Raw genomic sequence first — 230,686 nt, 5'->3', positions numbered from 1 at the left:
ATATTGCGGGTACCAATCACCCATGCCGCGATACGGTTAATAGAGGCATCAAAGAAATCGAGACCAATATTCACCCGATCAATCATGTTATGGCGGATGATCTCGTTGGCAATCGCCTGAGTTTCGTCATCCAGTATCACAACATGGTCACTGTCCCAACGGATCGGGCGACTGACATGGAGCAGCATTTCATCAACATACAGCGAGCAGGCGCTGATCTTGTCACTAATAACTTCAGTCGGGTGGAAGTGACCAGCATCAAGGCACAGCAAAATATTACGAGAGGCAGCATAGCCCAAGTAGAACTCGTTACTACCGACGGTATAGGCTTCGGCACCAATTCCGAACAACTTGCTCTCAACGGCGTCTTTATGGAAAGCGGTATCCAGCGGCTCTGAGATAATCTCATCTAATGATTCCATCAGTCGCTGGCGCGGACCAAGCCGATCGTATGGCTGATCTTTCATACCATCCGGCACCCAAATGTTCATCACTGATGGCGTACCCAGCTGCTCACCAAAATAAGCAGAAATACGGCGGCTGGCCTTACAGTGATCAACCCAAAACTGACGGATTGTCGGATCGGAGTGTGACAAGGTCATGCCATCTTCACTCAATGGGTGGGAAAAGCACGATGGGTTGAAATCAAGGCCGATCTGCTGCTCTTTAGCCCATGCGACCCAATTAGAAAAATGCTGAGGTTCGATTTTGTCCCGCGATACCGGTTGCTCGGACTCCAGATACAATGCATGCAAGTTAAGCCGTTTGGCTCCGGGGATAAGACTGAAAGCCTGTTCAAGGTCCTGACGTAATTCCAACGGTGTACGGGCACGCCCCGGGTAATTACCGGTTGTCTGGATCCCCCCGCTGAGTGCCTGAGCATCATGTTCGAAACCGTTGACATCATCCCCCTGCCAGCAATGGATAGACACCGGGATAGCATCAACACTCGCAATCACAGCATCAGTATCGATACCCATTTCAGCAAAGCGTTGTTTGGCAGCCTGATAGGCCTGTTCAATCGCAAGTTGTGTAGTCATTACAGAGTCCTTTATTGTCTTAATTGAGCAAAGAAACAGCAAAGCTGCTCGCGGCCCGGAACAGAATTAGGTTGGTAGTATTTGCGCTCAAAGGAGCGACGGATGCATGCGCGGCCCTGATCAACATCAGAAACCGTGCCTGAGGCGATAAGCTGACCAACAACATTACCGAGTGCAGATGCTTCGGTGGGTTTGGCCCACACTGGCACCTGGCAGAGATCAGCACAGAGTTGATTGAGAAAGTCATTATTACTCCCCCCTCCAACAATCTGGATAGCATCAAGCAATGTGCCGCTGACCACGCTGAGCTGTTCGAAAACCTCACAATAGCGAAGCGCCAAACTGTCAAAGATGCAGCGCGTATAAGCGCCAATGCTATCTGGCACCGGTTGCCCCGTTTCAAGGCAGTAGTCGTCAATAGCCTGCTGCATATCTTCTGGGTTGAGGAAGCGGCTGTCGTCCGGGTCAACCAAGCTCACAAAGGGAACAGCCTGCGCTGCCATCTCCGCTAAGTCAGCAAAGCTATACGCTGGGTGCTGCTTCTGAAAGCGCTGGATCAACCACATCCCCATAATATTTTTCAACACCCGGAAACGGCCTTCCGCTCCCCCTTCATTGGTCAGATTAAGGGCTTGTGCCTGTGTGCTTATCACAGGTTCTGATCGCTCGACGCCCATCAGTGACCAAGTTCCAGAACAGAGGTAGGCTGTTCTAGCATTAACCAGCGGAGTGCCCAGTACTGCTGATGCCGTGTCATGGCTGGCAATTGAGGCAACGGGAATGTCGCCCACTGCCGTTGGGTAATAGCCAATGATCTGATTAGGCGCTTGGGGTTCCAGCATCCACTGAGACGGAATATTCAATGACTCAAGCAACTCGCGACTCCACTGCTTGCTGCGGCAGTCAAGCAGCTGCGAAGTACTGGCATTGGTATACTCACAATGGCGCACTCCGGTTAATTTAAAATTGAGGTAATCGGGAATAAACAGCAGGGACTCAACCTTGCTAAGCCAGTCAGGTTGGCTGTCGATTACCGACTTTAGTTGGTACATCGTATTAAAAGGGAGAAACTGAATACCCGTCGTGGCATAAATACGCTGACAAAACTCGGGGGATGTCATTAACTCGGCCATCACACCTTCGGTACGCTTGTCACGGTATGACACCGCATTGCCAAGCCGGTGACCGTTTTTATCCAACAGAACAAAGTCGACGCCCCAAGTATCAATCCCAATAGAAACAGGCTTTAGGCCAGCCTCTAGCACCTTGCTAATCCCTGTTTTTATCTCACCGAGTAGATAATCCACATCCCAGCAATCCTGCTCGCCAGCGTTGACCAACTGGTTGGCAAAACGATGCCATTCCCGTAAAGAGAGCTTGCCGTTATCATAAGTACCGACAATGACTCGGCCACTTGATGCACCAATATCAACGGCGATAACGTGTTCAGACATAGTGTGTATCCTTGTGCTGGTTCATAGGGTTAGTATTCCTCAGCTAGCGGTTCAGGGACTTAACAAAAATGCCCGCCCCGCCCGTAGCTTGGCCATTTCGCCAATACAGGTGTGCGCTGGTTCACAATTGGAGGGATTTAGCGCCTGCTGACAGGTCATCGTTGGCGGGTTACTGGGTTAATAGACGAAATTGAGCGTGTCGTAGATGACCGCACCTCCACACCGCATCAAGGTGAGTGAGTTCTCGCCTTTGCTCAATATGGCGCAGTACAGGGTGATGGTTGCATTGGCCCTTTGCTAAAGACCAAAAAGCACCGCCAGAATTGGCGGTGCGATAATGGCGGGAGTCCGCCAAGAACAGGGATGGAGGGGGCAGATCCGAGCGCTTACAGGTAAGTGCGTAGATACTCTGATAGGCAGAGGATCGCCATCGCCTGACCATATGGCATGGAAGTCAGCGGGATCTGACGATAGTAATCGAGATCGCTGCCCATTGCGGTACCAAATGAAGTGTGGATCAACTCACCATCTGAATTGATGAAATCACTGACCAGCGTATCGACTGCCTTATAAGCCATATCAGCATATTTTTCGTCAATATAACGTTTACGAACCGCTTTAAGAATGCCGTAGGCAAAACCAGCGGTCGCCGACGCTTCAACATAAGAGTTATCGTCATCCAATAATGTGCACCACAAGCCGTTTTCCTGCTGGTACTCAGCAAGTGCCTCGACCTGACGGTTCAAGATATGAATCAAGTGACGGCGATAGGCGTCGTGTTCTGGCAAGTCCAACAGCTCAAGGAAATCAGGGATAACGATGGTCACCCAGCTGTTGCCCCGCGCCCAGCGAGCATTGGCAAAGTTGTGATTACCCTCGAACGTCCAGCCATGGAACCAAGTCCCGGTCTCGCGATCCATGAGGTACTGGATATGGGTCAAGAACTGGTATTTAGCCTCTTCGACATACTCGGGGCGATTGAGCAATAGGCCGATTTTAGTCAATGGCATCACACTCATCATCAGTGTGTCATCCCACATTTGCTCGGTGTTTTCACTGTTATAGACAATATGCTGGATCCCGCCACACTGAGTACGTGGCATGTGATACATCACATATTCAGCCCAAGTTTCCAAATAAGGTAACAGCGACTGATCACCCGTTTCTTCATACCGGTATGCCAACGTCAGGAACGGGCATACCGTGTTTACATTTTTGGTCGCTTGCTCTTCGGCAAAACGGTCTTCAAACCATTCATCGATGATGTTCAGCACACTCTGATCATTGGTCTGCTGGTAGTACTTGTACATACCATACAGGCCAATACCGTGAGTCCACTCCCAGCCAGCCCATCCCTTAGTATCAATGGTTCGGCCATCATCCAGGTGCAGCAGGAACTCACCCGAGTGGTCTGTAATGTTAATCAAATTTTCAATCAAACTGTTGATTTTATTTACAATGACAGCGCGTTCATGGTTACGCTCAGGACGACGCAACAGTTGACTATGTTTGACAGGGAATACTTGCATTTCTCTTTTCCTTTTCTAGTTCGCTTACATGACGCCCAGTAGTTTTGGCAAAAATAGCGTAATTTCAGGGATGTAAGTGATAAACATCAGCATAACGACAATCGCAGCGTAAAATGGTAGCAGCGGCTTAACGAGACTTTCTACCTTGACCTGGCCAACGCTGGCACCAACATACAAGCCACTACCAACAGGCGGTGTGATGGTACCGATAGCTAGGTTGTACACCATCAAAATACCGAAATGAACAGGATCGACCCCGACCTGTTGAACGATAGGCAACAAGATAGGTGTGAAGATCAAAATTGCAGGGCCGATGTCCATAAATGCACCAACGACCAGCAGGAATACGGTGATCACCAGCAGAATAACCGCATCGTGATTAGAAATACTGAGGATCATATTGCTCAGGGCATTGGGGATCCCCGTCATCGACATGGCGAAAGACATTGCTGATGAGGTTGCCAGCAAGAACATAATGACCCCGCTCATCACAAAGGTCTGCAGCAGTACCCGCGGCATATCGCGCAAACTCAAAGTACGATAGAGCACCAATGTCAGAAAGCCGGTATAGACCACAGCAACCGCTGACGCTTCAATCGCCGTAAACACTCCTTTCACGATACCGCCAACAATGATCACCACCAGTAATAAGCTAGGCAGCGCATCGCGAGTCACCTTGAAAACGGCACTTTTCGGCAGATCTAACACCGTACGGTAGTTATTCTTCTTGGCGACAAAATAGGTAACAGCCATACAGCCGATCCCCCACAAGCTACCAGCAACTAGACCACCAGCAAATAACGCCGCAATCGATGTGCCGCCACTGGCAAGTGCGTAGAGAATAAAGGCAGTCGTGGGGGGGATCAGCATCCCCGTTGGCGCTGAGGCAATATTCACTGCCGAAGCAAAGTTACGGTCATAGCCTTCTTTGGCACTCATCGGGATCATCACGCCACCGATCGAGGTCGAAGCAGCTATCGCCGAGCCGGAGACCGCACCAAACATCATGTTTCCTGCGATATTTGTGTAGGAAAGAGACCCCGGAATGCGGCCGGTAAACAGCTTGGCAAAATCGACCAGTCGAGTGGCGATGCCACCATTGTTCATGATAACGCCAGAGAGGATAAAAAACGGTACGGCTAACAGGGCAAAGCTGTCCAGGCTAGAAAACATCTTCTGTGCCGTGGTAAACATCGCGATATCAAACGGCAATACCAACATGACGGTAGCGCCAGAGGCGATCACAATACACAGACCTATCGGTGTTCCCAGCGCCAGTAAGACAGCAAATGTACCAACCAGTAAGCTTGCAGCAAAAATCGGATCAATCATGGCTCTCTCCTACCAATGTGTTGGATACTGGTTGGTCGGCACCTTCTTCCCTAACCTGTTTTGATTCGATGTATAGGTCCCAGATATTAAGCAGACTGTAGGCGATAGTGAGTACACCAGAGATGGGCAAGACGTAATACACCTTCCCCATCGACAGGCGCAACACCGGTGAGATCTGCATCATGGCATTGCCGGAGACTTTCAGTCCCCCGATGATCAAGATATAGACAGCAAACAAAATGAAAACTATCTGGATTGTGATATTCCAAAAAGCCACTAGCCTCGTCGGACATTTATCCAAAAACAAAGTCAAACTAATATGCTCTCGTTTTCCGGCAACATAAGCCAATCCCAACACAGACAGCCAGACCAGCGAAAAACGTAAAAACTCTTCTGAAAAAGTACTCGGGGAATTAAATACATAGCGGCTTATTACTTGCCAGCAAGCAACAGAAATCATGCTTAATAACAAGGTACAGGCAAACACTTCTAATGATTTGTCTAGAAACCATCTTATTTTATTCATATCAACCTCGGAACGCTCCGATGTCGGGGGCAACTCGCGGCCCCCTGTGGTGTGGGTTATTGTTGCTGGGCTTGTGAAATCTGTTGATAAAGCGCGTACAGCTCAGGCTTTTTCTGCAAATCGTCATAGATTGGCTGTACAGCTTGCTTAAATGGTGCTTGGTCAACATCATAGAATTCAACACCGAACTGCTTGGCGGCTAACTCGCGGGTCTTCATCATCTCTTCATTCCAAGCGTTCTTCTGTACAACAATTGATTCTGCAAACGCCTCATTAAGGGCATTTAGCTGCTCTTCGGTCAGCTTCGATTTGGTGAGATTACTCATTACCACAATATCTGGGATACGGGTGTGCATATCATAGGTATAGTGCTTGGCGACCTCCCCATGACGGGCAATCGTCAGGGCAAACTCGTTGTTTTCTGCGCCATCAATGATGCCTTGCTGCAGCGATGTATAGACCTCAGCCTGACTCATCGCAATTGGCGATGCGCCCAGCAATTGCATCGTTTTAATCGAGGTTTCACTCTGCATTACACGGATTTTCTTGCCTTTTAAATCCTCAACCGCTTTGATTGGACCGCCACTCATATAGAAGTTACGTGCCCCGGAGTCATACCAGGCAACACCGCTGAAGCCTTGCGCGGCTGTAGATTGGTATACACCGTCCATGATTTCTGGGTTATCCATGACCCGATAGAAAGTCTCCTCTGTGTCGAACAGATACGGCAATGAAAAAACACCGTATTGCGGAGAAAAACTCTCCAGTAAGCCTGATGACACTTTAGTAATATCGATAGCGCCAACCTGAGTCATTTCCACCAACTCACGCTCACCACCTAACTGGCCATCAGGGAAGTATTGAATCACTACTTCACCGTTTGTTTTCTCTTTCACCGCTTCGCCAATATAGTGCAGCGCATCTTTGACCGGCTGGCTGTTTTCTGCGTAAGCCAGTTTCAATACCGTCTGTGCATAGGCGGTGCTGGCTGCAAAAGGTAATAAGAACGCGGATGTAAGCAATAATTTTTTTGTTATACGTGGTGTAGGCATAGTTCCTCCGAACAAGGTAATAGCAACGTCAGTCCAATTAATCCTCAGCCACTATGTCAGTGAGGTAAGCTGAGTAAGGCTTGATGATGCTTATCTTGTCATTATGGAAGTTGAGGAACCTTTGCATTTTGGCCACAAACACACATATAGCGACAGATTTATCAAGAAGTAGGTATTTGAGCTCAAGTTTCAGGAAATAACTTGGTCTCGCCGGGGACGCCTAGTTAAGGCTTTAGAATTTGGCGGAGCGTTCTGGGTATTAGAGGATTTTAACCCTAGATTCCAGATACGAAAAAGCCCAGCATTTCTGCTGGGCTTTTCTGAATTTGGCGGAGAGATAGGGATTTGAACCCTAGATACGCTACAAACGTATGCCGGTTTTCAAGACCGGTGCTTTCAACCACTCAGCCATCTCTCCTTTGTGCGGCGAATAATACGGGCTCACCCGATTGATGTAAAGGGCTTTTCTAGCCCTTATTGTTCAACCGAACAACAAGCCCGCACTCTGCTCAAATCAACAACGACTAGTTGTATGCGCGGGCAAATTTGCCTTCAGAGCTCGCAAGGTAAGTCCCCGCATTCGCAGGGATGAAGACAGACTCACCTTTGGCAATAGTCAGTATTTCACCGTCAGTGTGGGCAACGGTCAACGGCGCGTCTACGGCGAGTAGGACTTCCGCACTGTTGGTCTGAAGCTCAACTTTATTGGCCTGCTGGTAAACGCTGAACTTGAAGTCCGGCACAGGGATTGGGTAGTGCAAAGCACCGTTTTCTACCTGTGGTGCCAACAGCAAAGTATCAAACGGCATTGGCTGGCAGCGGGTACAAGAAACAAGTTCTGGGACATCCATATATTTTGGCGTCAAACCTGCACGCAGTACGTTATCGGAGTTCGCCATGATCTCCAAGCCCGTACCTTTGATGTAGGCATGTGGGGTACAGGCATCCAGGAACATCGCTTCGCCCGGCTGCAAGGTTAAGGTGTTTAGCATCAGCGGGGCAAACAAGCCGATATCACCCGGGTACTGCTCTGCCAAGTCGAGGATCAGTGCAAACAACTCATCGTCTTTATGCGCTTCGGAAAACGCTATTAGCTTGGCTACACTGCTTTCCTTCACTTCGCCGTCCAGAGACAACATGGCTTCAAAGAAACGCTCAAGGCCTTGCTCGCTCTGGTTTGCTTCCAGTGCTTCAACCAGGGTGTGGATCTCTTCAATTTCGAGTGCACGGAAGAAAGACACAATATCGGCAAACTCACGGAAACCGTTCATCGCTTGGTAAGGCGTTAACGCGTATACCAGTTCAGGCTTGTGGTTTGGATCTTTATAGTTACGGTTTCCAGCAGTGCGAGGGACGCCAAGCTCTTCTTCTTTGGCAAAACCTGCCTCAGCTTGTGCTTTGCTTGGGTGTACTTGAATAGACAACGCTTTTTCAGCGGCGAGCACTTTAAACAGGTATGGCAATTCACCAAATGTCGCCGCTGTATCTGTGCCGATCAAGGTCGCTTTATCAGCGTCAATAAATTCTGATAGCAAGGTTAGCTTGCCACCGACTTCAATTTGCGAACAACCATTTTGGTGGGCGCCCATCCAGATTTCCGCTTGCGGGTTACCTGCTGGGTTTTCAATACCAAACAACTGACCAATCGATGTTGTGCTGCCCCATGCATAATCTTGAATCACGTTATGCATACGATAAAAACGAGGGGAAGAAGTCATAGCTTTCCTTATTTCTAATGCAGATTTCATTAATCCCCCAACCAAGCGTTGAGACATTAATGGAATCCGATTAACCTTCTCTGCTATTCGCATACCAGCAGCGCATACTACCAAAATACACAAACAATGAGAGGCTTTTCATCACTTTTCATCGATTATTCTTGGTTAATCAGGCTAACCACTCTCAACCAACCCCAACCAGGCTCAAGCCCCAATTATGCCCCTCCAAGCCAAAAAGCTCCCTCATTAAAAGGGAGCCTTAAGGACACGGTAACTCAGGTATTACCGTGCGTAACCGCTGCTAGGGGGATTAAGCAACAGCTGCTTTTTGTTGCGATTTACCCTGACGCATTTTTTTCAGTGATACAGCTACCAATGCAGTGACTACCGCACCTGCCGCCATGCAAGCTAGGGCAAGAACCGGTTTGTTCATCGCACCAAGCAGAGCCACAACCGGGCCACCGTGGGCAACACTGTTAGTAATACCGAATGAGAAGGCCATGACTGCTGCAACCATCGAGCCTAGTACGTTCGCAGGGATAACCGACATTGGGTCTTGCGCTGCAAAAGGAATGGCACCTTCAGAAATACCGACCAAGCCCATAGCACCCGATGCTTTACCCGCTTCAATTTCAGACTCTTCGAAGATATTGAACTTACGACCAATAACTGTCGCTAGCGCCATGCCCAAAGGAGCCACAGGGATAGCACACGCCATCGCACCCATAAACTGTGTTTGGCCACTGGCAATCATGCCAACCGAGAACAGGAATGCCACCTTGTTGAATGGGCCACCCATATCGAAGCCAGCCATACCGCCCAGTACGATACCCAGTAGCACAACGTTACCTGTACTCATGCTGGTCAGCATGGCATTCAAGCCATCCATCAAGCTCGCAATTGGCGCGCCGATAACGAAGATGAACAAGCTAGAGATGAACAAGCTACCGGTAATAGGCGCAATCATGATTGGCACTAACGGCTGGATAAACTTGTGGTAGTTACGGGTGACAATAAACTTAACGAAGTAACCAACCAATAGACCAGCAACAATCGCACCGATGAAACCGGTACCGGCTTCTGCACCGTAGAACGAGCCGTTGTTAGCAATCCAGCCACCGATCAAACCCGGAGCCAGTGCAGGGCGGTCAGCAATCGCATACGCGATGTAACCAGCAAGGATTGGGATCATCAGGGTAAAGGCAACCACACCGACATCCAGCACCTTATTCCACATGCTACCATCTGGAATAGCCATACCCGCTTCTGTTGGCTGGCCACCTATCGCCAATGCAAGTGCAATCAACAAACCACCGGTCACAACGAACGGGATCATATGTGATACACCGTTCATCAAGTAGCGGTAGAGATCAGAGCGTGCTTGGGTCACTTTACTTTCTTTCTCTGCCGGGGCATCGTCCGCAGAAGCTTGATATTGAGGGGCAGCCAGTGCTTGGCCAATCAAGCCTTTAGCATCTTTAATTGGCGCTTTAACGCCGGTTTTAATCAAGCGCTTACCAGCAAAACGAGCCATGTCTACTTGCTTGTCGCAGCTGACAATAATGGCTTCAGCACGCTCGATATCTTCGGCTGTCGGGCTGTTTTTCACCCCGATAGAGCCATTGGTTTCTACCTTGATTTCATAACCTAGCTCTTTCGCGCCTTTCTCAAGCGCTTCAGCGGCTAGGTATGTATGCGCAACACCTGCTGGACAACCGGTAACACCGATAAGAAATCCATTTTCTGCCGCTGGTGCATCTTCTGTTTCGGTTTTTTCCAGCAGCAGGGCTAGTGCGTCTTTTTCAGTTTTAGCGGCTAAGAAGGCATCGATGAAGCCATCTTCAATCAACTTGGAAGAAAGTTCAGCCAGTACTTCGATATGGTGGTTTGCACCGCCGTCTGGCGAGGCAATCATGAAAAAGAGTTTAGAAGGAAGGCCGTCTTCGGCACCGTATTCAATACCGCTTCGGCTAACACCAATAGCGACTGCGGGCTCACTCACCGCTGCACTCTTAGCATGCGGTAAAGCAACACCGTCTTCAAAACCGGTATTACCCAGCTCTTCACGGGCGTGGATATCAGCCAAAAACTGTTGCTTGTCGCTGACTCGACCCTGCTTGTGCAGAATGTCGATCATCTCAACAAACACCTCTTCTTTCGTCGTTGCCTTAAGGTTAAGGCAAATCAACTGCTCATTAATCAAGTTCGTGATCATGAGTGTTCCCCCTTTAATTATTTATATCGGCATACTGTTTGCCGTTGGGGATATTTTCGGCTTTTTAGCACACCTCTTATAGTGTACCAGAGGAGCATTTACTGGATATTTGTAACACCTGTGGTTTTGTGTGATCGGACTCTCACAAAAGACACTAAAGAAAAAGCCAACCAAATCAGTACTAAAAAACATTAAAATCAACAGATTACAACCAAATAACAAGTCATAAATATTGCGTATAAAAAGTGACAAATGAATAAGTGCTAGACTTAAGTAACACATTTTTCCAGTCCATCAGGAAGAATTTAAGTGATCAAGTTCACGATATCTGGTCGAGAATAAGGACAATAAAGGCAGGGGCAAAAGATAATACCGGGTAAACATACTCCACAGCCAAGGCCGATTTTAGTATGAGCCAAGTCTTCCACCAGTTACTCGAGACCTTGCTTGCCGAGCGAGAACACTTCAACCGCATCTGGTTTGCCGGTGATCATGTCACTCCGCCCCCATTTAGCTATCAGGTCAACTTCCCTCGTCTCGAGATGGTGATCAGTGGCGAGTACCTCAACGAACTGGAAGATCCGGATCATGGCATTACCGAAGTGAAGATCATGGCAGGTGACGCCCTGTATATTCCGCCCAACAGTTGGAACAAGCCAAACTGGAATACCGACTGCTCGGTGCTGAGCCTGCTCTTTGGTAAACGTCAACTCGGATTCAGCCTGGTCAGTAAATCCAAAGGGCAAACCAATTTCTATGATGTGCAAAAGCACAGTATCCAAACCCGAACGGGCTTCGCCATCGATCATATCCTTGCTGGACTCAATGCCTTGGCCAAAGAGCCCTTGCAAAAACCGATGGACGAGCATCTATTGCAAGCCTTGATGAGTTACTGCCAGCAAATGCTCGCCGCCCCCAGCAACACCAACAAAAAACGCAGTGAAGATCTGTATCAGGGGATCTGTATCTATATTCAGGAGAACTTCCACCGCCCAATCACCCGCGACTCGATTGCCAAGCGATTTAACATCACGCCAAACCACCTATCTCGCCTCTTCCGCCAGCAAGGGCATATGCGGATGGCCGATTACATCACTTGGGTAAGGATCGAGCGTGCGAAATTCATGCTCAAGAAGTACACCTTCCGCTTGAACGAAGTGGCGACCCGCTGTGGCTTTCAGGATGTGAATTACTTCTATCGGGTATTCAAAAATAAAACTGGGATGACACCATCGGATTATCGCGGAAGAGACTAACGCGGAAGAAACTAACGTGATAGAGACTGACGTTAAAGGGATTGATGTTAAAAGGATTGACGAAAAAAATCAGCGAAACGGCTGTGACAGGCTATCAAGTACGACCGCCCTTAGCACCTCTGGCCGAGCATTTTCAGTGAGTAGTTGGCAGAAATCGGGCTCAAGCAGCCGCTTAGAAAATGACGAGAAAGCCAGCAAATACTCACGCTGAGGGGGAGCAGGCAGTACCAAACCGACAACACAGCTAACAGGCCCACGTTTTGATCCCCATTCTATTGGCTGCTCTAATGGTGCCAACACGAGGGTGGGCACCTCAACATCTGGGGTTAAGATATGTGGCAGGGCAACACCGTTTCCCATTGCCGTTGACGATATCGCCTCTCTTGCCTGCATCTGCTCTAACAGGCGGTTGGCTTTGTCGGGCTGATTAGGGGCACATTGGCGGCTAATCTGCATTAATACATCCGACTTATCCAGCGAAACAACAGAGAACTGAGACAGTTGAGGTATATGGCTCAGCTCGTAGTCAAAGGGTAAAACAATTTTCCCCTTCCCTTCCAGCTGACTGAGATGGCGGTGGCCGGTGCAGATCAAATGGCTATGCTCAGAGATAAAATCAGTCAGCACCATACAGGCTAACTCCGCATCCGAGCCTTCGATCATCAGCTGGCACAGATCACCGGGCATCGAGCCCAAGCTCATCATTCGCATCGCTTGTTCGGCATTGGCCATTCTGAGCTGGGAAATATTGTGTATCACCACGACCGAGCGGAAATGCCCCGCCAAGGTTTTCAACCGGTTAAGTTTCCAAGCCGGTAATCCCTCGTCATCAAGGGTAAAGGTGATACGTCTTTCAATCATCGCTCTTAATTCGCTCATAGCTTTTACTGGATCAAAGCTCTTTACAGCGATTAATCACACCAGCGGGGTCGGTAAGGACCTCTTCAATCGTCACACAGTGGATCTTGCTGCCGGTAAAGCGTGCACGGTGTTCAATCTCGATATCAGACGCGATAAGTACCACATCGGCACGGCCAATATCCTGGAAACTCAGTTGGTTTTCAATTCCCATCGCACCTTGGGTTTCAACCATCATCTGCACTCCAAGCTGCTGGGCAGCCTTAGTCAGTTCAGATGCCGCCATATAGGTATGGGCAATCCCGGTCGGGCAAGCGGTAACAGCAACAATTTTCATGAGTCTTTCGTCTCTTTATACTTATTGTTTGCTTTGTACCGTTTTCACCGCTAATAATCTAGCAAGTTAGGGAAGATTGACCCAAAATTCAAAACAGAAATTGATCTACGCTAGCAATCATCCCGTCTTTAACGCTATCCCCCCTAGCCAGACCGCCTTGGTTACTGGTAAAATCCGCCTCCAACAGAAATCCCAAATATCTAAAAGAGAGTGATTCCTATGGGACGCAGTTTCGAAGTCCGTAAAGCCTCGATGGCGAAAACTCAGGGCGCTAAAATCAAAGTTTATTCAAAGTACGGTAAAGAAATTTACGTTATTGCGAAAAACGGTGGTATCGACCCTGACACTAACCTTTCCCTTAAACGCATGATCGAGAAAGCTAAAAAAGATCAGGTGCCTAGCCATGTTATCGAAAAAGCGATCGACAAGGCAAAAGGCGGCGGCGGTGAAGATTTCGCAACTGCTCGCTATGAAGGTTTTGGTCCAGGTAACACCATGGTGATCGTTGACTGTCTAACCGACAACAACAACCGTACATTCATGGACGTTCGTCAGGCTTTCGTTAAGAACAGTGCGAAAATCGGTGGTCCAGGTACTGTCGGTCACATGTTCGAGCACCAAGCTGTATTCCAGTTCAACGGTGACGACGAGGAAGCAGTACTTGAGAACCTGATGATGGAAGATGCTGACGTATCGGACATTGAGTGCGAAGACGGCGTAATCACTGTATTTGCCCCACACACTGAGTTCTTCAAGATCAAAAATGCGCTAGCGGCAACCATGCCAGAAGTAACACTAGACGTTGAAGAGATCTCTTTCGTACCTCAAACCATGACTGAAATTTCTGGTGAAGACGTAGCGAAATTCGAGAAATTCCTTGATGCGCTAAACGATTGTGACGACGTACAGAACGTTTACCACAACGCAGAAATCGCAGAATAAGTCATTATTCTCGGAAAAACAGCCGGCATTGCCGGCTGTTTTTTTATCTGCGCATTAATACCCAATTTGGTATTAATATTTCAATTGCCCATACCGATTGAAGGCCGAGCGGCTAGCAACTGTCAGAGTGGTCGTTACCGATAAAGTGGCCGAGATAAAGATGGCGACCATAATGACCAACTGGTATTTCACTGCCAGCAACGGCTCGGTACCGCCGAGGATCTGACCGGTCATCATCCCTGGCAGGCTGACGATACCAAGGGTTGTCATTGACGCTAGTTGCGGTGCCAATGCGGCTTTCACCGCCGTACGAATAAACGGCTGTTCCGGTTTCGGCGCACCCATCGCCAAATAGAACTGATACTCATCCTGCTTGTCCTTCAAGCTGCTGTACCAACGCTCCAAAGCCAAAACGTTGGCCGCTAGGCAGTTACCCAGCAACATACCCGCCACTGGGATCAAGTATTGTGCCTGCCACCAAGGTTCAGCCTGAATCACACCAGCCAGTAACAAGGGTAACACCACCAGCAACGCCACAACATGTCCGCTGAATACCGCCGGTAATACCGACTTGGGTGGTACACCAGCGCGGCGGCAGATACTGAAACCCGCTACAACCACCATCACCGATAACCACAAGGTATTGAGCCACGGATTCTGGAAGGAAAACAGCGTCTGCAGGTAAATACCCACTATCGATAATTGCAGCGTCATTCGCAGAACCGCAGAGATCAGAGTCTTACTAAGGCCAAACTCCCAGCGGTAGAATAATCCAAGAGGAATAGCAAACAGCAGGTAAAAACCCGCCAATGCCCAATTGCTGATCACCAAGGTATCACTCATTGGCACCTCCCATTTGGTGCTGCAACTGTGCCGAACCGACCCAAACTGGGTCGTGGGAAACCGAGATCACTGTCAATGCCTGCTTGGCTATCAGCGCGATCACCTTGTCTCGACTGGCAGCATCCAGCGCCGAGGTCGGCTCATCCATCAGCCATAGGGTACGTTCCATCAATAATGCACGCGCAATGGCAAGGCGCTGCTTTTCACCGCCGGATAATTTATTGGTCGGTTGTTCGAGCGAATGGGGGATCCCTAATGTATCCAGCACACTCTGGCAGCGCTCATGGGGGGGCTCTGGTAGGGTAAGGGCCTTTAGCTGCCAAGGTAGCATCAGTGCCTGCAATATTGTCTCACCGCCCATCACCGCTTGCTGCGGCAAATAGCAGAACTGTTGGCGCCACCAAGATAAGTTCTGCTCTTTTATCGTGGTTTGCTGCCAGTAAATATCGCCACAAGAAGGGGGGCGTAAACCGGCAATGACCTGCAGCATGCTTGATTTGCCGCAACCAGATGGGCCACTGATCGCCAAATGCTGACCGGCTTGAAGACTGACTGTCAGGTGCGATGCCTGAACGGCTTCAAAGCCTGAGCCTAACTGCTTGGCAACGAATATGTCTGTGCGTTGTTCTGTCATACACTACTCCAATCGTACCGTGATTTTACTGGCCACCCAGACATGACTCAAACCGTTGGAAATCATCTTCCATATTAATGAAATTAATGGCTATTTACACACTGTAAATAACCAGACACAACCGTCAATGATGTGTAAATTCCCTGTCCCCTGATGCCTCTATAACCCATTTCATGGTATGGTTGCACTACTAATAAAACAATATCCAAAATAGCGCACAGGCCATTTGTGCCGTGCTTATTCTTTTGTCTTTCGCCTTCTTGCAATCATTATGCGCCCAGAAAATAACAACCATGCTGCTACTGCGCAGCCAAAGTCGCCAACGGCCCCAACCAGCCCGGCGACACCGACAAAAGCGGTAAAGTCGCCATTAAAGAAAATCAGCAAGTGGGTAGGATTCGGTTTACTGACGCCTACCGCCATAATCACTGCAGCCCTCGCTGTGGGGATCAAGGTTGACTTAACACCATACCGTGACGACATCAATCAGTGGCTAACCACTAACCTTGACCGTGAAACCCGCATCGACGGGGAGATGGGGTTAGTACTGTCATTCCGCCCTGAGGTTCACCTTGCTGGTGTACACATTGACAATATCGATGCCTTCGAATGGCAACCGATGCTGACCTCAGGCAAGATCAACGCAAAAGTGGCCGTGCTACCGCTGCTTAAAGGTACGCTAGCGGTTGATTACCTTGAACTTGAAAACATCAACCTACACCTTGCCAAGGCCCATGATGGCCAAGCCAACTGGTTGCTTGGTACACCAACGTCAGCATCAAGCACAGACAATGCAGATGAAAGTAGCCCTGAAAGTAAAGGTTCCGATTTCAAGTTAGCACTTACTGACCGTATCAATGCCAGCAATTTATCCGTGGTTTTCGAAGACCAGAGCCAAGGGCAATACTTCGACTGGTACCTTGATTCCCTTAGCCTTAGCCAACCTGACAATGAATGGGAATTTACGGCTAAAGGGGCGATGATCGGCCAACCTTATGACATTCAACTAACTGGCGATCTGGAACAACTCATCAACCAGCAAACCGGTAAGGTTAAAGCCAGAGGATCGTTTGCAGGGGCTGAGCTCAATATTAATGCCGACGCCTCGGATAGCATCAATGCCGATATCAGCTTGCAATGGCAAGATACCGGCCCCATTGAAGCCATGTTTGGGCTAGATGCTAAGCACGCAGCCCCGTTGACAGTAACCACCCACGTCAATGCTAACGCCAGCAACATCAAGATCAGCGATCTTGTTATCGACAGCCCCATCACCCACGGCGCTGGCTATTTGGATATTGAATTGGGCGATCATAATGTCATTGATGGCGAACTGAATATCCCATTGATTGACCTACGCCCATGGCTCCAGCCAGAGCCACAACCAATGATGCGTGCTTTTGCTGCTCCACCTGCACAATCCCCTCTGCAACGGGCACTCGAACAATGGCTGGAGAAAACCACCACCCGGGTTGATCTCTCCATTGATGAGATCAAGGGACTGGGTACGCCGGTTGAAAACCTATCCCTATCGGTAAATGGCAAAGCTGGCGTGTTATCGGCGCCCATGACAGCCGATATTGCCGAGGTCCCGTTCCGCGGCCAGGCGTCACTCGATGCGACCGGTTGGGTGTCCAATTTGGATATCAGATTGGGTGCCGAACAGTCACCTTTGGGAGAAATGGCGCACTGGATCACGGGCATCCCCTACTCTCGCGGTCATTTGGATCGTGCAGAACTAGCCGTTACCACCAACGGCACAAAACTTAGTGAGTGGCTAGAGCGAGCAGAGCTTTCCCTTGCCATCGACAAGGCATTGGTTGAATGGGGTAGCGAAGCCAGCTTCAGCATTGACCAAGCCAGGCTCAATGCCGGTATTAATCGCCCGTTCCAGTCCGATATCCAAGGCCAATTGATGGGTATACCGGCCCATATCCAAGCAAAAGCCGGTACCCTCGAAGATATTATGATGGGCAGGGACTGGCCAACCACCCTGACATTCGATTCGCCGGCAATATCCGTCGAAGCCAAGGGGTTACTGAAACATACCCGCTGGGAAGAAGGGAGTTGGTTTGATCTCAAGGTCAACAGCGGTGATGCCAGCTTGCTCAACCCTTGGCTGGGTACCCAAACCAATATCTCCGGTACCATCAATATTGACGGCAAGCTGAGCTACCAAAATGGCTGGATCGATCTTTCCATGCCAGATCTCGCCTTACTTGAGAGCTACGGCGATGTCACCCTGCGCTGGCAACCGGACCAACAGCGTCCCTTCCTTGTTATGGACGCCCAGTTCTCGCAATTGGATTTCACCCAGTTTGGCCAGTTCATCAATGACGACGAGCTGCCGCAGGTTGAGCAAACCGTGCCGACCCAAGGGGTAAACTTGGATGTGCCGCTGCTGGGTAACGAATTGGTGATTGCCGATGCCGATCTGAACTTCCGTGCCGACAAACTGAAATGGGCGGATCAACAGCTGGATAAATTGTCATTCCGCGGCCATGTCCGTGATGGCAAGATGAGCAAAGCGCCGATCAGCACCAGCTTTGCAGGCAGTACTTATCAAGGCGACCTTAGCTTGGGCATCAATGCCGCCAATATTGATGCAGAGCTCAACCTTGCAGTAAACCAACCGGATATCGGGGCTATCCTGAGCCGATTCGATATCACGGATGACTTCGATATGCGTTTGGATCGCGCCAAACTGGCTGTGTCTCTGTCAGGGCGATCCATATTAGAGTTAATGGAACATACCGAGGTCGATGCAGCTTTAATTGGGGGCCACGCTAATATTGCCGATAGCTACACCGGCAAAGCACTGGCCGTTAAATTGGATCAAGGTCGGTTTGTCACAGGGCCTGATACCGCAACTCGCCTGACCATTAACGGTATGGCTGCGGGCAAAGCAGCGTCATTCAAGCTGTCATCGATTTCCCTCAAGGAAGCCAATGACGGCCGCTCGACGCTACCGGTTTCACTGGCTGCCAGCTTAGGTGATATGCGGTTTGACGCCAACTCCAACCTCAGCTTGCCGATTGACCCACAAGCGCTCAACCTGACCTTTGAGGTGTTTACACCAAACCTCGATAGACTCGAGGCCTTCAGCGACATTGATTTACCGCCTTATGGGCCGATCACACTGGCTGCCAGCCTATCGATGGATAGCAAAGGCTATCACCTCAATGACATGAAGGTGCAGGTCAACGATAGCCAGCTAACTGGTACAGGCGCTTGGCTACCACCGCTTAAAGCAGATCAGCGCCCTCGACTCGAACTGGCTTTCCGTGCGCCCTTTATCCAACTCGATGATTTCAAGGCTGGCGACTGGCAGGCATGGGAAAGTACGGATGAAGAGGCCAATAGTGCCCACAATGATGAGGCAACCAACGAGCAAGATTACCTGAGTCCCAATACGGCTTTGATCAGCACCGACGGCCTCGACATGCTCAATGCCAACTTCTCACTGGATGTTGATGAAGTGCGTTCTGGTGAAGACTGGCTAGGCGGTGGCCAGCTGCACTGGGCACTTGAAAACGGCGTGTTTAACCTCAAGCCAATGACTATCCAGCTGCCGGGCGGCAATGTCGAAATGGCAAGCCAAATCAAAGCCAAGGGAGATATGTTCGATATCCAGCTAAGCGGCCATATCGAAAACTTCGACTACGGGGTGCTCGCCCGCCGTCTGGCGCCGGAAAGCGGCATGCACGGCAACATTTCCACCCAATTCAACCTGACCAGCTTGGCAAATTCGCCGGATACCCTGATGAATAACGCCAACGGTTTCATCGGCTTTGCTGCTTGGCCTCAGGAGTTTGAGTCGGATCTCATCGACCTTTGGGCGGTCAGCTTGACCGATGCGATCATTCCGAACTTTACCAACAATGATCCGTCAGTGCTTAACTGTGTTGCCGCGGGGTTGGATATCAAGCAAGGAACGATGAGCCAGCGCGACCTACTGCTGGATACCACTCGTATCCAGGTCAATGGTCAGTTTGATGCCAGCTATGCCAACCGGGACTTTGCCCTGTACCTGCGCCCTCAGTCAAAACGTGCGCAGATCTTCAGCCTGCAAACGCCGGTCGAGGTCTTTGGTAAGTTTGAAGATTTCGACTTCTCGGTGCCGCTATCGGCCATTTTGGAAACGTCGGTTCGCTTCACTACCAGCCCGGTGGTCTCACCACTACGTTGGTTAGTGGAAAAGCCGATTGCACAGGATGGTAGCCAGCAGTGTCAATTGATCTGGCAGGGGCAGAGCTGAGGCTAGTGGCTTTTTAAAATCGTCTAAAAAACAAGCCGCCAGAGTGTTTTCCACGCTGGCGGCTTTTTCAAATCAACCGAATCACTCGCGGTGACTAGTCACCTTGACGGTAGCGCTGTTCAACCTCATCCTGAGCTTCGAACTCGTCAAATTCAATCGGCGTCACTTCATCCGAACTGAACTTGAGTACCGCTGGGGCCGAATAGTTTGGGACGTTATCGTAATTGAACACCGAGTAGTATTTGGCCAAATTGGCATTACCAAATTTGTCGAAGGTATAACCGTCTTTGCCAGCATACAGTTTAACGCCATCGAACGGGGAGCGAGGAGGATGGAAGCTGTTACGCACCACGTAAGTCCCCACCCAGTCGCCGTCTTCAGGGTTATCCCACGTCAGCTTGACCATGCCGCCTTCAAGGCTGGCCTGGAAGTTTTCCGGCGTCTCCAAAGGCTGCTTACGACGTTCGATATATTCCACCACCAGCTGGGTCGACATCGTGCCGTCATTCGCCTCGGTTTTCCACTCAACCAAGGCATCCTGTTGCCTGGACGCAGAGGTCGCCTTGATCACCAGTTTCACCGCTTTGTTTTGATCGTAACAATCTTCGAGGTATTGACGGGCAGAGCTATCAAACATGAAGGTTTGGCGTGCAGTTTTAGCCAAGCCTTCGCTGCTCACCTCGTAACCGATAAACTCAATTGGCTCGCCGGTACGCAGTTGTTCAAAGTCAGGTTCGTCGAGATCGACCATCTCAATCAAAAAGCGCATCGGTTGGTCAATGCCGGTGAGCGAGGCACTTTCCAACACAAAGTAGGCATCGGTAAATACCACATCACTCTGCTCCGACATCCGTGGCAAGATGAAGTCCACCACCCCGAAAATGCGCTCACCATTGGCATCATAACCACTTTGCAGCTTACCGAGCTCAATCCCTTTCGCCTTCACCGTGTGATAAGCACTGGCACCGACAGAAAGCTGGTAAGGCTTACGATGATAGTTCAAGTCCAAATTGGGCCGATAATGGATCCCACCACCAAAGCGTCCGTATCCGATATCGAACTGCATCATCTGGGAGTCATTGCCCATCGGCAATTTGACAGGACCTTGTAGCCTCAGTAGCAAACGGCCCTTTTCAAGCTGCTGATCGATCAGCTCTTTCTCCATTGCACTGAAGTGCCAGCTCTTCCAGATCCCCTGCGTCAGCTGATCCGAGTCGATCGCATCACCCAGTGTCTGGATCGGTGTCGCATTATGGATCTGCTCAAAATCGGTAATATCACAGATCTCATCCGGATTCAGGATAGACACCGACCATTCGCCGTAATTTTCAATTTTCGCCCCGACCCGGTTCATCGGGTAGAGCGAAAACAAGGCATCCTTGATCTTGGCATCGGCCGGCAAACGGCTCATGTCATAGTCAATCACGCCATAGCAAATCCCTTTGGTTTTATTCACCCCGATAAACAGAGAGTTATGACCAAAGTGCTCTGCGTTGTTCGACTGGGTCAGCTCCCCAACATAGCCAATTTTTTCAGGGCTTGGAAACAAGGTAAACGAGAACTCATCACGCTCGAGCAAGGTTTTGATTTTCAGCTCAGGTGCGAACGGCGACTTGATACGGGTTACCCGGTTCACTTTACGTAAGTTGTAAAAATAGCGGCGACCTGATTTGAGCTGTTTGTCGGTATAACGCAATTGTGACGTTATCGCGATCAAATTATCCCGGGTGCAAGGTGCCTTCGGCGTTTCACTGCGGTAAATCTTGTAATAACAGCCATCATCTTCCCTCCCAGGCTCCCAGAGCAATTCAACGGAATTAGCCGTGATGTCTCGGGTTGAGAAACTCTCTGGGCGGCTGGGTGCCAACTTCGAATAATCGATGGTTGTTCTTAGGGCATAAAGCAGAGCTGGAATATTTTCATCAACACTCTGCGACATGTTGATAAGATAATCCGGAATGTTCCGGCTGCCCACCTCAACCACCGTCGAGAGGATCCCCTTGTCGTAGTAGTACTCGCGGCCACTGCCATGGATCAAATTGGCTGGCGGCTTACCACGGTGGATACCGTACTGGCGCTTGGTGACCTTGTGGATTTCCCGCGCCATGTTGGCACACAGAATATTCAGATCCGTACCTTCTATTTCCGCCTCATGGTTAAACTTATGGGCCGGGAAAAATACATTGCCCTGCGAGTGATAATCCAACGCCACACAAATATTGTCACGGCTTTCGACGAACTGCTTGATGGCCTGCGTTTCCGGCTCGGAAAACGGCCCAGGGCCTCCGTAGATATTGGAGTTAGTCTGAGTCGAGTGACGGAAGTTAATACCGAAATTTCGGTTGAGATCGACCCCAAAAGTGCCGTCACCGTTGTCACGGCGGTTTTTACGCCAAAACGAAAAGTGCTTGCGGGAATACTCAAAGCCATCAGGATTTAGGCAAGGCACCATGTACAGCGTATTTCGAGTCAGCGCCTCCACCACATCCGGATTGGACGGGTAGTTGTCCAATAAATACCGGATAAAGCTCACCGCCAATTCAATGCCAATCCACTCGCGAGCATGAATGGTACCGGTATAAAGCAGCGCCGGTTTCAAATCCGCATAGGCCACATCCTGCGACATGGTCACCATCATAATTGGCCGCCCTTCATGGGTCTCACCAAGGCTTTGCAGGCGGATCAAATCCGGATACTTCGCCATTGCCTCTTCCAGGAGATCCATCATGTCCTGATAAGAGATGTATTGTTTTTTCATTCAAAAACCTCTTCATAGCGATACTGCTCTTTCGCACAATACTCTCGCCATCCATCCATGATAATAGCCAGCTTCTTGTGCTTGAGGTTCCTGAACTGCAATAGAACTTCAGGTTGGTGATTGAGCACCCGCAATGTTTCATTCGCTCCCAGAGTACTGACAATATCGGTCGCCAAGGTTTTCCCTACACTCTTTACCTGCAGGAAAAATTCAAGCAGCTCTTCTTCCGTTGGCACCTTGTTATCTTCGGTTGTTTCAGCAGCCTTTAGCACAGGTGCAACATCCACCTCACCCTGTTGCTCGATCCCCGTATCGGCTTCTCCGATAACACTCTCTAGGGCGGTATTGGCACTCGCAAGAGGCTCACCATCGGCAGCAATCACTTTATAAGGGGTATTGCCTTGGAAGTTCCATGCTTCACTCGGCCACTCTTCCTCGCGCAGGTAACTGGTCTCCAGCAAACGGTAACGCTCGTCAGCCGGTGCGTACTCCCCCGTATCGGTTGAGTAATCAGGCTGACCGAAGCTGATATAACGCATCGTACGCAGCAGCGACGAATCTATCTTGCCTAACTCTTCCCAGTTACGGTGAGCAAAGAATGGCTGACGGAAATCCTGTGGTGCCAATAGCCACATCAGATATTGACCAATCCAATCACGAATATAAGGGAAAGCAGCGAAGGCCGTGGCACACTCCAAAATCGTATAGTCATCTTCCATGCTCACCGCGATATCACAGGCCCAGTACTCGGCGTTTGCGGCTTTCGATGCCTTAACAGCCAATTCAAGCACCTGCTCCGGCACCGCCTGATAATCCATACTCCCGCCCTGGCTGGTATTGGTTAGCCATTCCCCTTCCGGTGGACGGCGCCAGAAGGCACAGACCGGCTGATGACCAACCAACATTACCCGAATGTCCGCTTTCATCGGCACGAAATCTTGGATATAGGCCGGGTAGTAGCGCTTTTCAGAGAACAGGCGCAATGCTTCTTCGGCACTGTCCACTTTATGGACAAAGTAACCGCCGTAATTAGACGGACCATAAGAGCGTTTGACGATTTTCGGATATTCAGTGTGGGTCAGAAAATCTAACGCTTGCTCCACTTCATAAAAAATACGGGTGCGCGGAATAGGCAGGTCGTATTTCTCGCAAAAGTGGGTGACGTTCTCTTTTGATTTGTTGCTAAATTGGCTATCGAGTGACGGTAAAAAACGCACTCCCGGTAGCTCACGGGCGATATCTCGGAATGTTTCATAAGCGGTCGCTGGGATATTACCAATCAACACATCGATTTTTTTTGCTTTCACTTCGGCAACAAAACGATCTTTGTCATTGCCCCAGTGGTAGGTGACCTGTTCGATTTTATCTGGCCACCCTTTGAAGTTAGAGCGATTGAAAAAGCGCAGTACATGGTCAAGGTACAACAAGCCGATTTTTGGTCGAGCGTGATTCAAGGTGTTCATACTGCAGCTTCCTCGGTAATCAAGTTAGGTTTAATAAGCGCTTCAGATAAAGCAGGGATAAAGCCTTTGGCCGGTGCTTTACTGTCTTTGGTGACAGTGCGATCGATGAGATCCACCAAGAAGTCAATCTTGGTGTTATTGAAATCCAGTCCGAATGCTTCTTGGTCCGGCGTTGCGAACGCTGGGATACCGTTCACTTCAATCACAACGTAACGCTGGTGCTCGACATCATAGATAATATCCACACCAGCCACTTCCAAACCGGTGACTTTCGCTGCTTTTAGCGCCAACTCGATAACTTCTGGCACCGGTTCTCGCTTAATCACACTACCGCCACTGGTCACATTGGTTTTCCAACTTCCCGGTGCGGCTTTACGGCCATAACAGGCAACATATTTATTATCGACAATATCGATACGGTAATCTGAGTAGTCATTCTCAATCACTCGCTCAATATAGAACTGCGGTGCTTGCTGCTGATTGATAAACGGCTTCAACAGATCTAAATCACGGTCGCTTTCCAGTTTTATAATGCCATTACCGCCCCAACCATCGACGGGCTTGCATATTGCCTTGCCTCCCCAGAACTGCATATGCGACCTCACCTGCTCCAAATTGTATTTGTTGCAAATCAGATAGTCGGTGGTAGTAATGCCGTGCGTTTTCAGCACATGGGCGGTGCGGAATTTATCTTCGGTGAGCGCAAATGACGCATAATTATTGATCATAGGCATCATCGAATTGAGTACCTGATAGAGGTACACCTGATACGGCGTCTGCTGCCCCGCGTTATAAGAGAAAAACAGGTCGAGTTCGTTAAGTTGTTGCCCGTTACATACAATATTGCCGTCAAATGCCGTCGCTTGGGCCAAATTCAACCCGGTTAAAGCGTCAATTTCACGCTCCCTCAGCTTAGTGACGATTTTTTGTTCTATCTCCTTGCCTCCACAGTTTTCATACATCCATAAACCGACCCGATGCCTTGCCATGTGTCACCCCTTTCGTGAGAGCAGTTCAAAAAAATGCCGAAATGGCATTGTGAGTAAAACCAACAGGATAGTAATATAGTTTGACATCATAATGTTGCATATATGTGGTAACAGTGAGCTATGTGGAACTTTCATTCAAACAGCGCAGAAAAAACACTAAACCTGTGCAAGGAATCAAATTATGGAAACTATCGATTTCACTGATTTAAAAACAATTGTTGAAATAAACTCCTGGACAGGGAACAAAGAAGGCGTTGATCTAAGTGGTCAGACCATGGAAAGCTGGTTTAAACCTCTGGGATTCAATGTTGAGGTTTTTCACCGGGAAAAGATTGGAAATCATCTATTGCTCACCTCGCCACAGCAAAGTAATGCCCCTAAATTATTATTGCTGGGGCACCTGGACACCGTATTCCCACCAGGAATTTTTGAAAGCTTCCGAGAAGATGATGAGTGGGTGTACGGCCCGGGAACATGCGACATGAAGGGAGGGAATTTTGTTGCGTTAAGTGCGTTACGAAACCTGCACCAAACCCATGGGCAAATTCGTAATATCGATGTGCTGCTCGTCAGCGATGAAGAGACTGGCAGCGATGACAGTAAATTCGTGACCCGCCAAATCGCCCACCATTATGATGCCTGTATCGACTTTGAAGCAGCAGGGCCAGATCACGAAGTCGTGGTTGGCCGCAAAGGCGTAGCAACTTACCGCATTGAACTCACCGGCGTTGCAGCACACGCTGGAAATAACTACCACCTTGGCAAAAATGCCAACCTTGCCGCTGCCAAGTTGCTCATTGCTTTAGATGGATTAACGCGTATTGAACAAGGATCCACAGTCAATGTCGGTAAAATTAAAGGTGGGATCAGTACCAATACAATCTCTCCCCATGCAGAATTAATGGTTGAAGCACGCTTTACCCAACCGCAAGAACAAGAGCGTGTACTAAGGGCGATTCCTGAACTGATCCACCAGCATGGCGTTGAGGGGGTGACAGCGAAGATTGAAGGCGGATTGCAACGTGATGTCATGATTCCAACGGCGAAGCAACAAGCCCTACTCGATACTTTTGCCACGATCCTTGGCTATCCTCTGAAAACGGAGCAACGTGGCGGGGTCAGTGATGCCAATATTATGGCGGGAGCCGGAGTCCCAACACTCGATGGCTTTGGTCCATTTGGCGATGGTGATCACACCGAGCACGAGCGCGCCTCCAAAGCCAGTTTTCAGCGTCGGATAAAGGAAGTCACCGCTATTTTGCAGCACTATAGTCAGGCCTAAAAACGTAACACAGGAAAAAACGGGTAATTTTCTATAACCAGAAAATTACCCGTACTTTATCTCAATAAAGCGCTTCATCTTTAATTTATCCCTGAGTATAGAGACTGTAATGAAAAATAAGTTTTCAGGTTATTTGTCGGTAATAAATACAATTCACAAATAGTAGCCAGTTATGTTGGGCTATATTTTCTAGTAATAGATAGCCATTTGAAACGTTACTCATGTCATCGCGTTACGAATTTAATTTTACCCTTTCATCGTACAGCCAAAACAAAGCACTTCCACCGCTGTACGCCAGACGTTGAGACACTTGAGTTATTTCGCATCAAAAGGATACCTACCATACGTAAGCAATGCGATACATAAAAAGAGTTAAAAAACAACACTAAAGTGGCTAGAATCTCATTAAATGCCAAGCTAAATTTACAATTTTCCTGCTCAAGCAAATATCTTTCTTAAAACAAGAGATCGTGTTAATTGTATCTCAAAATAAAATAGCTCATAATACGGCGCCTTATAAACAAAGATAATAATAGACAGCTGCAGGATTAGAGTGATGGAACAAAAGATATTGGTCGTCGAGGATAGCCGTCCATTCCGTCGAGTCATTGAAAGTGAACTAAGGCAAGCTGGTTACACACCGGTTATTGCCAACTCCATCGCTGAAGCCGAAGCTGTTTTGGACAATAGCACAGACTTCCTCTGTGCCATTCTCGATTACTGCCTACCAGACGGGCAAGATGGCGAAATCATCGATGTCTGCTTGTCTGTTGAAATAAAAGTCATTGTTTTGACGGCGCTAATGGATGAGATGACCCGTGAAAAGGTATTGGCAAAAACGGTCATTGACTATATTCCCAAAGACAGTCCAACCTGTATTGCCAGTATTATCCCTATCCTACAGCGCTTAGAACGCAATCACGACCATACCGCTTTGGTAGTTGATGACTCTATCACCGCTCGAAAATACATTCGCAGCCTGCTAGAAAGGCAATACCTGACCGTGCTTGAGGCCAACAATGGCGAACAAGCATTGGAAATGGTAAGCAGAAATAAATCGATATCTTTGGTTATTACCGACTATTCGATGCCAGAGCGCGACGGCGTTAGCTTGATTAAAGAGCTAAGAAAACGCTTTCGCCCCGGGCAACTCGCCATCATTGGGCTTTCCGCCAGTGAAGAGCCAGCTCTTACCGCGAAATTCCTCAAGGCCGGTGCCAACGACTTTCTCAAAAAACCCTTCAACCAAGAAGAATTCTACTGCCGGCTGCACAGCACCCTGAATATCCTCGACTCCGAGCGAAATCTCTACCTATTGGCCAACCGTGATTACCTCACCCAAGCATGGAATCGCCGCTACTTTTTCAACCACCAGCTGGTTAAGAAGAACACGGGCCCTCGTTGCCTAGCACTACTCGATGTCGACAACTTCAAACACCTTAATGACACCTACGGTCACCATATTGGTGACATGGTACTGATTGAACTGGCTAACACCTTAGCGACCTACTTCCCAGATGCCTTGGTCGCCCGTTTCGGTGGAGAAGAGTTCTGTATTCTTTATGGCAACTCTCCAGAAATATTTATCCAGAGACTAAACCGATTAGTCAAAGAAATTGCAGAATCCGAACTGACGATCCTGGGTAACACCATCAAATATACAATCAGTCTTGGAGTCACCCATGCCGAGAGTGATATCCACTCTCTGATCCGTCGTGCTGACAACTGTTTGTATAAGGCCAAAGAAGAAGGGCGCAACTGCCTTATCGTGGAATAAAGCAGGATATGGAATAAACCAAGTATGCGCCCGAGATTATACGAGTGGTTATGGCACGCTTACAGTACGGTCACTAAAGGCTCTTCGATACCCTGCCACTCAACTTTAGCCGTCAATACACGGCCCGGCCCATTAGCGCTTTCGGCACTGGTGACCACAAGTTGGTTACCCTTTTCGCCGCCCAACGCGACCATGGTTGGATTATCGGCTGGTACTGGGATCACATGAGTGACCACACCGTCAGTTCCAATGCGCACGACTGATTTACCGCTGTACATAGCCACCCAGTAAGCGCCTTCACTATCGACACAAGCGCCATCGGGGCGGCCATCAAAATCGGTTAAATCGCAGAAGACGCGGTTTTCGCCATAATCACCCGTTTCAGAGTTATAATCGGCACAATAAACGAGGCTAGAGCCGGTATCTGCCCAATACAGAATGTTGCCACATGGCGAGAATGCCAAACCATTACAGGTCCAGGCGAACATTGGCATCTTCTCTAACTTGCCACCAGCCATGAGTTGATAAAATTGCCCCTGATCGCCCTCTTTGGCACCATTACGCGTCCCGGCCATAAAGCGGCCACCCGGTGCGGCACGGCCATCGTTAAAGCGCATTCTAGGGTGTGTTTTCTCAAGAGGCGCAATTTGCTGACGCTCCGCCTCCCAGCCTTCTAACAAGTAAACACCGGACTTGGTGCCCAACACAAAACCACTTTCACCCCACATTGCAGCACAACCCAGCATGTCATCCCAACGTCGAGCTTCTGCTTTACCCTCTTTTAGGCGCCACAACTCGCCTGCAGGGATATTGACCCAGCACCATGCTTGCTGACGCCAGTCCCAGCGCGGGCATTCTGCAAGATCAAAGCCTTGATCCACCAAAGGGGAAAAATCGAGATTCAGTTGCTGACTTTCTTCCATTGTTATTCCTGTATTTCTTTATTATCCGTTCGATCCCTGCTGAGTAAGCTCAGCATGGGTCGTTGAGCGATCAGAGCTTGAAGCTATTAAAACTGAATATATTAAAGCACTAGTTACCGGTAACATCTAGTCTAGGTGGCTACTATGTCAGTATCATTGCCATTTTAAAGTAAGGAACATCACCTTTGTAAAACCGCTCACCTTCAGGTGCCATGCCAAAGCGGTGGTAAAAGCCACCAGCCGACTCCCGGGCGTCACACCAAAAGCAGCGAACGTTGTTTGTCTTTAGCTCGGTTAAGATGTATTCAATAACCGCCGTACCTATTCCCTTACCTTGATACTCAGGCAATGTAGCGAACTTCCTCAGCCTTGCTTGATCCCCAGAGATAAATACCGATGCCACGCACACCAAAGCGTCACCATCATAGACCCCGTAATGTCGCCCATCAGCATCATCAGGCACCCGGCAAAACTCAACACTCTGATCCGGCCACAATACCTGATGTCGTATAGGCAATGTTTGCTCGGCTGTTATTTCCATAATTTTCACAGTACTTTCTTCCTATTCCTTAATCTTAATATCGACCATAGTTCACTTCCCCCCACAGCAAAGCTCATAGGAAAAAAAACAGGATTAGGCAAGATTAAGAGAGAATTAAGTCTTAACCTCTTAGTTGCATAAATGTACAATCAGTGACCATAGTGTGTATACCCTTGAAGTTACTTGGCTATATACCCGAGCACGGGTATATTTCTGCACATTCTTTTTCCTGTCGTGATATCGCTCTGGTTTCTATTATCACTATGCCTGCCAAGCCATCGAGCACCAAGTCATAGCGTCCCAGAGCTATAGTCTTCGATAGAGCTATTTTGCCAAACACATCTGCCAGACTGGAACCATCAATTTATGTACAAACGTTTCGAAAAGCTCGCCAAGGCCTTTCCGCCTCATGAGCCTGAACCACCACCACAGGGGTTATTCGCTTTCTGCCGCCACTATACCCGTGGGTTTGAACTGCCATTGCTTGCCATGTCGGTTCTCAGTGCACTGATTGCCATTGTTGAAGTCGCCTTATTCGGCTTTATGGGACAACTGGTAGACTGGCTAACCGTACATAATCCAGACACCTTCTGGGCTGAGGAAGGTGGAAAGTTATTGGGCATGGGGCTATTGGTGGTGATTGTTGTCCCTATCCTGATCACCCTGCACTCGCTGGTTGTCCATCAAACCTTGCTGGGCAACTATCCAATGTCAATCCGCTGGCTGGCACACCGCTACCTGCTACGCCAGAGTGTTTCCTTCTACCAAGATGAGTTTGCGGGCCGGATAGCCACCAAGGTGATGCAAACTTCCCTCGCGGTAAGGGAAACCGTGATGAAGTTGCTCGATGTGCTGGTCTACATCACCGTCTACTTCACCTCAATGGTGGTGATGATTGGCCAATCAGATGCCAGGTTGATGCTCCCTATGCTGCTTTGGCTGGCGGCGTATATCGGCATACAACTTTACTTCGTACCAAAACTCAAAGCGGTTGCCACTGAGCAGGCCGACGCCCGTTCAATGATGACCGGCCGTATTGTCGACAGCTATACCAACATTTCCACCGTGAAGCTGTTCTCCCATACTAACCGTGAAACCGAATACGCCGAGCAAGGTATGAGCGGTTTCATGGATACCGTATACCGTCAGATGCGTTTTGTGACCGGCTTTAATATTTCTGTTGAAGCAATCAACTACCTGTTGGTCTTTATCATTGCCGGTATGTCTATCTGGCTATGGTCGAGTGCGGCCATTTCCATCGGCGCTATCGCCATTGCGGTTAGCTTGGCACTGCGCATTAACGGCATGTCCAAGTGGATCATGTGGGAAGTCGGCAGCCTGTTCGAAAACCTCGGTACTGTGGTTGATGGTATGAAAACCTTATCCAAACCGGTCGACATCGTAGATAAGCCTAACGCGCCAGCCTTGGACGTAGCCAAAGGTGGCATTGAGTTTAATGATGTCAGCTTCCACTACGGTGAAGGAAAAGGAGTGCTCGAAAAGCTCAACCTCAACATCAAACCGGGTGAGAAAATCGGCTTGATTGGCCGCTCAGGTGCCGGTAAGTCTACCCTGGTCAATCTGTTAATGCGCTTTCATGATGTGGAGTCTGGAGCCATCAAAATTGACGGCCAAACAATTTCCGATGTCACCCAAGATTCGCTACGAGGCCAAATAGGCATGGTGACTCAGGATACCTCTCTGCTACATCGTTCTATCCGTGAAAATATCCTTTACGGTCGTCCCGATGCGACAGAAGAAGAGTTGCTCAGCGCTACCAAACAGGCTCACGCTCACGAGTTCATAGAAACTCTCAGCGATCCCCATGGCAATGTCGGTTACGACGCACAAGTGGGCGAGCGAGGGGTGAAACTCTCTGGTGGTCAGCGCCAACGCGTTGCGATCTCCCGGGTATTACTGAAAGATGCACCGATCCTGATCCTTGATGAGGCAACCTCCGCCCTTGACTCAGAGGTTGAAGCGGCGATTCAAGAAAGTCTATACCAGCTGATGGAAGGCAAGACCGTTATCGCCATTGCCCACCGCCTATCCACTATCGCCGCGATGGATCGCCTGATCGTGCTAGATAAAGGCGAAGTTGTCGAACAGGGTACCCATCAGGAGCTATTGGATCACCACGGTATCTATGCCCAACTATGGGAGCACCAAACCGGTGGGTTTATCGCCGAAGAGGTTGAGTTAAAACAAGCGTAATTCACTCTCTTTACTCTCATACCGACCCTGCCTCTGCGACCCGCCAGGCAGGGTTTCTTTTATCCATAGAAGTAACGTAACACTTTGATAAAAATCAATTAACCATTCAGTAAACGCTTAGATAGGTCCGCTCTATCACAACTATCGATACAACCGTCTGTAACCTTTTCTCTTTATCGCTATATTCATACAGAGTTTTCCAAACATATCGACTGCCGCACTGATTGCTGGCAGACAAGGAGTTCATTATGAGTAATGGTCAAAAAAGTACGACGGGTAAATGTCCAGTAATGCATGGTGGGAATACAACCCTAGGCGGAAAAGCAACTAAAAATGTTGATTGGTGGCCAAACCAATTGAACCTGAAAATACTGCATCAGAATGACAAAAAATCAAACCCTCTAGGTGAAGACTTTAATTACCCAGAAGCCTTCAAAGCGCTGAACCTAAAAGCAGTGAAAGCAGACCTTGAAGCACTCATGACCGACTCTCAAGATTGGTGGCCTGCAGACTATGGCCATTACGGCCCATTTATGATCCGTATGGCATGGCACGCAGCAGGGACATACCGTACTTCAGATGGTCGCGGCGGCGCAAACACAGGTAACCAGCGCTTTGCACCTCTAAATAGCTGGCCAGATAATGGCAACCTAGACAAAGCTCGTCGCCTACTGTGGCCAGTAAAACAGAAATATGGCAATAACCTATCTTGGGCAGACCTATTTATCCTTGCCGGTAACGTTGCCCTCGAATCCATGGGGCTGAAAACCTTTGGTTTTTCAGGTGGCCGCGCCGATATTTGGGAACCAGAAGAAGACATCTACTGGGGTGCTGAAAGCGAATGGCTTGGTGATGAGCGTTACTCGGGTGACCGAGACCTAGAAAAGCCATTGGCCGCTGTGCAAATGGGCTTGATCTACGTCAACCCAGAGGGTCCGAATGGTGACCCTAGCATACTGGCTTCGGGCCGCGATATCCGCGATACCTTTGCTCGTATGGGTATGGACGATGAAGAAACCGTAGCACTCGTTGCTGGTGGTCACACGTTTGGTAAGACGCACGGCGCAGGTTCTGAAGAAGAGATGGGACCAGAGCCAGAAGCAGCACCGCTAGAAGAAATGGGCTTTGGCTGGAAGAACAGCTTTGGCACAGGTAAAGGTGATGATACAACGACGTCTGGTATTGAAGGCGCTTGGACACCAAACCCTATCGTATGGGATAACGGTTACTTCGATATGCTGTTTGGCTACAACTGGGATCTCGTGAAGAGTCCAGCTGGCGCTTGGCAGTGGGAAGCGATTGGTGTCGATGAAGAACATATGGCGCCTAAAGCACATGATGCCTCTCAGAAAGTGAAAACCATCATGACGACCGCTGATATGGCCATGCGTATGGACCCAATCTACGGTCCAATTTCAAAACGCTTCCATGAGAACCCTGATCAATTTGCGGATGCTTTTGCCCGTGCTTGGTTTAAATTGACGCACCGCGATATGGGCCCGAAGAGCCGCTACATCGGTGAAGAATCACCGTCAGAAGATATGATTTGGCAAGACCCACTGCCACAAGCCAGCTTTGCTGCTCTTTCAAGTAGTGATGTTGCTAAGCTGAAACAGGCGGTTCTTGACTCAGAACTCAGCGTTTCTGAGCTAGTATTTACAGCTTGGTCTAGTGCTTCAACTTACCGTGGTTCAGACTACCGTGGTGGGGCAAACGGTGCACACATTCGTTTATCACCACAAAGAAACTGGGAAGCAAACCAGCCAGATCAGCTGAATAAAGTACTGGCTGTTTTAGAAGGCATTCAGGCTAACTTTAATACCGGTGAGCGTGGCGTATCCATCGCCGACCTAATTGTACTGGCTGGTAACGTTGCTATCGAGAAAGCAGCGAAAGACGGTGGTTTTGATGTAGAGGTACCATTCTCAGCAGGCCGTGTAGACGCAACCGCAGAGCAAATTGATGAAGAGTCGTTTGCGGTATTAGAACCTGAAGCTGACGGTTTCCGTAACTTTGCTAAGAAACTGTTCTCAGTTCCAGCTGAAGAGATGCTGCTTGATAAAGCACAACTACTTGGCCTATCAGCACCAGAGATGACAGTACTTATTGGTGGCCTACGTGTACTAGGCGCAAACCACAACAATACAGCACATGGCGTATTGACCGATAAAGTTGGCGTGCTAAGCAACGACTTCTTCATCAACCTTGTGGATATGGCAACAGAATGGAAACCAGTGTGTCCTAACAACAGTGCTTACCTAGGTACAGACCGAGCGACTGGAGAGAAGAAATGGAGCGCGACCCGTGTGGACTTGGTGTTTGGCTCGAACTCTCAACTTCGTGCTATTGCTGAAGTCTACGCCCAAGACGATGCCAAGGAGAAGTTCGTCACTGACTTTGTCAACGCATGGGTGAAAGTCATGAACGCCGACCGCTTTGATCTAAAATAGGTCTTAACTCACTAGTATTAGCTAGTTAAGTTAAACCAACCCTCATAACAAAGGCGTTAGCAAACTCTACTCTGCTAACGCCTTAAATACTTAAACAAATAGAACATCATGTTATACATGATGAACAAAGTTTAGTGATTACGCTTGGTTTGACGCTTAGTCAATGTCGCAGTCAGTACAACTTTGTAGTGCGATTTCATGCTCAAAGACTGCGGTATCGTTACCTTCTGCCAGTAGCTCTGCTATTTCATCCGCTACTTCTTGCTCATCGTCCGCTTCAACTTGATTCGCTAGTTCTTCTTCTGGGTAGCCGTAGAAATTCAGCAATAAGTAATCACGCGCTTCGTCTTTAGTACAAGTCACGTTCACTGAAAGATCTGGTTCAACGTTGCCTTGCTCGATAATCGCAGCCACTTGCGCTAGGACATCCTCTTTCATTGCAGGCGTTAACCAACCAAGATCAGTGCTTACTGTGGTTTTTTTACAGTTAAAACAAGGAAGTTGGTGAAAGTAATATTGAAAATCAGTCATAGATAATGTCTTCTTTGAGTGTTGTATAGCAAGATTATGCGCGTTTTCTAGCAAAATACTATCTTAATAGGCATTGAAGACTGAATTGCACTAAACGGCGACAAAACTAGAGTTCGAAGTAATCATCTAACGCTTTTCTGGCATCCGCTGTCGAGCAGTTTGTCAGAAAGCATAACTCGGCAACGGTATTTGCAGGGTTATCGACAACATAGGAGAGTAGAGTGCGCGGCTTCTCTGTCTTACCGTAGTCGAAACCTAGGTTCTCTATATCGTTATACGTCGAAAGACGTTTGTGAATTGATTTTCCGATACCGACTAGAGGTTCGCTAGTAGCACTCTGTAGTATGGACTGTAGGGCGTTTAGCTTCGCCAGTCCACCAGCGAATTCTAAATGCCGTTGGTTTGCTTTTCGTTTAGCATCGATACCAATTTCTGCAAGTTTCTCAAGTAAGAAGCTTCGGTCTGTTTTGCCAAGAGAGGCCGTGAAATTCTTTATTTCATACGTCGCCGATTCACTTGCCTCGCCAAGCTGATGCAGGCCGGCGAGATAGCTTTGGTAGACTCGCTGCCACTTCAAACAATGTTTGGAGTCAACGAGTTGGCCAAATGCAGGCCTTGCCGTTACCAGATCTTTATATGTGCCGATAAGGACGTAATTCCGGCTGCGGCGAATCCGTTTCACAATACAACCATACGGCGCGATGACAGAATTGATTTCTGAAATACCGGCGGTTGTGATTTTATGCGCCAGGGACGGCAGGCTGATTGTAATACTCGGCTTCATCATGAATCATAGATCGTAGGTATAGCGAGAAAATAACACCTTTGCGTGTTAAACGCTATTGGGCAATCTCGAGTGACTTTTCTATCTCAAGGTCAATTATGGCTACAACACAATGGCCAACTATTCCTCTCCACACCACTCTACTTTTGTTGCGTAAATTACTTAGGTCAACATCTCATTTCTTTCAACTGCCAATCACAAAAGAGTGAAGCAAAGCTACATTTTGACATTTGCATATTGAAGCATAACTCCACAAACGCATAATGGAGCCATACTCTTCACACCGCCACTTTCTTGGAGTTTGATTTCATTAATGAAAACTTGTTTGCTGCCTTATAGGGGCTTATTTGTGCTCAAGAATTTAACGTATATAGAGAGGTGGACTCACAGCCACCTCCAGATATAAGAGCCTAGGTCGGTACTTGCCTATAGCTCAAATATCATCGTTCATGAAAAGTAAACATGGTTAATAACTCAATCTATCGTAAAAATAAAAACAATAAAAACTCATGCCCTACCTATAGGGCAGTTAACAATCTTAACAGCTGTCTAAATAATTACGTTATTTTGTTCTATATCAGGAGAAAAAATGAAGTTACATAAATTTATAATGCTACTGCTGTTTTTACCACAGGCCGTTTTGGCAAATATTGAAGATATCCAACCGCCACAGGTAGTGGGTGTTCCTCCCGCCGATGCAGGAAGAGGATTAGTACGCGCAAGTGAGAATGAAATTCGCCACTATAATGGTGGGGAAGGTTACGATGGCCGTAAAATGCTGATCAGTAACGATAATGGCCTTACGTGGCAAGAAAGCTTGGCGTCAGCATCTTACCCACCTAACTTTGGCGGGATTCCGATTGAGTCACCAGCTATAGTCCCTAACCCAAATACTGGAGAATATATTCGAGTACAGCCAATCAATGGCTACGTTTTTATTTCCAGTGGAGGGCTTGATGGCGAGTGGGGCGCTGTGACTAAAGATGGCCAACTTGACTATAACTGGGAGCAAAGTGACAAAGAGAACTACTTGACCCTTGGCGGCATCATGCGTAATCCGACTTTCGTTAATAATGGTCAACGTATTTTAATTCCATCACATGATATGCGCGTAGGCACAACATTACATATTTCAGATGATGGCGGTCTAACTTGGCGCCCTTCTCAAGATATAATCTCAGCACCACCGCATGAAAAAGACGAGATCCACCAAGGTGTGCGATGGCGTAATAGTGGCGTTGAAGGTTCTATTGTAGAGCTTAGAGACGGACGCCTTTGGATTCTTGTTCGTACCTCTCAAGACCAGTACTACGAGGCGTTCTCGTCAGACTATGGTGATACATGGACAGAATCACAGCCTTCACGTTTTTTCGGTACTTTGACGATGCCAACTATTGGCCGCTTGAAGGATGGGCGTTTACTCGCACTTTGGACAAATACGATGCCCTTGCCTGAACATAAGGGAACCCAAGATGATATGTGGGAAGATGTATTTACCAATCGTGATTCTCACCATGCAGCAATCTCTAACAATGATGGTAAAACATGGACTGGATTTCGAGAGCTCATCCTAGATGAACATCGCAATAGAGACGATTATGCACTCTTTGAAGGTCAGGGTGATCGGGGTAAACAGCAAAGTGAATTTGTCGAATTGGATGAGCATCGCGTTCTTATTTCAGTTGGGCAACATAAAGAACATCGCCGTTTAATGATTATGGATACGCGCTGGCTTTACGAAAAAGAGCGAAGTGACCATTTTGAAAACGACCTAGAAAATTGGACCGTTCATAGCTATATCCCGGAGGTAAGAGGCCACGTCAGTTACGATCGTAAACCATCGTCTCACCTTGTCGATCTTATCGATAAGCCAGAACATAAAGCGCTGCAAATTAAGAGAGTCAGTGATTCGGAGCTAATTCATATCGACAATGACCTTAATTATGAAAAAGGCGGTGCGACTTGGAATTTCCCGAATGGAAAGAACGGTCGAGTTGATATTCGCTTCATGTTAAATGAATACAGTGGCGGTACTCAAATCAGCCTCACTGATCGTCTGTTCAATGCTGTTGATGAAACAACTGCGCACTATGCTGTATATACATTAAATGTCGCACCAGGAAAGAAAATTGGCGAACATGAACTTGAAGCAAACCGTTGGTATACCCTTAGCTTAGATTGGAATGGTGTGAAGAAAAACTCGACGACTCGAGTCTTACTAGATGGTAAATTCGTAGAAAGACTTAAAATTAATAATACCAGTCCAAATGGCGTTAGCTACCTCCACTTTATATCGACAAGCCAAAACGCTGATGAAGGAATGTTAATTAAATCTGTTCACGCTTCGGTTAAATAAAAGAGGACCAATATAAGCCGCCACGGTGTTTTTGTGGCGGCTTAATTCTGCAAAGTTATCGAAATGATAAACACAGTTGGGCGCTTTATACCGGTGACGATAGCGGGTTCGATTTTAAAAAATCGATCAATGCCCTGACTTTCTTAGGCATCAGTGCTTTGTGCTGGTAAACCGCATAAAGCGACACTGTAACACCATGCAACTGCGGTAATAACCGGGTGATCTGCCCTGATTCCAACTCATTTTCAATGACAAAGCTTGGCATTATGGCAAAGCCTTCCCCTGTAAGGACGAAATCCCTTAGCATTGAGGTTGTGCGCACCGACAATGCTGGCTCTTTATTCAATACTGTTGTTTGGCCTTGGCCATTATTGAGTACCAAATGTTTGCGTCCATGGACAATGGCATGGCTGAACCAGCTCATATCGGCTAAATCGTTAACGTCTTTCACCGGCGGGAAGCGCTCAAGATAGCTCTTTGAAGCGCACAGCATGTCGGTAAACTCACCAATCTTTATTGCGTACAGACTGGAATCAGCCAATGCCGTTGAGGCACGAATCGCAATATCACAGCGCTCTTCCGTGAGATCTTGATAGCCATCGCTTTCGATAATATCCAGGCTGATTTTTGGGTAAAGCGTCAAAAAGTGACTCAACTGTTTGACCAGTTCGCGGCTACCAAGCGGTGTTGAAATGCGTATCAAACCACTGGGCTCGTCCGTGTCGAGCTGCACTTCTGTATTAGCCATTTGGGCTATATCTTGGATTTCTTTGCACTTTTGGTAATACAGCGTGCCAGCCTCAGTCAATGACAAAGAACGGGTTGTCCGGTTAAGCAACCTTGTATCCAGATCCAATTCCAGTCGCGACACCACCTGCGATACCCTCGCCTTGCCAAGGCCTAATATATCCGCAGCTTTAGTAAAAGATTGCTGCTCCACAACCACAGCAAACACCATCATGTCATCGAGTGAGATACCCATAATCGCACCATTGTTTAGCCACCCTAAACAATAAGTTTACCGCTACGCTAATTATCAATCAAAGAGTAAACGATATAGTGATAACCAACGGCAACAAGCGGCATTAACCGCCAATACAAGCCAAAGACATCACTATCAGGAGAGACACCATGTCAGATCGTAAACTACTCATCACAGGCGCATCAGGTAAGCTTGGCAAACAAGTTATTGAATTTCTTTTAAATGATTTCAATGTTCCGGCTAACCAGCTTATTGCTACCACTCGCAGCGCTGCAAGTCTTGCCCAGTTGGCAGAGCTTGGTGTCGATGTTCGTGAAGCTGACTTTTCAGACCCGGCGTCATTAGAAAAAGCCTTAACTGGTGCTGACAACATGCTGCTGATCAGTATTGATGCCATCGGGCAGCGTAGCGAACTGCATCGTAATGCTGTACTTGCTGCAGACAACGTCGGCATCAAGCACCTTTCGTACACCTCTATGCCAGCAGCTGATAGCTCACCGGTGGTATTTGCGTTTGAGCATGAAGCCACTGAAAAAGCCATCGCTGACAGCCAAATTAGCAACTGGACGGTACTGCGCAATAACTGGTATTTCGAGAACTTGGCTGAGTTTTTCGCGAGCACACTACAAAGCCAAACGTGGTTAACAGCAGCCAAACAAGGCAAGTCAGCCCAGATCAGTCGTCGAGATCTCGCCTACGCGGCAGCGGCCTCTTTGGTTAAAGGTGAAGCGGGTAAGCAGACCCTGACACTCAACGGCCCGGAATCCCTGACCACCGAGGAAATGGCCGCCCAGATCAACCAGGCGCTAGGGCTCAATGTCCAGGTGATCCACCAGTCAGATGAAGAGTTGAAAGCACAACTGGAATCTTTCGGTCTTCCGGAAGGCATTGTTGCGCTAGTGACCACCATGGATCAACACGCCCGCGGCGCATTTTCCGATGGTAGCAGCCAAGCCTTCGAGACGCTGACAGGGCGTCAGCCACAAAGCTATGCTCAATGGCTTGAGGAAAATAAGGCCATGTTGAGCAAGATAGCCAGCAATGCGTAGATGAACAAAATCACGTTATGACACCATGAGGTATCGATGCTCTAGCGATTATCGACAGACATCGATACCGAGTGTGCACATTGCCACACTTTTCATACATTTAACAGCATTAATGCCGATTTTGGCTACACTTTAGGCACCATAACAACAAAAAGGGTAGCCCATGGAAAGCCAGAATCCCCCTTCCTACTCCGATCCCAAACAGGCTGCCCATTCATTACTTGGCTTAGTGACAGAGCTAACGAGCGAAGTCACCCCTGACAATTTCGATAGCAGCACAGTCCACCTTGATAGCAAGCTCGACCAAGATCTGGGGCTCGACAGCTTAGCCAGAGCCGAACTGATCCAACGCACCGAACAACAGTTTGCCCTTACCCTTCCCACGCAAACACTGGCAGATATCGAAACGCCCCGAGATTTGCTCAATGCTATTTTTAATGCAGAACAGCACCCCACTGCGGTAAAAACCTCAGCGGAACGAATTGAGCTACCTTTGGCATCCAATTACCCCGATAAGGTTGATACATTGCAGGATCTTCTTCGTTGGCATGTCGATCAACATGGCGATCGTCCCCACCTGTACGTGTATCAAGATGCCGACAATGTCGAATCCATCAGTTACCAAACGCTTTACCAGAAGGCAAAAGTCATCGCTTGTCGTCTGCAAGATCTCGATATCGGTCCCGGCGATACCGTGGCGATCATGCTACCTACATGTAACGCCTATTTTTACTGCTTCTTCGGGATATTACTATCAAGGGCGATTCCTGTACCGATCTATCCACCAGCACGGCCATCGCAAATAGAAGATCACCTGGTCAGGCACAGCAAGATCTTACAGAATGCCGAAACGAAATTACTGATCACTGTAGAGCAGGCCAAAGGCCTCTCTACTTTGCTCAAGCTCCATGTGCCTGCATTGCAACATATTGTCACAGCGGAAGAGATTGAAACCCTGTCTGCTGAATCCGTCTCTTCCGAGCAGCAGCAAATAGGGCAAGCCCAGCCTAATGACATTGCCTTTTTGCAATATACATCTGGCAGCACCGGTGTTCCGAAAGGGGTAAAGCTTACCCACGCCAACCTACTTGCCAATATTCGGGCTATGGGCAAAGCCGTCGGGGCCACTTCTGATGATGTGTTCGTCAGTTGGCTGCCGGTCTATCATGACATGGGTTTGATTGGCGCTTGGTTCGGCAGCCTATATCATGCGATCCCTTTGGTTATTATGTCGCCGCTCAACTTCCTTACCCAGCCCAAGCGGTGGTTATGGGCACTGCACCACCACCGGGGAACGATCACTGCCGCCCCCAATTTTGCCTACGAGCTGTGTGTCAATAAGATTGCCGATGCGGACTTGGAAGGCTTAGATCTTTCCTCGGTAAGGCATTGCTGGAATGGCGCAGAGCCCATTAGCCCGGCAACAATGAAAGCGTTCACCCAGCGCTATCAAGACTATGGTTTTTCCCCTGAAGCGATGACTCCTGTCTATGGGCTTGCGGAATCTTCAGTCGGATTGACGTTCCCGCTCAAAACCCGTACCCCAAGAGTGGAATGGGTGGATCGGCAAGCCATGATGAACTCAGGTAAAGCGGTAATGAACTCGGGTAAAGCCGTTAACATTGATGAAAGCGAACCGAAACAAGAGCAAGATATCAATGACTTACTCGAACACAGTATCCCACTGATAGGTCTGGGACACCCGCTGCCGGGGCACCAGATCCGTATTGTCGATAGCCAAGGGCGGGAATTACCCGAACGCCAAGAAGGCGAGTTAGAATTCAAAGGCCCTTCATCCACGTCGGGCTACTACCGCGCCCCAGAAAAGACTACTGAATTACACCACGGTGAATGGCTCAGAACCGGTGACCGCGCCCTGACGATGGAAGGCGAGCTGTTTCTCACCGGCCGAGTCAAAGACATTATTATCAAAGCAGGCCGTAACATCTACCCGCAAGAGCTGGAATCGGCCATCAGCCAATTGGACGGCATTCGTAAAGGCTGTATTGCGGTGTTTGCCAGTGCCAACCCTAAAACGGGCACCGAGCAACTGGTTGTGCTGGCCGAAACCAAATTGGAAGATGACCAAAAGAAGCAGCAGTTAAGGGATGAGATACAGAACCTGTCCTTCAATCTACTCGGGATCCCCACAGATGTGGTCGAGCTCTGCCCTCCCCATACTGTACCCAAAACCTCCAGCGGCAAAATCCGCCGCTCAGCGTGTAAAACCCTGTTTGAGGAAAACAAGCTTAGTGCCCCACAACGCGCCGTATGGTGGCAAGCGACCCGTTTGTTCCTGTCCAGTGCCAAGCCTGCATTATTACGCTTCAAGCGACTTGCTCTCGACTGGGGGTTTGCCAGCTACATGTGGCTTATCATGGCTCTCCTCACGCCACCGGTTTGGCTGTTGGTCGCGCTGTTACCCTCAAACACATCGGCTGCAAAATCAACATGCTGGTCCGTTGCTCGCTGGGGCGCCCGATCGCTCATCAAGCTAACGGGTACCAAACTGACGATAACGGGCATCGAGCATCTCCCTGCCGACGACTCGCCATATCTGGTTATTGTTAACCATGCCAGCTACCTTGACGGCCTCGTGCTGCTGGCAGCGACCGGTAAAGAGCATCAGTTTGTCGCCAAGTCGGAGCTCAAAAACAACGTTTTTGCTCGCATTTTCCTCGAAAAATTGGGTACCCATTTTGTTGAGCGCTTCGATACCCAGAAAAGCCTCACTGATAGCCGGCAGTTGGCCGCGTTTGCCGACAACCCAAGGCCACTGACTATATTCCCCGAAGGTACGTTATATCGAATGGCAGGCCTGCATGACTTTCATCTCGGTGCGTTTCAAATTTCGGTCGAAAAGCAGATCCCAATTCTCCCTGTTACCCTTAAAGGCACCCGCTCAATTTTACGGGATAAGTCACTGTTTCCACGCAAGGGAGATATTGACGTCATTATCAGCCCCCTGCTCCACCCAGAAGGAAGTGATTGGCAGGCAACACTCGCACTTCGTAATACCGCGAGGAAAATCATGTTAGAAAACAGTGGCGAACCTGATTTGGCAAGGGAGAACACACGGTAAAATAACATCCAGGAAAGCGCCTCACGAGAGGCGCTTTAGATATACAAATGGGCTCTAGCAGGAAAGCTTACAGTAGTGATTCTTCTGTTTCGATATCAAAAAGATGGCAGTGTGACATATCAAAGTGCAGTGGTTTCAACTCGCCATGGCTAATTGCTTGCTGCGGGTTAAATGGCACCCGCGCCACTAGCTTAGCCTCGCCAATATTGAAATAGAGGTAAAGTTCATTCCCCATCGACTCCACTACATTGATCGTTTTCAGTTCAATGTCTTGGGTCGAACCAGCGATCTCTTGCTCTTCAACCACACTGATATGCTCAGGACGCAGGCCAAACCAGACTTGCTGGCCAACCTTGCCCATCACTTTACTTGCCTTATCCGCTGGTAGCAGTAGCTTAGGGCCGTTCTCCGGCTGAAGGAAAAGATTACCTGACTCAAGCGAGACATCCGCCTTGATCATATTCATAGCAGGCGAGCCAATGAACCCGGCGACGAACTTGTTGGCCGGGTATTGATACAGGTTCATCGGCGTATCGACCTGCATCACCTGACCTTGATTCAATACACAGATCCGGTCACCCAACGTCATGGCCTCGACCTGATCATGGGTGACGTAAATCATGGTCGCCGTCTGCCCCTCGGCTTTCAGATCATTGTGCAACTGGGCGATACTGACCCGCGTTGATACCCGCAGCTTGGCATCCAGATTGGACAACGGCTCATCGAACAAAAAGACATCCGGTTTCCTTACCATGGCTCGGCCAAGCGCCACTCGCTGGCGCTGGCCGCCGGACATTTCGCCCGGCTTGTTGTTGAGCAGGTGGGTGATCTCCAATGTTTCAGCCGCTTCACGGATACGGCGGTCGATCTTGTGTCGATCCAACTTCTGTTGTTTCAAGCCAAATGCCATGTTGTCGTAAACCGTCATATGGGGATAAAGCGCATAGTTCTGGAACACCATTGCGATACCGCGATCTTTGGGTGGCAGATCATTAACCCGCTTGTCACCAATCATGATGTTACCGCCGGTGATCTCCTCGAGACCGGCAATCATCCGTAACGTCGTGGATTTGGCACAGCCTGACGGGCCGACAAAGACCATAAATTCGCCTTCTTTAATTGTAAGGTCGACCCCTTTTACTGCTTTAAATCCATTCGGATAGACTTTTTCTACCTCGCGAAGTACGACTTCTGCCATAGTAATTTCCGTTATGTCTTTTGTTTTAATGCGTGTAATCAACGTCTTGCTAACGTGCTAACAATTAGGCGGTTTTTAGCAGGCTGGGCGTAAATTCGGCCACCGAGCCAAGGACTAACTCAGCATGGGGAGAGAGCTCTTCCTGAGAAGCTGTACCTGTCAGTACACCGACACTGCGCGCACCACTGTTGATCCCGAACTTCATATCCGACACCGTATCTCCCAACATCACCACTTCGTTGGCTTGTAGCTCGCAACACTGGCAAAACGCTTCCATAAGCGCTGGGGCTGGCTTGGGAGCAATATCGCCATCGGAGTAACCAATGAAGTCAAACAGCTCAATAATGCCTGCCTGTTCAAGAGAGTAGAGCGTGGCATCCTTGGTATCCGCGGTGGCAATGCCAAGCTTAAATCCGTTTTGTTTCAGATTTATGAGCGTATCCTCAATCCCCGGCAAGGTTTGGATCAGTTCAGGCATTTGCTCTACCTGCTGGTTGAACAACCCTTTCACTGCGAGGTTGAACGCCGCAAAGTCACACTGCGGGGACAACATTTCAAACCATTTCTGGGCGGTATCCTCTACCGGGTTCGAAGCCAGCAGGCCATAGTTATCCACCCGCTCACCATAAACACCGATCGCCTCAAGCAATTCTTCAGCCGTTACTGTCCCTTGGACCGGGTAACGAGCAAGCAATGCCGCTACAACCCCTTGTGATACCTTGAGCCACATCTGGTGAAATTCGAGCAAAGTGCCATCTTTGTCGAACAATACGCCTTTAATTTCCATTATTTTTCATTGTCTCCATTAACTCACCCCAAGTCGTAACAAGAGGTTGAGAAAATACTGCATGTTGACCATTGAATACCGGGTTGATCACCCCTTCAAATTCACCCGTATCTCCCCCGGCCATATTGGCTAGGTCGCCACGGCGAATATCAATACGAAGCCATTTACGCTGCTGCATTCCGACCGTAAACGCACGGCCTTCCGGACTTAGCTGGAAGCGTTCAATCACCTCACCATCAGCCACACACTCAGCAAAATATGCTTGTGATCGATCCCTCACGGACAGGTGGTAGGTCAGCTCACCCTCTCCAACATCCTGTCCCGGCAACACACTGCCGTGATTGATCGAAACCGCCAAACCACAGCAGCGCTCAAGATATACATGGCCCTGTCGCAGGCCAGCCAGAATCCCTTCTCCACTGAGGCCATGAGAAAAGACAAACGTCGACGGGTCACCATAAATAGAAGGCTCGGTCGCTTTCGGGTTACGCTCATGGGGTTCGAGGTGCGAGTCACTGCCGCCCACCGCATAAATACGGTGACCGTTATTCCACATAGCCGTCAGCACGTTTAACGCCGACTCTGTCGAAGCAGGAGAAGTCGACCAAGTTGGATCGCAGCAAAGCTCCATAGTATCGACATGGGCCAGCGGCATATCGTTGTAGTGCCAATGCCAAGGTTTCATCATCGGGTGATTGATACTGATATTGCCACCCAACTTTGCTACCCCTTGGCGGATCAGTGCCTCACTGGAGTAGTCAGCATTACTCATCGCCAACCCTGATCTCGGCCCGTGCACATTGAAATGGCCTTTGTCTGTTGTCACTTCGACGCCCGGTAGGATCAAAGTCCGCGAGCTGTCCGGTAGCCGCGGATGACAGATGTTATGTTCAGTCAGGAACATAAAATCCAGTTGTTGGCACTCAATGATCTCCGTTGCCGCTTCCAGCGTGTTATGGCCGTCAGAAAGTACTGTGTGGGCATGCAGATCACCACGGTACCAGCGGGATTCTGGTGACTTGATCTTGGTGTAATCAAACGTAATTTGATTATCTGCATTTAAACTAGCCATGGTCGGAACGGTAATGGCTGGAACAGCAATCTGTTGATTGCCTTCCTCGATAGCCACTTCAAACGCAATATTGGCCTGATACTGCATCGGCTTGTGGTTGCGGTTCTCACCTTCAAGGTTATAAAGATGCAGTTCCCACTCCCCTGAAGGAATATCCCCCGCAATCCCCCCCAACGATGCCGCATCACGGCTGATCACTATTTGCTTTTCTGGTTTAACCCAAAGTATCGCCGCACGAAGTTGCTGCTTGGCATCATAAAGATAGGCATACAGGAACCCCTGTTTTACCGTTGTACCTGTTATAGATAAGGTTTGGATTCCCGCAGGCACCTCAAAACGCTCGACTCGATGGCCGAAAGCCAGCTCACCCGAAAATGTCAGCATGGATGTCTCTCTTTTAACGTGAATGATGTCGGTAGTTAGCAGGCACCAAGATCGATCCGCTTAGTGCCTGTTCATCAATGATTAAGAGCGGTTCGCTCTATCCAAGGCACGTTGCGCACGCTTGGCTGCATCTCTCAGGGCTTTTTCCGCCGGGATATTTTCAATTTGTACCTGATCAACGGCAATGGATAACGCATCCAGAATTCGGCCGTTAGTCGGGTCCATGAAATCAACCGAGGCCGTAGTCGCTTGCTTTAGCGGGATCAGCGCCTGTGGGTTGTCCTTGGTAAATGCCTGATAAGCAGGGACGTCATTAACGCTCTGGCGCACAGGGATGTAGCCGGTGAACATCGACCAGCGCGCAGTGTTTGCTGCATCGGTATAGAACTCCAGGAATTCGAACGCACCTTGTGCTGCTTTGTCGTCGGTACCTTTTGGCATCACAAACATCAACGCCCCCGCCTGAGGTGAAGCCGGGTGATCGCCCCAACCCGGCTGGGTCGTCGCGCTAAGTTTGCTGAAATCCAAGTCACCTTGGTCACCTGAGGAGCCGGTGTAGCCCAGCGCATTGTCTTTCATCACATCGTCAATGGTCTTGTACCAGTATTCCCACCCCTGACCACCGTGGTGAATGCGCATGATGTTGTCATCGTGGATCCACTGGCGGAAACTCTCCCAGACTTCAACCCACTCAGATGAATCAATCATGACCGTTTTGCCATCATCGCTGATCACCTTGGCACCATTGGAAAATGCCGCATCAATCATATTACCGTTACCCCACATTGGCTCCCAGCCGTAGAATTGGGTATTACCGTTGGCATCTTTAACTGTGACCTTCTCAGCCACTTTGGCAAGGCCCTGCCATGTGGCCAGATCCGCCTCCGTGAACCCATGCTCAGCCAACTTGGCCTTGTTGTAGTAAAGCACCTGCGTCGTACCGTAAGCAGGCAGGCCAAATACAGACCCATCGGCAGCCGTTCCCTGCTGGCGGAAAGCCGGAATGAAATCTTCGTAGTTGAAGTCGTCAGTGATGAAATCACGCAGGTCACGAGTCAGGCCACGGTTTTCCATCGAGCTTGCTTCAGAAGCCCCAACCAAGACAAATTCCGGCGCAGTGCGCGATGCCATACCCGCCTGCAACTTCTGGAAGGTTTCTTGGTAGTTACCTTGCAGCGCCCCACGAATAACATACTCGTCCTGACTAGCATTGAACTCTTCGATCATCTTGGTCATCATTTCCTGAGGCTTGGTCCCTCCCGAGTACCAGAAGTTAACCTCAGTCTGAGCCATTGCACTTCCAGCAACAGCCAGTGAACCTGTTGCAATGCTTGCACATACAATTGCGAGTGTTTTTAGTTTCATATCCATTTACTCTTTAACACCGTTATCGGCAATGCCGGACAAAATCGTTTTTTGACAAATCATGAATAGGACTAACAAAGGCACGACTGCGATAGTGCTGGCAGCCATGATCTGCGACCAGTTGAGGCCGTAGTTACCCTCTGCAATAAAGAACTGGCGGATCCCGGTTGCGATAAGGTGCAACTCTTGGGTCGTGATCACCAAGCTAGGCCACATATAGCTGTTGTAGTTGGTGATGAACGTAATAAGGAACAGGGTGGCTAACGCCGCCTTGCATTGAGGCAGCACAATCGCCCACAGTATTTTCAGCTCACCGGCCCCATCGATACGGGCTGCTTCAATCAAAGACGGGTGGATCTTCAAGAACACCTGACGCAAGTAGAACACCCCGAACACGCTGGCGGCACTCGATAAAATAAGCCCCGCATGGCTATCGAGCAGCCCCATCCTTGCCAACGTGATATATGAAGGGATATAAGTCACCGCCCCCGGCAACATGTAGCTGCCCATCACCACGAAATACAGTAAGGTGCGCGAGCGGAACTTCAGCTGGGTGATGGCATAGGCAAACATTGCCGAATTCACAATCACAAACACTGTGGTAAAAAACGCCACCGAGAAGCTGTTGAAAATGTACTGGCCAAACGGTGCCAACTGGAACGTGTCGATAAAGGTTTCCCAGCGAAACTGCTCAGGAATAACATTGAGCGGGTTACTGAAAATTTCATCATTAGACTTCATCGAGCCCGATAGCATCCAGATAAACGGGAATACCATGACCAAGCCAGCAAATGACAAGAACGCATGCTTGGCTAGCGCCACCTTAGATACTGTAATTTGTCTAAGCCGCAATAGTGATTGTTTAACTTCACCCTGTGCTGACTTAGCCAATGTGACTGCCTTTGAAGCAGGCTGGCTTCCTATTGGAAGATCTACAGATTGCATCGTCATAACACTGTCCTTAGTAATAAACCCAACGTTTGCCCATAACGGTGTTGACGATGGTCAGCACCCCGGTGATTAACAAAATGATCAGGGAGGTCGCAGCTGCAGGCCCCATATCGTATTGTTGGAATGCTGTTTGGTAGAACAGGTAAAGCAGGGTCCGAGTGCTTCCGCTAGGACCGCCTTGGGTCAGAATTTGGAACTGATCAAATGCCTGTATCGCATTAATGACGTTGACAATTACCAAGAAGAACGTCGTTGGTGAAATCAGTGGCAAGGTGATTTTGAAAAAGCGTGTCAGTGGGCTGCAACCGTCAATAAGGGTCGCTTCATACAATGAAGTCGGGATCTTGTTGAGTGCACTGATATAAAACAGCATGGTCCAGCCAATCGCCTGCCATACAGTGACAATAATCACTGCTGCCATTGCGGTATCCCCGCTTTCCAACCAGGGGATTGGCGATATGCCCACCTTGGCCAGCAGTAAATTGGCAAGCCCGGCTTTGGTTTCAAAGACCCAAGACCACACAATAGAAACCGCCACGGTCGGTGTGATCCACGGTGAGAAAATGACGGCGCGGTAAAACTGGCTACCGGCAAAGCTCTTGTGCAACATCAGCGCAAACATCAGTCCCAACACAACAGTGGGAACCACAACACCAAGTGCAAACCAAAACGTATTTAACATCGCTTGGTGGAAATCGCGATCTTCCAGCAGATACTGATAGTTCTCGAAGCCGACATAATAATAATCAGGCGAAATATAGTCCCAATCGGTAAAGCTGATATAAACAGTCCACCCGAACGGGATTAGCCAGAAGGCCATTAAAGGCGCCATCAGAGGCGCTATAAACAGCAAGACTCTGGCTTTGTCAGTCAATGTTTGAAATATGATTTTCATGGAATAAGCACTTCCTTTACTCTATGCCCACTATGCTAGTTGGCGTGTATGACAGGCTCGTTTGGCAAAGCGTCATATTTTCCGATGTCAGCCATAAGAAAAACTTAGGGCCCACCGACTAAGCGTTAGAAATCGTAGGGGGAGCCGCTTGTGTTTGCTGCACCTGCTTAGGCTGCGTTTGCTTATGGAGCCAGTCACAGAAAAAATTCACCTTGGCATCCCGCTTATTGGCCGTGATTAGATAGTGCCCTGACTCCGAGGGCATACTGCCCTCCAAGGCAATCACCACCGCACCGGACAACAAATCCCGTTCAGCCACCAGCGATCGCACCAACATCATGCCAATCCCCTGCTTGACCGCCTCCAAGCCATGGAGGGAGTTACTCAGCGCCAGCTGAATATGGGGCAACTCAGGCAGGCGCTGGTTATGTGCCAGCCACTGCATCCAGCTTTCTTCATAGCCCTTCACTTGGATTGCCGGTAATGACCCGATATCGCCCGTGGCTAACTGCTCGGCATGGGTAGATTTGAAGGCAGGAGAGCACACCATTAGCCACTGCTCTTCAAATAATCGTTCCGCACGGGTCGATTCACTTTCTATATAGCCATTAGTAATTTCGATATCAGCATCGACACAGGGCTCCCTTGAAGGCCAATCGACCAAGGACAAGTCCAAGCGGATAAACGGAAACTTCTCGGTGAAATCTTTCAATTTCGGCAGGAGCCAATTATGGCCAATGGAATGGTTAAGCTTGACGCGAAGTACGTCCGGCTGCTGCTTACCAAACAAGATTTCAGTCTGCAGCTTGAGGTGATGGAGTGAACCCGCCACGGCCGGTAAGTATTGCTGTGCAGTCGATGTCAGCATGACACCGCGTTGGCTTCGCTCGAACAAAGCACAGTCGAGATATTGCTCTAGGCTTTTCAACTGCTGGCTCACGGCGGCCTGAGTAACGTGTAGCTCTCTGGCTGCAGCACCAATAGAGCCCAGCCGAGCAACCGCTTCGAAAGCCACTAAGGCACGGAGTGGAGGCAACATATTTCACCTTTACTTTAGAAAAAGGCAAAATAATTCAAATCTTTGACGCTACGGTGACAGTGACAAGACAATATGGTGACGGAAGATCGTAATGTGAATTACAAACTCGAAAAATAGTTCGCAAAATTATTCACTGTTTTTGCCTATTCATGATGACGATCAACAAACTGCCAACAATTCAGCCGACAGGCTGGTCACACCATCACAACGGTGATATTACAGTGCATGTCTTTTATTTCTGCCATATTGGCACAAATTTTGTGCTACTCGAATTAGGGAAATAAAACGCATAACAGCAAAGCTGACAAGAAGTCAGTTAAAAATATAAGGAGTGTTATTCATGTTGTGCCCAGATTGCAAACAACCAATGGTTAAAGCTAAGGACAATCAGAATCATTGTGTTGAACTAAATTGCCCGCCAACCCGAACCCATTGCCCAGAGTGTGACTCTGAAAACACCCAGATCATCAATAAGAGCATCAGTGATGCCAAGGTCTGCTGTAATGACTGCGAGGCAACTTGGGTTATTTCAAGAAGCTAGTCAATAATGAAATAAGAAATGGCTGCATCGTGGCAGCCATTTCATTGCTCACACCATAGTGGGCTTAAAGATGAGGGCGGCAACGAACTCCTTCAATGCCGCCTGTTCTGTGTTACGCGACCTTTCCATTTTGTGCATAGCCCATATGCATAGCCGTATAAATCCTTTCTTCGCTATCACCGTCAAACAGCAAGGCATCGGCCACGTCAAAACCGACATCAATAGTTTCACCTTCTTGGATCAGATACTGGCGATCCACACAAAGTAAAAACTTATGCCCTTCACAACGACAATGAATGATCCGGTCGCTACCGGTTGTCTCCACCAACTCGACATCAGCCTGCCAACGAATATCTTTGGCATAGCTGGCATCCAAAATCGCCATCTTGTCAGGGCGAATACCGAGTAGGTACTGACCAGGTTCCAATGTATTATCTGGCACTATCCACCCCGCAGCATCACCCATCAGGCGTGCCTGACCCGCTTGAATTGATAGCGGCATAATATTGGTCGGCGGCGCACCGATAAACGAGGCCACAAACACATTGGCCGGGTTATCGTAAATTTCTTCCGGACTAGCAAACTGCTGCAAGACGCCGCCCTTCATCACTGCTATTTTATCGGCCAGCGTCAAGGCTTCGATCTGATCGTGGGTTACATAGACAGTTGTATTACCTAGCTTGCGGTGTAACTGTTTGATCTGTGCCCGCATCGAGTTACGTAGCTCGGCATCCAAATTCGACAGCGGCTCATCCATCAGGTAGATACCGGCATCACGTGCAATCGCACGCCCCATCGCCACACGCTGACGCTGGCCTCCCGATAACTGCCCGGGCTTTTTGTCCAAGTAGCCCTCCAGTCGTAGCGTTTTAGCTACCTCTTCTGCCCGCTGGTGTCGGGTTTTCTTATCAACACCACGCAACTCCAAGCTAAAGGCGATGTTATCGCGTACACTCAGGTGCGGGTAAAGGGCATAATTTTGGAATACAAAAGCCAGATCACGATCTTGGGGCAGGACATCGTTCATCCGCTGATCGTTGATGATCAGATCGCCAGCCGTGATCTCCTCCAAACCGGCCAGCATCCGCAGCAAGGTAGATTTTCCGCAACCCGATGGGCCAACGATGACAATAAACTCACCGCTCTCGATATGCATATTGACATCGAAGACAACCTGATTGCCTTCCTGGTAGGTTTTATCAATGTGCTGAAGTGAAATAGCGGTCATGATACGTTCTCCAACATGAAGGCGTCACGTAACTTGATCGCCAAATCTGGGCGATCAGTCGTAAAGGCGTGCACACCGTAATCGAGTGCAGTCTGAATAAGCTCTGCGGTATGGGCGCCGTAGCAGCCATATTTCAACCCGCTCGCCAATACTTGCAGCTTGGCCTCTTGATCCAGCTGGGTGACATGCACCGAGATTTCATTCACCTGCATCGACAAGGCAAGGTTAATCATAAATTCACAGCCCAATAAGCGCGGCATATTCCTTTGTATTAGCCAGATGGTAAATAATTGGGGCTCTTTTTCAGCAAGTTCAGCCAACACTTCGCAGTTAAACGACGAGACGATGGCCTGTTCAAACATGCCGGTTTGCTTGAGGATAGCCAGCACCTTATCGACCATTCCCGGATACGGCATCTTGTAGACATCAGCTTTGATTTCCAAACGAAGAGTTATATCGCTGCCTTGGTAGAGCTCGCACAACTCTTGCAGTGTCATGATCCGCTCGCCACCGGAATAGTTCACACTTCCCTGAGCCAACTCTTGCCAAGTTTTGGCATTTACCGGGCCCGTCATGTCGGTCGTACGATCTAGCGTTGCATCGTGATGGACGACAATAATGCCATCTTTGGTAGGGTGAACATCAAACTCTACCAATTCGACCAGTAATTTCAGGGTGTTTTCGAAAGCACGACGGCTGTTTTCACCCCAGACAAGTGTTCCACCGCGGTGTGAAGCGATTTGTGGTTTCATCATTTTCATCTCTTACTTTAACGCGCCCATGGCAATACCACGGACCAAGTGTTTTTCGACTAACTTAAAGCACAGCAATGTCGGCAACATGGTGAGTGTTGCGCCAGCCATTACCAGCGGCCAGTTCACCATGCCGTCATCGGCGGCGCTGGCGTAGAGTCGGGACAAGGCAATTTGAAGTGTGCGCACTTCTTCACTGTCGGTGGCGATCAACGGCCAGATATAGGAATTCCATTCGCCAAGGAAAGTAAACAGCGCCATTGCAGCAATGGCAGGGCGTGCCATAGGCACAATCACCTTCCACAACACCTGTAGGTGATTGGCACCATCGATCCATGCCGCTTCATCCATCGCCTTAGGAATACCTTTAAAGTACTGGCGCAGGAAAAAGGTCACAAAACCACTGGCAATGGATGGCAAAATCAATGTCCAGTAACTATCGAGCAAGCCCACTTTTGCCATATTGAGGTAATTGGGGATCAAGCTGATATGCCCCGGTACCATCAAGGTTGCTACCACCAGCCAGAACAGCAGCTCCCGACCTTTGAATTCGATGCGGCTAAAGGCATAAGCTGCACAAACCGAGACCGTCAGGCTCAATACCGTGACCGCTACTGACACAATGGCCGTGTTGAGCAGATACAACGGAAAGTTCATCTGGGTAAAAGCGTAGACGTAGTTCTCCAACGAAAAACCAAGCTGACCAGAGGCATAGCTATCGAACGGTAAGAACGAGAGAAATACGCCATACCCAATCGGGAAGAGGAACATCAGTGCCATGGCCGTCAAAATCACCATCGACAGCGACCAACGGGTTTTCTTGGGCGCGAGCTGAATCACTTTAGCTGCCTTCATAGTGCACCTTATTACCAATCAACTTTGACTTCACGACGGCCAACAGCAGCAAAATCACAAACAAAATCACCGCCAGCGCTGAGCCCTGACCAATATCAAACAGCACAAAACCAGTACGGTAGAGCAGGTTAACCAGCATGTCGGTCGCAAACGCCGGTCCGCCGTTGGTCATCACATTGACGATGGTGAAAATTTGAAACGACTCCACTACCGAAATAATCAACAAGAAGTAGGTTGTCGGCATCACCAATGGAAATGTCACCCTGCGGAAGACATGCCATTTTTTACCCCCATCAACCTGAGACGCTTCATACAGCTCATTGGGAATCGCCTGCAGCCCCGCGACATAAATCACCATGTCATAACCCAGTTGCTTCCAGGTGTTAACGATGATCACGACCCACAGTGCGAGCATCGGCGACTGTAGCCAGGTGACTTTCTCCATACCGAATGTGCTCAGAATGCTATTTAGCAGGCCGAAATCGGTGGCAAAGATCCAACTCCAAATAACCGAAATCGCGACGGTTGAAGTCACTGATGGCAAGAAGTACGCTCCGCGCAGGAAACGAACCAACTTGGTTTCGTTTACCAGAAAGTTTGCCAATAGCAAGGCAAGAGCCAGACGAACCGGCACCGAGATAACAACAAATATCAAGGTAATGTATAGCGAGTTGCGAAACTCTTCACCTTCCAGCAAATAACGGTAATTTTCCAACCCCACGAATGGCATGTCGCTGCTCAGAAAATTCCAGCTATGGAAGCTATAAATAAAGGACGAAACTATCGGCCAATACGTAAAAATACCTATTAACAACAGGCACGGTAAAACAAATAAATACGGCGTTAATCTTTTCATGATCATGCTTAATAGACGGGATGGCTCCCGCCAATTGAGATATTAAAGACGGGATTCAACACGGCGGTTGAAGGCTTTCAGGGCCTTATCCGCATCTTGCTGACCGAGTGCAATCGATTCCCAGATCCCTTGCTCTTGCGCGCGGATCCAGGCCATTGCGGGCGGGCGGGCACGACCTTGAGCAACCGGCAGTTGCTCCATCGCCGCACTGAAATCGGGATTGTCAGCTAGCAGGGCTTTTGACGAATCGACTTCCAGTGCATTTTTATTTACAGGCATATAACCGGTATGCTGGAACCAAGTTGCACTCTGGTCTACAGACGCCAAATATTGCATAAATTGCCACGATGCTTCTTTTTTCTCATCGCTAACGTTGGCCATCATGCCTACGCCCGCTCCACCGATTGGCACACGGCACTCAGCCGTACACGGCATGGGCAGGACAACCAGATCATCACCCAGCAGGCGCTTGTAATCACCCAGGTTGCCTGTACTATCGAAATGGATCGCAACACGACCAGAGCTGAAGTGTTGTTTGACGAGTTTCTCATCGGTCACACTTTCTGCCGAGGCTACACGGTGCTTATGGTAAAGATCGCCCATCCACTGGAACGCTTCAATCGTTGCCTCATCAGCAAGGCCAGATTTATTGGTGACAGGATCAACCCAGTCTCCACCGTTCTGCATAACCAGACCGAATCGGCTGAACTGGCTTGGGGTATTGATACCGTAAACATTCTCTGTGCTCAGTTCGCTTTGTACTTTCTTAGCAACCTCTAGGATTTCATCAAACGATGTCATCGCAGGAATGTCCCCGTAACCCGCTTTTTCCAACAGCGCCTTGTTGACGTACATCAGCGGCGTTGATGAATTAAACGGCATGACGTAGTTACCGTCTTTGTAATTACCGATTTCAAGCGCGAATGGCTGAAGTTCTTCCACAAACTCTGCATTAGCCGCGTAATAGCCATTCAGATCATTAAGCACACCGGCTTCGGCAAACACACCGTACTGGGTCACTTCCAATATAGCCATTTCCGGGTTACGGCGTGCCGGGATAGATGCTTGCAACTTCGTAATGATATCTGCGTAGCTACCGTTATAGGTCGATTTAACCTCAATGCCGTCATTGGCACGATTGAAGTCATTAATCAGGTTTTGCAGGACGACTTCATCATCACCCGATTGGTTGTGCCAAAGCTCTACGTGTACCGGGGCTGCCATCGCTCCTGTGGCAACAAGCGAGAGAGCCAAAGCTGAAAAGCGCAGTTTCATGATTCATTCCATGTTATGAAGGACTGCAGTGAATGCTAGGCAGGAAGTATGACAGTACCGTTTCAGTAATTCGGTCATTTATTGAAGAGAAGCCTGCAACCGTTGCAGGAGCTGTGTAATAACCTGTTTATCTGCGGCTTTCATACTTTGCAATCAAGATTGCAATTGCATGAATTCTGCAATTTTGACATTTAGCCGTCATTTTTTATGGCTATATTCAATGCAAATTAGCAACTTATGATAAAAAATGAACGACAAACAAATCAGCTACCAAGCTAAATTTCGCGCTGCCATCCAACAATTGATCACAGGTGTAGAAGGCAAACTGACCAAATCCGAAGTCAAAGTGGTCGACTATTACCTTGCCAACGCCGACCATGCCGGTCATAGCGGCAAAGATATTGCAGAAGCGATCCAAGTCCACCCATCGACATTAGTCAGGCTGGCACAAAAACTCGGCTTTCGCGGTCACCCCGAATTCAAGCAGTACTTGATTAAATTCGCCAACCAGTCAACCGACGCCAGTGATCGCCACCAGCACACCTTATCGCAAATGGAAGGCTCGGTATTGCAATCGACTATCAATCAGGAAATCGAACACCTCAGGTTGATTGCCAGTTCCGTATCACAGTCCGCGCTAGACGAAGCATGTCAATTGATCCTGTCAGCCAACAAAGTCTTCATCAACGGCCAAGACAATACCGAAGGATTTGCCGAACACTTCTCCCGCCGGCTTAACCGCTCGGGTATTGATACGGAAACTGTCTCACTGGGGCGGTCAAAACTGGCCGAATGCCTAACGGCGTCAAAGCCCGAGGATGTACTGATCTTAATCTTCAATAACACCATGAACGAAATGACAGAAAAGCTAATCAAAATCGCCCGCAACTTGCAGCTACAAGTCATTGGGATCAGTGATCTCAGCTCGCTGAGCGTACCACAGGATATTTTGCTGCTTAGGATCTACCGGGGGGAGACCAAGGGAACGAAGTCTGTCAGCCCACCACTGGTGATCACCAATGCGATCATCCGTAACCTCACCGTACTGGCTGAAAACAGAGTCATGAAAGGACTTTGCCGCTTTGAAATGATCCGAGCGCTGGAAAACTAAACCCCAGCAGCATAGGTTAAATCGGAGAGATACCTTCAGCCCCCGACTTATAACCAAAAGGAAAGTGAATATATTATTACCACTTGTTATATGAAAAATTTGTTACTTCAGGCACAATCAAGAGTATGAAAATATTGCGAATATGATGAGAGTGCAATGAAATTACAGCAACTGCGTTACCTCAAGGCGGTAATAGACAACAACCTAAATATCTCGGTTGCTGCCAATTCCCTCTTTACTACCCAGCCGGGAGTCAGCAAGCAGATCAGGCTGCTTGAGTCAGAATTGGGCGTCAAAATCTTTGAGCGCAAAGGAAAGTCCATCAGCACAGTGACGCCTATCGGCAAGCAGATCATCGATGAAGCGATCGACATGCTGGAAAAAGAGAGCCGCATCAAGACAATTGTTCGCGATCATATCAAGCCAGAAGAAGGCTTCTTGAACATTTACACCACCAATACCATTGCCCGCTACCTGCTCCCTGAAGCGGTAGAACGGTTCGTTAAGCGCTACCCGAAAATCAAGTTCCACATAGGTACATCACAACTCGACAAATACGGCCATATATTGAAACGGGGACAATCTGACTTCTCGATACTGGCGCAAAATGTCGAGCGTGAAAAAGACATCATCGTACTGCCTGCCTATAAATGGAACCTAAGTCTTATCGTCCCCAAGAACCATCCATTGGCTAAGGACAATGATATATCCATCGAGAAAATTGGAGCTTACCCGCTGATCAGCTACGAGCCGGGCTCTACCGGACGCTCGTCGCAGGACAAAGCCTTCAAGGAAAAAGGCATCACACCGTATTACTTCATGACGGTAATGGATGTCGAAGTTATTAAGAAATATGTGAACCTCGGTTACGGTATCGGCATTATTGCCCAAGTTGCCGCCCAAGATGTCGTGGATGAGAATCTGGTTAGCATCCCGTTAAACGACCTAATCCCGGCTTGTGATGCATGGCTGTGCTATAGCCGTAACCTGTTTCTGCAAAAGTATATGTTGGATTTCATCGAACTATTCTGCCCGCACCTTACCCGTGAAGTGATGGAAGATATCGCCCACTGCTCGGATAATGAAATCCTCAAGATTTCCGAGCAATTTGAATTGCCGGAATATTAATGATTAATGTAAACTTGAATTTATACTTCCACCTTTTTGAAACTCTTATCTAAAAAAAGGTGGAAGTAAAAAATAAATCACTTCTCTCTTCTCTTGATAACTTTTAAACATTTCTAACGATCCCCCTTCCTTTCATAAAACAATTTAACATTTCACCTTTATTCAACCACCTTCAAATAAAAACAGTCAATTTATTCCTATTCTATATCCCAGCAGTTACACAATAGATATGAGATGTATGAGTCGATATGGATGAGGTCAACGCATAGTTGTAATGCTGATAACGATTATTGTTATCTAAAGCATTTGCCGATCTTAATATCAAAATAAAAACTGAAACGAGGGAACGAATATGTCACTTAGTATGGCTGAAAATAACCCCAAACCAAAACTATCAATATCACTAACCAATCAGATACTTATTGCGACCGCAGGCGGGATTGCCTTCGGCGCGTTTGTTGGCCCTTGGGCTGAAAATATAAAATTCATTGGTGATATCTTCATTCGCTTAATCCAAATGTCTGTTGTATTACTGGTAATGACAGCAGTCTCGGCCGCAATAGGAAACGTTGATAGCAAGGGCGCAGGAAAAATGAGCCTGCACACATTCAAATGGATAATCTCAATGACGATTGTTTCGGCCTTTGTCGGATTATTCCTGGCCCTAACGATTAAACCCGGTGAAGGAATAATCATCGATGGGGCGGCCGCGGCAGTAGCGACCCCCGATGCTTCCATCAAAGAGACCATCCTTGGGTTCTTTTCGACCAATATCGTTGACTCCATGTCTAGCGGCGCGATGATACCTTGTATTGTCTTTGCCGTCATATTTGGGCTTGCAATGGGTTCATACTCCCGCACCACTGGTAATAAAATGATTACTGAATTCATCGTCAGTTTTAATGCGGTTATCATGAACATTATCAAGATGGTAATGAAGCTGGCGCCGATTGGTATTTTTTGTTTGCTGGCCAATGTATCTGGAGCTATCGGCTTTAAAGTCATTATTCCTATGCTTAAATTCTTAGGCGCGCTGGCAATCGGCAATATTATCCTACTGTTGATGTATGGCCCATTGACCGCCATGTTAACAAAAGTAAACCCATTTAAAATGCCGAAGAAATTTGCCAAGCTGTCTATTATGTCAATGACAACCACTTCTTCAGCGATTTGCCTGCCAACAAAAATGGAAGATTCCGTCACAAAGTTTGGTGTTAGCCGCAAAGTTGCTGATTTCACCGGCCCTATTACCATGTCGATGAATGCCAATGGTGCTGTAATGTGCTATGTCTTGGCGATCTTCTTCATGAGTCAGGCCACAGGCATTGTGCTTGAGCCTTTCCAGATGGGGATGGCTATCCTGCTGTCAGTATTGATGTGTATGGGCACCATAGTCGTACCCGGTGGTATGATCATCGTTTATACCTTCCTCGCCAGCTCAATGGGCCTACCGCTGGAAAGTGTTGCTATTCTTATCGGTATTGACTGGTTCTCTGGTATGTTCAGAACGCTACTGAACAATACGGTTGATGTCATGATTGCCATGCTTGTTTCTGACAAACTGGGTGAATTCGACCGGGATGTCTACAACGATGTGAAAAAAGCAGAATACGTGCAAGTATAAATCTATGATTATAATAAAGCTTATCTAAAACATTAAGCCAGTAAGTTTATCTTACTGGCTTTTCTCTGCCCTCATTATATTATCACCCTCCATTGCTAGTCCGCTTTAAAAGACCATTCACCTATTATACTCCGCCCCTAATAACTCAAGGGGCTTGATATACTAATGGCTACAGCCAATTAAACGATTAAGTATTATAAGCCACCTGATTAATCCATCTAATAAAGTGAGCTAACTATACTTATAGCTAAGCCAATTCAAGGTACAGATTCAGAGAGTGTTTATAAGCTGATGGATAAGGCCTTGTCTTTAAGATCTAGTGGTTCTAAATAGAAAACAATAGCGGAGTATAAAAGCTTAGAAACTCGCCCTTCGGGAGGGTCTCAGTCCATCCACGACTACGTTATAGCATTTTGAAAGAGAATGCTATTCCTGCCAGCCCGCACATGAATTAAACCACTAACCGGTATGCCACTAGCAATGAAATAGCCGCCTAATACTATGGTACGCAGTTCCTTACGTTTGGCTCGCTGCTCTCACTAGCAAATATAAAAAAGGCAGCCAATGGCTGCCTTTTGAGTATCACTTTTTCCCCAGTCGCTTACACGGTAACAAAGTCACCTTGGAATGGGTTAATAACACCAGTATCAAGATCATAGACAACCTGACCTCGTAGCAGCGTCTTGGCCACTTGCGCACCGATACTGCGGCCTTCATAGGCACTGAACTTGTTACGGTATTCCAGATCGTCTGCGGTGAGTACATAGGATGAATCTGGTTTTATGATGACGATATCGGCATCTTTACCGATAGCAATTCGCCCTTTCTGTTCTAAACCAAACAGGTCAGCGGGGTTGGTCGCCATCAGTTTCGCGAACTGAGTCAACGCCATGCCACGCTTTTGTACCCCTTCATCAAACATAATATCGACACTGTTCTGCAGTGAAGAGATCCCACCCCACGCATCAAAAATACCGCCTTGTTTGAGATCGGGTGTACAAGGTGAGTGATCTGACGTAATAAAATCAATCTCACCGTTAAGGAGCTTCGTCCACATACGGTCCTGATTGTCCTTGTCACGGATAGGCGGTGAACACTTCGCCTTAGTACCGATTTCCTCAAACTGATCATCATCCAGAGCAAAATAGTGGCCACACGACTCACATGTCACATCCTGGCCTTCATTACGAGCCTTGGTAACTTCCTCAATCGCTTCAGGGCTACTCAAATGACAAAGGTGCAGCTTACAACCGGTTTCCTTCGCCAGATAAATCGCCCGGCGCACAGCCTCGACTTCAGTGAAAACCGGACGAGAGGCAATATAGTCCTTGGCAGTAAGACGGCCTTCCGCCACCGCTTTCTTACCCAAGCCATCACAGATCTCCGCGTTTTCCGCATGCATCAGCAATATTTTGCCCAAGCGGGCTAGTTCGGTCATACCTTCGTAGAGCTGATAGTTGTTTACGTTACAGAAGTCACCTGAAGTCGGATCTGGGTTGCCGCAAGTCGATACAAAGCATTTGTAGCCAACCACACCTTCCTCAGCCAGTTCATTCAGGCGATCAATATTATGCGGAACGAGCCCACCCAGCGAGGCAACATCAACCGTGAGCCTCCCCTTACCGGCTTCATATTTAATGTGTAGCGTTTCACGGTCTATCGTAGCGGGAACCTGATTCAGTGGCATTTCAACACACGTTGTTACACCGCCTTTCGCCGCCGCTTTCGTTGCCGTTTCGTACCCCTCCCACTCACTGCGAGGACCGCCAGGATCGGTAATATGAACATGGCCATCAACCATGCTTGGTGCAACGATCAAGCCTGCCGCATCAATATACTCAGATGCCACTCCCAAATTGCTGCCAATAGCGGCAATAACACCGTCTTTTATTGCGATATCAGTTTCAATCGCTTCATTTTCTAAAATAACGGTACCGTTTTTAATAATTTTATCGTAGGACATGTTTCACTCCATTTTATTGGTTTAATTTAAACTATTTTGAAATAAATACTGCAAATTATCGGAACGAAAGGTAAAGCTCTGGATTGCGTTTTTCGTCAAGCTTCATCAGGGCAACATATGTCACAAAGGCAACAATGACGCCGGTGAACCAAGACACGCTATTTAAAGCACTTAACGAAGAAATATACTGGCCGCCTAGGGAGAGTACGCAGGCAAAGATCGTGGCATAGAAGGCAATAAGGTTGATGCCATTTTTATAGTAATTAAAGCTATCGTCAGACACGTAAAGTGAATCTAATTTTATCCTCTGCTTCATAATAATGAAGTAGTGACCCAGCATTACCCCAATCACAGGGCCAAGAATACCGCCGATGGTATTAAGGAAAAGGAAGATACTTTCCTGACTTTCCATTAGTTTCCACGGGCAAATAATCACGCTGATCACCCCAGCAATCATGACTCCCTGGCGATAAGTCAGACGTGGGAAAACCGCCACCAACTGATATCCGGCCGGGATGATATTACCCGTCGCATTGGTTGAGATCGTCGTCATCAGTACTACAGTACCGGCAAAGATCACCAAAAATAAGCTGTCCCATTTAGCGATAATATCGAGCACATTCCAAGTATCGGTTTCGAAATGGATACTGGCACCAGCCAGTACGCAAACACTTGAAACAGCAAACAACAGATAAGCCACCATTAGGCCACAAAACTGACCTGTCGCTTGGTCACGAAAACTACGGGCATTCTGAGTAAAATCAGAAGCACTCACCGCTGGAGCCGCCCATACGGCAACGATCGCATTAATCACAATGAGGAATTCGAAGAAGCCTGCATCACCCTGCTGAACCTTAGCAGGAACATAGGCGAGTATACTTTCAAAGCCCACTAGGTATACGGCCCAAATTGCCATGCCACCGAACACGAGGTAAATACACGGATTGAGGATAGCCGTAAAGCGATTGAGGATAGCGCCTCCACCTAAGCCAATAAGCATATTGATAACCCAAAACACTAGGAAAGCAATCAACCCAGGCGCGGAAATCCCCAAGAAAGACCAGTCACCACCAATCGCGAGAAATTCAGGCCAAATCTTGGCAATAATAATGAGTAAAGCGATAGAGCCCGCGTAATTTTGTAAGCCGAACCACATGATAGCAGCAATGCCACCGCGCAAGACTCCAGGGAACAGTGCACCTTTTACCCCATACGAAGCCCTAAGGAGCATAGAGAACGGAACACCATATTTCGACCCCGGTGCGCCATTGAGAATCATCGCCAGCGCAATAACGGCACCACTTAACAAAATGGCGGCCATGATACCGGCGGTGCTAAGGCCGAGCATAAAAAAGCCACCAACAGCAACGTAATTAGGTACGTTATGTACCGAGCCCTGCCATAGCGTAAAGTAGTTTAACGCTCGCCATGTTCTCTTATCCGTGGGCTTAGGTAATAGATCATTGTTATAACCACGAGATCGATATTCATCGATTAACTCCTTCGTTATTTCATTCATGGTGTTTCCCTTATTATTGGACGTCAATTCATTTTGTCTGGGAAACTATACAGGCTAGAATTTTTCTTTTATTAGAAAGTAACCACACAATAAGCAATGTTTTTATTATTTTGTTTATTTCAGCATGATTATTTAATCTGTTTTTACATTCAATAAACATCCATCTATTTATAAGTACTCACATACGGTTAATACTATTTGAAATTACACGTTTTTTTGTTTTCTATAAATAAAAAAGCCAGCTAACAGAGTTAGCTGGCTTATATCCAGGTGAGTTAAATCACTTTGACATTACTTGGAAGTATATAGTTACTGTTAATATGATGCTGTTTGTACTTCTTGCTTGTGGCTTGCTCTTAGGTTGATAACGATAAAGAATAATGCGCCAGCAACCAACAAGCCCGCGGACAAATAGAAGCCAATCGCTTTAGAGCCCGTTATATCTGAGATAAAGCCTGTCAACGGTGGCGCAATAATCGACGAAGACATTCCTGATAAGTTAAAGATAGCCAAGGCCCTTGCCATTCTGACTTTCGGCGCACGATCCGTAACATAAGAGATCAGGATTGGGTCAAGAGCCATCTTACCAAGGAATCCATACACAATAAGGCTGATCATCAAAGCGGTAGTGTTCGGAGATAACACCGTAAAGGCCAACATTAAGCCACCTGCTATCTCCATTGCGACAACCATCTTGATCATTTGTGACTTAAACTTATCTGCCAATGAGCTAAAATACAGCGCCCCTGGAACCGCAACCATGGCGACTAGAGCGGATGCTCCACCGATTGCAGCACCTTCGAATCCGCGCTCTGTCTGTAAATAGCTTGGCAGCCAAGTCACGATCATGTAATAACCATAACAAGTGCAGAAATATAGGAAATATACTGAAATCAGTTCTGGGCTAAGCAACGAAGAGCCTTGTTTTCCTGCCTCTGGGGTTGCTGAATCCTCTCGCTTTGACTCGACAGAAACGGGGGCTTTTTTATGTGGCTTTATCATCATTGCAAATACAATAAGCATTGCGAAAATAACCGCCGCAGAAATATAAAGCACGTTATTCCATGCCATTCCCATGTTCTTAACCAGAACACTGGATCCGATCAGGCCAATCCCCATCCCCACAGCAGAGCCACTGTTCACGATTGCGGAAGCAAACGCACGGCGTTCCTGAGGGACATGCTCACCAGATAATGAGTAAGCCGAGCAGAAGAAAGAGGCACACCCCAATCCGGACAGTAATGAACCCGCATATACCATGTTGATTGAGGGGGCGTTTGCAATAACAAGCGTACCAACAGTAAATAAACTGAAGCCACATAATAAAGTCAGCTTCTGCCCCATTTTTTCAACAACAATCGAGGCGGGTATTTGACCACCACAGTATGCTGCAAAATAGAATGTAGCAATAAGACCTATTTGTGTATCACTGATATCACCAAGCGCAGACTGAATTTCTGGATAAATCGGTGTAAGAACTGTGCGATAAATCCAAATAGCAACCCAACCAAAGCAAAGTATGACGACAAGCTTTTTCCAGTACTCAATACCGGACTGATTATTAATTTCCATATTAATTTCCGCGTATTATTTATATGCTAGCTCGTAAAGCACACTGATAAGTGCTTCGACACCAACGGTAAGATCATCAAGATTGGTTCGTTCTGCTGGGTTATGGCTAATACCCGCAACACTTGGAATAAAGATCATTCCAGTAGGAACGCGAGGAGCAAAAATCTGAGAATCATGCCCAGCACCACTGTGCATTCGCATATAGTTCTTGCCTTGCGACTCAAACGTCGTATCAATGAGATCAACCAGGGTTGGATCCATAGGGATCGGCTCTTCATCCATAAACAGATCAACATCGATTTCAATGTCCATCTCGGTACAGATTTGCTGCATATCTGCAATAATCTGATCACTGAAGCCTAATAGCTTTTCCTTATCGGTATGGCGACAATCCATGCTAAATACAATATCACCAGGCACGACATTAACGGTATTTGGCTTAGGTGACACTTTGCCAAAGGTCAATACAAGTGGATCACCTTCTGCTTTGGCTTTATCGATTGACTGACTACAAATTTTGCTGAACGCATAAACAGTATCTTTCCGGTAGCCCATCGGGGTGGTTCCCGCGTGATTAGCTTCCCCTTTAAGCGTAATGTTGTAACGACGCTGGCCGGCAATACTGGTCACCACGCCAAGTTGCTTGCCCTCGGTTTCTAGCACTTTGCCCTGCTCGATATGCAGTTCGACAAAGGCTTTTATGTCTTTTCTGACCGTGCGCTCAGTTGCAAAATCAAACCCGCACTTTTTCATGGCATCGACAAAGTTCACGCCTTTGTTGTCAGTTAGATCTTTAACCGCGTCATTATCAGCAATCCCAACAATATTCTTGCTTCCCCAGAACACATATGGAAAACGGCTGCCTTCTTCTTCGGCCAAAGAAACAACTTCAATCGTACGCTTTGGAGAACCGTGTTTATCTTTTAAGTACTGCATGGCAATAAATGCTGCTTCGATACCAAACTGACCATCGAGATTGCCGCCATTCACCACAGTATCGATATGCGAACCAGACATGATCACCTGGTTCGGAAATTCCGTTCCTTCCAAGCGGCCATAAATGTTACCCACATCATCTGAATACGCTTGGAAACCGCTTTTTTCAAACAGGTCTAAGAAGGTATTTTGAGCTGATAACCACTCTTCGGTGTAGAGTAGGCGGGTCATACCTTCCCCTTCTTGATAACCGTATTGAGTGATTTTTTTCGACGTTTCTTCTACTTTTGTTTTTAATAGCTCCATCTTTTCATTCCTTATTTTGTTTCAAAATATGTATATATGACAGACAGCTCATAACGGTACAGGTGGGTTAATAAGCAATTTTTATTTTTGAGTATTTGTTCTATTTATCCATTAAAGGCAGATTTATGATCGTAGGAGTTAATAAAGGTATGTTCAGATATTAAGTAGTCGTAGACTTCATCTACAATCTCTATTCCATTTTCTCTTGATTTAGCTTCAATTAGATCACTGTTTTGTCCCGGATATAATACCTTATCAAAACCAGGGGCTGGACGAATCTCACCCAATTCCTTCATAGTTTGAGAAATCGATTCAATGAAGTATTCTTTTGTTGTGAAAAATTCAGGGTTAATCACAATATGTAACTGGCCTAAATTACGTCCTTCGGCTAAATCATCGTACATTGAGCTGACATTTTTACCGAAAGGCAAACCCAACATCACGCCAGAAAGAATATCAACCATCATCATCAGGCCATACCCCTTAGGTCCGGCAATCGGTAATAGTGCCCGAACAGCATGTGGGTCAGACGTCGGGTTACCCGTACTGTCTACCGCCCATGTATCAGGAATTGATTGGTTACGGGAGCGGGCATCCAGCACCTTGCCCCAAGCCTGAATGGTGGTCGCCATATCAAAGTTTATTGTCTTTCCATCCGGTCCTGGCGCTGAAAAGGCAATTGGGTTCGTGCCATAGTAAACTTCACTGCCTCCAAATGGCACGACCATTGGGTCCGACTGGCACATCGAAATCGCAATAAGCCCTTGCTCAGCAGCATGTTTAGTAAAATAACCAAGTGCACCGCTATGGCTCATTCGCTTCACACCGATAACAGCAACACCTTTCGAGTTTGCCATTTCAATGGCTTTATCCATTGCGTTCTTTGCAATGACATGGCCAGCCCCATTATCACCATCGTAAACCGCACTGCAGGGGCCAGTTTCTTCATAAGTAAATTGAGGGTCGGCGTTAATGCCTCCTTTCGATATGCGTTCCGAGTAATACTCAACCCGAACAGCACCATGGGAATGCACGCCACGCTCGTCTGCAAACACAAGGACATCTGCAACAACATCAGCATGTTCATCAGATAAACCGGCTTGTTTAATTTTATTTTTAATTAACTGATGAAGCTGCTCACTTGAAAGATTCATAATGTACTCCATGATAAATATTCTATTTCACGGGCTAATAGGTTTATGTCATTTCTTTATAAATCTATACTAGCTGAAGAAATATATTATTTTGTGATCTATAAATGCCAAATTAAACTTAATGATTTTTTCTGTTTATCTATAAATAATCATTAAATAGTTTTATATAGTGTTTATAATATTCTGTAATTTCAGGAACAACCACATTCCCAATAATGTATCGGCCCCAGAATAATGGCCATGACATAGAAATCGAGATGCATAACGGTTGAAATCTTCTGGACTGGCGTTTATTAAGTCTAATAATGAAACCGAAAAATAACCGTTTCTTGCTTGCTCTAAATACCCAGCACTCACTGATGTAGTCCAGTAGTCGAGATCTAAAGATAGAGGCAACAGTTTATGCGCCCTGCCTTTCAAATCGGGATTGCTATAAGCGCAGGCCAACATGCCAACCAACATATCGTCATGACTAGGCGTTAATCCAGGCCCGCCACCAACAATACCTTTCCAGCATGGCGTGCCGCCATCAAACCATTGGTAAAGCTGCGCCAATATTTGATAAAAAGGGGTCTTGTCTTCGGCCTTTACAATTTCCGATAATGAGCCATATAACCCCGTCTCCTGTTCTTGTTTACTCAGGAAGTCGGTCAACACCGCCAAGGAAATAGACGATATACCCTGCGCCTTCAGCCACACGCCATTGGTGCCCTTTTGCAGATGTAAATCGTTAACTATCATACCATTACTAACCAGTCGTATATTGCAGGCTCCCGGCACAAGTGTACTTAGCTGATTAAATACCTGGGCTGAAACTGACCATCCGGAGGGACTCAACCCCGCATCACTGCGGTGTAGAGTCAGTACCTTGTTATCTTCAGTCAGAAAGTTAATCGCCTGACTTCCACTACCCGCAAAACGTAACGCCCCTTGCTTAAATGGTGCAGACAAACTGTAGGCTAACGCTTCATTTACCATCCCATTCCCCCCGGAGTGATCAAGGCAGCCTTGGGGCCGCCCTATTTCTCTATTCAGCCTGCAGACCCAGATCTTGGGCCAAGGCTTCAAGTGCTTTTTCAAAACACGCTAATGGCGCTCTTACAGTACCAGCCCCGATTTGGCCAATTCCTGCTTCCTTGTGGGCAATCCCCGTATTGATCACAGGCGTGATACCGGTCTCAACCACATGACGCACATCCAGCCCTAGACAGGCACCTTGGAAGTTCCATGATGGGATTTGGAGCAAAGAGTTTTGCTCAACGAAGATCTCTGCCATTTCCTCTGAAACATCTAGCGCCACATCTACCCCGCCAACACCGACAAAGCGGGTGACACCCGGCGCAGCGACCATCGCGGCCCCACCGATACCGTAAGTTTCGGTAATGGCACTGTCACCGACATCCGTATTCGCCTGCTCTTGGGAATAACCGGTAAAATACAAACCTTCAGGCGTATTTACAGGTGCTGTAAACCATTGATCGCCTAGCCCGCTAACTCGGATACCAAAGTCCTTACCATTGCGGGTCATTGCGGTAACAATGCTGCCAGCCTTGACGCTTGCGCCGGCATCCATGGCACACTTACAAAATGCCATCGCCAAATTGAGGAAAAACTGATCGGTAATACTTAGGAAGTCAAACACCCTCTTAAGTACGTCCTTACTGGTATCGACAGCTGCAATACTCGGTGCAAGCGTTCTCAACAATAATGAGGAGGTGGCGATATTACGCTGGTGAAATTCATCCCCCATAGTGATGCCTTGAGCCATGATAGCCCCTAAATCAACGCCACCATCAGTCTGTTTCAGTGCATCTTTGAGTACCGGCATCAACTCTTCACGCATCCAATGCAAACGTTGCTGGACCTCGTCGCCGTAAGCGCCGAAGCGCATGACTTTACCGATACCTTCATTCATATTGCAGTAAGCGAAATTACCGTCAGCTTTGTTTTCAACCACAATCACCGGCATGTTTGCGGATGTAATTCCACCCATAGGGCCAACAGCATTATGGTGATGACAAGGACTGAATTTAACCTCGCCTCTGGCAAGCATTGCCATCGCTTCAGTGTCAGATGTTGCCCAACCTTCATACAAACAAGCACTGACACAGGCCCCTTGCATAGGCCCTGTCATTTCTTCCCATTGGATCTGAGGGCCGGCATGCAGTAAATGCTTACCTTCAGCCAACCATGTAATAACGTCACTGGCAGAAGTGACATCCACCCAAAATGGGCGAGCTGATTTTACTTTTTCCAGAACGGCGGCATTGGCTTCATTAATCGATGAATACATATCTTGGCTTCCCTATTGCATTTGTTTTAATAGACTGGCTAATTTTGTGTTCCCACCCGCGATCGGGGCCCATTGGTAATGCACAACGGGTGTAGAGGCTGACTGCATATCATCCGCAAAACTACGCAGGCCCGCATTCACCACCGTTATCCCATCAAGGAGGGAGGGTCGTTCATTAACCGTCTTTATCCCTTGTTGTTCTGTTAACGCTTCTGACAGCAGCACCGCTTCTTCTAACGTATTGACGACGGCGACACCCGCATCGATTAGGATGCTAATTTGCTTTGAACGCTGCTGAGGATCCTCTTGGGTGCCAGTTACTGTCGCGATAACATGCAGCGGACTTTGTCGCTTGGATTTAACACTTTCAACGGCATCCACCAGTGCCGATGCAGGATCGGCGGTTGCGCCATAGCCAATAACAACGTCCAGCAGCAGGACTCCGATGGCTTCATCAACGGCACGCTTCTCGATTTCTAAAGTACGAGTCGTTGGGTCAATCATCGGGTGAGGGCGACCAACCGTATAGTGATCATCACCGAGATCGATGATGAGATGGCCGCCGTCGTTAAGCATCACGCCTTGGTCATGGGCATCATCGACTGTCAGTCCAAACTGTTCAGCGGTAAGCATCGCGGCCTCAGCTGCCAGCGTACCGCCGGTATACAAACCAAGAATGGTTTTACCCGATGTTTGATTGCAACCTGGAACATATTGACGAACATTGGCTAGCATCGCGGCAAGCCTCCCCGCTTCAGCCAGGCTATTAGCAAAAAAGACATTGCCATCACGAGCCTTATCTTGGCGAGTCCCCAAAAATAGCGCGACAACCGGCTTGCTCATTCCTTTCATCGCGTGAATAACGCGTTGCTCTACGTCAGGAGCTGGCGGTTTGGAAACAAATGCGACCACTTCAGTTTCCTGATCATTCTCCATCATCTTGAGTGCGCTCAACGCGCTCGCCCCGCCGACTTCAGCAGATAAGTCACGGCCGCCTAGGCCAATAGCATGGGTGATCCCTTGGCCTGCTAGGCAGACTTGAGAAGCCAGTTCCTGAATACCTGTGCCCGAAGCACCGACAATACTGATCGGCCCTTTCGGTAACACGTTAGCAAAAGCAAGAGGTGAACCTGCCACCATGGCGGTACCACAGTCTGGCCCCATGACCAGCAGTCCTTTGGTCGCCGCTTTCTTTTTCAGTGCAACCTCCGACTCAACCGGGACATTGTCGGAAAACATCATCACATTCAGATCATGATCTAAAGCCTCGTCAGCTAAATCGGCGGCATAGTCCCCCGCCACTGAAATCAGTGCCAGATTTGCCTCCGGCTGTTTTGCCAGTGCGGTTTGCCAGCGACGCGCGACATCTAGCCGCTGCCCGCCAGAAGAAGCCTGCGCCACCGATGCTAGGGCACCATTCAACTGCTTCGCTATCTCCTCTGACACATCACCACTGCTTACCGCTGGGCGAATCGCTACACAGATATCATTTGGCGTCGCCTCTTCGAACAGTGGATGCCATAATCCCGTCGATTCGAGGAGAGATTTATTGGCTGGTGTGCCCATCATGACTGACACTTCTTCGACATCGTCCCCGTTACTCAATTGCCTTGAGATCAGCATCAGGCTCACTGAGTCCTGAAAACAACCCTTTTTCAAAAATGCTTGGATCATGTACGACCACCTTTTATCCCCAAATAAATAACGATGAGAAAGCTATTTATTACATTATGCTTCCCTGTATTGAATTAGAGATTAAGGCAGAAGTTGAAATAAAATATTGAGCAATATCACACACAAAATATTGTTATAATCTTTTCAAAAATGACCTTATTATCGTTTAATCTTTATTGATTAATAAAATTCAAACACAACAATTATAAAAATTATTTATATAAACAATAATTCATTATCAAAAATGATTTTCTTACACTTATCTTTTTAATAGTTTATCAATAGTGGATCTCGATCAATTTATTTATTTCTATATTCTTCTATAAAACCTTATAGACCATTCACTCAAGGAATATTTATGCTGGACAGGGAAACCATCCGTTCGTTTATGAAAGTGGCTGAGCATGCCAATTTTTCCAAAGCGGCTGAAGAGTTACATAAAACGCCGGCTGCCATCAGCTATCGAATAAAGGTATTGGAAGATGCTGTCGACACCCAGCTCTTTATTCGTACCACCCGAAGTGTAAACCTCACCGAAGCAGGCGAGCACTTACTGGGCCAATGTCAAAAGTGGCTTGACTGGATGGAGAGTATTCCTGATGAGCTACGCCAAATTGCCGATGGCGTTGAGCGATACATTAACATAGTTATCAACAACTTACTTTTTGATGAGCACTCAGTCTCCCAGCTCACACTGGCATTACATGAAGCTTTCCCCTTTACTCAGATAAATATATCTAGCGCGGTATATATGGGGGTATGGGATGACCTTTTGAATAATGACTACCACTTAGCCATTGGTGTTCCTGGACTCGATACTATTGATAATGCAGTAAAACTACGCCCTCTCGGTAAAATGAGCTGGACCTTTACCCTGGCCCCCAACCACCCATTGGCAGCGCTCAACGTACCGCTTAAAGAGTCTCAGCTCAGGCATCACCCTGCTATCAATATTGAAGATACTTCGCAGCACATCAATAAACGTACGGCTTGGCTGCTACGCGAACAAAAGGAAATTAAAGTACCTGATTTATCGACAAAAGTTGCCTGTCATAAAAACGGAGCGGGGATTGGTTTTCTGCCAAAAAACCTGGCAAGACCATTAATTGATGAAGGGCTATTAATTGAAAAAGAAGTGCAGTGGAGCCGTACTCCGTCGCCACTTTCTATTGGCTGGCGTCAAGACTCAACTGGTGAGGTAACCCAATGGATTATCGAATTATTCAACAATAACGATCCCATAATCCAAGGGTTCCTGAAAAATATCGATCAACTAAACCACTAATGGCGCTTCGGGGACAACAGTGCATGCCGGCCTGACACATGTCCCCTTTTCACCCACTAGGATTTGCTCTATATCCTGCAAGGCACCAATGAAGGCGACTTGCCCGGTCCGTTCAACAAATTGAATAACCGCCTCGGCTTTCGGCCCCATCGCACCATCAGGGGCGGCAAAAGGACGCATTTGGCTAACCGTGACATCCCTCAATGCTTTTTGATTGGGCGTGCCCCAGTCTTGATAAACGGCATCAGCATCCGTCAGAATCATCAAATAATCGGCCCCAATTTGTTCTGCAAGCATTGCGGCAACTGAGTCTTTATCGATAACAGCTTCCACACCACGGTATCCGACATCCTGCTGCACGACCGGCATACCGCCGCCGCCACAACATACGACGGTTTTACCTTGGTCCAACAAGCTAACAATGGTATTCGCTTCAATAACTTGAACAGGTTTAGGCGAAGCAACCACACGGCGGATAAATTGGCCATCTGGTTTCATTTGCCAACCATATTGTTTTTCGAGCTCGGCTTTGTCTTGTGGCGAATATACCGGACCAATATACTTGGTTGGATCAGCAAAAGCGGGATCAGATGCTGACACTTCAACCCGGGTTAATAGGCAAGATACATCACTCATACCTTGCTCCGTTAATGAATGCACCAACATATAACCCAGCATACCTTGAGTTTGAGCCACTAAATTATCAAGCGGATAGGCCGGCACTTCATTGTAGGCAGAGTTCTGTAGCGCCAATAACCCCACTTGTGGGCCATTGCCGTGTACGATTGTTACGTCGTAATCTTGCTCAAGTTGCTTAATGAGTTCGGCGGCCTTATCAATATTTCGCTGTTGGTTCTCAGCCGATAGTACTTCGCCACGTTTAAGCATGGCATTGCCGCCCAAGGCAATCACAATTCTTTTTTTATTCATTATACACCTATTTAATATTTACCCTTAGGGCTGTTAAATACACAGTTTGTTTTCGAATCTGTATACTTAAAGTATTAATGACACTATTTTATGTCTAGCGAATACGTTTAATTTACGTCTTTATAAAACATTTTTATTTAATTATGACATCAGCATATAATTAAACCTTGAAGTAAAAAATGAGTTACCAAGATCACATTTTTATTATTTCCACTCGATAATATTTATATACCAACACAGCTTCTGGTAATAGGGCCCAATTACTTCCTTCCGGGCCCGCTTTTTTAGGTGATAGATTCGAGGTATAAGATGGGATACTTAAACAACAATACTGGATACATTAACGATCTTCTTGCAACCCGTGCCGTAATTAAAAAGAACAACTTTGCAATTCTTCCACCAGACGGGTTAGTTAAAAATGTTCTGCCGGGTTTTGAAAACTGCGACCTGACTATCCTGTCTTCACCACAAATAGGCGCAACTTTTGTTGATTACCTAGTTACCCTCCATGATGGCGGCAACAATCGCTCTGGTTTTGGTGGCGAAGAAATTGAAACCTTCTTCTATGTCATTTCGGGACAAGTCAGTGTCGAGTCGGACGGCCAACGTCACACGCTCACAGCCGGAGGTTATATTTACTGTCCTCCGGGAGCACTATTGTTCATGGAGAATAGCAACCAAGGCGAAGATAGCCAGGCATTCTTGTACAAACGCAAGTACCAGCCTATCACCGGCTTCCAGCCGCACTTGATCGTTAACCACCGCGATAACCTCGAAAAAATCCACTACGAAGGTATGGAAAATGTCATTGTAGAAGATTTACTCCCGAAAGATTTAGGTTTCGACATGAACTTTCATGTACTGACTTTTGAACCGGGAGCTTGCCATGGCTATATAGAAACACATGTACAAGAGCACGGTGCTTATATCCTCAGCGGTGAAGGTGTCTATAACTTAGACAACAACTGGATCCCGGTGAAAAAAGGCGATTACCTATTCATGGCTGCCTATGTTCCCCAAGCCTGCTATGCAACAGGGAGAGGTGAGCCTCTTAGCTACATTTATTCCAAAGACTGTAACCGAGATATTTCATTGTAAGCCTGCATTACTGCTGACTACACGTAACATCGCCTTTGGAAGCGCCAGCTTGATCTTGCGCTTCCTTTTTTTTAATCATAAATTGATTATCAAAAGTTTTTATAAAGAAACAAGACTTCCACATATATCAATGATCTCATAGCCTCAGTCCCTATATTCTCAGGTTAAGTGCCGCCATCATGTGACTGAAAAAGCATTCACCTGTCGCATAGAAAAGCCGGAAAAATAAGATCAAGGAGCCCGCAATCAATGACGATTAACAATGAACTTTTTGAAACCCTAAACCCACCACAGCGCTTACTGATGGGGCCGGGTCCGATCAACGCCTACCCTCGTGTCCATCAGGCTTTATCCAGTCAGCTGATCGGTCAGTATGACCCGGCAATGACGGAATACATGCGTCAAACCCAGCAGCTATACCGCCAACTATTTCATACCCAAAACCCTGAAACGCTACTCATTGACGGGACCGCAAGGGCGGGCATCGAAGCCGTATTGGTTTCTATTCTTCAACCAGGCGACAAAGTATTGATCCCTGTGATCGGCCGATTTGGCCATTTGCTGTGCGAAATAGCCCAGCGCACCGGTGCCGAGATCACCACCATTGATGTTGAGTGGGGCAAGGTCTGTGATCCTCAGCAAGTGGAGGACGCAATCAAGCGTGTTAAGCCAAAATTGCTGGCAACCGTTCAGGGTGATACGTCAACAACCATGAACCAACCACTGGCTGAAATCGGCGAAATTTGTCAACGCCATGATGTGCTTTTCTATTGTGATGCGACAGCGTCGGTTGCCGGTAATGACCTATTCGTTGACGACTGGCACCTTGACGCGGTTTCCGTCGGACTCCAGAAGTGTTTGGGCGGTCCATCCGGTAGCGCACCACTCACCCTGAGCCCAAAATTTGTCGAACAGATTAACCGCCGTAAACATATTGAAAAAGGGATCCGTGCCCAGCACCATGTGGACGGTGACGAGACGATGATCCAATCAAACTACTTCGATTTACCCATGATCCTCGACTACTGGGGTGAAGAAAGGTTAAACCACCATACCGAAGCCACCTCAATGCTCTATGCCGCCCGAGAATGTGCTCGGATCTACCTTGAACAAGGTCCAGCGAATGTCATTGCCCGCCATAAGCAAGCGGGCGATGCAATGGCAGCCGGCCTGCAGGCCATGGGCTTATCGCTATTTGGCGATCAAGACTACAAGATGAACAATGTCGTTGGTGTCTATATTCCAGATTTGGTTGATGGTGAGAAAGTTCGCCAAGAATTATTGACTCGTTTCGGTATTGAGATAGGGACGTCATTTGGCCCGCTTCAAGGTAAAATTTGGCGTATTGGTACCATGGGGTATAACGCCCGCCAAGAAGCCGTTCTTCATACACTTGCAGCACTTGAAGCTGTACTGCTTAAACATAAAGCGCCAATACACCTTGGCGCGTCCGTCGCAACGGCGATGGAATATTACTGATCTCAGCTGGGCCTATTGCCATCTTGAAATATAAAAGTGCCACCGTTTAAGGTGGCACTTGGTATGTTTGTCGTGCAGTGTAATTAATTTGCTGTCCTTACAATTAATCAGACTGATTCACCATCATTCCTGACACCTGAAAGGCTGTTAGTGTTAAGTTTTCAGCACCCCCGGCTAAAGCTTGGGATAAGGTGCACGGTTTAGACAAAATCGAGAAACACGCCACGATACCGACTTGACGCAATGCATCACAGCCATCACCTAATGAACCAGCCAGAGCAATGGTCGGGATACCCATTGAGTGGGCTAATTTGGCTACACCTGCCGGTGTCTTGCCACCAAGTGTTTGTCCATCCACTCTCCCCTCACCAGTGATAACCCAGTCGGCCCCTTGCAGCTTTTCCGCAAGTGACACCGTTTCTGATACAATCGCGATGCCGGATTTCAACTCAGCTTGCATGAACGCCAACAAAGCGGCCCCCATCCCCCCAGCGGCGCCAGCACCAGGGACATTAACCACCTGACACCCTAACTTTTCATCAATACAACCAGCATACCGTGCCAATGCCAGATCCAGTTGCTCCACAACGTCAGGGGAGGCGCCTTTTTGAGGTCCAAAAATGGCTGAAGCGCCACGCACGCCAACCAATGGATTATCAACATCACATGCCGCCACAACCTCAACGTCCGCCAGGCGAGGATCCAAGCCCTCCATATCAATGTCCGCTATGCGCGCTAACTGGGCGCCGCCATGACCAATGGGGTAGCGGTACTTATCGAGGAACCTAACCCCAAGCGCCTGCATCATCCCCACTCCGCCATCATTGGTCGCACTACCGCCAATCGCGACGATCAACCGTTTGGCTCCGGCGTCTAGCGCAGCAGAGATTAACTGGCCTGTCCCGTAACTGGTGGTCAATCGGGGATCTCTCTGCTCCGGGGTTAATAGCTCGATCCCCGAGGCTCGCGCCATTTCGATCACCGCAGTCTCACCGTCACCCAGCATGCCGAATTGCGCTTTCACCTGCATATCCGGCAATGGTCCCATCACCATCACCGCTTGGCGATACCCATTCGTCGCGTCCACTAATGCATCCAAAGTGCCTTCCCCGCCATCCGCCATCGGTACGCATACCACCTCACTGGATGGTAAACGCTGGGTAATACCTTTTTTTATCGCTCGGCACACTTCGGCAGCACTTAAACTTTCTTTGAATGAGTCAGGGGCAATGACAATTTTCATCCGTTTTCTCCTTTCTAAACACACTCTCAAAAACCACAACGGGCACCTTAGTGCCCGCTGATTTGGTTAGCCTCGGATAGAGTGGTTACTCATGTGCTCAAGCGCTTTGATCATCGCTGAGTGATCCCATCCACTTCCATCTAGAGCAGCACAAGTATTAAACAGCTCCTGCGCGGTCGCAGTGTTAGGAAGGTTTAGTTGCAGCTCACGCGCGCCAGTAAGCGCAAGATTGAGATCTTTTTGGTGCAGCTGGATACGGAAGCCCGGATCAAACGTCCCTTTAACCATACGCTCACCATGTACCTCAAGGATTTTTGAAGAAGCAAAGCCACCCATTAAAGCCTCACGGATTTTGGCTGGGTTCGCGCCAGCTTTTGAAGCGAACAATAGCGCTTCACCGACAGCTTCAATGTTCAATGCGACAATGATTTGATTAGCGACCTTGCAAGTCTGGCCATCACCGTTCCCCCCAACCAGAGTGATATTCTGTCCCATCACCTCCAGCAGCGGTTTCACTTGTTCAAAGATGTCATCACGACCACCGGCCATAATGGACAACGTACCCGCCTTTGCGCCCACTTCACCACCAGACACTGGCGCATCGATATACCAGGCTCCGAGATCTTCAACTTTCTGGGCAAACCCTTTTGTTGCCATTGGCGAGATAGAGCTCATATCTACCACCACCTTACCGGCAGCCAGCCCTTTGGTGATACCGATGTCAGAAAACAGCACGTCTTCAACCTGAGGGGTATCCGGTACCATAGTAATGATCACCTCAGCAGCTTCTGCTACAGCGGCAGGGGTTGGGCAAGCGAAGCCTTTCTCTCCCAGTAATTCAGCGGGCGCTGGCTCAAAATGTTCAGAGAAGTACAAGGTATAACCTGCATCCTGCAGATTCTTTGCCATAGGCTTACCCATGATCCCCGTACCAATAAATCCGATATTTTTCATCCTATTCTCTCCCTTCCTTAAACTAGATTAAATTCTTTCAGCCAACCCAGACCCGCCTGAGTACCATTCGCTGGAACGTATTCGCACCCTACCCAACCGCTGTAACCGATAGTGTCGAGGTGGGCGAGTAAAAATGGGTAATTAAGCTCACCCGTACCCGGCTCGTGACGACCAGGATTGTCGGCCAACTGGACATGACCAATGTGGTCTAGATTCGTTTCCAGCGTACGAGCAATATCGCCTTCCATGATTTGCATGTGGTAAATGTCATATTGATAACGGATATTGTCAGAGCCGACATCTTCCAGTAGGCCTAGCGCCATCCGGGTATTGGAGACAAAGAAGCCAGGAATATCACGGGTGTTGATAGCTTCAATAACAAAAGCGATGCCCGCGGCTTCTAGCTGTTCATTGGCAAACCGTAAATTATCAACAAGTACCCGGTAAGCTTCATCATCTGTTACATGATCCGGCTTGATACCAACCAGACAGTTCACCTGGCCACAGCCCAACGCTTTGGCGTACTCGATGGCCTTGGCAACACCAAAGCGAAACTCTTCAATGCGGTCAGGGTGGCATGCTATGCCACGCTCTCCTGCGGCCCAATCACCGGCAGGTAAGTTAAATAGCACCTGCTGCAAGCCGGTTGCTTCCAACTTCGCTGCAATCTCATCAGCAGGGAAATCGTAAGGGAAAAGATATTCGACACCACGGAAACCCGCCTCTGAGGCGGCTTGGAAACGGTCCATAAAATCAAGCTCGGTAAAAAGCATTGATAGGTTCGCTGCGAGTTTTGGCATAATTCATGCTCCTAGGTGCTGTGGCATCTCAGCCACAGCAAATTCGAAATAAAATCTGATATTGGTCGATGTAACTTCGCTTGAATGACTTACAGGTCGACGGTTTCTTCAAACTCCATCACCTTGTCGATATCAGGCCCCATCGCTATGTTGGTGACACGCTCGGTCAATACCTCAACCACTACGGGTACCTTGTACTTCTGCAACCATTCTTTCGCCTGCTCCAGCGCAGGACCGATGTCTTGCGGCTCATCGACACGAATAGCCTTACAGCCAAGTCCTTCAACCACGCGCTTGTGGTCAACACCGTATTCTTTTACTTCTGGAGCATTCTGATTTTCAAAAGAAAGCTGAACACAGTAATCAATGTCGAAGGCTCGCTGGGCCTGACGGATAAGGCCCAAATAGGCATTGTTAATAAGTACATGGATATACGGCAGGTTGAACTGGGCCCCCACTGCTAGCTCTTCAACAAGGAACTGGAAGTCGTAGTCTCCGGAAATAGCGACTACCGGTTTGGACGGATCTGCCTTTACAACCCCCAGAGCAGCAGGCATTGTCCAGCCTAACGGACCGGCCTGGCAGGCATTAATCCAATGCCTTGGTTGGTGAACATGGAGAAACTGGTTAGCCGCAATCTGCGCCAAGCCGATCGTCGACACGTATCTTGTCTCAGGGCCGAATGCTTTATTCATTTCATGGTAAATACGTTGAGGCTTAACAGGAGTGCAATCAAAATCCTCACGGCGCAGCATCGTACGCTTACGTTCAGCACAGCTAGCAACCCATTCAGTTCTGTCTTTCAGATCGCCATTGGCCTTCATCTCTTGAGCCACTTCGATGAATACCGACAGCGCATCGTGCGCATCAGAAGCAATGCCAAGATCGGGTGAGAAAACCCGGCCAATTTGAGTCGGCTCGATATCAACATGAATAAACTTACGCCCTTTGGTGTAGGTATTCAGATCCCCCGTATGGCGGTTCGCCCAGCGATTACCGATACCAAACACAAAGTCAGATTCAAGGTAAGTGGCATTGCCGTAACGATGATTAGCCTGACAACCCATCCTGCCAGTCATCAATGGGTGTTCATCAGATAATGTGCCCCATCCGCGCAGGGTTTGGATAACCGGCACATTGACCAGCTCAGCAAACTCACGCAGAAGATCAGAGGCATCGGCGTTGATAATCCCGCCACCGGCAACCAAAACAGGTTTGTCAGCCTCGTTTAGCATTTCCAACGCTTTCTTGGCCTGAGCCTTAGTGGCCGATGTTTTTGATGGCACAATGGGCTCATAGAGATCAATATCAAACTCAATCTCTGTCATCTGCACATCGATAGGCAAATCCAACAGGACCGGGCCGGGGCGGCCAGAGCGCATTTCGTAAAACGCCTTTTGGAAAGTACCCGGCATCTGGCCTGCTTCTCGAATCGTGACCGCCATTTTCGTTACAGGCTTGGCTATCGCTTCGATATCAACAGCTTGAAAGTCTTCTTTGTGAAGCTTAGCCACAGGCGCCTGCCCAGTGATACAGAGAATTGGAATAGAGTCTGCTGATGCCGAATATAGGCCCGTGATCATATCCGTTCCCGCCGGGCCTGATGTGCCGATACAAAGGCCGATATTACCAGGTGCTGTACGGGTATAACCCTCAGCCATATGAGATGCACCTTCAACATGCCGTGCTAGCACATGGTCAATCCCACCTATTTTTTTAAGAGCTGCATACATTGGATTAATGGCTGCACCAGGGACACCAAATGCCGTGTCCACGCCTTCCTTTTTTAGAATTAATACTGCCGCTTCAATTGCTCGCATTCTTGCCATAATTGTTTCTCCGCCTGAGGATAGATAAATTTTTCCACCCTAATCAAATAGGATTTATCTAAATTAAAAATATTTAAAAGCTGATGGTATAATTGGAGGATAATTTCTTAACAATACAGTTATCTTCACCCGCACGGTCTATCGTCAAAAAATCTGTTTCTTGATTTTTTGCAAATAACAAATAATGCCAAACATTACGGTGATAATTTACACCTTGATTTCCATTCGTGATAAATGCTCGTAATGTCGATTCATCAATATTTTCATCACCCTGGGCAACAATAACAATAAAACGTTCACCATTTAGAGGAAAGAAAGCTTGGCTTCCTTTAGGGTGCTTTTCCAGTAAATCAAATGAAAGGCTATTATCAAAACCTGCCGCACGTACAATACTAATCAAAGGCTTTGACGCATCTGACACATCAATGGCACCAAGGCCATGAAAGCGCTGTCCTGAACGATTGTTAATATAAAAAAAATCGGCGTTATCCGTTTCAATCACATCACCGAAAGGGGCAAACGCCTCTTTCGTGAGAGGCTCTACTGTTAGTTCTCGCATAATTAAAGTTACCTAATATAATTGCCAAATTAATTTAAAGGGTTAACCGTTATTAAACGACAAACAATCATCCCCGATATATTCCCTTCTCTGAGGGTAATAAAAACAGAGAATCAGGTTAAAATACTTGAGCTAGAGCACACTTTTTTTTCTCACCATTTTTTTCAAACAATATAGAAATGATTGATAAAAAAATTTATTAATAGATTATTTAGCTCTTAAATCTTAATTAAACAAACGGTAATTTAAAGTTAAAAAAATTTTAATATAGAGGGGCAATAGAAAACAAAAAAGGGGTTAAAACTAAACAACTTAAGTTTATGAGGCGTTTGAATTGCCGAATTATTGATAAAAAAAACCACCCAAGACGGTGGTTTTTTATATCCAGCTTGAGATTATGACTCTTTGATCGTCACTTTCTCGATAATAATGTCGTCCAGTGGTACATCTCCGTGACCAAAGCGGGTCATAGTCAGAGCCTTACCGATGTTGTTAACCACCATCATGCCGCCAGTGACTTTACCAAATACGGCATAGCCCCAACCTTGGTTGGTGGTTGACGTGAAATCAAGAAAATCGTTGTCTTCCAAGTTGATAAAAAACTGCGCCGTCGCCGAATGTGGTGCATCGGTACGGGCCATCGCAATGGTACCGATTTTGTTTTTCAGGCCACGGTTGGCTTCATTAACAATCGGATCGCGGGTCGGCTTTTCCTTCATACCCGGAAGGTGACCGCCACCTTGGATCATAAAGCCGTCGATAACACGGTGGAAAATAGTCCCTTCGTAAAAGCCATCCTTACAGTATTGAAGGAAGTTCTTGGAGCTGACTGGTGCTTTATCGAAATCCAGTTCAATTTCGATATCACCAAAGTTTGTCGTGAAAATAATCATAAAAATATCTTAGCTAGATGTGCGTTGCGGGCAGTATACAAAGCTTAGCGGATACCGCAAACATTAACGCCCTACTCCCAAGCTGTCAGCATTTTGGCCAATAAAACGTCCAACTGTTGCTGCTCTTCTTTCGATAACACTTTCAACTTATCTTGATTGCTAGTATGTAGCTTTTGAATGATGTCATCGATCAGCACTCTACCTTCTCCAGTCAGTTGAACCAATTTACTGCGTTTGTCCTCGGGATTATCAATCCGCTTAACCAAACCAGCCTTGGTAACCCGAGTCAGCACTTTGGTTAGCCCACCAGAGCTTAGCAACATCGAACTGTACAGCTCTGTCGGCGACAGACAAAACGGAGCGCCTGCCCGCCTCAATGTTGCCAGTACGCCAAAATCAGCACTTTGCAGCTGATATTGCTCTATCACTTTCGCCAAATCCTGCTGAAGATAATCATGTATCCGGTGGATACGTAGAATCGGTGGTGAATATTGTTCAAACGATTCAGGCCAATTTTCTTTGATGCTTTTCAATATATTAGCAACGGTTTCTTGTTTCGCCATCGGTCTACTCCTTCCTAATCCCCTAAATATATCTTGCTGGAAAGATAAATGCCATATAGTATCTTTCTAGAAAGATAAATAAGAGAGTTCTATGAATAAACACATTCCTACATCCTTACTGCTATTACTCGCAGCCGTTTTTGCCCTTTCCCCTTTTGCGATCGATAGCTACCTGCCCGCGATCCCGATCATTGCAAGTGATCTGGGCGTTAACACATCACTGGTAGCCGTTACCGTCAGTATTTATGTCCTCGGAATGGCCATTGGCCAGCTCATCGGGGGACCGTTATCAGATAGGTTAGGCCGTAGACCCACCATGGTGGCAGGCCTATTACTCTTTGCCGTCGGCAGTTTTATGATGGCCGGGGTCGAATCACTGGAAATGCTATGGACATGGCGAGTCGTGCAGGCATTTGGCGGCGGGATTGCTGTAGTGGGTGTACCGGCAACGATTCGTGATAATGCCGTTGGCAAAGAAGCGGCCCGGCTATTTTCACTCATCGCACTGATCATGATGCTAGCCCCTTCCATTGCGCCAACGGTAGGAACACTAATTTTACGCACCCAAAGTTGGCCTTGGATCTTCTATCTGCTGTGCTTTCTTGCCGTTATGGTGGCGCTGAACGCGATGGTGGTCATGCCAAAAGCAAAGCCAATAAAAAAGGCAAAAGGGTCTGGCGGTTACCTCTCCGTTATCAAAGAGCGACGCGCACTAGGATATCTCCTAGCACAGGCTTTCGGCTACGCAGTGTTAATGACCTTCATTACCAATGCGCCATTTGCCTATATCGAGCACTTTGGGGTAACAGCTGAATTGTTTTCCGGCCTGTTTATCGCCAATGTTGTCGGTATTGTGATCGTCAACCGAACCAATACTTTTTTACTGCGCACCTTTGAACCTGCGGCCTTGTTAAAGATATTCCTTGGCCTACAACTTACCGGTGGTCTGGTACTTATTGCGAGTCAGATCATTGCACCAAATAACTTATGGTTCGCCGTTACTGGGTTCGTACTGTCGATTGCAGCAAACGGTGGGATCATGGCCAACTCAAGTGCCTGTTTCATGCGCTACTTCGATAAAAATGCAGGGGTTGCATCTGCCCTGCTAGGCGCGGTGCAATATGGCATCGGCGCTACTGTCAGCGCGTTAGCGGCTATGCTGGGTGGAGCCTCACTGTGGCCAATGATCATCGCGATGGCTGGTTCAACCACGATTGCACTCACCGGCGCAATTATCGGTGCGCGCTACGAGGCCTGTGACAATGATGACATAGAGTCGCTAACCCAAGCGTCGTGACATAAAAGAAAAGGGTGAGCTGTTATCGCTCACCCTTCCCAGCTATATCTCTTCCTCTCTCATCGCTAAGTTACCTAATGTATTAAACAACTACCGCTTCAGGTGCTGATTTTTTTTGTTTTAGGCCCAGCAAAATAGTCAAACTAAATGCAACCCCGAAAGAAATCACCATACCAAAGATGTAGTACATCGCTGAATTAGGATCGATTGAGATAATGCCCGGTAAACCTGCCGCACCCAATGCCGTTGCTTTTACCTTGAACAAAGTAATAAATGCACTTGCTATTGCTGCACCAATGATGGCTGCAATAAACGGATAGCGGTATTTCAGGTTAACACCAAACATCGCAGGCTCGGTAATCCCCAGCAGCGCCGTCACACCCGATGGCATAGCGATCCCTTTAGCTTTGCTGTCTTTAGTTGTTAAACCAAATGCTAAGCAAGCGGCACCTTGAGCGATATTGGACATCGCTGCAATTGGGAAGATAAAGGTACCACCAGTAACAGCAATATCCGCCAATAGTTGGGTTTCAAAAGCGATAAAGCTGTGGTGCATACCCGTAATAACAAACGGTGAATACACCAAGCCAAACAAACCGCCACCAATAAAGCCCGCCGATTCATATAGCCAGTTAAGTCCATCACCTAAAAGGAATCCAGCATCACGAGTTATAGGGCCAACGAGGGTAAAGGTCAGGAAACCAGTAATAAAAATCGCCAACATCGGCGTTAGCAAGTTATCCAAAACCGATGGGATCACTTTGCGCAGACCATTTTCAATCTTGGCAAGAATGAAGGCAGAGACCAGTACCGGCAATACCGAACCTTGATAACCCACTTTCTCGATCTCAAAGCCAAAGATGTTCCATACTGGAATATTACCGCTCACGCTGGCGCCACCAAATCCCCAACCGTTGAGCAAATCTGGATGAACCATCAACATACCCAGCGCCGCTCCGAGGAATGGGTTACCACCAAACTTCTTCGACGCCGAGAATGCCAGCAAAACAGGCAAGTAAACAAAAGGGGCGTTGGCAAAGGTGTTGATCATCGACGCTAAGTCGGCCATGCCCGGGTAGGCTTCAATCAATGACTGACCATCAAGAAACAAGCCTTGTGCCGTCAACAGGTTGAAAATACCCATCAGCAAGCCACCTGCGACAATGGCTGGGATGATTGGGACAAAGATATCGGACAAACCTTTCACTGCACGCTGCATAATGTTCTGCTTTTGTGCACCGGCAGAGGCCACATCTTTGGTCGACATCTCGGTTTGGCCGGTCTCTGCTGTCATCGCGGCATACACTTGATTGACGATACCCGAGCCAAAGATCACCTGAATTTGTCCGGCAACCTGAAACTGACCTTTTACCCCTTCAATATCATCGATTGCTTTCAGATCGGCTTTGCTTTCATCATGTAAGGCCAAACGCAAGCGCGTTGCACAGTGTGCTGCTGCTGCAATGTTGTTTTTTCCACCCAGCTTTTCAATAAGTTGCTTGGCTATAACCGGAAAGTCCATCTTTCTACCCTCGTCGCGAGTGCTCTTCACGCTCAGAAATTTAAATTCCACCCTCAGCAAGCTTGCTGTTATGGGTACACGGTATACCCAAATGACTTCATAATTCTAGGTTCAGCGAGAATCTTGAAGGTACTTGGCTATATACAATCATTGTTGTTCCTGGGGGCCGCTCACATTGCAAGCCCATTTTAATCAAGTTTCATCAACTTGAATTTATTTTCGGGAACGTTACCGAAATAGTTTTCCCGATCGAGTAAGGCAGCGTCAAGCTTTGCTTCTTTGAGTGTGAGGACGATCGATGAATATCGCTAAACACCAAGCATAAACGTGATCAAAGTCACCATAAGTGGCTAATCCAGAGCGCAATGATTGCAAAGCATCCCTAATTTGCAGGATCATCTTGGCTAACCAAGGAGTTATTTATGGCAAGCCTACACGATGTAGCCCGACTTGCCGGGGTATCGAAATCGACGGTTTCCCGGGTGATCAACGACGAATATGGCGTTAAAGAAGCCACAAAAATCAAAGTAAAACGTGCGATTGAAGAGTGCGGTTATGTAGTCAATCAAGTGGCCAAAGATCTAAAATCCAATAAAACCAACCTGATAGGCATCATTGTCCCACGAGTAGCCTCTAATGCCACCTCACAGGGCGTTGATGGATTAAGCGAAATCTTCGAACAGGCTGGTAAGCAGGTACTGCTGGCCAATAGTCGTTTGGAGGCAGGCAAGGAACTGCAATATATCGAGCTGTTCAACCAGAAACGGGTTGAAGGTATCGTGATGTTTGCCACCCACATCGATGATGAGCTGGTCGCCGCTATTAAGCGTTCCAAGGCACCTGTGGTTTTGATAGGACAGGACGGCTCTAGCTTCAATATTCCAAGCGTTGTCCACGATGACTACCGTGTGGGCTATTGTGCTGGTGAGTTTTTGAGTCAAGCTGGGTGCAAACATGTCGGCTTCCTTGGAGTGCAAAGCGATGATATTGCCGTTGACCAACAACGCTTTGATGGCTTCTCTGCCGCCTTGGACCATATGGGCGCCAAACCGCCAAAATTCCATAGCCAAGGGCAGTTTTCAATCGCCTCTGGACGTCAGGAAATGGCTGATATTTTATCAAATAATCAAGAGGTTGACGGGGTTTTCTGTGCAACAGATCGCATCGCTATCGGTGCCATGCAGGCCATTGCCAAAGCTGGACTTCAAGCCGGTATAGACATCAAGGTGATCGGTGTTGGTAACGACGAAATGGCCTCTGTTGTCACACCGTCCCTTTCGACCTTTGCCTATGGCTTTGAGCCTGCCGGCAACAATGCGGCGAAAATGCTGCTGGAAATCATCGAGCAAGGCCGCAGCCAAGTCTCCAAACTGGTGCTGGGTTTTGACTGGGTTCCACGCGAGAGCGCATAAGTTTCCACACACATTCCCATCTCTTTTCATGCCATAAAACGCGATCGAACGCACAATTTTCTTCATAAAGGGGAGTAAATCCACCGCTCCCCTTGCGTTTATTGCTGCATTTTCTGTATTTTTGGAACGTTCCCGAAAATTAACGAGCAAACACTGCTTAAGGCCTCACATCCATGATACTGACAGACATCCTTGCTGCTTGCGGCGGCCCAAATAACCTGTTGCGTGCACTTCGCGTCGATCAACAGGTAATTCTGGAACTAAAGGACCCGGCGCTTCGCTCCGACCTCGCACGTGTGTTGCCATTCCACAGCAAACTCAACCAAGTATTATGGACTCCAGAAACACCGTTGAGCAAAGCCGACTGGGCGCAGTTCGGCCGTATTATCGAGCATAACCAGCGCCTACAACTCGCGGATGTCAGTGAGACCACGCCATCTCAGCACCGTCCTCTATGGCATATTGCCCCACCTCAGGGCTTGCTCAACGACCCTAACGGCTTCATTTTCCACAATGGTAAATATCACCTTTTCTATCAGCTCTACCCTTTTGCTTGCGAACACAAAGACAAATACTGGGCGCATGTCACCAGTACAGATCTGGTGAATTGGCAAAGCCAACCTATGGCTCTGTTCCCGTCTGATTGGTTCGACAGCCATGGGGTATTTTCCGGCCACGCTGTCAGCACTGAAGAAGAACTGATGCTGTTCTACACTGGCAACGTCCGTATCGGCGAGCAGCGTGAGCGCATCACCACTCAGTGCCTTGCCTCCTCAAAGGACGGCATCCATTTCACCAAGCACGGCCCAGTGATTGACAGCCTGCCCCCCTTAGTGACGCCGCATTGCCGCGATCCGAAACTGGTCAGAAATGGCGATCACTGGCTAATGCTATTGGGAGCCCAGCAAGAAACAGATAAAGGGCAGCAACTTGGCCGGTTGGCTCTATACCGTTCAGATGATTTACGCCAATGGGAGTTTATTTCTTTGGCAGGCGATGAATTCAACAACTTCGGCTATATGTGGGAATGCCCAGACTTGTTCGAACTCGGTGATCAGCTAATTGGCATCATCTGCCCACAAGGTATTGATGACCAGAGTGAGTTCCATAACATCCCCCACCATAACGGTTATTTTAAAGCCTCCTTAAATGCCAATGACCAACTTGGCTTGTCCGATTTTCGGACCTTGGACTACGGTTTTGACTTTTATGCGCCACAATCGACAGAAACACCAGATGGCCGCCGGCTGATGATCGGCTGGATGGGCCTACCGGATGAAATAAACCAACCAAGTGTTGAAGACAAATGGCTCCACCAGCTCACTTGTCTACGTGAACTGTCGTGGCAAAACAATACTCTGTATCAGCAACCTGCACGCGAACTGCAGCAACTTCGGGGCGAAAAGCAGCGTTTTAACCTAGCGAGCCACACTGAAAATTCTTCACTGGATCTCGGCAGTAAAAGCTTCGAACTGCAAACAACCTTACCTTGGCCTGTATCGGGGCAAACCACGTTACGCGTGATAGACAACGGCAGCGAGTACTGCGACATCATTCTTGACGCCGATAAGCTGCAGATCCGCCTGGATCGCTCTAATGCCCAGCCCACTGATGGGGAAACCATCCGTGAACTGCCTTGGCCAAACCAGCAAGATGTTGAATTGCAGCTACTGACCGATCATTCTTCGTTGGAGCTGTTTATCAACCAAGGTGAATTTGTCATGACAGCCCGTGTGTTTACCGCGGCAGATGCCACCGCAATCCGCCTACTAAGCGACGAGCCTATTTGTATAGACGGTACAAGTTGGCTTTTAGGTTAAGGACAAAGGCGATAGTAAACACTCTTTACTCAAATGCGATTATTCCTACTCCCTAAGGCATCTCAATATCCTTATTAACCGCTCCGTGCCAGTTGCCCCAACTGGTACGCTTTTGCTAATGGTCCTATTTCAGGCTTGCTAACTTCCAGACTTCACCTGATTGGCTGCAACAGACAATTCGATTTGCCAATTTTCCGTTAATGGTATTTAGTCTTAGAGGAACTCGTTAAACCCATAGAGGGTTACCACCGATGAAGAATATCAAGATAGTGTTCATAGTTGGTCTACTGTTACTTACGATTTTATGGATGCTGGCCGATACTTTTGTCCCAACGCCTTTCAATTACTTCACCTTTCGCTCAGTTTTTATTCAGTACTCAGGCTTCATTGGCATTGCAGTGATGAGTGTATCCATGTTGCTGGCGACCAGGGTGAAATGGTTAGAGCCCCTCTTCAATGGGCTGGATAAGATGTATCGTCTTCACAAGTGGCTTGGCATTACCGGTCTGGTGTTGTCGGTTCTTCACTGGTGGTGGGCGCAGGGCACCAAATGGATGGTTGGCTGGGGATGGTTAACCCGACCAGAGAACAAGGGGCTAAGCGTTGAGACAATGCCTCAGTTGCAACAATGGTTACTGGACCAACGTAGTTTGGCTGAATCGATTGGAGAATGGGCATTTTATCTGACTGTGATCCTGATTATTTTGGCGCTGCTAAAATCATTTCCTTATCACCTATTTCTAAAAACTCATAAATGGCTGGCGATTGTCTATTTACTATTAGCATATCATTCGATCGCGTTGGTTAAGTATGACTATTGGTCCCAGCCCGTTGGCTGGCTGATGATAGTATTGCTGATGACTGGATCAGTGTCCGCCTTGGTTGTGCTTACCGGGCAAATTGGCCGCAGCCGTAAAGTACAAGGAGAGATTATTTCACTGACTTCCTACCCGGGAGTTCGGGTCATCGCTAGTACTATCAAGCTTAGCCCGGGTTGGTCCGGGCATAGACCAGGACAGTTTGCATTCGTCAGTTCCAAAAAATCCGAAGGGGCTCATCCATATACTATTGCATCAGCCTGGAGTGAGCAGGAATCCAGTTTAACCTTTATTGTCAAAGAACTTGGTGACTGGACCGGGCAGTTGAGTCAATGGCTTAAAGTTGGTATGCCAGTTTCTGTTGAGGGGCCTTATGGTTGTTTCGACTTTAAAGATAAAGGCAACCGCCAGATATGGATTGGGGCAGGCATTGGAGTGACGCCTTTTATTGCGAAGATGCAACATCTGTCGAAAGAACGTGGAAGTCGCGAGGTAGATTTCTTCCATGTCACGGCTGACTATGATCAGGCTGCTATTGATAAACTTAAGGAAACGGCTAAGAAAGCTAATATCAGATTACATATCACAGTTACCCCAAAAGATGGCCGTTTAACTCCAGATAAAATCCGCACCATTGTTCCTGACTGGCAGAGCGCCAGCTTTTGGTTTTGTGGTCCATCAGAATTTGGCAGCGCGCTGCAAAATGATTTCGTCCAACATGGACTGTCACCCTCTGACTATCATCAGGAGCTGTTTTCCATGCGCTGATTAGCAAACGATATATCCCAGCTTACTTAGTGTCCCAAAATGAGTTGGATGACTGTGAATAACAGAAAAGGACCTCGCCATAGCGAGGTCCTTCTACAACATCGCCAACTGATGATTGGATACACCGCTGTACCTTTATTCCGTCTGGTACGCAGCCAACTGCTCAGCCGATGGCAATGCGGTCATCGCTCCTTTGGCGGTGGTCGCTAGTGCACCGCAGGCATTGGCCTGTTTGATAATATTGAGTAATGTGTCTTTATCTTGCCAATTATCAACCGATACTAAGCCCGCCAGTAGCCCACCAACAAAGGCATCACCTGCTCCAGTCGTATCAACTGGGTTGACCGGCTTACCGGTTACTAGCTGTTGCTCACCGCCCAGGGCCACCAAGGCACCTTTCTTGCCTTGGGTCACAATGACCAAAGGTAGCGCGTAATTGGCCTCGATGTAAGCTAACGCGGCTTGTAAGTCAGCCTGATCGGTGAGGAACAACAACTCATCATCAGAGAACTTCACCACATCAGAGAACGCAACCGCTTGCATGACAACAGATTGAAGCTCAGCTGGGTTAGCCCAAACTTCTTCGCGTAAATTAGGATCAAACGAGACATAACCACCAGCGGCTTTAATCGCTTTCATGGCATCCAGCGTGGTGGAGCGTGAAGGCTCATTGGCCAAAGCAATCGAGCAGGCATGTAACCACTCCCCTTTAGCAAAAGCAGGCACATCATCGAGCGATGTAAATTGATCGGCACTTGGTTTCACCATAAAGGTAAAGCTGCGCTCTCCCTCGTCATCCAGGTCAACAATAACGGTTGAAGTGCGGTGTTCACCATCCAGTGTCATACGGTCGGTATTCACCCCCTCATCAGACAAAACCTGCTTCATAAAGCGACCCAGCGGATCTTGGCCAACACGACCGAAAAATGCAGTGTCACCACCAAGACGGGCAATACCTACTGCAACATTCGCCGGCGCGCCACCTGGACATTTCAAATATGTCCCTTCCCCTTCAGGAATAAGATCAACCACCGCATCGCCTGTGACCCATACTTTTGCCATTATCATATCTCCTAAAGATTCATCTGCGGCAATTATTGCTAAACCGTTTTAGCCAAACAACACAAACGCTCCCTTTTCAGGATAAAGTGTGATCAAGGTTAAGTTTTGCTTACCTGGCAACGACACTCGACCTTTAGAGGATTAGAAAAAACTTGTATCGTGAAGCTCGGGAATAGTCACGGTTAGAAGAGACTCTCGGGTCTGCTGCCAAAAGTTCTGGTAATCGGCATTGCAGGTGAGCGGTTGCCAGCCAAACCCATCAAGCAAGGTACTGAGGTGACAGCGAGTAGCACTCTCCAACGACTCATGGCCAATTAACGCCATACCAAATACCATTGCTCGCACAGCATAAGCAATAGACTCCGCCGGTTTCTCACAGGGTAAGTCACCATTTTTCTGGGCTTCAGTGATGGTATCAACCAGCAGGCGCTTAACTTGCTCTTCGGTTTCACCGTATAGCTCTTTCATGGTGTTTGAAAGCTTAGTGCTGATCTGCGGGTCATTCAGGGACAATATGCAATAATGCAACCGCGGATATTTTTCTTGGATGAGTACATACACCAAGGCACAGCCCAATATTCTTTCGCGGGTTGAACACTGACCTTCAAGGACCATTTGCATCATCGCCTTTTGCAGCATCAATGTCCTGACGCTCAGCGCTGAAATGATATCTTCTTTACAACTGAAGTGGCCGTAAACCGTCCCTTTGGAATATTCGGCAATCTGCGCGACCCTTTCCATCGTCAGGGCTTTGGTGCCTTCATTTCGCAAAATATCATAGGCAATATCCAAAAATAGCGATTCTCGTTGCTGCCTTTCCCTTTCCTTTCTCGTTAGATTATCCATTCCTTTCCGTTATCTCACATCAAGCGCACTATTGAGCCAAACGCTGTCCAAGCTGAACCAAATTGGCTGCACTTTCTCGCCGAAAGCGCAGCCTGAATTATCACACCGCCTGCGGTTGTTCAGCCGTGACGGCTTTGTCTGTTGGGATCAGCCAAGGTGCCAGCAGGGTTATCACATATAACGACATGATGCCGCTAATAAACAAAGATAAGCCAACCAAAGTTCCTAAATCAACGATAGGTTTAAATTCTGAGAACAACAGAGCAATAAAACCGATACTGAAGACAAAGACATTGGCAATAATCGACCGGCCTGACTGCGACAATGCCTGCAACAACGCATCATCAATAGACAACCCCTGCTCAACACCGTGCTTTGTCCTGAGCAGGTAGTGAACAGAATAATCGACGATACCTAGAATCAGGAATGAAATGATTGCGGTACCAATATTCAGCTCAATGCCAAACAACGCCATGGTCGCGTAATAAAAGACGACCGTTGCCGCTAATGGCAAGGTCCCAACAAGCCCCATCTTCCAAGATTTCAACCACAGGCTCATTGTGATCACTACAGTCAAAAATGCCAAACCGATACTGAGCATCTGGCCGGAGATCAACTCATCAAGTACGGCAGTCCAGATAATCGGAGCGCCTGCCAGTTTATAGCTGACACCCGAAGGGGTATTTTCTTCCAACCAAGGGATCAACACATCGAGGAAACCTTGAAACTCACTGGCAACCGTTGTGTTCATGGTATAAAGCATGACGGTTTTCGAGAAATCATCATTGAGAACATTGGTCAGATCACTCCCCCCACCATTTTCATACATCAAGATAGATTGACGGATGATGTCCTGCCCAGAAATCGTCACTTTATCCACTGCACCGGTTTCTTCATCGATATCAGTAAAGATCTCTTCACGATACGGCAGACGGTCAAACTCAGGATCCATATCATTAAGCACCAAGTTCATACGCCTAACGTATCTGGCGGCAGAGTAGCTAAACGTGATATTCGCTTGCTGATGAATGAACTTCTCAAGCTTGTCGACAAACATGATAGTGTCATAATCGAGCGCAGCCCCAGGCTTTCCGGCGTCAATTTCGATCCAGCCAGGGCTGGTCCCAGCCACATTGCTATTAATAAAGTCATCTGCGACACGGAATTCATTGTCAGAGGCAAAGTAGCCACTGCCCATATCATCCACCTTCACCTGCAGTGCCAATACCACCAGCCCTGCCATAACTACCGTGGTCAGCACCATAAACCGGGCACGGTATGCAATAACCGGTCTAAAAATAGCAATCAAACCGCGACTGATGAGATATGACTCACCGGACTTGTTGTCTTGCTTTTTAGCTTTTTTCTTCGGGTTCAACAACGATAGCCATGCAGGGATCAGCAACAGTGAAATAATCATGGCTACAAACATGCCAAATGACATGCTGATGCCGAAATTCTGCAAGTTGCTGATGCTCGTTGTGGTTGAAATAATGAAGGTAAAACAAGTGGTAATTGTCGTCAGTACAACCGGCGCCGTCATCAGCCGCATGGTCACTACTACCGCCTGCCGATTCGATTGCTGTTGTCGGCGCTGATGGTAGTACTCCGCCATGACATGGATAGCATCAGAAGAACAAATCGTAATTAAGAACACAGGCAGTACACTGGTGATCAAATCAACCGGGATACCAACCATTGCCATTGCGCCCATCGTCCAAATGGTACACATGGCAACATTGACCATAGGGATGGCAACCCCGAGTCCCGAACGGAAGAATGCCACTAAAATAAGAGCAATCAGAACAATAACCGCTGGCAGCAAGGTACCTAAGTCGCGGTCCATGATTTTCTTTTGCTCGGCAAAGAAAACCGGCACACCGCCAATAAAGACCTCGTCTTTCAGTAGAGGATTAGCCGCTTTGTATTCATCAACAAGATGGCTAATCGTATCATATGCCCTGAGCTGCCCTTCGGCGTCATCCTGAAGCACACTGACTTCAATCACCACCAGCCCAACATGACCTGATTTATCAACAACACCCATTTCCATCAGCTCATTTTTCATGATCGCTTTTTGGATAGCGCTAGGATTGCTGTCATTGTGGTTCAAGGTAATGCTAGCGCGAAGTGTACCGTCTGATTCAAGGAAAACATTCTCTGTTGCTGACATGCCAGCCATTTCACGCACTGGATCCAAACGTTCAGCCAGTACCCGAAGATATTTCACATGCGCGGCAGCCATAGCCTGACCATGTCCATCAGCAACAAACTGCCTAACGGCAGCAGCATCACTCTGGCCAAGCCCCTGCGCCATCACTCCGCTAATTAATGCATTCAACTCGTTATGCTGGCTATAGTTTTCTTGGATCAACGCGAGCCGCTCAATATCTGATTGATCAGCCAGCATGATTTTGCGAGCCGCCTGGGTCAGGTTGAAAATCGCATTTAGGCTTTCTTGATTGAAAATAGATTCTTTGTTGTAAAGCGCGATAAGAATTGAGTCATACGTACCAGTAAATTCTTCTCGCATGTCCAGCAAACTGCTTCTTGCTGGGTGACTTTCCTGTAATAAATAAGGATTACTGTCCTCAGTCAGGTACCCTATTTGATACGTAAAGTAACCCGTTATCAAAACCAGCAGAAATATAATTGATTTTGCGTACTTGGACACAAAATTTATGTATGCATTCATGACTTAACCTTCATCTCCCTGAATAACTTCGTCAATCGAAGATATTTTCAATCCATTTTTTAAAGCCCGCTTACTGAACTTTTTATTATCCAAACCAACGTTGTATTCTAAATTATTAAATATCATCTCTGACGATGTGTTATTTATCAGATTTGATGTTTTCGCATTAGTGATTGTCCAGATCCCTTGAATAGCCTCAACTTCAATGGCTTCCTGGCGTTTAAATAATACGTCTTTGGCATCAAAGTAATCACTGCGTAAGAAAATGTCTCTCTCTTTGTCTATCCAACGCATGACTTTGTGATAACCCGTTTTATTAATGACATCTTGAGATGACGGAATTTGCTCAATAACCCAAACATCTCTACCATCAATAATTTCCTCACCAACAACCGTCGATTGGTAATCCCCTACACGGATTTTATCTAGGTCATAATAAGAGAAAGCGCTGCCCATAAAGGAGCCACGTTTATCGTTCGAGCCAATCCGTCGAATTTTCCGAAAGGCGGGTAGGTAAAGCCACTGGTCATCCGCACTTCCTGTTTGCTCTGGGTAGGTATACATCAGAAAGCTGACCCCGCGGACATCGACAGAGTCATAGAAATAGATATAGGTCATTTCCTTATCATTGCTATCTTTTTGCAACATATACATATTTCTAGCCCTGACGTTACCATCAGAGTTTATTAAATTCAGTTCAACATCTGATACATATGAATGTCCGTCATCACGATCACGAACAGCCGTTAATATACTGTCCGCATCAGGACTTGCATAAGATAGGAATGAACTAAATAGTAACGCTGCAACAATTCCCTTTTTCATGTTTTCACCTTACAGATAATATGTTGTCGACACCCAAACCCTGTCGTTGTCTTTATATTGACCAAAGAAGTTATTTTCATTGCCATTCAGCAGGTCTACATTCAATTGCAGTTTCCAAGCACTGGTCGGTATATAGGCGAGCTTCACTTGATATAACTCGCCGCCCCCGTTGGCGTCAGCATAGGTTACGGCAGCCCTTGCCGTTAATTTGCTTTCCATCAAATTCCCTTCCGCCGAGAGGGTATATACCGTATCTGATTCCGGCACAGACAACGCCTTCGACCAACCGTTGATATACCTGTCCGACACCTGACCGGTTATCAGCCAATCACGGTAGAGGTAATCAATTCCGAGCAAGCCTTGGGTCGTATTGTGCTTCTCTCTGTCAAAAGAAGTGGTCGCGTAACTTTGCTGGTAAAACCACGCTAACTCGGTACGAAGAATAAAATCGCCAGCCGAGAACGACAAGCTGTTGCCCAGCATGTGTTGATCGTAATACTTGCCTATCACCTGTTGTTGATCAGCAACAAATACCGGATCATCCTGATAGCCTGAAAAGCCATAGAAACTGGTATCAGCATCAAAGAGGATGGTAGTGAGGCGAAAACCGAACTCGCCGCCACTGGGCTCATCACGCGGTATTCCATCTAAAGCTAGCATCGCAAATTCACTACCGCTTGCGGCTAACTGGTTAGGCTCGAAATCGAATAACCAAAGTAACTCTACATCCCATTCACCGTGAGTGGACTCCGTGCGAAGCATAGGCTGGCTGATCCGGTAGTCATCAATGTCAAAAAGCACAAAATCCTTGAGATCTAATGGGTTAACAACATCTGTCACCCTAAGATCATCGGCTTCTCCCCACACAACTTTTTGATACCCCAAATAGAATGACCAGTCAGCCCACAACCACGATAGATACGCTTCATCTAACCAAATCCGAGTTCCGTATTCGTCACGGGCCTCACGACTGTATTGATCGGTCCAATCAAACACGGCGTCGTATTGCAGCTCACCATCAAAGTTAAACGACAGGACATCACCGTAATGCTCCAGCTTCAGTCCTGCAGCATTAACCTGGGAGGTTAATGTTTCGCTGCCATGCAAACGTGATGAAGCAGCTACCGATAACCTCGGCTCAACGTACCAATCACTGGCTTGCGCCCTAGAGGCAACCATCGCTCCGATCAACAATCCTGAATAAACAACTACACGCCACATCCAAAGCCTCCGTCGATGACGATGCCTTGCGCCGTGATCATGGCCGCTGCTGGTGACGTCAAAAATGCAACGGTATCGGCCACATCGGAATCTTTGACCAATTGCTTCAGTGGAATACGCTTTTTGATTTGGCGGATCATCCGCTCAACCGAGATCCCGAGCGTATCGGCTTGGGGCGCTAGCTCACGCCTCAACATTGGCGTATCAACCCAACAAGGCATCACCGCATTGACGGTAATTTTCCTCGGTGCCCAATCCAACGCCAGACTTTTCACCAACCCCAGCAGACCATGTTTGGATACACAGTATGCTGAGTTCGCCACTTTGCCCGCCTTACCAAGAACCGAAGACAAGATCACCACCCGGCTGCCAACATTGAGATGGGGCTCCAAAGCCGCAAGCAAGCGTTGGGTGGCATGCAGGTTCACATCCAGTACCCTATCCCAAACCGACTGCTGCCCAATCTGGTTTTCGTTGCTCAGGGCATGGCTGATCACAACCTTATCGACCCCTTCTCCGGCATGGCAAAAACCTGATACCGCAGCCGCCATGGCCTGATTATCGGCCAGATCCAAGCAGCAGAAGGTAATACGGCTCCTCTCATGAGGAGTCAGCGATTGCTTGAGCGCATCAAATGCCGGTTGATCGATATCAATGGCCACTATCTGGCGTTCAGCCAGTCTTAACTCCGACTTCAGTACTGCGGCCCCTATCCCACTGGCCGCCCCTGTAATGACAACTTTCCCTTTCATCATTTTCCCCTGCTAACCCAATATAAGCCCGCCATCGACAGTCAGTACCTGACCTGTGATGTAGTGGTTATCGGGTCTGGCTAAAAACAATACCGCCTTGGCAATGTCATTCGGCTCCCCGAACGTCTTGGCGAGCAAACGTTGTTTTAATTGCTTTTCAAAATTGCCCAGCAACTCACCGGTCATTTCTGTTTTGATCACACCAGGCGCAACCGCATTGACCCGAATGCCTTTTTTGCCCACTTCGACCGCCAACGCCCGGGTAAGCGCTTCAACCGCGCCCTTTGACGCGGCATAGTTTGTTTGCCCTTTATTCGCCTTGGCCGCTGTAATAGACGATAAATTCACGATGCTTCCGCTTCGTGCTGGCAGCATCAACTTGACCGCCTCGCGACAAAACAGCATGGGGCCGACGACATTGGTTGTCAGCACCTCATCCATATCTGATTTTTCCATACTGACCAAAAGACCATCCCGGGTCTGGCCAGCATTGTTAACCAGTACATCCAAGCGGCCAAACTGCAGCTCTAACTCACCAAACAGCGCTATCACGGCCGGCTCGTCACTGACATCCAACTGGCGGGCGAACACCCGGCTACCACCGGCCTCTATTTCTGCCATCAGTGAGACCGCATCGGCTTGGTTGCTACGGTAACAAAAGGCAATGTCATAGCCCTTGTCTGCAAACGCCAAGGCAATGCTGCGCCCAATCCCGCGCGTCGCCCCGGTAATCAAGGCAACCGGCCTTGTCTTGCTTTCATTCCATTCCATTACATCGACTCCGTTACCTTGACCGTACCCAATTTCATACCGTGCTCACGCGCTCGCTGCGCAATCCACTTCACCTGTGCTTTGGTTAAATTTCCGTATGAGTAATGAGTGGGATACTGCTCCATACCAAGTACGACAGTTTCTGCCATGCAGGCATAAATCTGGCCTTCAGCAAGATAGGCTCGCACTCTAGGATCCAAACTTTCATTGTTGGGGGTCTGTACGATCCCGCCTCGGATACAACGAATATCCGGACGCGCAGCCAAAGCACTATCAGAGAGGTTATGCGGGACCGCAATATCGCAAACAATCGCGTTTTGCTGAATGGTGCTGATATCAATAAAGGCATCAGATGCATTCGATGCACAGATAACAGTATCGGCTTGAGAGATAACAGCGAGATCGGTTGAGATCAGCACCGGCGCATCTGTTATATGCTGCTGACACCAATCAAAAATGACCTCACCAACGACTTTATCGGGCATGGCTTGCAGCCTGATACGAATCGCGTCAGTGTACCGCTGCAGCACAGCGGCGATACCCGTCGCTGGCAGCTCTGTCGCTAACAGGCTTTCCCACTCGGCTTGATAAACTTGGTAAGCAACTTTCTGCAAACGCTTCACCGATCCTTGTCGGCCACTGCCGACTAAAATCAATTGCTGCCAGTGCTCTGCAGCAAGCAAACTGTAAACCGAACCGATATTGCCGGCAGCACCTATAACCGCTGCAGATCTCTGCGGACTTCCTCGCTGAGCGGCCGCCTTGAGTAAAGCTTCATGGGCCATAGCGATGGTCAGTGCATTTCCTGTGGTTAGGGAAATACCTGCCGTCTGCGCTGCCTTTCCGTTGTTCATCACAATGGACGTAAACATCCCCAGCCCAGCGTGGCTACAACCATCAGCTTTCGCTGCCGCTAACCTTTCGTCAATCGCAGCACGCAGTGGCTCTAATTGATTATCTTCAAGCTGCTCACTGATTTGCTGAGACGTCGCATTAATCGGATACAAAACAAAATCCACGCTCTGTCCCTTGGCTGAACGCACTCTCACCGGCGCAAATGGGGCGACTCGCTTATCAAAAGCAAATCGCCTTACCAGCTCATCACACTGCTCATCTGTCCAATGTTTCAAGGATGCATCTACCTGGCGTAACCAATCACTGGAAATCAGGTGATTGACAAAGGCCACCTTACTATCGGCCGGCTGTGAATAATCGACATCGAGTCCAAGTGAGGCATACCAAGATCGAAAGTCCTGCGGCTCGCGCGTAGGATGCGGTTCATCATGTGCCAGAAAATGCACCAAGTAGCCTGTATCTTGGTATCTCAAAGCCAAGCACACACGATCAAGGGCATACATAAGCTCGTCAATATGTTGTTGGGTCAACAGAATGGTTGGCTCTATCCGGATCACACTGCCTGCACTGGCCGGTGGGGCAACCCTGATCCCGTATTCGTTCAGCAAGTGCCCGGTTAACAGGTAGCCCAAGGCCCCTTGGTAGGCAGATGTCCGGATCAAATGTGCAGCTGCATTGTCCTGAGGCTGGAATTCGATACCGAGTAATAACCCTTTACCGCGAATATCCTTAATCACATCAGGATAAGCCTGATGCAGCCCCTTCAAAGCAGAAAACAGTGTCTCCCCCAACGCTCGGACCGTTGAAAGTACACGGCCCTCCCCTTCCGCAAGACGGTCAAGATAAGCCGCGGCCAACTGGCAGGACATTTCATCCTCGGCAAATGTTGAACTTTGCAAGATATCAAAGCCATCGACATATTGGCCCGAGCGAATAGCAACCACCCCAAGTTTGGATAACCCCGCGCCCAGCGCCTTTGACAGTGCGACATAATCAGGTTTTAACCCAATTTGACTACCCGCGAGGAATGAACCACAACGGCCACTGCCCGACTGAACCTCATCGGCAATCAACGGACAATCGAGGATGTCCCTCACCCGGTGTAGTATCTTCGCATCCGCTTCGGTCAAGGCATACACGCCGCCCTCGCCCTGCACTGGCTCGACCAATACAGCAGCAACAATAGGGGCAGCAACCTCTTCGATAACCCAGCCTTGTTTGGTTTTCTTGGGCAGCAACAGCATTGGTTGCTCCAACCACGGCGCATCACCATGACACAGCGCTGCTAGCTGAGGTATAGAGACAAACTCCGTCCGTAAGCCCAAACGACGGAAAGGCTGACGGTACATTTCACCGTGTGTTAGCTGGATAGATGTGGTCAGTTTGCCGTGAAAGGCATGATTCAAGGCAATAAAAACAGGCTGTTGCTGCAATAAAAGCGCATTGTGCTCTCTGATGTAGTTGAACACTATGTCATTGCAATCAGCAGCTAATTCAGGATGGGACTGCTCTTGAGCCTCAGAAAGCGATAATGACAAGGCAGGATCTTCTCTCCATGCCCGCATAATTTGATCCAATGCCCGTTCAGACTGTTGCGAGAGCAGATCCAGTTTGTGGCCACGGTTCATTTCGCTGTGCTTGATCGCTATCTCGACACTCTCCGCCCCGGTCGAAGTAAAAGCGCAACGGAATGCTTCTTGCCAACCGGTTTCATTTCTCAGTATCGGCTGAAGCTTTTCAGCTAATACCCCTGCACCGCTGCGTATTGAAAATTGGTGATGCATTGGAATGTCGGCTTGCAACAGCTCAATGGCCTGTTTCTTTAATGCCGGGTCATTATGGCCCAGCAATACAGCGCCGTATCCTCCCAGTAAATCCAGCACCGCTTTTTCGTTACCTTGGCTATCTGAGTAATATAAATACTGTCCTTCGGCACGATGGTACGTTTTATCCAACCCGATACTGCTCAAAGCACTGGATAGTGATGGCTTGCAGTATTGCAAATAGTGGTTCATTCGATACCCCTTTTCAGTATTGCCAGCGCTTTACGTTTGTTGCCACTACTGGACTCAACCGCCCATGAGCCACGAAAGTGATCAGAGACCAGGTGCTGTATGCTCTGCGCGACGGTCATGACAATACCAGCCCACTCTAACCCTTTCTGCTCGCAAAATTTCGGCCCCTCAAGCGGGCAATTTGCTTGCCCCGCATTAGCGGTATAATCATCCAGCCATGCCTGTACATCAGCACCGCGTTGTGTGGCATGTTGTTCTGACTCAAGAATCAACACAGCGGCACCTGAATTTGCATCATTGCGGGGAAATGGTTTCTGCTCGGCGACGGCTGAATAGCAATCTTCAGCACACCCTGACATCACCACGATGGCCACATCCGCATATCCTCCCTGCAACTGGAAACACGCTTCATCCAAGGCTGCGGCGGAACCGGCCTGATCACGGATAAATGCCACTCCGTCATTTTTCAACTGCCATATTTGGCTAATTAAACCGACCACGTTATTGCTCAGAGCACGGGTGATTAAGAAAGGATTGACTTGGCGGGACTGCCATAATGTTGCAATCAGGGAAGTATCTCCGTGCTGGTCCCAGCCCTTCAGAGCGTCGATAAAGTCATCAAAGTCGGGATGCTGATAACCACTTTGTGCGGTATATAAGGTCGCCCTGTCGCGCAGGGTTTGCTCCTCAAGGCCACTGCTCTCAACCGCCAGCTGACATGCTTTGACCGCTGCAGGTGTTCCCCGGGACGAAAAGCGACGCAGTCTGCGTGGGATCAAAGCTTCAACTGATTGGTTTTGCCCATCAGGACTTGCCTCCAATCCAGGAAGGGCCACACCGAAGCCGGTAATAGCAATTGCAGATTTATTCATTGTAAGTACCAAATACCAAGCAGGAATTAATGCCACCAAAGCCGAATGAATTAGACAGGCAGTGCGTCAGAGGATATGGCCTGGCCACATCCGGGACATAATCAAGATCGCATAAAGGATCCGGTGACTGTAGGTTGATCGTTGGAGGAACAAGACCATGGTATATTGCCAGAATCGTTGCGATAGCCTCAGGAGCCGCCGCTGCCGAAATCCAGTGCCCAATCATAGACTTGGTGGAAGAAACCAAGGGTAAAGAAGGCGATTCACCCACGCTGTCGTCACCGTGGCTGAATAGCGCTTTTATTGCCGCAGTCTCAATTTTGTCATTGAGCGGTGTTGAGGTGCCATGGGCATTAACATAATCAATCGCCTCAGGAGCCAGTCCCGCATCTGACAATGCGCTTGTCATCGCAGCCAGCGCCCCTTTGCCATCAGGGCGCGGTGCCGTGACTTTATAGGCATCCAACGAGCTACCATACCCTTGTACCTCAGCATATATCCGGGCACCACGGGCCTTGGCTGAAGCTTCGCTTTCTAGTACCAGATAGGCTCCACCTTCCCCGGCAACAAGACCACCACGCTCGCTGTCAAATGGACTGCAAAGTTTGTTTCCCCGGTGACTGGCAGTCGCCGTCGCCCCAAGCAAGAACAACCCCGACATCGTACGGGCATTCAATACCGAATCCGCCCCTCCGGCCAATGCCTGCTGAATTTCCCCTCGCCTAATCGCCTTGAAGGCTGCGCCTATCGCCTGTGCTGCACCAGCACACGCACCATTGATATTCACAACCGGTCCAGTCGTCCCACATTGCCGGGCAATGCGGACACTGATATTGTCATTGCTGCTGCGCAGTGCCGAAAACTGATTGGCTTGAACGTTCACAGCTTGTTGCGATATGGCTTGGATGCCCTGCTGATTAAGCTGAGTTAACTCAGTATCATTGATTTCCGGTACACCACTACAGCTAAACACACCAATGCCTTCACTGCATTGAATGTCTGCATCGGCTAACGCTTGCTGCGCTGCTACCGCCCCAAACAATACGCGCCGCTCTAATGGCTCGGCCTCCCCCTGCCAATCAGGGAACGCCTTTAACATATCGCGGGTATCAACTGGCGCTGCATACTGAACAGGAAACTCAGTGCCCTCGACACTCGTCCATTGGGTGATCCCGCTCTGCCCCTGAGAAACTGCCTGCCAAAAATCTGCCAACTGATAGCCATAGCTGCTGATCACTCCCATCCCTGTGATCACGACTTTTTGATTAGTCATGCCCCGCTCCTTCTATATCACCATCAAGCACTTGTGCGTCTGTGACATCACCAACCAAAAAATACACCTGCTGCCCCTGCAGGCCATAGCAGGCCACCAGTACATGTCGGCAGCCAACGGGCTCACAACCAATCGTCTTGAGAGGGCTTAGATCATTACTCAGCATCTCCTGCCGCTTGAGGATTTCTAGCGCCAGATTCACCCCAATTACAGCACCGGCAGGGCCTGAAGTACCGATGACTTTATCTAACAACAAATGTGAAGAGCCGGGGAAGAATCGGCTGAGTGACGCGGCCGAGTTTTGCGCTACTTCAGGTAGGCCGACATGAATGACTTGCAGCAGATTTGCTGAAGATTGATCTTTCTGGCTTAGTGATAAATGGAGCGAAATCTGATCGAGTGAATGATTATTTACGTCAAAGTCAGCACTAAAGCCGCGCTGAACACCCAACAAACATCCTTCGGCAGATTGAGGTGTGCTACTGAGCAATGCGGTCGCCACCGCTTCCGTTGGAAACCAATACTGGGTAGAAAAACCAGCCAGTGCCGATTGGTATGCCAAGAAATACCAAGGGGTTATTTTTGGGCTTCCCCCAGAAACCAATGCGATATCACACTGGTTTTCGCAAAGGTTGTAATACGCCTCTGCAATGGCATTGCCGCCGGCATCCGCATGGGGCGAATACACACCATTTACACCAGTTATTTGTAACAGCTCAGCAATATGACTGGCCGTTGTTGAATTTAGCAGTGTCAGGCCGGACAGCGGTTTGATTTGTGACAGCCCTTCTCGAGCCAGTTCAGCGTAGTCACCTTGAAAGGAGATTTGCTCGCCATCATCATCACAATCAACGGTTCCCAGTCCAAGAAACAGCCCAGTATTCTCATCCGCTAATCGCTCACCAAAATGCATGCGCCAGCTGTTGACCGTGTTCTCAATCACCCACCGAGACTGTTTCTCTGAAGTCTTGCGAACAATGCGGGACACCCCGACTTGTTTAAGATCCGTATCTCTCAAATAGCCAGCCTGACTTGCTAGCCCTAGGCTTGTATTATTATCAATGGCTGTAACAGGAAAAGGCGCTTGCGCGAAGAATACCTCCCACCCCATATTCTCAGGTAATTGTTGCTGTCCCTGTCTTAAATAAACGGGCATCTACGGACACTCCTTGGAAAAAATTAAGCAGCAGTTTTCCCCACCAAATCCAAAGGAGTTACTTAAAATATGGCTTATGACTTGGGGGCTTCCTTGCTTGACAATGTTCAGGTTAGGCTCATCCGGCTTAGATTCAGTGAAATTAAGCGTAGGGAGCACCTGCTGCTTATCAATACATAATACTGACAACACCGCTTCGATAGCTCCGCTGGCAGCAAGCGAATGCCCAAGGGCTGACTTCGTCGATGTCACAGAGGTTGACTTAGGAAACAAGCTGGCAATCGCACGAGACTCCGCCTGATCATTACTGACCGTTGAGGTGCCGTGGGCATTGATATGATCGATGGCATCCGGCGGCAAATTAGCATCTGCCAACGCATTCTCAATACAATCCCGGTACAAACTGCCATCAGGATTGGTTGCCGTCAGTTTGTAGGATTCGATTTGCCGAGAGGCGCCTCGTATATATGCCAGTGCTTTCTTACCACGGCGTCTGGCATGATCAGCATTTTCCAACACCAAAAACGCGGCTGCATCGGCCAAGACACATCCGGCACGCTCTTTATCAAACGGTCTTGATGTCTGATCTGGAGTAGGAAAAACGTTATTGCTGGTGGCTCCTAGCTTGGTAAATAGCAACTGCATAATTGGCTGGGTGCCGAATTCAGTTGCACCGCAAATCGCGACGTCTAACTGGCCTTGTTGAATACGTCGGTAACCTGACGTTATTGCTGCAGCACCAGCAGCACACGCATCGCCAAAGACTAAATTCGGTCCATCAATTTTCAGCCGTGATGAAATATATTCAGACACTTGATCAGGATTTAAATATTCTAATCGCTGCAGTACCCGTGACATGTCACAGTCAGAAATACCTCTTTCTTGATAAATATCCCATAAAACATTTAAATCTTGTTCATCCGGAAATATTTTATTTATCCCCAAAAAAAGCCCGGATTTATTTATGCTCCCATCATCTAACCTTGCAGAATTAACTGCCTGGCTAACCGCGTCAAAAGCTATGCAATTTCCTTCATAACAATTTTCATCACCAACTTTATGTTTATCTTTAAGTTTTGAAATAACAGAGGAAGATATGGGTGAACTAGCAATATTATCGATACCTAATTGAGAGAGTCGTACATCCCTTTTTATTGTTGACTCTCCATTATATAACGATAAAAATTGACCTTCTGGACTAAGGTGGTCTCCGGTTACAACCCCGATCCCTGTTACGGCAACAGTTTCCATGATTACCCTTAAGTCTCAGTTAAACAGCAGCTTTCAATTGTTCGCAAAAAGCAGACACATACTGCTGAATGACCTCTTCACCAGCAAGGCCACTCTCTTTTATGGCGAAGCAAACATCAGCCCAATTCGATACCGTCGTTGATACATATACATCTGTCAGGCTAACGCCTTCATAGACATTTTCAGCAGAATATTTAAATGGGCTGTGTTGCAATAACTGTGCTCCTTGATCAGTCAACCGTTCATTGACAACAAACACCCCCTCTTCACCCGTAATTTCCAAAGCATATGCGATAACACTTTTCTGGGGCATTTGAACTTTAAACGTTTTACCTAATGAAAAAGACAGATCAACAATATCCAGTGAATCGGCTCCTAAGTCATCAACAAGAGCATCATCAAAACCGACTTCATCAAGTTCTAACTCTAATACTTCCGCAATAACTTCTATTACTTTTTCTTTAAATAAAGCATCCATTAAATATCACCATTTAAATATGAGTAAATTTTTGACGCACCGTCAAAATGAAAAAAAGAAACTACAGGAGAGAATGACTCAAAACAATATAAATGCTATTACACCTTGTTTTTTGTAATTATTGTTCGATCCTCTTATCACTAAAATTAAATTAACAATCATCTCAAATACTATTGAGTGTGATGTGTGCCGAAAAAATATAATTCATTAGATAAAAAAACGCTTCGTTACTTTCATAACGAAGCGTCTTGGTATTCTTGATTATATAGCCAAGTAACTTGGGTAGATTATTCTACTTTCTCATATGTTTGCTGCATTTCTTCCGGAGCGATACCGTAACCGCCATCAGTCAGATATCCTTCTCGGTAGACTTTCATTCCTACATCATTCCATTCCACCTCGATAACGGCTGTTTCACCATCAAGGCTACCTAATAGACGCAAGATTTCTTCAGTAATCGGGATCGCCTTAATACTTTTGACCCGTTTAAATGGCATAAAAGTATCGAACATGGGTAGCTCACCATATGTAGCCAGCCATGCATCTGTCGGTACTAACCATTCGTTATATACTGCGCCAACTACAGGCGATGGATTACGGGCTATAACGACCTCGTCGGTTACCGTGTTCTCTGTTTCCAAAACGGGCTTTCCATCATCACCAGCGACATAAGTAGGGAATGCCTTCCCCATCTCAACTTTATGCGGTAGACGCCCTAAGGTAACGGCTTTCTTACGGTATTCTGAAGCACCTTCAAATTGCACCATGATTTCAGGTACCGCCTGAAAGGCAACAGGAGCCGGCAAAGTCGACGAAAATACAGGCCAGGATGACAATAAAGCGAAAGCGCATGAAATAAGAGAAAGCTTTCTCATTTTTAATCTCAACTGTAGTCTTAACGGGGATATAGTAATGCTTCTCAGGCCTTGATGTCATGCATTAACAACACAATCTTCACAATTGGCCATAAAGGTTGCGCAGGCCCCTTATTTACGGCACTCATCATGATTATCATCAAACAACAATATACATTTAGTTGCAATGTTCGCTTGTTCATTAGATGATAGAACAGCCTGTCCAATCCTCTCAAGGCATATGGAGGTGGTTATGGAAAATCATGCTTCTTGGCTAAAATGGCTGATGCATACAATGACACTCGCGCCTTTAGCTCACCTCGCCATAGGCATGCCGGTTTACTTCATCTTGTTTTCTGGCTCGGTTGTTTACACTGTTGGCCTGTGCTTATTCACTGCAGCAAGCCTTTTGCCGTTTGAATTTATTCATTCGCTGGCACTTACCTATACCGTTTCGGGAAAACTACTGGTTGGTTTTACCCTATACCATGGCTGGCCAGTGCCACTAGTCAGCTTGATCCCAGCCTTGTATCTCATCACTCTCGTTTTTTTGCGCTTTAGGCTAAGGGATACCAATTTCAGGCAATGGGCAGCCTATCTAGTAGAAAATGTCTGGCGCTCAATTTTACTGTCACTGATCGTAATGCTGCTTGGCCTTGCTGCTGGCCTTTCTATTCACTTCTGTGCATCCTTATCAGGACTTTCAGCAACCGCATATCTGTTCTACCGCATTTGCCATTTCTATGTCCCACTGTGGAGCCAAGTATTAAGAAAATACCAGAGCAAAACGGCCCAACACCCTCGCTCTGGATCCAACTAAACACCAGAATAACCTGAGCCGCGTTCTCTTCAACTATGCTTTTTAAAAGCCAATGAATAGGGAATGCGCTATGACTTCAAGCCCCAATCAAATAATGACCCGTCTCGCCTATTTGGGCTTGGTGCCTTTTGCGCTTAGTCTTATCTGCATATGGGCTGACAAAACTCTATTCGGGCTCAGTGCGCACAAGGTGTTTATCGCTTACAGTGCGGTTACCCTCAGCTTTCTCTCTGGTATTTTGTGGGGGAATGCCATCGATCATATGAAAACCAGCCTAAGCCGCAATGCCTTGTTGCTCAGTAACCTGTTCGCCCTCATCGCATGGGGCGTTTTGCTGCACTCACCGGACAGTTATGTCTGGTCAGTGCTGGTTTTGCTGTTTGGCTTTGTCGCCATTTGGTTTGCCGAGAAAAAAATACGCGAAGTCGAAAAAGAAAATAGCCCTGCAGATTACCAACCGATGAGGAATAAACTCACCGGTATTGTCGCGGTCTTCCATCTTGTTGCACTTGCTAGCTAACAAAAGAGGAAGCAGTGGCTTCCTCTTCCTGATTTAAACAACCTGACACCGTGCCTGAGGCAAACGGATAATGAACCTTGCCCCGCCACAGTCACTTTCACTGATCTGCAGCTCACCCTGATGTAGCGATACGACCTGTGACACAATCGCCAAGCCTAAACCATGACCGCCAGATTGCCTGTCTCGGGATGTCCCGACCCGGTAAAACGGCTTCAAGACATTTTCTCTTTCACCCGGTGGAATACCACAGCCATCATCGTCTATCTGAATCGTCAACACACTGTCTTGGCAAAAGGCTTTTACAACAATGCACTGTTCAGCATAACGAAAAGCGTTACGGATAATATTAGAGACCGCACGTTCAAGGTGATGGGCATCAACATCAAAAAGGCAACGCTTAGGGCAGTCTAAGATCAGTTGTTTAGAAGTATCCTTTTGGCAATGAACAAGGGTACGCTGCAGTACTTCGGACACATCCTGCTGCTGCAATTGTAGCGTCACACCTGAGCGTTCCATCTTGGCAAAATACAGCAGCTCTTCAATCAAAGATTCAAGCTCATCGACATCCTCATAGAGGCCGGCAAGGGTATTTTTTTGCTCAGTATTCAATGCTGACTCTTCCAATAAATCGAGCTGACATTGCATTCTGAAAAGTGGTGTTCTGAGCTCGTGGGCAATGGCATTGGTCAGATGCTTATGACTCTGGATCAACTCGGAAATCTTATCTGCCATCTGGTTAAAGCGGGCATTGAGCCTACCGACACGATCCCCTGCTTTCTCCGACGCCCTGACTTTGAAGTCTCCATCAGAAAAAGCCATTGTGGCTTTTTCCAACTTCCTAAACCGACTGGACAACATCTTCAGCATAATGGCACTGTAAAGCGCAAACGTGGCGAAAAAAGACGCCCAGAGCAATTTGAACTCCAGATCCAGCATCTGCCACAGATCTTGCTCAGTATCAGGCTGTAGGAAATACACCCACTCCTGATTTCCATATACAACCCAATATTGGTTTTCATCTTCAAACAAAGCGCCGCGCCGGCTGAGTTTATCGTGTTCGGCCTGTGTGAAGCCTAGCTGATCCCAACTAAATGCCTGATAAGTCAAATGACTTTGCTCGGCATATCCTGCCAACAGCTTATCTGCTTTTGCTTGACCACGTTGGGCAGCCACATCATCCAGGATCTGCATAACACTGGAAACATAGCTTATTTCCAGCTCGGCTTCATAGTCTGTTGTCAGCTCCTGTGTCACAAAAGAGAAGACCAAAATGCATAGGAAAAACAGGCCAGACAGACCAATAAAAAACTCTAAATAGAGGCGCTTCATGGACTAGCCCTACCAGCGATCAGGCACGAACAAATATCCTTTGCCGCGTACTGTAATAATCTTCCTTGGTAGAGACGGGTTGTCACCTAGCTTTTTGCGAAGGGTAACAATTTTATTGTCGATGGTGCGATCCAAACCATCATATTTGATGCCACGGGTTTCCATAACCAAAAACTCCCGCGTCAGTACTTCGTCGGGATGGCTTGCCAACAACCACAATAAATTAAACTCACTGTCAGTCAGGCATACGGTTTCACCATCCATTTCGCAGTTACGGCTACGATGATTAATGCTTAGCGCGCCATAGCGGTGTTCCAGTTCATCGGATCCTGTCGCTTGGCAAGCTGCATCAGTATCCAAATTGGTGTCATTGATCTGGCGGCGCAGCAACATTCTGATCCGAGCCAGCAGTACACGAGGTTTAATCGGTTTATTAACAAAATCATCGCCCCCCACTTCCAGCCCAGCAACATGATCAATATCATCATCACTGGCGGTCAGGATCATAATTTTACTCTGTACCTTGCCACGGATCTTACGGCAGATACTCAACCCATCCATGCCCGGTAACATGAGGTCAAGCACCACGAGATCGGGTTGGTGGCTAATAATCACATCAGGAGCCTGCAGCCCATCGTGCACTGTGATCACTTCAAACTGCTGTTGCCGAAGGTAATTTGCCAGTAACTCGCACAGCTTCTCATCATCCTCGACCAACACAATCTTTAACATGTAACCAACCTACACCAAATAAAACAACGTTCAAAAAAGGAGGATACACAATAATCAAACCTATTTCGATAGCTTATAGGATCAAAATCTAACATCTATGTCAGTAGTGGGTGTAAAGGAGCTGGCACAGGCAACAAATAGCCTAATTTGTTTTCCCTTAAGGCTTGGCTCGACCAACCATCCGTAATAAGACTTGGTTCTTGGCTACATAATGGTGCTTCAACGCCGCTGATGCATGCAGGACGATGACAACTGCCAAAGAAGCACAGCTGATTCGGTGCACAATAAAGAAGAATCCGTTGATGTCTTGGGACGTCACAGGGTTTGGTATTTCTATCAGCCAAAACAGCTGATAGCTGGTATCGAGCATCAAGAATCCGCTGATAAAAATCACAAACATCAGCTGATAAATGACGCCATGAAGCATATGTGCCATGTTCAGCTGCCAGCGTGGAATTTGACGCTCAGAGAAAGATCTTTGCGGCCTAAAGTACTTCCAAAACCAACGAATAACGAACACCGCACTACCCACCGTAGCCAAAGACATATTCATAACTGAGAGGAAATGAAAAAAAGCTGGATGAGAATCAATCACCAAATGCATAACATAGCCAGCTGCGGTGGCGTAAATAATAATGACAGCCATTATCCAGTGTAAGTATCGCGTTATTTTGTCATAGTTTAAGCTTTCCATTTAAACACCTAACCTTGCTTTCGCAACTATTTATCATCATGGAAAGTTAGCAATGCAATTGTTTACTGTCATGGTTGAAGACGTGATACCCATTCAAAATGACAATAAAACATTAAATATTTAATAAATTAACCCCGATGAAAAGCCCTGACATACACCAAAAAGATAAGCCTCCCAATATTTATATTGTACACCAATAACTCTAACATCATAAACGTGTTATAAACTACTGCTATTTCTCATATGCATTCGCAAAATACAATGTCTTCCGTAACTGTTTTTGTGATCTACTGGTTCATATTAATGACTGCAATTACTCATAATAAATTAACTTATAAAGAGCAAGACTAAAGTAGAGGGATATATGTCAGCGATTTGAAAGAACGTTGCATTACTGCAGCCAGCAAATAATCCCATCTATAGACACTAGGAACACAGATCTTAACCATCGCATTTGCGATGGCTTTATTACTATCACCCGAACAAAAAAGCCATCGACAGCATGTCTGTATTAGGGATCGTTTGTCCGATGTGGTCAATACGGATCAGATTACCGTCATCTTCCGATTCTGTCTTAATACCGGTTCAAAACGATGCTTTGATATGGGCAAGGCTCTCGTTGACGCTATCCGACAACCTCAAGGTGCTACACAGCAATTACCAACACCCGATCTCAAATACAGGTGCGGGCACATGCTCATCCAAGAGCAGCAACCCTAGTTAATACCATCACCTTGCTCGTTAAAAAAGCTACTGGCAACAGTAGCTTTTTTTATTACAAACTCTACATAAACTGTGTTTGAAGATAGATAGTTGGCTTACCCTATCACCGAAAAATGTGAGTTTTGATAATGGCAACAATAGCCAAAAACAATAGTGCTGAAAGAAGTGACTTCAACTTTCTATTTTCTTTTTTAATGTGTTCTACTTCTTCAATGAGAATATCTAGCTTTGTTGATTCTGCCGATTTCATTATGACTATATTCATTGGTTCAAGAATTATAGATACTACTATTTAAATTATTCTCTTTCAATTACCCGTATCAGAAGACTTCACTTCCCCCTGAAACCATAATCGTAAACAACCATACAAAAAACAATTAAAATACTGAATTTATTGACAATTAATATAGTTAGATTTCTTTTTTCAGAACATAAAAGGAATTACCTATTATAACGATAGGCAATTCCTAATTGTTGCAACAATAAACTGCATGTAATATTCGCTCGAACTCAAAGAAAGTGTTTTTCTTTTTCTGGTATAGATATTCCTTTTTAGTTGTGCTAATAAGCTATTTGGAGCGGGCCACTACAGCCCGCTTATTTTTATTTTTTTGCCAGACAAATATCACTTGATCAAGTCATGGCACTTGCCGGTTTCATCTGGCGCTGCGGCGCAGCAGGGATCAGCTTCATCTTTCTGGCAAACTGGTTGCCAAATACCCCACCAGCAATAATGGTTGCGAAGAAAATCCAGCCCGATAGTGAAAAGTTGGCAATCGGGGTATATAGCGCCCCAACGTTACAACCATTGGCAAAACGGGTACCTAGCCCCATAAGTACCCCACCAAGGGCAAATAGCATGTATTGCTTCAATGAATAGCGGGCAGAAAATGGCGAGCTGAACTTACCTATCCACAGCACGGCGACTAAGGTACCCAGCAAAATACCTAAGTTCTGCACCGATACGCCATGCTCGAAAAATGGCGTGGTGAAGACCTGAGCCGGACGCCCTGTGAACGTGGTGATGGCATCAAGGTCAATACCGACAGCGAGCAGTACTTTGCCAAACCAGAATCCAAACGGTGACGATGCCCCCCAGCCCGCAGAAGTTGTTGCCATCATGACGCCAAAGATTAGTGCGATAACCAATATGGCTGAATTCATACTCCATAGGCTACTCAACCAAGAAAAGCGCTGGCTTTCTGCCGAGCCCAGATTCTGAGGCTCCCTTTTATGCTCTGCTTCCACACCGAGGTACGTCCCCTCTTGCTGGCGCTTTTGCTGGTATTTCTTAGCCAGCCAGACAGTGGAAACCGCCAAGCCAATGGTGACCAGAACTGATATTAAATAACCGTTCAGCGGGCCCCACGCAAACAAGTCTGGTAGGAATACCCCCTGTCCTTGGTAACTTGCCGTCGAGAACAATGTGTCCGTCACTAAAGACGACGACGATTGGATCGGGAAGCCGATAAATACCCCAAAACCAAAAGCCACCAAGGTGGTCAGTGCCCTAGGGATATCACTGACCATCTCTACCATTACGCCAGAAGCACAGCAACTGGAGAGCGTCATACCAAAGCCGAACATCAGGCCACCGACGACCAAGCCAGCATTGATTGGGTTCACCCAAAGGTTATAGCTACCCGGCTCGGCGCCATAAAGCAGCCCGGCATTGATAATAGCGGTCACCACAAACAGCAGCATCAATGCTTGGAGTAACTGGGTCGATCCCCGGCGATAAGCCCGATTAATACTGCCCGCAAACCCGATCGCCCCTTTGGTTAAGGCAATACCCAAGCCTAACCCCAATAGCAACCGTAAAAAGACTGCTTGGTCCAGAGCTAATGCGCCAGCAAAAAGGATCGACACGGCTAACGCCATACCTAAATATAATTGTTTAACGCCACCCATATAATCATCCTGATCCATTTCTTATTATGAAAGACGATATTCTAGGGTCAGCGTCATAAAATTAGTTAACTTATTAATTTATTAATAATTCCACATAGGCATAAGTAAAATTCCGCACTCAAAAATAAGTGATAAAAAAGAAAGCCCCAGCTTCAAAGCAAGGGTTCAAAATATAAAACTGTCCTGTTGACGTTTACCTCTTAAGATTACTTCGCGACATTCCCGGCAACATTCAAGGCATCCCAGGTACGTGTATATGGTACTGGTCTCCACTGCGACAAAGACGCCGTCACTTCAGAGTGACTACCTATTTATCATAATACCCCGCTCTTACTGTCGCGCCGATGAAATTGCACAACAAGCGATCAGCATGGATCATAGATATATTACCGACATCACAGCTAGGGGTTATTTCGACAAGATCCATTCCCACTACCCGCCCCTTTTTCACCAAACCGTGGATCAGCTTATGTAATTGAACCCAGTTTAAACCGCCAGGAGTTTGAGCAAGAACAGCCGGCATAATGGTTGGGTCGATACCATCGGCATCAATCGTCAAATAATAAGTTCCGCCGTCAGGAATAGTCTTGAGTACTTCTTCCATACCTAAATCATGAAGCTGGTAAGCGGTTGTAATCGAACATCCGTGAGCGATAGCATCACTCACTTCCTGATTTTTAGCACTGCCTATGCCGCGCATACCAATCTGATGGATACCTTTGATATGAGGAAGTTCGGAAGCACGTCGGATAACACTTGAATAGCCATTCCTCTCGCCATTAATGTCATCACGCCAGTCCAAGTGAGCATCAATATGGATCAATGTTATTTCCGTATCCAACACATCCAGTGCTTTCATAACAGGGATAGGGACGCCATGATCGCCACCTAGGGTAATTAACACTGAATTGGCAGCAAAGATCTTACGCGCGACTTTCTCGGCATTTTCATAGTGTTCATAAGGGTTGGTAATACTCGATGTAACATTGCCGCAATCTACAACCTCTATGTCCTTTCCATCTAGCAAAGTACCGCCCAAGTCGAAGTCATAATTCTCTAATGTCATGGAGACTTCAGTCAGCGTCGACCAGTTTCGGATATGATCAGGCGCTAGGCTTTGATCATTGGCCATCCCATCAACACTGTAGGGCATCCCATAGGGCACCCCTAATATGGCAATATCGGCGGTAAACGTTTCAAAATCATTAACGAAAGGAAAATCCAAAAACGTTTGAGGTTGCTTTGTCGACGCTTCTGTCAGTGGCTTTATCATACTTAATCCCTGTGTCCATCAACTGCGATGCTTCTCTTATCCGCAATAGGTGCGATCCACATCAAAATGTCTGCTTAAACAGAATCATAAGCAGCCCGGCATATTGAATAAAACTAAATAAACTAATATATCTTTAGTTTTTCTAAACATGATTGGGATTAAGCCATGCTAGATCACCGGGAAATGGAAACCTTAATCGCTATTGTTGATGGCCAAAGCTTTGATAATGCCGCACGCCAATTGAACATCTCTCCCGGCGCTGTGTCGCAGCGTATTAAGTCACTGGAAAACCGGATAGGACACTCTGTTTTGGTACGTAGCACCCCGCCGCAAACGACTGAGGTAGGAAAGCAAGTGCTGAGCTATGCGCGTCGCATGCTGCTGCTACAAAATGAACTGAGCCTTGCCCTGAAGCAGGACACGGATAGAAATTCCCTTTCTCTTGCTATTGCGGTCAATCACGACAGTTTAAGCTGCTGGTTTATGGAGGTCGTGGAAGGCTTTAGCGACCAGCCACAGTTGTCTTTTGACATTCGGACATCAAATACAATATCAACCCAAGAGTTGCTAAGAAATGGCGATGTCATTGCGGCTATCACTTCAAAGGCTAATCACATTGGTGGTTGCAAGACGAGATACTTGGGTCAGCTTGAATATGTTCCAGTATGCTCCCCTGCATACTTTGAACGCTATTTCAAAGCAGGCGTTGGTAAGGAGCAACTTGATTTAGCCCCTGTCGCTATCTTTGATAGGGATGATGATTTGGTTGACCGTTTTTTGTCGCTCTATGATGTAAAACATAAACAGCAAAGAACCCATTACTTCCCTAGCTCCCATGTCCTGCTTGATGCGGTAAAACACGGTTTAGCTTGGACAATGCTACCGAAACTACTCATGGAAAGCCGACGAGATAAATCAGAAATAGTGACGTTCGACCCTCAGTCTATTTTTGTCGAACTTTACTGGAACACGTGGGAACAAACGTCAGAGATAATATCCAAAATAGAAAAACAAGTACTTACTATTGCTGATAAAAAGTTAGTACATAGTTGCAATGTTTCGTGATTAATAGGAACACTTCCCTAAGGTTTACTTTTTACAAAAAACGCCATTCACCCTCACATTAAAGCAGAACAATTAACAACAATTAATAGCAATTAATTTACAAGGGGTTATTATTACTGCTTTCAAATAGGAAATCACCATCAGCAACAAAAGTAAATTAATGCTGAAACAGTATTAACCTAAAAGTGGTTAAGAATAGAACCTCAACATACAATCTGTAAGAAATAAAAACGCACCTTAATTATTATTGTAAACTATTGTTTCAAAAATAAATATTTAACCTATTTATGTATATACTACTTTCTCACTCATACATTGAAAAGCGTTATAAAGCTTTACTTTCACCTCAAGACTAAGAAATTTAATTTTGAGCTTCTTATAATAAAACAATTAATGAATAAACAATGAAAAAAACATATTTAGCTGTAATTACAAGCTTATTTATACTTGGTTGCGATGACAGCAAAGACGATAATTACTCTTACACAATTAACACTCAGAATGCTCAAGGGTTTGCTTTTGGTAATTTAACCCAAAGCAATAGCCAGCAATCATTATCGACTGAAGATAACTACCTAAGCAATCTACAATGTAAAGACCTAGTCAAAATGACAGGTTCAGAAGAAAAACTCGATGTAGAAACAGTATTCGAGATTAATCAGCCATATTTCCGATGTGATGTTGACCAAGCGATTGCGATGAGTGACCAACTAATTCTCAAAGGATACTTCCCTGACCTAAATCTCACCCATGATGGCAGAAGAATTGACTGTCATATTATAAGTCTGCCATTTGGTAAGGCTGATGCACAACCATTATGTCTAGACTTTATTTATAACGATGAGTTAACAGACTACTACGCAGAAAGTTATGGTGTTTTAAAAACCGATACCAAAGGGGAAAGTTTATATATACCTCGTCGCGATAAGTTCCGCAAAACAAGCTCTGTATCTAAAGAGCGCCTGTTAATTTGGAAAGACAACCAGTTCCGTAGCCCTTATGAACGCGAAGGTACCGATATGCGATATAGCAATCCGGAAGCATTCGCTTACTCTGGTGATTTCCACGCAATAAGTCATAGTCGGGCTGGCTATAACAGCACAATAGATCTGTATGTTGCGAGTAAAGATAGTCCCGACGGTCAGGATTGGAGTCGAGTGAATTCAGGCCTAGAAAGAGACATATGGAATGCTGCTTCATTACAGTACAAAAACTTATTACTCACTGAATACAGTAAAGATGTCTCAGATGACTACCCCGGTACCAACCTTTTACGAGTTGCACAAATAGTCAACCTAGATACCGGTGATTTAGTACCTCTTCAACCAGTTCTTCGCCAAGGCTATTCGTTTACCCCGGATATGTACGAAGGCGATAGTAAAGGCTATTTCACTGGCAATTATTCTGCACTCATCTCGGAAAATGAATTTGACGCTGTCACAGGTGTAATTACCTTTGACCCAATTAGGAAAACAATCGCGCCTTTAGTTCACGATAACAACCCAACGGGTGAGCTCATTCCGAGTTATACCGGTGACAAAGCTGCTTTGTATATATATCAAAAGAGTGACGATCTGAATGAAGCTCACCTGTCTTATATTGACTTAAGAACAGATCAATATAATAGCGATAACCTACTAGAAAGCGGAGCCTTCGCTGATTTTGATGTTATTAATGGTGTACTCCGTTATTCAAACGGTATTTTTGTAATGGGTACCACGCATAGCGGTCAGTCATTACGTGTTTATCACAACCATGTCACCGGCGAAACGGAGCTTCATGACGTTCCACCAACAGAGATCCACGCGCCCATCCCGTTGATTCGAAGTGAAAACCAATAAGCCATTATCACGATAATAGCAGCTAATAAAAAGGAGAAAGGTTCACGCCTTTCTCCTCTCTACACACAACGCATACAAAAAAGCCCTTGTCTTTCGACAAGGGCTTCAGTGTAGTGGCGGAGCGGACGGACTTGATGGTCCGGCACCCCGGCCCGCAGACAAAAGTGCGCAGCACTTTCGGGAGCGTTAAATACGAAAAAGCCCGATGCTTTCGCATCGGGCTAATGTCGTTGGCGGAGCGGACGGGACTCGAACCCGCGACCCCCGGCGTGACAGGCCGGTATTCTAACCAACTGAACTACCGCTCCAATTCTGTATGAAATCCGGCATTAAACCCAATTTCTAGAATGTGGTGGAGACGCTCTGGGTATGGAGGATTTGAACCCTGCTTACCCAGAAGGTCAAATAACCAGTATTACTACTGACTATTGAAATGTGGCGGAGAGATAGGGATTTGAACCCTAGATACGCTACAAACGTATGCCGGTTTTCAAGACCGGTGCTTTCAACCACTCAGCCATCTCTCCGTAAGTGCGACGAATACTAAGGGATATTTCGGGTACTGTAAACCCACAACAAACCCAAATGCTCACGATATAAACAACCATAACAAAACGCGAGCAAAAACATTAATAAACAACCAGTTACAAGCTCATTTATTAAACTATTAGTAGCAATAAATTAGCGAGGTCAGCGATGAGATATTGGACGCTTGAAAAAGTGATCTGACCACATGATTTTTTACTCGGGTGGAACAATCAACACTACCCCTGTTTGGTTGGAGAGAAAAGCAAGTTTTCATAGAATTTGCACAATTTTGGGATGTGTCACAAAGTCGATCTGAACGTCTTAACGCCGTCATAATCGTCTGATAAAGATAAGTTGATTTCGACGCAGGGATTATTTAGGAGGTTAATGTGTCTATCAATTCTATCGACCACAATGAGATGTCTGATGTGTCTTCCAAGTGGGATTTCAAAGATGAAACCGCTTCGCACATCTCCCAAAACAAACGCCAGCAGGCTGAGGCGCGTCGCCGTATTGAGATGCTTCGTGACATTCGAGCCAGTGGCCTAACGATTGAGGAAGCTAAAGAACTTGGGCTGATCCATTAAGCCTTCACCCAAATGAATTATATCGAACAACAATGAAACGACCGTAGAATTTGAGGTAAATCTAATCGATAGATTATTTCTATCAAAGTAATCTGTTAATCCTGCTTTGCTTATACTTGGGTAGTCGTTAAATTAGTAAGTAACAAGACTTACTGGAACCCGATTATGACTACAATGACTACCCGCTGTCCTCACTGCAAGGCTATGAACCGTATTCCAACAGAGCGAGTGAACGATATCGCTACTTGTGGTGCCTGTAAGGATCGCTTGGTCGATGGCATGCCCGTTGAAGGAACCACGGATAACTTCCTTGCCCTTATCCAAAGCGACAAGCCTGTTGTGGTTGATTTCTGGGCCCCATGGTGTAATCCATGCGTTGGCTTCGCCCCGATCTTCGAAGATATTGCGAAAGAGCGTAACGGCGATGTGCGCTTTGTCAAAATTGATACTGAAGCGCAGCAAGCGCTGGCGGCACAATATCGCATCCGCAGTATTCCAACTATCATGGTGTTCAAAAACGGCCAAATGGTCGAGACAATCAATGGCGCGCTACCGAAGGGGCAATTTGACCAATGGCTGAATCAAGCTTTGACTAAATAAGCCTAACCAAATGGTTAAGTGGGCGGCAATTGCTGCCCACCAGCTTAGCCACTGCTCAATATTGAAAGACATCACTCTGATAGCATAAATTCATCAGGAAAGCGGACAATCTCCTCGACAAACTGATCAGGAAAATATCTCCGATAAGGCTGATATGATGTTTCCACTATGCGGCGGTTTTCATCTTGGGTATACCGGGTTAGGTTCAGTTTTTCTCCATCACTCGGCAGTAAATTGAACTCACCGCTCATGCGGCTCTGTATTACTGAAAAGTCCCAGTCTGCCAAGCTGATTTCGAATCCATTTCCATTCGCATAATGATTGAATTTCATTGTTTTCTTAGCCGGAAAAAAAAGTACCTGCCAGCAAGTCCTGAAGCGGCCTACACCGCGCAAGGTGTTAAGCTTCGAATCCGATTCCCATTGCTTCCCAGCAATCGCCACGTCATTAAGGCAATTGAATATAAATGATTCAGGATCCCAGCATTGCTGGTAAGACGAACTCATATCCTTCAGCTGAAAAAAACGGGATAACGAAGCACTCTCAGCAATCTTTCCTGCTTCACCTTGATTGAGCTTACACTTTGCCAAACTATGGTTAGTCAGTACCAGAGAATGGCCTGCATCATAGCGTGTCACCTCTATCTGTCCGTCAACAAACTCAATAACGGCGGCTTGACCGACGCTATCGGCAACAACATAGTGAAGATCAATAAAATGGGACTGTAACTTCACATGTTCCAAACTGGCGACGACGTCCTTGACGCTTTGGCTCATGTCCAATTGATATTGAATCCATTGCAGTTCACTCAAAACACGCTCAGATTTATCCAGTGGCGGGTAAACAGCATCGCGCTGTTCAAGCAAATGGATACTCAACCCCATTTCATTCATACCGCCAGAGGGCAATTCACAACCAAATTGCACCAAGGTGACCGAACCATACAAACTCTTCCAGTAAAGTCGCTTGCCAAGCGGCAATTTATCGCATTTGTTTACATGGCGTGGATTTAGCACCACCAGACCATGGTCAAACAGGAAATCGTAATTCACCCCTAATACTGTGTTTTCAGTCGCGATTAAACCTAAGGCTGAACACATACTCACTCCTCCCTTTGGTGAGGATAAAAACATAAGAACGGTATCAGGTTTATGGGTGGATATCCCACCAGCGGACACTGCATATGCTATAAATTGCAACACTGGAAGCTATATCGTTCTTTTCCGTAAACTTTTCATAAAAAAAGCTCTAGCCGATCGACTAGAGCTTTAATGGGGTTTGCCTATTTTTTGAGGGGAAAATTACACTTTAAATTGCTTCAGCTGATCACCTAAAGTCGCTGCTGCCTCACTCAATGATTGGCTTTCCGATGCCAAGTGCTGCGCTGCCTTATTGATGTCCTCAGTCGCGGTATGGATAAGGTTAACCGTATTGTTGACCTCTTCAGTTACCGTACCCTGCTGCTCTGCCGCCGTGGCAACCTGCATGATCATATCGTTGGCATCTGTCACTAAACCTGCGATGCGGCTGAGTTCGTTCTGCACCTGCTCGGTATGCTCGACACTGTGCTGCGTCTGCTCGGTGCTTTCTGCCATCGACTTCACTGTATTTAACGTACTTTGTGTCAGCTTATCGATTGTATCCTGAATCTCAATCGTCGACTGTTGGGTACGACTTGCAAGATTACGTACCTCGTCAGCGACAACAGCAAATCCACGTCCCTGCTCACCGGCACGGGCTGCTTCAATCGCGGCATTCAGCGCCAGCAAATTGGTTTGCTCAGAAACTCCTTGAATCACCTGAGTCACATTGCCGATTTCTTCAACCCCATCCTTTAGTTCACCAACACGCTGGTCGGAATTTACGATGCCTTCTGAAACGCTGTGGATCGCAGTCATCGCCTGTACCATACGCTGATTGCTAGCGGCAACCTGGGCATTAATTTCTGCGGTCGAGGATGAAACCGTCTCGGCATTCTGGGCAACATCTGTAATGGTTGCACTCATCTCTTCCATCGCCGTTGCCAACTGAGCTAGCTGCTGATTTTGCTCGGTAATGGATTGAGCACACTGCTCGCTGGCTGCTGCGATAGTCCCTGCCATACTCACCGACTGCTGGGCATTGAGGTTTGCTGCTTGTAGAGTCGTTCGCATAGAAGAAGATGCTTGATGGAGTACTTGTGCGATTTGACCAATTTCATCACGACGATCCATCGTGAAATTCTGGGTCAGGTCGCCCTGTTCAAGCTTTCGCACTCTATCGGTCAATAACTGGATCGGCTGACTAATATCATTGCTGATCCAAAGCCCTAGGCCAACCAAAATCGAGACAACAACAAGGCTAACGCCTAACTGGAAAACAGCGCTGTCCAAAAAGCGTTCTTCTATATCCAGGAAATGGACACCGGTTCCTACGACCCATCCCCACTTGGCAAAATTCTCAACATAGGAGATTTTCTCAGATATCTCTCCGCTCGGTGCAATCCAGGCATAATCTAAAAAACCACTGCCTGCACGGCGGCCAATAGTGGTCATCTCCAGCCAGTGCTGCTTGCCCGAGGCATCTGTAATAGCCTGCATTGATTGCCCTTCCTGCTGTTGACGCAGTGGGTGCATAACTAGCGTATTATCCGTGGCAATAACCCAAAAATAGTTATCCCCTTCGAAGCGCATTGCGGCAAGAGCCGATTTTGCTTCCTGCTGGGCAGTCAGTTGATCACGTGGATATTTGTCCGAATAGTATTGGACCAAGGAAATAGCCGCTTTCACTTGTTCCTGCATCAACAACTTACGATCGGCAATATCGCTTTGGTAACTCTCATTAGCCTGAAATGCTGTATTAAATAGCATTAAAATGACTGCAGTGGCGATTAATGCCAACAATTTGGCTCTTACCCCATAATGCCGTAATAGGTTCATAGCTCCCTCTTTAAATAAATTATTACTCGGATATTATGAACGACCAAACAGGGTTCTTAATTAGAAATATTCATAGAATTCATAGCCTTGATCATAAATATTGTAAATAGGCATAACTTTACGAAGCATAAATTCGCATTCCAGCTCAATTAATACCCAGAAATATTAAAGGCTGAAAGCATAATTTCGCCAGCGTTATTCCTTAGCCAAAACTATTTGTTAGAATGGTGCCGTCGATAAAAGTGAATACACAAGGATAATAATTGTGAGTAAGTCAGCCAATATCCCGACGCTAAGCCAACTTAATGTTTTTCCGGTTAAATCAATAGCAGGAATAAGTCAGTCTCAAGCATGGGTTGAGCAACAAGGGTTGAGCTTTGACCGCCGTTTTATGGTCACCCGACTAGATGGCAGTATGATCACGGCAAGAAAACACCCGCAATTGGTTAAAGTAACAGCGGCACTCGTGCCCAATGGATTAATGCTCAGTTACCCCGGGCACCCGTTACTAAAACTGCCATACGCTGATTTTGAGATGACCGAAACTTCAGCAACAGTATGGAAAGACACCTTCACTGCCTACCTCACCACCGAAGCAGCCAACGAATGGTTCAGCCAAGTCATCGGCGAACCCGTCCAGCTACTGTTTACCGGTGAGCAATCTCAGCGCCTGAGAACCAAAATCAACCAACATGTCAGCTTTGCCGATGGCTACCCAATGCTGATTATTAGCGAAGCCTCACTTGACGCGCTCAATGCGCGTAGTCCGCAAAGCCACACCATGGATCAGTTCCGTACTAACTTGGTTGTATCTGGCACTGAGCCTTTTGCAGAAGATGGCTGGAAACGGATCCGCATTGGTGAAGTCGAATTTGAAGCAGTGAAACCTTGCTCTCGGTGTATTCTGACCACAGTAGATCCTGCCACCGGCAAATTTAACCCGCTCAAAGAGCCACTTAATACCCTATCGACCTTCCGCTCAGACGGCAGTGGCGAAGTCTATTTTGGCCAAAACTTGGTTGCCCTCAACGAAGGCATCATCCGAGCAGGCGATACCATTGAAGTACTTGAGACCAAACCAAAAGAGATTTACCTCGACAACGGCAATCAAGCGTTGACCCTAACTTGTGTCGAACGTGAAGAGATCGCCCGCGACTTCTGTACATTCTGGTTGGAACCGGCCAAACAACAATCACTACCGACTTACCAACCGGGACAGCACCTGCCAGTACAGGTAGAAATCAACGGCGAGTACGTTGCCCGTCGCTATACCCTATCTTCCAGCCCTTCACGCCCGGGCCGCTATGGGATCTCGGTAAAACGTGTCGATGACGGCCGTATTTCGAACTGGCTTCATGACCATTTCCAAGTAGGCGATACCTTAGTGGCCCAGCAGCCTGATGGCAGTTTTCATTTAGGCCACCATACCGACAAGCTGCTGTTGCTCTCTGCTGGCAGCGGCGTGACACCAATGATTTCGATGTTGCGCTATCTGGCTGACCATGAGCAAGTGCGTGACATCGTTTTCTATCACCAGTGTCGCTCACAAGCCGATATCCCTTACCTGCAAGAGCTGAAATCTCTGGAAAAGCGCTTCCCGCAGCTGAAAGTAATGATCGCCCTCAGCCGTCCGGATAGAAACTGGAAAGGGTTGTCTGGCCGCCTTGAAGTAAATCATCTAGATCTGATTCAAGACTTGGCGGAGCGACAAGTCTTCGTTTGCGGTCCGAATAGTTTTATGGAGAGTGCAAAGTCCCTATTGCTCGAATCGGGCTTGGATGCCACACACTATCACCAAGAAGCTTTTGGCCCAATCACTCGCCAGAGTAACAAAACCCAAGCCGTGTCTATCAGCATTAACGGTAATCTGTTTAGTGGCGATAACCAAAAGACGTTGCTGGAACAGGCTGAAGCCGCGGGTCTCAACGTGTCCAACAGTTGCCGAGCAGGATTTTGTGGTGCTTGCAAGATGACCCTTGAGTCAGGCGAAGTTGACCAACCGGATGTCCCAGCCCTACTGCCTGGAGAGAAAGAATCGGGAAAAGTACTGGCCTGTTGCTGCGTACCGAAAACAGATGTCGAACTTATTGACTAGTTTTCAGGTAAACAAATAGCGCGCAAAAGATCTGGCAAGTGCCAGATCTTTTTTCTTCGTGAGTGATCCTCTCACCACTACTTTTTCACTGTTAATGTTTGGCCTAACTGACTGCTTTCCATCGCTAACGCGATCAATTTTATATTCCAAAGTGCTTCTTCAGCCTTCACTGGAGGCGCAGTGTTGAAACGGATCGCTTGAGCGGTTTGTAGGAAGTATTGTTGGTAACAACCGCGCTCAGTCTTCACTGTTTCACTCCCTTCAGCATGATAAAAGTGGCCATATTGATTTGGTGTTTCATCAGACCAACCGTCAGCGTTAGGTAATACACCAGCAATTAAGCGCTCTTCTTGTGGATCCAGCCCGTACTTCTCATAGCTCCCGCTTGTCCCCTTAATCGTGAACCGCTTATTTGGGCTAGCACTGAAAAGATCACCATGTAACGTGGTTAAGTGATTTGGGTAATGCATCACAACATTAAAGTAATCAACGTTGGTCGAGCCTTCTCTCATTATTTCGCAATGAGCGGTGATGGCATCAGGGACACCAAATAGCGCGAGGGCCTGATCGATTAAATGAGAGCCTAAGTCAAACAAGATACCGCCGCCATTTGTCGTCTGTTCACGCCAGCGTTGACGGACTTCAGGGCGGAAACGGTCAAAATGAGATTCAAAATGTTTCAAATCACCAAACCGTTTATCTTCAATCATCTTCTTAACGGTTAAGAAATCTCCATCCCAACGGCGATTGTGGTACACGCTCAGAACCAGTTCTTTCTTTTCAGCCAATGCGATGAGTGCTTCACCATCTGCAACCTGAGTAACAAATGGCTTTTCAATTATGACGTGCTTACCGTTTTCAAGCGCCTTCTTGGCCAAGTCAAAATGTACATCGTTAGGCGCGGTAATAATCACCAATTCGGCATCCGATTGAATGAGTAAATCATCCGCGGAAGCGAAGTGTTGTACATCGGGCCAATCATTGGCGACTGCATCACGGTTACTGGTACTAATCGCCACCAGTTCAAACTCTGGCATGGTACTGACAAATGGAATATGGAACGTTTTTGCAGAAAACCCGTAGCCGATAACGGCAGTTTTGATTGGAGTAAAGGCCATACTATCTAGCTCTCTGTTGATTGGTTGGTGACGATGAGATGAATGTCGTTTGACTCAATAATGTCGCTGATTGGAGAAGGTGGATACTGGTTGGTTACTATGATGTCGACCTTTTCAAGATCGCACACTTTAAAAAGATGCTGCTGTCCAAACTTGCTGCTATCACAAACAAGAACAACAAGTTGTGCTTGTTCTACCATAGCCTTTTTCATTGATGCTTCTTCTTCGCTGGTCGTCGATACGCCATACTCAGACAATGCGCACACCCCAATGAACGCTTTATTCAACCGATATTGAGATAACTGCCCAATAGCAGTAGTACCCAGCATGGCACGGTGGAAGCTATTAAAGTGGCCGCCAATAAAATGTAAATCGATGCCTTGAACTTGCGATAATGTGATTAAACACTCCACTGCATTGGTAACAACAGTCAGGGGAGATGTCAGGTAAGACGCCATCGCTGATAGCGTTGTTCCAGTATCCATTACAATATAGTCATGGGGTTCAACCAAGCTTGCCGCAACTCGGCCAATATCTAACTTAACTTGATTAATCGACTTTTCTTGGTACGCCTTTGATTCGGATGACACAGGAACACAAATGGCGCCGCCACGAACTCTCTGTATGCCTGGCCGCTGCGTAAGTTTAACTAGATCGCGCCTTGCGGAGTCTCGGGATATACCAAATCGTTCGCATACTTCGGCTAGCGTTATTTTCTTTTGCTCTAGCAACCAAGTGTGCATGGAAATCAGTCGTTCATCTTGCGTCATCAACTTAAAATCACTTACAAACAATTAAGGGGATAAGCCATTGTAAGGCAAAAATCCGAATGACGCACGAATTATACAGAACAAAAGACCGTATAAAGTCAACTATGGACTCGCAAAGGGGTCTACTAAGTTTAGGGAAGGAATGAATGTTATGGTTATAAGCCATTGAATATAAAAAAGGAGCTAGTTCAAAACTAACTCCTTCTGAGTTTATCAGCCACCTTTCGATGGCTGTTCTTTATCACTTACTGTTTACGCAACACGTAGTGGCTCGCCAAATCGCCTTCTACCCGGTTGCCTTCTCGGTCTAATCGGAACAACTGGTTTTCGCCGACAAAGTACTGCACCGCATCGTCACCAGCTCCCGGTAATGCAATCGTATTACCTGCCGTATTCCAATTGAATGACCCTTCGTATTCAAAGGCATTGCCTTCCTTACCCAGGTACACCTCAGTCAGGATAAACGTACCATCCTTTTTTACCACCAGCTCAGTCTTGATCCCCTCGCAGTCGGCACAAGGTAAGATACCGGTGTAGGTACCATCCCAATCCAGCGCGTTACGGGAACTGTGGTCTGGGTCAGCGACGGGCTGCGCCACTTCCGGCTGCTCTTCTACCTCCGGCAAAGTAACAGGCACTTCTGCCGTTGAAGCCTCATCTACTTGATCTTGGCTTTCCACTACCGCTGCTGCATCTGACTCTGTTTGAGATGGGGACTCTGATGTGGCTTGTTGATCACATCCCGCCAGTACGAAGCCAGCCACAATCAGTGCAAGTAAGGTCTTTTTCATCATGATTTCCTTAGTTAGCATTCTCTCTTAACTTGACCATCATTGTAGTGCGCTGATTGTGGGTATAGCGTCATCGCTGCGTTAGAAGTGCGTCAAAACCACCGTAAGCCGATGGCTCACGGTGGTTATCCCATCAATATGACGATTATTTACCGGCGCCAGAATAAAGCTAATCAGAGATCGGCTTCAATTTTGCCGTGAAATGACGCAATACTGGTGGCTCGTATTCAAATTCCAGTCCACGTATTTCACTGGCCCGCTGGCTAACGGCAATCAAGGCATCGGCGACATAATCCATATGATCATTGGTATATACCCGCCGTGGGATAGTTAACCTCAACAGCTCCAGAGCGGTGTCTTTCTGTTTTCCTGTCTGTGGATCTCTTCCCATCAACAGCGAGCCGATTTCAACCGCCCTAACGCCAGATTCAAGATAAAGCTCATTACACAGGGCATGGGCCGGAAACTGATGCGCTGGGATATGTGGCAGCAATTTCTTGGCATCAACAAACACCGCATGCCCGCCAGTTGGATATTGAATAGGGATCCCCCCCTCGCGAAGCCTCTCACCCAGGTATTTCACTTGGCTGATCCGGTAATGGAGAAAATCTTCGTCAGCGGCTTCATATAGCCCCCGCGCCAGAGCTTCCATATCCCGCCCGGCCATACCACCATAGGTAACAAAGCCTTCCATCGGTACACAACGGGTTCTTACTGCCTGAAACAATCCTTCATGATCTTTAATACAGCAAAGGCCGCCTATATTCACCATGGGATCTTTCTTCGCCGACATCGTCAGGATATCGCCGTATTGATACATTTCACGGATAATCTCTAAGATCGATTTATCCGAATAACCTGCTTCACGCTGTTTAATGAAATACGCATTTTCACAATACCGGGCGGAATCAATCACCACCGGAATATCATTCTTCTGCGCAAGCTCATACACCGCCCGCATGTTTTCCATCGCCACAGGCTGACCGCCCGAGCTGTTACAGGTCACGGTGGTGATAATGGCTGCTATGTTCACCGAGCCATATTGATCAATCGCAGCTTCAAGCTTCTCGAGATCAAAGTTGCCTTTCCAATCATCATAGGTTGAAGTATGAAATGCACTTTCGGTAAGCAGGTTAATGGCCTTTCCCCCACTCATTTCAATATGGCCTGCGGTGGTATCAAAGTGGAAGTTGGAAAGGAAAATGGCTTCCGTCCCTCCCCTTATCTGTCGCATCCGCTCAATCAAACAGGGAAATAAGATTTGCTCTGCGCCGCGGCCTTGATGGGCCGGCACTGTCAGTTTGTAACGAAAGAAATGTTCGACTGCCTGACAAAGATGGTAATAATTACGGCTTCCGGCATACGACTCATCCCCCATCATTAATCCCGCCCACTGGTTATCACTCATCGCCCCGGTACCCGAGTCAGTCAACAGGTCGATATACACATCTTCGCTGCGCAGCATAAACGGATTATACCCGGCCTCAATCAATGCCTTGCGGCGATCCTCTTCATCCGTCATTCGAATACGTTCTACCATTTTGATACGGAACGGTTCTGGGATCCTTTTCATCTCTTTTCTCCAATAGCGCTATTCACAAGCTATTCGCCTGTGACAAAAAACAGTTAACTCAACAGGTGCGAAAGTCACACTGCTGTATTCAGTTCAAATGGATTAAATTCCGGGCAAGCCCGAGCAGAGACTAAACAGGGAAGTCGTTTGAAAGGCGGAAATCTTGATTGAACCATGCCGACATCATTAAGGTGATGTCAGGCGTCACCACAGCAAATTGGCAGGTCATATTTGCTTTCCTTCACAAATAAACGGGGCGGAAGTACTGCCCATAACAATAGTGATTATAGACAATACTCAGCATACTCAATTTCCCCCCTGCCACGCTGTGACCACAATAGAAATTAGAGAAAATCAATGCCATTTTGAGGACTACAACTTGTCGGCTTCAACCAACTTGATTTTCGTCCAGTTACTATCGGCGCTAGTAATATATCCTCCAGTATCTTCCAGCCAGCGTTTTTGCACCGATTTATCTAGGTTAAGGTATAGCTTTCCGTCGACAACTTTCCACGCTTGTGGGTCGGTATCAAACTTCTTGTTCATTGCCACACCAAATGCACAAAAGCCACCATACTGAGGCACATAACCGGCAGGGTTGGCCTGAAAGCTCTCCATATTTTGCTTATCGACAAAATGATACGTGGCACCCTTGTAGGTGGCACGGTAATCACTACTGCCCACTTTTGCTTTTTTATCGATGAAATACGCAACGGGATCATACCCTTTGATTGCCAAGTCATTCTCATCAGCATTGATATCAATATCTGCCGCCAATACGGTCATGGAAAAGCTCAAGAGTGAAGCTGCAGACAAAATTCGTAGCCTAGAAGTGGTAATTGCCATGGTGACTCTCCAGTCATTAATAACAGATGTAAATCTAGCCACTAATTCCGGCTTACGGGGATACATAAGTCCTATACTTGATACCAATAGTACGGATATTGCAGGCTTGACCGCCCTACGGAGGACAAAGCATGGCAGAACCAGCAGTAGATCACCTTTCCCAGTTGATGCAGTACTTCTCGGCAAAAGCCGGGGTATTTTATACCGGTGCACTTTGCGGTATCTCACGATTTGATGATCCAACAATCGCTTCCGGCCACCTTCACCTTCTAAAAGGTGATGCCCTGACGGTTGTCGATGCCAACAATACCTATCATCAATTCAATGAACCGAGCTTGATCTTTATTCCGCGGCCAATGGCACATACTCTCCAGCCACAAGCCTCCCTTAGTAACACCGAGAATGACAACAACAGCCCCGAACTGGTGTGTGCTACCGTACATTACGGCACTGGCCCAGATAACTTATTTACCACCGCTCTCCCTCCATTGATGGCACTCTCTTTGACCACACATAGCTCTCTTTCGGCTATTGTCGAACAGCTGTTTGCGGAAGCCTTTGCTCAACAGCCCGGAAAGAAACTGATAGTCGATAGGCTCTGCGAAGTCCTCTTGGTTTTACTCATTCGCCACTGTGTTGAACAAAATACCTTAGATGATGGAATGCTCGCGGGGCTATCTCACCCCAAGCTAGCGCGGGTTCTCTCACTTATCCATAACGAGCCCGATCAGACATACTCTATGACGCAGCTTGCCAGCGAGGCTGCAATGTCACGGACGGTTTTTATGGCGTCATTCAAGTCTGTCGTGGGCACAACCCCGGGTGATTATCAAATGAGATGGCGTATCGAGCTGGCACAAAGCCTGCTAAAAAAAGGCAAAGCATTAACTTATGTTGCCGAAGAGGTGGGATACAGTAATCGCTCTGGTTTTGCCCGCGCATTTCGCAAAGTCACGGGTATGTCACCGACTGATTGGCTTTCGGATCACTAACTCACCGGCAATGCATCATTCACACTCAGCGAAAGGAGTGGCTTCTGCCCAAGATTATCTTTTGCATTTCGTGGAATTCACAGACTTAAACTTCGGCATTATTGTATTACATATCAATCAATTATATGCATTTTAGCTATTCTGAGACATCTTCGACACTATTTTTTTCTGTCTCGAACTATGCTGGGGATATAGCCCAAAACACCTAAAAGTGACTTGGGTCAGTTTACTAAGCAGGAGGGCGTAGTGATGAAGTACAAACATATCCTAGTTGCACTTGAACTAACTGAAGAAACCAACGTGCTAATTGATAGGGCTGTTTTTCTAGCAAAGCTACTCAATGCAGACGTCTCTTTTGTCCACATTGACGGCACACACGGGGAAATCTACCCAGAGTTGGTTGATATCAAAAAATCCCCCGAGGAAAACCCTTTGGGTGATCCCAAAATGGCACACCTCAGAGCATTTGAAACCAATACTGACTACCCCATCAAGCACTTCTTGGTTGGTACCGGTGACTTGAGCAACAAGCTACAAGATATCATCCAAGAAAATGGTGTTGAGCTGATCATCTGCGGCCATCACCATGACTTCTGGAGCAATATCATTTCTTACTCCAAACACCTTATCAATAAATCTCCTGTTGATATTCTCGTTGTGCCTATCTAAGTCAGGCGACGGGGAAACAGCAACCACCTACTGCCGAGTCAGTCATTGCTGATTCGGCACGCTATCAGCGTTTATCGACGCTGGCACGAAGTACAGCCACGACAAGCGGAGCGAGTATGGCGATCCAGTCGGCTCCGCTGTACCTTGCAGTAAGCATTTTTCAGCGCCCGTCGGGCAGAGAACCAATCATCAGGCTTTGAAATCAATAAATAGCCATTAAAGCGCTTTACCAGCTGGGTACGATTTTCATTGATAAACTTACTATCAAAGCCGATTTCAAAGTAATCGAGCGCCTGCTCAATCGACGTGAAACTGGCTATTTTTTGCAGGATATCACTCTGGCTCATTCACTCTTCAACTTTCAAAAGCTATTTAGCTACAAAAACAATACAAATTTAAAACAGGCCCCAGTCTACGGCAAAGCATGTGCTCAATCTTTGATGTAACACGCCATTTACTCCGTTATTGAATATACCAGTAACCTCAAGGTACAGGATCCAAGCTATCCACCCGCCTTTAACAAAGAGGGCTAACCACGAATGTTCAAATTTGAATTTCTCTTAACCGTAGCTAATTTAGTCATTATTCCCTAAACTCCACGTCAATAAACATGAAGTTATAATCCATGCTAATTAAGTGTTTTAGAAAATATAAAAACACCTAATTGCTATATATTTTAATTAAGGCGTTTCAACTATGGTAAAGCTCAACGTTATATATGAATCACTATTTTGGGCCTTGCTCATTATTACTATCTTTCGTGTCGACTTAAGCGTATACCTATTAAACTTCCTTATCACTTATTAGCGTTCTATTTACACTACAACCACCTCCTTTAGAGCGATGACAACGAAAACCACCACTAACCCAATGACGCCCCTCACTCAACAAACACATCATTACAAACTCACGCCAACACCACCAATACCACTCATACCACTGTTTTTAAAATAAAATCACCTTGTATAAAGGTATCCTCTCCAAAAATGAATATCTCTTAAACATAGTGTTATCACAGGGCAATCTTTACCATAAGCCACATCAAAAGCAGCCGTTCACCACACTAAACGGTTAAATGAAACAACCCAATAAAAATACCTAGATAAATACATATTATTCCGGAGACAGCAGCAATGAAGTTATCACTTCCAACCTTGCCCAATTACAAACTATTAAAAGTCGCGATTAGCCTAACGCTATCTGTCGTCATTTTAACAGGTTGTAACGCAGAGCCAGAATCAGAAATAAAGGCTGCTGTTGTCCGCCCGGCTATGACTGAGATTGTCACTTTTTCCTATACATCAGAAATGAGCCTAAGCGGTACCGTTCAAGCCGCTCAGCAAGCCGATCTGTCCTTTCGCTCTTCCGGTCGCTTGGTCGAGATATTGGTTAAGGAAGGCGATGAAGTAAAGAAAGGGGATCTGCTGGCTAAGCAGGATCCCAAAGACGCCGAAACTAATTTAAATTCGGCGAAGATTGAAATGCGCAATACACAAACCGAATATCAGCGTGCTAAATCCATTTTTGAATCCAGCCAGGCGATTTCGAAAAGCCAGCTTGAAGAGATAGAAGTCCGTTTCCGTTTAGCTAACCACCGCCTAGACGAGGCCAAACGCCGTTTGGAAGAAACACAGTTGCTTGCGCCATTCGACGGTATGATCAGCCGCAAACACCGCAATACCCATGTGCTGGTGCAAGCCAACGACCCTGTACTGTCTATCCATAACCTAAGCGACATGGAAGTGGTAATAGATGTACCAGAAAGACTGATGCTTAAAGACGAACAACAACAACCAAGAGTAATGGCACTTATCCCAATATTATCGGGCAAGCAGTTTGAACTGGCGTTAAAAACCTACTCAACCAAGCCTGATCCGGTTACCCAAACCTACGAGGTAACAATGGGGTTTGTTGACCTCAAAAACACAACGGTTTTACCAGGCATGACTGTTCGGGTTGTCCCGGGTGAAGAGAATCAAACAGTATCGTCTTCTATTTCGGTCCCATTGTCAGCGGTGCTTCCCGATAACCAAGGCCAGCAATACCTATGGGTAGTAAACAGTGATAACCAACTGGAAAAGCGCCACATCACAACAGGTACGCTAAAAGGAAGTCGAGTAGAAGTCATTGCGAACTTAGAAGTTGGCGAGCAAATCGTCGTGGCAGGCACTGCAAATCTATCTGAAAACATGACAGTAAGACCCACTCTGATGGAGGCTAAATAATGAATATCGCTCGGTACACATTAGCGAAGCGCACCAGCGTTTGGGTCTTGATTGCTCTAACCATAATCGGGGGCTATCTCAGCTACCTCAAGCTTGGCCGCTTTGAAGACCCTGAGTTTGTGATCAGGCAAGCGGTAATTGTGACGCCTTATTCAGGCGCCACCGCACAAGAAGTTTCTGACGAGGTCACCGATGTTATTGAGGGAGCGGTGCAGTCGTTACAAGAATTGGAAGAGGTTACATCGGTCTCCAAGCAAGGCATGTCGGAGGTTACCGTTGAAATCAAACGCAGCTTCTCCAAAACCGATGCCGAACTGCAGCAAGTCTGGGATAAGCTGCGTAGAAAAATCAATGATGCCCAGCGTATGCTGCCGCCGGGAGCCGGTCCGTCGATAGTCAACGACGACTTTGCTGATGTCTTTGCCCAGTTCTACGCGGTAACCGGTGAAGGTTACTCTGACAAACAGCTGCAAGACTATGTTGATGAGCTAAGGCGAGACCTGGTACTGGTGCCAGGGGTGTCAAAAACCACCACCATGGCAGAAAAGCAGGAAGGCATTTTTGTCGAGATCGCCAGCGCCCGCCTAGAGCAATTTGGCCTCTCTGCCGAACAAGTCTATCAAGTGCTGCAAAAGCAAAATATGGTCACAGTGGCAGGTACGCTGGAAACCGAGTCCATGCGCGTTGCCGTGGTGCCAACCTCAAGCGTGCGTACTTTCGATGACCTGAAGAACTTGCAGATTGGTATTGGTGAAAACAACACCGTCATGCGCCTTGGTGATATCGCGGCGGTCACCCGTGGTTACCAAGAGCCGACATCCGTGCTGATGCGTTACAACGGCATGCGTGCGATTGGCCTTGGGATCTCGAATGTCGCCGGCGGCAATGTTGTCGAGATGGGTGATGCGGTCACTGCTCGTATCGCCGAACTGGAAAGCCAGCGACCTGTGGGTATTGAATTGCACGATGTGTCGATCCAGTCAGAATCGGTGAAGGCGTCTGTTGCCGATTTCATCAATAACTTGATTGCCGCGGTTGTCATTGTTTTCGTAGTCTTGTTGTTATTTATGGGGGTACGTACCGGTATCATCATTGGCTTTGTCCTGGTGTTAACCGTTGCCGGCACACTGATCGTCATGTTGATTGACGACATCGCCATGCAGCGTATCTCACTGGGTGCACTGATCATTGCCTTGGGGATGTTGGTTGATAACGCCATCGTGGTCACGGACGGCATTCTTACCCGTCTACAGAAGAACCCGAATGCCCATAACAAAGAAATTCGTGAAGAGATATCTGCAGAAGTTGTTGAAGAAACCAAGTGGCCGCTACTCGGTGGAACCATCGTCGGGATCTGTGCCTTCAGCGCTATCGGCTTGTCGCCATCAAACATGGGAGAATATGCCGGCTCACTGTTCTGGGTGATCCTCTACTCGATGTTCCTAAGCTGGGTATTGGCCATTACTGTTACCCCATTACTGTGCCATGACTTTATCAAAATCAATGCAAAGAAGGCTAATGCTAAGCCAGGGCGAGTCAGCACGCTGTACCAAAAGGTGCTGGTTAAAGTACTCAACAACCAAAAAACCAGCATCATGGTGGTCATTGCGGTTTTCATTATGGGTGTTAAAGCGTTCGGCTATGTTCCTCCGGGCTTTATGCCTGAATCACAGCGGGCACAGTTTGCGATTGATGTCTTCCTGCCACAAGGCTCAGATATCTCGCGCACCGAAAGCATCATGCTCGATATTGAAAAGGATGTGAGAGCCAAAGACGGCGTCACCAATACCATTAGCTTTATCGGTTCAGGTGGCCTGCGCTTTATGCTGACGTACTCGGCCGAACCTGAGAACCCAAGTTATGGCCAACTCTTGGTCGATGTCGACGACCACAACATTATTGAGTCTCTGGTTAGCGAATTACAGGTTGAATTAGGCGAGCGTTATCAAGATGCCTCGATCAATGTGTGGAAGTTCATGTTGGGTCCTGGTGGTGGCAAGAAAATTGAAGCCGCTTTCAAAGGCCCAGACAGTGCTGTACTCCGCCAACTGGCCGAGCAAGCTAAAGCGTTGATGAATACCAATCCAAACCTGATTGCGATACAAGATGATTGGCGCCAGCAAGTGCCAGTGCTGAGTCCTGTGTTTTCGGCGGAAAAAATGCAGCAGTTCGGGTTAACGACCCAGGATTTGAATAGCGCGATTGAACAGACATTAACAGGTAAACAAGTGGGCGTTTACCGCGAAGGCAATAATCTGGTTCCTATTGTTGTTCGAGCACCAGAAGATGAACGCACTCACGAATATGTAATTGAACAGACTCAAGTATTTAGTTCAACGGCAGGCAGTTTCATCCAGTTGAGCCAGCTGGTCGAGTCAAATAACGTCGAGTGGCAAGATGCAATGCTAAGACGCGTAGACCGTATCCCAACCATTATGGCGCAGGCTGATCCTGCCCCAGGTGTACTGACATCAACAGCATTTGAGTCAATCAAGGCAGAAATCGAAAACATGCCATTACCGGTTGGCTACCAGCTTGAATGGCACGGTGAATACAAAGATGCCAAAGAAGCCGATGAAGGCCTGATGATTTCAGCACCTTATGGTTTCGCAGCGATGGTGTTGGCGGTGGTATTCATGTTCAATGGTATCCGACAGGCGCTGGTTATCTGGCTGACGGTTCCGCTCGCGGTTGTTGGCGTCGCGTTCGGCTTGATCATCTTCCAGACCCCGTTTGAGTTCATGGCCACATTAGGCTTCCTGAGCTTGATCGGGATGATGGTGAAAAATGCGATTGTACTGGTTGATCAGGCTGACAACGAGGTACGTGCAGGCAAGGCCCCTTACCATGCCATTATTGATGCAGCGATGAGCCGAGCCAGGCCGGTGATCTTGGGTGCGACCACCACCATTCTTGGTGTAGCACCATTGCTGGTTGACCCGTTCTTCAAGAGCATGGCGGTAACCATCATGTTTGGCCTGCTGTTTGCGACGGTACTGACCTTGGTTGTTATTCCGTTGAACTATGCACTGTTCTTCAAGATTAAGCCAATAGCAGCAGAATAAGCGCTCTGAAAAGAAACTAAATAATAAGCCTGGGCATTGCTCAGGCTTTTTTATTTATCGAAGGTAAACTTCAACTAGATAAATATAATCGTTATAAAGTGAATATCTGATAGTCATTCACTTATCTGTCCCTCTATATAAAATACAAAGCACAAACAATATATACATCAAATAAAAGATATCTTTAAAGCTCCTTGATGCAGGGGGTAATGGCAATGGATATGTCTCTAATAAAATAAGCAATGAGTGTTAATTCCAATTAGCACTCGGTTCACTTATACGAGTGTCAATAATGAAATATCACTATTTATTACCTCTTTTAGCCACCTTTATTGCCGTTAGCAATGCCGCTGCCGATGCTTCCCCTCATTCAGAAAAAGAAAGCTGGGGTGTAGGGATTGGCATGCGCAGCGCAAACATCATCTTTGATAGCAGCGACAATGTGGTACACGATGTTATACCGCTGCTATTTTACCAAGGCGAGAGTTTTTACCTCGATGGTGCTTCCGGCGGATACCGGTTTTACCAAAGTGATAACGTCTCTGTAGGTGCACTCGGCAGGATCCGTTTTTTTGATATCCCCAAGCGCTACCAGAATGACGTACAAGGCACCCAGTTTGATCTTGGCGGTAATATCACCTGGCACTATTCGCCACAGCTTGATATCAGCGCAGAGTTACTTAGCGATAAAGATGGTCGGGTCTATTCCAACCTGACTAGTGAATACACCATTGACCACCCAGCTTGGCGTATTAGCCCTTATGTCACCGTAACGGGGAAATCCTCGAGATTCAATAACACCTACTACGCCCTGAACACCGAGGACATTGGTTACGGCTTTAGCTATAGCGCCGGTGTCAAAGGCCGCTACCAGCTCTATGAAAACCTCTATGCGGTCGGCCAAACCAATGCCACCCTGCTCGATAATAAAACTTATCAAAGTGATATAGTCGACTCAAGGACACAATGGGAAACCTACCTAGGCCTGGCGCTATTCAATACCCCAGGGCAAAGAACACACTCACAGCTCCCAACCAACTCGTACCTGCGAATTGCCAGTGGTGTCGCCACCACCTCCGGTGTGTCAGATCTGTTAATGTTCGATAATAAAACGGACCCATACCGAAACACCATGACCTCAGTATTTTATGGCCACCCTATCGCTGACACCGTATTTGGCTGGCCACTGGACTTCTATCTCACCCCGGGGTTTGTCCAGCATCATAAGTCAGACGTACAAGGTGGTTTTGGCGAATATGTTATGGCAATAAAGGCTTACTATACCTTTAATTGGCCAACAACCTGGCGCTTCGGCTTTGCTGAGGGGATCTCCTATAGCACCCAAATCAGCCATATTGAAAAGGAGCGATTAAGCGAGAAAGGCTACAAACCCAGTAAGCTGATGAACTACTTGGATTTCTCCTTCGATGTAAACATGGGGGATATACTCAACAACAAGTCGCTGTCGAATATGTGGCTCGGCTACAGCCTGCATCACCGCTCGGGGATCTTCACCCAAACCTCCGCCTTCGGCAGGATCAAAGGTGGCAGTGACTATAATAGCCTCTACCTACAGTGGGACTTTTAGGTGCGCATTACCTATCTTGCTCATTAACTAAAAAAACAGGCCCTTATTATTTGAATCTCACTGAAGTATTCAAATAATAAGAGCCTGCCCAATTATTGTTATTGAATGCGGCTTGTAGCCTTTACATACTGGCTAATCCGCATTCAAATAATATTATGCTTGTGGCAGAGTGCCTTCACCGTTAGAAACAACAGCATCGATTTGTACTAGAGCGCCCATTTCAATTTGAGAAACACCCACAACAGTACGTGCTGGTAGATCGCCTTGGAAGAACGTTGTATACACTTCGTTTACCGCATCGATATCAGCAACATCTTTAAGCTGAATGTTGATTTTAACGATGTCATCCATTACGTGGTCAACACTCTCAACGATAGCTTTGATGTTTTTCATGCACTGCTCAGCTTGCTCTTTAGCACCACCAGCTACGATTGCATTTGTTTTAACATCAACTGGAAGTTGAGCTGCAACGTGGTTGTAGTGAGAGAAGGCTACTGTTTGTGTGTGCAATGCGTTACGTGGTGCAGCATCAGTATTGTTTGCACGGATCACGATGTTATGACGATCTTCAACTTCTTGTGGAGGTGTACCGTCGCCGTGAGATACAGAAGCATCAATCTGGACCAATGCCCCCATAGGTAGCGCATCTGCAGCAATAACTGAACGAGCTGGTACGTAAGCTACTGTACGAGCAATCGCTGAATCAGGGAAGAAGGTTGAGTACACTTCGTTTACTGCATCAACATCAGACAGGTCGTTCAAGTACATGTTGATTTTAACGATGTCATCGAAAGGAACGTCAATGCTTTCCAGTACCGCTTTCATGTTTTTAAGGCACTGTGCAGTTTGCTCTTTCACACCACCTTCTACAAGCGCGCCAGTTTTCGGGTCAACCGGTAGTTGAGCTGAGATGTTGTTGTAGTGAGAGAAAGCAACTGTTTGAGTGGATACTGCACTTTGAGGCGCATTTTCAGTGTTGCGAGAAAGCTTGATTAGCGCGCAAGGGTCTTGCGGCGCAGTACCTTCACCGTTTGAGATAAGTGCATCCATTTGAACCAGTGCATCGCTCATCGGTAACGCAGCAACTTGAACCACGGTACGAGTAGGCAGAAGATTAGCGAAGAATGTTTTGTAAACTTCGTCAACTGCTTCCATATCAGCAATATCTTTAAGGAAGACGTTAATTTTTACAACGTCATCCATTACGTGATTGATACTTTCAACAATGGCTTTAATATTAGTCAGACACTGTGTTGCTTGATCTTTTACGTCACCAACAACAATTTCACCTGTTTTTGGGTCAACAGGTAACTGTGCAGAAAAGTTATTGTAGTGAGAAAAAGCAACTGTTTGAGAAGAAAGCGTGCTTTGAGGGGCATTTTCTGTATTGCGTGAAACCTTAATGATGCCAGCCATGTCGACATTTTCCTTATATGTGGTCAGAGGTTTTAATAGATTTATTTGAAATACTTATCGAAGTGACGAAATAGTAAGTTAAAAATTTCGAGGTAAATGTGACGCATATCAAAATATCATTTCACTAGAACACTGCTGTTAATGGAATAAATAGTCAATTTTCGACTAAATATCCGCAATTATGCTAATTCTGTGGCAGCATCAACCTTTTTTTTTACGAATGATTCGCTATTTTTGAATGTAATCTCAGTAAGAAAATGACAAAATTTACCTCATTTAATCAATTTCTGATAATTCGCTCACAGAAATTCAAGATTAAAAGGTTAAATCGCCTTACTTTTATCATTATTAATTGCATAAAAAACCTTGAATACTTCACTCATTTCTTACATTCCTGCATTATCATTATATATCCACACGTTGAATCCTGACGGATGGCTTGAATATGCCTCATACTAAAATGGCTGTTGAGTGATGGCTAAAAAAGCCATCACTCAACAGCCAACGATTGGTAATTCAATATGTTATTGACCTATATCGTCACTAAAACACTTGAATAAAAGCACTTATTATCAATGCATTGGCAATATCGATAAAAAAGCTACACACCAGTGGAACAATGATGAAAGCTTTATGCGCAGTACCATACTGCTGGGTAACCGCAGTCATACTTACGATAGACGTAGCCGTTGAGCCTAATGTGATCCCGCCAAACCCCGAACTGATCACTGCAACCTCGTGATTTTTTCCATGGTCCTAAATACCACCAATAGAGTAAACCCAATCGAGAGAATGACCTGACAGATCATCACAGCGCTTCAAAACAATACCAAGCTCTGTAATTGCCATAACTGAAGGCACGTCAATGCCATTGTCGGGAACATCGCAAGGCAAATATCTGAGATCAGGGTTTGTCCAAGCTGGGCATTCCTACTGATCTTTTGCTTTAGCACCACCGACAAGACACGCAGAGATAAGCCCTAATGTATTACTGGCAATGCTGACGCCGACTATATTCTACAACCCGATATAGACCACAGCCAGTAGAGTAAGGATAAAGAGTGGGTTTCCACCTGAAAAGAAATAGAGTAATAAGGTGTCCCTCGCCTCGAGCTAGAATTCAATCGTGAGATCCAATAAATAATAAAAATCAGCAACAGACTGCATAACTGTTCAATCTATATAAACTCAAAAACAAAAGCAGAAAGTTTATTTATCCCTCCAGATATCAAAATAATTAACACAATGATTAGTAATCTTTTAAATAAATCTGTATGTGCTATGTTAGTAAAAGATTTATATTGGACTTTGGCCATGGAGTAGACAGAACACATGAAAGTAAACCTTGAGGATCTTGACCTTAATCTACTGAAGCTACTTCGTGTGGTTGTCGAAACTCGTAATACATCAACAGCAGCAGAAAAACTCGGTATTTCGCAAACCAGTGTCAGCCGAGGGTTGGCAAAACTGCGTGAAACATTCGGCGACCAGTTATTTATCCGCAAAGCTCATGGTGTCGAACCCTCAGAACTGGCCGAAAAGCTAGCAGAAGCCGCTGAAAACATGCTTACCCCATTTGCGAATGTACTTGACTCCTACCAGAGCTTTAACCCACTTGAATATAGCGGCAAAGTCGTTATCGCCCTTGAATTAAGCTTGCTAGAGACGTTTGGCCAAGGGATATACCGAGCACTCAATAATGCACTACCCAATGCTTGCCTTGAGCTTATATATTGGCAAGAAGGCTCGCTGCAAGACATTCTCGATCGCAAAATCGATTATATGGTTCACTATTCCCCTTATCCTCTGCCACAAGACCTTTATGCTCACCATCTCAGCAGCTTAAAAATCAGTCTGGTTGCAAGGAAGAACCATCCAATCCTGACTCAAACCAGCGAACTAGAATCCATCGCGCACCTCCCGTTAATAAAACTCGTGTCCGATGCTGTCAACGTAAAGCATGATGCCTTCGATGAGCTGTATTTAGATAAAGGGTTTACACCTAAAATTGCACTCAGAACGCACAGTATTCCTGTTGCTATTGAAAAACTTGAGCACTCTGATGCCATCAAGTTCAGTAGCAGCTATATCATGAACCTAAGCGATAAATTAGCCTGTTACCCATTACCCAAGATGCCTGCACATTTAACAGAGTTCAGTATCTCGGGTAGCTACCTCCAATCCAAGCGAGGCTACCCGCTCAACCAGCATCTTCATCAAACCATGCAAAACTTCTTTGATAGCGTGGTTCAGCCAGACATGACCGAGTAGCTTCTCCAATTCGACAGGTAGCTGGCTCATACAGCTGGTTACCTAGCGGTTCAATTAGAATTGATAGCTCATACCGACAGTCATTAGATAGTCTTCACTCTCATAGAAATCAATATTTGAGGTGTTGAAGTTTGCCCCGGCCAATGACACCAGACTCCAGTTTTTCCAGCCAGCAAAATCAGCGTACTCATAAGCCACGAAGAGCTTGTAGCGATTATCCGAGCGCTCTTTGTTGAAAATTGGGTTGCTGCCATCATAATCTCGGTGCGCATAACCGCCCGTCAGCGCCAAACTGTGTGCATCAACAGACGTAAAATACGTCAGCTCTGCTTTATATTGATCGAACGTTTCAGCTTTACCTTTTGCATCGCGATGCGTATACGACACGGAAGAGATCAAGCCAGAACGCTCGCTCAGCATCGTATTGTGCGAGCCCTTGATATAGTAAGTGTCATGGTCACGGCGCAATGCCTGCTCTGTGACTTGCTCGTTATCTACTTCCGCAGTGGCATAAGCCATATCCAGTGACATACCAGAGTTATTGATATTATTGAGCTTCATACGGAAAGCATGGCCTTCAATATCCGTTTTTTGTCGGTTGCTGCCTGTTTGATAAGGGTTAGCCCACACTTCACCAGACACTACCGTTGGCAAAAAGGCTGCATCCAACTGGGTGCCGTTGGCAAAATCGTATTGATAACCCACCTCAAAGGCCAGATCACCGACTGCAAGGTCATCCCTTGATGTACCTAGGTATACCCGTTGATTGCTGTCATCCCCCAATCGGTAACTCAGGCTACCAAGCGGGGCGGCAATGAAATCATTGGTGTGCGATCCTTTACTGTTGAGGTCACCCAAACGGGCATCACCATCGGTGCTCAAATTCGAGTTTGTAGACATATAGCCTGTGGTCACAATAATTTCACCGCTCAGTCGAGAAGACTCACTAGCGAAACTCATTGCCGAAAAACCTGCAAGTGCAGCTGCTGTATATAGTAGGTAATTTTTCATGGTCATCTCTATTTATATTAATTTTCAACAGGGGAAATAATTAACTGGTGGCAATATTAAATGATGGGGCTGAGATGACTATGTTTAACAGTTATTCATTTCTGCATGTTATATATGTAATATCATTAACATCGATAACAGAATTGAATTTCTCATATTCATGGTCTCAAGAAAAGACAAGTGATAGGTTAGATTTAACAACATAAACCATACAGAGATAAATAATAATGTCATTTTACGATTCGCTTGAAGAAGATAATAGCATAAATATTTATATTAACGATCGCGCTTACAATGTTAATGATAAGGGAAAGGGAGAGTGTGAAATAATATTGATAGATAGCTCTCATGCTAATTTAAATAATAACTATAAAAGCAATCAAACTAAGAGATCGATTATCATCGATATAACAACAGCATGGGATGGTAATATTAATAGCTTATCAATCGATAGTTTATTCGAACTGGCTAAAGATATACACTTACTTGCAGATATTTATTGGATAGAATCACTCACAATCATCGACACAAGCAAGAACATTCAGCTTGGCGAGATATTGAAATCAACATTCCGCTCAAGACTGCAAAACGAACTGGCGCTTGGTTATTACTAACCCGCTTAAGGACATACTAAAGGGACATCTCGTTGCAGAATTCAACGCCTCTTCCATTCGCACAGTTCATGCCAATGGCCTCGAAACAACCTCGAAATAACTAGCCTATATCGAGGTTATTTGCCCCACCTCGGTACACTGCCCCCCACCTGACACCAGACGTTGCCACTGCCATTTCTCTCATTTGGCAGTAAATGAGAGAAAATGTAAAAAAAATATCCGAACTTCGATATAATGAATACGATAATCTTGAAGAGATTTGGATAGCACGTTAATGAACCAAACCCAGCAGTTGCTCGATGTTAGTACCAACGCTTTATTGCACCTTGAATTTCAGAAACTGGACAAGCACCTTACCTTAGCTGATAGAAACAACATTTTAGTTAAGTACTTCAAACGTATCGCTAAATCCAACAAATACCGAACAATAAGAAAGTCGGCAAAACAGTGGATCGCCCATGGTCGCCACCCTGATGGCGATTTGGAAACGCTACTGAATAATGAAGTAGAGCAACTAACCCAGACTTGCTCTACCGATTTGTATCGCTTTGTTGGGCTTGTCGATACAGTCGAGTCACAACTCAAAACCAAAGTTCAGTACTCGAAAGCGCACGATATTGACCTCAATGCCCGTTATGGCAAAGTACTTGTGTGCGTGGTTGATGAAGATTTGACCTCAAGCTTCGATGAGGATGGACTAATGATAAAGTCCACCCAGATCCTGTTCATCGGCAGTAGTGAAGACAAAGAGGGGTTTTCTACGGCTATTGAGCAAGATGGTAATTTCCAGTCTGTGATTGCCTACGAAGACGAGAGCCACCTGCGCGTTGAACTATTCAGGCTGTAGCTCTCACAAAAAAGGAGGCATTGCTGCCTCCCTGATTATCTAAATCTGTTCTCCAATCTATTTAATCAATTAAAGTTAACGAGTCGAGGATCCCCTTACCGCTGTGGATCCCCCCTTCGTTTTCACTCGCAGGCTTGCTGCGGATCAAATAACCGGCATAACCATCAAGTTGAGTGACAGGTTCGCCATTGAAGTACGCCGTGAACAGGCCAATTTCACTGACCAAATCATCCACGAGAGTTTGCTCGACATCCCGCACAGCGATTGTTGGCTGCTCGCGCTCATGTGGGTACAAACGCTGCATCAACGCCCAAGCGTCATATTCATTGGGTGACAGCTGACCTAACTTGTCGCTAATTTCCTCTCCAAACACGCAATGGCCACCGCCTTCACCCTGATTCTTCAACACCCATTCATGCTTAACCGCTTGGCTATTAAACCATTCAATCGTGCTCGTGTTTACCGGCTTCATCTCAGCCAAAACGCTCTTCACTAACTTCGCTTCTTCTAGACTGAGTCCCCAGCGGGCATAATCCTCTGCTGGCATCATGGTCAGTAGCATCTGCATTGATTTACTTGTCGCTAGTTGCTGGCTGATTGTGGCATTGACCGCCACGTTATGCTGCTCGATAAAAAGTCGAGTTTGGCTCAAGGTATGGCAACAGATCGGTTCATTGAGCTCTGGAGCACAATAATCGGAGTACTGGTAGCCCGCCCGCAAGTAGACCACATCGATGGCACCGACACCCTCAAGTATTAAACGCTGGTTGTCCCCTGTTGATAGCTGGGTACTGAGTTGTTCGAAGGTACGGCGAACGGTGCGCAGCCCCAGTTTCTGCAAGGCAATTTCCAGCAAATGCTGGTCATAGACATTGTCTTCGTTCTTCTGCACCACCATCAAGAACGTCGGTTTTCCTTCTGTGTTGAAATTTGCCTGGATCTTTGTGGCCGATGTGGCAATCGCATAGGCAAGTTGTTCAAGACCTTGGTTTTCCGCCGGTACAGCAGTGCTATCTTCCAGCCAGTTTTGGTAGGTCTGCGGCCATTGGTTCTGCATGAACGCATGGAATTCCGTTGCGCGCTGGCCGAAAGGCCCCATACCCGCTGCAATACCATTAAACTCAATAACCTTCGCCCCGTGATGGCGATCATCCATAAAGTCGGTACGCATCAGCAATAGCGGCTGGCGCGCAGGGTAGCGCCTGCCGCTGATGTCACCATGGGCTTGCTGATGAAGAGCCATCAAGCGACCAAAAAACGGATCCGCCTTGGCCATGTCACCCAATGACGCTTGCAGGAAGTCGTGATCTTCAGAGACATGGCTGATCAACTTGGTGATAAGCGGAGTGACTTTTAACAGGTGCTCATACACTCCACGCTCCATTGTCATCGGCGCGATGCTGAATGGGCAGTGCCGTGCGGTATTGTCAGCTTGCCTAAATGCGACACCGTTCATGATGGCCCACTCACAGGCATCTTCAATGATCTGCTGCGACAGAAAACGTTGCTTTTCGTTTGTCATTGTTTACTTCTCTTAAATTCTGCAATTACGCGGCTGTAGCACCGACTAAACCCAGCGAACTGCTAAGGTGCTCGCTCTCTTCCTGTGCTTTTTGCGCTAGGTATAAGTCTCGGTAGTCGCCGTCTTGGCTAATCAACTCATCATGAGTACCGCTTTGCACCACCCTGCCGCTGTTCATCACCAAGATTTGGTCAGCGTTCTGGATAGTCGAAAGACGGTGAGCCACCGTGATAACGGTGCGTCCATCCTGAATGCTTTCCAATGCCTCTTTTACCGCTTCCTCGGTATCGCTATCGATATTGGCCGTTGCCTCATCAAGCAAGAATATTTTCGGGTCATGGGAAATAGCCCTCGCCAGTGCCAACAGCTGTTTTTCACCCACAGATAAGGATGCCCCTCCATGTCCCGGTTTATGATCATACCCACCGGATAAACGGTCGATAAACCGGTGCGCTTTGACCTGCTTAGCGGCAAGGATGGCTTTGTCCCGATCCAAGGTATCAAGTGAAAGATCGATATTTTCTAACACCGAACCACTAAAAATCGTTGGGTCTTGCGACACTAAACCAAACATCTGGCGCAATTGGGCATCCGGCAAGGATCCAATCGGCTGCCCGCCAATCAAGATGTCCCCTTGCTGGTGCTGGTAGAAACGCATCAGCAAATTGATCACCGAGCTCTTACCACTACCGGTATGGCCAACGATGGCGGTGAACTTACCGCCTTTGGCCGTAAAGCTGACATCTGACAGCACCTGATTGCCTTCTTCATAACCGAAGTTAACATGACGAAACTCGATATCATGCTGGCCAGCAACGTCCGCAAAGGGCTTAGTGTGATGCTCTCGCTCAGAGTCATCATCGAGCAATTCAAAGACACGCTTGGAGGCAACAGTCGCCACCTGCAACTTGCGCAGTTCCATCGACAACTGCCTAAACGGGTCAAAGAAACGTTCGATATAGTTTAAAAATGCGTATAGCGTTCCCACTTCCACCACAGTTGTCAGCGATGCATTGGCAAACCATGCAACAATCCCAGCCGCTGTCAGTATTGAAACCAAACGTGTTAGCGGCAGCAGCATCAAGCTATCGATCGCAATAGACTTGGTTCTAAACTCAAACCAACGCTGGTTGTCCTGCTCAAATTTCTCTGCAAAGGCTTTTTCCTGACGAAAGGCTTGGATCAGTGCCATACCCTGCAATGACTCGTTGATCCGACCATTAATATTGCTGATCTGGGTTCGAATGCCGTCAAACACCGGCAAGGAAATCTTGCGGTAAACATGCATGGTCAGCAGTAGTACCGGGATCAAAACCAAACTCAGTAGCATCAAATGCCAGTCCAGTAACGCTATCGCAATGAAAATGGCCACGATTCGCAAACCGCCTTGAATAATGGTCGGGATGGTCGACACAAACATGTCGCGCATCGACTCGGTATCATTGGTGATATAGGAGACCAACTTACCCGCAGGCAGTTTATCGAAGGTCCGGATTGGAAAATTCAGCACATGGCTAAACAGCTCCTTCCTAACATCTTTCACCACCAACAATGCGCTGTGACGGAACGTCACAGCCTGCAAGTAGGTAAATAGCGCCGAGATGACATAGAACAACATCACCAAACCGGTCAGCCATGCCAAGTGCTGCCATTCAAATTGCTGAGGTACAATCACATCGTCAAGGATGGTCTTCGCCAACCATGGGATCGCCATCTCAGCACTGACCGCCACCGCCAGCATGGCAAATGCCGCCAGAAACCGGAGTTTATGCGGCAATGAATAGGTCAATAATCGCTTAAGCATAAACGTCTCCTACAAGTTGAGCATCGGCAGCTTCGGACTCTTCTGACTGATTTTGCGCTTGTTGATGATGGGTCAGCTGGCTCTGGCGTTGATACACCATCGCGTACCATCCCTGTTTGGCAACCAGCTCATGGTGTGAACCGCACTCTTCGATTTGGCCGTCATTGAGTACCAATACATGATCCGCTTCGATCAGATTGGTCAGCCTTTGCGTCACCAGCAACACTGTTTTATGACCGTAATGTGCCTTCAAGTTCTGGCGTACAATCACCTCTGTTTTCATATCTAACGCACTGAATGGGTCATCCAACAACAAGATGTCGGCATCTGACAATAAGGCTCGTGCCAATGTCAGGCGTTGTTGCTGCCCACCAGAAAGGTTGGTGCCGCCTTCACGCAATTCGGTGCTGAACCCGTCTGGCATCGCGTCAATTTCGGCTTTGATACCCGCCATCTCGGCGACAAAAGCAATCTCGTCTTCAGTGGCTTCAGGTTTTGCCAAAGCGATGTTTTCTGCAATGGTGCCGGAAAATAAGAAAGGCTTTTGCGGTACCCACGCCATTTTGTCGCGCAATGACTCAAAGGTCAGGCTCTCAACCGGGTAGCCATCAATACTGATTGTTGAGGGCTCAGACAGGGGAAACTGCCTTAGCACCAATTGTAATAAGGTACTTTTGCCACTGCCCGTCGGACCGGTAACCCCCACAAAGCCACCGCTGGCGATATTCAATTCAATCTTTTCTAGCGCACGTCGATTGGATCCCTGATAGGCGAACGAATCAACGTTAATGGCCAGGTTAGACCCGCTATCAGATGGCAACGTTTTCGCCCCTTCCACGACATCCTCTTTTTCAGAAAACAGCTGTTCCAACCGTTGCCACGAGGTGCTACCGCGTTGAAACACATTGAACTGCCAGCCAAATTGCAAAAATGGCCCCAGTAACTGACCGAGATAGAGCGTGAAGGTAGTAAATAGTCCGACGGTAATCGCGCCTTGGTTGATAAGCCAAGCACCGTAGCCAAGGGAAATCACAAACGACAAGCCGTATACCAACTGGATAGTCGGCGCAAACGCCGCATCGACTTTGGCGACCGCCAGATTTGCATCCAGTGTTTCATCAAGGGTTTGGCCAAAACGTTTTTCCTGACGCTGGCCGATACCATGAGAGCGCACGGCTCTGATCCCCGATACCGTTTCGCGGGATTCTTCGTTTAAGTTAGAGAATGCCGCCTGCGCCCGTCCAAAAGCTTTATGCAGTTTGGTACCGTACTTACTCGTGATCAAAACCAGCAATGGGAATGGCAGCAATGCCACTGCGGTTAGCTCTCCGCTAACAACGAAAATCATGCCAAAGATAACGGTAAAACCAGCGATCACCGAGTCCACCAGCGTCATGATTCCCATGCCAGTCGCTTCTTCGACCGCATTGAGGTCATTGGTAGCATGGGCCATGAGATCGCCCGTACTGCGTCGGGCATAAAACGATGGTGAAAGTTTGGAAAACTTCTGGAACAAATCCCGGCGCAGCACTTTGGTAATAGCAATCGATGCACCATACAACCTGCTTTGCCACACATAGCGCAAGCCATACATCGCAACTGCAGCCACCACGATACCACCAAGGTGTACCAATAAGGTCGCCGCCGTCAGCTCTCCGTCACTGATACGGTCCACAATCCGGCCTATAAGCCAAGACGGCACCAAATTAAACAGTGCAACAACCTGTAGCACCACAATGGCAATTAAATATTGGCGGGAAAACATTTTTATGTAGCCCCGCAATTTCCAAAGAATATTCATGTGTTATTACACCGCGACCTCTTGTTGCTCGCAGTCACACTGCAAGCGGTTTTGTTGTTGAAGAAACTCATCAAAGCTAATCTCTTGCTGCGCTTCCAATTGCGCTTGTTCAAATAACGACTCCGTTGCCAGTCGCTCTAAATGCTCCAATTCATCGCCTGCGATGGCATTCGCCCAATCCTGCTCTTTATGATGCCTAGACAGCTGCATCACCAAATCTCGGTAGGACATCCCTTGACTGTTCATCTGAGCTATCAATTGTGCTGATGGCGTTTTCCCGCTATCAAGAAACTTACTTTGTTCCTCTACAACGCTATGCCGGTAAGCATTCGTCGCAACGGCACTGTCAAATACATCAGCGACCGGCTCCATTGCCGATAGCAGATCGACACCAAGGGCTTGCAGTGACTGTTCACCGCTTAGCGTGGGTAGCTGTAACCCAGGTTTACGCCCTTGTGTTGCCACCAATTCCTGCCGTGTGGCAATAAGTACACGTTCCTGCTCCGTTATTACGGGGCTAGGTGCAAGTGCGCAATAGGTCAAAAACACATCAAGAAAGCGACTTTGTTGTTCGCTGATCCCCAGTGGCAAAAACGGGTTGTTATCAAGGCTGCGCAGCTCAATGTACTGAACACCTTGCTGGCACATGGCTAATAGCGGACGTAATTGGTCACTGACAATTTTTGGCCTTACCGAACCATACAGTTCGTTCTCCAGCTGCAGCACCGAACCATTGAGCTGCTGCTCGGTTGGCAAATGGGTATAGCGTTCACTTGGGCGTGTTAAGGCATGGTATAGGCCCAGCAAGTAGTCCTGCTTGTTATTGAAGCTCACCGGAAATGAAGACTGCTCATCACTGCTATACCCCATACGACTCAAACGCAATGACGTCGCCCATGGCAAGTAGAAGGTATCGTCGTCCAGTGGTTCAAGATCATGTGATGTACCAGCCAAAAAGCTTTGGTCCACCGCAGGTGATGCGCCAAAAAGATACGGTATAACCCACCCGTGGCGCAATATATTTCTAATTAACCAGAAATACCGATCTGAAGTAAACGCTTCCAACGATTGTTCACTGTTTACATGTGCATGTAGCGCCACCCAAAAAGAAGTAGGCAGAGAGAAGTTGTAATGAATGCCGGAGATCATCTGCATTCGCTTACCATATCGATTCGCCAACCCTTGGCGGTAGCGCATCTTGAGTTGCCCTTTATTTGAACTTCCGTAGTTAGCAATTTCGATAGCGGCATCGTCGGGAAGTACTGGCGGCATACTTGCCCCCCACATGGTCTCCCCTTGCGGCAAGCCACGGGAAACAAATCGATGTAACGAAGCCAACGCATCTAACATTGCCGTACGGTCACTCATTGCGGGTGTCACCAACTCCAATTGCGACTCTGCAAAATCGGTAGTGATATATGGATGCGTCAGCGCCGAGCCGAGTGCCTTAGGGTGTGGCTGCCTAGAGATGGAATCATGTGCGTTGGTCCGGATCAACTCCCTTTCGATACCCCGACGAATTTCCGATAACGAGACTTTAACGTGCTCATCCCCAAGAAACGTACGCATATCCGCTTCTAAGTGTTTAGCTTGGGTCTTTGTCATTTGTTCACTTCACAAAAAGGTTTCAACCTAAAGAAGACGAACGAGGCGGGAAAAAGACGGAAAAAAAAGTAAATAAATGGATAAAGCAGGTTCGACTGCCTAATTAATGCTCAATAACGACAATTTTTTGGAGATGGGGGGGGAATGAAGAATACAGCCAGCAAAAAGCGTTATCAGCTAAAAAGCTAACAACGTGAAATTCAAGCAGCTAAAGGCTCTAACGTTAAAAGTCTTAGCAGTTAGAAGCCCTAGAAGCTAGAAGGACATCCAGCTCTGGGCAGGCATGCCAGTCGTCGGGTTGGGATTGACCATGCTTAACAGTATGCAAGTCGGTTTCAGGGCACACGAAAACATTATGAGGCACACCGGGTTTGACCGTGATCACCTCATTTTCTGACACTTCTTTTACGAGTGCTTTTCCATTTTTGAGCTCGGCATAAAGAATCGAGCCAGACTGGACAATATAGGTCTCGAAGGTCGTTTGATGAAAATGGCTGTTCTGCCAGCTTCCTTGTTCATCGGGATAACGGGTACGAATATAACCCGAACCATCGCAGGCTTTCATGCGATAGCGGGTTTCGCCATTGGCCATCACTTCGCTGTTGGTTTGGATTGCGCCGTAAGTAGGACTTTCTATATCGTTCATCGAATGCAAATGCCGCGATTACAGAACCGCGGCATATTAAAATTAAGAATTAGGTATGTAGTTAGGGCTAGATATCTAGCCAATCATTAAAATCGACCCAAGATAAACCTCGGCTTTTCATCTGCTCGACGTAAACCTCGTACTCGGCACATTGCGCATCTCGCTCGGGATTGCGCCAGTTTTTATCTTCTTTCAAACTCATAAATCCATCCTTGAATCCAAATGAAGGTTGAAACACCTACGGTCAATTCAGACTATCACTAAGAAACAGCGTTGAAAACAAGAACTATGGCTCTTTTGCCAACTTTATCTGATGCCAATACACCACTTTTCAGTTTTTTTGTGATCCGAAGCTTGTTTTATACCAAACCGATTCACTGCCTTCTGCTATTTGCATTTTTAATTCCCACTAACGTTTAAGCCATTAGAAATGGTTGGTATTAGGCATTGACCTGTCTATAACTTTACAGTTTATGCTTCAGTACATATTAAATGAGGAGCAAAAAATGCAGTACAGTACCTACCAACACCGCCAGTCTGAAGAAATCATTCAACTCTTTAGCCAAACCTTTTCTGACTCTGAAGGAATAGACGCAGGTAAAGTGATCGGTGACTTGGTTACCGAGTTACTGGCCACAACAGAAAAGAACGACCTTTTCGTCTTTGTCGCAACAGATGAAGATAAGATCGTTGGCAGCATTCTATTCACCCGCCTGACATTTGAATCAGACAAGTCGACCTTCTTGATGGCACCCGTTGCTGTTGATACCCAAAGCCAAGGTAAAGGTATTGGCCAAGCGCTGATCAAATTTGGCCTCGACACCCTGCAGCAACAAGGTATAGATCTGGCCTTTACGTATGGCGATCCGAACTTTTACAGCAAGATAGGCTTTGAGTGTATTACCGAGCAACAGTTCAAGGCACCGTTGCCACTATCCCAGCCGCACGGTTGGTTGGCACAATCGCTTACCGCTCAGCCGTTAGAACCGATTGCAGGCAATTCATCCTGCGTAGCTGCGTTCAATAAGCCTGAGATGTGGTGATAGTCCCCAACAAGATACAGTAGCCCATTTATATCATGGGCTATTGTATGATGGATTCAGATATACTGGATTCAGAGTAACTTTAAAAGCGGCTTCAATTTCATCTCCGCTGGTTGCAACAGGGCTCGGGGGATCACCGCCTGCTTTTCAATAAGCTTCTGGGCTATCCGAATTTCCTTACCTATTTTGGTATTGCCAAACCCTATCGCCCCAACAAGCACCTTGCCTTTCAGGGCCATCGCAAGTAAGTTGCCTTCACCAACATCACGAAAAACACAGCTATCGGCAAGCCCCGGCATGCCAGCAACCTGCAAATTCCGATCATATTGATCTGACCACATCCACGGAATGGCTTTGTATGGCTCATTCTTCCCCAATATGTTCATCGCAGCATTTTCGCCATGAAGTTGGGCATGCTGCCAAGACTCTACCTGTACATAATCATCAAATACCGGATGGTAAAAATGACTAACATCACCAGCACAGTAAATAGCTTCATCAGAAGTCTGCCCATACGCGCTGGTCACAATACCGCCTTGCACATGCACCCCTGCTTGTTGGGCAATCTCAGTTTCTGGCAACATCCCTAACCCCGCAACGATAATATCGGCTTTTAGTGGAGAGCCATCGGCCAATATCAACTGTGCGCTCCCATTGTGTAGCTCAACAGCATTAACCTCAGTGGAGAGATGAAAGAGCACACCTTTCTGCTCATGGTAGCTTTGCACGGCACGGGATAACGGCAGTGGAAGTAACCGGCTCATGATCCGCCCAGCCCTTTCAATTACGGTAACGTCTAATCCAAGTTGATTGGCGACAGCGGCCACTTCCAAGCCGATCACCCCCGCCCCGATAATAGCTACTTTACCCTTACTACTCGTTTGCTGGCTGAAAGCAAACAGCGCCTGTTGTAGCTCGTAAGCATCGCGGGAGGTTCGCAAATAGTTCACGCAGCAATGCGGATCAATATGCTTAGGCAGCTTTCGCGGCGCACCACCCGTTGCTACCAAGAGTTTGTCGTAAGGCCAGACCTTACCATCAGACGTTTGTACCACCTGCTGCTCCCGGTCTATCTGCACGGCGTGGCAACCACTGGCAATGCCAATATCTGCGTTGGCATACGCCTCAGGGCGTTTAAGCTCTATATCACTCAGTACCTGTTCACCCAACAATACCTGCTTGGATAGTGGCGGCCTGTCGTAAGGGCATACTGGCTCTTCATTCAGCACCGTAATACGTCCATTGAAACCTTGCTCACGAAGGGCAAAAGCCGCATGAACACCGGCACGGCCTGCCCCTATAATTACGATTTTATCCATCTTCCACCTACAATCATTACTAAGCCTGATCGCCCGTTAAACCGATATATACCACTGCCTCTGACACTTTCGTGGGATAGGTCTTGAGGTTGGCGCACACCGGCCCGCCTTTGGCTTGCCCAGTCGGAATATGAAAGCGCCCCTGATGCTTGGGACATTCCACCATGTCATCCATAACAAAACCGTCGGCCATCTTGGCGACTTCATGGGTACAAATCCCCGCTGTAGCGTAGAAGCCGCTTTCAAGGTGATACACGGCATAAGAAGCGCCGCCATATTCGAATGGCACGACATCTTCCTCTTCGATGTCATCCACCTCACACACTGCCACCCAGTTAATTAGCAAGTTGTTCTCGTAAGCTATGGCTGTTTCCATCATTTATCCCTCTGTGGATTGCATTTAAGTGGTGTGCATCCCCAAGTAACTTGGGGGATATTCATGCCGCACGTTCAACATCAGGTACCTTGTTCTCCTGCGGTAATTGGCGCTGAGCAAAATAAGTCGGATCTTTCCGTTGCCGAACCAAGGTGGTGAACATTTCGCGGTAAACTTCGACAAAACCTTTGTAGGTACGGGGCAGCTGCTCTTTTATTTCTTTGTGTAAGGCGGGTAACGCATGGAAGGGCACCAATGGGTACATATGGTGTTCAATGTGATAGTTCATGTTCCAGTAAAAGAAGCTGGCGACAGGATTAAGGTAAACGGTTCTGGAATTAAGCCGGTGATCGGCCACTTCCTCAGCCAAGCCAACATGCTGTGTAAATACAAAAAGTGTCTTGAGCCAGGCGCCGTAGAATTTAGGTAGCAAGAAAAACACAATTGGTAGCAGGCTTTGGATAACGATGGCCCAGACAATGATGGCAGCATAAATAGCCAAGTAATATCGAGCGCCAGCAATTAGCTTGGGATGTTCCGGCTCAGGAACCCAGGCTAGGGTTTGCGATGAAAACTTCCCTCGTGCATGCTTCACCATCGCGACTATGAAATGGTAGGCCCCACGTACACCCAGTAATTCAAACAGCATGATAGGGATCTTAACCGGGGTAGGCAGCTGGATCTCCGGATCCTGTTCTTTGTAGATCGTATGCGTATGATGCCGAGCATGCATCCATCGATGGTAGATACGCTCTTTGAAGTTCATTAAATCGGTAATGAAAAACACCGCCTCATTAAGCCAGCGACTTTTGAACGGCGTGCCGTGTGAACATTCATGGGAAAGGGGTTCGGAAAAAGCCCATAGCACGCCGTACAACATAAACGCAGGGATCATCCAATTTGTCCCAATGGCAGAATAAGCCATCAACCCGCTGCCACATAAGCAAGCTAGCCACCCGCTTAGCCTCACTAGTCCTTTGGCATCACTCCTTTTCATTAACCCTTTGAGTTTTTTACGGTTAATTTCGCACACATGCCACTGCTTTTCATTTTCCATAACGCCCCCTGTTAAATTTATGTTGTAATTTAGGACGTTTTTTGCTGTTATCGAATGGCAGGGAGTCCACAAATTTTGTCAAATGGTGACATCAATGCGACATTTTTCGAACGTCAATGGGGAGCCAACCCGCGCGCAGCTATTGAGTGTTAACCAACATGGCACCGGTTATGGCTTCCAGTTGTTACATGCGACCCACAGGCAGAAAAATCGCTGTATTGCGAAAAATAAGAAAGCGGCTCCCCACCGCCACAGTGACTGCTACCACATGGTGTTATTCACCGCAGGCAACAATACTTTTTTTCTAAACAGGCACGAACATCCTGCCAAGCGAGGGACATTCGTGATCACTTCGCCCGGAGAAGAACATGACTTCTCCCCCCTCCAGCAAGGGAATATCGAATACAGCGAGATCACCTTCCGGTTTGCCGGACAAAAAGACCTGCAGGGGCTGGCAATGACCAGCCAATCTTTGTTATCAGCCCTCATCGGCCGCCATTTGGATACGGTCAACTTTCCACTGGGTTTCTCCGAAAGCCAAACCATCAGGTTGGAAAACCTATTTGAAAAATATCTTCAGTACACCCTTGAGCCGGGGAAGCTCAATGAAGTACTGAGTGAGCAGGTCATCATTGAAATCATATATTCCCTCGCCCGCGAAATTTATATCCCCAGAGAGTCAACAACCCTTGCCGCCAAGCTCCTGCTGGTACAGGAGCACATCCAGACCAACTACCAGAGCAAGCTGAGTGTGGGCCAACTCGCTGATATGGCCAATTTGTCTCGAGGCTACCTGTTCCGCCAATTCAAACAGCAAGTTGGCCTCTCACCACTGGACTACCAACACAAAATTAAATTAGATGCCGCCGCAACGCTATTGCGAACAACAAACCTCAAGATCAATCAAATCGCTGAGCGGGTTGGCTTACCTGACGTCTATCATTTTTCGAAATTATTCAAAAAAAAGCTCGGTGCCGCGCCCAGCCATTACAGGAAGAAACATACCCAAGCCACATAATGGATTAACAGCATTTTTCATCATTCAGCCAAACGTCGAATACCTTAGCGTGGAATCCACACAACGAAATGTTAATGGCATGTTTAATTTAACTCCATCATTTTCAGCCATCAAACATCACCTCACATAACACTCTGTTTTACAACGGCACTATTTAACCCAATCAGAAACAAAACATAACACTTTGAAATAAAAACCAAAAACAGAAACCACAAAGCAATTTACTCCCCCTAACACTTTTGTCTCATAGCGTTTAAAACTGTGAGATGACGCCTTTATGATGTTAAAAAAAACCTCATAATACACATCATTAACATATTAATCACAAATCAAACATCAAGCACCACGTGATTCCTTGAGGGTATGGACCCAAGCCATCTAGTATCAACTTCAGTCCTGTAACACTCATTGCATAGGAAAGTGAAGATGAAAAAAGTTGGATTTGTAGGCCTCGGTGACATGGGCGCTGGTATGGCAAAGAACATGCTTGCTGCTGGCTATACCGTAGTGGGTTTTGATGTGAACCCTGAACGCTCATTGGCATTTCGTGAAGCGGGTGGTGAGCTAGCTGATTCTTGCTCACACATGGGTAGCCAAGTCGATCTGGCATTTGTCATGGTGATGAATGGCAAACAAGCAATGCAGGTGGTATCGGAGCTTGCCGAAACCATGGAAAAAGGCAGTACGGTTGCTATCACCGCCACAATCCACCTATCGGAAATGGAAGACATTGCGCGTTACGCTGCCGAGCAGGGACTCAACATCATTGACTCACCGGTTAGTGGCGGCCTGTCAGGGGCACAAAATGGCACTCTGACGCTGATGTTAGCGACACAGTCTGCGGTATTGGATAACCACCGGGATGTACTCGAGGCCATCTCCGCCAATATCTTCCATGTTGGTGAAAACCCAGGCCAAGGACAAACCGTTAAGGCTGCGCTGCAAGCCTATATCGGAGCCTCGTTTGCCGGCATTTTTGAATCATTGGTACTGGGTAGCAAAGCTGGCGTGTCGGGCAAAGTACTTTATGACGTGTTCGGTGCCAGTGCCGCCGCAAGCCCGCTGTTTAACAACTGCGCCAAGTTAATCATGGATCGTAAGTTCGAGAAAACAGGCAGCCACATTGCCACCATGTACAAAGATCTGGGGATTTCGATGACGATGGCCAAGGACAAAGGTGTCCCTATGTTTACCACCTCAGCAGCTTATGAGCTGTTCCAGGCCGGGAAAACCGTCTACCCCAATGGCGATAACTGGACCATCGTCAAAGTACTCGAGCAACTATCTGATACCGAAGTGAATTGGTAAATCGCTAACCACCATTTCAGAAGAACCACCACAGAACAACTATCACAGAACAATTAGGAGAGAATAAATGGCAAAGCTTGGTGTAATCACAGATGGAATCAGCCGCGACTTTCCCTACGCGCTGGAAGTTATGAAAGAGCATGGTTTGCAATATGCAGAGCTGCAATTTCTCCATAAAAAGGAAGTTGGCGATCTTGATGCCAAGCAACTCAAAGAGACCCAGGCACTGATCAATGATTTTGACCTGAAAGTGTCTGCCATTTCCCGCCATAACTTTGCTGGACGCTCAGTTTTCGATGTCGAAATCGGCGATGTGTGGTACCAAGGGCATATGGAAAAGCTTAAGCGCTGTATCGAAATGGCCCAGCTACTCGACGCCCCGATCGTCCGCACCATGAGCTTCAAAAAAGAAATGATCATCTTTGGTGATAACGGTGCCGAGGAATGGAATGTTGCCAATGGGGCTTGGGACAAAACTGTCGAGTTATTCCGCCCTATTGTCGAGTTGGCCCAGCAAGAAAACATCACCCTAGCCGTAGAGACTGGCAACAACGCCATCATTACCTCTACAGCCCTTGGCAAAAAGCTCATTGATGACCTAGGTACCAACCACCTCAAGATCATGTGGGATCCGGCCAATTCATTATTCTGTCATGAAAACCCGACAGAAGCGCTGAAGAACCTAGAGGGTGGATACCTTGGCCATGTGCACATGAAAGACATCAATGTGTTCATCGAACAAGCCCGGATTTCCAACTGCCCTCTTGGTCAAGGACAGATGGCTCAACACCTGCCGGCCATTGCCCAATGGCTTGAAGAAAACTATGACGGTGCTATTTCTCTCGAAAGTGTCTACCGCCCACAAGGCGGTTCATTCGAAGAAGGTTTCCGTTCATCAATTAACATATTCAAAAACCAATTTGCTGGCATCAAGCAAACTGAAATGGCTTAACTGACCCTCGGGCCGGCGCTGCCGGCCCAACAACAATTATAAGGATATTCTCCAATGAAAAAGCTGCTTTCGTTACCGCTATCTCTGCTAATTGCTGTTCCCCTAACCACCCAGGCTGCTGAAACCTTCAGCTTCAAATATGCCCATACCCAGAGTGACAAGTCACTGCGCAGTGACTCGATGAAATACTTCAAAAAAGAATTAGAAAAACGTACTGATGGCCGCATTAAAGTCCGCAACTACTTCGGTGGTGTTCTCGGCAATGAGCGTGAATCGCTTGATGCCTTGGCAACCGGTGTACTGCAGGGAACCCGCGGTGGTATGTATGCTGATGCTTCTTTCAAGTACCACATCATGTCTCTTCCTTACCTCATCCAAAACTGGGACCAAGCCCAGTGCCTCGTTCAATCTGACTGGATGCAGACTCTCTCTGATGAAGCAGCAGGAAAAGGGTTCCATATTCCTGCGGTTGGGATCTCTATTGGCTTTCGTGCCCATGGTCTCAACAAGGCGAACATTAGTGGCGTAGACGACTTGAAGGGCGTAAAAGTTCGGGTTCCAACCGGTGACGAAGTGCTTTACCACCTAGAAAAGGCCATCGGCACCAACCCTCAGGGTGTCGCGTGGACAGAAACGTATTCTGCACTCCGTACCGGTGTTGTCGATGGTGTGACGGCCCAGCCAACCAATATGCTCGACTCCAAGCTGCATGAAGTGCTCAAGTCTATCACTATCGATAACCACTCAATTGGCCCTGATCCGCTGATTGTCAGTAAAACTTGGTATGACCGCTTACCTGCCGATCTACAGCAGACTTTCGATGAAGTGGCACGGGAAACCATGGCAATGAATGTTGCCCAGTACCGTGATGAAGAAAACCGCTCTATCGAAAAAATGAAGAAAAACATGACCGTCGTACAGCTCTCCGATAGCGATAAAGCCCAACTCAAAGAGCAGTCCCAGTCGGTTTATGACTACTTTGTCCAACGTGGTGAATTCAGCTGGGAAGACATAAACGCAGCTATCGACGCCTCAAATAGCTGTAGTTAACGTTCCCCCGGGGTTGCCTACCACCCAGCACGGGTAGGCAATACCCTGAACTCATCCCCACACTCCGCTTGGCGTGTGTAATGGAGCACCCCCACATGGACATAGAATACAACCCCGTCAAAAGACCAATAAGCCCCAGAGCCTTAGTTCCTATTCTGTTAAAGAGCGAAGCTTTTGTGATAAGAATGGCCAATATCTTCTCTCGCACTTGCTTCTTTATCATGGCGGCACTTGTCGTCGCCCAAGTGGTGCTACGCTACGGCTTCAGCCAATCAATCATGGGTGCCAATGAGATCGCAGTGATCTTATTTGCCTATACCACCAGCTTCGGTGCTGCAGTCGCTATCGCCAAACGTGAACACATCACTATCAGTTGGTTTGCTGAGCAAATGCCCACACCTATTCGAAAAGCACTTGATTTATCAGTGATTGTTCTGCTTTTCGCCATCAACTATGTCATTTTTACCTATTCTCTCGAGTGGATTGAAACCACCGGCCACACCAATATCCCGTTATTACAAGTTCCTCGTTGGTGGGCACAAGCCGCGGTGCCTCTTTGTACAGCACTCTCGATGTTCTTCTGCGGCATAAAAATCATTGTCGGCTTACTTGATACCAATACGCTCGGCAAATCTTGGCTTGGGGAGGATTAATTATGTTACTGTTACTTGGAAGTCTGGCTGTTCTTTTGTTATTAGGTGTGCCTATCGCCTACTCTCTGGGGATTTCATCCTTTGTTTATTTTTTCCTTACCGAACCAGACTTGATTTCAGTGTTGCCACAACGCTTATTCGCCGGCTTCAGTTCATACTCCTTGATGGCACTACCGCTGTTTATTTTCATGGGCATGTTAATGAACGAGTCGGGGATCACCCAGCGCCTGATCAATTTCTGCATGCTATTTGTCGGCCGCCTACGCGGGGGGTTAGGGTTGGTTAATGTCGGATCATCCATGGTCTTTGGCGGGATTTCCGGCTCATCGACCTCAGATACAGCGTCGATCGGTTCAATCCTGATCCCAGCAATGGAAGAAAAAGGCTATCCAAAGAAATTTGCTTCCGGGATCACTGTCGCCTCGTCAACCATGGGCATGATCATCCCGCCTTCCATCCCAATGGTACTGTATGCGATTGCCGCTCAGGAATCCGTCGGTGCGCTTTTCCTAGCAGCGACGATCCCCGGGTTGATGATCGGCATTTTCCAGATCTCCATGACCTTGATACTGGCTTATCGTAAAGGGTTTCCCAAAGAAGATATCAAGATAAGTGTTGCCATCGTGCTCACTGAAATTGCCCGCTCGTCCTATGTACTTATCATGCCTATACTGATCATCGGCGTGGTGATATTAGGCATCGCAACCCCAACGGAGTCCTCAGCTATTGCGGTAGTTTATGCGTCAATCATAGGTTTCTTCCTTACCCGCAACCTATCGATGAAACAGTTCCTCAACTGTGTCAGTGCCACCGTAACGACCAGCTCGAAAATCATGATGATCATCGCTTTGTCACAACTGTACATTTGGGTATTGGCGCTAGAAGATATCCCATATCAAATCAGCACCTTCCTGACTTCTCTTGAGCTCAGCCCTATTGCTCTAATGATGTTGCTGGGGTTATTTATCTTAGCCATAGGTACATTCTTGGATGTCAGCCCGGCGATTCTTATATTGACCCCGATATTCCTACCGATCGCAACAGAGGCCGGTATTTCCTCACTGCAGTTTGGCGTGTTGCTGATCACTGGCTTGGCAGTCGGAGCCTGTACGCCACCGGTAGGAAACTGCCTCAATGTCTGTTCAGCAATATCCAAAATGGGGATTGGGAAAATCTTCATGGGCGCACTACCGTTCTTGTCTGCCAATGTCGTGATCATGGCTATCACCATCCTATTTCCTGCAACTGTGCTGTGGTTGCCATCGCTACTGTCCTAATAGGAAAAAGGGAGAAACGTATGCAGGAATTTAAAATCTCAGAAATCGCGACCGTAGCCGGCGTCAGTGCCGCTACTGTCGACCGGGTATTGAATGGTCGTGGTAATGTCCGCCAAGCCACGCGCGACAAAGTATATAAAGGCGTCGAAAGGCTACGTAAGCAGAGCAGCCATGAACAAAAGGTACAACAATCAGGTAAAAGCCTCGTGTTCATTTTACCTTCAGGTGCCGGCCCATCGATAGATGAGAATCTGCATGCATTTGTTTATAACTGTGCTTCTGAAAGGAATATTCAAATAAGCTGGCGTAACTACGACAAACTTGATCCGCACTCACTCGCACACGTACTGAATAGCATTAATGTAGAGCAATGCTTGGGGGTCGTCATGTCTCCACTCGATCATCCGAGCATTACCACCGCATTAGCCCGGTTTGCTCTACACCACATCCCTTGCGTTTGCTTGCTCAGTGAACCAAGTCCCAATTTGCGTAGCTGTAGTTACATTGGACTCAACAATTTCAATGCCGGCGAAACTGCCGGCTACCTAATGAGTAAATTCAACAGTGATCAAGCTGGAAGGGTAGCGGTTATCGGAGGTATAGATAAATATTGGGGACACAAATTGCGATTCGAGGGATTCAAGACCAGTGTTCGAGCCTACGCTCCGGGAATTAAAATCATTCCTCCGATCTATGGTAATGACGAACCTGAACACAATCATTTCTTCATTGAAAAGCTTCTTGCTCGATACGATGATCTCGTCGGTATCTACAACCTTGGTTCAGGAAACCGTGGCATCGTCAAGGCATTGATAGAGGCCGAAAGAACAGAGCAAATCACCTTCTTTACCCATAACCTGACCTCTGTATCTAAACAATATGTACTTTGTGGTGCTGTCGATGCCATCATCACGCCAAACTACTACCAAATTGCCAACCGCATTTTTGATTTCTTTATCACGGGACTTGAATGCACCCACTACGTCGATTTCGATGTGAGGTTCCAAACCAATGTGTAATAAAAAGCAGACTGCAGCAAAAGTAAACTCGCACACCAAAAGATATAAATCACACTTTCTTGCAATTAAATGTATTTACAACGGCATCGTTTAGCGTTAGTTTGTCTGGGTCTGCTACTCAGACCGACAATGATTTTCGAAGTATACACCTCACTTCTCGCCAAAGTTAGATGCACCCCAAGAAGATTATCTCTATTACCATTCCGCTGCTGCGCTAAGTTGCGAGCGTTCCGCAGTGATGAGTCAGTGAGCTTGGTGATCTCCTGACGTCCAATAGTAAAGGTCAATGAGTAAACCGGATCAGCCAATGCTGACATTCCGGCAAGACAAGCGCTGTTTTCAGCATTTGTACTCAATTTGATAGCCACAAACTCAAAGCAAGTTCCCAATCACTAGCAAACAATGAATACGCTAGTCGGGACAGAATGCAGAGTTTGGGCGCGAAGGAAAAAATATGATTTCACATACCGGTATTATCCGCAGCTACAACCCAACTAACCGCACTGGCCTTATCACTTGTGATCTAGGCGGCGACATTCGTTTCTGCGGCATAAACATCGCCAGCCAAGGCCAACCCGCATCAGGCAGTTTGGTCGAGTTCATTATGGATGACTCGAGCAGCAACCTACAGGCGGTTAAAATTCGATTTATTTAATATTTCGGATCTACAAAAAGCAGCGCTCTAACCAGAGCGCTGTCATCGATATTTCCAACGCCTCACTCAGCTCAAGTTTTAACCAGATGTAAACCACTCTTCCTGCTCATATTCTTTTAACCTAGTGCATTTCGATGCATTACCAACCAATCATACTAATCAGCACACATATCTTCTGTCAGGGCAATGTTAAGAGTCGCTTTTTTCTGCTTTGACATCCACCAGCCATCCTAAGCCGCAAAAAATCAAACGTACTTCACAAAACGAATATCTTTTACGCAAGAAAACTGATTTTTTTGAGATCGCGGAACCTTTTTAACACACCCGATGTCTCTTTATGGCAGACTAGCGCTCCTTAATGGATGCATAGTTATAAACATTCAAAAAAAATTCATGGTTATGGAACATGATAACAACACTCCATAGCCCGAGATAAAGAACCTTTATCCGTAATAAAAATCAGTTATAAAAACGACGAGTTCTTTCTACCATGTCTACGCAAAACTCGACGCTTTCTCGAAAGTGGATGTCGACCAAATTTTTAGGGATAGCAGGCCTTTCGCTATTGACGATAGCAGCACTGCTAACACAAACCAGTACGACTCAACGCACGGTTCCACTCAACCTTGCAATCAATACAACCCAATGGTCTCCTAGCGAAAAGGCTGATCAGCCAGTGTATGAGCCACCTCGCTATGCGTATACCATTCAAAAAGGTGACACACTTAGCCAAATTTTCTCCCGACTAAATATTCCTTTACGGAGCATTCAAGAACTGCAAGAAGCCGATCTCAACCATTTGAAGATTGATACGCTGCAACCAGGCAATACCATGCGTTTTTGGGTTGATTCGGCCGCAGGACGTCTCAACCGCTTGGAATTGGAATTTAGCATTGCTCAAAAAGTCGCCTACCAACGTGTAGAAGATAATGGCTTTGAACTTGAGGAAATAGCAATTCCTGGTGATTGGGACGATATCATCGCCAGCGGTGAGATCCACGGCAGCTTCTCTGTGTCTGCACAAAAGGCAGGACTGAATTCAACAGAGATCTATGAAATTACCAACTTGCTAAAAGAGAAGCTTAACTTCTCCCGTGATCTCCGTGCCGGGGATAACTTTGAAGTGGTGGTTTCACGCCAGTCGGTCAACGATACAATAACCGGCCAGCACGAAATCCGTGCTATCCGGATCCACAGCCGAGGCAGGACGACCACGGCGTACCTTCACAGTGATGGTAACTTCTACGATTCAAAGGGCGAAAGCTTGCAGCGCGCCTTCCTGCGCTACCCCTATGAACGTAACCGTACTTACCGGATCAGTTCGAGTTTCAACCCTAAACGACGACACCCTGTTACGGGCCGTATTTCGCCACACAATGGTGTCGATTTTGCCACTCCAACAGGCACACCAGTGATCGCAACTGGCGACGGTGTGATTTCCCAAGTCGTCAACCACCCTTATGCCGGCAGATATGTCGTGATCCAGCACGGTACCAACTACCGTACCCGCTACCTGCATAACAGCAAGGTTCTTGTCCGCAAAGGCCAAAAAGTTTCTCGCGGCCAGCGAATTGCCCTTGCAGGTGCCACCGGCCGTGTAACCGGACCGCATATCCATTATGAATTCTTGATCAGAAACCGTGCGGTCAACCCAATGACAGCCAACATTCCAATGGCCTCATCGGTACCAAGCAAAGAGAAAGGGCAATTCCAGGAAACGGTCGCGCTATACGATGAGATGATGGACAATCCAAACCGTTCACTGCTCAGTATGGCCGATACCAACCAAGAAGAGCCTGAAGCATAAAGAAGAACGGGGAAACTGAGCATATAGCGTGCTCAGCTTCCCCGTTTTTTTAATCATATTATTGATAGTCAGTACATACTATCAGTAGATAGCTTCGACTTCGTAGAATACGACCTTACCGCCCAGATGTACTTCCGCATCTTCTTCGGCCGTCAAACCAAGCAATGCCTCTCCCAGCGGAGAAGTCGGTGTAACGACAACGACCTCATGCTTTGCTAGCGATACCTTAATACCACCCGCTGTAGGCCCAAAGAATATCCATTTATCGTTATCATCTTCGTCAATGATATGGACCAAACAGCCTAAAACTATCTCTTCGATTGCTTGCGGCAATGCTGCCTTAAGCTGCTCATAAGCATTAATATCAGCAAGACACTCAGCAACTCGCTGTGACTGGCCATGGGCAAGATAAGCGGCTTCGATAGCCAGAGTATCGTACTGGGTTTCCGCCACACTCTGATCATCAGTTGCAGCACTGTGTGCCTGATCGGCGGCATGCAATGCACTTTGGTAGGCTTGCTGTAAATTGGCAAGAATAAGATCAATGATCTGGGGTTTTAGAGTGGCATTCATATTGACGTTGGTTTCATACGGGCAGAATCAGAATTAGCCTGAAATAGTAACTCGAATTGGGGTTTATACCAAGCTGCTGCCATGCAGTGCGAGGTTATTACTCTTGCGGCTTAGCTTACGAAACTCGGTGGGCGTCATTTTCATATAGCGCTGAAAGGTTTCATAAAAACGGCTATTGGAGTTGAAGCCGACGGTCAGGGCGATATCGAGAATGGTTCGATTGGTATCGGTCAGCAAGGCACGAGCATGGTTGATCCGCATGGAGGTGACATATTCCTTGATGGTCATCTTCATCACGCTCTGGAACAAGTTCATGGCGTAGTTGGTGTGCAACCCTACATGCTCAGCGATATTTTTCACCGTCAGCGATGAGTCATGATTACAAGCGATATACTCTAGGATCTTTTGGACATGGAACTGGGAGTGCTTCGATAGCCCCTTCATGCTTCCCTTGCTTTCCATGGTATGGGTTAGCTTTTCCCATCCCGTCAAACACACCCTTTTTAGCATCAGGGATATTTCATCAGCCGCTAACTGACGAAAGCCGATATCACTGCTCTTGCTCTCTTCCATCCATAACGCGATTTGCTGTTCAGTCACCAAGTTTGGTAGTGCAGACTGTACAACGGCACCATGGGTGATTTGATTGAGCAAAGCCTCATCCAGCGGCCAAGACAAGAAATAATGAATGGGGATATTTAAAATCCCCATATTGCTCGAGTTTCCCGGTTCGATAAGCTGATGCGGCGTCGTTGCCCAAAATATACCGACATGGCCATCACTGATCGTAAACGGGTGATCATTGATGACATAGTCGACATCGTCACCAAAGGGGATATTCACTTCAATTTGCCCGTGCCAATGATAGCAAGGCATATGATGCGGTTTACGCAACTCGATATGGATCGATTCATAGGAGGAGAATAAGCTCAGTGGGCCAATAGCATCAGCATCTGAGGTATCTTGCGGGTTTTCATTTAGCGCCGTTTGCTTGGCCATTCATCCTCTGTATGCCGGTCGGTAAAATATATGCGAATATACGATACTACAGATATTTCTGCCGGGTATTATTCGACAAACTGTGAGGCCCAGCCCAAAGCGCCGATTTGCGAAGCAAGAACTGCGGATCAATAAAAAAAGGCCATCAGAAGGTATGATGGCCAAAAGTGCTAAAAAGATACGTTATACCCAATTTACCTAGCGTTAGTTGAATGGATATACCTAAGTGCCTAGGATCGTATATGTCTTGAAAGAACACTGCGATTTATAACCATAAATCGCAGATAGGTAAAACAAGCAATTTTTATCGTTTATTTATTATTTTTCATTGATGTAAGAATTTGATGTTAGCAACTGCAATACAATGTTCACGTTATCGCTCAATTGCTGATCCACCCGGCCAGGGAATAGCTCTTCCAGTTTGTCCAACCGATCAAATTCGGTGTGCCAAATCTTGCCCCACTTGGTTTCACTGTCGCGATCACATGCGGTTTTATTTTCCGCGTCGTAGCAGTCCCAAGCTGTTGGGTTCGTCGTTTGCGAGTAACCGTCGTATCCCCACTTACCGTTAATGTTGAAGTTGGTGGCTTCAACATAAGCGATTGGTATACCGGCACAGGCAAACCCCGCATGATCTGACCATGAGCCCGTTTCACCTTCTGGGTAGCCAGGGAATTCTGGGTGAACCGTATATTTACCGTCCTCGCCTTTAACATCTATCGATGCCTGTAGCATGGCATCTCTAATATGGGTGTCAGCGTTATAATCAGACTCACTAAGGCCCAACTTCTCACAGGTGGATTGGTACTCACCATAATCAGAGTGAGCCGCATGGACATATACATAATCACCCCCACCGACGGTGTCATAGTTAATCATGGCGATGACATTGTCTAATTGGTTATTATCCAATGCCTGACGCACGTAATGCAGCGAACCGTTCAAGCCGTTTTCTTCCGCTCCCGGAAACAGGATACGTACTGTGTAAGGCAGCGACTCGAGCATCAAGTTTTCGGCAATCGCGACCGCAGCAGCCACCCCTGCACCGTTATCGGTCGCCCCTAATGAACCATGATCTGAGCCAGTAGAATCATAATGTGCAGCCAACACGATAGTTTTCTCACTCGCCCCTTTTTTCTCAATAATGTAGTTTTTCGAAGAAAGTAGCTGCTCGCCTTTTTGATAGGTGAAAGGCTGCACCTCAACGTCATATCCAAAGCCAGTCAATTGATCATAAAGCCAGTTTCCCATCGCCTCTTCTTCAGGGGTACTGGCCTCTCGCGCACCGATACCCTCAATTTCATCGGCAATGCTGACAAGATAGCCGGTAGCCTTCTTGCCATAATCAATTGTTTCGGAGTCACTGTTACAGCCACTGAGGCCAATTAATACCGAAAGGGATAGTAAGCTTATAATTCCTTTTTTCATGATCGCACCATTATCTAATTTCAATTAATAATTGTTATTCGAAATTAGTATCTGGAATAGGAATATAAAAACCGTGATAAATATCGCGTGGAAATAATTTATAAGCAGAATTATGCCACTTTGAGATCTAAATCAAGTCGGCATAAAGTATAAGGAAAAAGTGCGTATTTTTACGTATTAAAGATACGCACTAATAATATATTTATCACCAACGTTCACCACGTCCGAAGCGATATACCAATTGCCCTGAGAACAAATCATCATTAGTCGATAATTTTCCGCTGTAAAAGTGCACCCAATCGGCCTGAAGCGCCCAGTTGCTATCTAGCTGATAATGTAATCCCAACCCACCATTGACCTGAAAAGTCGTGGTATCGCGATCTTTTTCCAGCAGTGTTTCACCAATGCCAGCATTAATATAAGGGCGAACATCATGTTCGGAAAGGAAATAATACTGGAAGTCAAAGCTGTAGTTTTCGTAGGTAATACTTTCACCCGTTAGCTTACTATCGGTATCAACACGGGTATATTGCAAGCGGGAAGACAGTGAGGGTGTATAGTAAAGACCCAGAGTGATCACCGGAGCCCAATTGTTCTCAATTCCCCACTCATCATCCAAGTCCAGATAACGCCCACCAACAGAGATCCCGACAATACCGTAATCGACTGGATCCGTAGTTGTCATCATTTTAACCCGAGTATAACTGCGTCGCATAGCCGGGCTGGTTTCCCCTTCACCAAACTGGAAGTTCATATTGAAATTGAACTGGGTATCCGTTTGCCCATTAGGCAGAGCCACATCTTGATAGCCGATATAGCCAGTACCGGCTTTCACGATATCCCGCCCCATCATATGGTTTACCCCACGGCCTAGACTATCAACTGGATCGAGCAGGAACAGGGCGGTATTACCCATCCACTCTGAATCCCAGACCTTACCACCGCCCTGAATAATCTCACGCTCTTTGTGGAAAGCCCATTCACCATACACCCACCCCAACACAGGGGTAACCACAAGATCCTGAACGGCAGGTATCTCGGCAAAGGCCTCGACGCCATACTCCCAGTAGAAGGTCGACATCATGAAGGAGTAAACGAAAGCATCCCACTGGCGGTAGCCCGATTTACGCGCAATTTGGTAGTAGACACCGCCGAAATAGGGGTGGCCGATATAGTTGATGTACCACACATCCCTATCCCATACCGGGCCATCCTTTACGTTATTCCACCATTTTTCCAACAGGCGGTCATCGCTGGTATCCCAGTTGGAGATATCTTCCGGCAACAAAGCAATGAAGCCTGCCACCCCGACGCCATACCAGAAAATAGATTTGGTTTGTGACCACAATCGGGCTTTATCCTCACCGTTTTCCCCCGAAAACAGCGCAACGTTATAGGGCGAATCATACCGCGACGCTTCACGCGGTATCTGCTCCCAAGTCGTATTGGTATAAGGAGAATTTGAATAGGTGGCGGTATAGCTCGCTTGATCGGCTATCACAGAAGTATTTGAAAGGAATGTGGACTGCTTTTCTATTTGGGCTTGTTCAATATCATCACTAACACCTTCTGCCACAGCCATTGAGGATGCCAACGCTATTCCCACCGCCATTGCTAACCGCATTTTAATCTCCTTTCAAAACGACCCTCGGTTCAAAGCATCAGTATTACACCTTCATATAGGCTATTAATTTCAGATACTTAATGACCATAATTTTGAGTATAGTTAAAAAACACGAAAGAAAATAAATGCTTGTAGCCGAATATCAATTCTCAGATCTGTCGCACAAATTTACTACTAGATACTATCTACCCCTCACCTGAAATACCGCTTCGGCCAGTCGCCGAATTCCAATTAAATGCTAGCCTTAAACGTGGAGTTAATATCCCCCCTACAGAATGGAAGGAATTAATATGAATCTGAACGCCAAATCGGCTGTACTCATTATTTCAGCCATTGCTTTAATCTCCCCCTCAACTATCGCAGCCCAGATCTCTGATGCTGATTTACAAGCAGCGATGGAAGCGAAATTAACCGAGCAATTGAAAGATGAAAAAGTTGCCGCTCACACTGCTGAGTTCATCATGAACAACTTGCTAACCTGGCAGGGTGAACCCCTTCCACTCGATCAAGCTGATAGCATCATTGCCTATGCTTTCGGTAACCGAATTGCCGAAAATGGCAACCAATCACCCGGTCCAATGAACAAAGCACTTGCTGATACCGTCGTGGAAATATACGGAAAAATAGGTAAACCAGTCTATGCCCAGTGGGAAATCGCACAGGAAATTGGCGATCGAATTGATGCCAAAGATCTCACCGCGATATACCCCAAGGTCGGTGGTGATGGCACGATCATTTATCTGAGTACCATCGGTGTTGCCGAAGAGATCGTTAAGCTGGCAGGAGGAACTGATAAGCTCGGCAAAGCCGTTGTTGTCGGCTTCTATGAACACAGCCTACGTACCATCAACACAACCAAAGATGCCGGCATTGAAGCCTACGCCCCAGAAGGCATCGAACTGCCCCATGACTATGATGAGCAATCAGGCCAGCCGTGGACCCGAGATGCATTAATTTTTGTGATGCACGAAATCCGCAACCGAGGAACCAATGAGCGCACTAGGCTCATCGAGCAATCGAACCAAGAAAAGTAGCGCTTTCGGTATCTTTATCACCACTCACCACAAGCAAATACAGTACGGCAAAACACTTGTCCAGCTGTGCTGTATTCGCATCGGGGTTGACCCTGCCGAAAATATAATGATAAGTTGCAAGCATGCTTATGATTATTACCAAGCCTTCAATCAACTTTTCTTGGTGGCACTCTCTTCTTTAAGAGCGGTGCTGAATAGTCATATTTGTTCAAAGCCGCCGGAAGGCAGGCTACGAACTACATACCTCTTGTCTCCGGCGTTGATTTATCTACTAGCCATTTACCGGAGACAACAATGCAAGATACCTCTAACAACGCAACGCCCCCAAATATGCCGCTAACAGGCCAAAAGATCCTTACCGGCGATCGCGCAACAGGACAGCTGCACCTCGGCCACTATGTCGGCTCCTTGCAGCAACGTGTTGAGTTACAGCATCACAACCAACAAACTATTCTTGTCGCGGATATGCAAGGGTTAACAGACAATGGTAATACCCCCAGCAAAGTCGCCGACAATATCCTTAATGTGGTGGCTGACTACCTAGCCGTAGGGATTGACCCCGCCAAAACCACCATCTGTTTACAATCTGGAATTCCAGCCCTCGCCGAGTTGACGATGTATTACGCCAATCTGGTATCTATTGCCCGGCTCGAGCGGAACCCGACCGTAAAAAATGAGATCCAGGGTAAAAACTTTGGCCGTGCGATCCCTGCCGGATTCCTGACCTACCCGATCAGCCAAGCAGCCGATATCACTGCGTTCCAGGCGCAATTAGTGCCTGTCGGCGACGATCAGCTGCCGATGCTGGAGCAAACCAATGAAATTGTCAGAAAAATAAACACACTGGCAAAGGACAATATTCTGGTTGAGTGCCAGCCCTTGCTGAGCACGGTCAGCCGGTTACCCAGCGCAGATGGCAAAAGCAAGATGTCTAAATCCATGGGCAATGTGATCACCCTTGATGCATCCGATAGCACCATCAGCAAAGCGGTAAAAGCCATGTATACCGACCCGAGCCACCTTGCCATAGACCAACCGGGGCAAGTTGAAGGAAACGTTGTCTTTACCTACTTAGATGCATTCCACCCCGACTCACAATATATCGCTGAGTTAAAAGATCACTATCAGCGCGGCGGATTGGGCGATGGCAAAACGAAGCAAATTCTTACCGACTGCCTGCAAACGCTGATTGCGCCAATACGCGCCCGTCGCCAAGAGCTTATTGCTGATAAAGGCTATCTCATTGAGGTGCTGAAAAAAGGTACCGAGAACGCGAGAGAAGAGTCCGCACTGACTCTCGACAAGATCAAAGCGGCATTTGGACTAAATCTTATCTGAAATGAAGCCATACTCCGCATTCACAGAGTATGGCTAATAGCAATTTGAATGAGTCATACTCTTATTGTGCAATATCCAAGGTGTTATTTTTCACACCATTAATACGGAACCAGCCTGCAATGCTGTAGCGTTCAACATGGCTCGGTAACACTTCATGGGGAAATTGCTCAGATAGAAAGACAAATAGGCGACCTGATTTAGGTGCGAGCTTCAACAACTCTCGATCATCCAGATCGTATACCACCAGCTCACCACCATCTTCTTCGGACCAACTGTCATTCATGTAAAAAACAGTGGTCAAGCGGCGATTTTCATTGCCTTGGAAACAGTCGAGATGCTTCTGATAAAAATCCCCTTTTTCGTATTTGGCAAAATGGGCTTCATATTCAAACAAGCCGAGGAAGAATTGTTGGTTCACTTCACGGCGAATCACTTCCATCCTTTCCAGAAAATCCTGAGCCGCAACGCCTTGATCGGCTGCTAGCCAATGGATCTTATCGCTACGGATGGATGATTCACGAGCAACTTCATCATTGCGACCAATTCGGGCCTTGGTCCATTTCTCTGGCAAACAAGACTTCAGATCGTTCACTTGTTCAGGGGAAAGGAAATCATCCCAGACGAAGTAACCCTGGGTCGCAAGCGCATCAATTAACTTCTGCATCACTGTTTCACAATTTTAGGAAAGGATGCGGGTTATATAACCGATAACGCCTAGCGACAATTCGGGTTGTTAATGCTGTCGATGAAAATTACTCACCGCGATTATTTCCACCCCTTACTTCCAGCCCATCAGCCATCGGCTACTGTCTTTTAATTCACGCCAGTCCAGTTCAAACATTCGATGATTGATCACCGCTTGAATGAGACAGCTGACGACCTTTTGATTGTCATCATACTCGACGTCAATGATCATGAAGTGCTTCTCTCGCCCTTCAACTTCCACTTTGGTCCATTTGCTGCCATACAGCGATTTGGGGTGTACCCGGTTCATGGCAATCTCCAATAAATCTTTTCTACGTAATCTAATCAAACACAGATTAATCCTCAAGAGAAGAGTTCCTAGATACAAGAACCTAGATCCTGGGTCCTGGGTCCTGGGTCCTGGGTCCTGGGTCCTGGGTCCTGGGTCCTGGGTCCTGGGTCCTGGGTCCTGGGTCCTGGGTCCTGGGTCCTGGGTCCTGGGTCCTGGGTCCTGGGTCCTGCAAAAGCATTTACTGGTAACTATACAAACTCAAGCTCTTATTCTTTCGCTTTTCTTAGGAACTAGGATCCGCTCTTCCCAGGGTCTGGGTTTCCCCCTTTGTGAGAAATTTGTGAGGATTTTTGGAGAGTCCTGCAAGATTTGTTCGCCATAGTGAAGGTAACTTACCAACACAGGGAAAGAACAATGAACAAGACACTCACTGCCCTCTCTCTCGCGGCAGCTTTCATTAGCACAGGCGACACCCAAGCGGCAGAAATAGATGTCACGATCACCAATGCAACCAAAAATATTTACTTTACGCCTTTATTGGTTGCAGCCCATAGCAGCGATATTTTCCTATTTCGCAACGGCGAAGCGGCTGGTTCTGAAATTGAGCAGATGGCCGAAGGTGGGGACATAGGCCCACTATCATCCCTTGCCAGTAATGCTGGAGCCGTTGTTGTCTCCGACCCCGCAGGCGGGATCCTCAACCCCGGGGATTCAGCCACTGCCAGCATGGATACCAGCGATGCCGATAGCCTGACTATTACCGCAATGCTCCTACCCACCAATGACGGCTTTGTTGGTTTAGATAGCTGGCCAATCCCGTCCACACCCGGTACTTATACCGTCCGCCTAAACGGTTACGATGCCGGTACTGAAGCCAATGATGAGCTAGCAGCAAGCATGCCCAACCCACCTTTCATCAACTTTGGCTCCGGTGGTACGGGAGTCGAAACCGCAGTAACCAATGACAGTGTCCATATCCATCCAGGTAACCTCGGCGATTCCGACCCTGCCGGCGGCATCAGTGATATCAGCAGCACCGCTTACCGCTGGCTCAACCCTGTTGCTGTTGTTACGGTTACCGTGAAGTAAGGAGGCAGCATGAAGAACTATCGCGTACTCTTACTCGCTGCCAGTGTCACACTGTTGGCTGGCTGCCCAATTGATTCGGATGACGACGACCCAGCGCCCCCGGGAGAAACGCTCGCCACTTTCAATGTTGAAGTTAACAACACTTCTGCCAACCAGCCATTGTCACCTTTGGCAGTGATTGGTCACAGTAGCGACTACCAACTATTTACTATCGGCCAACCCGCCTCAGAAGCACTCGAAATGCTCGCCGAAAGCGGTGATAACAGCGCCCTACTGAACGAACAAGCTGAAGGTATTTCGGTGCAAGCAGCAGGGAGCGGGGTGATCCTACCCGCCAGCAATGACGTTGTAACCGTGACAATGGATACGACAGCATCCCCTTACCTGTCTGTTGCCAGCATGCTGGTCAATACCAATGATGCCTTTGTCGCTGAAACCGCCATGGACGTAGCCGGCTTGGCCGTTGGCGATACCATACGTATTGCCATGCCGGCATGGGATTCAGGCACCGAGGCCAATGATGAAGCCGCCGGGACTATTCCGGGCCCTGCCGCTGGTGGGGAAGGGTTCAACAGCGAGCGCAACGATGACGACCGGGTCTCTTTTCACCCCGGCGTGATCAGCAAAGATGACGGTTTGAGCACCTCGGTACTGGATGCGACGCACCGTTTCCAAACGCCCGCAGCCCAGCTGATCATTACCCGTACCGAGTAAGGAAAATAGACCCACTCTCATTATTGGATGAAAGAAACTAGCTGCCATCCGGTCATCTGAGGGAGCCAGCTCCTTCAGATGATTGGGTATCACAATGACGCTTGCAGAAAAACAGGTACCAGCCGCTATGATCCTCATCGTAGAAGATGACAATGATCTTGCTGATCTAATCAACATGCACCTGTCCTTCCAAGGACACGACGTTGTTCGGGTAACTAGCCTACAGCAGGCAAAGCTCGCACTGGCAAAGCACCCTTTTGATCTTATGGTGCTCGACCGCGGACTGGAAGACGGTGACGGTTTGAGCCTGTGCCAAGGGATCAGACAGCATCAAATCGGCAGCCAGCCATGGTTACCGGTGCTGGTGCTAACGGCGAAGGATACCGAAAAGGACAAAGTGGAAGGGCTAGAATCTGGGGCGGATGACTACCTTACCAAGCCCTTTAGCGTGCTGGAGTTCCAAGCAAGAGTCAGGGCGATGCTACGCCGCCAGAACTTTAGCAAAGAGGCTGCCAATGATACGGAACTTGCCACTCAAGCGCACGATGACAGTCGCGCTAATATATTGAACTTTGGTGACTTGATCATCAACCCTGCCACCCATCAAGTTGAGCTCAAGAACGATGCTATTTCCCTTACCGCCACTGAATTTACCTTACTGCATTTCTTGGCTAAGAAGCCGGGTCGGGTATACAGCAAAGATGAGTTACTCGAAGCCGTTTGGCAAACTCAATTTTCCGGTTACCACCATACAGTGTGTAGCACCATTAACCGGCTAAGAACCAAACTCAACGCCAGCAATGAAGAGCACAAATACATCCACACCGTGTGGGGCGTTGGATACAAATTTGAGGCCTGAAAATGGATGGCAGGTGCAATACTCTAAAGAGGCTGCTATGAATTTTAAAACCAGGCTTGTCCTTCTTACTGGTTGTTGGTTCTTGCTATCCATCGTGGTGATTGGCAGTTTGTTCAATTACCAACAAACCTATGTTGAGCAACGTACACAGCAGAACCTGCACCGTGAATTGGCAGCGCATATGCGGGACGATAGCCCCTTAATGGAAGGCAGCAACTACAACCCCAAGGCGCTGAAATCTATATTCCACACCTTGATGCTACTAGGCCCTGATTTTGAGATTTACTTTCTCGATAACGACGGTAATATCAAAAGCCATGCTGCACCAGAAGGGAAAGTGATTAGCCAACAGGTAAACCTCGCACCGATACGCGCTTTCCTCGCTGGTAAGCCTTTTCCTATCTTAGGCGATGATCCGCGCAACGCTTCAGGCCAGAAAGTCTTTTCTGTCGCGCCAATAACGCAAGGTAATGCAACACTCGGCTATTTGTACGTAGTGATTGGTAGTGAACAGCGCGCCCTTGCAGCCAAATTCAGCGATATCGACTCAATACTCCATTCTCCGGTAGCTTGGGTTTCCTCGGCCGCTTTAGTGCTTGTTCTTGGTTTCAGCTTAACGGTATATATACTCACCAAAACAACCTTACTCAGCCCTATAAGGCAAGTCGCACAAGATCTTAAGACGCAGGCTGAAAATGGCTATCGCCTAAAACCCGAAGCCATGCTCAATGTGGCAGAGCTTAAACCCATCGCTAAGCAGATGTACCTTATGGCACGCACTATTTCGCAGCAGTTCCTCCAGCTTCAACAACAAGAGCAAAAACGCCACGAACTGCTGGTACAACTCAGCCATGATCTCAAAACCCCGCTTGCCAGTGTGCTGGGGTACCTTGAGACCTGGCAGATTCAGGCCACCCAGCCCGATCCGCTGATTAACACCGCCCAGCGCAATGCCTTGAAATTATCTGAGCTATTATCACAGCAAATTGATATCGCCCGCCAGCAATCCGTACTCACCGAGCCGAAATTTGAAGCCTTGAAGCTTGGCCATATACTTCAGGATGTCATTGATACCATGCAGCCTGTGGCGAGCAAAAAACAGGTCGAGCTGGCCTTAAATATTCCCAAGCATGATGCGGTCTTCGGCGACAGGCAGTTACTACAACGGCTGTTTACCAACTTGTTCGACAACGCCATTAGGCACGCACCATCAGCCAGTACCGTACAACTCACTATCAACCCCGAACCCATTGGACTGGGTATCTCACTGCAAAATGACATCGACCCGCATGCCCCCCATGGCGCAATGGGGCTAGGCACCAAGATCATCCAATCAATTTTGATGCTGCATCAAAGCCAGCTCAACACCAAACAGGACAACCGGCATTTTGAGCAATCCTTCAGCCTTCCTCTTCCCACCTAGTCACCACTTCGCCTGAAGCGGAATGAGGAAGGCTTTTTTACGGCTTTCGCGAACACCTAGGAACGGTTAGAGCGAAAGCCTCTCACCCATTTCACGGGCCATCGCATCGTCAACCACGGGCTGCACCGTAATATCCATTTCATTATTCCACTTCAGTGCATAGGCAGTAACGGCTTCTGCACTGTCGGACTCCACGATGCACACCCCCGTCCCACTCACCAAATCATGCCAGCGACCAATCAACTTGATTTCAGGCCCCATCAACGCTTTGTCTTGTTCTTCAGTCAATTTAGAGAAGTGTGCGAGTACCGGATGCAGCCGACCTTGATAAAGCTGCCATGAAATCAGGAAAGTCATTAGATACCTCTACAATCACGCTATTTAACGTGAGTAGAGTATAGTTGGTGATGCCCAGCTCACCTTAGTGAGTGTGGGCATCAGCATTTGCAAAATAGGAATCAATTTAAGAGGAAAGAGCTAACATCAATAAGGGAAAGTAGAACGTTCAAAGGAATACAAAACGTTGGATATATTGGAAGAACCGAGTACGTTTAACACTTCGTATTTTGTCTAACGCCTCTTCTTCTTTGAGGTGTTCGCAGTAGCAAAGAGAGTCAAGTTTAGAGCGATCGACCGAGCTGAGACGGTAAATCTCACGTTCAATAATGGCCAAACACTCTGGCTTAGTATAACCAAGGGCTTGCAGCTCATGGACGGCAGGCATATCAATACTGGACAGTTTCATTGTATTTCTCCTTTACAGAGAACCTAGAAATACACAGCTTTAAATCAGCATAATTTATGCCGGAATTTTCTCTCTTTGTTAATCTCCGCTCCAATTCCTCCCCACCTGACAGTCCGATGACATTGCTTTCGCCATATTTTTGTATCTTCCGCAAAAAAGCAGATGGCAGGTTTTATTATGAAAAGCAGCAATTTACTTCTACCGATAATTATAAGCGCCGCCCTTGTTGGCTGTGGCTCTGATAGCAGTGACAATAGTAACGGAGGCGCACCGACGCCAACCGATGCAACCCTTAACTTTGGTGTAATCAACCAGCTTGACTCACCGACAAGCGTGAACAAAAATTTCGATATCACAAGCGATTATAGCGATTCAACTTGTCATCATGGCAAGTGCCTCAGTGACGTTGACGAAGCGGTTATTGCTTTCAACTATGTCTACCTGAAGAAAGTCGGTGGCAGTGGCAACGACGCTACCTGCGATCAAACCGGTGAATGCGAAGCGTACCACATAACCTTTGAAGAAGAGGCGAATGAACTGCGCATGATCGATGTCGTGAATGCCAACGGTGACAATGCCTACCCGCTTTTCCAGGGGCTTAAAATGTCACCGGGCGACTATCAAATGTGCCTTTATATCAACGGTCAAAAACAGGGCGGCACACAAGTCGACATAGACTACGATTCACATGTGCGGGATATCGACGGTAGCTATCTTCACCTGACCTCGCCTAGCCAAGGTTCGTGTGCCGGTGCCCGTCCGCCACAGAATGCCCGCCCGACCGGACGCTTAGTCAGTCAGCCATTTACAGTGCATAAAGGTTACAACAACCTCGCGTTCTGGTTTAACTTGGAAGAGACACTGCAGTACAACAAAAACCATGACTGGCGTTTCCTCAGCAGCAAAGATTTCGAAATCGTCCATGTCGATGATATCCCAGAGCGACTAGGCCATATTCGTGGCACCATCGATATCGATTCCATCCAAAGCCTGTGTCATGAGAACAACTATGATTCCGTCGATGCTGTCTACCTTTACCGCGGTGATACCACTGAACAGCAAATGCTGGGTTTCCATACTCCAAGGCTAGGCAATGACGGTGAACGTCGTCCGAAAGAATCTGCTGCGGTTGCCGTCCCTTTGATTGAAGACCCTGCCGGTTTGCAGGCTCAGTTTAGCTTCAACGACGTGTATGCTGGGGAGTATGCTGTCGGGTACACCTGTACCACGCAGTACGATATTGAGGAAACCAACGGTTCAGGGTTTGAAATCTACGACTCCCGTAACAACATCATCGTAGAGCCGGGACGTACGACTAGCGTGACGTTTTCTTTTTAAGTTACAGGTATAAAAGGCCGCAACCGCGGCCTTTGTACTATCCAGTTTCGATATACCACAGTCAGTTAATATTGATTTCGCCATTGCGAACCAATTTGCAAAACTGCGAGTAATCGTGACTATACACGCAAAATGCCTGCGGCAAGGTCGTCCCAGCTAAGAAATTATCGAATGCTTTACGGGTATCGTCGGGCAAACCGGTAGGATCAACGACTTTAAAAGGGGCATCCGGTATCGAAAACTCTTTAAGCTCTGGTAGCAAGGAGTCAAAATCAGTAGCCATAGAATCATCACCTTCAACAGTTATGTTCATGATGCCTTCTGAGTATAGCCAACCGCCTAGCTCTACAGTGGCATTTCTAACTTTGGCCCAACCTCTGTAAACCCGCACTTCAGATAAAACTGTAAGGTTTTCTTCCAAGCCGGCTGAGACGGGGCACCGACAGCCAAATACTTCCACCCCTTGGCGATAGAAAACGCCTTGGCATGCTCAACCAATGCAGCGCCAACGCCTTTACTGCGCAGATCCTGCGAAATGTAGACTTCCATGATTTCACCAAAATAACCGCCTGCAAAAATCGCGGCGTTTTGGCCAACCGTCAGCAAGCCAACCATATCTCTGTTGGCATCAACGGCTTTGAAGACCCAATACCTGTCATCTTTCATCAGCTCTGTGCTGGTTTCAATGAATGTTTGCAGGCAGAGCTGCTCGACGTCATCTCCCCACAGCTCACATTCCATTTGGTAAATCATTGTGCCTATTTGGGGGGAATCGCTCGGTGTCGCTAATTCAATCGTAAACATGTAATCCCTTTATATCAGCTATTCTTGCCGTGTAACTTCTCGCCATGTATCTTCTCAATCAGGTAGTCGATAAACACCCGCACTTTGGGCGATACCATCTCCCGCTTGAGGTAAATGGCATACGTCGCGGTTGGGGTCGCCTGTGGGCTAAAATGATAATCCGCCAAAACTCTATTCAACCGACCATCCGCCAATTCATTGGCCACGGCCCAGTAAGGGATAAGTGCGATACCACAATGATTAAGCAGTAGCTGCTTTTGGCCATTAACTGTATTCACTTCAAGCCCAGTGCCGATATTGAGCTTTTCCAAGTCATCCCCCATCAGATACCAGTGCTGCCATCCTGCATAGCCATACCTAATACATTGCTGCCCAGCCAATGAAGTCGGAGAGACAAGCTCTGGAGCAGCCTTGAGGTACTCAGGACTGGCACAAAGAATAAAGTCATTATCTTGAAGTTTCCTTGCCACCAACGAAGAGTCCGCCAGCTCACCGCTTCGGATCGCCACATCAATATTATCTTCTATCAGATCTGTAACTCGCTCACTCAGCTCAAGGCGGATCTCAACCTCGGGGTAGCGCTGGCGAAACGCATTGATCAATGGCAGCACAACAGCCTCGCCATATCCCACCGTTGAGCTGACCACTAGCTTTCCCTTTGGAATATCCTGCAAATCATTGATGGTTCTGCGCGCCTCATCGAGACTAGCAACAATATGCTGCGAGAAGCTATAGAAAGTCTGTCCGGCCTCGGTAAGCGATACGGTTCGGGTATTGCGGTTAATCAACCTTACGCCGAGCTCTTCCTCCAACGCCGCCAATTGGCGTGAAACGGAAGAAGGCTGTACATCGAATACCCGGCTGGTTTCAGAAATACTGCCGGTTTCCACCACAGCATTGAAATATTGCAGTCGTTTAATCATCTTGTGCCTCTATTTAGACTCACTATTCTACCAGCGTATACATCTAAATAACGTTAATACTATTGCTTAAAAAGCAAAATACACTTGCTGAACAGCGCATGGTTTGCATCTATCGCAATCATTAGTATGGACCCCGCTTACAAACACGAGGGTAATACAATGAAAGCGATGATTATTAAATCACTGGGCGATGCCAATGTTTTCCAACTGGCTGAGCGCGACAAGCCTAAAGCACAAGCAGGCCATGTGGTGGTCGAAGTAAAGGCGACCAGTGTCAATCCGCTTGATACCATGCTCCGCTCGGCTGAAACCCCATGGTCAGCAAACTTACCGGAGATCCTACACGGTGATGTTGCCGGTATCATTGTTGAAATCGGTGAAGGCGTTGAACAGTTCAAGGTCGGCGATGAAGTCTATGGCTGTGCTGGCGGCATTGCCGGTACACAAGGAGCGCTGGCCGAGTACATGCTGGTTGATGCTGATTTGATGGCGCACAAGCCTCAAACACTCTCTATGCGCGAAGCCGCTGCTCTGCCACTGGTATCGATTACCGCGTGGGAAGCGCTGGTAAGTAAAATGCATATCAAGCCCGGTGACAATGTGCTTATCCACGGTGCAACCGGCGGTGTCGGCCACATTGCGGTACAACTTGCGAAAGTGCTGGGCACAACCGTTGCCACCACTTCACTCGGTAGGAATATCGACCTTGCCCACACCCTAGGTGCCGACCATGTGATCAATGCCGAGCAGCAATCGGTAGAGGATTACACCCAGCAGCTAACTGATGGGCTAGGCTTTGACGCTATCTTCGACACCATTGCCGGGGACCACATCCAAAACAGTTTCAAGGCTGCCCGCTATAACGGTAAAGTGGCGACTATCCTGCCGATCAGTGATCCGCTTCAGGTTGCCCTTAAAGGACTGAGCTTCCACAGTGTCCTGATGCCAATACCTCTGGTGTATGGCATCAACCGCAAAGCCCACGGCGAAATCCTTACCCATATAGCCAAATTAGTCGATGAAGGCCAGATCAAACCCATTGTTGACGAGAGCCAGTACAGTATTTGGGAAGTCAGCCAAGGCCACCTGCGCCTTGAGTCCAAACAAGCGACAGGTAAGGTTGTGCTAACGGCCTGATTTACTTCCCCTCTCTGACCTTGTCGGCTGAGGGGATTATTTTATCGGTCTCTGGGATAAGCTCAGGCCTAAATCTATGAACCTATTTCACTTGCAGCTTGGGCCAGTGTTCAAGCCACCCTTTGCCGTTTACCCGCTCAGTAAAAAGTGACAAGGGACGTTTGGGGTTTGGCGTAAGGTACAATGCAAGCAAGGACTCAAAACCAAACGCAGCAATCCATTCATACTCACCGAAGCCGTTACGGCGAACACCGACCGCTGTTTCTTTCTCAGGCCAGTAGCTCATGGCATCCAGCGTACTCAGATAGGGAGTATCACCATTACGATGATGCATCAATGCTTGGTTTCGCACCTGCCATTGGCACCCAGGCAGCATTTTTGCCAACCGGCGCTCATAAGCAAGATACAGGCTGGGATCGTCTTCATCTGGGTCGAAATACACCACATCTAGATCATTGAGCGGTGTGGGCTCAATATAGCCATGCAGGTGATCCCACACCAAATTGCGGACAAACCCTGCCGCTAAGTAACATTGAGGTAAGTTCAGCAGCTGAACGCACTCAAGTGCATTGCGCCTGTTTTCATCTTGTTTAAGCCACTCAGAGATAAGCTCATTAGCCCGCATCAATCACCATTTCCTTACAAGGTACCTTAAACGATTTTGATCCCCGCCGGCATCGCACGCTCAGGGGTCAGCAATACACTTTCCGACTCGTCATCGGTTTCGGCACATAGCAGCATACACTCAGATGTTTCACCGCGCATCTTCGCTTTGGCCAGATTACACAGCACGACTACCTGCTTGCCCATCAGCTCTTCTTCGGTGTAGTAAGGCACCAAGCTGGTCACCGTCTGCAGGGTACGTTCACCAACATCGATTTGGACAATGTAAAGTTTGTCGGCGTTTTGGTGACGGGCCACTTCGATAATTTTACCGGTGCGGATTTCCAGCTTAGCGAAGTCTGAGTAAGCGATAGTGTCCATTGTACATTTCCTTATCAAGTAAATTTTACTAAAACAACTTTAACTTACCAGAAGCCGCAAAGATGGCAAGCTCTCGCGTTCTTTTTTTGACCTATACGCACACTGACGCAGCAACCTGATTGTTCGGTTACTCATAGACCCACGGTTAATTTGAAATGATTTTAGTAAAACGTAGAACTTCACAGGGTAGTTTGTTTACAATAACAGGATTGATAGACCGCTCACGGTGAGTGAGCCTTGCCAATGGATACAAGTAAATGGCGACACTGAAAGACATCGCGACTGAAGCGGGAGTATCTCTGGCGACGGTATCACGGGTACTCAACGATGACCCAACACTAAGCGTTAAAGAAGAAACCAAACACCGAATTCTCGAGATTGCAGAAAAGCTGGAATACAAAACCAGTAACTCCAAAGCATCAGCAGCCAGCAAGAAGCAGCAACAGCACTTCATGGCTGTTTATAACTACAAGCAAGAAGCTGAAGTTAATGACCCTTACTACCTCTCAATTAGATATGGTATTGAAACCCAATGTAGCAAGTTAGGTATTGAGCTAACCAATTGCTATAACGGCGAAATATCCAATGAGCACAGCAAGGTGAGCGGTATTATTTTAGTCGGTCGCAACAGCTCGAAAGTGCTCAAGAAAGTAAAAACACTTTCGGACAACATCTGCTTTGTCGATTTCAGTGATACCAACTCTTCGCATGATTCTGTCGATATCGATCTGGCCCGAGTTAGCAAGGAAATCACGGACTTCTTTATTGAACAAGGCTACCAGCGCATTGGCTTTATTGGTGGACAAGACTTACCGGACGTAGCTGATATCCGCGAAGAAGCGTTTGCCGAATACGGCCAGCTCAAAGGTGTTGTCTCTAACAATGATATCTACCGGGGAGAGTTTACTAGCTCTTCCGGTTACAAGCTGGCGAAAAAAATGCTCGCTAGCGCTGATTATCCGGCAGCGCTGTTTGTCGCGTCAGATTCAATCGCCATTGGCGTATTGCGGGCTATTCACGAACACGGCCTGCGGATCCCTGATGACATTGCCTTAATCAGTGTTAATGATATCCCAACGGCGAAGTTTACCTTCCCATCACTGTCTACCGTTCGCATTCACTCGGAGATGATGGGCATTCAAGGGGTGAACTTGCTGGTTGAGAAAATCCGCGATGGTAGAACACTACCTCTGCAGGTATATGTGCCAAGCAAGCTAAAGCTGCGCGATACCACAAAATAACCCCTTTCCAGAAAATACCGTAAAGCGCTGAATATCAGCGCTTTTTTATTATCTCTACTAACCTATCCACGCTCTACCTCCCTCCAAAACCACACGCCAACCGTCCCTCTGTACGGTAAACCATTGACGCAATAAAACCTTTCTTTGCTAAAAATCACCCTCCTGAATTTTCTTAATCACCATCACACTATTGAGCTATAGAACAGTTAAAACCGTGATCGAGTTAAAGCATCTTTCTTTTACCGATTCTATTTAGTAAAACTTTTACTAAACTGATTCGCAAGTTACCTGACCAACATCCTGGTCATGGCAGAAAAATACATCGGTATCGAACCGGAGGCATTTCGTGAACAATTGGGAAAACTTCCTTCACCTACATGAGAACCGTCTTGCACCTCGTGCATACTTTTTCTCATACAACTCTCTGGCTAGCGCTCAGACTTTCCAGCGTGAACTAAGCAGCCACTTCATGTTGCTTAGCGGCCAATGGCAGTTCCAATATTTTAATCACCCGTTACTGGTACCCGAAGAGTTCTACTCGCGTCCAATGACCGACTGGGGCCAAATCACGGTACCTAACATGTGGCAAATGGAAGGCCACGGTGATCTGCAATACACCGACGAGGGCTTCCCGTTCCCGATCGATGTGCCTTTCGTTCCGACGGATAACCCGACCGGTGCCTACCAGCGTACATTCACGCTTGGCGCAAACTGGCAGGATAAACAAACCATCATTAAGTTTGATGGCGTAGAAACCTACTTCGAAGTGTATGTTAACGGCGAATATGTTGGTTTCAGCAAGGGCAGCCGACTAACTGCCGAGTTCGATGTCAGCCAATATGTTCAGCAAGGTGACAACCTACTTTCAGTCCGGGTAATGCAATGGGCCGACTCGACCTACATCGAAGATCAGGACATGTGGTGGACTGCCGGGATCTTCCGCGATGTATACCTTGTCGGTAAAGAGCAGGTCCACGTCCAAGACTTCACGGTTCGTACTGATTTTGCCGATAACTACCAACAAGCCACACTATCTTGCACGGCTGAGATTGAAAACCTATCAGCACTTCAGGCATCCGGCTATGCATTGGAATATGCGCTTTATGATAAGGGGCAAACCATTGCAGAAGGTGCAACCCACCTAACTATCGATGACAAATCACAGACACAGTTTGCTATCGAGCTCGATAACCCGACCCACTGGACAGCCGAAAACCCTTACCTGTACCAACTTGTATTGACGCTGAAAGACAACCTCGGCAACACCGTGGAGATCATCCCGCAGCGTGTCGGCTTCCGCGATATCAAAGTGCGTGACGGCCTGTTCTACATCAACAATCAATATGTCATGCTTCACGGTGTCAACCGCCATGACAACGACCACCTCAAAGGCCGTGCTGTAGGCATGGATCGCATCGAAAAAGATCTGATCCTGATGAAACAGCACAATATCAACTCGGTCCGCACTGCGCATTATCCTAACGATCCACGTTTCTACGAGCTGTGTGACATCTACGGCCTGTTCGTGATGGCTGAAACCGATGTCGAAACCCACGGCTTTGCCAATGTCGGCGATCTTAGCCGTATCACCAATGACGTGGCATGGGAAAGCGTGTTCGTCGACCGTGCTGTGCGCCATGTTCACGCCCAGAAAAACCACCCGTCCATCATTATGTGGTCAATGGGTAACGAATCCGGTTACGGCTGCAATATCCGCTCAATGACCGCAGCAACCAAAGCGATTGATAACACCCGTTTGGTGCACTATGAAGAAGATCGCGATGCGGAAGTGGTCGATGTGATTTCAACCATGTATTCCCGTGCCCAGCTGATGAATTACTTCGGAGAACACCCACACGAGAAGCCACGCATCATCTGTGAATACGCCCATGCCATGGGTAACGGGCCGGGCGGCCTGACCGAATACCAAAACGTGTTCTACCAGCATGACCACATCCAGGGTCATTACGTTTGGGAATGGTGTGATCACGGCATTCTCGCCCGCGATGAAAACGGCACCGAATTCTACAAATACGGTGGCGACTACGGTGACTACCCGAACAACTACAACTTCTGCATGGATGGCTTGATCTACCCAGACCAAACACCGGGGCCGGGCCTGAAAGAGTATAAGCAAGTGATTGCGCCAGTGAAAATCCGCGCTATCGATGAGCAGGCAGGTACATTCCTGGTTGAGAACAAACTGTGGTTCTCCGATCTCAATGATTACACCATTACCGCCGATATCCGTGCCGAAGGTGAAACCCTGCGTACTGTACAGTTCAAGATTGAAGATCTTGCAGCAAACTCTGGCCGCGAAATCACTATCGCCATCCCTGAATTGGACGAGCGCGAAGTGTTCATCAACTTCACTGTACGCAAAGACAGCCGCACGCTATATAGCGAAGCCAACCATGAAATTGCGGTATATCAGTACCAGCTGAAAGAAAACACAGCAACTGAATCAAGCTTTGTCAATCACAATGCCACTCCGCTGAGGGTGGAAGAGAGCCGCCTCAGCACGCTGATCACAGGCAATAACTTTGCGCTGAGCTTCTCGAAAATCAACGGCAAGCTGACCTCTTGGGTTGTCAACGGTGAAGAACTTATCCAGTCAGAGCCTAAGCTGAACTTCTTCAAGCCAATGATCGACAACCACAAGCAAGAGCACGAAGGCCTGTGGGAGCCCGCTCACCTGCAAATTATGCAGGAGCACTTCCGCACCATTGACGTGACAGAGCATGCGGACTGCATCGAAATCACCACCACCAGCATTGTTGCCCCACCGGTATTTGATTTCGGTATGTGCTGTAAATATCGCTACCAAATCAACGCTGACGGCCAGCTCAACATTGAGTTAAGCGGTGAACGCTACGGTGATTACCCACATGTCATTCCGGTTATCGGCCTGGACTTGGGGATCAACGGTGACTTTGACCAGGTGAAATACTACGGCCGCGGCCCTGAAGAAAACTACCAGGACAGCAAGCAGGCGAACCTGATAGATGTCTACCAGAGCACTGTTGCCGATATGTTCGAGAACTACCCGTTTCCGCAGAACAACGGTAACCGACAGCACGTTCGCTGGGCTGCGCTCACCAACCGCCACGGTGCTGGCTTGTTGGTGAAACCACAGCAAGAAATCAACTTCAGCGCGTGGTTCTACACCAACCAGAACCTGCATCAAGCCCAGCACACTATCGAGCTGGTAAAGAGCGGCTACATCACCCTGAACCTTGATCACAAGCTGATGGGATTGGGCTCCAACTCCTGGGGTAGCGAGGTACTTGATTCTTACCGCGTCTACATGGATGAGTTCCGCTACGGCTTAACCCTGCTGCCTTTACAGGCCGGAGATTGCAGTGCGCAGGCGATGGCAAACCATGACTTTGGCAACGGCTTTTTTACCGCCCCAGCCGAACTAACACAATCCGTAAACGAGGCGTAAATCATGATCGTGCTAGAGAGCCTAGAGCAATTCAAAGTGGTATACCGCGATGGCCGTAAATGGAACCGCTGTGTCGAAGCCATTGAAAACATCGCCAACATCAAAGATGGCGTGATGTATTCCATCGGCGACTCACTGGTTTACATGGTTGAGGACGGTGTTGCCCGCCATACCGAAACTTTTGAAGGCAACCGCCGTTACTTCGATGTCCACTACTACCTGGAAGGCCGTGAAACCGTTGAGTTCGCTGACAAATCAGAGCTTGAAACCGTTGAAGCCTACCGCGATGAAACAGACCGCGAGCACCTAACAGGACAAGGCGAAATCCGTGAACTGTGCGAAGGCCAAGTCGTCATTTTCAACAACAGCAAGGCGTATCGCTTCTGTGGTGATAACCGGGTGCGCAAGGTCGTACTGAAAGTGACCATCGAAGATGGCTACTTCCTAAATAAGTAAAAAAGACATTCAAAAAAATAATAACAGAAGGGCCCGGTTACGGCCGGCAGCCCTTCAATACCCTAGATATAACGTGACTCTTCGGAGATAAAAATGTCTGATACAAAACGTAATACGATAGGCAAATTTGGCTTGCTATCCCTGACATTTGCAGCAGTATTTAGCTTCAACAATGTCATCAACAACAACATTGAGATTGGCTTGGCGTCGGCGCCAATGTTCTTCCTAGCCACGCTCTTTTACTTTATTCCGTTCTGCCTGATCATTGCTGAGTTTGTCTCGCTCAACAAAGACTCAGAGGCTGGTGTTTATGCGTGGGTGAAAAGCTCCCTAGGAGGGCGCTGGGCATTTATTTCTGCTTACACCTACTGGTTCGTTAACCTGTTTTTCTTTACGTCGCTACTACCCCGGGTTATCGCCTATGCGTCGTACGCCTTCCTCGGTTACGAATATATCCTGACACCGTTCACCACCACTGCGCTGAGCATGATCCTGTTTGCCTTCGCCACCTATGTCTCGACTAACGGTGCGAAAATGCTGGGCCCTATCACGTCAGTCACATCTTCATTGATGCTGCTGCTGACCATGTCCTACATCCTGCTCTCAGGTGCGGCGCTGTTCGGTGGCGTTCAACCGGCAGATCCTATCACCGTTGAAGCGATGATCCCTGAGTTCAGCTGGGCATTCCTTGGTATTACAACCTGGATTTTCATGGCTGCCGGTGGTGCCGAATCCGTCGCGGTATACGTTAACGACGTCAAAGGCGGCTCAAAGTCTTTCGTCAAAGTGATCATCGTCGCCGGTATCATCATCGGAGCGCTGTACTCGGTCGCATCGATTCTTATCAACGTGTTCGTTTCAAGCGAAGAGCTGAAATACACCGGTGGTTCGGTACAGGTCTTCGAAGGCATGGCGAGTTACTTCGGCCTGCCGGAAATCCTGATGAACCGCTTTGTCGGTTTGGTTTCCTTCACCGCGATGTTTGGCTCACTTCTGATGTGGACAGCAACACCGGTCAAAATTTTCTTCTCAGAAATCCCAGAGGGCATCTTTGGTAAGAAGACCGTTGAACTGAACGAAAACGGTGTTCCAGCCCGCGCTGCATGGGTGCAGTACGCCATTGTCTTCCCACTGATGATTATCCCAACACTGGGCTCAGACACAGCGCAAGACCTGATGAATACGGTGATCAATATGACCGCGGCAGCTTCAATGCTTCCACCACTGTTCATCATGATCGCTTATCTGAACCTACGCCTGAAACTCGACCATCTGGAGCGTGATTTCAAAATGGGCTCGCGCAAATTGGGCATCGCCGTGGTGTCGGTCCTTATCGGTATCTTCTCTGTCGGATTCCTTGCTTCAACCTTCCCGACTGGTGCAGACATCATAACCATCATTTTCTACAACGTGGGTGGCATCGTGATCTTCCTTGGCTTCGCCTGGTGGAAATACAGCCAGTACGAGAAATCTCTCGGTGATGAAGAGCGGATGAAAGAAGCCGCACCTACATTGGCCATGAAATAAACCGAGTAAGTAAAGCGGTAGAGAAAGCCCAATGTGGCTTTCTCTACCCCATCGCGACACCGATACCGCAAGACGGATACAGCGACACAGCAAGAATAATGCGCTTGAGCTAATGGACAGCACAGCCAAGTGCTGTTATACCCAAGTAACCTTCGGGCACCTCCAGGTTACTTAGGTATAACCACACAACATCAGGTCCTAACAGACACAATAACGGAGGACACAATGTCTGAATCCTTACGCGGCACGATTGGCAAGTTCGCTTTGCTATCGATGACGTTTGCTGCCGTCTTTAACGTACGCAACATCGTAAACAACAACATCGAGCTGGGCTTGAGCTCTGCACCTATCTTTTTGCTGGCAACCGTTGTCTATTTCATTCCGTTCGTCTTCATTATTTCTGAATTTGTTTCAGCCAATAAAAACTCGGAATCGGGTATGTATGACTGGCTGAAAAAGCCACTGGGCACCAAAGCGGCTTACCTTGGCTCTTTCCTTTATTGGTTTGTGAACCTGTTCTGGTTTGTCTCGCTACTGCCAAACGTGATCGCCTATGCGTCCTACGCCATGCTAGGTTACGAATACACCTTCTCGCCAATGGTCACCTCGATGATCTCGATTGTACTCTTTGCTGCCGCTACCCACATTTCAACCAAAGGGGCGACTTGGCTAGGCAAGATTTCTGAAATTGTTGCTTACGGTGTGTTTGCCCTGTTCGCTATCTACGTCCTCGGCGCATTGATGGCACTCGGTGGCGATTACACCCCTGCAGAGCCAATCACTATGGAAGCAATGACCCCAACCATTAACTGGGCAACGCTGGGTATCATGTGTTGGATCTTCCAAGCAGCTGGCGGTGCTGAAACGGCGGCGGCTTACCTGAAAGATGTAAAAGGCGGCCAGAAAGCCTTTATCAAGGTCATCATCGCAGCCGGTATTCTGATTGGTGCGATGTACGCTGTCGGCTCACTTCTGGTTAACGTCTTCGTAGCCCGAGAAGATCTGACGTACGCTGGCGGTATGGTCGAAATCTTTACCGGTATGGCAAACTACTTCGAAATATCACAAGCTCTAGTTGGCCGCTTTGTCGGTATCATCCTGTTTATCGCGATGTTTGGCTCGATGATGATGTGGACAGCCGCTCCGGTGAAAATCCACTTCTCTGAAATTCCAAAAGGTGTTTACGGTGAAAAAACTACCGAGCTAAACGAGCACGGTGTACCGGTTCGCGCCGCTTGGTGGCAGTTCGCATTCGTTGTTGTAATGCTGGTCATTAACGGCTTTGGTTCAGAGTCTGTACAAGACATGATGAACCAAGCCATCAACCTGACAGCAGGTACGGCAATGCTACCGCCAATCTTTATCATGGCAGCCTACTTCGTTTTCCGCTGGAAGTATGACGATACCCCACGTGACTTCCGCATGGGCTCTCGCAAAGTAGGTATGGGCATTGTCTCAGTATTGATTGTGATCTTCGTTGTAAGCATGACGGCATCAGCCTTCCCAACTGGCGTTAACCTGGTCCGTGCGTTCTTCATCAACGTCTTTATGACTGCGGTATTCTCGGGTATTGCTTGGTGGTGGATCTCCCGCTTTGAAAAAAAGCAGGTAAGCAAAAGCGTGGCGACTGAGCAAAAGGCAGTGACTCAGTAAGGTAATAGCCGATTAATGAATACAACAAAGCCCGCAGTAAGAGCTGCGGGCTTTTTATTTGATCCAAAAGCAATGAAACTATGGCGGATGGTAAAACATCTGACTGCACAGCATTGTACCGAAAACCATTAATCGATCATTTGAGCAACTTTTTCCCTTAGTAGCTCTCTAAAAGCAATCACTGCAGGACTAACCTGCTCTCTGGTCGGGCAAATCAAATGTAGTTCAACCGACGGTGATTCATAGTCGGGTAAGAGCGATATGAGTTGCCCACTGCGTAGGTCTGAACAGACATCTATCAGAGCGCGATACACGATACCTTTGCCCTCAACAGCCCATCGCCTCACGATATCGGTATCATTACTGACTCTATTGCTGTTCACTTTGATTTTGTATGACCCGATATCGTCCTTATACGCCCAATTGTTAAAAAGGCGGCCTGCACGACGGTGTAATAAGCAGTTATGTTCGCGCAAATTTTCAGGATGAGTGAGTTCACCGTATGTCGATATATAAGCCGGAGACGCGCAGGTGACTCTTTTCATCGTAGCAATATGAAACGAAATCATCGTTGAGTCTTCTGGTTTGCCATACCGAAGCGCTATATCAACTTGCTCCAGAAAAAAGTCTGAGATGAAGTCACCAACAGTCAAATCGATCGACAATAAAGGATGTTCTTCCAGAAACTCATCTATCCAAGGAAGGAGAATATTGCGTCCTAAGTCAGATGAGACAGAAAGCCTTAACGTACCGCTGGCAGTACCTTGTGCCTGATGCGCCGCTATTCGACCTTGATCTAAACTCTCGAGTGCCTTACGGCAATGAAACAGGAACTGCTCCCCTTGCGGGGTGATTCTTAACTGCCTTGTCGTTCTAATAAAGAGTTGGATACCAAGCTGATTTTCCAGCCTTTTAAGCGCAGAGCTGACCGCAGCAGGCGTAAGGCCCAGTTGATTTGCGGTTCCTGTAATGCTGCCCGTTTCGACTATTCGAATGAACAGATTGAGATCTGACGTATTCATTATTAACTTATTTTTAATAGTATTTGAATTTTTAGCACGTTTTTAGTTTAGTTAAGTTGGTTGATAATGTCTCTATCGCGATGAAATAACGCCTTACTATAAATACGGGTCTATCGGAGATAGAAATGATTCAGCAATTAAACAATTGCGACTTACTCAGTCGCCCTTTAGAACTCCCATGCGGTGCAATCATCAAAAACCGTCTCGTAAAATCAGCTATGTCGGATTCATTAGCGGATGGAGAAGGTAACCCGACGGATGCTCAAAGTCGGCTCTATGAACGATGGGCTGAGGGTGGTATAGGACTGTCGGTAGTTGGAGAAGTCCAAATCGATCCTCGATTTCCTGAAAATCCAGGGAATCTGGTTTTAAGCCATCAATCGAGCCTAAAGGATTTACAAAAATTAACCTCTAGGGCGTCGATTAATGAAGCCCATATCTGGCCTCAGTTAGGTCATGCGGGAGGGCTTGCGTATCAGCCCCTTAGCCACCCGAAAGGGCCATCCCCCCTTGAGATCAATGAATTCCAATGCTCAGGTATGACAGAAGATGAAATATCGCAACTGCCAGAGAGGTATGCCAGAGCAGCGATAATAGCAAAAGAGGCGGGATTCACAGGTGTTCAGGTTCATGCCGGTCATGGTTTTTTACTCAGTCAGTTTCTTTCCCCGTTATTCAATCGCCGAAAAGACCAGTTCGGAGGTTCAATAGAAGCACGCAGTCAGATTATTGTGGAGATCATTGAAAAAATCCGACTGGTGGTTGGTCGATCTTTTCCTATAGGAATTAAGCTAAATTCTTCTGATCAATTAGAAGGAGGCTTAACTCAAGAAGACGCTTTAGAGGTCATTCGTATCCTAGACAAGACTTCTATCGATTTGATTGAGATAAGTGGAGGGTCATATTTCCCAGGAGCAAAATCCAGCTATGACAGCGTATCAAACGGCCCATACTTCATCGACTTTGCGTTAAAAGCTAAGAGCATCACGAAAATTCCGCTAGTGGTTACTGGAGGCTTTAAAACCAGAACTCAGGCAATAGACGCCTTAAATTCTGGTGCGTTAGACTCAGTAGGATTGGGGCGCATATTGGTACTCAAGCCAGCTCTACCCAATCAGTGGGTAAGCGGTGCTGATGTTATAACTGACTTTCCAAAATTCGAGTCACCACCTCAAGGAGGAGTCACGGCATGGTACACAATGCGTTTGACTGCGGTAAGTAATGATAATGAAGAAGACTTCAGCCCAGAACTGTTGCCGGCAATTGAAGCATACGAGGAGCGTGACAAGTCTCGTATTACGAAATGGCTAGCTAAATACCAATAGTATTGTTGTAGACAGCGCTCAGCTGGCAGGCCTAAACAAACTTGTACCGAGCTACAGGTATAAAAAAGCCCAGCATCTCTGCTGGGCTTTTTCAAAATTTGGCGGAGAGATAGGGATTTGAACCCTAGATACGCTACAAACGTATGCCGGTTTTCAAGACCGGTGCTTTCAACCACTCAGCCATCTCTCCTTTGTGCGGCGTATAATATAGAGCCCGTTGGGAGTTGTAAATACCCTAAAAGCCCGACTGCTCACAATAGCATCACCTTTCCAGATTTTGAGAGATAACCGCTCAAATCGCGACAATAAAATCAAATTCACCGACAACGTCACTCGATAAGACTTTGGGTTCAAACTGAAGATACTGGCGCTCTCGCCCTCCCCACCACTCATTACCGGTTTGTCCTTTAAGGTAGAGTTGGGTAGTCAGTAGCTCTTTGGCCCCTCGCCAAAGCTTTACATGAATATGTGGCGGCCGGCCGGTATAAGGCACAGGGTGTATCGTGCGAAACTGATATTGGCCTTCCTTATCCGTTTCTACTGCACCAAAGCCAGCAAAATGGCGGTCAAATTCTTGGTTATTCGGCTGCTGCGGGTGATCGTATATCCCTTCACCGTCGCACTGCCAAATTTCTATCTTGATGCCAGATAGCGGCTGCCCTTGAGCGTCCAATATGCGCCCCAGCAACGCTATCGGCTTTCCAGCTAAACCTTGCTCCTGCAAAATCAAGTTTGCTCTCATCGGAATGGGCACTACCGGATAGAATGGTCCTTCAGCCTGTGACGGAGTGGCTGTATAAGGTTGTTTTGCCCAAATAGGTTTCACGAACAGCATCGACCACAATGCCAAAAAGTGCCGTCTCTTCATCGCTTTTTTCCCTAAGCTGACTTACTTACAGTGTGGCAGCCAATGAAGAAATTCGCAGTGCATTCACCTTCAGCCTGTGCCACGATAATAAAAAACAGATAGGAAAAAAGATGCCACTCTCTCAAGCCACATTAATCATACCCGCCCACATGCTGCCCGGTGGCATAGCTCCAATCGCGCATGAATTTGGCTTTGAGCATGTCGAAAAACAACGCTTAGACCACGGTGAGACTATCGCTTTGACTCAGTTTGCCTTCCACTCTCCCCTGACCGAGCATAGCGAATCGGATACCGGTAAAATCTTCGATAGTGCTACCAAGCATTTTCTCTGGCACCTTGCCAAAGGAACCCCCTATCAAATTACCAAGTCATTCAGCGATGGCAGCCAAAGTACCAAAAGTTACCTATATCGTAACAACAGGCTGACTGCGCAAGTTTGTCCTTTGGCAGAACTGTTAGCCAATAGCCAATAGCCAATAGCCAATAGCCAATAGCCAATAAGCATATGGCATCATATTTTTGCTTAACTATGAAGCACATCCCATACACGCATAGTCAAACCTGATTATAATTCAAACACGTGTTTAAAAGGATGTTTACTATGTTGCTCTACAAAACAGTTGTCGGAATCAATAAACAGCTCAACAAATTAATTACGATTCCGTTCCCCCAACTGGAAATGGGTGCCGATAGCGTGGCCAATGCGGGTGCCTTAATGGCCTCGAAAGGGGCACAAAAGGTGCTAATCGTTACCGATGCGATGATTCACTCCCTCGGCTTAACAGCTTCACTTTGCGACTCACTAAAAGCACAAGGCATTGAGTTTGTCATCTATGACGAGGTCAAACCCAACCCGACCATCGCCAATGTGGCGGTGGGCGCAGATTTGTTCAGAGATCAACAATGCAATGCCATTATTGCTATAGGCGGGGGATCGCCGATTGATTGTGCCAAGGCCATTGGAGCAAAAGTGGTGCGGGACAAGCCTGTGCGAAAACTGGCTGGAAAATTGAAGATCAGGAAGAAATTGCCACCATTTATGGCCATTCCGACAACGGCAGGCACAGGCTCAGAAGCAACTGTCGCTGCAGTAGTGTCTGATCCGAGCGCACGGGAGAAGTTTGCGATTGTCGATCCGGCGATACTGCCTGACTTTGCGCTTATCGATCCCAAACTCATGATAGGCCTACCAAAGCCCATTACCGCTGCAACCGGTATGGATGCACTGACTCACGCTGTTGAATCATTCATTGGCACCTACCACACCCCGCTGACCGATAAGTATGCCACCCAGGCGACTGAGAAGATCTTCGTTCATTTAACCGCCGCTTTTGAGGATGGGAATAATCTAGAGGCCAGAGAGCAAATGGCTATCGCCTCTTATGAAGCCGGCTGTGCGTTCACCCGAGCCTACGTCGGCTATGTCCATGCCTTCGCCCATCAGCTCGGAGGCATGTACAACATCCCCCATGGCCTTGCTAATGCCGTGTTGTTGCCCAAAGTATTGAGCTTATTGAAACCTTACTGTGAGCAGCGGTTAGCTTTACTTGCCGAAGTGATCGGACTTAACACCGCAGAGGAGTTTATCGAAGCGGTCAGCAACCTTAACACTCAACTGGAAATCCCGACCTCTTTCCCTGAGCTAAAAGAAAATGAGATCCCGTTGATCACCAAACGCGCGCTTGCCGAAGCCCACGGTACCTACCCAGTCCCTGGATACCTTAACCAGCAGCAAGGTGAGGCGCTACTCGCTCAGTTTCTTGAGCAATCCTAGCCCTACTGATTGGGATTAACCTCCGAGACAACGAAGCCTCGTCAGAAATGACGAGGCTTCGTTGTAGTGACGGAACGGCGGGGACGCCTAGTTCGGGCTTGCGCACCACCGGGGACGCGACCGTCTGGGACTCATCAGTCCGTAGGACTGACGCAAAATTCAACACATACAAAAAAGGCCCAGTCTTTCGACTGAGCCTTCAGTGTAGTGGCGGAACGGCGGGGACGCCTAGTTCGGGCTGGCGCTCCAGCGGGACTCATCAGTTCGTTGAACTGACGCCCATATCAAACGCATACAAAAAAGCCCCGTCATTTCTGACGAGGCTTCGTTGTAGTGGCGGAGCGGACGGGACTCGAACCCGCGACCCCCGGCGTGACAGGCCGGTATTCTAACCAACTGAACTACCGCTCCAATTCTTTGTAAAGCTCAACCTTGGTCAAACTTTTAGAATGTGGCGGAGAGATAGGGATTTGAACCCTAGATACGCTACAAACGTATGCCGGTTTTCAAGACCGGTGCTTTCAACCACTCAGCCATCTCTCCGTAAGTGCGGCGTATATTATAAAGCTTACTGGCCTGTGTAAACCCCTAAAACGCTCGTTTGCTCACACATTATACAAACAAGGCCAAATAACTCAGTTAAAGTACACAAATTCTCAAAATAGAGAGCAATCACACTGATTTTTGTTGGATTCCTGAACCCCAAAATGCTTGTTCAGGTGTTTGATCCTGTTTCACCAGTGAGCGAAGAGACTCAGGAAATAGGTTCCATTGGCCAATTTCTCCACAAGGTACCCAGAAAAACTCAAGATGGGCTTCGTTCGAGACCACTGGCAACCGGTAAGATAAGGTTGTTTCAACATCAAAGAGCAGGTTTATCTCTGCTTGGGGCTGATCATCGAGCAACCACTCATTTTCTGCCGCCCCGACAAAAGCCCCAACATTGGCTTCAATCGACGCTTCCTCGCTCAGCTCCCGCGCCAAGGCAGCCGGTGCTGACTCACCAAACTCGATGTGTCCGCCGGGCAAGAACGTCATAGTATCGCCAATCGCCCTGACCAAAAGAATATGATCACCATCGCGGATCAAGCCACGAGCAACATAATGAAAAGCCACTTTATCTTCCTATCCGTTATTTTTATGGTCATGTTACCCCAGTGCTGTCTTTCGCACCGAAGTTTTGAAATGCCTCCCATAAGCTTATAAAAGCTCTGTAACAGTTATTTGCTTCAGAAAGGCTATAGTTATTGCTAACCTCTTTTCACCTCAACAAACATAAGATTGATAACAATGAAAATTTTCAGCAATTTCGAAAGTGGTAACATCCATATCGTCAGTGCCGATTCACCAGACAACATCCAACTGACTATCCCAGCCGATAACCAATCAGACATCTCGCAGTGGTTCCATTTCCGACTGGAAAGCCAGCCGCAGCAGCAACATCAGTTTTCAATCTTAAACCTAGCAAAATCCGCCTATCCTGAAGGGTGGCAGGACTATGATGTGGTTGCCTCTTATGATCGGGAAGAGTGGTTCCGTATCCCTGCCGAGTTTGATGGTGACACCCTGAGCTTTAAGGTGGTTCCGGAATACGGCTCGATGTATTTCGCTTACTTCGCTCCATTCAGCTATGACCGCCACCAAGATTTATTACACCAGGCCCAAACCCAATTCAACTGCAAACTGGAAACCCTTGGTGCAACTTTAGATGGCAACGATATGAGCTTGCTAAAGATTGGTGAGCCGTCGGATGGGAAGAAAAACATCTGGATCATTGGCCGCCAGCACCCTGGTGAAACCATGGCTGAGTGGTTTATCGAAGGTCTATTGCAGCGTCTGCTTGACGATACCGATACCGTTGCCAAAGCGCTACTCGATAAAGCCGTCTTCCATATCGTACCTAACATGAACCCGGATGGCAGTATCCGCGGCCACCTGCGCACCAATGCCATTGGCGTCAACCTCAACCGTGAGTGGCAAGCCCCATCGATGGAGAAAAGCCCTGAAGTTTTCCTCGTTCGTGAACGTATGCTAGAAACTGGCGTAGATATGTTCCTCGACATCCATGGTGACGAGGCGATTCCGTATAACTTTGTGGCAGGCAGCGAGGGGATCCCATCATACAACGAGCGTCACGCCGCGTTGGAAAATGCCTTCAAGGCAGCCCTATTGACCATCACCCCTGAGTTTCAGGTGGCACACGGCTACGACAAAGACGAGCCGGGCAAAGCCAACCTGACCATTGGCTCTAACTGGGTAGCAGAACAGTTCAAGTGCCTGTCTTACACTATCGAGATGCCATTTAAGGATCACATTAGCCATCCTGATGAGTTCTACGGTTGGTCACCAGAGCGTAGTGTCGCTTTCGGACAGGATGTGTTGGCTGCCGTGAGATCGGTAATCGATCAAATCTAATAACTTCTGGCAGATATAAAAATGCCGAGTCATTGTGACTCGGCATAATCAATTGGCAAATGGGAGCATGAACGCTTCAAGCCCAAATCGCTTTAATTCATTGGAGCCCAAACAGTGTGCTCAACCTCTACATCATCCTGAGCATAGATAACCAAAGGAAGTTTTGAGTTATAACGCAACAAATCGCTATGGAACTGCAAGTTTTGATCTGATGCTTCTTTTTCACATGCCATCATGGTGCTGGCATAGTTAGTTTGCTTTTCCAATACGTAGTATGAGTATCCCCACCCTTCCAATGAGCGTCGTTCAATATCCATCGGAAGTGCTTTGATGTTGCAATCAACATTCATCACACTGTTAGCGATAATTTGCACTCGGCGGGTTTGGTTTTCGTTCTCAACCGCATCAAGCTGGATGACATGCTTGGTAAAGCCTGGCATTTCAGGGAACATATCTGCATTGTCAGCTGCCAGTACATGTGGTGCTGCCATCAGCAATACGGCGCCCAGGAGTGATTTTTTCATTGTTATACCTATCATGTTGAGATTGGCTTAGTATTGTCACTATACCCTGAACCCTTGCTGTTTAGGTCAGCAGGGAGTTAAAAGAACCAAGTTTAATTTCAGGGCATCATCGACTAATGAGAATTAAAGATAAACTGCCAGCACAGCATATATGAGCATACAAGCGGAACTGGCAAGCTACACACCTCGATTAAGCCTCTTGCTCCACCATTGCTTCAAGACGGTTTCGCATCAGCTCATCAAAGACCTTTCGGGCTTCCTGCGCTTCTTCCGAAGCCGCTAGCTTGTTCTCTTTGGCAGTCATGGCATCGTCCATCAACTGCTGCAGTTGATCCAGTCGTTCTTGCGGTGCTTCGCTGAGTTCGAAGGCAGAGTCGCCATTCGCCATTGCTTCGGCACGCATCTTTTTCTTCAACTTCCACACTTTATACAGGGCTTCACGCTCTGCTTCTGCGGCGGCCATCGCAATGTCTTTCAGCTCGTCAAACTTCGTCAGGGCCATCCCTTCTTTCGACCAAGGGTCAACATCTGGCAGCTCCTCGATATTGATCACCGGATCTTCATAACCTTCCTGATGGGTCAGATCGAGCTTCGCCGCCTTCACTGCCGATATCATCAGCATCACAGCAATAACCAGCAGCGGTAAACCGCCAACAATGGCTGCGGTCTGCAACGTCGACAGCCCCCCCATAAACAACAATACCGATGGCATAAATGACAATGCAAAAGCCCAGAACAGACGGTTCCAGCGCATCGGGTCTTCAGTCACATTGTTCTGTACCACCGATGCCAAGATATAAGAGATCGAGTCGAACGTGGTTGCCGTGAAAATTAAACACAATAGCGTGAACGCGGCAATAACCGCTGTGCTGTAAGGCAGTTGCTCAAGAATTGAGAAAATGGCCTTAGTCGCCCCTTCACTATTGAGGATACCAACGACATCTAGAGCACCAGACAACTGCAATGACAGACCGTAGTTACCCAAAATCATGAAGAACAAGAAGCAGCCCATCGAGCCAAAGAAGATCGACCCCGTTACCATTTGCTTGATTGTACGGCCACGTGAAATCCTGGCTACAAACAACCCCATACTCGGTGCGAACACCAGCCACCACGCCCAATAGAAAATGGTCCAATCCTGCGGGAAATGGGTATTCTCAAACGAGCCATAGCCACCGAAAGGCTCGGCCCATGTTGCCATCACAAAGAAATTCGACAGCATACGGCCCAGTGAATCAAGCCCTGTTTCCAGCATGAAAATGGTTGGGCCTGAAATCAACACAAAGGCCAATAAACCAAGCGCGCCCCAGAAGTTGATATTACTGAGGAATTTGATCCCTTTTTCCATCCCGGCATAAGCCGAATAGGCAAATATCGCGGTACAAAGCATCAAAACAATAATCTGGGTCACGGTATCTTTTGGTACACCAAACAGGTAGTTGGCACCTTCTGTGATCAAGGGGGCAGCGAGGCCAAGGGTTGTCGCACCACCACCGAGCAGACCAAAGATAAACAACACATCAATGACTTTACCCAACCAACCATAACTACGGGCTTCACCAATGACTGGCATCAACGCCGCTGATACCTTCAGTACTGGCTGCTTACGGACATAAAAGAAATACGCAATCGGCAAGGCTGGCACCAAGTAGATGGACCAAGCAATCGGCCCCCAATGGAACAAACCGTAGGTTGCGGCCCAGCGAACCGCCTCTTCACTCCCCGGCTCAAGCTGGAACGGAGGCGCTTGGTAATAATACGCCCACTCTATCGTTCCCCAGTACAAGATACTGGCACCGATCCCCCCACAGAACAGCATCGCTGCCCATGAAGCCGTGGTAAATTCAGGCTTTTCATCAGGATCACCCAATTTGATTTGGCCGATGTCGGAAAAAACGATGTAAATCATAAAGAAAAATGCAGCGACACCGAGCGACAAATATAGGAACCCTAATTTGTCAGTCATAAACGTTTTGGCGATAGCAATCCATTCAGCACCTTGTACTGGAAACAGCAGCAAAGGCACCACAACCGAGATCAACATGCCCAGCGCCCCGAAGAAGGTGGGTTTATCGATCAATTCAAAGTGTTTGCGAGAAAACACGGTAGCTCCTTAAGATTAAATCCCTGTAATGGGTAACTGAGATAATCCGAGAAAAGGGCCTAACGCTTCAAACCAACATTCTAATGAACACGATGAAAAAAGCTGATTATTAGCTGACATAATTATTCAGCCGTATATAATGTTCGACTTATCACCTAATTCCAGTAGGATTGACGGTGATATTCCCTAAATCAGTAGAGGCGCGCTGCCTAAGAGTAACCGAGCAGAGGGTGATACCTGTGAAGCCGGAGAAAGGAGTCAGCGCCGAAGTGACTGCAGCTATCAACTCAGTCGCTGGGTCTGTGTCAAATAGGCACAGAACTGCCATAGTATTTACCTATGGAGCGCTACCTGAAGGGGTAACAAGTCATACCTTTCTGCGTCTTAGTTACACTTCCTTTCGGTAGATCTCCACCTTTAAGTTGTAGGTGTGATGAGATCATGAACCTTGTAGATTTTTCGGACTCGCTAATGTCCGTTGTCCCAGCCATGCTGGCTGTTATCCTTGCAGTCACTACTAGGCGGGTTTTGCTTTCCCTTGGCTCAGGTATCTTTGCCGGTGCCATGATGCTAAACCAATATTCACCGCTTGAGTCACTGCAGTACCTGGTTGAAAAAGTGCTGGCGATTGTCTGGGTTGATGGTGCACTGAATGGTGACAACGTCAACATGATCATCTTCATGCTGCTGCTTGGTGCGCTGATCAGCTTGATGAGCGTATCCGGTGCAACCCAAGCGTTTGCCGACTGGGCAGCGGTACGCTGTAAAGATCGCCGCAGTGCCAAGTCCCTCACCGGTTTGATGGTCTTTATCTTCTTCATCGATGACTTCTTCCACAGCCTATCTGTAGGGGCAATCTGTCGTCCGGTTACCGACCGTTTCAACATTTCACGTGCAAAATTGGCCTACCTGCTTGATTCAACCGCGGCACCGGTTTGTGTACTGATGCCTATCTCGTCATGGGGTGCCTACATCATCGCCTTGGTGGGCGGTATCATGGTGGCGCACGGCGTGACAGATCAGAGCCCAATCTCGGCCTTTGTCGAGATGATGCCAATGAACCTGTATGCGGTCTTCACTTTGGTCATGGTGCTGTGCGTTATTGCTTTCCAACTTGATATCGGTCCAATGCGCAAGCATGAGAAATGGGCGCTAGAAGGCAAACTATGGGATGAGTCCAAAGGCAAGCCTGCAGGTTTGGAGGTTGAGGTACCTGAATCTGCCAAAGGCGGCATGATCGACATGGTATTGCCCATCCTAACCCTAACGATGGCGACGGTATTTTTCATGGTGCAATCTGGCGCTGATGTACTTGCCGCTAATGGCGAGGCCTTCAGCGTGATCGGTTCATTTGAAAACACCGATGTCGGCTCATCACTGGTATACGGTGCGATCTGTAGCCTTGTGGTTTCTATTGCCCTAGCCCTGCGTTTGAAACTTGGCAAAGATTCTTGGATGAAAGCGGCACCACAAGGCATTTCAGCGATGATGCCCGCTATTGTGATCTTGTTCTTTGCTTGGACGATCGGTTCAGTTGTCCGTGACATGCAAACCGGTATTTACCTGGCTTCTATGTCAAACGGAAACCTGCCTGTTGAGCTGCTTCCAGCGGTTGTCTTCCTACTGTCTTGTGCCATGGCATTTGCGACCGGGACCAGCTGGGGTACCTTCGGTATCATGCTACCACTCGCCGGTGATATTGCCGCTGCCAGTGACATTGCACTCCTACTTCCTATGCTGTCTGCTGTGTTGGCAGGTGCGGTATTTGGTGATCACAGCTCACCAATTTCAAGCACCAGTATCCTGTCGGCGACCGGTGCAGGCTGTCACCATATGGACCATGTAATGACCCAGCTACCTTACGCATGCTCGGTCGCGTTCGGTGCCCTACTGGGTTACCTCGCCATCGGTTACACCCATTCAGCTTGGGCAGGTGTTGCCGTTAGTAGCCTCTGGTTCTTAGCCTTCTGTGCCTTTGCGGTTCGCAAAAGCAAGCCCGTTATGGCTGCCGAGCCTGTGACTGGCTAACACAGCACCTCAATACGATTACCAAAAGAGCAAGGCCATGGGCCTTGCTCTTTGTTTATCAGCCGATCTTTGTCTCTTTGCTGCGCTTACTGGCTGTGCTTGATTTTCAAGTCAGAGAAATAGGCATTGTTACCCGGCTGGGTGATAAGCCCTATCACCCCTTTGTGTTCCGAGCCATGGAACAGCCGATCCACCACCAGCACCTTCTCTCCATCAATATAAAAAATAGCTTGGTTATTGTTTATCTCAGCCGTCAATTTAAACCACTGACCGGGACGAATGTTAGCGGCGCTTTCATATTGGCCCGGAGCGGTTTCCCTGAGCACATCTCCTGAGTGATCAGGGTAGGAGAAATATTGAATCGTTAATTCACGCTGTGTTTCATCTTCTGACACCGCATTAACAGGACGTAAGTAAACCCCTTCGTACTCTGACATATCTTCACTCACCCGAAAGACAATACCAACGAAGCCAGTGGCCGACTCCTGTTGCGGCTCACCTGCCATCAATAGCTCAATGGTGCCGTCACGGAATGGAAGTGTCTGCAAAGCAAGATAGGTACAATTGTCACAGCCCCCCTGCGCCAGTGACTTATGCTCCGGTAACACTGACACGTGTATGCCTTTTTGGCCGTGGTAATCGACCACTTCAGCTTTAACACCTTCAGCAACCGTATTATCCAAGGTGTCCAACGGGAAATTTTCAAAGTCTAATGCCGTTGCAACATTCGCAAACAGTCCTATGCACAACGTTATTGCCCACATACCGAATGGCTTTGCCGACCTTTTCTGCCTGTTCATAGCCCACTACCTAGCTGGATGTTTATTTCAAGTTAGCTGAAAAGAAATCCATCCTTTGCTCAAAAATAAGACAACATTCTCTGTGTTAAAAATAAAGTCCGGCTCAACATCAGACTTTCAATACACACCCGCCCAGTATAATATGCACCTCATTACAATAAGCCACTAAACGCTATACAAGCAATTTTATATCACTATTTATAGTGATTATTTAGAGTAAAAAATCGTCGGCGCTTCATCTTTTAACGATCATTTTTATACAACAGAGCTGAATCGGAACAACAACAATGAGAATTGGAATTATATACGGCGGAGATTCAAGTGAGCGTGCAGTCTCATTAAAATCGGGCAATTGCATTGCAGAGGCCGTTGAGTCGCTGGGGCATGAAGCTATCAAGATTGATCCACGCCATATTGATATCACCTTGCAGGGCTTCTTTAACCTCGACAAAGTGTTCATTGCTCTTCATGGCGGCATGGGAGAAAGCGGGCATATCCAAGCCCTGCTAGACTTACTAAAAATCCCCTACACAGGCAGTGGACTGCTTGCTTCATCAATCTCCCTCAACAAATTAAAAACCAAAGAAATTTGGCGCTCTAATGGCCTTCGAACCGCTGATTGGATCAAGGTAAACAAACACATTCCAACCGATACCATCAAAGCAACATTGGCAGATCTTACCTACCCAGTGGTGGTCAAGCCATTGAATCAAGGTTGCAGTATCGGTGTATCAAAGGCTTCGTCACCTGATGAGCTCTTCAAAGCGTTGATTGATGCCTTTGAGTATGACGATGACATCCTAGTCGAGCAATTTATCACCGGCAGAGAGTACACCTGCGCCATCCTTGATGGTAAAGCCCTGCCTGCAGTGCAAATCAAGTCAGATACGTTTTTTGACTGGGATGCCAAGTTCGGTGATCAAACGGCGACGTATCACTGCCCATCAGACTTAACCGATGAGCAGGAAAAAAAAATGCAGGAAGCCGCTCTGGCCGCCTATAAAACCTTGGGATGCCGAGGCTGGGGCCGTGTTGATACGTTCTTGGATGACAACGGAAAAGTCTGGCTAATTGAGATGAATACCGTACCGGGTATGACCACCCGTAGCGTGTTCCCGATGGCGGCGAAGCAAGCAGGCCTAAACTTTGAAGAGACTATCGCCGCACTACTCGATAGTGCGACGTTTGATGACGTGAAATAACTTCTCGTTTCAATCTTCTGCCCTATTCCATGCAGGTTACCATGGCCATGCATGGAATAGGGCTGGCATACATCAGAAAGCCATTCCACTAAGGCCATTAGCTTCACCTTCTGTCGGTACGCAACCCGACAAGCTCCCGACAAGCCATTGAGTAAAGCGATATTCCAAATCGCTTGGGGTGCGTTTTTGGGATAGCAAAACATATTTGTGGCCTGACGGCATAAAGCCAAACGGTGCAATCAAGTTGCCTCGCTTCAAGTCATCGACAACTAATGGGTATGATCCTAGCGCCCCTCCCAAGCCGTCTACCGCCGCTTGGAAACAGAAGTAAAAATGCGCGAAGGTTTGGTTACTGCAGCCCTCCAGCTCATTCCGACCTGAACGGGTGGCCCAATCTTCCCAAGCTGAACGCCTTGTCTGGCTGTGCAACAACCTTATACAAGAAAAATCATGCCGCACCTGCTGCCAATAATCAGGCGAGAATACCGGCCCTACCCATTCATCCACCAATGCTACCTTGTTATAGTCATGCTCGACCTTGAAATCATCGCGACGAATTGCCAGCGATAATCCCGTAGCCCCGAGCGTTACCGCTCCGCCGGCCGTCGACAGGCGAATATCGGCCCCCTCGGCTTCTTCGTGGAAACCTGACAGGCGAGGCATCAGCCAGCGCATGGTTAACGTTGGCTCGCAAGATATTTCCAAATACTGCTGCTGACTTTGCTTCAGCTGGCTTACACCATCCTCTAGGGCGGCAAACGCGGTGTGGGTATATTGCTTGAGCAACTCGCCCTCCTGGGTCAGATAGAGGTGGCGGCCTTGTTTATAAAACAACGCTTGGCCCAAGTACCCTTCCAACACTTTTACCTGCTTACTGACCGCACCATGGGTGATATTGAGCCGATTCGCCGCTTCGCTGAAACTGGCAGACGACGCTGCTACATGGAAAATATGAAATGCCTTTAAATGCCGCATATGTGAATTTTTCTCACGGGTACTAGGAGACTTTTTCGATTATAACGAGCACAAGTCTACTCTACAATCAAGGCTATTCAATTTGCAATCATGGTGTAACAGGAGTCGATGTGGAATTATTCAGCTTAGCCTTACTCGGTATTTTAATCGTTATCAGCCCAGGAGCTGACTTTGTTTTAGTCTTAAAGAACAGTATAGGAAAAGGAAGACAGGCCGGATTATGGACAGCAGCGGGGATCAGCGCCGCTATCTTCGTCCACATTAGCTACTCCATGCTAGGGATGAGTTACCTAATCTCACAGAATGAGGTACTGTTCAATGCCATTCGATATGCAGGCTCTGGTTACTTGATTTACCTCGGGATAAAAGGCCTGATGACAGCTAATGAAGGCTTGGCAAAGATTGAAACGGAGACCTCAGAGGCCAGCGCAAGCCGCTTTTTCCTCCAAGGTTTTCTCTGCAACGTCCTTAACCCGAAAACGATGCTGTTCTTCTTGAGTATTTTCAGTCAACTGGTCGCCCCAGACAGCGCCGAGAATGGCCAAGCTTTGGCGTATGGTGGCTACATGGTCGGGCTACACGGGATCTGGTTCTGCCTAGTGGCAATTATATTTACCTCAGCATCACTACAATCAACGATGCAACGATTGAAAAAACGGCTAAACCAAGCCTGTGGCGCCGGATTGATTGCCTTTGGTAGCCTGCTCGCTTTCCAGTCGTAAGTAGCCTAAAAGTCACTTGGATATATAAACAAAAAAGCCGGTAAGCCCCAAAAGGGCCTTACCGGCAAACTGTCAGAGTTTCCCCTCAGACAACAGAACACATTAATTCATTCGTAATTAATCTAGATCTTCGCCATTGCTCACAATGACTTTCTTATACCAGTAGAAGGATTTTTTGGGGGTACGATCCAAACTACCGTTGCCTTCGTTATCGCGATCTACATAGATAAAGCCATAACGTTTGCTCATTTCACCGGTTGAGGCAGCCACAAGATCAATACAGCCCCATGGCGTGTAGCCCATCAACGGCACCCCATCAGCAATCGCGTCTTTCATCGCTTCGATGTGCGAGCGCAGGTAATCAATACGGTAGTCATCATTGATCTCACCGTTCTCATCTACCGTGTCTTTTGCACCCAGTCCATTTTCAACAAGGAATAGAGGCTTTTGGTAACGGTCATACAGCGAGTTCATGGTAATGCGCAGGCCAAGTGGGTCAATCACCCAGCCCCAGTCACTGGCATCCAAGTGCGGGTTCTTAATCGACTTCACCACGTTTGCTGCGCTGGTATTGCCATCGTTCATATCGGCAGAGGCACAGCGAGAAGCGTAGTAACTAAAGGAAATGAAATCGACGGTATTTTTTAGGATTTCGTAATCTTCTTCATGGATATCCAGCTTCACCCCTTTCTCATCAAACACCTTCTGGGCATAGGACGGGTAGTAACCACGTGACTGCACATCAATAAAAAACAGGTTTTCGCGATCTTTCTGCATCGCCGTAAACACATCTTCCGGCTTGCATGAATATGGATAAAACTGACCGCCCGCCAACATACAACCTACTTGATTTTCCGGGTTGATCTCATGAGCAATCTTGGTAACCAATGCACTGGCAACCAACTCATGGTGAGCCGCTTGGTACTTCACCTGATCGTGGTTTTCGCCTTCCTGGAACAAGATACCTGCACCAGAAAAAGGGCTAGCCAGCAAGATATTGATTTCGTTGAACGTCAGCCAGTATTTCACCAGGCCATCAAAGGCTTCGAAACAGGTGCGGGCATAGCGCTCGAAGAACGAGATCATCTTGCGGTTACGCCAAGAGCCATATTCATCAACCAGATGCATAGGCACGTCAAAGTGGCAAAGGGTGACCAGCGGTTCGATACCGTATTTATTACACTCTTCAAATACAGAGCGGTAAAAGTCGATGCCCGCCTGGTTTGGGGTTTCCTCATCACCATTCGGGAAGATACGCGCCCATGCAATCGACATGCGGAAAACCTTGAAGCCCATCTCGGCCAGCATCGCGATGTCTTCTTTGTAGCGGTGATAGAAATCAATAGCCTGATGGCTTGGGTAGAACTCGTCCGAATCAAGTTCAACCGAATCAACCTGACCCAGTTTTACCGGCATCCGGTTTTCACCGTAAGGGATCATATCTACAGTCGTTAGTCCCTTGCCGCCTTCACGGTAAGCACCTTCAGATTGGTTAGCCGCAATCGCGCCGCCCCACAGAAACCCTTCCGGGAATGTAATATCAGACATGGTTTGCCTCTTGTTTTTTGCTAATTACCGTACGTACCGCGATTTGTTGCAAAGCCACCTCGGTAAGAGGTGGCTCATTTTTTATGCGTTAGAGAACACTAAGCCGTCGCTGGTTTTGCTGGGGCCAGTGCATCAACTTCTTTTGCTTCTTCTTTCGCCGACTCTTTTGCAGCTGTTGGGTTTGATTCATCCTCATCGTTAGGAATATCTTCAAAGCCAAGAACAAGTGTCAGGACAAAAGAGAGAACAACAGATAGCGCCATCAGACCCAGCACCCACACGAGGCTCATCGGGTCGTTCACATCGATAAACTGGACACTGGTGAACAAGCTTGGTGCCGCCATTGAGTGGCTCGCAATTCCGGCCATACCCGCAAGGCCACCAACGATAAAGCCGGTGATCAGCGTTGCAATCAGAGGACGTTTCAGACGAACAAGCACACCGTAAAGTGCAGGTTCAGAGATACCGGCCATCAGTGCTGATGCACCCGCCGCCATCGACGTTTGTTTAAGCGCAATGTTTTTGGTCTTCCAAGCAACAGCCAAACACGCACCGCCCATACCGATGTTTGCACCGATTTCTGACGGCATTACCATGCCCTCGGTACCTGTTTCAGCAATAGTTTGGATAATTGTTGGCGTAAATACGCGGTGCATACCGGTAAGTACCAATAGAGGCCACAGTGCGCCCATGATAGCTACGGCCAGTGGACCTAGTGCGCCGTGAATCGAATAGACAAGCGTAGAAATTGCAGTACCGATCCAGATACCCATTGGACCTACTAGCAAGATACCAACCGGCGCGGCAATCAATACAATCAGCATTGGTTTCAAGAAGTTCTTCGTTACAGCAGGCGTGATGCTATCAACCCAACGTTCAATGTACGATTGAATCCAGGTCATGATCAGAACTGGGATTACAGTGTAGGTATAACGAACCGATGTCACTGGGATACCGAACAGCTCTACTGCACGGCCGTCAGCAGCCTGTGCCATCAGGTCGATAAAGTTTGGGTGTACCAGCACACCAGCAATACCAATTGCCAGTGACATATTGGTTTTAAATTTAATCGCAGCCGATGCCGCTACCATAATAGGGAGGAAGAAGAAGGCACCGTCACCAATAGTGTTCAGTAGGATAATGGTTGAGTGATCGGGCTCGTAGATATTGAACATCAATAGCAGCATTGCGGCAAGTTTCACCATCGAGCCACCGATAATAGCAGGGATCAGTGGTGACATAGTGCCAACCAATGCATCCAGCATTTTTGCACCAATCACTTTAGGTGTTAGCTTTACCTTTGGTGCCGGTGTGTCGTCAGAAGAAGCGCCATCAAAGTTACATAGCTTCATCACTTCTTTGTAGGCAGCAGCCACATTGTTACCAATGATAACCTGACACTGCTCACCATTGTGCACGATGCCCATCACACCCTTCACGCCTTTCAAGGCTGCGGCATCCACTTTCGCTTCATCTTTCAGAACAAAACGTAGGCGAGTCATGCAGTGCGTCAGTGCGACAACATTGTTTGCTCCCCCCAATTTCTCGACAACCGAGCGGGCTACCGCGCTGTAATCATTAGACATCTTCTCAACTCCTGCGTGTACGGAGAATAGTTGGCTTGCGTAATATGCGGCCTATTCCCCAATAAAATGCGTTAAATGTCACCCGATAAAATGTAAATACTGGTGACCAATAATTTGTTATTTTGCTTACTGGTTGATTTCACTCACCAGTTGACCAATGGCTTGCCAGTCACCTTGGTCAATTAAATTATTCGGTACCATCCAGGTGCCGCCACAGGCGATCACTTTTTCAAGTGCCAGATAGTCAGCCACGTTGGCAGGGCTAATACCGCCAGTAGGCATAAACTCAACCGGATAAACCGCCGATAGCGCTTTTAGCATGCCAATACCACCAGAAGGCTCCGCCGGGAAGAACTTCAGTGTTTTCAAACCAAGCGACATCGCCTGTTCAACCAGACTCGGGTTGTTCACTCCCGGGATAACAGCAATACCTCTCTGCTGGCAATAAGCCACAGTCGCCGGATTCAGCCCCGGGCTCACAATAAAGTCAGCACCGGCTTCGACAGCTTGGTCAACTTGCTCGGGAGTCAATACCGTACCAGCACCAATAAGCATTTCAGGATAGGCATCGCGCATCAGACGGATTGACTCGGCCGCCGCTTCAGTACGAAACGTAACTTCTGCGCACGGTAACCCGTTTTCTACCAACACCTTCGCCAATGGCTGTGCTTTGCCCGCATCCTTGATCGCAATAACCGGTACCACCTTCATCGCACTCAGTTTGCTTTCGATTGTTTGTTCCATTTCTCTCCCCTCTCCATGGCACAGCCCGCTCTCTAAAACCGGAACAAATGTGTTGCTGTGCAGAACATGGTGTTTGATGAATTCTTGATTCAGTGGTTCACAACCATTCAAGTTACGGGTAACATGTTACCAATAACATTCGTAAAATAAACCCGATTTTGAAGATCATCTGAAAAATGAGATCCAGATCAGAAAAAGATTCAAGGAGCTTACATGGTGGGGAAAAGCATCATTGTGATGGGGGTATCTGCATCAGGGAAAAGTACTATTGGTTATGAGCTTGCCCAGCGTATTGGCGGTAAGTTTATCGATGGTGATGACCTGCATCCGAAAGCCAACATTCTGAAAATGGCCGAGGGCAAGCCATTAAACGATCAAGACCGCGAGCCTTGGCTAGAGCGGATCCGTGATGCTGCTTTCAGCATCGAAAGCAAGAACGAAACAGGTGTGATTGTCTGTTCGGCATTGAAAAAATGTTACCGGGAACAGATCCGCGAAGGGAATATCAACTTGGCCTTTCTGTATCTCTCTGGCTCACAGGAGGTGATCCTTGAGCGCATTCGCCTACGGCAGGGCCACTTCATGAAAGAAAACATGATCGCCAGCCAATTTGCTGTCCTTGAGACACCGGTTGATGAGGCTGATGTGATCACCGTCGATATCGACCAAAGCATTGAAGCCATTCTGGATAACGCCGTAGCCGCGCTGACAGAACAAACAACAACGGCAACGTCTCTGGAGATCACCGCATGATCCACCCAACCATCACCCTAATCACCGAACGTATCAAAGCACGAAGCCAAGCACTTCGTGCCAGTTTTGAAACCAAGACCACACAACAAGCAGAGCAAGGAAAGGGGCGGGCCAGCCTATCATGCGGCAACCTCGCTCATGCGGTAGCCGCATCCTGCGAGCAAGAGAAAGGGCACATTCTGGACTTTACCCGCGCCAACCTTGCCATTGTCTCGTCTTACAATGACATGCTAAGTGCCCACCAGCTCTATAAAAACTACCCAGACCACATTAAAGCAACGCTCAAGTCGCTCGGGCATACCGCCCAAGTGGCGGGGTGTGTACCGGCAATGTGTGATGGTGTCACCCAGGGCCAGCCAGGCATGGACATGTCACTGTTCTCACGTGACTTAATTGCCCAATCTACGGCTTTCTCACTTAGCCACAATGTGTTTGATGCCACTTTGCTACTGGGTATCTGCGATAAAATTGCCCCAGGGCAGCTGATGGGAGCGTTGAGCTACGCCCACCTGCCTACCGCGTTTATTCCTGCGGGCCCGATGCCAACCGGGATCACCAACGACAAGAAGGTCGCAGTGCGCCAGCAATACGTGGCCGGCGAAGTCGGCAAAGATGCGCTGCTAAAAATGGAATGCCAAGCCTATCATTCAGGCGGCACCTGTACGTTCTATGGCACCGCCAATACCAACCAGTTGGTATTCGAGGCGATGGGCTTGATGCTGCCGGGCTCAGCGTTTGTCCCACCTAACACCGAACTACGCACGGCGATGACCGAACACGCCAGCCTTGCTCTGGCGGCAATGACAGCCGATTCACCTAACTACCGCCCGTTGCTTGATGTCTTTACCGCTGAGAACTTGGTCAATGGTCTGGTGGCCTTGCTCGCTTCTGGCGGCAGTACCAACCACACTATCCATATGCTCGCTATCGCCCGTGCCGGCGGCCTGCTGTTAACTTGGGACGATCTCAGCGAGCTGTCGGACATCGTGCCGCTGCTTGCCAAGATGTACCCGAATGGCCCAGCAGATATCAACGCCTTCGAGCAAGCTGGCGGTGTACCGGCAATGATGAAAGAGCTCAATGCGCTTGGCCTACTCAACAACCAAGTAAAAACCGTGTTCGGGGAGTTTAACGACCAGCTCAAGCAGCCAGCGCTGCAAGATGGCAAATTGATTTGGCAAGACAGTGAAGGTAGCCAAAACAGTGATGTCATTGCTGTATCTGGTCAAGCTTTCAACCGCACTGGTGGCACAAAAGTGCTGAAAGGCAATTTGGGCCAGGCTGTCATTAAGGTTTCTGCCGTAAAGCAAGAGCACCAGTTCATTGAAGCGCCAGCGAAAGTCTTCCGTTGCCAGCATGCCGTTGAAGCCGCTTATCAAGCCGGTGAGCTTAACCAAGATTGTATCGTGGTCGTCAGCCACAATGGTCCAGCCGCCAACGGGATGCCAGAACTGCACAAGCTGATGCCAATCCTCGGAAACATTCAAAAGGCAGGTCACAAAGTTGCTCTGGTGACGGATGGTCGCTTATCCGGTGCTTCAGGCAAGATCCCAGCGGCAATCCATGTATCACCAGAAGCACTGCGCGGCGGTGCCATCGGAATGATCAATGATGGTGATATCGTGAAACTCGATTGCCAAACCGGGCAGCTGGAAGCCGCCGTCGATTTTGAGCAGCGCCAAGTGGTCCAATTAGACACAGAAGCTAGCCAAATCACCTGGGGCCGGGATATCTTTAAGGTAATGCGGGAAAATGTCGGCAGTGCCGATGAGGGTGCGAGCTTCTTGTTCTAAGCCACTTGGCAAACGCCATAAACGCATAAAGGGAGCACGGTGATCACCAGTGCTCCCTTTATTATAAAAGACCAGTTACTACACGCCCCGGGATTTAAAGGCTTTCCCCACGGCTGATGGTAAAGCCCATATCAAACACATTTCGTTCACTGCGCTTACCTTCAAGCGCCTGGAGCAGCAACTCCGCACTCTTTTCACCGATTTGGTAACGCGGTGTATAAATACTGGTCAAGCGTGGGGTAATGGCCTGACCGATATCCAGCGCGTTGTAACCGACGACACTAATGCTCTGCGGCACCGGAATGCCCCGTTCGTTGCAGGCCAAAATGGTCCCGATCGCAATATCATCATTGGTACAGAATACGCCATCCAATTCAGGGCATTCGGCCAAAGCACGGCTCAATAGCTCCCCACCAAGGGTAAAGCTAGAGTGCTCATGGGTCAGGATGTGGTATTTCTCCAGACCAGCTTCGTCCATCGCCTTGTTATAACCTTCCATACGAAGCTTGGTACGGGTATCCAAGCGCGCACCAAAGTAGGCAATATGACGTTTGCCTTTATCGAGCATGGTTTTAACCGCAGTGTACGAGGCGTTGATGTGATCCAACCCTACCACCATATCAACCGGGCTGCTTGGTAACTCCATCGCTTCTACCACCGGTACCCCAGCGGTTTTGATCATCTGCAAGGTCCGATCGGTATGGGAAGTCCCAGTAAGAATTAAACCATCAACCTGATAAGAAAGCAGAGAGGCGATCTTACGCTCTTCGACTTCTTCATCGTAACTAAAGTGAGCAATCAAAATCTCATACCCGTTAGCATTGGTCACGGCCTCGATACCCTGGGCAAAGCTAGCGAATACTTGGTTCGATAGCGACGGTAACAATACCCCAATAGCCTTACTGGAAGACTTAGACAGCATGGCCGGTGCGCGATTTTGAATGTATCCCAGCTCTTCCACCACCTCGGCGATCTTGTCCCGAGTTTTAGCAGAAACCGACTCAGGGTTGCGCATATAGCGGCTCACGGTCATTTTGGTGATACCAATGCGGTCGGCAATATCTTGCAGCGTTGGGCGAGCTTTTCGTTGTTCTTGTGTCATAACAATAGGATAGGTTACAGGCCTTCTTAAAATGTTACAGTAACATATCACTTTGCCCCATACCAAAGCAATGATAGGAGAACAGATAACCATGTTGAAGGAAAAATAAAAAAGCCAGCTGGTTTAACCTGCTGGCTTTTATTTTGCTTTGTACCCTGTTCGGGTTGCCTATCCGCTACTGAATGGGAGTAGTTACCACATCACCACTTGCCCCTTCACCGATCCCAACTGTAAATGGGAAGGTAACGTGATGGAATCGTGTCGTCGTCTGACCATCATGGATTGCGATATTGAAATCATATGTCCCGCCGACAGCCATGATCTTGTCATCTTCGGGGTTACCGGTATCAAGCTTGCGTGTAAAGACCACGGTGTACTTGCCATCTTCCCATGTCGAATGTACTTGGTTGTTATCCCCTGCTGATCCGGCACCTTGGCGGTTCAAACGCCCTTGCAAGTACTGCCCTTCTTCAATCTTGCTTGGATCATAAGGCATCACGTTCACCCCTTCGATCATTGCAATATTCTTGCTTAGGTCAGTAAAGTCCTCTTCGTTCAGGGCATAGAAGCCCGTCACAGACTTGTCGTACATGTACTTCGGCAACCCGGTAGAGCGATCCAAGTTCCAGGTAAAGACAGTGGTGCCCGCATCATTCAGTCGATACTCCAAGACATAGCCATCATCTGCGCTGCCTGTTGGTGCCGAGCGGGTCGAACGCCACTGCATCAGATCGACAAACTTGCCGTCCTCTTTTAGCTGGTCAATCTCTTCTCGGGTTTTTACCTTGTCCCAGTTCACACCATACCGCTCGGTACGGGTATCTGGCAGATACTTACGGATATCTTTCTGGTTAAGCCCTTCAAAGCCAATCACATCCAAGGCTTGGACATCGCGCATCGTTGCCGGACCGATATCCCGCATCCCACGGTGGCAAGACATCCAGCACCCCTGCTGGGTAAATTGATCAACGCTGCCGTCATCAATCATGATCGAGAAGCGATCTTCATAAATCGGCGTATAAGGGTTTTTACCTCTGTCACCACCAATCACCGTCCATTTTCCATCCTCTAACAACAAGGTATCATGCATGCGGGCAGGGAACGGTGACTGGGTTTCCCACGTTGCTTTCACATATAAATTTTCGTCATCGTTAGCAAACTGGAACTCGACATCGATAAAGCTTGGTTTATCAGCCATTTTATCCAAGCGATCGTGCTTGATGAGCATCTCTCCCATGCCTTTCTCTTCGCCTTGGTGACAGCTACTACAGGTCTTATTTTCAAAATCACTGCGCAATGTGCCTTTATGCTCTGGCGAGTTGATCCAGTCATAGGTGATCAAACCAGGGAAGAACATGGTTTTTTCAACCACTGGAACCTTATCCCAATGAATATCCGGCTCAACATCATACACACTCATGTTATAAGCATTGGCACTAAATGCTGTACCTGATATTAAAGCGGTGGCTAATGCATAGCGGGTAAAAGTATTCTTAAGTACTGTTTTCTTAAACATTGTTATTTACTCCCATCATGCGAGCCAAGGTGCCGTCTTTTAGCACCAGCTGATGAAAAATGGTGGCGCAGGTGTGCATGGCAATAAGCAGGTAGCAGAGAATTTCCATCATCGAATGTAATTGGTAAGAGAAATCAATCAGGCCTGAGTTACGCTCGGCAAAACCGGGAATGGTAAATAACCCAAATACCACGGTATCTTTGGCCTTGGCCATCGCAATCAATAACCCAGACAATGGCATTGCCAGCGAAATAGCATACATAGCAAAATGCGCGCTATGAGCAATAAATTTCTCTATTTTACTTCCTTGGGCATCAGGCTTACCGGCCCAGTTAATCCAGAGAATGCGGATACCAAATAGCACCAAGACCAATACACCCAGTGACTGGTGCAAATCAAAGCTGAATGAATTCGGAATTGGATCAAATAACATTATTATTAGCGATGCAATAAAAGCGATAGCGGCAACAAGGTGGATCACCTTGCTGGCTGTACTAAAATGCACAACAGGTGCTGAGACTTTCATGGGGACTTCCTATGTGTATATAACAGAAATATGTTCCTTACCTCTTTAGTGTTATTTTAAGGTTTTAGGTTATATACACTTATTGACAGTAATCAATAACCGTTCCGGACAACATATTCCATGGGGTAATTGAATTTGTTCAGTGGTCAATTAAAAGTAAAACGCAATTTAAAATATAATATAAAAAATCCAGATAAATAAAATTCACACCTTTAATTCAATAATGATAAGTAAATTTCACAGCTTGATTTTTGACGCCTTTGTAATGTAACAAAATTTTTCAACACAATATGATAAAACCATATGCCGATGAAAAATAGCGCCGAAATTCACTTGTGGATATGGAATCGCTGTACTTAGCGCTTTTTAAACAACCATTGAGCAGACATGGAAATTGCCGTATCTTTATACTCACAACGTATACCACAAAAAACGTGTTACATGTTCAATAAACACTTTCTTCAGCCTCGTTATGCATTTACCTGCAAATATAATCCTTTCTTTTAAAAGGGTTATTTACACCTGACATAATAACTTACTGAGTTCGAGGCCAGTTGATTGAACGACACAGATGGTTACATGATTATTTTATATATTGTGAAAATATTTTAATTGCCAAGCAATAAAATACATCATAATAAATAGGAGATTCATCATGTCAGACTTCAAGCTTACCCATAAGAGCGCCACCAAAGTCTCGGAGCGTATCGCGTTACTGATTACGCAATTTCTCAAGTTCTCCCTTAACCTCTTCTATGGAAAAAAATATGCAAAAAGAGCAGTGATCCTAGAAACCATTGCCGCGGTACCCGGCATGGTCGCAGGGATGTTCAACCACCTTAAATCACTACGCAGAATGAAAGACGATGAAGGCTGGATCAAAGAGCTGCTTGATGAAGCACAAAATGAACGTATGCACCTAATGATCTTCTTGGATATTGCTAAGCCAAGCTGGATTGAACGAATGCTCGTTTTGCTAGCTCAAGGTGTCTTTATTGTGGTGTACAGCTTTATCTATCTACTGTCATCGCGCATTGCCCACCGAGTAGTCGGCTACTTCGAGGAAGAGGCGTGCAAAAGCTACACTGAGTACCTAGAAAAAATTGATTCAGGTGAAGTGGAAAATACACCGGCTCCAGATCTTGCGATTGACTACTACCAGCTCGCACCTAATGCCAAACTGAGGGACGTGGTAATACGCATCCGTGAAGATGAAGCTGGTCACAGAGACAGGAACCATGGCTTTGCCGATGCTTACGAAAGTAAGACACTGCCAGCCCATCAGAACTAACTCTCCCCACAAGAACAGGCAGCCGCTCATGTGGCTGTCTTTTCTTTCACAAAACCGTCACTGGAAAACGATAGAGCACTTACGCGATTGAGCAATTAAGCCATTACTATTCCTTTTCCTCATACCCCTATAATTTTATTCGTTTGCCCGCCGACCCGTTTCGCCCAACAATCAACTAATCTGTTGATAGGCAAGGAATAGAGTAATGAGCCACGTTTTCCACCGCCACTGCCATACCCCATTACCCACTGTTGTGGGCGGGAATGGCATATACCTTACCGATAGCGAAGGGAAGCAATACCTCGATGGTTGTGGCGGTGCCGCCGTGTCAAACTTAGGCCATAGCCACCAGCGCGTAAAAGCTGCGATTACCCAGCAGCTAGAAAGCATCCCGTATGCCCACTCTGGCTTTTTTACCAGCACTAGCAGTGAGCAACTAGCAGCCCGGATAGCCGATCTCGCCCCAGAGCCATTGAACCACACTTACTTTGTCAGTGGCGGCTCCGAAGCGGTGGAAGCCGCACTGAAAATGGCCCGCCAGTACTTTGTCGAGCAGGGGAAACCACAGAAAAGCCAATTTATCGCGCGGCGACAGAGTTACCACGGCAATACGTTGGGCGCACTCTCGGTGGGCGGCAATGAATGGCGCCGTGAACCTTTCAGGCCAATACTCTCAGCGGCGCACCATATCGCCCCTTGCTACGCCTACCGCGATCAACAAGAGGGAGAGTCAGAGCTCAGCTATAGTCATCGTGTGGCCGATGAACTGGAACAGAAGATCCTTGAGCTTGGTGCAGGCAACGTCATGGCATTCATTGCTGAACCTGTTGTCGGAGCTACCGCAGGAGCACTGCCTGCTACCGAGGGATACTTTAAGCGGATCAGAGAAATATGCGACCGTTATGATGTGCTGTTGATCCTTGACGAAGTCATGTGTGGTATCGGTCGCACAGGCAGCTTCTTCGCGTTCGAGCAAGAAGGGATAATGCCAGACATTGTCACCGTCGCCAAAGGACTGGGAGCCGGCTACCAACCGATAGGCGCCGCGATAGTTCATGACAACATCTACAGAGCGATCGCCGAGGGCTCAGGTTTCTTCCAGCACGGCCACACTTTTATGGGCCACCCAATGGCATGTGCTGCCGCACTAGCAACTATCAATACCATTGTTGAAGACAAGCTGCTCAGTGCCGTCGAGAGACGTGGCGAGCAGCTAAAATCAAAACTCCACGAAGCACTCTGGCCACTGCCTTATATCGGCGATATCCGCGGAAAGGGGCTATTTATCGGTATTGAATTAGTCAGTGATAAGCAGTCGAAGGCGCCGCTTCCAAGCAGTACGCAGGCCCACAAAGCCATACAGTCTGAAGCGATGAAAAACGGGCTGATGTGCTACCCCATGGCAGGCACTATTGACGGCAAAGCCGGCCACCATATTTTGCTGGCCCCACCGTTTATCATCGAAGAGCACCAACTCGACGAACTGGTCAGCAAATTAAAAGCATCGCTGCTCAGTGCTTCGGCACTGTGGATGTAAGCGTTGGCTATGAGCTATGGGCTATGGGCTATGGGCTATGGGCTATGGGCTATGGGCTATGGGTAGAATAATCATTGAACATAGGATTTGAACAAATGGAAAATAGGCTTTCTATCGGCCGGACAGCGATCATCGTGGCACCCAACGGCGCAAGGAAAACCAAAGCTGATCATCCTGCGCTACCGATGTCGCAACAGGAGATCATTGACGAGGTTATCGCCTGCCGCGATGCTGGCGCTGCCATGGTACACCTTCACGCCAGGGATAGCGCGGGAAAACACTCATTGGAGATTACGGAGAATATGCGCTTGTATCATGCCCTTAAAGAGCAGGTCGGTGACAGTATTCTCGTGCAGCTGACCACAGAAGCTATCGGGCAATACTCCCCCGAGCAACAAATGGCCTTGATCAATGCCGTCAAACCGGAAGCTGCCTCCTTTGCTCTAAGTGAGCTGATCCCCAATGACAGCTATGCCGATAATGCCAGCAGCTTTTTCCATGCAACCGCTGAGCAAGGGATCATCGCCCAATACATTCTCTACAGCCTAAAAGATCTCGAACGCTACTTTACCCTGCTAGATCAAGGGCTGCTGCCAGCAAGCAATCACCACATACTGCTGGTACTCGGGCGCTATGACAAACACCAAACCGCGATCCCACAAGACCTGCCAGCCTTGTTGCAGCAACGGCTCTTTGAACATAATAAACGGTGGGCAGTCTGTGCATTTGGAAAATATGAACACCTTTGCCTAGCAGCGTCTATGATTATGGGTGGAGACATTCGAGTTGGCTTTGAAAATAATCATGTTAATCATCAAGGTATATTAGCCTCAAGCAACGCAGAACAAGTGGCTAACCTTGCCGGAACCGCCAAGCAGCTTGGCCTGGCAACCCTTGATACTAACCATTTTCGCCGGCTCCTCACTGCTTAGCCAGAAGCAGTAACCATTGGCTATGCTTTTTGCGTAAAACTCTTCATAAAGGGACTTCTATGGGATCTATCAACAAGCTTCTTGCCTTCACGGGTGCCGCTGTTTTACTGGGTACCTCGGCGGTATCGGCAGCAGAGAGCCGTTTTGTCACCATCGGGACCGGTGGCGTCACCGGGGTTTACTACCCAACAGGCGGGGCAATCTGCCGCTTGGTCAATAAAGATAGAAAAGATCACAATATCCGCTGTTCGGTCGAAAGTACCGGTGGATCCATTTACAACATCAATACCATTCGAGCAGGTGAACTCGACCTCGGTATCGCCCAGTCTGACTGGCAATATCATGCCTATAACGGCACCAGCAAGTTTGCCGATAACGGTGCGTACAAAGATCTGCGTGCTGTGTTCTCTATCCACCCAGAACCGTTTACCATCGTGGCCCGTGCCGATTCAGGGATCAAAACCTTTGAAGATCTCAAAGGCAAACGCGTCAATATTGGTAACCCAGGCTCAGGCCAGCGCGGTACGATGGAAGTACTGATGGACAGATACGATTGGAGCATGAAGGACTTTAAACTAGCATCGGAGCTAAAGGCCTCGGAGCAGTCAAAAGCGCTGTGCGACAATAAAATCGACGCCATGATTTATACGGTTGGCCACCCGAGCGGCGCAATCAAAGAAGCAACGACCTCTTGTGATAGCAAGATCATCACCGTTGCCGGTGACAACGTTAACAAGTTGATTGAAGACAACAGCTTCTACCGTGTGGCCACGGTGCCCGGCGGGATGTACAAAGGTAACGCTATCGATGTCACCACCTTTGGTGTCGGCGCGACGTTCGTGTCCTCGACAGCAGTGCCAGATGAAGTGGTTTACAGCATCGTTAAGTCAGTATTTGAAAACTTCGATGATTTCAAGAAACTACACCCAGCGTTTGCCCACTTGAAAAAAGAAGAGATGATCAGAGACGGCCTATCCGCTCCTCTTCATCCTGGGGCTGAGAAGTACTACAAAGAAATCGGCTTGCTGTAGCCACACCTTCAGTGGCAATAAGCAGCAAATACAACAAAGAGCGCATACGCGCTCTTTGTTCTTTCCGTAATAGGCCGAATTAGAGACTCATGATTTTTTTGAACTCTTCTTCGCTGTATTTTTTCTCAGTACTTTTGGTCATGTCCGTCATCATCTTATAACGGATCTCCGTTGCCATGCTCAATGTACGCTGGAGCTGGCCATAAGAGAAGTCGGATGCCATTTCTACTGCGGTCGCCTTATCTTGGCTGTACATGTCTTTTAGCAACATATCCATATTGCTGACCTGCTTATACAGTTTGGACTCTTCCTTATCCCAGGTTTCTTTCAACATCGGCAGGTATTTATCTGGGTTGGCGGTTGCCAGCGCCGTCAGGCTACGGAACTGCCAGTAAGCTGAGTCATCGCTGTAAGTATCGGTCCCAACGGTGTATGGCGTTGGGTACTCCTGCAGGCTGGTGTATAGCGGTACTAATACCGATTCAGACAGCACGCCGTAGCTTTGCCAGATAACGCCTTGGAATTCTTTCGGCATGTCTGGACGAAGCTGGATAATATGCGACTCAAGCTGGCGTTCGACACGAATAGGTCGTTCGCCCTTGTCAGCTAACTTGGTTCCCTCATAGGTCGAGCCCAGCACGCTAGCCACATCCTGTACCGAGATCTTATCATCAGGCTTCATAAACAGCGGGTATTGCTGCTCGCGGATATCTTGCACCTGCGATGGTGTCAGCATCGCCTGCCCCAGCCACTCGCGATCAACATTATAAGTGTCGCCAATCACGCCAAAGGCTTTCGCGAAGTTAAACGAGCGTGAGTCTGGGTTATCTAGCAGTTGGTTATCTTCAACAAAATCCAGCAGCCCGGTCGAGTGCAGCACACCTTTTGCATCCAGATCAACGCCGTGGATCCGCAAGCCATTGGCAATCATTGCGTAGCTATTATCCGGCACTTTGACCGCTATCCAATGGTGGCCGGAGCCAATTTCAAACAACCATGCTTCATTGACATCAGCAATATACAGGCTGTTACCTTCGCCCGCGCCAAACTCTTCAATATAGCGGCCAAGCAGTTCGACCCCTTCTTTAGCCGTTTTAACCTGTGGCAAAATCAACGTCGGGATCACCGCTTCAATGATCCCCGGTTTTACCAATGGATCAGCCTTCGCCGCTTTGTCGTTCACTTCGGCACTGGTGGTGGCAGAAACCGCAACGTTATATTGGTTGATACCTCGTTCTTCGTAATATTTACCGTCTTTATCGACCGTTAAAGCATCCCAATCCGGAATCGCTGAATAGGCATAAAATTGCGTTGGCATTGGTACAACCAAGCCATTGCCCAACGTCCAGTCGCCTTGTTCATTGATTTGCTGTGGGCGATAGGCGAGATGTTTATTCCAGTTGTTAATACCAAAATCTTCATTCCGGGCAATCATAATACTGCCGTCTACCGAAGCCCCTTTGCCGACAATCAGGCCAGTACAAGCATTGGCACTCAGGCTCAGCGCTGACAGAACCGCTGCACTTAACAGCGTAATAGACATTTTATTCATCGTATCTCTCCTATGGTGTAAACACCTTATGGAATCATGAAATATTATTCACTTATTCTATTAATTCCGATTAATACAGCACGAATATCGACTTATTAATCAAAATGCAGTGTAATTGCAAATCAGCATAATGTTTGCTGATAAGATCACGGATAAGGAGATACAAGGAAATTAACGCGACAAGATATGATCTCGCTTTTTGTCAATCTGCTCACCGAGCCACTGGTTGAAGACACATACTTTCCGGGAATGGCGTTTATAGTTGGGCACAATAACGTAATAGCCGTAGTGGCTTTCCATTGTTATATTAAGCGGATTGAATAACTCTCGGTTGGCGATTAAGCCATCGACCATAAAATCAGGAAGCAACGCCAAGCCCTGCTGACTTCTCACTGCCGTGAGAGACATATAGAAGTGCTCAAACCCCACCCCATAAAACTCCATCGGAAACTCAATCTTATGGTGGGTTTTAAATTGTTCCCACAATTGCGGCCGAGTCACTTGGGGGAGAAAAACATGCTTAGCCAAATCATCGCTATATCGGATCGGCGTTTTCCGAAGCAACTCTGGCGAGGCAACCAAGCGAAGGTTTTCCCGACACAGCAGCGTGGCGTTTTCGTAATGTTTCGCTAACGGTAAACACCGGATCACAATGTCATTGTCACTGCTAACATCGTGTACTGGCCCGTCTCCTGTTTTGAGCTGGACCTGAATATTGGGGAATGCCTGAGAAAAACGGTTAATCAGCGGGATCAACCAAAGGCTGGCAAAGGAAGGGGTGACATTAACCGTCAGCACCTCGTCAACTTGATCGAGCTGGCGCAAGCTAGCCGTGGCGTTTTGCAATGCTTCCAAGGCTTCGGCAATTTGTGGCAAATAGCGCAACCCGACACTTGATAACTTAATCCCGTTGAGATGACGCTCGAACAAAGGCTGTCCCAACTGCTGCTCGAGTTGGGCGATCTGTTTGCTGACTGCGCTCTGGGTAACAGACAGCTCTTTGGCCGCTTTCGAAAAACTTAGATGATTAGCCACCGCAATGAATGTTCTGAGCGCCCTTATTGAGGGAAGTTCCTTCATATTTAGCACAGCCGTACCTTTGACCGTTTACATTTAAGATTTAATTTATGCTTTACGATAACGAGGTTCAATACAATTCAAGCATGCCCCTAGGCAGAAAAGAGCCAGCAAGATTGGCGGCATTAAAAAAGGAGCCTACATGGCTCCTCTTTCCTTACCCTTATCCTTATCCTTACTCAAACAGGATATGCGCTTTTTCCAGCGCATCAATGTCATCGCTACAGATCAGATCTTTGAGTGCGTTGAACTTGCTCTCGGGCCAGTCGTAAATTTTCAAGGCTAATAGGCGTGATACCGTCTCTGCCGCAAACCGTTTACGGATGGTTTTCGCCGGGCTACCACCTACAATTGCATAAGGCTCAACATCTTTGGTGACCACACTATTGGCAGCAACAATCGCCCCTTCCCCAACAGTCACGCCCGGCATGATCATGGCACGCATGCCTATCCAGCAACCATCGCCAAGATGGGTATCCCCCTTCGACTGGTAAGCTTCGCCAATTTTGTCCATAAACGGGTAGAGTGAAAACCAATCGGCACGGTGGGTATGGTTCCCTCCCATCAGGATCACTGCCTCAGCCCCGATACAGACATAATCGCCAATATAGAGCTTATCAATTTCCCAGGGCGGTTCGCGGTGGCAAGTTTGCTCGTCGCCATGCAAATAGCGTACGACCGATCGTTCGAATCCATTATCATAAGCATCGCTGTAGTAGCTATGGGTGCCTTTGATGTAAATATTTTGGTTTTTGACGGTCTCATGGAGCATTTCCATTTTCGACCAATGTTTGTTGTTCGTCATCGCTTAGTTCTCATTTCTTTGAGGAAAAATAGCTATCCGAAAGAAAACTTACTGAGAGACGAGCATAGTACAACCGGCACACGTCTCTTCCAGATATCGGATGCAATGGTCATTGTTCTCTCAGGCTGTTTTTCTTCGGCAGTAAATAATTTTAATTTATCTACTGCCTGCGCTAAGCGATTTGAGGCTGCTTAAGGTAAGCAATTTTGGCAACGAAGATGCAGACAAGCTTGCGAGTTAACATCAACATGTTGTGCACCTCCGTAATTAAATGGGGTCGAATAATTCAAGACGGCTATCTTAGCGAGATATTGCTCGCGGTCAACCTTAGCTTGCACGATAATAGGGAAAACTAACGTTACCGTTATGGGAGATCACTTAATGCCCGTACCGGCTTCTTTTTCGCCACCGCAACCTGTCGTCGGTTTAATTCTTCATCGATCTGGCTAACCCGTTCAAGATAAACCTGCTGGGCACGTTCATACTTTTCGCTGTATTCCGCCTCAAGCAATCCCGCCTTGCCTAATTTCAAACGAGTCGCGGTTGCACGCCACCAGATCTCGGCCTTACGTTTGGCGTCTCTGAGTTGGCTGTGGCTGAGTGTATTTATCTCTAATTCCAATGTAGTTTCTCATTTAATTGACTGACCCTGATGCATTCAATTAAGTACCAAGATCAAAAAAGGCCAATACCGTGGCCTTTAGCTTAACCGGTAAAAAGATAATTTAGCACTCTGAGTCTTCCAAGAAGAACTCTAGTTCCCCTTTATCTCCATCATTTCTTACAGACAAATAGCATTGCACATCAGTAGCATTATTTCTTTTAGGCGGATTGTAAACGAGCACACCGAAAATGACGTCTTCGCCATTAGAAGTGTCAACTATATCTTCAATTATAAAGTCAGTATTCATGACTGCCCTTAAGTTCTCTTCAGTCATCTTCAAGTTTCCATAAACCAATGAAACCGGCTTAGTTCCACCAAGATCCAACATCCCTTCAGGGTTTGACTCCAGCCCCTCAATCGCCGCTTTGCCGTAAACAATGCCATTTGCTCCCTCGACAGCTCCCTTGGCCCCTTGCAACGTCGCGATACGCGCATCAGATTGGAGATTGAGAAAACGCGGAGCAGCCGTGACGGCCAGTATCCCCAAAATAACGATCACAACAACGAGCTCAATCAGGGTAAAACCTTTACTTGCTTTCATTTTATCCTTAAACAAACGTCAAAATTTCTGACAGGCATATTACCAAGCGTCAAAAAACCGTCCAATCAAGCTTTTATATGCTCACCTGAGAATAAATTCACCCAATCATTACCCCCTCTCCTACAGAAGCATGATCAAGGTAACGAAAGCCCTCTATCCCTACCTTGCACAGTTAGAAAATACCACAAAACAAAATGGTTTTACATTGAACTATTTTGTGTATAATCAGCGCCACGAAATAGGAGGAGGGCAACTGTGAAAACAAATAAGCTATTAACCGTGGTGTTCTGGATGTTGCTGGCCGCTCAAGTCAACGCCGCAGCAAAACCGATAGAAGGGGTTCACTATGAAACGGTAGATGCCGCTACCGATATTACACTGGCACCGGTCACAGAGATTTTTGCCCTCGGCTGCCATGCCTGCCACTCACTTGAGCAGCTCTTTGTCAGGCTTGCCCAACGAATTGAACAGCCAATTGATAAGGTGCATGTCGTCTATAACCGACCAACAGAGATGCAAGCATCTATGTATTACAGCGGGCGATTGCTGGTTTCACCAGAGAAATTAGATGCCTTTACCACTGATTTATTCGATGCCGTGCAGGGGGGTGGCAATGCCGAAGTCAGGCTAAATGACGCCATGGATACCATCAGGCGCTATACCCAGGGCGACGAAGGTAAAACGGCACAAAGAAACATTAAGGCAATAAAAACCGAGGTTGACAGGGCCAAGCAGATTAGCGCCGCATACAAGGTCAATGCTGTTCCATCACTGGTGATCAACAGTAAGTACGTGGTGCTGTTCCAAGCCCATAAAAGTGAAGAGGATATTGCTTCGACCGTAAAGGCACTGCTTGAAACCTAATAGGGAATATCACGATGTTTGATAACAAACCAACAGAAATATATTGAGGTAACACCATGCTTGGACTCATGATTGTCATTATGTTGATCACCAATACCTTTGCCCTATGCGCCGTCCTATTACTCTCTAAGCGATATCGCAAATTACATAAACAATATGAATGCACTCACTATAAGCTCATCAATATCCACCAACAGCTAGACATAGTGCGCTTCGCTATCCGTAAACTTGTCGAACGGGAAAACGATAACCTTGAAATACTCAGTAATGTACGACGCCAGCCTACTGACTATGGCAAAGAGGCTATTTAAAACATATTGGACAACAATCCAGTTCACAGCCTTCAACGATGAGGACATCACATGGAACATGCTGACTCAGGACGCTAAGACAGCATGGATAGAGGTGGCGAGAGAAGCGGCTTCACAACTTAAAAACAACCCAAAGGCCCTTTAAGCTATTGAGCTTAAAAGGCTTCATCATTATTAATCAAACAACTCAATCACTAATTTATTGTTCTTGATGACCAAGTTTGGCTCGGCCGATTTGATTAACGCTTCCTGCACTGTTGAGCTATCCAGTTTGTACACAGGCTGCTTTGATAACGCGTAACCAATCATGGATACGGCTGGCTTTAAGAGTTTTTTGACCTCAGGGGTAAGTTGTTTGCTGCTTTCATCAAAGCGCTCTAAACGCAAGGATTTCAAAAACACTTCCCCACTGTCTTTGTCATATTCAGGGATCGCACTGAACTCGACATCCAGATCCAACCCCACGTTTTTCATACTCAGCATCTGTACCTGCGCATTGGTACTGGCAAACACAGACACACGGTCGGCATCAGTCCGGCCAATTTTGACTTCCAGGTCGTCAACCGCGACCTGTGCATACATCACATTTTCAACCCCTACGGATTGATCCAAATTGACCGAATCTTGCAGGTAATTGGTCATATCTTGCTCTGTAATGCTGTAACTGGCACAGCCCCCAAGCAAAGCGGCAGCCAATGCCACTGAAAGTAATTTGGCTTTTGTTTTTATCATCTATCACTACTCTTTATTGTCTACCCTTCAATTGTTAGCACAACAATTGAAAAGTGTTTCACGCCGATTAGCTGACGCTATATTTTACAACCATCAATACACCATCCCTGCCCACATCTCGTCATGGCGACGTCAGTATTCCATGGCAACAGACAAGATCAAAAAAGCCAGCTATCTTTTGCTGGCTTTACAATCAACAGGAATAAATTATGGCCTAACTACATGCGAGCAAGCTGCACCTTTCGTTCCTTGTTCACTACACAGAAGTTTCCTCGCTTGGTGCGGCACTTCGAGCAGCGTTCACATTCAACTGGCGATCTGTCCCCTTCTTTCCAACGCTTGACCAAGTGAGGCTCAGAAAGCAAAGGGCGTGACAGTGCGAAATATTGAATATTTGTGTTCTCAGCAATCCTTTCTATTGCCGCAATATCCGTTAAACCACCCACGGTGATAACAGGAATAGCCACTTCCTGACTAATAGCATTTCCGTATTCATGGAAGTAGCCTTCCTCCTGAAGCGTATACCCATCAAAAGACTGGCCGATCATGGTGTTTGCCTTGCCGTGGATATTCCCCGAGATGATGATAGCATCAACCCCGACTTCCTCGAGTTTTCGACAAATGATGCGGGTTTCATCGAAAGCCAGGCCACCTTCAAAAAATTCAGTTGCCGTCAACTTCACCAGAATTGGAAAATCGTCACCCACCCGCTTTCTTGTTTCGGCATAGATCTCCATCAAGAATCTCATGCGATTTTCTAGGCTGCCACCGTACTCATCTTCACGGCGGTTGTAGTAAGGGCTTAGGAACTGATTGATCAAGTATGTATGGGCTGCGTGGATTTCAATGCCATCAAACCCTGACTTCTGAGCTCGCAAACTCGCTTCGGCAAACGCCTTGACGATGTAATCAATCTCGTCTTTGGTCATCGCTTTACCCAGCGTTTGAGTGCCTTTTTCTGGCACTTCACTAGGCGCAAAAATGACCCTTTCACCGAGGTTAAAGGTTGTTTTGGTGCCACCGTAAGCCAGCTGCATAACAATTTTCGAATCGTTACGATGGACCAGCTCGGTTAGCTTTTTATATTCATCGATAAAGGAATCATTATAGATCCCCATCATGCCAGCATTGGGCTTTTCTTCTTCAACAATGTTCGCATAACCCGTTACAATCAGGCCGATTTCACCTTGCGCAAGCTCTTCATAGATAGCGTAAAGCTTATCTGTCATATGGCCATCTTCTGTTGCCATATTTTCCCACGTCGCGCTTCGCATAAAGCGGTTCTTCAATGCCATGTTGCCTATGCGGGTTTCGGTAAACAAAGTGCTCAAGACCAATCCTCTAAAAATAACGTGCTGTACACCTAAAAAGCGGTGGCAGATAGTACCGAGGATCCCACTCACAAAACTTAATCTAGATTAAGTTAATACCACTGATTACCTTCAAATAGGCGACAGGCACAAAAAAACCACCGCAATGGGTGGCTTTTATTGTGGTCCTTCTTAATATTCGAAGA

General features: G+C 47.5%; 194 protein-coding genes, 6 tRNA genes, 2 pseudogenes and 1 riboswitch (2 of these 203 only partly in view). Of the genes and pseudogenes, 73 read left to right on the top strand and 129 right to left on the bottom strand.

The window, feature by feature from the left end; all coding sequences use genetic code 11:
- The 9 genes from L4D79_RS11135 to L4D79_RS11095 all read right to left on the bottom strand — a co-directional run.
- On the bottom strand, positions 1–1,040 hold the 5' portion of the coding sequence (locus L4D79_RS11135) for an L-rhamnose isomerase (RefSeq protein ID WP_428651337.1). 229 nt of this gene lie to the left of the window's left edge; the window shows 1,040 of its 1,269 coding nt (coding positions 1–1,040); it begins with the start codon at positions 1,038–1,040; the stop codon falls past the left edge of the window.
- Positions 1,041–1,051: 11 nt separating this feature from the next.
- Positions 1,052–2,494 carry a rhamnulokinase gene (gene rhaB / locus L4D79_RS11130; RefSeq protein ID WP_428651335.1) on the bottom strand — a complete coding sequence of 481 codons (1,443 nt, stop codon included), beginning with the start codon at positions 2,492–2,494 and terminating at the stop codon, positions 1,052–1,054.
- A gap of 386 nt (positions 2,495–2,880) precedes the next feature.
- A complete protein-coding gene (gene bglB, locus L4D79_RS11125) occupies positions 2,881–4,023 on the bottom strand; it encodes a beta-galactosidase BglB (RefSeq protein WP_428651332.1) in 1,143 nt (380 codons plus the stop codon).
- 24 nt (positions 4,024–4,047) lie between these two features.
- Entirely contained in the window at positions 4,048–5,355 is a 1,308-nt protein-coding gene (locus L4D79_RS11120; RefSeq protein ID WP_428651330.1) for a TRAP transporter large permease, read from the bottom strand.
- On the bottom strand, positions 5,348–5,881 hold the full coding sequence (locus tag L4D79_RS11115; protein ID WP_428651327.1) for a TRAP transporter small permease: 534 nt from the start codon (positions 5,879–5,881) through the stop codon (positions 5,348–5,350). The genes L4D79_RS11120 and L4D79_RS11115 overlap by 8 nt, the downstream gene beginning before the upstream one ends.
- 56 nt (positions 5,882–5,937) lie before the next feature.
- Positions 5,938–6,933 (bottom strand): TRAP transporter substrate-binding protein, encoded by a 996-nt coding sequence (locus L4D79_RS11110; protein ID WP_428651324.1) that lies wholly within the window; start codon positions 6,931–6,933, stop codon positions 5,938–5,940.
- 327 nt (positions 6,934–7,260) lie between these two features.
- Positions 7,261–7,351 (bottom strand) — tRNA-Ser (locus L4D79_RS11105).
- 106 nt (positions 7,352–7,457) lie between these two features.
- Entirely contained in the window at positions 7,458–8,651 is a 1,194-nt protein-coding gene (manA, locus tag L4D79_RS11100) for a mannose-6-phosphate isomerase, class I (protein WP_428651321.1), read from the bottom strand.
- Positions 8,652–8,961: 310 nt separating this feature from the next.
- On the bottom strand, positions 8,962–10,866 hold the full coding sequence (locus L4D79_RS11095; RefSeq protein ID WP_428651318.1) for a PTS fructose transporter subunit IIABC: 1,905 nt from the start codon (positions 10,864–10,866) through the stop codon (positions 8,962–8,964).
- 410 nt (positions 10,867–11,276) lie between these two features.
- Between L4D79_RS11095 and L4D79_RS11090 the strand changes: the two genes are divergently transcribed.
- Positions 11,277–12,122, top strand: coding sequence for a helix-turn-helix transcriptional regulator (locus L4D79_RS11090; RefSeq protein WP_428651316.1), 846 nt, complete (start codon positions 11,277–11,279; stop codon positions 12,120–12,122).
- 69 nt (positions 12,123–12,191) lie between these two features.
- Here the strand turns inward: L4D79_RS11090 and L4D79_RS11085 are convergent, their stop codons facing one another.
- Together L4D79_RS11085 and L4D79_RS11080 are read right to left on the bottom strand one after the other, a co-directional pair.
- Positions 12,192–13,001, bottom strand: a complete 810-nt coding sequence (locus L4D79_RS11085; protein WP_428651313.1) for a PTS sugar transporter subunit IIA — start codon at positions 12,999–13,001, stop codon at positions 12,192–12,194.
- A gap of 13 nt (positions 13,002–13,014) precedes the next feature.
- On the bottom strand, positions 13,015–13,317 hold the full coding sequence (locus L4D79_RS11080; protein WP_107351290.1) for a PTS fructose transporter subunit IIB: 303 nt from the start codon (positions 13,315–13,317) through the stop codon (positions 13,015–13,017).
- Between the two features lie 219 nt (positions 13,318–13,536).
- Between L4D79_RS11080 and L4D79_RS11075 the strand changes: the two genes are divergently transcribed.
- A complete protein-coding gene (locus tag L4D79_RS11075) occupies positions 13,537–14,259 on the top strand; it encodes a YebC/PmpR family DNA-binding transcriptional regulator (protein ID WP_428651310.1) in 723 nt (240 codons plus the stop codon).
- A 72-nt stretch (positions 14,260–14,331) separates the two neighbouring features.
- Here L4D79_RS11075 and L4D79_RS11070 read toward each other — a convergent pair whose 3' ends face one another.
- Both L4D79_RS11070 and L4D79_RS11065 read right to left on the bottom strand, forming a co-directional pair.
- On the bottom strand, positions 14,332–15,102 hold the full coding sequence (locus tag L4D79_RS11070) for an ABC transporter permease (protein WP_428651304.1): 771 nt from the start codon (positions 15,100–15,102) through the stop codon (positions 14,332–14,334).
- Positions 15,095–15,736 carry an ABC transporter ATP-binding protein gene (locus L4D79_RS11065; RefSeq protein WP_428651302.1) on the bottom strand — a complete coding sequence of 214 codons (642 nt, stop codon included), beginning with the start codon at positions 15,734–15,736 and terminating at the stop codon, positions 15,095–15,097. The genes L4D79_RS11070 and L4D79_RS11065 overlap by 8 nt, the downstream gene beginning before the upstream one ends.
- Positions 15,737–16,007: 271 nt before the next feature.
- Between L4D79_RS11065 and L4D79_RS11060 the strand changes: the two genes are divergently transcribed.
- Positions 16,008–19,994, top strand: a complete 3,987-nt coding sequence (locus tag L4D79_RS11060) for an AsmA family protein (RefSeq protein ID WP_428651299.1) — start codon at positions 16,008–16,010, stop codon at positions 19,992–19,994.
- A 94-nt stretch (positions 19,995–20,088) separates the two neighbouring features.
- On the opposite strand, the gene L4D79_RS11055 is transcribed toward L4D79_RS11060, so the two are convergent.
- From L4D79_RS11055 to L4D79_RS11045, 3 genes are read right to left on the bottom strand one after another with little or no spacing between them, the layout of a single operon-like run.
- Entirely contained in the window at positions 20,089–22,752 is a 2,664-nt protein-coding gene (locus tag L4D79_RS11055) for a M14 family zinc carboxypeptidase (RefSeq protein WP_428651296.1), read from the bottom strand.
- A complete protein-coding gene (locus tag L4D79_RS11050; RefSeq protein WP_428651294.1) occupies positions 22,749–24,215 on the bottom strand; it encodes an ATP-grasp domain-containing protein in 1,467 nt (488 codons plus the stop codon). The genes L4D79_RS11055 and L4D79_RS11050 overlap by 4 nt, the downstream gene beginning before the upstream one ends.
- Positions 24,212–25,204 carry an ATP-grasp domain-containing protein gene (locus L4D79_RS11045; protein WP_428651291.1) on the bottom strand — a complete coding sequence of 331 codons (993 nt, stop codon included), beginning with the start codon at positions 25,202–25,204 and terminating at the stop codon, positions 24,212–24,214. Before L4D79_RS11045 ends, L4D79_RS11050 begins: the two co-directional genes overlap by 4 nt.
- Positions 25,205–25,385: 181 nt before the next feature.
- Between L4D79_RS11045 and L4D79_RS11040 the strand changes: the two genes are divergently transcribed.
- Both L4D79_RS11040 and L4D79_RS11035 read left to right on the top strand, forming a co-directional pair.
- A complete protein-coding gene (locus L4D79_RS11040) occupies positions 25,386–26,486 on the top strand; it encodes a M20 family metallopeptidase (RefSeq protein WP_428651288.1) in 1,101 nt (366 codons plus the stop codon).
- 556 nt (positions 26,487–27,042) lie between these two features.
- Positions 27,043–28,263 carry a response regulator gene (locus L4D79_RS11035; protein ID WP_428651285.1) on the top strand — a complete coding sequence of 407 codons (1,221 nt, stop codon included), beginning with the start codon at positions 27,043–27,045 and terminating at the stop codon, positions 28,261–28,263.
- Positions 28,264–28,322: 59 nt separating this feature from the next.
- On the opposite strand, the gene L4D79_RS11030 is transcribed toward L4D79_RS11035, so the two are convergent.
- A complete protein-coding gene (locus L4D79_RS11030) occupies positions 28,323–29,186 on the bottom strand; it encodes an SMP-30/gluconolactonase/LRE family protein (RefSeq protein ID WP_428651281.1) in 864 nt (287 codons plus the stop codon).
- A gap of 142 nt (positions 29,187–29,328) precedes the next feature.
- Entirely contained in the window at positions 29,329–29,736 is a 408-nt protein-coding gene (locus L4D79_RS11025) for a GNAT family N-acetyltransferase (RefSeq protein WP_428651279.1), read from the bottom strand.
- A gap of 357 nt (positions 29,737–30,093) precedes the next feature.
- Between L4D79_RS11025 and L4D79_RS11020 the strand changes: the two genes are divergently transcribed.
- Both L4D79_RS11020 and katG read left to right on the top strand, forming a co-directional pair.
- The gene (locus L4D79_RS11020) at positions 30,094–31,941 is read left to right on the top strand and encodes an ABC transporter ATP-binding protein (protein WP_428651276.1); all 1,848 of its coding nucleotides are present in this window, start codon (positions 30,094–30,096) and stop codon (positions 31,939–31,941) included.
- A gap of 248 nt (positions 31,942–32,189) precedes the next feature.
- Positions 32,190–34,391 carry a catalase/peroxidase HPI gene (katG, locus tag L4D79_RS11015; protein ID WP_428651273.1) on the top strand — a complete coding sequence of 734 codons (2,202 nt, stop codon included), beginning with the start codon at positions 32,190–32,192 and terminating at the stop codon, positions 34,389–34,391.
- Between the two features lie 156 nt (positions 34,392–34,547).
- On the opposite strand, the gene L4D79_RS11010 is transcribed toward katG, so the two are convergent.
- Positions 34,548–34,922 (bottom strand): hypothetical protein, encoded by a 375-nt coding sequence (locus tag L4D79_RS11010; RefSeq protein ID WP_428651271.1) that lies wholly within the window; start codon positions 34,920–34,922, stop codon positions 34,548–34,550.
- Positions 34,923–35,028: 106 nt separating this feature from the next.
- Positions 35,029–35,706, bottom strand: coding sequence for a ribosome recycling factor family protein (locus L4D79_RS11005; RefSeq protein WP_428651762.1), 678 nt, complete (start codon positions 35,704–35,706; stop codon positions 35,029–35,031).
- Between the two features lie 589 nt (positions 35,707–36,295).
- On the opposite strand from L4D79_RS11005, the gene L4D79_RS11000 reads away from it, so the two are divergent.
- On the top strand, positions 36,296–38,062 hold the full coding sequence (locus L4D79_RS11000) for a sialidase family protein (RefSeq protein ID WP_428651268.1): 1,767 nt from the start codon (positions 36,296–36,298) through the stop codon (positions 38,060–38,062).
- 85 nt (positions 38,063–38,147) lie between these two features.
- Here L4D79_RS11000 and L4D79_RS10995 read toward each other — a convergent pair whose 3' ends face one another.
- Positions 38,148–39,044 carry a LysR family transcriptional regulator gene (locus L4D79_RS10995; RefSeq protein ID WP_428651265.1) on the bottom strand — a complete coding sequence of 299 codons (897 nt, stop codon included), beginning with the start codon at positions 39,042–39,044 and terminating at the stop codon, positions 38,148–38,150.
- 149 nt (positions 39,045–39,193) lie between these two features.
- Here L4D79_RS10995 and L4D79_RS10990 point away from each other — a divergent pair, with 149 nt between their 5' ends.
- Positions 39,194–40,093, top strand: coding sequence for an SDR family oxidoreductase (locus L4D79_RS10990; protein ID WP_428651262.1), 900 nt, complete (start codon positions 39,194–39,196; stop codon positions 40,091–40,093).
- Between the two features lie 163 nt (positions 40,094–40,256).
- The gene (locus L4D79_RS10985; protein WP_428651259.1) at positions 40,257–43,175 is read left to right on the top strand and encodes an AMP-binding protein; all 2,919 of its coding nucleotides are present in this window, start codon (positions 40,257–40,259) and stop codon (positions 43,173–43,175) included.
- A gap of 67 nt (positions 43,176–43,242) precedes the next feature.
- Here L4D79_RS10985 and L4D79_RS10980 read toward each other — a convergent pair whose 3' ends face one another.
- The 12 genes from L4D79_RS10980 to L4D79_RS10925 form a co-directional block, all read right to left on the bottom strand.
- The gene (locus L4D79_RS10980; protein ID WP_428651256.1) at positions 43,243–44,373 is read right to left on the bottom strand and encodes an ABC transporter ATP-binding protein; all 1,131 of its coding nucleotides are present in this window, start codon (positions 44,371–44,373) and stop codon (positions 43,243–43,245) included.
- Between the two features lie 64 nt (positions 44,374–44,437).
- Positions 44,438–45,160: an HAD family hydrolase gene (locus L4D79_RS10975; RefSeq protein ID WP_428651253.1), complete on the bottom strand. Its 723-nt coding sequence runs from the start codon at positions 45,158–45,160 to the stop codon at positions 44,438–44,440.
- Positions 45,150–46,616 (bottom strand): CehA/McbA family metallohydrolase, encoded by a 1,467-nt coding sequence (locus L4D79_RS10970; protein ID WP_428651250.1) that lies wholly within the window; start codon positions 46,614–46,616, stop codon positions 45,150–45,152. The genes L4D79_RS10975 and L4D79_RS10970 overlap by 11 nt, the downstream gene beginning before the upstream one ends.
- Before the next feature lie 81 nt (positions 46,617–46,697).
- Complete coding sequence (locus tag L4D79_RS10965) at positions 46,698–47,981, bottom strand: extracellular solute-binding protein (RefSeq protein WP_428651247.1); 1,284 nt, start codon at positions 47,979–47,981, stop codon at positions 46,698–46,700.
- A 6-nt stretch (positions 47,982–47,987) separates the two neighbouring features.
- Positions 47,988–48,932: a carbohydrate ABC transporter permease gene (locus L4D79_RS10960; protein WP_428651244.1), complete on the bottom strand. Its 945-nt coding sequence runs from the start codon at positions 48,930–48,932 to the stop codon at positions 47,988–47,990.
- A 10-nt stretch (positions 48,933–48,942) separates the two neighbouring features.
- A complete protein-coding gene (locus tag L4D79_RS10955; RefSeq protein ID WP_428651241.1) occupies positions 48,943–49,827 on the bottom strand; it encodes a carbohydrate ABC transporter permease in 885 nt (294 codons plus the stop codon).
- Between the two features lie 118 nt (positions 49,828–49,945).
- The gene (locus L4D79_RS10950; protein ID WP_428651238.1) at positions 49,946–50,866 is read right to left on the bottom strand and encodes a LysR substrate-binding domain-containing protein; all 921 of its coding nucleotides are present in this window, start codon (positions 50,864–50,866) and stop codon (positions 49,946–49,948) included.
- A gap of 653 nt (positions 50,867–51,519) precedes the next feature.
- Entirely contained in the window at positions 51,520–52,635 is a 1,116-nt protein-coding gene (locus tag L4D79_RS10945; protein WP_428651235.1) for an ABC transporter ATP-binding protein, read from the bottom strand.
- Positions 52,632–53,390, bottom strand: a complete 759-nt coding sequence (locus L4D79_RS10940) for a glycerophosphodiester phosphodiesterase (protein WP_428651232.1) — start codon at positions 53,388–53,390, stop codon at positions 52,632–52,634. Before L4D79_RS10940 ends, L4D79_RS10945 begins: the two co-directional genes overlap by 4 nt.
- A gap of 9 nt (positions 53,391–53,399) precedes the next feature.
- Positions 53,400–54,242 (bottom strand): carbohydrate ABC transporter permease, encoded by an 843-nt coding sequence (locus L4D79_RS10935; protein WP_428651229.1) that lies wholly within the window; start codon positions 54,240–54,242, stop codon positions 53,400–53,402.
- The gene (locus L4D79_RS10930) at positions 54,229–55,098 is read right to left on the bottom strand and encodes a carbohydrate ABC transporter permease (protein ID WP_428651226.1); all 870 of its coding nucleotides are present in this window, start codon (positions 55,096–55,098) and stop codon (positions 54,229–54,231) included. The genes L4D79_RS10935 and L4D79_RS10930 overlap by 14 nt, the downstream gene beginning before the upstream one ends.
- Before the next feature lie 42 nt (positions 55,099–55,140).
- The gene (locus tag L4D79_RS10925) at positions 55,141–56,373 is read right to left on the bottom strand and encodes an ABC transporter substrate-binding protein (RefSeq protein WP_428651224.1); all 1,233 of its coding nucleotides are present in this window, start codon (positions 56,371–56,373) and stop codon (positions 55,141–55,143) included.
- A 247-nt stretch (positions 56,374–56,620) separates the two neighbouring features.
- Here L4D79_RS10925 and L4D79_RS10920 point away from each other — a divergent pair, with 247 nt between their 5' ends.
- The 3 genes from L4D79_RS10920 to L4D79_RS10910 all read left to right on the top strand — a co-directional run bounded on the left by L4D79_RS10920 (position 56,621) and on the right by L4D79_RS10910 (position 60,236).
- Positions 56,621–57,484, top strand: coding sequence for a MurR/RpiR family transcriptional regulator (locus L4D79_RS10920; protein ID WP_428651221.1), 864 nt, complete (start codon positions 56,621–56,623; stop codon positions 57,482–57,484).
- Positions 57,485–57,640: 156 nt separating this feature from the next.
- Positions 57,641–58,612, top strand: coding sequence for a LysR substrate-binding domain-containing protein (locus L4D79_RS10915; protein WP_428651218.1), 972 nt, complete (start codon positions 57,641–57,643; stop codon positions 58,610–58,612).
- A 352-nt stretch (positions 58,613–58,964) separates the two neighbouring features.
- Positions 58,965–60,236, top strand: a complete 1,272-nt coding sequence (locus L4D79_RS10910; protein WP_428651216.1) for a dicarboxylate/amino acid:cation symporter — start codon at positions 58,965–58,967, stop codon at positions 60,234–60,236.
- Between the two features lie 601 nt (positions 60,237–60,837).
- Here the strand turns inward: L4D79_RS10910 and allB are convergent.
- The 8 genes from allB to fdrA all read right to left on the bottom strand — a co-directional run bounded on the left by allB (position 60,838) and on the right by fdrA (position 71,653).
- Complete coding sequence (allB, locus tag L4D79_RS10905) at positions 60,838–62,199, bottom strand: allantoinase AllB (protein WP_428651213.1); 1,362 nt, start codon at positions 62,197–62,199, stop codon at positions 60,838–60,840.
- Between the two features lie 55 nt (positions 62,200–62,254).
- On the bottom strand, positions 62,255–63,718 hold the full coding sequence (locus L4D79_RS10900) for an allantoin transporter (RefSeq protein ID WP_428651210.1): 1,464 nt from the start codon (positions 63,716–63,718) through the stop codon (positions 62,255–62,257).
- A gap of 315 nt (positions 63,719–64,033) precedes the next feature.
- Positions 64,034–65,290 carry an MFS transporter gene (locus tag L4D79_RS10895; RefSeq protein WP_428651207.1) on the bottom strand — a complete coding sequence of 419 codons (1,257 nt, stop codon included), beginning with the start codon at positions 65,288–65,290 and terminating at the stop codon, positions 64,034–64,036.
- A gap of 15 nt (positions 65,291–65,305) precedes the next feature.
- On the bottom strand, positions 65,306–66,532 hold the full coding sequence (allC, locus tag L4D79_RS10890) for an allantoate deiminase (protein ID WP_428651205.1): 1,227 nt from the start codon (positions 66,530–66,532) through the stop codon (positions 65,306–65,308).
- Between the two features lie 104 nt (positions 66,533–66,636).
- Positions 66,637–67,686, bottom strand: coding sequence for an ureidoglycolate dehydrogenase (allD, locus tag L4D79_RS10885; protein WP_428651202.1), 1,050 nt, complete (start codon positions 67,684–67,686; stop codon positions 66,637–66,639).
- A gap of 162 nt (positions 67,687–67,848) precedes the next feature.
- Complete coding sequence (locus L4D79_RS10880; RefSeq protein ID WP_428651200.1) at positions 67,849–68,664, bottom strand: oxamate carbamoyltransferase subunit AllH family protein; 816 nt, start codon at positions 68,662–68,664, stop codon at positions 67,849–67,851.
- A gap of 49 nt (positions 68,665–68,713) precedes the next feature.
- Complete coding sequence (locus tag L4D79_RS10875) at positions 68,714–69,979, bottom strand: YlbE family protein (RefSeq protein ID WP_428651197.1); 1,266 nt, start codon at positions 69,977–69,979, stop codon at positions 68,714–68,716.
- A gap of 12 nt (positions 69,980–69,991) precedes the next feature.
- Positions 69,992–71,653, bottom strand: coding sequence for an acyl-CoA synthetase FdrA (fdrA, locus tag L4D79_RS10870; protein ID WP_428651195.1), 1,662 nt, complete (start codon positions 71,651–71,653; stop codon positions 69,992–69,994).
- A gap of 358 nt (positions 71,654–72,011) precedes the next feature.
- On the opposite strand from fdrA, the gene allS reads away from it, so the two are divergent.
- Complete coding sequence (gene allS, locus L4D79_RS10865) at positions 72,012–72,938, top strand: HTH-type transcriptional activator AllS (RefSeq protein ID WP_428651193.1); 927 nt, start codon at positions 72,012–72,014, stop codon at positions 72,936–72,938.
- Here the strand turns inward: allS and L4D79_RS10860 are convergent.
- Complete coding sequence (locus L4D79_RS10860) at positions 72,927–73,868, bottom strand: carbamate kinase (RefSeq protein WP_428651191.1); 942 nt, start codon at positions 73,866–73,868, stop codon at positions 72,927–72,929. The two genes, allS and L4D79_RS10860, sit on opposite strands and share 12 nt — an antisense overlap.
- A gap of 309 nt (positions 73,869–74,177) precedes the next feature.
- Between L4D79_RS10860 and allE the strand changes: the two genes are divergently transcribed.
- Complete coding sequence (gene allE, locus L4D79_RS10855; protein WP_428651188.1) at positions 74,178–74,966, top strand: (S)-ureidoglycine aminohydrolase; 789 nt, start codon at positions 74,178–74,180, stop codon at positions 74,964–74,966.
- 249 nt (positions 74,967–75,215) lie between these two features.
- Positions 75,216–76,445, top strand: coding sequence for a pyridoxal-phosphate-dependent aminotransferase family protein (locus L4D79_RS10850; protein WP_428651185.1), 1,230 nt, complete (start codon positions 75,216–75,218; stop codon positions 76,443–76,445).
- A 103-nt stretch (positions 76,446–76,548) separates the two neighbouring features.
- Here the strand turns inward: L4D79_RS10850 and L4D79_RS10845 are convergent, their stop codons facing one another.
- From L4D79_RS10845 to L4D79_RS10815, 7 genes are all read right to left on the bottom strand, one after another.
- Positions 76,549–77,688, bottom strand: coding sequence for a glycerate kinase (locus L4D79_RS10845; RefSeq protein ID WP_428651182.1), 1,140 nt, complete (start codon positions 77,686–77,688; stop codon positions 76,549–76,551).
- A gap of 66 nt (positions 77,689–77,754) precedes the next feature.
- Complete coding sequence (locus tag L4D79_RS10840; RefSeq protein WP_428651179.1) at positions 77,755–78,642, bottom strand: 2-hydroxy-3-oxopropionate reductase; 888 nt, start codon at positions 78,640–78,642, stop codon at positions 77,755–77,757.
- Between the two features lie 17 nt (positions 78,643–78,659).
- Complete coding sequence (hyi, locus tag L4D79_RS10835; protein WP_428651176.1) at positions 78,660–79,442, bottom strand: hydroxypyruvate isomerase; 783 nt, start codon at positions 79,440–79,442, stop codon at positions 78,660–78,662.
- Positions 79,443–79,531: 89 nt separating this feature from the next.
- On the bottom strand, positions 79,532–81,271 hold the full coding sequence (gene gcl, locus L4D79_RS10830; protein ID WP_428651174.1) for a glyoxylate carboligase: 1,740 nt from the start codon (positions 81,269–81,271) through the stop codon (positions 79,532–79,534).
- 73 nt (positions 81,272–81,344) lie between these two features.
- Positions 81,345–81,830 carry an ureidoglycolate lyase gene (locus L4D79_RS10825; protein ID WP_428651171.1) on the bottom strand — a complete coding sequence of 162 codons (486 nt, stop codon included), beginning with the start codon at positions 81,828–81,830 and terminating at the stop codon, positions 81,345–81,347.
- 395 nt (positions 81,831–82,225) lie between these two features.
- On the bottom strand, positions 82,226–82,723 hold the full coding sequence (locus tag L4D79_RS10820; RefSeq protein ID WP_428651169.1) for a peptidylprolyl isomerase: 498 nt from the start codon (positions 82,721–82,723) through the stop codon (positions 82,226–82,228).
- Positions 82,724–82,794: 71 nt separating this feature from the next.
- Positions 82,795–83,286 carry a MarR family winged helix-turn-helix transcriptional regulator gene (locus L4D79_RS10815; RefSeq protein WP_428651166.1) on the bottom strand — a complete coding sequence of 164 codons (492 nt, stop codon included), beginning with the start codon at positions 83,284–83,286 and terminating at the stop codon, positions 82,795–82,797.
- 91 nt (positions 83,287–83,377) lie between these two features.
- On the opposite strand from L4D79_RS10815, the gene L4D79_RS10810 reads away from it, so the two are divergent.
- The gene (locus L4D79_RS10810) at positions 83,378–84,583 is read left to right on the top strand and encodes a multidrug effflux MFS transporter (RefSeq protein WP_428651163.1); all 1,206 of its coding nucleotides are present in this window, start codon (positions 83,378–83,380) and stop codon (positions 84,581–84,583) included.
- An 82-nt stretch (positions 84,584–84,665) separates the two neighbouring features.
- On the opposite strand, the gene L4D79_RS10805 is transcribed toward L4D79_RS10810, so the two are convergent.
- Positions 84,666–86,105, bottom strand: coding sequence for a sucrose-specific PTS transporter subunit IIBC (locus tag L4D79_RS10805; protein ID WP_428651160.1), 1,440 nt, complete (start codon positions 86,103–86,105; stop codon positions 84,666–84,668).
- Between the two features lie 422 nt (positions 86,106–86,527).
- Between L4D79_RS10805 and L4D79_RS10800 the strand changes: the two genes are divergently transcribed.
- The 3 genes from L4D79_RS10800 (at position 86,528) to L4D79_RS10790 (ending at position 90,923) form a co-directional block, all read left to right on the top strand.
- Positions 86,528–87,517 (top strand): LacI family DNA-binding transcriptional regulator, encoded by a 990-nt coding sequence (locus L4D79_RS10800; protein ID WP_428651158.1) that lies wholly within the window; start codon positions 86,528–86,530, stop codon positions 87,515–87,517.
- Between the two features lie 173 nt (positions 87,518–87,690).
- Positions 87,691–89,337, top strand: a complete 1,647-nt coding sequence (locus L4D79_RS10795; protein ID WP_428651154.1) for a glycoside hydrolase family 32 protein — start codon at positions 87,691–87,693, stop codon at positions 89,335–89,337.
- Positions 89,338–89,588: 251 nt separating this feature from the next.
- Positions 89,589–90,923: a ferredoxin reductase family protein gene (locus tag L4D79_RS10790; protein WP_428651151.1), complete on the top strand. Its 1,335-nt coding sequence runs from the start codon at positions 89,589–89,591 to the stop codon at positions 90,921–90,923.
- A gap of 135 nt (positions 90,924–91,058) precedes the next feature.
- Here the strand turns inward: L4D79_RS10790 and cscK are convergent, their stop codons facing one another.
- The 14 genes from cscK to L4D79_RS10720 all read right to left on the bottom strand — a co-directional run bounded on the left by cscK (position 91,059) and on the right by L4D79_RS10720 (position 107,870).
- Positions 91,059–91,985, bottom strand: a complete 927-nt coding sequence (gene cscK, locus L4D79_RS10785; protein WP_428651148.1) for a fructokinase — start codon at positions 91,983–91,985, stop codon at positions 91,059–91,061.
- Positions 91,986–92,126: 141 nt separating this feature from the next.
- On the bottom strand, positions 92,127–92,831 hold the full coding sequence (locus L4D79_RS10780; RefSeq protein ID WP_428651145.1) for a TetR/AcrR family transcriptional regulator: 705 nt from the start codon (positions 92,829–92,831) through the stop codon (positions 92,127–92,129).
- Positions 92,832–92,931: 100 nt separating this feature from the next.
- Complete coding sequence (locus tag L4D79_RS10775) at positions 92,932–95,364, bottom strand: efflux RND transporter permease subunit (RefSeq protein WP_428651142.1); 2,433 nt, start codon at positions 95,362–95,364, stop codon at positions 92,932–92,934.
- Positions 95,365–95,529: 165 nt separating this feature from the next.
- Positions 95,530–96,351: an outer membrane lipoprotein-sorting protein gene (locus L4D79_RS10770; protein WP_428651139.1), complete on the bottom strand. Its 822-nt coding sequence runs from the start codon at positions 96,349–96,351 to the stop codon at positions 95,530–95,532.
- Positions 96,352–96,360: 9 nt separating this feature from the next.
- Positions 96,361–97,572: a DUF1302 domain-containing protein gene (locus L4D79_RS10765; protein ID WP_428651136.1), complete on the bottom strand. Its 1,212-nt coding sequence runs from the start codon at positions 97,570–97,572 to the stop codon at positions 96,361–96,363.
- The gene (locus tag L4D79_RS10760; RefSeq protein ID WP_428651133.1) at positions 97,560–98,324 is read right to left on the bottom strand and encodes an SDR family NAD(P)-dependent oxidoreductase; all 765 of its coding nucleotides are present in this window, start codon (positions 98,322–98,324) and stop codon (positions 97,560–97,562) included. Before L4D79_RS10760 ends, L4D79_RS10765 begins: the two co-directional genes overlap by 13 nt.
- Before the next feature lie 12 nt (positions 98,325–98,336).
- Positions 98,337–99,095, bottom strand: a complete 759-nt coding sequence (locus L4D79_RS10755; RefSeq protein ID WP_428651130.1) for an SDR family NAD(P)-dependent oxidoreductase — start codon at positions 99,093–99,095, stop codon at positions 98,337–98,339.
- Positions 99,095–101,965 (bottom strand): aminotransferase class III-fold pyridoxal phosphate-dependent enzyme, encoded by a 2,871-nt coding sequence (locus L4D79_RS10750; protein ID WP_428651128.1) that lies wholly within the window; start codon positions 101,963–101,965, stop codon positions 99,095–99,097. Before L4D79_RS10750 ends, L4D79_RS10755 begins: the two co-directional genes overlap by 1 nt.
- Complete coding sequence (locus tag L4D79_RS10745) at positions 101,962–102,837, bottom strand: beta-ketoacyl synthase N-terminal-like domain-containing protein (protein WP_428651126.1); 876 nt, start codon at positions 102,835–102,837, stop codon at positions 101,962–101,964. Before L4D79_RS10745 ends, L4D79_RS10750 begins: the two co-directional genes overlap by 4 nt.
- Positions 102,830–104,110: a beta-ketoacyl-[acyl-carrier-protein] synthase family protein gene (locus L4D79_RS10740; RefSeq protein WP_428651123.1), complete on the bottom strand. Its 1,281-nt coding sequence runs from the start codon at positions 104,108–104,110 to the stop codon at positions 102,830–102,832. Before L4D79_RS10740 ends, L4D79_RS10745 begins: the two co-directional genes overlap by 8 nt.
- Complete coding sequence (locus L4D79_RS10735; RefSeq protein WP_428651120.1) at positions 104,103–105,266, bottom strand: beta-ketoacyl synthase N-terminal-like domain-containing protein; 1,164 nt, start codon at positions 105,264–105,266, stop codon at positions 104,103–104,105. Before L4D79_RS10735 ends, L4D79_RS10740 begins: the two co-directional genes overlap by 8 nt.
- A complete protein-coding gene (locus L4D79_RS10730) occupies positions 105,267–106,517 on the bottom strand; it encodes a beta-ketoacyl-[acyl-carrier-protein] synthase family protein (RefSeq protein WP_428651118.1) in 1,251 nt (416 codons plus the stop codon).
- 19 nt (positions 106,518–106,536) lie between these two features.
- A complete protein-coding gene (locus L4D79_RS10725) occupies positions 106,537–106,995 on the bottom strand; it encodes an acyl carrier protein (protein WP_428651115.1) in 459 nt (152 codons plus the stop codon).
- A gap of 287 nt (positions 106,996–107,282) precedes the next feature.
- Complete coding sequence (locus tag L4D79_RS10720) at positions 107,283–107,870, bottom strand: hypothetical protein (protein WP_428651112.1); 588 nt, start codon at positions 107,868–107,870, stop codon at positions 107,283–107,285.
- 232 nt (positions 107,871–108,102) lie between these two features.
- Between L4D79_RS10720 and L4D79_RS10715 the strand changes: the two genes are divergently transcribed.
- Complete coding sequence (locus L4D79_RS10715; RefSeq protein ID WP_428651110.1) at positions 108,103–108,669, top strand: hypothetical protein; 567 nt, start codon at positions 108,103–108,105, stop codon at positions 108,667–108,669.
- A 70-nt stretch (positions 108,670–108,739) separates the two neighbouring features.
- Complete coding sequence (locus tag L4D79_RS10710; RefSeq protein WP_428651108.1) at positions 108,740–109,189, top strand: DUF3429 domain-containing protein; 450 nt, start codon at positions 108,740–108,742, stop codon at positions 109,187–109,189.
- Between the two features lie 33 nt (positions 109,190–109,222).
- Here L4D79_RS10710 and L4D79_RS10705 read toward each other — a convergent pair whose 3' ends face one another.
- From L4D79_RS10705 to L4D79_RS10685, 5 genes are all read right to left on the bottom strand, one after another.
- Positions 109,223–110,518 (bottom strand): ATP-binding protein, encoded by a 1,296-nt coding sequence (locus tag L4D79_RS10705; RefSeq protein ID WP_428651105.1) that lies wholly within the window; start codon positions 110,516–110,518, stop codon positions 109,223–109,225.
- Positions 110,519–110,527: 9 nt separating this feature from the next.
- The gene (locus tag L4D79_RS10700) at positions 110,528–111,250 is read right to left on the bottom strand and encodes a response regulator (RefSeq protein ID WP_428651102.1); all 723 of its coding nucleotides are present in this window, start codon (positions 111,248–111,250) and stop codon (positions 110,528–110,530) included.
- Positions 111,251–111,407: 157 nt separating this feature from the next.
- Positions 111,408–111,944, bottom strand: a complete 537-nt coding sequence (locus L4D79_RS10695; protein WP_428651099.1) for a cytochrome b — start codon at positions 111,942–111,944, stop codon at positions 111,408–111,410.
- A gap of 1,356 nt (positions 111,945–113,300) precedes the next feature.
- A complete protein-coding gene (locus tag L4D79_RS10690) occupies positions 113,301–114,578 on the bottom strand; it encodes a YeeE/YedE family protein (protein ID WP_428651096.1) in 1,278 nt (425 codons plus the stop codon).
- 307 nt (positions 114,579–114,885) lie between these two features.
- Positions 114,886–115,851: an agmatinase gene (locus L4D79_RS10685; RefSeq protein ID WP_428651093.1), complete on the bottom strand. Its 966-nt coding sequence runs from the start codon at positions 115,849–115,851 to the stop codon at positions 114,886–114,888.
- Between the two features lie 165 nt (positions 115,852–116,016).
- On the opposite strand from L4D79_RS10685, the gene L4D79_RS10680 reads away from it, so the two are divergent.
- Positions 116,017–116,916, top strand: coding sequence for an ArgP/LysG family DNA-binding transcriptional regulator (locus tag L4D79_RS10680; protein WP_428651090.1), 900 nt, complete (start codon positions 116,017–116,019; stop codon positions 116,914–116,916).
- 404 nt (positions 116,917–117,320) lie between these two features.
- The gene (locus tag L4D79_RS10675; protein ID WP_428651088.1) at positions 117,321–118,757 is read left to right on the top strand and encodes a hypothetical protein; all 1,437 of its coding nucleotides are present in this window, start codon (positions 117,321–117,323) and stop codon (positions 118,755–118,757) included.
- Between the two features lie 231 nt (positions 118,758–118,988).
- On the opposite strand, the gene L4D79_RS10670 is transcribed toward L4D79_RS10675, so the two are convergent.
- Positions 118,989–119,065, bottom strand: a tRNA-Asp gene (locus L4D79_RS10670).
- Between the two features lie 128 nt (positions 119,066–119,193).
- Positions 119,194–119,284, bottom strand: a tRNA-Ser gene (locus L4D79_RS10665).
- 390 nt (positions 119,285–119,674) lie between these two features.
- Between L4D79_RS10665 and L4D79_RS10660 the strand changes: the two genes are divergently transcribed.
- Positions 119,675–119,872 carry a hypothetical protein gene (locus L4D79_RS10660; protein ID WP_039460297.1) on the top strand — a complete coding sequence of 66 codons (198 nt, stop codon included), beginning with the start codon at positions 119,675–119,677 and terminating at the stop codon, positions 119,870–119,872.
- Between the two features lie 165 nt (positions 119,873–120,037).
- Entirely contained in the window at positions 120,038–120,472 is a 435-nt protein-coding gene (trxC, locus tag L4D79_RS10655) for a thioredoxin TrxC (RefSeq protein ID WP_428651084.1), read from the top strand.
- Positions 120,473–120,543: 71 nt separating this feature from the next.
- Here the strand turns inward: trxC and L4D79_RS10650 are convergent, their stop codons facing one another.
- Positions 120,544–121,572: a linear amide C-N hydrolase gene (locus L4D79_RS10650; protein WP_428651081.1), complete on the bottom strand. Its 1,029-nt coding sequence runs from the start codon at positions 121,570–121,572 to the stop codon at positions 120,544–120,546.
- A gap of 201 nt (positions 121,573–121,773) precedes the next feature.
- Positions 121,774–123,390 (bottom strand): methyl-accepting chemotaxis protein, encoded by a 1,617-nt coding sequence (locus L4D79_RS10645; RefSeq protein ID WP_428651078.1) that lies wholly within the window; start codon positions 123,388–123,390, stop codon positions 121,774–121,776.
- A gap of 265 nt (positions 123,391–123,655) precedes the next feature.
- Between L4D79_RS10645 and L4D79_RS10640 the strand changes: the two genes are divergently transcribed.
- The gene (locus L4D79_RS10640; protein ID WP_428651075.1) at positions 123,656–125,485 is read left to right on the top strand and encodes an MOSC N-terminal beta barrel domain-containing protein; all 1,830 of its coding nucleotides are present in this window, start codon (positions 123,656–123,658) and stop codon (positions 125,483–125,485) included.
- Between the two features lie 77 nt (positions 125,486–125,562).
- Here L4D79_RS10640 and L4D79_RS10635 read toward each other — a convergent pair whose 3' ends face one another.
- The 6 genes and pseudogenes from L4D79_RS10635 to L4D79_RS10610 all read right to left on the bottom strand — a co-directional run bounded on the left by L4D79_RS10635 (position 125,563) and on the right by L4D79_RS10610 (position 130,583).
- Positions 125,563–126,603, bottom strand: coding sequence for an oxidoreductase (locus L4D79_RS10635; RefSeq protein WP_428651072.1), 1,041 nt, complete (start codon positions 126,601–126,603; stop codon positions 125,563–125,565).
- A 5-nt stretch (positions 126,604–126,608) separates the two neighbouring features.
- Positions 126,609–127,193 carry a DeoR/GlpR family DNA-binding transcription regulator gene (locus tag L4D79_RS10630; RefSeq protein ID WP_428651761.1) on the bottom strand — a complete coding sequence of 195 codons (585 nt, stop codon included), beginning with the start codon at positions 127,191–127,193 and terminating at the stop codon, positions 126,609–126,611.
- A 21-nt stretch (positions 127,194–127,214) separates the two neighbouring features.
- Positions 127,215–127,346 (bottom strand): annotated as a pseudogene (locus L4D79_RS10625) (DeoR family transcriptional regulator); the annotation flags it as partial.
- Between the two features lie 272 nt (positions 127,347–127,618).
- On the bottom strand, positions 127,619–128,164 hold the full coding sequence (locus tag L4D79_RS10620; protein ID WP_428651070.1) for a copper resistance protein NlpE: 546 nt from the start codon (positions 128,162–128,164) through the stop codon (positions 127,619–127,621).
- Between the two features lie 169 nt (positions 128,165–128,333).
- A complete protein-coding gene (locus L4D79_RS10615) occupies positions 128,334–129,737 on the bottom strand; it encodes a tryptophanase (RefSeq protein WP_428651067.1) in 1,404 nt (467 codons plus the stop codon).
- A 372-nt stretch (positions 129,738–130,109) separates the two neighbouring features.
- Positions 130,110–130,583 (bottom strand): YHS domain-containing (seleno)protein, encoded by a 474-nt coding sequence (locus tag L4D79_RS10610; RefSeq protein WP_428651064.1) that lies wholly within the window; start codon positions 130,581–130,583, stop codon positions 130,110–130,112.
- Between the two features lie 131 nt (positions 130,584–130,714).
- Between L4D79_RS10610 and L4D79_RS10605 the strand changes: the two genes are divergently transcribed.
- Complete coding sequence (locus tag L4D79_RS10605) at positions 130,715–131,575, top strand: AraC family transcriptional regulator (protein ID WP_428651060.1); 861 nt, start codon at positions 130,715–130,717, stop codon at positions 131,573–131,575.
- Positions 131,576–131,824: 249 nt separating this feature from the next.
- A complete protein-coding gene (locus L4D79_RS10600) occupies positions 131,825–132,244 on the top strand; it encodes a universal stress protein (RefSeq protein WP_428651058.1) in 420 nt (139 codons plus the stop codon).
- 71 nt (positions 132,245–132,315) lie between these two features.
- Here L4D79_RS10600 and L4D79_RS10595 read toward each other — a convergent pair whose 3' ends face one another.
- Positions 132,316–132,591: a nitrogenase-stabilizing/protective protein NifW gene (locus L4D79_RS10595; protein WP_428651055.1), complete on the bottom strand. Its 276-nt coding sequence runs from the start codon at positions 132,589–132,591 to the stop codon at positions 132,316–132,318.
- A gap of 786 nt (positions 132,592–133,377) precedes the next feature.
- Between L4D79_RS10595 and L4D79_RS10590 the strand changes: the two genes are divergently transcribed.
- The 3 genes from L4D79_RS10590 to L4D79_RS10580 all read left to right on the top strand — a co-directional run bounded on the left by L4D79_RS10590 (position 133,378) and on the right by L4D79_RS10580 (position 139,122).
- A complete protein-coding gene (locus L4D79_RS10590) occupies positions 133,378–134,469 on the top strand; it encodes an efflux RND transporter periplasmic adaptor subunit (protein ID WP_428651053.1) in 1,092 nt (363 codons plus the stop codon).
- The gene (locus L4D79_RS10585) at positions 134,469–137,534 is read left to right on the top strand and encodes an efflux RND transporter permease subunit (protein ID WP_428651050.1); all 3,066 of its coding nucleotides are present in this window, start codon (positions 134,469–134,471) and stop codon (positions 137,532–137,534) included. The genes L4D79_RS10590 and L4D79_RS10585 overlap by 1 nt, the downstream gene beginning before the upstream one ends.
- A gap of 292 nt (positions 137,535–137,826) precedes the next feature.
- Positions 137,827–139,122 carry a MipA/OmpV family protein gene (locus tag L4D79_RS10580; protein ID WP_428651047.1) on the top strand — a complete coding sequence of 432 codons (1,296 nt, stop codon included), beginning with the start codon at positions 137,827–137,829 and terminating at the stop codon, positions 139,120–139,122.
- A gap of 153 nt (positions 139,123–139,275) precedes the next feature.
- Here the strand turns inward: L4D79_RS10580 and L4D79_RS10575 are convergent, their stop codons facing one another.
- Positions 139,276–140,538: a RidA family protein gene (locus tag L4D79_RS10575; protein WP_428651044.1), complete on the bottom strand. Its 1,263-nt coding sequence runs from the start codon at positions 140,536–140,538 to the stop codon at positions 139,276–139,278.
- Between the two features lie 543 nt (positions 140,539–141,081).
- Positions 141,082–141,276, bottom strand: a pseudogene (locus L4D79_RS10570) (sodium/glutamate symporter); the annotation flags it as partial.
- Between the two features lie 594 nt (positions 141,277–141,870).
- Here L4D79_RS10570 and L4D79_RS10565 point away from each other — a divergent pair.
- On the top strand, positions 141,871–142,809 hold the full coding sequence (locus L4D79_RS10565) for a LysR family transcriptional regulator (RefSeq protein ID WP_428651042.1): 939 nt from the start codon (positions 141,871–141,873) through the stop codon (positions 142,807–142,809).
- A 54-nt stretch (positions 142,810–142,863) separates the two neighbouring features.
- Here the strand turns inward: L4D79_RS10565 and L4D79_RS10560 are convergent, their stop codons facing one another.
- On the bottom strand, positions 142,864–143,820 hold the full coding sequence (locus L4D79_RS10560; RefSeq protein ID WP_428651039.1) for a DUF2860 domain-containing protein: 957 nt from the start codon (positions 143,818–143,820) through the stop codon (positions 142,864–142,866).
- A 227-nt stretch (positions 143,821–144,047) separates the two neighbouring features.
- Between L4D79_RS10560 and L4D79_RS10555 the strand changes: the two genes are divergently transcribed.
- Together L4D79_RS10555 and L4D79_RS10550 are read left to right on the top strand one after the other, a co-directional pair.
- Positions 144,048–144,434, top strand: coding sequence for a hypothetical protein (locus L4D79_RS10555; protein ID WP_428651037.1), 387 nt, complete (start codon positions 144,048–144,050; stop codon positions 144,432–144,434).
- Between the two features lie 274 nt (positions 144,435–144,708).
- Positions 144,709–145,281, top strand: a complete 573-nt coding sequence (locus tag L4D79_RS10550; RefSeq protein ID WP_428651035.1) for a DUF2913 family protein — start codon at positions 144,709–144,711, stop codon at positions 145,279–145,281.
- Positions 145,282–145,342: 61 nt separating this feature from the next.
- Here the strand turns inward: L4D79_RS10550 and L4D79_RS10545 are convergent, their stop codons facing one another.
- The 6 genes from L4D79_RS10545 to L4D79_RS10520 form a co-directional block, all read right to left on the bottom strand.
- Complete coding sequence (locus L4D79_RS10545) at positions 145,343–146,803, bottom strand: glutathione synthase (RefSeq protein ID WP_428651032.1); 1,461 nt, start codon at positions 146,801–146,803, stop codon at positions 145,343–145,345.
- A 25-nt stretch (positions 146,804–146,828) separates the two neighbouring features.
- Positions 146,829–148,607 (bottom strand): ABC transporter ATP-binding protein, encoded by a 1,779-nt coding sequence (locus tag L4D79_RS10540; protein ID WP_428651029.1) that lies wholly within the window; start codon positions 148,605–148,607, stop codon positions 146,829–146,831.
- Positions 148,600–150,408, bottom strand: coding sequence for an ABC transporter ATP-binding protein (locus tag L4D79_RS10535; RefSeq protein ID WP_428651025.1), 1,809 nt, complete (start codon positions 150,406–150,408; stop codon positions 148,600–148,602). Before L4D79_RS10535 ends, L4D79_RS10540 begins: the two co-directional genes overlap by 8 nt.
- Before the next feature lie 6 nt (positions 150,409–150,414).
- Positions 150,415–152,013 (bottom strand): glutamate--cysteine ligase, encoded by a 1,599-nt coding sequence (gshA, locus tag L4D79_RS10530; RefSeq protein WP_428651023.1) that lies wholly within the window; start codon positions 152,011–152,013, stop codon positions 150,415–150,417.
- A gap of 232 nt (positions 152,014–152,245) precedes the next feature.
- Positions 152,246–152,659, bottom strand: coding sequence for a hypothetical protein (locus L4D79_RS10525; RefSeq protein ID WP_428651020.1), 414 nt, complete (start codon positions 152,657–152,659; stop codon positions 152,246–152,248).
- A 67-nt stretch (positions 152,660–152,726) separates the two neighbouring features.
- Positions 152,727–152,861 (bottom strand): hypothetical protein, encoded by a 135-nt coding sequence (locus tag L4D79_RS10520; RefSeq protein WP_428651017.1) that lies wholly within the window; start codon positions 152,859–152,861, stop codon positions 152,727–152,729.
- 304 nt (positions 152,862–153,165) lie between these two features.
- Between L4D79_RS10520 and L4D79_RS10515 the strand changes: the two genes are divergently transcribed.
- Complete coding sequence (locus tag L4D79_RS10515; RefSeq protein WP_428651014.1) at positions 153,166–153,702, top strand: GNAT family N-acetyltransferase; 537 nt, start codon at positions 153,166–153,168, stop codon at positions 153,700–153,702.
- Positions 153,703–153,773: 71 nt separating this feature from the next.
- Here the strand turns inward: L4D79_RS10515 and L4D79_RS10510 are convergent, their stop codons facing one another.
- The 3 genes from L4D79_RS10510 to L4D79_RS10500 all read right to left on the bottom strand — a co-directional run bounded on the left by L4D79_RS10510 (position 153,774) and on the right by L4D79_RS10500 (position 156,454).
- The gene (locus tag L4D79_RS10510; RefSeq protein ID WP_428651011.1) at positions 153,774–155,021 is read right to left on the bottom strand and encodes an NAD(P)/FAD-dependent oxidoreductase; all 1,248 of its coding nucleotides are present in this window, start codon (positions 155,019–155,021) and stop codon (positions 153,774–153,776) included.
- A 19-nt stretch (positions 155,022–155,040) separates the two neighbouring features.
- On the bottom strand, positions 155,041–155,397 hold the full coding sequence (locus L4D79_RS10505; protein WP_428651008.1) for a Rieske 2Fe-2S domain-containing protein: 357 nt from the start codon (positions 155,395–155,397) through the stop codon (positions 155,041–155,043).
- A gap of 61 nt (positions 155,398–155,458) precedes the next feature.
- Entirely contained in the window at positions 155,459–156,454 is a 996-nt protein-coding gene (locus L4D79_RS10500; protein WP_428651004.1) for a fatty acid desaturase, read from the bottom strand.
- Positions 156,455–156,548: 94 nt separating this feature from the next.
- On the opposite strand from L4D79_RS10500, the gene L4D79_RS10495 reads away from it, so the two are divergent.
- From L4D79_RS10495 to L4D79_RS10455, 9 genes are all read left to right on the top strand, one after another.
- On the top strand, positions 156,549–157,472 hold the full coding sequence (locus L4D79_RS10495) for a helix-turn-helix domain-containing protein (RefSeq protein WP_428651001.1): 924 nt from the start codon (positions 156,549–156,551) through the stop codon (positions 157,470–157,472).
- 426 nt (positions 157,473–157,898) lie between these two features.
- Positions 157,899–158,780 (top strand): NAD(P)-dependent oxidoreductase, encoded by an 882-nt coding sequence (locus L4D79_RS10490; RefSeq protein ID WP_428650998.1) that lies wholly within the window; start codon positions 157,899–157,901, stop codon positions 158,778–158,780.
- 67 nt (positions 158,781–158,847) lie between these two features.
- Positions 158,848–159,732: a sugar phosphate isomerase/epimerase family protein gene (locus L4D79_RS10485; protein WP_428650995.1), complete on the top strand. Its 885-nt coding sequence runs from the start codon at positions 158,848–158,850 to the stop codon at positions 159,730–159,732.
- Positions 159,733–159,786: 54 nt separating this feature from the next.
- A complete protein-coding gene (locus tag L4D79_RS10480; RefSeq protein ID WP_428650992.1) occupies positions 159,787–160,782 on the top strand; it encodes a TRAP transporter substrate-binding protein in 996 nt (331 codons plus the stop codon).
- A gap of 185 nt (positions 160,783–160,967) precedes the next feature.
- On the top strand, positions 160,968–161,435 hold the full coding sequence (locus tag L4D79_RS10475; RefSeq protein ID WP_428650989.1) for a TRAP transporter small permease: 468 nt from the start codon (positions 160,968–160,970) through the stop codon (positions 161,433–161,435).
- 2 nt (positions 161,436–161,437) lie between these two features.
- Complete coding sequence (locus tag L4D79_RS10470; protein ID WP_428650986.1) at positions 161,438–162,712, top strand: TRAP transporter large permease; 1,275 nt, start codon at positions 161,438–161,440, stop codon at positions 162,710–162,712.
- 20 nt (positions 162,713–162,732) lie between these two features.
- Complete coding sequence (locus tag L4D79_RS10465) at positions 162,733–163,731, top strand: LacI family DNA-binding transcriptional regulator (protein ID WP_428650983.1); 999 nt, start codon at positions 162,733–162,735, stop codon at positions 163,729–163,731.
- A 454-nt stretch (positions 163,732–164,185) separates the two neighbouring features.
- The gene (locus tag L4D79_RS10460) at positions 164,186–164,386 is read left to right on the top strand and encodes a hypothetical protein (protein WP_428650980.1); all 201 of its coding nucleotides are present in this window, start codon (positions 164,186–164,188) and stop codon (positions 164,384–164,386) included.
- Between the two features lie 490 nt (positions 164,387–164,876).
- Positions 164,877–166,193 (top strand): peptidoglycan DD-metalloendopeptidase family protein, encoded by a 1,317-nt coding sequence (locus L4D79_RS10455; protein WP_428650977.1) that lies wholly within the window; start codon positions 164,877–164,879, stop codon positions 166,191–166,193.
- An 81-nt stretch (positions 166,194–166,274) separates the two neighbouring features.
- On the opposite strand, the gene L4D79_RS10450 is transcribed toward L4D79_RS10455, so the two are convergent.
- The 4 genes from L4D79_RS10450 to L4D79_RS10435 all read right to left on the bottom strand — a co-directional run bounded on the left by L4D79_RS10450 (position 166,275) and on the right by L4D79_RS10435 (position 170,817).
- Positions 166,275–166,766, bottom strand: coding sequence for a transcription elongation factor (locus tag L4D79_RS10450; protein WP_428650974.1), 492 nt, complete (start codon positions 166,764–166,766; stop codon positions 166,275–166,277).
- A gap of 63 nt (positions 166,767–166,829) precedes the next feature.
- Positions 166,830–167,765, bottom strand: a complete 936-nt coding sequence (melR, locus tag L4D79_RS10445; RefSeq protein WP_428650972.1) for a transcriptional regulator MelR — start codon at positions 167,763–167,765, stop codon at positions 166,830–166,832.
- 318 nt (positions 167,766–168,083) lie between these two features.
- On the bottom strand, positions 168,084–169,193 hold the full coding sequence (locus L4D79_RS10440; protein WP_428650969.1) for a M28 family metallopeptidase: 1,110 nt from the start codon (positions 169,191–169,193) through the stop codon (positions 168,084–168,086).
- Positions 169,194–169,398: 205 nt separating this feature from the next.
- On the bottom strand, positions 169,399–170,817 hold the full coding sequence (locus L4D79_RS10435) for a DUF3943 domain-containing protein (RefSeq protein ID WP_428650967.1): 1,419 nt from the start codon (positions 170,815–170,817) through the stop codon (positions 169,399–169,401).
- Positions 170,818–171,107: 290 nt separating this feature from the next.
- On the opposite strand from L4D79_RS10435, the gene L4D79_RS10430 reads away from it, so the two are divergent.
- Complete coding sequence (locus tag L4D79_RS10430; protein ID WP_428650965.1) at positions 171,108–171,851, top strand: hypothetical protein; 744 nt, start codon at positions 171,108–171,110, stop codon at positions 171,849–171,851.
- A gap of 294 nt (positions 171,852–172,145) precedes the next feature.
- Positions 172,146–173,189, top strand: coding sequence for a tryptophan--tRNA ligase (trpS, locus tag L4D79_RS10425; RefSeq protein WP_428650963.1), 1,044 nt, complete (start codon positions 172,146–172,148; stop codon positions 173,187–173,189).
- 61 nt (positions 173,190–173,250) lie between these two features.
- On the opposite strand, the gene L4D79_RS10420 is transcribed toward trpS, so the two are convergent.
- Together L4D79_RS10420 and L4D79_RS10415 are read right to left on the bottom strand one after the other, a co-directional pair.
- Positions 173,251–173,853 (bottom strand): 2OG-Fe(II) oxygenase, encoded by a 603-nt coding sequence (locus L4D79_RS10420; RefSeq protein WP_428650960.1) that lies wholly within the window; start codon positions 173,851–173,853, stop codon positions 173,251–173,253.
- Between the two features lie 114 nt (positions 173,854–173,967).
- Positions 173,968–174,183: a TIGR02450 family Trp-rich protein gene (locus L4D79_RS10415; RefSeq protein ID WP_428650957.1), complete on the bottom strand. Its 216-nt coding sequence runs from the start codon at positions 174,181–174,183 to the stop codon at positions 173,968–173,970.
- Between the two features lie 396 nt (positions 174,184–174,579).
- On the opposite strand from L4D79_RS10415, the gene L4D79_RS10410 reads away from it, so the two are divergent.
- The 4 genes from L4D79_RS10410 to L4D79_RS10395 all read left to right on the top strand — a co-directional run bounded on the left by L4D79_RS10410 (position 174,580) and on the right by L4D79_RS10395 (position 178,250).
- On the top strand, positions 174,580–175,254 hold the full coding sequence (locus L4D79_RS10410; protein ID WP_428650954.1) for a spondin domain-containing protein: 675 nt from the start codon (positions 174,580–174,582) through the stop codon (positions 175,252–175,254).
- A gap of 9 nt (positions 175,255–175,263) precedes the next feature.
- Positions 175,264–175,968, top strand: a complete 705-nt coding sequence (locus L4D79_RS10405; RefSeq protein ID WP_428650952.1) for a spondin domain-containing protein — start codon at positions 175,264–175,266, stop codon at positions 175,966–175,968.
- Between the two features lie 94 nt (positions 175,969–176,062).
- On the top strand, positions 176,063–176,827 hold the full coding sequence (locus tag L4D79_RS10400) for a response regulator transcription factor (RefSeq protein WP_428650949.1): 765 nt from the start codon (positions 176,063–176,065) through the stop codon (positions 176,825–176,827).
- A 37-nt stretch (positions 176,828–176,864) separates the two neighbouring features.
- Positions 176,865–178,250 (top strand): histidine kinase dimerization/phospho-acceptor domain-containing protein, encoded by a 1,386-nt coding sequence (locus L4D79_RS10395; RefSeq protein WP_428650946.1) that lies wholly within the window; start codon positions 176,865–176,867, stop codon positions 178,248–178,250.
- Positions 178,251–178,316: 66 nt separating this feature from the next.
- Here L4D79_RS10395 and L4D79_RS10390 read toward each other — a convergent pair whose 3' ends face one another.
- Positions 178,317–178,607, bottom strand: a complete 291-nt coding sequence (locus L4D79_RS10390; RefSeq protein ID WP_428650944.1) for a DUF3303 domain-containing protein — start codon at positions 178,605–178,607, stop codon at positions 178,317–178,319.
- Between the two features lie 148 nt (positions 178,608–178,755).
- Positions 178,756–178,995, bottom strand: a complete 240-nt coding sequence (locus L4D79_RS10385) for a hypothetical protein (protein WP_428650942.1) — start codon at positions 178,993–178,995, stop codon at positions 178,756–178,758.
- 177 nt (positions 178,996–179,172) lie between these two features.
- Here L4D79_RS10385 and L4D79_RS10380 point away from each other — a divergent pair, with 177 nt between their 5' ends.
- A complete protein-coding gene (locus tag L4D79_RS10380; RefSeq protein WP_428650939.1) occupies positions 179,173–180,333 on the top strand; it encodes a hypothetical protein in 1,161 nt (386 codons plus the stop codon).
- Between the two features lie 61 nt (positions 180,334–180,394).
- On the opposite strand, the gene L4D79_RS10375 is transcribed toward L4D79_RS10380, so the two are convergent.
- Genes L4D79_RS10375 through L4D79_RS10365 form a run of 3 tightly spaced genes read right to left on the bottom strand, consistent with a single transcriptional unit; the run spans position 180,395 to position 182,060 of the window.
- A complete protein-coding gene (locus tag L4D79_RS10375; protein WP_428650936.1) occupies positions 180,395–180,646 on the bottom strand; it encodes a hypothetical protein in 252 nt (83 codons plus the stop codon).
- Positions 180,647–180,678: 32 nt separating this feature from the next.
- Complete coding sequence (locus L4D79_RS10370) at positions 180,679–181,137, bottom strand: GNAT family N-acetyltransferase (protein ID WP_428650933.1); 459 nt, start codon at positions 181,135–181,137, stop codon at positions 180,679–180,681.
- A 14-nt stretch (positions 181,138–181,151) separates the two neighbouring features.
- Entirely contained in the window at positions 181,152–182,060 is a 909-nt protein-coding gene (locus L4D79_RS10365; protein WP_428650931.1) for a LysR family transcriptional regulator, read from the bottom strand.
- A gap of 159 nt (positions 182,061–182,219) precedes the next feature.
- Here L4D79_RS10365 and L4D79_RS10360 point away from each other — a divergent pair, with 159 nt between their 5' ends.
- Complete coding sequence (locus tag L4D79_RS10360; protein ID WP_428650928.1) at positions 182,220–183,197, top strand: zinc-dependent alcohol dehydrogenase family protein; 978 nt, start codon at positions 182,220–182,222, stop codon at positions 183,195–183,197.
- 82 nt (positions 183,198–183,279) lie between these two features.
- On the opposite strand, the gene L4D79_RS10355 is transcribed toward L4D79_RS10360, so the two are convergent.
- Together L4D79_RS10355 and L4D79_RS10350 are read right to left on the bottom strand one after the other, a co-directional pair.
- Positions 183,280–183,822: a nucleotidyltransferase family protein gene (locus tag L4D79_RS10355; protein WP_428650925.1), complete on the bottom strand. Its 543-nt coding sequence runs from the start codon at positions 183,820–183,822 to the stop codon at positions 183,280–183,282.
- A gap of 26 nt (positions 183,823–183,848) precedes the next feature.
- On the bottom strand, positions 183,849–184,181 hold the full coding sequence (locus L4D79_RS10350) for a tRNA-binding protein (protein WP_428650922.1): 333 nt from the start codon (positions 184,179–184,181) through the stop codon (positions 183,849–183,851).
- Between the two features lie 257 nt (positions 184,182–184,438).
- Here L4D79_RS10350 and ebgR point away from each other — a divergent pair, with 257 nt between their 5' ends.
- From ebgR to L4D79_RS10325, 5 genes are all read left to right on the top strand, one after another.
- Entirely contained in the window at positions 184,439–185,422 is a 984-nt protein-coding gene (ebgR, locus tag L4D79_RS10345) for a transcriptional regulator EbgR (RefSeq protein WP_428650919.1), read from the top strand.
- 346 nt (positions 185,423–185,768) lie between these two features.
- Positions 185,769–188,870 (top strand): beta-galactosidase subunit alpha, encoded by a 3,102-nt coding sequence (ebgA, locus tag L4D79_RS10340; protein ID WP_428650916.1) that lies wholly within the window; start codon positions 185,769–185,771, stop codon positions 188,868–188,870.
- Between the two features lie 3 nt (positions 188,871–188,873).
- Entirely contained in the window at positions 188,874–189,326 is a 453-nt protein-coding gene (locus L4D79_RS10335) for a beta-galactosidase subunit beta (RefSeq protein ID WP_428650913.1), read from the top strand.
- Positions 189,327–189,419: 93 nt separating this feature from the next.
- Positions 189,420–190,853 (top strand): amino acid permease, encoded by a 1,434-nt coding sequence (locus L4D79_RS10330; protein ID WP_428650910.1) that lies wholly within the window; start codon positions 189,420–189,422, stop codon positions 190,851–190,853.
- Positions 190,854–191,078: 225 nt separating this feature from the next.
- Complete coding sequence (locus L4D79_RS10325; RefSeq protein ID WP_428650907.1) at positions 191,079–192,506, top strand: amino acid permease; 1,428 nt, start codon at positions 191,079–191,081, stop codon at positions 192,504–192,506.
- Positions 192,507–192,634: 128 nt separating this feature from the next.
- Here the strand turns inward: L4D79_RS10325 and L4D79_RS10320 are convergent, their stop codons facing one another.
- The gene (locus L4D79_RS10320; protein WP_428650904.1) at positions 192,635–193,528 is read right to left on the bottom strand and encodes a LysR family transcriptional regulator; all 894 of its coding nucleotides are present in this window, start codon (positions 193,526–193,528) and stop codon (positions 192,635–192,637) included.
- A gap of 125 nt (positions 193,529–193,653) precedes the next feature.
- On the opposite strand from L4D79_RS10320, the gene L4D79_RS10315 reads away from it, so the two are divergent.
- Entirely contained in the window at positions 193,654–194,853 is a 1,200-nt protein-coding gene (locus L4D79_RS10315) for an NADH:flavin oxidoreductase/NADH oxidase family protein (RefSeq protein ID WP_428650901.1), read from the top strand.
- 99 nt (positions 194,854–194,952) lie between these two features.
- On the opposite strand, the gene L4D79_RS10310 is transcribed toward L4D79_RS10315, so the two are convergent.
- Together L4D79_RS10310 and L4D79_RS10305 are read right to left on the bottom strand one after the other, a co-directional pair.
- A tRNA-Ser gene (locus L4D79_RS10310) sits at positions 194,953–195,043 on the bottom strand.
- Positions 195,044–195,145: 102 nt separating this feature from the next.
- Positions 195,146–195,721 (bottom strand): dioxygenase family protein, encoded by a 576-nt coding sequence (locus L4D79_RS10305; RefSeq protein ID WP_428650898.1) that lies wholly within the window; start codon positions 195,719–195,721, stop codon positions 195,146–195,148.
- Positions 195,722–195,831: 110 nt separating this feature from the next.
- On the opposite strand from L4D79_RS10305, the gene L4D79_RS10300 reads away from it, so the two are divergent.
- A complete protein-coding gene (locus L4D79_RS10300) occupies positions 195,832–196,194 on the top strand; it encodes a hypothetical protein (protein WP_428650895.1) in 363 nt (120 codons plus the stop codon).
- A 128-nt stretch (positions 196,195–196,322) separates the two neighbouring features.
- Positions 196,323–197,495, top strand: a complete 1,173-nt coding sequence (locus L4D79_RS10295; RefSeq protein ID WP_428650892.1) for an iron-containing alcohol dehydrogenase — start codon at positions 196,323–196,325, stop codon at positions 197,493–197,495.
- A gap of 334 nt (positions 197,496–197,829) precedes the next feature.
- On the opposite strand, the gene L4D79_RS10290 is transcribed toward L4D79_RS10295, so the two are convergent.
- The 3 genes from L4D79_RS10290 to L4D79_RS10280 all read right to left on the bottom strand — a co-directional run bounded on the left by L4D79_RS10290 (position 197,830) and on the right by L4D79_RS10280 (position 198,611).
- Positions 197,830–197,906: transfer RNA gene (locus tag L4D79_RS10290), tRNA-Asp, on the bottom strand.
- Between the two features lie 41 nt (positions 197,907–197,947).
- A tRNA-Ser gene (locus L4D79_RS10285) sits at positions 197,948–198,038 on the bottom strand.
- Positions 198,039–198,167: 129 nt separating this feature from the next.
- Positions 198,168–198,611, bottom strand: coding sequence for an NUDIX domain-containing protein (locus L4D79_RS10280; protein ID WP_428650889.1), 444 nt, complete (start codon positions 198,609–198,611; stop codon positions 198,168–198,170).
- Positions 198,612–198,785: 174 nt separating this feature from the next.
- Here L4D79_RS10280 and L4D79_RS10275 point away from each other — a divergent pair, with 174 nt between their 5' ends.
- Positions 198,786–199,910 carry a M14 family metallopeptidase gene (locus tag L4D79_RS10275; RefSeq protein WP_428650887.1) on the top strand — a complete coding sequence of 375 codons (1,125 nt, stop codon included), beginning with the start codon at positions 198,786–198,788 and terminating at the stop codon, positions 199,908–199,910.
- 92 nt (positions 199,911–200,002) lie between these two features.
- Here L4D79_RS10275 and L4D79_RS10270 read toward each other — a convergent pair whose 3' ends face one another.
- Positions 200,003–200,434: an ecotin family protein gene (locus L4D79_RS10270; RefSeq protein WP_428650884.1), complete on the bottom strand. Its 432-nt coding sequence runs from the start codon at positions 200,432–200,434 to the stop codon at positions 200,003–200,005.
- A 190-nt stretch (positions 200,435–200,624) separates the two neighbouring features.
- Complete coding sequence (locus L4D79_RS10265) at positions 200,625–202,538, bottom strand: BCCT family transporter (RefSeq protein ID WP_428650881.1); 1,914 nt, start codon at positions 202,536–202,538, stop codon at positions 200,625–200,627.
- A 187-nt stretch (positions 202,539–202,725) separates the two neighbouring features.
- Positions 202,726–202,896, top strand: a riboswitch (Lysine riboswitch).
- Between the two features lie 83 nt (positions 202,897–202,979).
- On the opposite strand from L4D79_RS10265, the gene L4D79_RS10260 reads away from it, so the two are divergent.
- A complete protein-coding gene (locus L4D79_RS10260; protein WP_428650878.1) occupies positions 202,980–204,566 on the top strand; it encodes a Na+/H+ antiporter NhaC family protein in 1,587 nt (528 codons plus the stop codon).
- Positions 204,567–204,652: 86 nt separating this feature from the next.
- On the opposite strand, the gene L4D79_RS10255 is transcribed toward L4D79_RS10260, so the two are convergent.
- The gene (locus L4D79_RS10255) at positions 204,653–205,366 is read right to left on the bottom strand and encodes a 3-keto-alpha-glucoside-1,2-lyase-like domain-containing protein (RefSeq protein ID WP_428650876.1); all 714 of its coding nucleotides are present in this window, start codon (positions 205,364–205,366) and stop codon (positions 204,653–204,655) included.
- A 287-nt stretch (positions 205,367–205,653) separates the two neighbouring features.
- Here L4D79_RS10255 and L4D79_RS10250 point away from each other — a divergent pair, with 287 nt between their 5' ends.
- Entirely contained in the window at positions 205,654–206,568 is a 915-nt protein-coding gene (locus L4D79_RS10250; protein ID WP_428650873.1) for a D-alanine--D-alanine ligase, read from the top strand.
- Positions 206,569–206,640: 72 nt separating this feature from the next.
- Here L4D79_RS10250 and L4D79_RS10245 read toward each other — a convergent pair whose 3' ends face one another.
- Positions 206,641–207,543: a LysR family transcriptional regulator gene (locus tag L4D79_RS10245; RefSeq protein ID WP_428650870.1), complete on the bottom strand. Its 903-nt coding sequence runs from the start codon at positions 207,541–207,543 to the stop codon at positions 206,641–206,643.
- A 110-nt stretch (positions 207,544–207,653) separates the two neighbouring features.
- Here L4D79_RS10245 and L4D79_RS10240 point away from each other — a divergent pair, with 110 nt between their 5' ends.
- Positions 207,654–208,265: a LysE family translocator gene (locus L4D79_RS10240; protein WP_428650867.1), complete on the top strand. Its 612-nt coding sequence runs from the start codon at positions 207,654–207,656 to the stop codon at positions 208,263–208,265.
- Between the two features lie 117 nt (positions 208,266–208,382).
- Here the strand turns inward: L4D79_RS10240 and L4D79_RS10235 are convergent, their stop codons facing one another.
- The 3 genes from L4D79_RS10235 to L4D79_RS10225 all read right to left on the bottom strand — a co-directional run bounded on the left by L4D79_RS10235 (position 208,383) and on the right by L4D79_RS10225 (position 212,143).
- Positions 208,383–209,813, bottom strand: coding sequence for a 6-phospho-beta-glucosidase (locus L4D79_RS10235; RefSeq protein WP_428650865.1), 1,431 nt, complete (start codon positions 209,811–209,813; stop codon positions 208,383–208,385).
- A 98-nt stretch (positions 209,814–209,911) separates the two neighbouring features.
- Positions 209,912–211,399, bottom strand: a complete 1,488-nt coding sequence (ascF, locus tag L4D79_RS10230) for a PTS cellobiose/arbutin/salicin transporter subunit IIBC (protein WP_428650862.1) — start codon at positions 211,397–211,399, stop codon at positions 209,912–209,914.
- A 126-nt stretch (positions 211,400–211,525) separates the two neighbouring features.
- Positions 211,526–212,143, bottom strand: a complete 618-nt coding sequence (locus L4D79_RS10225; protein WP_428650859.1) for a bifunctional 4-hydroxy-2-oxoglutarate aldolase/2-dehydro-3-deoxy-phosphogluconate aldolase — start codon at positions 212,141–212,143, stop codon at positions 211,526–211,528.
- Positions 212,144–212,356: 213 nt separating this feature from the next.
- Between L4D79_RS10225 and L4D79_RS10220 the strand changes: the two genes are divergently transcribed.
- Positions 212,357–212,896 carry a gluconokinase gene (locus L4D79_RS10220; protein ID WP_428650857.1) on the top strand — a complete coding sequence of 180 codons (540 nt, stop codon included), beginning with the start codon at positions 212,357–212,359 and terminating at the stop codon, positions 212,894–212,896.
- Positions 212,893–214,689 (top strand): phosphogluconate dehydratase, encoded by a 1,797-nt coding sequence (gene edd, locus L4D79_RS10215; RefSeq protein WP_428650855.1) that lies wholly within the window; start codon positions 212,893–212,895, stop codon positions 214,687–214,689. The genes L4D79_RS10220 and edd overlap by 4 nt, the downstream gene beginning before the upstream one ends.
- Before the next feature lie 94 nt (positions 214,690–214,783).
- Here the strand turns inward: edd and L4D79_RS10210 are convergent, their stop codons facing one another.
- The 3 genes from L4D79_RS10210 to L4D79_RS10200 all read right to left on the bottom strand — a co-directional run bounded on the left by L4D79_RS10210 (position 214,784) and on the right by L4D79_RS10200 (position 217,833).
- Positions 214,784–215,791, bottom strand: coding sequence for a substrate-binding domain-containing protein (locus tag L4D79_RS10210; protein WP_428650853.1), 1,008 nt, complete (start codon positions 215,789–215,791; stop codon positions 214,784–214,786).
- Between the two features lie 175 nt (positions 215,792–215,966).
- Entirely contained in the window at positions 215,967–217,307 is a 1,341-nt protein-coding gene (locus tag L4D79_RS10205; protein WP_428650851.1) for an ethylbenzene dehydrogenase-related protein, read from the bottom strand.
- Complete coding sequence (locus tag L4D79_RS10200) at positions 217,300–217,833, bottom strand: cytochrome b (protein WP_428650848.1); 534 nt, start codon at positions 217,831–217,833, stop codon at positions 217,300–217,302. Before L4D79_RS10200 ends, L4D79_RS10205 begins: the two co-directional genes overlap by 8 nt.
- 655 nt (positions 217,834–218,488) lie before the next feature.
- On the opposite strand from L4D79_RS10200, the gene L4D79_RS10195 reads away from it, so the two are divergent.
- The 4 genes from L4D79_RS10195 (at position 218,489) to L4D79_RS10180 (ending at position 222,624) form a co-directional block, all read left to right on the top strand.
- On the top strand, positions 218,489–219,124 hold the full coding sequence (locus L4D79_RS10195; RefSeq protein WP_428650845.1) for an alternative oxidase: 636 nt from the start codon (positions 218,489–218,491) through the stop codon (positions 219,122–219,124).
- Positions 219,125–219,329: 205 nt separating this feature from the next.
- Complete coding sequence (locus L4D79_RS10190; RefSeq protein ID WP_428650842.1) at positions 219,330–220,661, top strand: aspartate aminotransferase family protein; 1,332 nt, start codon at positions 219,330–219,332, stop codon at positions 220,659–220,661.
- A 95-nt stretch (positions 220,662–220,756) separates the two neighbouring features.
- Positions 220,757–221,593 carry a beta-keto acid cleavage family enzyme gene (locus L4D79_RS10185; RefSeq protein ID WP_428650839.1) on the top strand — a complete coding sequence of 279 codons (837 nt, stop codon included), beginning with the start codon at positions 220,757–220,759 and terminating at the stop codon, positions 221,591–221,593.
- Between the two features lie 59 nt (positions 221,594–221,652).
- The gene (locus L4D79_RS10180) at positions 221,653–222,624 is read left to right on the top strand and encodes a TAXI family TRAP transporter solute-binding subunit (RefSeq protein ID WP_428650836.1); all 972 of its coding nucleotides are present in this window, start codon (positions 221,653–221,655) and stop codon (positions 222,622–222,624) included.
- A 79-nt stretch (positions 222,625–222,703) separates the two neighbouring features.
- Here L4D79_RS10180 and L4D79_RS10175 read toward each other — a convergent pair whose 3' ends face one another.
- From L4D79_RS10175 to L4D79_RS10155, 5 genes are all read right to left on the bottom strand, one after another.
- Positions 222,704–224,176: a C69 family dipeptidase gene (locus L4D79_RS10175; RefSeq protein ID WP_428650832.1), complete on the bottom strand. Its 1,473-nt coding sequence runs from the start codon at positions 224,174–224,176 to the stop codon at positions 222,704–222,706.
- A gap of 171 nt (positions 224,177–224,347) precedes the next feature.
- A complete protein-coding gene (locus L4D79_RS10170; protein ID WP_428650829.1) occupies positions 224,348–225,265 on the bottom strand; it encodes a LysR substrate-binding domain-containing protein in 918 nt (305 codons plus the stop codon).
- 163 nt (positions 225,266–225,428) lie between these two features.
- Complete coding sequence (locus L4D79_RS10165) at positions 225,429–226,058, bottom strand: CatB-related O-acetyltransferase (RefSeq protein WP_428650826.1); 630 nt, start codon at positions 226,056–226,058, stop codon at positions 225,429–225,431.
- Between the two features lie 364 nt (positions 226,059–226,422).
- Complete coding sequence (locus L4D79_RS10160) at positions 226,423–226,680, bottom strand: hypothetical protein (RefSeq protein ID WP_428650823.1); 258 nt, start codon at positions 226,678–226,680, stop codon at positions 226,423–226,425.
- A 103-nt stretch (positions 226,681–226,783) separates the two neighbouring features.
- The gene (locus L4D79_RS10155) at positions 226,784–227,263 is read right to left on the bottom strand and encodes a type II secretion system protein (protein WP_428650820.1); all 480 of its coding nucleotides are present in this window, start codon (positions 227,261–227,263) and stop codon (positions 226,784–226,786) included.
- A 255-nt stretch (positions 227,264–227,518) separates the two neighbouring features.
- On the opposite strand from L4D79_RS10155, the gene L4D79_RS10150 reads away from it, so the two are divergent.
- Both L4D79_RS10150 and L4D79_RS10145 read left to right on the top strand, forming a co-directional pair.
- Positions 227,519–228,127, top strand: a complete 609-nt coding sequence (locus tag L4D79_RS10150; protein WP_428650817.1) for a thioredoxin domain-containing protein — start codon at positions 227,519–227,521, stop codon at positions 228,125–228,127.
- Between the two features lie 56 nt (positions 228,128–228,183).
- A complete protein-coding gene (locus L4D79_RS10145; protein WP_428650815.1) occupies positions 228,184–228,438 on the top strand; it encodes a hypothetical protein in 255 nt (84 codons plus the stop codon).
- Between the two features lie 174 nt (positions 228,439–228,612).
- Here L4D79_RS10145 and L4D79_RS10140 read toward each other — a convergent pair whose 3' ends face one another.
- The 3 genes from L4D79_RS10140 to L4D79_RS10130 form a co-directional block, all read right to left on the bottom strand.
- Positions 228,613–229,170: a YceB family lipoprotein gene (locus tag L4D79_RS10140; protein WP_428650812.1), complete on the bottom strand. Its 558-nt coding sequence runs from the start codon at positions 229,168–229,170 to the stop codon at positions 228,613–228,615.
- Between the two features lie 218 nt (positions 229,171–229,388).
- Positions 229,389–230,501, bottom strand: a complete 1,113-nt coding sequence (locus L4D79_RS10135; protein ID WP_428650810.1) for an NADH:flavin oxidoreductase — start codon at positions 230,499–230,501, stop codon at positions 229,389–229,391.
- Between the two features lie 171 nt (positions 230,502–230,672).
- On the bottom strand, positions 230,673–230,686 hold the final stretch of the coding sequence (locus L4D79_RS10130; RefSeq protein ID WP_428650807.1) for a MarR family winged helix-turn-helix transcriptional regulator. It continues 442 nt past the right edge of the window; 14 of the gene's 456 nt are visible here — the last part of the coding sequence; its start codon lies off the right edge, out of view; its stop codon occupies positions 230,673–230,675.

This window comes from Photobacterium satsumensis (assembly GCF_050336935.1).
GTDB lineage: Bacteria > Pseudomonadota > Gammaproteobacteria > Enterobacterales > Vibrionaceae > Photobacterium > Photobacterium satsumensis.
The sequence above is the reverse complement of the archived record's forward strand: the minus strand, read 5'-3'. Positions and strand labels throughout refer to the sequence as shown.

Excerpts from the sequence above, each read along its gene's own strand:
- L4D79_RS10575 (WP_428651044.1), bottom strand. The coding sequence starts at position 140,538 with ATGGCTGGCATCATTAAGGTTTCACGCAATACAGAAAATGCCCCTCAA.
- L4D79_RS10740 (WP_428651123.1), bottom strand. The coding sequence starts at position 104,110 with ATGACTAATCAAAAAGTCGTGATCACAGGGATGGGAGTGATCAGCAGC.
- L4D79_RS10140 (WP_428650812.1), bottom strand. The coding sequence starts at position 229,170 with ATGATAAAAACAAAAGCCAAATTACTTTCAGTGGCATTGGCTGCCGCT.
- L4D79_RS10910 (WP_428651216.1), top strand. The coding sequence starts at position 58,965 with ATGTCACTTAGTATGGCTGAAAATAACCCCAAACCAAAACTATCAATA.
- allS (WP_428651193.1), top strand. The coding sequence starts at position 72,012 with ATGCTGGACAGGGAAACCATCCGTTCGTTTATGAAAGTGGCTGAGCAT.
- bglB (WP_428651332.1), bottom strand. The coding sequence starts at position 4,023 with ATGCAAGTATTCCCTGTCAAACATAGTCAACTGTTGCGTCGTCCTGAG.
- L4D79_RS10850 (WP_428651185.1), top strand. The coding sequence starts at position 75,216 with ATGACGATTAACAATGAACTTTTTGAAACCCTAAACCCACCACAGCGC.
- L4D79_RS10365 (WP_428650931.1), bottom strand. The coding sequence starts at position 182,060 with ATGATTAAACGACTGCAATATTTCAATGCTGTGGTGGAAACCGGCAGT.
- L4D79_RS10695 (WP_428651099.1), bottom strand. The coding sequence starts at position 111,944 with ATGGAAAGCTTAAACTATGACAAAATAACGCGATACTTACACTGGATA.
- L4D79_RS10385 (WP_428650942.1), bottom strand. The coding sequence starts at position 178,995 with ATGAAACTGTCCAGTATTGATATGCCTGCCGTCCATGAGCTGCAAGCC.
- L4D79_RS11085 (WP_428651313.1), bottom strand. The coding sequence starts at position 13,001 with ATGAGCGAATTAAGAGCGATGATTGAAAGACGTATCACCTTTACCCTT.
- L4D79_RS10800 (WP_428651158.1), top strand. The coding sequence starts at position 86,528 with ATGGCAAGCCTACACGATGTAGCCCGACTTGCCGGGGTATCGAAATCG.
- L4D79_RS10375 (WP_428650936.1), bottom strand. The coding sequence starts at position 180,646 with ATGAACATAACTGTTGAAGGTGATGATTCTATGGCTACTGATTTTGAC.
- L4D79_RS10420 (WP_428650960.1), bottom strand. The coding sequence starts at position 173,853 with ATGCAGAAGTTAATTGATGCGCTTGCGACCCAGGGTTACTTCGTCTGG.
- L4D79_RS10985 (WP_428651259.1), top strand. The coding sequence starts at position 40,257 with ATGGAAAGCCAGAATCCCCCTTCCTACTCCGATCCCAAACAGGCTGCC.
- L4D79_RS10880 (WP_428651200.1), bottom strand. The coding sequence starts at position 68,664 with ATGGTAAATGAAGCGTTAGCCTACAGTTTGTCTGCACCATTTAAGCAA.
- L4D79_RS10650 (WP_428651081.1), bottom strand. The coding sequence starts at position 121,572 with ATGTGTTCAGCCTTAGGTTTAATCGCGACTGAAAACACAGTATTAGGG.
- L4D79_RS10390 (WP_428650944.1), bottom strand. The coding sequence starts at position 178,607 with ATGACTTTCCTGATTTCATGGCAGCTTTATCAAGGTCGGCTGCATCCG.
- L4D79_RS10295 (WP_428650892.1), top strand. The coding sequence starts at position 196,323 with ATGTTGCTCTACAAAACAGTTGTCGGAATCAATAAACAGCTCAACAAA.
- L4D79_RS10260 (WP_428650878.1), top strand. The coding sequence starts at position 202,980 with ATGAACCTTGTAGATTTTTCGGACTCGCTAATGTCCGTTGTCCCAGCC.
- L4D79_RS10875 (WP_428651197.1), bottom strand. The coding sequence starts at position 69,979 with ATGTATTCATCGATTAATGAAGCCAATGCCGCCGTTCTGGAAAAAGTA.
- L4D79_RS10190 (WP_428650842.1), top strand. The coding sequence starts at position 219,330 with ATGAGCCACGTTTTCCACCGCCACTGCCATACCCCATTACCCACTGTT.
- L4D79_RS10405 (WP_428650952.1), top strand. The coding sequence starts at position 175,264 with ATGAAGAACTATCGCGTACTCTTACTCGCTGCCAGTGTCACACTGTTG.
- L4D79_RS10605 (WP_428651060.1), top strand. The coding sequence starts at position 130,715 with ATGGCAGAACCAGCAGTAGATCACCTTTCCCAGTTGATGCAGTACTTC.
- L4D79_RS10745 (WP_428651126.1), bottom strand. The coding sequence starts at position 102,837 with ATGAATAAATCTGCAATTGCTATTACCGGCTTCGGTGTGGCCCTTCCT.
- L4D79_RS10935 (WP_428651229.1), bottom strand. The coding sequence starts at position 54,242 with ATGAAGGCAGCTAAAGTGATTCAGCTCGCGCCCAAGAAAACCCGTTGG.
- L4D79_RS10465 (WP_428650983.1), top strand. The coding sequence starts at position 162,733 with ATGCAGGAATTTAAAATCTCAGAAATCGCGACCGTAGCCGGCGTCAGT.
- L4D79_RS10730 (WP_428651118.1), bottom strand. The coding sequence starts at position 106,517 with ATGGAAACTGTTGCCGTAACAGGGATCGGGGTTGTAACCGGAGACCAC.
- L4D79_RS10510 (WP_428651011.1), bottom strand. The coding sequence starts at position 155,021 with ATGGATAAAATCGTAATTATAGGGGCAGGCCGTGCCGGTGTTCATGCG.
- L4D79_RS10615 (WP_428651067.1), bottom strand. The coding sequence starts at position 129,737 with ATGAAAAGGATCCCAGAACCGTTCCGTATCAAAATGGTAGAACGTATT.
- L4D79_RS10990 (WP_428651262.1), top strand. The coding sequence starts at position 39,194 with ATGTCAGATCGTAAACTACTCATCACAGGCGCATCAGGTAAGCTTGGC.
- L4D79_RS10805 (WP_428651160.1), bottom strand. The coding sequence starts at position 86,105 with ATGGACTTTCCGGTTATAGCCAAGCAACTTATTGAAAAGCTGGGTGGA.
- L4D79_RS10350 (WP_428650922.1), bottom strand. The coding sequence starts at position 184,181 with ATGGACACTATCGCTTACTCAGACTTCGCTAAGCTGGAAATCCGCACC.
- L4D79_RS10155 (WP_428650820.1), bottom strand. The coding sequence starts at position 227,263 with ATGAAAGCAAGTAAAGGTTTTACCCTGATTGAGCTCGTTGTTGTGATC.
- allE (WP_428651188.1), top strand. The coding sequence starts at position 74,178 with ATGGGATACTTAAACAACAATACTGGATACATTAACGATCTTCTTGCA.
- L4D79_RS11095 (WP_428651318.1), bottom strand. The coding sequence starts at position 10,866 with ATGATCACGAACTTGATTAATGAGCAGTTGATTTGCCTTAACCTTAAG.
- L4D79_RS10675 (WP_428651088.1), top strand. The coding sequence starts at position 117,321 with ATGAAAAAAACATATTTAGCTGTAATTACAAGCTTATTTATACTTGGT.
- L4D79_RS10460 (WP_428650980.1), top strand. The coding sequence starts at position 164,186 with ATGATTTCACATACCGGTATTATCCGCAGCTACAACCCAACTAACCGC.
- L4D79_RS10545 (WP_428651032.1), bottom strand. The coding sequence starts at position 146,803 with ATGACAAACGAAAAGCAACGTTTTCTGTCGCAGCAGATCATTGAAGAT.
- L4D79_RS11065 (WP_428651302.1), bottom strand. The coding sequence starts at position 15,736 with ATGACAGAACAACGCACAGACATATTCGTTGCCAAGCAGTTAGGCTCA.
- L4D79_RS10770 (WP_428651139.1), bottom strand. The coding sequence starts at position 96,351 with ATGAAAAAGGGAATTGTTGCAGCGTTACTATTTAGTTCATTCCTATCT.
- L4D79_RS10200 (WP_428650848.1), bottom strand. The coding sequence starts at position 217,833 with ATGAAAGTCTCAGCACCTGTTGTGCATTTTAGTACAGCCAGCAAGGTG.
- L4D79_RS10995 (WP_428651265.1), bottom strand. The coding sequence starts at position 39,044 with ATGGGTATCTCACTCGATGACATGATGGTGTTTGCTGTGGTTGTGGAG.
- cscK (WP_428651148.1), bottom strand. The coding sequence starts at position 91,985 with ATGGCAAAAGTATGGGTCACAGGCGATGCGGTGGTTGATCTTATTCCT.
- L4D79_RS10455 (WP_428650977.1), top strand. The coding sequence starts at position 164,877 with ATGTCTACGCAAAACTCGACGCTTTCTCGAAAGTGGATGTCGACCAAA.
- L4D79_RS10825 (WP_428651171.1), bottom strand. The coding sequence starts at position 81,830 with ATGCGAGAACTAACAGTAGAGCCTCTCACGAAAGAGGCGTTTGCCCCT.
- L4D79_RS10755 (WP_428651130.1), bottom strand. The coding sequence starts at position 99,095 with ATGGAATGGAATGAAAGCAAGACAAGGCCGGTTGCCTTGATTACCGGG.
- L4D79_RS10370 (WP_428650933.1), bottom strand. The coding sequence starts at position 181,137 with ATGTTTACGATTGAATTAGCGACACCGAGCGATTCCCCCCAAATAGGC.
- ebgR (WP_428650919.1), top strand. The coding sequence starts at position 184,439 with ATGGCGACACTGAAAGACATCGCGACTGAAGCGGGAGTATCTCTGGCG.
- L4D79_RS10355 (WP_428650925.1), bottom strand. The coding sequence starts at position 183,822 with ATGCGGGCTAATGAGCTTATCTCTGAGTGGCTTAAACAAGATGAAAAC.
- L4D79_RS11040 (WP_428651288.1), top strand. The coding sequence starts at position 25,386 with ATGGAAACTATCGATTTCACTGATTTAAAAACAATTGTTGAAATAAAC.
- L4D79_RS10945 (WP_428651235.1), bottom strand. The coding sequence starts at position 52,635 with ATGACCGCTATTTCACTTCAGCACATTGATAAAACCTACCAGGAAGGC.
- trpS (WP_428650963.1), top strand. The coding sequence starts at position 172,146 with ATGCAAGATACCTCTAACAACGCAACGCCCCCAAATATGCCGCTAACA.
- L4D79_RS10585 (WP_428651050.1), top strand. The coding sequence starts at position 134,469 with ATGAATATCGCTCGGTACACATTAGCGAAGCGCACCAGCGTTTGGGTC.
- L4D79_RS10860 (WP_428651191.1), bottom strand. The coding sequence starts at position 73,868 with ATGAATAAAAAAAGAATTGTGATTGCCTTGGGCGGCAATGCCATGCTT.
- L4D79_RS11030 (WP_428651281.1), bottom strand. The coding sequence starts at position 29,186 with ATGGAAGAAAGTCAGCAACTGAATCTCGATTTTTCCCCTTTGGTGGAT.
- L4D79_RS10175 (WP_428650832.1), bottom strand. The coding sequence starts at position 224,176 with ATGAATAAAATGTCTATTACGCTGTTAAGTGCAGCGGTTCTGTCAGCG.
- allC (WP_428651205.1), bottom strand. The coding sequence starts at position 66,532 with ATGGAGCTATTAAAAACAAAAGTAGAAGAAACGTCGAAAAAAATCACT.
- L4D79_RS11050 (WP_428651294.1), bottom strand. The coding sequence starts at position 24,215 with ATGAACACCTTGAATCACGCTCGACCAAAAATCGGCTTGTTGTACCTT.
- L4D79_RS10700 (WP_428651102.1), bottom strand. The coding sequence starts at position 111,250 with ATGTTAAAGATTGTGTTGGTCGAGGATGATGAGAAGCTGTGCGAGTTA.
- L4D79_RS10685 (WP_428651093.1), bottom strand. The coding sequence starts at position 115,851 with ATGATAAAGCCACTGACAGAAGCGTCGACAAAGCAACCTCAAACGTTT.
- L4D79_RS10750 (WP_428651128.1), bottom strand. The coding sequence starts at position 101,965 with ATGAACCACTATTTGCAATACTGCAAGCCATCACTATCCAGTGCTTTG.
- L4D79_RS10965 (WP_428651247.1), bottom strand. The coding sequence starts at position 47,981 with ATGAAACTAAAAACACTCGCAATTGTATGTGCAAGCATTGCAACAGGT.
- L4D79_RS10225 (WP_428650859.1), bottom strand. The coding sequence starts at position 212,143 with ATGGAACAAACAATCGAAAGCAAACTGAGTGCGATGAAGGTGGTACCG.
- L4D79_RS10950 (WP_428651238.1), bottom strand. The coding sequence starts at position 50,866 with ATGTTGCCTCCACTCCGTGCCTTAGTGGCTTTCGAAGCGGTTGCTCGG.
- hyi (WP_428651176.1), bottom strand. The coding sequence starts at position 79,442 with ATGCCAAAACTCGCAGCGAACCTATCAATGCTTTTTACCGAGCTTGAT.
- L4D79_RS10810 (WP_428651163.1), top strand. The coding sequence starts at position 83,378 with ATGAATAAACACATTCCTACATCCTTACTGCTATTACTCGCAGCCGTT.
- L4D79_RS10490 (WP_428650998.1), top strand. The coding sequence starts at position 157,899 with ATGAAAAAAGTTGGATTTGTAGGCCTCGGTGACATGGGCGCTGGTATG.
- L4D79_RS11080 (WP_107351290.1), bottom strand. The coding sequence starts at position 13,317 with ATGAAAATTGTTGCTGTTACCGCTTGCCCGACCGGGATTGCCCATACC.
- L4D79_RS10505 (WP_428651008.1), bottom strand. The coding sequence starts at position 155,397 with ATGGAAACAGCCATAGCTTACGAGAACAACTTGCTAATTAACTGGGTG.
- L4D79_RS10760 (WP_428651133.1), bottom strand. The coding sequence starts at position 98,324 with ATGAAAGGGAAAGTTGTCATTACAGGGGCGGCCAGTGGGATAGGGGCC.
- L4D79_RS10690 (WP_428651096.1), bottom strand. The coding sequence starts at position 114,578 with ATGGGTGGCGTTAAACAATTATATTTAGGTATGGCGTTAGCCGTGTCG.
- L4D79_RS11070 (WP_428651304.1), bottom strand. The coding sequence starts at position 15,102 with ATGAGTGATACCTTGGTGATCAGCAATTGGGCATTGGCGGGTTTTTAC.
- L4D79_RS10430 (WP_428650965.1), top strand. The coding sequence starts at position 171,108 with ATGAATCTGAACGCCAAATCGGCTGTACTCATTATTTCAGCCATTGCT.
- L4D79_RS10960 (WP_428651244.1), bottom strand. The coding sequence starts at position 48,932 with ATGACGATGCAATCTGTAGATCTTCCAATAGGAAGCCAGCCTGCTTCA.
- L4D79_RS10275 (WP_428650887.1), top strand. The coding sequence starts at position 198,786 with ATGAAAATTTTCAGCAATTTCGAAAGTGGTAACATCCATATCGTCAGT.
- L4D79_RS11120 (WP_428651330.1), bottom strand. The coding sequence starts at position 5,355 with ATGATTGATCCGATTTTTGCTGCAAGCTTACTGGTTGGTACATTTGCT.
- L4D79_RS10185 (WP_428650839.1), top strand. The coding sequence starts at position 220,757 with ATGGAAAATAGGCTTTCTATCGGCCGGACAGCGATCATCGTGGCACCC.
- manA (WP_428651321.1), bottom strand. The coding sequence starts at position 8,651 with ATGACTTCTTCCCCTCGTTTTTATCGTATGCATAACGTGATTCAAGAT.
- L4D79_RS10980 (WP_428651256.1), bottom strand. The coding sequence starts at position 44,373 with ATGGCAGAAGTCGTACTTCGCGAGGTAGAAAAAGTCTATCCGAATGGA.
- L4D79_RS10900 (WP_428651210.1), bottom strand. The coding sequence starts at position 63,718 with ATGAATGAAATAACGAAGGAGTTAATCGATGAATATCGATCTCGTGGT.
- L4D79_RS10680 (WP_428651090.1), top strand. The coding sequence starts at position 116,017 with ATGCTAGATCACCGGGAAATGGAAACCTTAATCGCTATTGTTGATGGC.
- L4D79_RS10485 (WP_428650995.1), top strand. The coding sequence starts at position 158,848 with ATGGCAAAGCTTGGTGTAATCACAGATGGAATCAGCCGCGACTTTCCC.
- L4D79_RS11110 (WP_428651324.1), bottom strand. The coding sequence starts at position 6,933 with ATGCCTACACCACGTATAACAAAAAAATTATTGCTTACATCCGCGTTC.
- L4D79_RS10610 (WP_428651064.1), bottom strand. The coding sequence starts at position 130,583 with ATGGCAATTACCACTTCTAGGCTACGAATTTTGTCTGCAGCTTCACTC.
- L4D79_RS10205 (WP_428650851.1), bottom strand. The coding sequence starts at position 217,307 with ATGTTTAAGAAAACAGTACTTAAGAATACTTTTACCCGCTATGCATTA.
- L4D79_RS10245 (WP_428650870.1), bottom strand. The coding sequence starts at position 207,543 with ATGCGGCATTTAAAGGCATTTCATATTTTCCATGTAGCAGCGTCGTCT.
- edd (WP_428650855.1), top strand. The coding sequence starts at position 212,893 with ATGATCCACCCAACCATCACCCTAATCACCGAACGTATCAAAGCACGA.
- L4D79_RS10765 (WP_428651136.1), bottom strand. The coding sequence starts at position 97,572 with ATGTGGCGTGTAGTTGTTTATTCAGGATTGTTGATCGGAGCGATGGTT.
- L4D79_RS10325 (WP_428650907.1), top strand. The coding sequence starts at position 191,079 with ATGTCTGAATCCTTACGCGGCACGATTGGCAAGTTCGCTTTGCTATCG.
- L4D79_RS10335 (WP_428650913.1), top strand. The coding sequence starts at position 188,874 with ATGATCGTGCTAGAGAGCCTAGAGCAATTCAAAGTGGTATACCGCGAT.
- fdrA (WP_428651195.1), bottom strand. The coding sequence starts at position 71,653 with ATGATCCAAGCATTTTTGAAAAAGGGTTGTTTTCAGGACTCAGTGAGC.
- L4D79_RS10500 (WP_428651004.1), bottom strand. The coding sequence starts at position 156,454 with ATGGAAAATGAAAAGCAGTGGCATGTGTGCGAAATTAACCGTAAAAAA.
- L4D79_RS10435 (WP_428650967.1), bottom strand. The coding sequence starts at position 170,817 with ATGCGGTTAGCAATGGCGGTGGGAATAGCGTTGGCATCCTCAATGGCT.
- L4D79_RS10725 (WP_428651115.1), bottom strand. The coding sequence starts at position 106,995 with ATGGATGCTTTATTTAAAGAAAAAGTAATAGAAGTTATTGCGGAAGTA.
- L4D79_RS10820 (WP_428651169.1), bottom strand. The coding sequence starts at position 82,723 with ATGATTATTTTCACGACAAACTTTGGTGATATCGAAATTGAACTGGAT.
- L4D79_RS10450 (WP_428650974.1), bottom strand. The coding sequence starts at position 166,766 with ATGAATGCCACTCTAAAACCCCAGATCATTGATCTTATTCTTGCCAAT.
- L4D79_RS10400 (WP_428650949.1), top strand. The coding sequence starts at position 176,063 with ATGACGCTTGCAGAAAAACAGGTACCAGCCGCTATGATCCTCATCGTA.
- L4D79_RS10600 (WP_428651058.1), top strand. The coding sequence starts at position 131,825 with ATGAAGTACAAACATATCCTAGTTGCACTTGAACTAACTGAAGAAACC.
- L4D79_RS10580 (WP_428651047.1), top strand. The coding sequence starts at position 137,827 with ATGAAATATCACTATTTATTACCTCTTTTAGCCACCTTTATTGCCGTT.
- L4D79_RS10220 (WP_428650857.1), top strand. The coding sequence starts at position 212,357 with ATGGTGGGGAAAAGCATCATTGTGATGGGGGTATCTGCATCAGGGAAA.
- L4D79_RS10320 (WP_428650904.1), bottom strand. The coding sequence starts at position 193,528 with ATGAATACGTCAGATCTCAATCTGTTCATTCGAATAGTCGAAACGGGC.
- L4D79_RS10330 (WP_428650910.1), top strand. The coding sequence starts at position 189,420 with ATGTCTGATACAAAACGTAATACGATAGGCAAATTTGGCTTGCTATCC.
- L4D79_RS10440 (WP_428650969.1), bottom strand. The coding sequence starts at position 169,193 with ATGAAAAAAGGAATTATAAGCTTACTATCCCTTTCGGTATTAATTGGC.
- L4D79_RS10635 (WP_428651072.1), bottom strand. The coding sequence starts at position 126,603 with ATGGCCTTTACTCCAATCAAAACTGCCGTTATCGGCTACGGGTTTTCT.
- L4D79_RS10210 (WP_428650853.1), bottom strand. The coding sequence starts at position 215,791 with ATGACACAAGAACAACGAAAAGCTCGCCCAACGCTGCAAGATATTGCC.
- allD (WP_428651202.1), bottom strand. The coding sequence starts at position 67,686 with ATGAATCTTTCAAGTGAGCAGCTTCATCAGTTAATTAAAAATAAAATT.
- L4D79_RS11075 (WP_428651310.1), top strand. The coding sequence starts at position 13,537 with ATGGGACGCAGTTTCGAAGTCCGTAAAGCCTCGATGGCGAAAACTCAG.
- L4D79_RS10165 (WP_428650826.1), bottom strand. The coding sequence starts at position 226,058 with ATGACGAACAACAAACATTGGTCGAAAATGGAAATGCTCCATGAGACC.
- L4D79_RS10795 (WP_428651154.1), top strand. The coding sequence starts at position 87,691 with ATGATACTGACAGACATCCTTGCTGCTTGCGGCGGCCCAAATAACCTG.
- L4D79_RS10415 (WP_428650957.1), bottom strand. The coding sequence starts at position 174,183 with ATGAACCGGGTACACCCCAAATCGCTGTATGGCAGCAAATGGACCAAA.
- gcl (WP_428651174.1), bottom strand. The coding sequence starts at position 81,271 with ATGGCAAGAATGCGAGCAATTGAAGCGGCAGTATTAATTCTAAAAAAG.
- L4D79_RS11045 (WP_428651291.1), bottom strand. The coding sequence starts at position 25,204 with ATGGCAAGGCATCGGGTCGGTTTATGGATGTATGAAAACTGTGGAGGC.
- L4D79_RS10780 (WP_428651145.1), bottom strand. The coding sequence starts at position 92,831 with ATGGATAATCTAACGAGAAAGGAAAGGGAAAGGCAGCAACGAGAATCG.
- L4D79_RS10595 (WP_428651055.1), bottom strand. The coding sequence starts at position 132,591 with ATGAGCCAGAGTGATATCCTGCAAAAAATAGCCAGTTTCACGTCGATT.
- L4D79_RS10360 (WP_428650928.1), top strand. The coding sequence starts at position 182,220 with ATGAAAGCGATGATTATTAAATCACTGGGCGATGCCAATGTTTTCCAA.
- L4D79_RS10270 (WP_428650884.1), bottom strand. The coding sequence starts at position 200,434 with ATGAAAAAATCACTCCTGGGCGCCGTATTGCTGATGGCAGCACCACAT.
- L4D79_RS10555 (WP_428651037.1), top strand. The coding sequence starts at position 144,048 with ATGTCATTTTACGATTCGCTTGAAGAAGATAATAGCATAAATATTTAT.
- L4D79_RS10645 (WP_428651078.1), bottom strand. The coding sequence starts at position 123,390 with ATGAACCTATTACGGCATTATGGGGTAAGAGCCAAATTGTTGGCATTA.
- ascF (WP_428650862.1), bottom strand. The coding sequence starts at position 211,399 with ATGTCTAATGATTACAGCGCGGTAGCCCGCTCGGTTGTCGAGAAATTG.
- L4D79_RS10410 (WP_428650954.1), top strand. The coding sequence starts at position 174,580 with ATGAACAAGACACTCACTGCCCTCTCTCTCGCGGCAGCTTTCATTAGC.
- L4D79_RS10920 (WP_428651221.1), top strand. The coding sequence starts at position 56,621 with ATGAACGACAAACAAATCAGCTACCAAGCTAAATTTCGCGCTGCCATC.
- L4D79_RS10710 (WP_428651108.1), top strand. The coding sequence starts at position 108,740 with ATGACTTCAAGCCCCAATCAAATAATGACCCGTCTCGCCTATTTGGGC.
- L4D79_RS10535 (WP_428651025.1), bottom strand. The coding sequence starts at position 150,408 with ATGAATATTCTTTGGAAATTGCGGGGCTACATAAAAATGTTTTCCCGC.
- L4D79_RS10715 (WP_428651110.1), top strand. The coding sequence starts at position 108,103 with ATGGAAAATCATGCTTCTTGGCTAAAATGGCTGATGCATACAATGACA.
- L4D79_RS10840 (WP_428651179.1), bottom strand. The coding sequence starts at position 78,642 with ATGAAAAATATCGGATTTATTGGTACGGGGATCATGGGTAAGCCTATG.
- L4D79_RS10520 (WP_428651017.1), bottom strand. The coding sequence starts at position 152,861 with ATGAGTTTGAAAGAAGATAAAAACTGGCGCAATCCCGAGCGAGATGCG.
- L4D79_RS10235 (WP_428650865.1), bottom strand. The coding sequence starts at position 209,813 with ATGTCTGATATTACATTCCCGGAAGGGTTTCTGTGGGGCGGCGCGATT.
- L4D79_RS10975 (WP_428651253.1), bottom strand. The coding sequence starts at position 45,160 with ATGGAAATTAAAGGCGTATTGTTCGACAAAGATGGCACTTTGCTCGAA.
- L4D79_RS11115 (WP_428651327.1), bottom strand. The coding sequence starts at position 5,881 with ATGAATAAAATAAGATGGTTTCTAGACAAATCATTAGAAGTGTTTGCC.
- L4D79_RS11090 (WP_428651316.1), top strand. The coding sequence starts at position 11,277 with ATGAGCCAAGTCTTCCACCAGTTACTCGAGACCTTGCTTGCCGAGCGA.
- L4D79_RS10550 (WP_428651035.1), top strand. The coding sequence starts at position 144,709 with ATGAACCAAACCCAGCAGTTGCTCGATGTTAGTACCAACGCTTTATTG.
- L4D79_RS10515 (WP_428651014.1), top strand. The coding sequence starts at position 153,166 with ATGCAGTACAGTACCTACCAACACCGCCAGTCTGAAGAAATCATTCAA.
- allB (WP_428651213.1), bottom strand. The coding sequence starts at position 62,199 with ATGTCCTACGATAAAATTATTAAAAACGGTACCGTTATTTTAGAAAAT.
- L4D79_RS11020 (WP_428651276.1), top strand. The coding sequence starts at position 30,094 with ATGTACAAACGTTTCGAAAAGCTCGCCAAGGCCTTTCCGCCTCATGAG.
- L4D79_RS11005 (WP_428651762.1), bottom strand. The coding sequence starts at position 35,706 with ATGAAGCCGAGTATTACAATCAGCCTGCCGTCCCTGGCGCATAAAATC.
- L4D79_RS10255 (WP_428650876.1), bottom strand. The coding sequence starts at position 205,366 with ATGAACAGGCAGAAAAGGTCGGCAAAGCCATTCGGTATGTGGGCAATA.
- L4D79_RS11055 (WP_428651296.1), bottom strand. The coding sequence starts at position 22,752 with ATGAAAAAACAATACATCTCTTATCAGGACATGATGGATCTCCTGGAA.
- L4D79_RS10470 (WP_428650986.1), top strand. The coding sequence starts at position 161,438 with ATGTTACTGTTACTTGGAAGTCTGGCTGTTCTTTTGTTATTAGGTGTG.
- L4D79_RS11010 (WP_428651271.1), bottom strand. The coding sequence starts at position 34,922 with ATGACTGATTTTCAATATTACTTTCACCAACTTCCTTGTTTTAACTGT.
- L4D79_RS10930 (WP_428651226.1), bottom strand. The coding sequence starts at position 55,098 with ATGAAAAGATTAACGCCGTATTTATTTGTTTTACCGTGCCTGTTGTTA.
- L4D79_RS10480 (WP_428650992.1), top strand. The coding sequence starts at position 159,787 with ATGAAAAAGCTGCTTTCGTTACCGCTATCTCTGCTAATTGCTGTTCCC.
- melR (WP_428650972.1), bottom strand. The coding sequence starts at position 167,765 with ATGGCCAAGCAAACGGCGCTAAATGAAAACCCGCAAGATACCTCAGAT.
- L4D79_RS10620 (WP_428651070.1), bottom strand. The coding sequence starts at position 128,164 with ATGAAAAAGACCTTACTTGCACTGATTGTGGCTGGCTTCGTACTGGCG.
- L4D79_RS10970 (WP_428651250.1), bottom strand. The coding sequence starts at position 46,616 with ATGCTGACATTTTCGGGTGAGCTGGCTTTCGGCCATCGAGTCGAGCGT.
- L4D79_RS10395 (WP_428650946.1), top strand. The coding sequence starts at position 176,865 with ATGAATTTTAAAACCAGGCTTGTCCTTCTTACTGGTTGTTGGTTCTTG.
- L4D79_RS10300 (WP_428650895.1), top strand. The coding sequence starts at position 195,832 with ATGCCACTCTCTCAAGCCACATTAATCATACCCGCCCACATGCTGCCC.
- gshA (WP_428651023.1), bottom strand. The coding sequence starts at position 152,013 with ATGACAAAGACCCAAGCTAAACACTTAGAAGCGGATATGCGTACGTTT.
- L4D79_RS10815 (WP_428651166.1), bottom strand. The coding sequence starts at position 83,286 with ATGGCGAAACAAGAAACCGTTGCTAATATATTGAAAAGCATCAAAGAA.
- L4D79_RS10145 (WP_428650815.1), top strand. The coding sequence starts at position 228,184 with ATGCTTGGACTCATGATTGTCATTATGTTGATCACCAATACCTTTGCC.
- L4D79_RS10565 (WP_428651042.1), top strand. The coding sequence starts at position 141,871 with ATGAAAGTAAACCTTGAGGATCTTGACCTTAATCTACTGAAGCTACTT.
- L4D79_RS10895 (WP_428651207.1), bottom strand. The coding sequence starts at position 65,290 with ATGGAAATTAATAATCAGTCCGGTATTGAGTACTGGAAAAAGCTTGTC.
- L4D79_RS10955 (WP_428651241.1), bottom strand. The coding sequence starts at position 49,827 with ATGAAAATCATATTTCAAACATTGACTGACAAAGCCAGAGTCTTGCTG.
- L4D79_RS10495 (WP_428651001.1), top strand. The coding sequence starts at position 156,549 with ATGCGACATTTTTCGAACGTCAATGGGGAGCCAACCCGCGCGCAGCTA.
- L4D79_RS10735 (WP_428651120.1), bottom strand. The coding sequence starts at position 105,266 with ATGCCCGTTTATTTAAGACAGGGACAGCAACAATTACCTGAGAATATG.
- L4D79_RS10560 (WP_428651039.1), bottom strand. The coding sequence starts at position 143,820 with ATGAAAAATTACCTACTATATACAGCAGCTGCACTTGCAGGTTTTTCG.
- L4D79_RS10315 (WP_428650901.1), top strand. The coding sequence starts at position 193,654 with ATGATTCAGCAATTAAACAATTGCGACTTACTCAGTCGCCCTTTAGAA.
- trxC (WP_428651084.1), top strand. The coding sequence starts at position 120,038 with ATGACTACAATGACTACCCGCTGTCCTCACTGCAAGGCTATGAACCGT.
- L4D79_RS10540 (WP_428651029.1), bottom strand. The coding sequence starts at position 148,607 with ATGCTTAAGCGATTATTGACCTATTCATTGCCGCATAAACTCCGGTTT.
- L4D79_RS10915 (WP_428651218.1), top strand. The coding sequence starts at position 57,641 with ATGAAATTACAGCAACTGCGTTACCTCAAGGCGGTAATAGACAACAAC.
- L4D79_RS10720 (WP_428651112.1), bottom strand. The coding sequence starts at position 107,870 with ATGAGAAAGCTTTCTCTTATTTCATGCGCTTTCGCTTTATTGTCATCC.
- L4D79_RS10475 (WP_428650989.1), top strand. The coding sequence starts at position 160,968 with ATGGCCAATATCTTCTCTCGCACTTGCTTCTTTATCATGGCGGCACTT.
- L4D79_RS10705 (WP_428651105.1), bottom strand. The coding sequence starts at position 110,518 with ATGAAGCGCCTCTATTTAGAGTTTTTTATTGGTCTGTCTGGCCTGTTT.
- L4D79_RS10380 (WP_428650939.1), top strand. The coding sequence starts at position 179,173 with ATGAAAAGCAGCAATTTACTTCTACCGATAATTATAAGCGCCGCCCTT.
- L4D79_RS10845 (WP_428651182.1), bottom strand. The coding sequence starts at position 77,688 with ATGAAAATTGTCATTGCCCCTGACTCATTCAAAGAAAGTTTAAGTGCT.
- L4D79_RS10525 (WP_428651020.1), bottom strand. The coding sequence starts at position 152,659 with ATGAACGATATAGAAAGTCCTACTTACGGCGCAATCCAAACCAACAGC.
- L4D79_RS10250 (WP_428650873.1), top strand. The coding sequence starts at position 205,654 with ATGAGAATTGGAATTATATACGGCGGAGATTCAAGTGAGCGTGCAGTC.
- L4D79_RS10590 (WP_428651053.1), top strand. The coding sequence starts at position 133,378 with ATGAAGTTATCACTTCCAACCTTGCCCAATTACAAACTATTAAAAGTC.
- L4D79_RS10940 (WP_428651232.1), bottom strand. The coding sequence starts at position 53,390 with ATGATGAAACCACAAATCGCTTCACACCGCGGTGGAACACTTGTCTGG.
- L4D79_RS10925 (WP_428651224.1), bottom strand. The coding sequence starts at position 56,373 with ATGAAACTGCGCTTTTCAGCTTTGGCTCTCTCGCTTGTTGCCACAGGA.
- L4D79_RS10305 (WP_428650898.1), bottom strand. The coding sequence starts at position 195,721 with ATGAAGAGACGGCACTTTTTGGCATTGTGGTCGATGCTGTTCGTGAAA.
- rhaB (WP_428651335.1), bottom strand. The coding sequence starts at position 2,494 with ATGTCTGAACACGTTATCGCCGTTGATATTGGTGCATCAAGTGGCCGA.
- L4D79_RS11000 (WP_428651268.1), top strand. The coding sequence starts at position 36,296 with ATGAAGTTACATAAATTTATAATGCTACTGCTGTTTTTACCACAGGCC.
- katG (WP_428651273.1), top strand. The coding sequence starts at position 32,190 with ATGAGTAATGGTCAAAAAAGTACGACGGGTAAATGTCCAGTAATGCAT.
- L4D79_RS10195 (WP_428650845.1), top strand. The coding sequence starts at position 218,489 with ATGTCAGACTTCAAGCTTACCCATAAGAGCGCCACCAAAGTCTCGGAG.
- L4D79_RS10790 (WP_428651151.1), top strand. The coding sequence starts at position 89,589 with ATGAAGAATATCAAGATAGTGTTCATAGTTGGTCTACTGTTACTTACG.
- L4D79_RS10775 (WP_428651142.1), bottom strand. The coding sequence starts at position 95,364 with ATGCGAGAAGAATTTACTGGTACGTATGACTCAATTCTTATCGCGCTT.
- L4D79_RS10180 (WP_428650836.1), top strand. The coding sequence starts at position 221,653 with ATGGGATCTATCAACAAGCTTCTTGCCTTCACGGGTGCCGCTGTTTTA.
- L4D79_RS11060 (WP_428651299.1), top strand. The coding sequence starts at position 16,008 with ATGCGCCCAGAAAATAACAACCATGCTGCTACTGCGCAGCCAAAGTCG.
- L4D79_RS11035 (WP_428651285.1), top strand. The coding sequence starts at position 27,043 with ATGGAACAAAAGATATTGGTCGTCGAGGATAGCCGTCCATTCCGTCGA.